This is a genomic window from Dokdonia sp. 4H-3-7-5 (assembly GCF_000212355.1).
Taxonomy (GTDB): Bacteria; Bacteroidota; Bacteroidia; order Flavobacteriales; family Flavobacteriaceae; genus Dokdonia.
The window spans coordinates 1-230,686 of the sequence record NC_015496.1; the positions used below are offsets into that span (position 1 = coordinate 1).

A 230,686-nucleotide genomic window follows, 5' to 3' on the forward strand; every position below is an offset into this window, starting at 1 on the left:
TGATGCAACAAAATTTGCGAAAAAACAACCCTCTACTCGTTTTTTTATTACTTTTTTTGTTCACATATTTGCTTAGCTTTTAAAGGGGGCCTTATCAACAATACGATAATCCTTTTAAAAGGCATTCTGTACTAAAAAACAACCAATAATTTAACTCAACGAATGACTCTAACTGCGCAATCTGTATGGGATAATTGTCTCTCTTTTATTAAGGACAATATTACACCCCAGGCATACAAGACGTGGTTTGAACCGATTAAAGCGGTCAAGCTCACAGATAACGCATTAAGCATACAAGTGCCTAGTAAGTTCTTTTATGAATGGCTAGAAGAGCACTATGTTAAACTTCTTAAAGTTGCGCTTAACAAAGTACTAGGTGAAAATGCCAAACTGGTTTATGTAATCAGAATGGAAAACACTTACGGAAATAATCAACCGTTTACTGAAAAGATTCCTAGTGCAAATCGTAGCACTATGAAATCTCAAGATGTTGATGCTCCATTTAAAAACAAGAATCCAGAGCTCAAAAATCCTTTTGTAATTCCTGGTATCAGAAATTTACAAATTGAATCACAGCTCAATCCTAACTATAACTTTGACAACTTCCTTGAAGGCGACTCTAACCGTCTTGCACGTTCTGCAGGAATGGCAGTTGCAAATAAACCTGGAGGAACATCATTTAACCCACTACTCGTTTTTGGTGGTGTAGGTTTGGGAAAAACACACCTTGCACACGCCATAGGTGTTCAAATAAAAGATAAATATCCAGCAAAGACTGTTTTATACATATCTGCTGAGAAATTTACACAACAATATATTGAGTCTGTAAAGAAGAATAACAGAAATGATTTTATACATTTCTATCAAGTTATTGATGTTCTTATTGTAGATGATATTCAATTACTAAGTGGTAAGGCAGGAACTCAGGATGTGTTCTTCCATATTTTTAACCACCTACATCAGAATGGTAAGCAAGTAATTCTTACCTCAGATAAGGCGCCAGTGGATATGCAAGACATTGAGCAACGCCTTCTTTCTCGTTTTAAATGGGGATTAAGTGCAGAGCTGCAACACCCAAGCTTTGAAACGCGTATTGCTATTATAAAGCAAAAGCTGTATCAAGATGGTGTTGAGATGCCAGAAGAGATTGTAGAATTTCTTGCAAATAATATCAAGACAAATGTAAGAGAGCTAGAAGGTGCTATTATATCACTTATTGCTCACTCTTCTTTCAATAAGAAAGAAATCACATTAGATCTAGCTAAGAAGATTGTAGATAACTACGTGAAGCACACGAAGCGCGAAGTATCTATAGATTACATACAAAAGATTGTGTCAGATTACTTCCAGATGGATGTAGAAACACTACAGTCTAAAACTCGTAAACGTCACATCGTACAAGCAAGGCAGCTCGCTATGTTCTTTGCAAAGAAACTTACGAAGGCATCACTTGCAAGTATAGGTTCTCAAATAGGACAACGCGATCACGCAACCGTATTACACGCTTGCAAAACAGTTGATAACCTTGCTAGTACAGATAAGCAGTTTAGAAAATACGTAGAAGATTTAGGAAAGAAGCTCTCTGTGTAAATTCTATCTTGAATTAATTATAATAACAAAGCCTCTACATTTTCATGTAGAGGCTTTGTTAATTTTTAGGAATGAATAAAAACTATTGAGGAACTTATTTCTTTTTAATCTTGTCACTCGCAGCCTTTTCTCTAGAATAACTAACTATACCGTAGATCGTTACAGCCATACCCGTTAGAAGAAAGCCAAATATAAAATAATTACTAGCCTCAAATGCCATACACATAATACCAGTAGTTATAAGTACGCCACCAAAAGTTGATATCCATTCTCCTTTTGAACTTTTTTGAATTTTCATGAAACTATTTCTATTGTTAGAAATGTCAATATACAACTAACAACACACATGGTTAACGCCTAGGCAAATCACTCTCTTCATCCTTAAGCGGCAGCTCTGAAATTCCCATCAAGAACTTATCTACATGGTGAGCCGCTTGACGCCCTTCAGAAATTGCCCAGACGATAAGAGATTGCCCTCTACGCATATCACCTGCTGCAAATACACCCGAGACATTAGTACTATAATCAGTTGCCTTAATGTTACCTCTCAAATCTGTATCGAGATGTAATTGGTCAATTAATGTTTTTTCTGGACCGGTGAAACCTAATGCTAGAAATGCCATATCACATTCCCATTCTTTTTCTGAATTAGGAACTTCTTTTAACTCTCGTCTTCCACTTTCATGAGTAATCCACTCCACTTCTGCGGTAATTAGTCCTGTAAGATTTCCTGCAGCGTCACCCACAAATTCTTTGGTAGATATACTAAACACACGATCAACCCCTTCTTTATGTGAAGAACTCGTGCGCAGTCGCATAGGATAATATGGCCAAGGCTGTTCTGTAGGTCGCTCTACAGTAGGCTTATTAAGAATTTCAAAATTTGTCACACTACTCGCTCCTTGTCTATTACTCGTGCCTATACAATCAGAACCTGTATCTCCTCCTCCTATTACGACAACGTTTTTACCGGTTGCTACAATTTCTTCTTCCCAATCATTTAGACCATCTTGACGCTCATTATTTTGTTTTAAAAAATCCATTGCTTGATACACTCCTTTAAGATGTGCACCCTTAATGGGAATAGATCTTCTCACAGTAGCTCCTCCGCACAGTACAATAGCATCATACTCATCTTGGAGCGCCTCTACACTTATATTTTGTCCAACATTTGCATTCGTTTTAAAGGTGATTCCTTCTTCTTCAAGGACCTCAAGACGACGATCTATTACATTTTTTTCCATCTTAAAATCTGGAATTCCATAACGTAATAATCCGCCCACTTTTGCATCTCGTTCAAAAACAGTCACCACATGTCCAGCTCTGTTGAGCTGTTGTGCCGTAGCAAGTCCAGAAGGTCCAGAACCAATAACAGCAACAGATTTCCCCGTACGTTTCACAGGTGGTTGTGCTGTAATCCATCCTTCTTCAAAAGCACGCTCTACTATATTTTTTTCTATATTTTCAATAGTTACTGGATCTTCATTAATACCAAGAACACAAGCTTCCTCACATGGGGCAGGACAAAGTCTTCCTGTAAATTCTGGAAAATTATTAGTTGCATGTAATATCCCTGCAGCCACTTTCCAGCGACCTTTATACACTGCATCATTAAAGTCTGGTATGAGGTTACCTAGCGGGCATCCAGAATGACAAAATGGAATCCCACAATCCATACACCTTCCTCCCTGCTTTTTGAGATCTGACTCTTCAAGAGGAACGGTAAATTCTTTGTAATTTTTTAAGCGTTCCTCCGGAGCTACATAGCTCTCATCTTTGCGCTTATATTCTAAAAATCCTGTTACTTTTCCCATCTCTTAGTTTGCTAATTTTTGTTCTTCCTCTAGTCTTATTAAAGCCTGGCGGTATTCTTCTGGTAACACTTTCGTGAAATTGCCTATTTCCACATCCCAATTTTCTAGGAAACGTTGTGCTAGTGGAGATTGTGTGGCATTATAATGGTTTTCGACCAATTGTCTAAGTTCCTCACGATCTTGTGTTTCTTCTACTTTTAAGAAGTTTAAGCCCTCTGAGTTTGCTTTTCGCGAAAGCGAACTATCAACATCATACACATATGCAATTCCACCACTCATTCCAGCTCCGAAGTTTCTTCCCACAGCTCCTAAAATCACTGCTACTCCTCCTGTCATATACTCACAACCATGATCACCTATACCTTCTACAACAGCTCTAGCTCCCGAGTTACGTACACAAAAACGCTCTCCAGCCTTTCCATTGATGTAAGCCTCTCCAGCAGTGGCACCGTAAAATGCTACGTTTCCAATAATGACATTATCCTCAGGAATTATGGTTGCCTCTACAGGTACTTTTACAATCACTTTTGCTCCAGAAAGTCCTTTGCCTATATAGTCATTTGTATTTCCAGTAACCGAAAGTGTTAGTCCATGCGTTGCAAATGCTGCAAAACTCTGCCCAGCCGAACCTTCAAAGTTGATTTTTAATGTATTTTCTGGCAGCCCATTAACTCCATAAATTTTTGAGATCTCATTACTTAAAATGGCTCCTACTGCTCTGTCTTCATTTGTAATCTTAAGATCAAGCGTGGTTTTCTCTTTTCTGAATAATGCAGGGTGCGCCTGAGATATAATTTTAAAATCTAATGCTTTTTCTAAATCATGATCTTGCTTTTCGATATTTCTCAAGGATTGCCCTTCCTTAACGTCTACTTTATGAAGAATAGGAGACAAATCGAGTCCTAATGCTTTGTACTGATCTATAGCGGTGTTTCGCTCTAGTTTTTGCACTTGCCCAACCATTTCATCTACGGTCTTGAAGCCAAGCTTTGCCATAATCTCACGAAGCTCTTGCGCTACGAAATACATGAAGTTAACTACATGTTCTGGCTTTCCTTTGAAACGTTTACGTAACTCTGGGTTTTGCGTAGCAATTCCCACAGGACATGTATTTAAGTGACATACACGCATCATAATACATCCAGAAGCCACTAGCGGTGCTGTGGCAAAACCAAACTCCTCTGCTCCTAAAAGACATGCAATTGCTACGTCTCTACCGGTTTTGAGTTGGCCATCACATTCTAATCTCACACGACCACGCAAATCATTCATAACGAGTGTTTGCTGCGCTTCGGCGAGTCCTAACTCCCACGGAAGTCCCGTATGTTTTAATGAAGTAAGCGGCGTTGCACCAGTACCTCCATCATGACCAGATATTAAAATCACATCTGCCTTAGCTTTTGCAACACCTGCAGCCACAGTCCCCACCCCTACTTCTGACACTAATTTTACATTAATGCGCGCCTCTCTATTTGCAGATTTAAGGTCATAAATAAGCTGTGATAAATCTTCAATCGAGTAAATATCATGGTGCGGTGGTGGAGAAATCAATCCTACATATGGAGTAGAATTACGTGTTTTTGCAATTTCTGGATTTACTTTAGGCCCAGGCAACTGCCCTCCTTCACCAGGCTTTGCTCCCTGCGCCATTTTGATTTGAATCTCTGCAGCATTTGTAAGATAATTTGAAGTAACTCCAAAACGTCCAGAAGCTACTTGCTTGATTGCACTGTTTTTCCAGTCTCCATTTACATCTTTATAAAAACGCTCTTGATTTTCTCCTCCTTCACCAGAATTAGATTTACCATCTATACGATTCATCGCTACAGCTAGTGTCTCATGCGCTTCTTTACTGATAGATCCATAAGACATTGCTCCCGTTTTAAAACGCTTTACAATATCCGTCCATGGCTCTACTTCTTCAATATCTATAGGATCATAATTTGTAAATTCAAACAACCCTCTAATGGTCATTAGTTGTTTTGCTTGATTATTTACACGATCTGCATACTCCTTATAAATTACAGGCTTATTGCTTCGTACAGATTCTTGAAGTTTTGCAATCGTAAGCGGATTAAACAAATGAGCCTCCCCGTCTCTTCGCCATCTGTACTCACCACCTATTTCTAGAGGTAAGTCTGCAGCAATTTCTTTCTTATCGTAAGCAGCTGTATGACGCTTACTTATTTCTCCTTCTAATTGATGCAATCCTACACCCTCAATTCTAGTCACCGTGCGAGGAAAGTATTTTGAAACTACTTTTTTACTAATACCTATACATTCAAATAATTGCGAACTGCGATATGAATTGAGTGTAGAAATACCAATCTTATTCATCACCTTGAGCACTCCTTTACCTACAGCCTTATTGAAGTTTTGAATAGCCTCCTCCACATCTACACTAGCAAGCTCAAGGTCTTCTGGATGATTTTCTATAATCTCATTTACCATATATGGGTTAATCGCGCTCGCGCCATAACCAAATAATAATGCAAAGTGATGCACTTCCCTAGGCTCTGCAGACTCAATAATTAAACTTAACTGAGATCTCTTCTTATGAGTTGCTAGTCCGTTGTTTACATAAGAACATGCTAACAATGCTGGTATAGGTGCCTCTGTAATTGACGTATTTCTATCTGATAGAATAACAATATTTGCACCCTCATCAAGCTGCTTACTTACATTTTGCAACAGTTTTTCTAGTGCTTCCTCGAGGCCATTATGACCTCTCTCTACCTGATATAACATCGGTACAGAAACTACTTTAAAGTTTTTGTCATCTAGACTTTTAATCTTGTCTAAATCTTGTTTTGATATAACTGGGTTCTGGATTTTAAGTTTTCTACAATGCGCGGCATTTATGTCGAAAATATTATAATCGGCTCCCAGGGTTAAAGAAATATCTGTAATCAGCTCCTCTCTTATTCCATCAAGAGGCGGATTTGTTACTTGAGCAAATAATTGTTTAAAGTAATTATAAATGAGCTGCGGTCTTTCTGAAAGCGCAGCAATAGGAGCATCATTACCCATAGAACCTATAGGCTCCTTGGCATTTGCAGCCATGGGTAATATGATGGTATTTATATCTTCTTGTGTGTACCCAAAGGTGATTAAACGATCCTTAAGCGGTGCTTCATTTAAAAATAGCGGACACTCATTATAAGGAATATTCCTTAAGTGAATTAAATTTTCATCAAGCCATTCTTGATAAGGGTTACGCGTAGCAATCTCCTCTTTTATTTCCTCATCGTTAATGATACGACCTTGCGCCATATCTACTAGAAACATCTTACCAGGTTCTAAACGACCGTGAAACTGTACATTGCTAGGCTCAATATCTACTACACCAATTTCTGAAGCCATAATCACGTAGCCATCCTTTGTAACAGAATAACGCGATGGACGCAATCCATTACGATCAAGTACCGCTCCTATATAATTACCATCTGTAAATGGAATAGATGCAGGACCATCCCAAGGCTCCATTAGGCAGGAGTTAAATTCATAAAAAGCACGTTTTGCAGGAGACATTTCCTTATTTTTCTCCCATGCTTCTGGCACGAGCATCATCATTACCTCTGGAAGTGAGCGACCTGTCATTAATAACAGCTCCACCACCATATCCATAGAAGCACTATCAGATTTGCCTGGTATCACCACTGGAAGAACAGCTTTAATATCCTCTCCAAAGAGCGGACTCTCCATAAGTTCTTCTCTGGAATACATACGAGTTACATTGCCTCGCAACGTATTAATCTCTCCATTATGGCACATGTATCTAAAAGGCTGCGCAAGATCCCATGTAGGGAATGTATTTGTTGAAAAACGCTGATGCACAAGTGCCAGGCGCGTCACAACCCTAGGATCCATCAAGTCCTTATAATAAACCTTAATGTCTTGAGGCATTAATAGCCCCTTATAAATTATTGTTTTGGTTGAAAAACTAGGTACATAAAAGAATGAACTTTCAGATAGCTTAGAATCATATATAGTGTGTTCTGCAATTTTACGTGCAGTAAATAATTTTAAGTTGAATGCAAATTCTGGAGTGTGTTTTTGTTGCGCTTTCGCGAAAGCGGGATTTTTATCACCACCGTCATATGAAACAAAGATTTGCTTTACAAAGGGCTCAGAAACCTGAGCAATCTCACCTAAGATAGATTTATCTACCGGCACATCTCTCCATCCTATAATATGTATGCCCTGATCTGTAAGACTCTTTTCAAACACCGAAATACAGTAATCTCGTTGATTTTGTTTAAGAGGGAGAAACACATTACTCACAGCATAACTTCCTTCTTGTGGCAACTCAAAATCACAGCTAGCTTGAAAATAATCATGAGGAATATCTATAAGTATTCCTGCACCATCTCCCGTTCTTCCATCTGCACTTACTGCTCCTCGATGCTCTAGTTTTTCAAGAATTTCTAGTGCTTTGTGGATAATGTCGTTTGACTTTATTCCTTTTAAACTACAAATGAATCCTGCTCCACAAGCATCGTGTTCAAATTCTCTTAAATATAATCCCTGATCCTTAAGCATTGTCTACATTTTTATGGTGAAACCATTATTACTTATTCACAAGATAATCCTACTTATCTAAGGGTCAAAAATCACATCTCATTATTACGATTAATGAAATATAGATACTTAATATTTCACAAAAGTTCATTATTAGGTATGTTATTTTATCATATTCTGACTCTTAAATTATCTTAAAAACTACGAAAACGTTATAGCTATTTTAATAAATACTGTTAAAATCAATAATATCCTCAACAATAACGCTTAATTACTACAAAAAGCGCAACAACCTCAAAACACATATCTCAATAAAATCACAAATTATTTATCACACCCCTAATTTTAAAGGGGTCATTTTAAAAAAATCATAAAAATTTACAAAACACCTACCTATTTCACACCCTTAACTAAATTTTAAGATACATTTGAGACCTAATCAACAAAATATTACACTCTTATGAAGTTCATTATTACGTTCTTAGTGCTGGCCATTACCACCACTTCCTTATTTGCTCAAGAAGAATCAACAAAGAAAAAATTTAGTGTAGAGGGAAGCGTCGATACTTACTTTAGACAAAATCTTTCTGGACCAAATGGTGAGGATGCTATCGCACCAAACACCTCTTTTGCAAATCGCAATGGCTTTGCAATAGGTATGGCAAATGTGATAGGCTCTTTTGAAAGTGAAAATGGAAAAGTAGGTGCAGTCGCAGATTTAGTTTTTGGCCCTAGAGGTGAAGAAGCTGTTTTCCTATCTGGACCTTCTTCAAACATTGTAAACCAACTATACGTTTACTGGAATGTTTCGGAAAAAGTAAAACTTACTTTAGGAAATTTCAATACGTTCTTAGGTTATGAAGTAATCTCTCCCACTCTTAACTTCAACTACTCTACGTCTTATATGTTTTCATATGGACCATTTTCTCATACAGGTATAAAAGCAGATTTTACACTATCTGAAGATTGGAGCGCAATGCTTGGTGTACTCAACCAGACAGATGCAACAGAATTTAATTTTGACAACGACTATACATTAGGCGCTCAATTAGGTTATAAAACCACTTACCTTAACTTTCTATATGGAAAACAAGGAGGAAGCACAGAAAGTACGCTCCAAGTAGATCTTACTACTGGTCACGATCTATCAGATGACTTTTACCTAGGTCTCAACGCTACATACAATGATACAGACGGAGCTTCATTTTATGGAGTAGCTCTATACCCACAGTACAAAACATCAGAATCTTTTACACTAGGACTGAGAGGAGAATACTTTGCAGAAGCTGAAGGTGGTGCTGGAGCCATAGGAGGTTATGATGATGAAGGAGATGCATCTGTACTTGCACTTACTCTTACTGGAAGTTATACCGTAGGTGACCTTACCATCAAACCAGAATTTCGTTTAGACAGTGCTAGTGAAGACACCTTCCTTGATACTGACCTTGAGCCTAACAGCTCATTATCTTCATTTCTAATCGCAGGCATATATAAATTTTAAATAACCTAAAACATGAAAAAAATAGAAGCAATCATACGTAAATCCAAATTTTCGGCAGTAAAAAAAGCACTGCATGATGTGGGTGTAAACTTCTTCTCCTATTGGGATGTTACTGGACTTGGTAACGAAAAAAAAGGTTCTGTTTACCGCGGCGTGAGCTATAGCACCAGCGACATACAACGACGCTATTTAAGCATCGTAGTAAATAATGAATTTGAAGAAATTACAATCAAAACAATTATCGAGTCTGCTCGTACTGGCGATGTAGGTGACGGTAAAATCTTTGTCTCAGACATAAGCGAGTGCTATCGCATACGCACCGGAGAGAAAGGAAATCAAACACTCAAGTAGTCTAAAAACTTATAATAATATAGCATTAACAACTTATGGAAATTTTAACTGTAAATAACGTATGGATGATGATCTGTACTGGTCTTGTCTTCTTCATGCACCTTGGCTTTTCATTTTTAGAAATAGGTCTTACTCGTCAAAAAAACACCATCAACATTCTCTTTAAGAATATTTTTATCATCACAGTAGGTCTTCTACTTTATTGCTTAGTAGGCTTTAATCTTATGTATCCCGGAGAGTTTAATGGGTTTTTAGGCTTTGCAGGTTTTGGACTAGATGCACCTCTTAACGCAGAAGGTGTTCTTGATCTTACATATAACGAAGGCTACACCTACTGGACAGACTTCCTTTTTCAAGGGATGTTTGCAGCAACAGCAGCAACCATTGTATCTGGTGCCGTAGCAGAGCGTATTAAAATAGGTCCTTTTATGGTCTTTGTATTACTTTATGTAGGATTTGTATACCCTATCGCTGGTTCTTGGAAATGGGGAGGTGGATTTTTACAAACACTAGAAACACCTTTTTATGATTTTGCTGGATCTACACTTGTTCACTCTGTAGGAGGATGGGCCGCACTCGTTGCCGTATTCTTACTGGGATCACGTATAGGGAAGTTTGATGAAAATGGTAAACCACAAGCCATCCCTGGACATAATGTACCACTCGCAACGGCAGGTGTACTTATCTTATGGTTAGGTTGGTTTGGCTTTAATGGAGGTTCTGTACTATCTGCAGATCCTGCGCTTACTTCACTTACACTTGTTACAACTTCACTTGCAGCAGCAGCTGGAGGAGTGTTTGCTTTTCTTGTATCTACCTTAATGTATAAAAACTATGACCTCACCATGTTTTTAAATGGTATACTAGGAGGTCTTGTAGGTATTACCGCGGGAGCAGATGTAATGAGCCCTACAGATGCGATTGCCATAGGCGCTATTGCAGGAGCTATCATTGTGTTTGGTGTTGCACTTGTTGACAAATTAAGACTAGACGATCCTGTAGGAGCTATTGCAGTACACTTAATTTGTGGTATCTGGGGAACACTTGCAGTGGGTATTTTTGGAAGCTTAGCTAGTGGAGCTCAATTTGTGAGCCAGCTTATAGGTGTAGGATCTTATGCTGTTTTCTGTATTATCACTTCATTTATTATACTGTTTGTTCTTAAGAAGACAGTTGGCATTAGAGTTTCAGAAACTGAAGAAATTGAGGGGCTTGACCCTCACGAACACGGAATGAGTGCTTATCCAGATTTCCGTCTAAACGAGCATTAATATTGAGATTTGTGCTATGTGTATGTAAGCCTCAACCATTTTTGGTCGGGGTTTACTGTTTTTAGGGTTTTTGGTTTTGCTTTCGCGAAAGCGTGATAAATTTAATTACCTTAGAGTAATGAACGAAGCACCCACTACAGTTACAAATATCCTGATGGTATGTCTAGGAAACATATGTAGATCCCCACTTGCCGAAGGCATTTTAAGATCTAAACTAGATGCAACCCATTTTAATATAGATTCCGTAGGCACAGGAGATTGGCACGTTGGTAATCCGCCAGACCCTAGGAGTGTAAAAGTAGGATTATCTCATGGTGTAGATATCTCAGGACTTAGAGGACGACAGTTGTCCGAAAGTGACTTTAATGATTTTGATTATATTTATGTGATGGATCAAAACAATCTAGAAGATGTGCTGGCCAAAGCAACTACTGACGAGCAACGCCGTAAAGTGGTAATGATTCTTGATGTGGTTTTTCATGGAGAAAAAGTAGATGTTCCAGACCCATATCATGGAAGTGCAGAAGACTTTGAGAGAGTGTATGAAATGCTAGATACAGCCTGTGACCAGATTGCAAAAGAACTAGCGTAATGTATTACATCATACATCTCGTTAGAAATTATAGACATTGCAAAAGTAATTATTGTCCATATCCCGCGATGTAATTATATTGCAACCTATACCATAACCCCAACCTATAAACTACGTACCTATGAGTTCATTTACTGCAACTGGAAAATTATATCTGATACCCACTACTCTAGGTGACACAAGCGCACTAGAAGTAATGCCTATCTCAGTAAAAAAGGTGGTAGAATTTATAGATACGTACATAGTAGAAAATGAAAAAACAGCGCGTCGCTCTATTAAAGCGATATCTCCAGGTAAATCGCAGCCCTCATTAAAATTATTTACACTAAATAAATACACAGATATTGCTGAGCTGCCATCGTATTTAGAGCCATGTTTACAAGGGGAATCTGTAGGGTTACTATCTGAGGCTGGAGTTCCAGGTGTCGCAGATCCCGGAGCAGAAGTTGTAAAAATTGCACATCAAAAAGGTATCCAAGTTGTGCCACTTGTAGGTCCATCATCTATACTTATGGCAATGATGAGTAGCGGTATGAATGGTCAAAATTTTGCTTTTAATGGATATCTACCTATTGACGCACAACAGCGTAAGCAAGAGTTAAAACGATTAGAACGATTATCTTCTGAGCAGGGACAGACGCAATTATTCATTGAAACTCCATATCGCAATAATAAGATGCTAGAAGACATTTGTAATACTGTTCATCCTGACACACAAGTTTGTGTTGCTTGTGATATCACGCTTCCTACAGAATATATAGTGACAAAGAGTGCTTCTTTCTGGAAAAAAAATGCACCAGATCTACACAAAAGACCTGCAATTTTCATAATTCACAAGTCGTATTAACTTAGCGTCTTAAATTAGCTGGCCTAGGATACTTTTGTTGGATTTTTTTGATCATAGGTTCTAGACCATTTACTTTTATTTCCATCATTTCTTGAAGTAGTCTTCCCAGCTTACCCTCTGGAAAACCTTGCTGCCTAAACCATACAAAATATGATTCTGGCAGATCTACTAAGTACCAACCTTTGTATTTACCAAAAGGCATTCTATAATAAGCCATCTCTATAAGGTGATCTTGTGCTTCTTTATGTATATCTGCCATGCATGTTATTTTTTAATCACCGTTTTACCCTCAATCGTTATTGCCGAACCTTCTATCAAATATATAGAAGTAGGCTCCTGCGCTTGTAGGAAGCTAAATTTAGCACCATACATTGCGCTAAAGTCAATATCAAATGTTGCTTTCTTTATAGGATGATGATTCCATCGCGGGTGCGTCACCTCGTACTCATTCGTTTTAAACTTAGAAGGACTCGCATATCCCCAGTAATGTTCTGATATGAACTCCATCTCGCTATTCTTCTCGATGGGTTGTGAAGCTACAGCAGCCTCTATATGAATAGACTGCCAGGTGCCATCCTTTTTCCATCCATATGAGACCTTGCGATGTTCACCTGTAATCTCCCACTCATGTCGCATTGGTAAGGTTTCATAGCTCTCATTATAAAGTGTATTTGCAACAAGAGAAATTGCAGGCTTAGGAACTACTTCTTTTATAAACACTGCTCCACGCTTCCAAATACCACCATCTTTCCTACGCACATAAAAACGGAGATTCACCTCTTCAAAATTTACGTGAAATGGAATTTTGACACCCTTAATACGTGTATCCATAAACATAAAAGCAATGACACTCACATAACATTTACCTTCATAAAAATCTAGCTCTGTTCCATAAGGGACATATGGCTCTAAAAGAGCTGGATCTACCTCATAATTAATAAAGGCAAGCTGGCGCCATGCTGCAGTAAGGAAGCTCATAGAATTATAGTGTGATTGTAATTATATAAAGTACTGCTAGTCTCACCTAGACTGTAAAGTAGTATCGCCTACTGCTGATACACTTTTACACCATCTACATACGTAGCAGCGACTTTTAAGTTAGGAATCTTATCCTCTTCTACCGTCATGATATCTTCATCCATGATGATGAAATCTGCAAACTTCCCAGTTTCAATACTTCCTTTTTCGTCTTCTTCAAAATTTGAATAGGCAGCCCAGATTGTCATTCCTTTTAAAGTTTCCTCTCTAGTTAAGGCATTCTCCATTTGATATCCACCTTCTGGATATTGCTTTAAATCTTTACGAGCAACAGATGCATAGAACGTATAAAACGGACTTACCTGCTCTACTGGGAAATCTGTTCCTAGTATTACAATTCCTGACTGATTTAATAAGTCTTTGTATGCATATGCTCCTTTAATACGCTCTGCTCCTACTCTATCTTCTGCCCAATACATATCGCTAGTAGCGTGTGTAGGCTGTACAGAAGGTAAAATCTTCTCACTAAAAACATCAAAATCTTCTCTTGATACTATTTGTGCATGTTCTACTTTCCATCTTGGATCTGTTTTAGAAGCTAGCACTTTTTCATAAGCTCTTAGTACAACTACGTTTGCACTATCACCTATGGCATGTGTATTCATTTGGAAATCTGCTGCGGCGATACGTTTTGCAAGATCATTCATCTCTTCAGAAGGTGTTATCATCGCTCCAAAATGTCCATCCTTATCACTATAAGCCTCACGCATTGTCGCTCCACGAGAACCAAGAGCTCCATCACCATAAACCTTAATAGAACGTACATTAAGACGATCTGTTTTTACTTTTCCTGTAGTGAGGTAGTGATCTAGATTTTCTTCATTATTAGATAACATTGCATATACTCTCATTTGCAAACTTCCAGCTTGCTGAAGGCTATCTATAAGTTCTACAATGTTTTTATTAAGACCTGCATCATTTACTGTAGTAAGACCGTAAGAAAAACAAAGCTCCTGTGCTTCTAGTAACACTTGAGCACTTTCGGCAGTGCTAGGTTGTGGTAATACTGCGTCAACTAATGTTTGCGGTGTGTCAATAAGAACACCCGTTACTTTGCCGTCTACAAGTACGACTTCTCCTCCACTTACCTTTGTAGAAGCATCTATACTAGCAAGATCTAATGCTTTTTGATTTACTAAATATGCGTGACCGTCCACACGCTCTAAAACAACAGGAACATCTGGAAATAAAGCGTCAAGCTTATCTTTTGTAGGAAATTCTTTTACAGCCCAATCGTTCTGATCCCATCCTCTTCCTCTCAACACAGTTGCATCAGGATTTTCCTTTGCAAAGGCAGATACTTTTGCAATTACCTCATCATAACTTTCAGTGCCAACGAGATCTGCTATTTGGAGATTTTGACCTAATCCATAAAAGTGACAGTGGCCGTCTATAAGTCCTGGTAACACAGTTTTGCCAGTAGCATCTATTGTTTCAGCAGCTTCATACTTTTCAGTAATGTCGTTAGATGTGCCTACTGCTATAAATTTTCCATCTTTGATTGCAAATGATTCCGCTTTCGCGAAAGCGTTATCTACAGTATACACATTTGCATTTGTAACAATAAGATCTACAGATTGCTTAGTCTCGCAAGAGAATAATAAAGGAATAATTGCTAAAGAATATAGAATTTTACGCATCGTTGGTTTTTTGTTTAAAAATACAAAAGACTCCTACTACGTTGATAATTTTTATCTAGGTTTATGAACCTCAAGATCAACTTTTGCATCTTGTGGCGACCTATAATTGGGGTGAAGATCAATCTCTACATCATAAGTAATATTATACAGCTCCAGAACTGCATCTATTCTATCTTTTTTGAGCTTTGCCTCTCGAGTTTTCAAAATGTACATATTGTACATGCCAATAGCTTGTGATAAAAATTTTAAGGCAACACCAAAAATTATAAACGGAATGAGATACAACTTGAGGGCATGAGTATTTGATGGAGCTAGTGAAGAATGCATCTCTGAAACATAACTTAGAGAATATGCAGATAACCCAAAAAGGCCTACTCCCAACAACCCAAATAGTATTGTATAGCTATAATTCCACCACTTATCTTGAATAGTATGCTGGTAAACAACGTTTACCTCCTTTAGCCTGTTTTTGAATTTAGTAGAAAATAGCTTTTTTGAGCACGTACGGTTAAAGTCTGGTTTGCGTTTCGTGAGATTACAAATTGAACCCTCACGTAAGTTTTTACGCTGGTGATTACAAAGTTCGCAGTGCCAATTGTTTTTCAATAGTGTCTAATATCTTAAATAACTGCTACTATCTTAATAACAGAGGAGCCTAAAGATATACATTATAGAAAAAACCACCCTGACTCTGTACCACATTTTCAACATTTGAAAACTGTACGTCTGAGTAGTCATTTATATTGCAGCATTCTCCTTCCTTATATTCCACATCAAAAGATAAGTCTGTTTCAAAACCATCAGGAACTGTTAAACGCAACATTACATTAGAGCGACTTTCAGAAAAGGCATTGAGTACCACTTGGGCAATCTGAGAATCATCAGATATACCCGTGACAAAAGGGAAATCTGCGTCGTTAGATACATCGGTAATCGTTAGTTCATCAAAAGAATATGTGTCGTTAAAGAATACATCTTCTCCTGTTTCGGCATCTAAAAATTGTATTATAATATTGCCTGATGCACAAGATACAGCACTGCAGTCTGCTAGTGCACTATCTGCATCGCTACTGCAAGAACTGAACATAAACATAATAATGAAAGCTAGTACACCTATAAATTTCTTCATAACCTTAAGGGTTTATATGTAAGATGCAATCTTTACAGAAAGGTTGCTTTTAAAAGTCAAATTTATAAGTAGCTCCCACCATTCCTTGTAGACCTTGAACTTCATAATTGAGCCATTTCTCGTAATTACTGTCTAGAATGTTGTTTACACGAGCAAAAGCAGACAGACGATTATTAAAGCGATAGCCCACATGAGCATTTGCATCAAAATAGCTATCTAGGGTTTCCACTGTATTTGTAATCAAGAGATCTGCAGGGTCGTTACTAGATACTAAATCGTTACGTTCTCCCATGAAGAATAAGTTTACTCCAGCAAACCATTTTTCTGTAATCTGATAATCTGCAAACACAGATGCTTGTAAGTCTGGAAGGTTCCAAGCTTCTTGCTGGCTATCTGTGTTATAAGTATAATATTGACCGTTTACTTTCATTTTAAAGTTTGCATTCACATCAAAATTAAGCTCTGCAAATACTCCTACTGTATTAATATCATCATAAGCAATTGAGAAAGAGTTTCCGTTTGCATATCCATTTGCACCAAAGCCATTACCGCTTTGCGAGTATGGATTGTGAATAAATAAAGCTTTATCACTCTCTGCCGTATAACTTGCACGTAGGTTGTAACTCAAAGCTTCAGATAATTTACCTTTCATTCCTAAATACCCGTCATACTGCTTATCTGTTGGCTTGATAGTAAGTGTAGGTGAGATAAAAGGATTTTCTTGAGCAAAATCATGGTAATTATTTTGCTGTAGTCCACCTTCAAGACCTGCATACGCAATAAAGTAATCTCCAGCCACTCGGTAAGATGCTGTAATTTTTGGATACACAAAAAAGTCTGTTTCACTTGCCTCAGTATCTAGCGACACCATTGCCTCTACTCCTAAAGTCACCTCAAGGTCATCTCTTAAAATTACAAGACTTGGATTAATCCCCGCATTAAGAAAGCTATAGTTGATTTCTGTATCTACGGTATCAAATGCGTTGTCAAAAGAACCACTTACATAATCTGCTGTAACTTTAGTAGTAATAAGCTCTCCCGCAATAGGAAACTCAAATGTAGGAGCAACTACTGCTCTAAGTTCGCCGCTATCCTGATCATCACCAAAGTATCTCAACGTAGCATTTGCTTTCTTAAAGAAAGAATCTTGCAAACTCACACTACCATTTAATCCTGCTGTGAGAAAAGAATGAGACACGTCAAAATCTTCATTAAATAAAGGCGTGTTACCTGCTCCGTTAATTGTCTTAAGTTCCTCAGGAATTCCATACCAGTTATATACTTGGTGTTTTGCATCAAGATCTGCTCTCCATGTCATATCACGCTCACGCGCTCCGTAACTTAAATTAAGTCTGCTATCATAAAAATAATCGTCAACTACAGTACCGTCTATTCCGCCCTGAGAAGAATTATGGTTTAGAAAGACACCGAAATCCTCTGTACGGCTTATTTGAAAATTACTATAAAGCTCTGCTAAAACAGATGTATAGCTACCAAAACCAACAGTTGCATAGTTATCATACAACTTCTCTTTTTTAGTTTTCTTTACTACGGCAGCTTTACCTTTGGCTGGAGTAAACGTACTCGCTACAGGCACAGAAAAGATACTATAAGTCACCTTCTTTTTTGCCGTTGTAATAGAGTCGTTAAGCGCAGGAGTCGCTTTTACTTTAAAAGCATCACTTATGGTAGGAGTATACGCTTTTACAACGTTTACCACTTCTGTACCTATGGTAGACTCTTCTTCTTGTGCAGTAACTACTTGAACAAAAAGCATTGTAAATGCAACAAGTCCTAAGTTATATAATGTATTGAATGAACGATTCATATAATGTATTGTCTTAATTCGTTAGACGTTTGTCTTATTTATAAAGCAAGTGATTTATTGATGTATTAATCAACAACTACCCTTTTTCTACAGAGGCATTTGTTTTTCCTTCTGCTTGTTTAATAATTGCTAGTTCGCCACGAGCTTTTTCTACAGTCTCTGGATAATCTGCAAAGTTTGTAATCACACTTTCTAGAATATATGTTGCTTGATATGCATCTCCTAGTGCATAAAAGTTCTTTGCCATAAGCACAAGACCTTTTGCTCCATACTCTTTAAAACCGCTATAATCTTTTGCTAGTTTTTGAACTGCAACATTAGATGCTTCAAAGTTTTGAGCTTCATTTTTAAAGTAGGCATCGTAATATAAAGCCTCTGCTGCAAGTGCTCCTGTAGCAATTTTTTGAACCTCGGCATAAGCTGTCTTAGCTCTGGCTTTATCACCTGTCTTTATAGAAGAGCGAGCAATTATTATTTGCGCATCACTTTTTACTGCATTATCAATTTTTGCATTTCCAAGTACCTTTTCAGCATAGCCTACTGCTTTTATCAAGTCTTCACCTTCATAAAAAGATTTCATGAGGTTAGACTGAGCAAAAATGATATTCTGTGGGAAGTCTGCTTCTGTTTCTAGTCGTTTTAATACCGGAATTGCAGCTGTATAGTTTTTATCTGTAAGATATACTTGCCCTAAACGTGCAAGTGCTTGCTCCGTAAACTCACTACGCTCCTTTGTTATAACAAATTGGTAATGCGGAATTGTTTTTTTGTATTCCGCTTTCGCGAAAGCGAGCTGCCCTAAATAAAAATGAGCTTGTAATGCATGCTGCCCATTAGGATAGTCACTCAAGTATGACTCAAAAAGTCGTTCTGCTTGACCTACATTATTCTCCACATATTGCTTCTCTGCCGAAGCGTAGGCAGCATCATCAAGCTCTGCATCCTCCACATCGATAAAATCTAATGTGCTCACCCATTGACCATATTCATCTACACGACCTAAATCTATATAAATAAGCTTTGCCGTAGTCACTGCTTGCAATGCCTCCGGAGTTCCTGGATAATCACCAGCTACCTTGCGCAAAAGTGCGAGTGCCTCATCGGACTTGTTTTTATTATCAAGTATCAACGCTTTTTTAAGCATTGCTTTTGACACGTAAGAACTACCAGGTAAATCTCTTACTAATTTATCATAAGCTGTAATTGCTTGATCATTTTTGTTTTGAGATACATAGATGTTACCTAATTCATAAAGCGCATCATCGCGATAAGTAGAATTTGGAAACTTGGTCGAAAAAGTTTGAAGTCCGCTTATTTTGTCCTCATCCTTTTTTATAAAACCATAACTCATCGATTTTTGAAAAGTCGCATAATCTTGATCTGTCATATTAAGCGCTATAGACTTATTATAGGCTTCAAGTGCAGGCCAGTACTTACTACTTATAAAACGGCTATCACCTAGACGTAAATACGCATCATTAAGTTTACTTTGATCTTGCACATTACTTGCAGTATACGACTCAAAAACGGTCGCTGCTTGTTCATACTGCTTATCCGAAAAATATGCATATGCAAGGTTATAATTGATGTCTTGATATTCTGGAGTATTTGCAGCGTTACTGTTATTTAAAAACTGCTTGTACCCTATAATTGCTTCTTTAAAATCATTTGCAACATAATCACTTTCTGCTTTCCAGTAAGTTGCACGTGTCACATATAATGGATCGCGTGGTTCTTTAAGAGATTTTTTAAATGCTGCAGCAGCCTCGGGATAATTGCCCTCATTATAAAGATCAAGACCATAAAGAAACGCTACTTTTTGATAAGCTACCTTATTATCAAAATTGCTGTTGCTTTCTAGCAAGCGCATTGCCTCTTTGTAATTTTTTGAGGTGATGTAAGAATCTATTAGTAATGCTTCTAGTTCTGGCTTTGCTGGAGATTTTGGATATGTATCTATATAATCTGTAATCACAGCAGGTGTAGACTTGTAAGCATTACCTATTTCATAGCTCAGCTTTGCATAATTAAGACCACTATCTTCTTTGATTTGTGCATTAAAGTCCATTTCACTTGCATTTTTAAATGCGTTGAGTGCTTCTTGCTTTTTATCTAATTTTAGGTAAGATTCTGCTAGGTGGTAATATCCATTTTGTGCTACACTATTGTTACCATCAATTATTTTATTAAATTCATTGATAGCGTTTGCATAATCTCCCTGCTTATAATATGTATATCCTAGCTGGTAGTAATCTGTATTATTCCACTTACCACGCTTTCCTTTGTAGGCTTGTAAATATGGTAATGCCTCTGCATACCTCTTTTGGTTAAAATAGCTTTCTCCTATAATTTTATTAAGCTCAGACTTTTCTGTTGGGTTTGCTTTTGCCAGCTGTGACTTCCCTTCTGAAATTGCTTCGTCAAATTTTCCTAACTTAAAATTAAGGTCTGCTTTAAAGTATGCAAGATCCTCATTATATGCTCCTCCTGTTTCTGCTTCTACTTCCTCAAAAAGCTCATTTGCCTCTTCATATTCATCACCCTCATAAGCCATAAAACCTATGTAATACTTAGCCTGCGTTCCATATTTTTTTGAATCACGTACACGGTTTAAGTACTTCTTTGCTTCATCAAAACGATTACTTTTAAAATAAGCATAACCGTTATTAAAGTAAAAAGTCTCCTTTTCTCCAGCTGTAAGCGTACTTTCATCTACGCGATCATACCATTTGCGAGCATAAGCAAATTTGCCATTATCAAAGTAATACTGAGCTACATCTAGAAATGCACTGTTGCGCTTTGTACTTGTAGGGTACTCTGTGACGAAAGTGGTCATAAGATCATCTGCCCCTTGCTGATTAAGACGTACTGCCGCGTTTGCAATGTAATAAGCACAATCACCTTTTACGGTGGTATCATCTGTATCCCCCTTTACTTCCTCAAAAAGAGTTTGCGATGCTAGATATTGCTTACTATTATATAAGGAGAGTGCCTTATTAAATTGTACAAGATCATTCGTATATATTGCCGATTGTTGCGCTACAGCAATAGTTGAATATAAAAATAATGCAACAAGTACATACTTGATTTTATGCATAGTTAAGAGTTGTTTTATGAGTTCTGATCATTATCAGGAATAGACTAAAAAATGTAAAATAAGAATGCTTTCGCGAAAGCTAAACACGCTATTTACATCGCTTCAAAGTTAAGTTTCTTCCCTAAGCATAACGTCAGAAATCTTTGTTAATTATATAGAGTTGTGAAAAGGATTTTAACAGTCTAAAACAGTACGTTAAAAACGTAAAAAAAATAAAATTGAATACCCTGCCCTTAAGGAAATTATGACCTCACATCAGATTTACATACATCTCTAATTAAATTTGAAATTCTATTGTAGCTAACAATGCAGAACATTCATTCATACCTTTGTAATGCTATGTAAAAACGAAACACCTATGACAGCAATTAAAAAAATTAAACAACTCGGTTTTCAGTGGGAAACACAAGATCCTTTTCTTTTTTGTGCATATCATCTAGATAATTACCCGAAAGGTAATGAGCAGCTAGGTCCAGCTGCATCACTACAAGGTCGTAATCTAGGAATGGATTTTGAACCCAACGCAGAGGGATGGAATATGTATCACGGCACTACAGTACCAGGATTTCCTGCGCATCCTCATCGCGGTTTTGAGACTGTAACTATTGTAGAGCGAGGTCTCGCAGACCATAGTGATTCTCTAGGAGCTGCTGGGCGTTTTGGAAATGGAGATGTACAGTGGATGACCGCTGGTAAAGGCGTACAGCATAGCGAGATGTTTCCGCTACTGAATGATGATAAAGAAAATCCGCTGTTATTATTTCAACTCTGGCTCAACCTTCCTAAAAAGAATAAGCTGGTCGCTCCGCATTTCAAAATGCTATGGAATGAAGACATTCCTATTCATAACTTACAAGATAACAATGGAAAAAGCACAAGCATAAAACTCATATCTGGAGATTACAATAATATAGAAGCTCCCGTAGCTGCTCCAGATTCTTGGGCTATGGATGCTAGTAATCACGTAGCCATCTGGCTCATTACTATGGAACCAAGCGCTGTCTGGAAATTACCTTCGGCAGCTGCACAGCTAAATAGATCTTTATATTTTTATAGCGGAGAAAAGGTCACTATAGAGGGCAATCAGATATCGGTAAATCACAGTATTGATCTTTTTAGTGATCAAGTAATAGAGATAAAAAATGGTAACACCACTGCAAGTTTCTTACTATTACAAGGAAAACCTATCAATGAGCCAGTAGTTCAGCAAGGACCTTTTGTAATGAATAGCCCTCAAGAAATTCATGAAGCCATTTCCGAATTTAGAAAGACCGCTTTTGGTGGCTGGCCTTGGAGTTCTTATGATCACACACATCCCAAAGAGCGCGGTCGTTTTGCTCTACATGCAGATGGGCGTGAAGAAGTAAAATAGTGCTATCACATTTTCGCGAAAGCGTTACATAAAAAACACCTCGCCTTTTAAAGACGAGGTGTTTACATATAAAACTATAGTGTGGGTAAACTATAATTATTAGTACATAGCTCTTAAAGCTGTTACGTCATTTGAGCTAAACTCACCATCCTCATTGTTTGAGAAACAAGCTTGCATGATAGAATCAAAATCTCTTGTTGGAGTTCCAGGTAATTGTATTGCTCCTGTAGATCCAGCAGACTCACCTCCACCGCTTCCACAGCTCGCGCGATCATAGTAATCAGAGTGACGGAAACCTATAGAGTGACCTATCTCGTGTGTAATTACGTGCTCATTTACGTTTGTAGATGATCCCTCAAGACCATAAATCTGTACAAACTTGTTAGGAAGTCCTTGTGCACTTGGAAAACCAGCTACACCTCCACTTTGACCAGGATTATTTGCAGTGTTATCATACACTACCATATCACTGTTATTGAAGTTAGTCCCAAAAGTAAGACGGAAGCGTAAAGCAGAACCAGAAATACGGTTAAAGTTTGCTACAGCCCACTCTAATGCAGTACGCCCTTTTGTAGAAAGTCCGAAGTTGTCATTACCAGTATATCCTATGATATCTATGGTTCTGTTTGCTCCAGTCACAAGGTTGTTTGTTCTAAACTGTCTTGTATCTTGGTTTACTGTCATTTCATCGAGCTCCTTTGCTGTCACAACAATATCTTCACCTATGTAAATACGTTGCTGTACTGTACCATCAGGAAGATGAAAATCCCCTTTTGTTACTGCACCTGCATCAAGCTTAAGATCTTCTCTAATTTTGCCTAGAACACCTGCATCTGTTACAGCCTCTCTAGTGTCAGCTACAAACTCTTCGGTTACTAAGTCGTTCTCGATAGCTTCTTCTGTTTCTTTTTCACATGATGTGAACGTTATAGCCATCAAAGCGATAGCCATTGCACTAAATTTGAATTGATTTTTCATTTGGATTGTTTAATTAAGGGTTAACGTTTCGCCCAAAATTAACTTATTTTAACATAACAAATACATTAAATACAACACTACAACGTTTTCGTAAACATTTTTATCAAATCAACATATTAAACACCTAAATATCCACAAAGTGATAAAGGAAATCCTTTATAGGGCATTAACGCCTTGACCAACAATAGATTAAAATTTTGTAGGATAAGTATTACTAATGATTTTTTTAACAATCATCAACCAAAATAGACAAATCACCCCACATTTTTACATTAAAAATCCTCAACAACTTATCAATTATTGAGGATTTCGCAATCAATTTAACGATAATTGAATAAACTAACTCTTATATTAACTATTGAGTAGTATAATCATCAAAGTCCAAAGGATCAAAGTTTTTAAAATGACCATTAAGAGCTATGAGTCGTTTTGTTCTATTTACAGACTTTAGTGTAGGCAACGCTATCTCTAGGTGCTCTATGAGATATTGTAACCTATTATTCTCGGAAGATATTTTCAATAACTCATACTCTTGTTCTAAAGTCAACCCCATCTTATGAGCAAATGTAAAACTTCGTATGGTGTTCTCGTTGATTTCTGGAGTTTTCATATCAAGCTCATCGTAAAAATCAGCTAGCAATGTGATAAACCTTATTTTAAGTGAGGATGTTGACTCTTGACGCTCTTCTATAAATGTAACCTCTCCTCCAGCATATAATCGTTCTCCTAGCGTATTATAAAAATTAATAAGCTTAAAAACCCTTAAACCTTTACAGATAATATCTGCAGCTCCAGAAGGATATCGTTTTACCACCTGTGTAACTTCCATTTCTGTGCCATAGGCAAGACTATTATTTATATAAGTGGGAATACCAAAGGTGATTCCTCCAGATTCACAATCTTGTAGTAATTGCTGGTACCTATCTTCAAACACATGTAAATTGAGCGGCTCACCTGGGAAAGCAACCATTTCTAGCGGGAACATGGGGAGTATTGCTGTAGTCATAACTTAATTTTGGCTATGAAAAATACAAAAGCTTCTACTTACTGTTATATAATGAACAATTTTTAACCTTATTGTTCAACATTTATAGACATTGTATCTTATGAATTTACAAAACTCTTCTAATTTTGCTTTAAATACGTTAAGATGAAAAACAGAGATCTTTTAAACGTGGTCAACACCCACGGAAGTCCAGTTTATGTATATGATGCAGAGACTATTACCGCACAATATAATAGACTTACTAATGCATTTAAGGATGTAAAACAGTTAAGACTTAACTATGCCGTAAAAGCTTTAAGCAACATTTCTATATTACAGCATTTAAAGAGCTTGGGTTCTGGACTAGACACTGTTTCTATTCAAGAAGTACAACTAGGCCTTCTTGCTGGCTTTACTCCAGATCGCATCATCTTTACACCCAATGGCGTATCGCTTGCAGAGATAGAGGAAGTAGCACAAATGGGTGTTCAAATCAATATAGACAACCTTTCTATACTAGAACAGTTTGGGACGAAGCATCCTCAAATACCTGTGTGTATCCGTGTAAATCCTCACGTAATGGCTGGTGGAAACACTAACATTTCTGTAGGACACATCGATAGTAAATTTGGGATTAGTATTCACCAGCTACCACATGTACTACGTATTGTGGAAAATACCGGAATGAATATCAATGGAATTCACATGCACACTGGAAGTGACATTCTCGATATTGATGTATTTGTATATGCTACAGAAATATTATTTGATGCTGCACAAAAATTCAGCGACCTTACTTTTATTGACTTCGGTAGCGGTTTTAAAGTACCCTATAAAGAAGGAGACATTGAGACTAACATAGAGGAACTAGGAGAGAAATTAGGTAAACGTTTTAACGCTTTCGCGAAATCGTACGGAAAACCCCTCACTCTTACCTTTGAACCTGGTAAATTCCTTGTGAGCGAAGCAGGTAAATTTCTTGTACAAGTAAATGTGGTAAAACAAACGACCTCAACAGTGTTTGCTCAAGTAGATAGTGGGTTTAACCACTTAATACGACCTATGCTTTACGGAAGCCAGCATGAAATACGAAATATAAGTAACCCAAAAGGGAGAGAACGTTTTTACAGTGTTGTAGGATATATCTGTGAGACAGATACTTTTGCAAATAACCGTCGTATCTCAGAAATTTCTGAAGGTGATATTCTTGCCTTTGATAATGCAGGTGCATATTGCTTTACGATGGCAAGCAATTATAACAGTCGCTACAGACCTGCAGAGGTGTTGATCAAAAATGGCGAAGCGCATTTAATACGTAAACGAGAAACCTTTGAAGATCTCATAAGTAACCAAGTTATTCTTAAAGAATAACTACACTTAAAACTATCACAAAGACCAGCAAACAGCTGGTCTTTTTTATGAATACTGAGTACATTTATACTATGAAATATTGGGTATTTATAGCAGTAATATTTGCAAGTTGTAGCAATCCTATCGAGACATCATTAAGCTCAAAAAATGAGCTTATAAAAACCGTTGTAAGCGATATTAAAAAACACGAAGTACAAATACTGTATACACAAATCGATACGTCTAATACTGGTGAGATGGTATTTACAGATTATGAGTATAACGTAGATAGTAACCAATATTTTTACCCTGCAAGCACGGTAAAATTCCCTGTAGCACTACTAGCTGCAGAGTTCATGGATGTACGTGAGAACCTACATCTTGACACACCATATATTATAGGTGATGGCGACAACTTGCATACAGTGTCTGACGATATTAGACAGATTTTTGCAGTAAGTGATAATGATTCCTACAACAGGCTTTATGAGATTTTAGGTAGAGATTATATTAATAACCGCTTACGCGAAAAAGGACTAAACAACACCCGTGTCGCCCATAGATTATCTACGCAAAATGCTGATAAAGCTAGCAGGAGCAACATTCAATTCTTTCCAGGATATACAGAAGACGTAATTGAATTAAAAAATCAAACAGATAGCGACATCACACCAATTACCATAGAAGGTACCGACAAAGGCAAAGGATATATAGAAGATGGGGTTTTTGAAGAATCTCCAATGAATTTTAGTAAGAAAAACTACTTCCCGCTTAAAGAGCAGCATGTACTAATCAAAAAGCTTATAGCCCCAGAAGTCTTTCCCGCAGCAGAACGATTTGACCTCTCCGAAGAAAGTAGAACTCGTTTACTATCGTCAATGAAGGCATTACCTAGAGAGTCAAAATATACCTCGCCAGCGTATTATGACAGTTATGTCAAGTTTTTCATATATGGAGATTCAAAAAATCCTATGCCTAGTAATATCAAAATTTATAATAAAGTGGGGTATGCATATGGAACGCTCACAGAGACTGCATACATTGTTGACACAGAGAATGACATACGCTTTATACTCTCTGCAACTATTTTAGTAAATGAGAACGCAATTTTCAATGATGATACCTACGAGTATGAAAATATAGGTATCCCCTTTCTCGCGCAACTAGGTCGTGAGTTTTATAAACAAGAAAAAGAGCGCAGGGAATAAAGCACCTTAGATGTAAATTTTGTTACTTCGCAGCACTATCAAGGCAATGCCTTAAATTGACAGCAAATTAATTTGCTTTTACAACCTATAAATCGAGTACTGTGAGCTTAAGAGAACTTAATAAACGCACCACTATTTGCGAACTATGCAGCAATGAATACGATCTTTCTCCATTTATCGTGGAACCAAGAGAAGATGATATTCTAGCCTGTAAAACATGTATTAACCAGATCAATAATCCAGAGGAAGTAGATGTAAACCACTGGAGATGTCTTAATGATAGCATGTGGAGCACAGAACCTGCAGTACAAGTTGTAGCGTGGCGTATGCTTACAAGACTACGCAAAGAAGGATGGCCACAAGATCTTCTCGACATGATGTATCTAGAAGAAGTAACGTTAGAGTGGGCAAAAGCTACAGGAGAGCACATAGAAGAAGATGAAAACACGATTATTCATAAAGACTCCAATGGAACGAGGTTGGCTAACGGTGATAGCGTAGTGCTCATTAAAGATCTAGATGTAAAAGGAGCCAACTTCACTGCAAAGCGTGGAGAGTTTATGCGTAATATAAATCTTGTACATGACAATCCTGAACACATAGAAGGGCGTATACAAGGCCAACAGGTAGTTATCGTTACTCAATACGTAAAAAAGAGTAGCTAGACTCTACTCTAATTTACTATAAATCAAAAAACGCTCTGGTAAACCAGAGCGTTTTTTTTTAGTTCGTTTAGACAAAGCTACCAGTTATCAAAATTGATTAAAGCGTTCTTTGCTTGCGTATATTCTGTTATCATATCTGAGACTATTTGCCCTGCTGGCTTAATATCATGTATAAGTCCAGAAATCTGACCTATTTCTAGTTCGCCATCCTCAAGATCTCCCTCAAACATACCGCGTTTTGCACGTGCACGTCCTAATAATTGTGACAACTGCTCCTTTGATGGTGCCGTAGTATATAATTCTGCTACCTGCTCATAAAATTTGTTTTTTATGAGTCTTACAGGCGCAAGTTCCTTAAGTGTTAATATGGTATCTCCTTCCTGAGTATCAACTATAGCTTGTTTAAATAATTGATGAGCACTAGATTCTTCACTTGCTGCAAAACGACTTCCTACTTGCACACCATCTGCGCCTAATGTCATTGCTGCAAGCATACCTCTACCTGTTGCAATACCACCAGCCGCAATAAGAGGAATCTCTAATTTTTCTTTAACCATTGGTATCAGCGTGAATGTTGTAGTCTCCTCTCTTCCATTGTGACCACCAGCTTCAAAACCTTCAGCAACCACTGCATCTACTCCTGCTTCTTGTGATTTTAAGGCAAACTTTACACTACTTACAACATGCACCACTTTTATTCCGTGCTTCTTTAATTCTTTAGTCCACAGCTTTGGATTACCAGCGCTGGTAAAAACAATAGGAACTTTGTAGTCTACTACCGTTTTCATGTGCTCTTCTATGTTAGGATATAACATAGGTATATTTACCCCAAAAGGCTTATTAGTAGCTTTTTTACATTTCTCAACGTGCTCCACTAGTACCTCTGGATACATAGAAGCTGCTCCTATTAACCCTAGACCTCCAGCATTACTCACAGCACTTGCAAGACGCCAGCCGGAATTCCAAATCATTCCACCTTGTACTAGCGGGTACTTAACGTTAAATAGGGATGTAATTCTATTCATTATGCTTTTATAAATTTTTGAGTAACGATTGAGTTTCCATCGTTAATTTGTATGAGATAAACTCCTTTTTTAAGTGTTGAGATAGGAAGTGCATTTACTTGTTGAGACATACGTTTGCTCGTGATCTTCTTGCCTAAAATATCAAAAATAGTAACCTCAACTTGAGTAACTTCCTTTGGCAATACTAATACTGCCATCTCAGATGCTGGGTTAGGTAAAATTTGATAGTCTTTAAACTCTTGAACTTCATAAAGCGCTGAGGTACTCAAAACCTCTTCTAATGCTGCGCCAAAATCTGGTATGCCATACCCCAACTGCACAGTAGGATTATCATAAATACTAGCACTCTCCCGAACGAGCTGCATCATAACGGCATTTGTAAGCTCTGGATTTGCCTGCCAAAAGCTAGCTATTGCTCCAGCCATTATTGGCGAACTAAAGCTCGTACCATTATTTGTTGTAATATTATCGTTTTGATCTATAACTGCACTACCCGCTCCCTTTGCGACTACATCTGGTTTAATCCTACCATCACTTGACGGTCCTATACTACTAAAACTAGCATAATTACCACTAGCATTTACGGCACCTACTGTAAATGAACCTACAGCATCTGCCGGCGCGCTTATCATTCCTGTACCACTATTTCCAGCACTAGTAACCACGAGCATTCCTTTTTCAAAAGCAAGTGTAGCGCCTCTAGAAATGAAAGTAGTCTCACCATCCATGTCATCGTAGCTGTAGTCATAATTAGAATTATCAAAAGTTCTATATCCTAGTGATGTATTTATTACATCTACTCCTAGACTATCTGCTCTTTCTGCAGCTTCCACCCAATAAGATTCTTCTACTGGATTCTCACTTGCCACATCTTCTGTTCTAAAACAGTAAATAGCAGCATCTGGAGCTGTGCCTACAAATTGATTTTCTATAAAACCTACAATGTCACTTGCTACTCTAGTGCCGTGGCTACTGTTTGAAAATTCAAACTCATCGTTATTTCTCCCCACAAAATCATAACCATCTAGCAAGTTTCCTGCATTTCTCAATCGTGAGAATCCTTCATTATTATTAACTCCTGGGAAACCAGAATCCATAATTGCAATTACCATTCCTGCGCCCGTAAAATCTTGTTCATGCAACTCATCTACAGAGAGCATAGTCACTTGATTATCTGTTGCTCCGTAATTAAATGTAACTCGTGATTGTGGAGGTAAAGGATCACCTTTTAAAAACTCAAATGGAGTGGCTTGTCTTGTTATACTTCGATCTGCATACTCTATATAATCTACAATTTGCAATGCTTCTAAAGCTTCAATTTGCGCTAGTGAACCCCTTACGTGGACACAGTTCATCCACTTTGATTTTGCTAATACAGTTATACCAGGCTCAGATTTAATTTGAGTGATATAATTTTCATTTACGGGCACATCACGTTCATCTATAGCTACACCGTGTAGTTCTTTTCGGTCTAGCGCATCTTGTGTGAGTATAGAAATAGGATTATCAAGGCTTGCCGCAACGTTTTCTTTATCTACAAAAAATACCCAAGCATCCTGCTGGGCATTTCCATAAGCCGTCATAAGTAGGAGTACTAGAAGTAGTTTTATATTCATAAGCAAGAAGTTAAGCTAAGCTCCGTAAGATGAGTACGTAAGTTACGAAATAACTCCAGAACCTAAGCACTCTTCTCCATGATGCCATGCCACAAACTGACCTTCGGCAATTGCGGTTTGAGGATTGTCAAAAATTACATACATGCCACCTTCCACTCTATAAAGAGTAGCTTTTTCTAGTGGTTGTCTATAGCGTATTCTTGCCTCAACCTCCATCGTTTCGTCTACAGCAAGTGTAAGGTCTTCACGTATCCAGTGTATTTCTTCTTCTTTTACAAAGAGACCTTTGCGGTATAATCCTCTGTGATTTTTTCCTTGACCTGTGTAAATCACGTTTTCATCTACGTCGGTATCTATTACAAAAAGTGGCTCTACGGTTCCGCCTACTGCGAGTCCCTTGCGCTGGCCAATTGTAAAGTAATGTGCTCCTTGGTGCTTTCCTACCACCTTTCCTTCGGCAACGCTATATGTTGGTTTTTTTACTAGGTTTTCTAAGTCCGCTTTCGCGAAAGCGTTACTAGCCTCCATACCACCTGCAACTTCAGGAATAGTATCTTCCATCACCTCAACAATCACACCTTCCTTGGGTTTTAATTGTTGTTGTAAAAAGTCTGGTAATCGTACCTTCCCTATAAAACAAAGTCCTTGAGAATCTTTCTTCCCAGCAGTTACGAGATCTTGCTCTAAGGCAATCTCGCGCACCTTAGGTTTTTGTAAATGACCTATAGGAAATAATGTCTTTGCCAATTGCTCTTGTGATAGTTGGCATAAAAAATATGATTGATCTTTATTATCGTCTGCTCCGGCTTTAAGCTGATACATTGTCTTACCGTCTACTTCAATCGAAGTCTTTTGACAGTAATGTCCTGTCGCTACATAATCTGCTCCGAGAGAAAGTGCAATTTTCATAAACACATCAAACTTAATCTCGCGATTACAAAGGACATCGGGATTAGGGGTGCGTCCCATCTCATATTCTTTAAACATGTAATTTACAATACGTTCTCTGTATTGCTCGCTTAAGTCTACTGTCTGAAAAGGAATTCCCAATTTTTCGGCAACAAGCATTGCGTCATTGCTATCATCTAGCCACGGGCACTCATCAGATATCGTTACAGAATCGTCGTGCCAGTTCTTCATAAAAAGACCTATCACGTTATATCCTTGCTCCTTTAATAAGTGAGCCGTCACACTACTATCTACTCCACCACTAAGACCTACTACTACCGTTTTCATTTTCTAATATATGTTTGCAAAACATCAGCTTAAAATTGCTTCACTTTGCTATTGTAAGAGCTATAATTCTAGCTCATAATTGAGGATGCAAATTTACACAATAAGAGTGCATTTTTTTACATAAGAAGTAGTTGATATTTATAGAGAAAACTTACACTAAGATTACTGAACTCCTATCTTGTTACGGGGATATTTAATCTCTTTATCCACTTTTTCACCTTTATAATACTTCCAGAGACCGTGTTTACGATTATTCTTGTAAAAGCCCTCTACTTCTAGTTGTCCAAAACCATTGTATAATCGTACTGCCCCTTCTAGTTTGTCATTTACATATTGTAATTCTTTAAGTACTTTCTTTTCTTCTGAGTAATAAGTGGCTTTCCCTTCTTTTAAACCTTTCTTATAAAATTCTTGTTGCGCAAGGACGCCATTTATGAAGTAAACAGATCGTTCTCCTTCTAATTTGCCGTTTTCATAATTCTCTTTTATCATTACTGATCTTCCATCTTGATGATATGACAACCACTCTCCTATGCGTTCTCTCTTATTCATCTTCCCTTTACTTACCATCTTTCCATCGGTTGTAAAAAAGGTTACGTCTATATAAGGTGAATCTGGCGTATATACTTTTACAGCAGTGGGATGACCTCCTTTACTATCATAAAAATTGAAGGTACCTACTTCTTGACCATGACTAAAAGCTCCAGTATATCGCAATTGCTTTTCATTATCAAAAGTTTTCTGCCATAGGCCGTGGCGCTTACCATCTTCATCAAATTGATTATAGCTTTGTGCTACGCTCAACTGCTGATATTGAGCCATTATAATTATTAAAACAATTGTTAATCTTGACATTTTAACTATTTATTAGGAGATTATTTTGTCTACTCATTTTAATTTTACGTTAAACAAAATCAAAAACTACATTTTTATGAAAAATCTAATGAGTATTACAAAACTAGCGTTTATTGCTTTAACGCTATTAGTTACAATTTCTTGTAACGATGATGACGATAATGGAAATATTATAGAAGGAGAAAGCAACACCATTGCAGACTTTGTAGCAGGTAATGAAAACTATAGTTCTTTATTAGCCGCTTTACAACGCACCAATCTTGATGCTACACTAGCGGGAAGCGGAACATTTACTGTATTTGCGCCTGATAATGCAGCTTTTGAAACATTTTTAAATGGAGCTGCTCTAGAGGACGTAGATGACGCTGTATTGACACAAGTACTGTTAAATCACGTGCTAAACTCGACAGTTACTTCTAGCGAACTATCAACTGGTTACGTAAGTAACTTGGCTACCGAGCCTTCTTCTAACGCAAACATAAGTCTATATGTAGATACCACAGATGGTGTTGTACTTAATGGACAATCTACAGTAACAACTGCTGATATCGTAACGGATAACGGCGTAATACATGCTGTAGATACCGTCATTGATTTACCAACCATAGTAACATTTGCAACTACAAATCCTGCATTAACATCACTAGTTGCCGCTCTTACAGATGAAGGTAATACAACCTTTACAGATTTATTAAGTGATACAGATGCAGACTTTACTGTATTTGCGCCTACTAATGACGCCTTTGCAACATTTTTAGGTGATAACACACTTGCAGATGTGGATAATGGCGTGCTCGCACAAGTATTATCAAACCACGTGGTACCGGGAGCTGTTGCAATTTCTACTACATTAAGTAATGGATATGTAAATACAGCTGCTACTTTTGAAGGAAATGAAGATGCGCCTATAAGCCTTTATGTAAATACAGATGGTGGGGTAACACTAAATGGAACTTCAAATGTAGTTATAGCAGATATCGTAACTGTAAATGGTGTGATTCATGTAGTTGACACCGTAATAGGACTTCCAGATATCACGACATTTGCTACTGCAGATCCTAATTTTTCTACACTTGTTGCAGCATTAACTGCAGATGAATCTTTCGGATACGTAGCTGCATTGCAGACGCCTTTTGGAACATCACCAGCACCGTTCACTGTATTTGCACCTACTAATGATGCTTTTGCAGATTTACTAGCAGACCTAGAGTTAGAGATGTTATCAGATATTCCTACAGAGACACTCGCTGCGACCTTAGAACTGCATGTGATTCCTAATGCAAATGTAAGAGCAGAAGATCTTGCAGATCTTGATGGTACTGCAGTTACTCCACTAGGAGGAGCAGATGTAACTATACAAGCAGATCCTGCAGCAATCATCGACCCAGATGGCGATGCAAACCCAATTGTCGCTACAAATGTACAAGCTACAAATGGTGTAATACATGCTGTAAGTAGAGTGCTAAGAGACTTATAAAAAAATCTTACCCAACAATTTAAAATCTCCACTGCAGGATATTGTAGTGGAGATTTTTTTTGATATTATATTATAAAAAAAACCTCCTATCTTTAAAAAAGGATGGGAGGTTTTGAGTGTTACGCTTTCGCGAAAGCGTACTTATTATACTTAATCTAAATGACCGTATTTGCTAGAATAGTCAAGCATTTGATTTTCGAAGCTTTCTGGTTGTTCTATAGTAAAGCCAGTAATTTCCTCACCTTCCATTTGCGGAACGATTACAGGGTTTACAAAACCACTGTATGGAGCACTTTTGAATTGGCTATTACGAGCCAGCACTTCCTTATGGATATCCTGATCTACAATCACCCCATAATTTTCAACAAGAGCTTTTGCAGCTTCGTAATCTCCCTCTGAAGTAATACGCTGCGTCTCTCTTAGTAATTCTCCAAAGATTGCACGAAGCTTCGTATAATCTGTGATATTAAAGTAGGTCTTACCATCACGAGTTACTTTTTCAATAACATTTTCTTTTGCACCACGCTCAAAAGCCCATGCACTTACCCACTGGCGATTTACCATGTGTGCTTCTTCTACATTATCTCCTAATTCAAGACGTATAAGCTGTGTCATCAAACCATTACGGATATAACCATCATATGCAGCCATTCCTGTTTTTTCCCAGTCTTCTACCAGTCCTATTTCTTGAAGTTTTGGATCCATAAGGTAATACAGCCCAAAAAGATCTGCGCGACCTTCTTCTATAGTAGACTTATAACGTTTAAGAGTTTCCTTAGGAGTTCCTACTCCTTTGTTAATCTGTCCAGAAGCATGACCTACAACTTCGTGCAAAGCAGTGTGCAACTTATCGCCCAGCTGACCATATTGCTCTTCTAGCTCAACTTCCTCTGCATCATGTGCAAACTCCTTAAGACGTCCAGATCCACCAGCATTGTTGTAAGCATTGATTATGTTACCTAGAGAAACCGATTTACTACCATGCGTCTGGCGTATCCAGTTATTGTTAGGCAAGTTTACACCTATAGGTGTAGATGGTGAGGCATCTCCAGCTTCTCCTGCTACAATCACTGTCTTATAAGAAACTCCTTTTACTTCCTTCTTCTTATGCTCAGGCATTAATGGTGAGTTATCCTCAAACCACTGTGCATCTACAGATAGTGCTGCCATCTTTTTTGACATGTCAAAATCTTTAATTTGAACTACAGTCTCATAAGAACCCTTATACCCTTTAGGGTCATTATACACTTCTATAAATCCGTTAATCCAATCTATATTTCCTTCTGTAGAGGTTGCCCATGCGATACAGTAATCATCCCAAGTATCAAGGCTTCCCGTCTTGTAATATTCAATAAGCAATCCTAAAGCTTTTCCTTGCTGCTCATTTTCGGCAACGGTTTGTGCTTTTTCTAACCAACCGATTATATTATCTATAGCCTCGCCATATAATCCTCCACTCTTGTAAACTTGTTCTACAAGTTTACCGTTTTCTTTTACAAGGCGTGTATTGAGTCCTTTTTCTATAGGCTCATTTTCATCTACTTTAATTGCATCATAAAATGCTTCTGCCTCTGCTGTAGTTACATCTGGTCCATAAAAGTTAATCGCGCTTTCTAGAACGATATCAACATCTTTGGCTAGGTTTACTTTCTTGCTGTCCTTATCATTAAAGAGTACTTCAAAAGCTTCACCTTCTAGTGTTGCTCCACTTTCAGCAAGTAGTTGCTTTAAGTAATCTTGAGAAAAATCTGGCTTCATCTTAGCATTACTATAATGGTGGTGTATACCATTTGCAAACCATACTCGCTTCATGAATGTTTCAAACTGCTCCCACTCTTCTCCTGTTTTTCCAACTTTATCAGATGTATAAATCGTCTCTAACGCATTCCTAATCTCAAGATTATGACGGTAGTTTTGAGCCCACATAATATCACGACCTGCAAGTCCTGCTTGTGTCATGTAATACACCAGCTTTTGCTCCTTAAGTGTTAGGTCTTCAAAACCTGGAATTTGGTAACGTAATATCTTAATATCGGCAAACTGGCCAACTGTAAAATCAAAATCTGCGGTTGTTGTTTCCGCTTTCGCGAAAGCGTTATCATCCTTATTTTCTTCTCCACATCCTACTGCGAGAATCGCTGCAATTGCTAGCGCGTATAATCCTTTGTGACTCATAAGTTATGTAATAATTTGTGCACGTAAATATAGCAAAATTCCACACGATGAATTTTGTTATCTTTACTGCAAAACAAACCATCACCAATGAAATTTTTAAAATTTTTACTCTTCGTTATTCTTATTGTTGTTATTGCTGGAGCAATATACTTTGGCACTCAAGATGGCACTTATCAAATAGAAGCCTCTAGAGAGATTAATGCGCCAAGAGAGGTGGTTTACGATATTGTAAACGAGTACAAAACATGGGAAGAATGGGGTCCTTGGAAGAAGGAAGAGCCTACTATGGTTTTTAATTATGCTGATAAAACATCTGGAGAAGGAGCTTCATACAGCTGGCAAGGTGAAGTGGACGGAAGCATGACTACTACAGAAGCTGTTCCTGGCATTTCACTAAAACAAGATATGACGCTGCAAACACCAGGAGGTGAACGCAAACCTGAGGTGTACTGGACATTTGAAACTACAGAACAACTTGCTACCATAGCAACATGGGGAATCAAAGGTGAGCATACGCTCATGGATAAAGTATATTTTGCCTTTACAGGAATGGACTTTGAAGCAGATATGCAAGAAATGTATGAGCAAGGGCTTACTGGTCTTGAAGCAGCTGCTCGTGAAGAAATAGGAAAATACAACGTTAATATAGATGGAATCACGCAATACAGTGGTGGCTTTTATCTATACAGGACTACTTCTGCCAAAGCTCCTTCTGTACCTACTATCATGTCTCAAAACTATAACGGCATCTCTACATTTATGTCAGAAAATAATATTGCAGTAACTGGGATGCCTTTTACTATTTACAATGAGACATTCCCTAATGGTGATGTTATTATGACAAATGCATTACCTGTGCGTGAGAAGATTATTGTAGCTGGAGATACAAACGTTTTTAGCGGATATATGCCTACAGTAACTGCGGTAAAAGTTACACTAGTGGGTAATTATATAAATCTGGGAGAGGCATGGAGCACTGCTATGAAACATGTGCAGGACAAAGGATATACACTTTCCAATGAAAAGCCTTTTGAGGTTTATGTGACAGATCCTCAAGATCATCCTAACCCAGCAGATTGGATTACAGAAATTTATGTGCCAATTGAAGATTTAAAATAAGCTCTCTTGAAAACTCTTATACTCGTTTTTATAGGTGGTGGTACTGGAAGTATTGCAAGATACCTTCTAGGGAAGTTTATAAATGATCCTAGTTCTGGTATACCTTACGGTACCTTTGCGGCAAACATTATAGGTAGCTTGCTGATAGGTATTATACTAGGATGGGCCCTTAAAAACAACACACTTAACAGTAACACTACATTATTACTAGCAACAGGTTTTTGTGGAGGTTTTACCACTTTCTCTACCTTTGCATATGAGAATCACGTACTTCTAAAATCTGGAGATTTTATGACATTTGCATTGTATGCCATTGCAAGTTTCGCTCTTGGTATTCTTGCAGTGTTTGGAGGTATTGAACTGGCAAAGAGTTTTTAAAATATCGCAGCCTTTCACTTTTAAGTAGGTTAATTATACTTTGATTCTCTTTTTCATCTCCTCTACGATATTAAAAGCAGCTGGACACATCTTTACGTTTTCCATAGTAAGCTTAGAAATTTGCTGAAATTTCTTTCTATCCGTATGTGGAAATTCTCTACATGCCTTAGGTCTCACATCATAGATAGAACAATAGTTATCTGCTCCTAGAAAAGTGCATGGTGTTTCTTGTAGCACGTAATCCTTCTCTTCATCAATACGTAAATACGTTTTAATAAAGTCAAATTCCTTCATGCGGAAGTGTTTTGATATACGCTGGATATCCTTATCTGTAAAGAGCGGTCCCGTTGTCTTACAACAGTTTGCACACGTAAGACAATCTGTTCTTTCAAACTCATCTTCGTGCAATTCTTGCATGATGTAGTCCAAGTTTTTTGGAGGTTTACTGCGTAGCTTTGCAAAGAATTTTTTATTCTCATTCTGCTTATCTTTGGCCAGCTGCGGGAGGGCTTTAATAAAATCTTCCATGGCGCAAAGGTAATCATAAAGCTATGGCAAAAGAGGTAGATATTTTTGGGGCAGCCCTCCAAGATTTTATTGATAACAAGTACACAGTAGATATCGTAGTGCACTCCTCTATTGCAGAAGATGATATAATCCCTATTCCATATTTATTCAGGCCTTTTGAAGAAATGCCAGTGATAGAACAACGAGCATTATCACTTTCTAAGGGAACTATCCTCGACATAGGTAGTGGCGCGGGTAGTCATAGTTTGTGGTTACAAGAGCAAGGACTTGATGTTACTGGAATAGATATTAGTGAGGGAGCTGTTACGCTTTCGCGAAAGCGTGGTTTAAAAAATGCCGTGCACTCTAATATTTTAGAACATAAAGACACCTACGACACACTTTTATTACTCATGAATGGCACAGGGATTTTTGAGCGAATATCAAAAATAGACGATTACCTAAAGCACCTAAAAACATTACTCAATAAAGATGGGCAAATTCTTATAGACGGATCAGATATCGCATTTATGTTTGAGGACGAAGATGGCGGATTCTGGATGGATACACATCGTGACTACTATGGTGAGGTGACGTACTCAATGAGCTATAAAGGTGAGCAGAGCTCTAGCTTTGACTGGCTCTATCTAGACTATGAAAGACTTGCATGGTATGCACAAAAAAATGAGCTCAATTGTGAGCTCATTTTAGAAGGTGATCATTATGAATACCTAGCGAAACTTACGCTTACATAGTATATCCTTTCTCGGCAAGTTTATCTACCATCATTCTGTATAAATCTCTACTCCAGATTTCTGATATTTCTCCTATGTTCTGAGCAATATCTGGCTCTACAGTTAAGATCTTTTGTCCTGTAGGTGTATTATAAAATACCGTTACTTCTTTCTGTTGCTCATAATCTAATGCTGTTTTATCTGTAAGCATTTGACGTCCTGCACCCGTTTCATAAAAAGCAAGCATATTCTGAATGTCCTCTTGATTATAGCTTCCTCTGTAAGCAGAAACCAGCATATTTAAGATGCGATCTACTTGTTTAGGTGTTTCTGTCTTTAATTCGTTCCACACAGCGTCTGGAACATTCTTGCTCGCGTATTGATTTTTTAATAAATCAAAAAGACCTTTTGTGGCATTACTATACTGATCTGCAGTGCCATTCACTTGAAAATACCTTAGAACTTCTTCGTGATATGTTTTCTCTTGTGCATATCCAGATAAAGAAGTAAGTAGAAATAACGCTATATATAATTTTTTCATCATTTTTGCTGTTCAATTTAGAGCATAAATATAGAACATAATACACATGAAATCATTGAAACAGCTTGCATTTTTGATACTATCACTTCTTTTTGTTTTAAGTTGTGATGATGATGACCCTACCACCATATCATCTGATCCAGTAGAAAATGCTGCTAATAAGCAACCGCTAGGAACCTCTGCAAATGAATTATTATCAAGTGACGAGTTTACTAGCGTACGAGTAGAAATAGCCTATCCAGAAGGCTTTAGACCAACGAATAACACTATAAATTTACTAATACCATTTTTAGAAGAGAGACTCAATAAACCAGATGGCATTACACTTGTAGAATCTACAATTACAACAAATAAAGAGGGTCCTTATGACATAAACGATATCGTCGCCATAGAAGATGCTAATAGATCTGTTTTTAACAATGGTGATGAGATGGGTGTATGGTTATTCTTTTCTGATGAAAGCAACCCTACTGATACTGATACTTCTGTCGTATTAGGAACAGCATATAGAAACACATCTATGGTCATTTATGAAAAAACTCTGATGGACATAAGTGAGAACACAATAACCCCAGGAAATAGAACAGCCATTGAGACAGGAACAATTCGTCATGAGTTTGGTCATATTTTTGGCTTGGTAAATGGTGGAACACCGCTTACATCAGATCATCAAGATGAAGAAAATGGTAGACATTGTGATGTAGAAGACTGCTTAATGTATTTTCAAACTGTAACATCGATCTTTAATACTAGCAACACAGATTCATTACCCGATTTTGACACGTTATGCATTCAAGATTTACAAGCAAATGGAGGGTTATAAAAATTTATTCTAACAATTAAAAAAGGGATTGACTTGCGTCAATCCCTTTTTTAATACAATTCAATTTCATCAAATTAGTCTTCTACAAAAGGTACTTCTTCAAGTTCTAATGTATCTGTATATTTCATAAGATACACCGCGCTATTTGAAAAGCCTCCTTTAGCTCTAGAGCTATACTTAAATTTGTTTTCTACATAGTCTGTCTCTACACCAGTCGCTGCTGCTGCGTACAAATCTGATGAGTATGCTAGGCGTAGCAAAGTGTCATACATCAAATCATATCCTTTTATTGCAGATTCGCTTGGACTCACTCCATACATGGTTTCATAACTATCAATAAATGCTTTTGCTTTACTGTACTTATATTCTTTCTCGGCAGATGGAAAATGAAAAGCAAGATTCTTTAGGTGATCATGTTGTATCTCATCACTATCATAAGCATTACCCCTATCTGTAGTAAACATTACTACTTTCATAGTGCCTAATTGTCCATTGAGACTCGTAGTAACACTACTAATCAAAGGAACATCATTAGTCTCTACAATCACCCAGTTTTCTAGTTCGCTAGAAAGTTGTGCTGGAATATCTCCTGGATACAAGAAATATCCTTTATCATTAGAACGAGGTGTTACCGTCTTTAAATTGGGAAAAATCGCCTTTATCTTTGATAATGTAGTACTGTTTTTCTTGTCTGCTATTACAACAATGTTTTTACCTGATCCATTAGCTTTTAGATAAGAAAGCATTTTTTTTCTTAAAAGATTATCTTCTGGTCTTGATACAAAAATGTTATTTCCACCAGCTACTTTGTTAGACCTAGGTGAGATTACTGGTATCTTACGTGCGTTAAGTAGTGACGACGCTCTATCTATGTTATTACCTAGAAGTGGCCCTATTACTGCATTAACACTTGAAAAATCATTAGACTGAATAATGGTTTCTACTTTACGTGCATTTGTTGCCGGGCCATCTTTACGATTATATGATGTATCATAGGTGTCAACAATTGTGGTTATACCTACTTTTTTAGCATCTTGGACTGCCATGAGCATTCCACTATATAAATCTAGAGATAGTCTAAGGATACGATCATCTCTAAGTAGATTTTCATTTACCTCTGTATTACCCGTATTTACACGGCCTACACCAAATGGAAGCATTATAGCTACACGTTTAGGAGAGAAATCCGTTAATTGATTAACCAGAGATCCTTTTTCACCTTCTAGAATAGTAACGTCAGGATTTCCTTGGTTTTCTGCAACGGCTTGCGTTGGGGTACCAGAACCTGGACTTCCCTTAGGCACTTTGAGGATCATTCCTTCCTTAAGACCTTCGTCTAATGCTGGATTTAGTGCGATTAACTCATCTGCCTCTAGCTTAAAAATGCGTAATAAACTGTACAAAGTGTTTCCTTTTTGCACTTCATAAAAGGCATATTCATCATTATCTATGATGGTGCTTTTTGCAAAATTTGCTTTAGGAACTTTAAGCTCATCGCCTATTTTAAGTCCATCTCTAAGTGATGGATTTGTACTCTCAAGCTCTGCTATAGTAATTCCATACTTTCTAGCGATACCGTATTTAGTCTCTTTTGCAATTACATTGTGCGTTATATACGCTACTTGCGTTTGCGGCACATTTACTACTGCATCTGTAACACTATTTTCGCTATAGTTGACAGGTATACGAAGTTTATCACCTTTTCGTAACACTTCGCTATATAAAGACTTATTAAAACGTTTTATCACTTCTTGAGAAACACCATACTTTTTAGAGATGCTATAAAGTGTTTCCTTGCGTTTCACCTTGTGTGTTTTAAACTTTAGGTTATCCTGAGTAACACTATCTGACTTTCTATCAGCAGTTGCTGTAGATGGTAAAATTAACACCAATCCTTCGTAAACCTCCTCACGAGCGTCTGGATTGAGCTTAGTAATTTCTGTTTCGGTAATGCCAAACTTATAGGCTATGTCCTTGAGAGTTTCTCCAGCTTTCACTTGGTGAGAAACAAACTTTTGAACAGTTGCCGTATTGCTAGCTATTGTAGCTGCTGGTGTTGAGCACGCTTTAGCGAAAACGCTAAAAACAATAATCGCAATTACGGTAATATATTTTTTCATAGTTTAGATTTATTCCCACTCAATTGTAGCGGGTGGCTTAGAACTTATATCATAGACTACTCTATTAACGCCTTTTACCTTATTAATTATATCGTTAGATACTTTTTGTAAAAATTCATACGGAAGATTTACCCAATCTGCGGTCATTCCATCTGTACTCTCCACAGCTCTAAGTGCAACGCATTTTTCATAAGTGCGCTCATCACCCATCACTCCAACAGAGTTTACAGGTAATAACATCGCTCCTGCTTGCCATACTTGATCGTATAATCCCCAATCGCGAAGACCACTTATAAATATATGATCTACTTCTTGTAAAATGCGCACTTTCTCGGCAGTAATATCACCTAGAATTCTAATCGCAAGTCCAGGACCAGGGAATGGATGTCTACCTAGTAACTCAGGTGATAATCCCATACTCGCTCCTACTCTACGAACTTCGTCTTTAAATAACATTCTCAAAGGCTCTACAACCTTAAGCGTCATATAATCTGGTAATCCTCCCACATTGTGGTGAGATTTTATAGTTGCACTTGGTCCTCCTGTTGCACTTACAGATTCAATAACGTCTGGGTAGATAGTACCTTGACCAAGCCACTTTGCATTTTCTACAAGTTTACTTTCGTCATCAAATACTTCTACAAAAACGCGTCCTATAGCTTTACGCTTAGTCTCTGGATCACTCTCACCTTCTAGGGCTTCCAAGAAACGTGCCGAAGCATCTACACCTTTTACATTAAGACCCATACCTTCGTACTGTTTAAGCACTTGCGTATACTCGTCCTTACGTAACAATCCATTATTTACAAAAATGCAGTAAAGATTTCTTCCTATAGCTTTATGAAGTAATGTAGCGGCTACTGTGCTATCAACACCACCAGAGAGTCCTAGAATAACGCGATCATCACCTAGCTTTGCTTTTAGATCTGCAACCGTAGTATCTACAAAGGCATCAGGCGTCCATGTTTGTTCAACTCCTGCAATTTTCACTAAGAAGTTTTCTAAAATCTGCTTTCCGTCTGTAGAGTGATATACTTCTGGGTGAAACTGTATCCCATAAGTTTCTTCTCCCTCTAGTTTGTATCCAGCGTTTTCTACATCGTGTGTAGATGCGATACGTTTTGCTCCTTCTGGTAATTTCTTTATGGTATCACTATGACTCATCCATACCTGACTTCCTACAGAAACACCTTCTAAAAAAAGTTCTCCTTCGTCTACTACAGAGAGTTTTGCTCGTCCATACTCACGAGTATTAGATTGTCCTACCTCACCATCATAAAAGTGAGCAAGGTATTGCGCTCCGTAACAAACTCCCAGAAGAGGTTTTTTACCTTTTATTTCTGAAAGATCTGGATGCGGTGCATCTTCTCCTCTTACAGAATGCGGCGATCCCGAGAGGATTACAGCTTTGTAAGAAGAAAGATCTTTTGGGGGATTATTAAATGGTTTTATCTCGCAGTATATATTTAATTCTCGCACTCTACGTGCTATTAACTGCGTGTATTGAGACCCGAAGTCTAATATGAGGACGTTATTTTGCATAGACAAAAATAGCATAATTTGATAGAGTTCCTATAAAGACAAAAGCAGAAATATTTGGATTTTTTTCTACAGCGCTTTTACCATTAGAGGACATACCTAGTAACCACTTAAACTTATTTAAAAATGCAGCCTATAATAGCTACTAAGTTAAAGGTAATAATGACTTTTATTAATCCGTTGCATGAAGAATGCAACAGCAGTTATATTTCAGAAATTAGCAACCTATAAACGGTGATTTCTACCTACTCAACGAGAAGTAGTGAAGTACATTAATTACTAATTTTAAACTATTATAAAATATTTAGTTTTACATGCAATTATGTATCTCTAACTATATTTAATAGTAAGTAACGACCACATAAACAACTTCTTATAAATCCTTATGACCGAAGATGAAAACAATCACTATGAAAGCGGAATAGATGAATGGCGCAAGCTCCCTGTTTTTAGACAAGGCGTTGTAATTCTTCATCTTGTAGAGCATATCATAGAAGGTATTAAGCTAGAGGACAACAATCCTAACTCTCAATATAAAAAAGCGCTCTACCAGCGATATACACAACAAATGATGGATAATGCGATTCTTATTCCATCTGCCATAGCCACTGCTCACGGAGTAGATCTCTATGACCTCAAAATGGAAAATGCTACAGTAGTAAGAAAGGCGGCTAGAGAAATCATTCAGGATTCAAAAGGTTTACTAGCCTCTGGCTATAAGGATGTTGAATATCTCGATTTATTAGGAGATGCAATTGAAATGCTTAGACCTATTTTTGCTCGCTGGGTTCAGAACTTTGATGCTACTCAATATATTATTGATAGATGGGGACTCTTTAATCCCCCAGGTGTAAACTTTGATGATCCCGCCCAACTTAAGAATATAGACCCAAACACATTTTTAAATAATCTAGATGATGATGATGACTGGGAGGATAGTGAGGACGAAGGCTTAAAAAATTAAGCTGCTTTGCTATTTAAGAATAGGATTTTGAGCAACTACGTGAGAAAGCACTATTTGCGTTTTTGACTCCCCGTACGATATCACTCTATCTATAAATTGCTCAAGGTGTTTTTGATTACGCAACACGACTTCCATCACAATATTTTCATTACCTGTAATACGATAGCAATTCACTACCTCTTCCCATCCTTTTACGTTTTCTAAAAAAGGTTTCAACTTCCCCATAAAAGCTCTTATCGTAATAATTGCTTTGAGTTGATACCCCAAAGCCTCCTCAGAGACTTCTGCCTTATAACCTAGTATTATCCCTGCATCTTCCATCTTTCTTATGCGCTCTCCTACAGCTGGCGAACTTATTCCTACTTGTGTAGCAATTGCAGTATTAGACTGTCTCGCATTTTCTTGCAAACATTTTAAAATACGATTATTAAGTGCATCTACCATATAATTTAAACTTCAAGGTTAATAATACAATATTCTTAAAGCAAAAATAGCATTCTGCTTAATAAACCAAATTTACAATAAGTATTCTGATTGTATTTTTACTTTACGATGAAAATAGTTCAAGAACCACAGTTTAAGCAATCTTTTGATATGAAGCGTCACGCTTTATACAATGAGGCTATGGATCTTTTTACGCTTTCGCGAAAGCTGTCTAATGGAAATTTGCAACACAGTATTTTAAACTGTCCTTCAGAAAAAGAACTTGCCACAAATCTATCTGAATTTATTTCGCACACAGCGCTATCATTACCTATGTCTATTGCCGAAGCGGCAGTAACTGCCGACTATTCAAAAAAACTTTATTTTCAAAAGCATATAGAGGAGCGAGTAAGCCAACTTTCTAAACTCTGTAAAAAGCTCGAAGTCCTTTACCGCAATCGCTGTCATAGTGTACAACAACTAGCACATAAAGCTCATAAGCTTGAGGCAGGATTTAAAAAGTGGTCGTTACAGTTGACAAGTCAAAACTAGCAAGATAAATTTCCCCAACGTCTCCAGGGAAATTGTCAATTTATTAAGAATACATTGTTAAATATCGTTAAGCAAACATCTGGATCTCAGTAATCCATCTACTTTTATTCTCAAATAACTATAAAACCAATTGTTATGAGAGATATTATATCCCTAATTGTAGTTCTCCTAATTGTAGGCTGGCTCGTAGGATACTTTGGATTTGGAGATGCAGTAGGAAGTTTAATTCACATTTTACTTGTATTGGCCGTAGTAGGCATTCTCTACAGGCTAGCAACCGGAAAAAAGTTATAAAAACAAATTAATCAATAAACCATAAAACAATGACTAAGAAATTTTTAACACTAGCAGCAATCGCAATTTTTACACTTTCATTTTCAAGCTGTAGAGAAAAAACTACTGGCGAAAAAGTAGGAAACGCAGTAGAAAATGCAGTAGATGACGTAGAAGATGCAGTAGATTAATCGCATCAAAAATTTTAAAAAAAAAGCCTTTCCAAAATGGAGAGGCTTTTTTTTTGTTTCTCATATTAAGAAAGAATGCGTTTTGAAGAATTGTTCTTCAAAACGCATTTCAGAATGAGGGATTTATTTGGGAAACTTGCGGTAATCTATTTATCAATCTTAAATGACTCAACACATTTAAGAACCATTATATAATATGATATACGCTAGAAAGATTGTATTTGGATTACTCAGCACAAAAAAAAGTTCTATTTATAATTGACTTACAACCAGTTACTACTTAATTACAAAATTATCTCTACTAAGATGTAAGTGTTCCCATAAAGCTCCGTCCAACCGAGCATAAGAATTTCAAATGGTAAAGCTTTAGTGATCACTATAACCACCATGAAATTACTAAACTGATTTTTAAAAAAACATTTACGTTCAAAATCCAATACAATGAAAAAAATAATTTCAATTTTCGTACTTATCTTAACGGTTTCTTTTTCTGCACAGGCGCAAGATAAAAGGATGAAGGAGAGCTCAAACAAAGTAATCGCATTAGAGCAAACTAAAGGAGAGTTTACTCAAAAGCAAATAGTAGTAAGTGAAGGAACTTACACGTTTTCAATTGCAAATAACAATGTAGGTACAGATGTAGGTTTTGTGTTAGTACCTAAAGGAAAAGATATTTCTAATCCAGAAAATCACATCAAAACTGCTTATGTAACTGCAGTAGTACCTAACAACACAACAGGAACCTCAAACGTTACAAAACTTGCTAAAGGTGAGTATGTTTACTTCTGCCCACTTAACAAGACATCTACAGACAACGTTCTTGTAGTACAGTAATCTATAATAAATATAGCAAAGCCCTGTATAATCTTATACAGGGCTTTTTTTTAGTTATTTTTGTAACTCAAAAATAACACTATGAAATTATACTTAATGCTTCTTGCATCTTCTCTAATTATCCTAAGCTGTAAAGAGGAGAATACCACAACTACAGAAGATACGAATAAACTCGAAGTTGAAGCTACATTCACACCAACCACAGAGGCAGAAAAAGTTGCTTATGCAAACGGTCTAGCAAACTGGAAAGATGTAAAACAACTTGACTTTACATTTAATGTAGATCGCAACGGTGCTACTGTAGCAAGTCGTTCATGGTCTTGGAAACCAGTCACAAATGATGTGACTATGATTGCCGCTGGAGATACCATTTCTTATAATCGTGCTACCGTAGACAGCACCTCTATGCAAGCAGACCAAGGGTTTATAAATGATAAATACTGGCTTCTTGCTCCTTATCAACTTGTTTGGGATGAAGGAACTTCAATAAAAGTAACCGACAGTGTTATGAGTCCGCTTTCGCGAAAGCAAACTAAAAAACTTACTCTTCTGTACGGAAATGAAGGAGGTTACACACCAGGAGACGCCTACGACTTCTACTATGGCGATGACTATGTAATTACTGAATGGGTATTTAGAAAAGGAAATGCTACCGAACCTTCTATGGTTACAACTTTTGAAGGATACAAAAATATCGAAGGGCTTTCTATAGCTACTGACCACAAGAGTGAAGATGGTAGCTTTAGACTATACTTTACAGATGTAAACGTCATCAAATAATATGAGTTTTAAACAAAAAAAGAACAGCCCAAAGTGGAACTTAATCACTCTGGGCTGTTTTATTATTATCTGCACCGCAATGCTCTATTATGGCGATTATGGCACTTTAGGTAAGAACGCAGCTTCAGTTGCTGGGATTCCACTTATTCTAGGGGTTGCAACAACTTTGTTATATGTATTATCAAGACTCATTGGTAAACGATATAACTGGATTATTACTATCCTAGGTATTATGAGCATGCTCATGATCGCGATTCCTATTTTCTTTGGAGCCGCAAAGCATGCTTAATTATTTTTTCTTAGACATCGCTCTGTGACGCTCGCGAGCTAGTAAAGTATTCTTAAGCAGCATGGCTATTGTCATAGGCCCTACTCCTCCTGGTACTGGCGTGATAAAACTTGACTTTTTACTTACAGGCTCAAAGTCTACATCTCCAGTAATATAATAACCTCTCTCACGAGTTTCATCTGGTACACGAGTAATCCCCACATCTACAATTACAGCTCCATCTTTTACCATTTCGGCTTTAAGGAATCCAGGAACTCCTAGTGCAGTAATAATGATATCTGCTTGTGATGTAATTTGCGTTATATTCTTAGTATGACTGTGTGTTAAGGTAACAGTAGAGTTTCCTGGGAAGCCTTTACGCCCCATTAATATACTCATAGGTCTACCTACAATGTGGCTACGTCCTATAACAACGGTATGTTTTCCCTTAGTCTCTACACCGTAGCGATCCATAAGCTCAAGAATACCAAATGGCGTTGCAGGGATAAATGTACTCATATCAAGAGACATCTTTCCAAAGTTTGTAGGGTGAAAACCATCTACATCCTTATCTGGATCTACTGCTAGTAATACTTTTTGAGTATCGATTTGAGGAGGTAATGGTAACTGCACTATAAAACCATCAATATCTTCGTTCTGGTTAAGTTCCTCAATTTTGTCTAGCAATTCAATTTCGCTAGTCATGTTTGTCATGCGCACCATGGTAGACTCAAAACCTACACGCTCACAGGCACGCACTTTACTTCCTACGTATGTAAGAGAAGCTCCATCATTACCTACAATAACTGCAGCAAGATGAGGCACCTTCTCACCGTTTGCTTTCATTTTATCAACTTCGGCTTTGATTTCGTTTTTAATGTCGTTTGAAGTTTTCTTCCCGTCAAGAATAGTCATAGGTAATAGCGTTATGGTTTAGTTTGTATTCATATAAATTAAAAAGACACCCGTTATGGGTGCCTTTTAAGGATATTGTTATTTCATTTGATTCATCATCTGCATCATCTTGCGGCCTCCGCCTCCTTGCATCATTTTCATCATCTTACTCATTTGATTAAATTGCTTGAGTAACTGATTTACTTGTTGTACCGAGGTACCAGATCCTTTCCCTATGCGCTTTTTACGACTTGCGTTAATCGTAGTAGGATTTTCTCGCTCACCAGGCGTCATGGAGTGAATGATTGCCTCTATATGCTTAAATGCATCGTCATCAATGTCTACATCTTTGAGCATCTTTCCGGCACCTGGGATCATTCCCATTAGGTCCTTCATGTTACCCATTTTCTTTACTTGCTGGATTTGCTTTAAGAAATCATCAAAACCGAATTGGTTTTTTGCAATTTTCTTTTGAAGCTTTCTAGCTTCTTCTTCATCAAACTGCTCTTGTGCTCTCTCTACAAGTGATACAACATCTCCCATTCCAAGAATTCGATCTGCCATACGTGAAGGATAGAATACATCTATCGCTTCCATTTTCTCCCCTGTACCTATAAATTTAATAGGCTTGTTTACTACAGATTTAATAGAAATTGCTGCTCCACCTCTTGTATCTCCATCTAGCTTTGTAAGGATAACCCCGTCAAAGTTAAGAATATCATTAAAGGCTTTTGCTGTATTTACAGCATCTTGACCAGTCATCGAGTCTACTACAAAGAGTGTCTCTTGTGGTTGTATTGCAGCATGAACGTCTGCAATTTCTTTCATCATCACCTCATCTACAGCAAGACGACCTGCTGTATCAATGATTACTACGTTGTGACCGTTTGCTTTCGCGAAAGCGATACCATCTTGAGCAATCTTTACTGGATTCTTCTCATCACGATCAGAATATACATCTACCTTAATCTGATCTCCTACTACGTGTAACTGATCAATAGCCGCTGGACGATATACATCACAGGCAACTAGTAAAGGTTTCTTTGTTTTCTTGGTTTTAAGGAAGTTTGCAAGCTTACCTGAAAAGGTTGTCTTACCAGAACCTTGTAAACCTGACATTAAGATAATAGATGGAGTGCCAGAAAGATTAATTCCTTCTGCATCACCTCCCATTAATTCTGTAAGCTCATCTTTTACAAGCTTCACCATTAACTGCCCTGGTTGTAGGGTCGTTAATACATCAGATCCTAAAGCTTTTTCTTTAACACGGTTTGTAAATTCCTTTGCAGTCTTAAAGTTAACATCTGCATCTATAAGAGCACGACGCACTTCCTTAAGTGTCTCTGCAACGTTTACTTCCGTAATGCTACCGTGACCTTTGAGTACGTGTAGGGCTTTATCTAACTTATCACTTAAATTATCAAACATAGTTATCTGCTATTGTAAAGGTTGCAAATTTAAGGATTTGTAGTGGTTTATCACTCCTATAATAATTACAGATTCTATAAAAATGTGTAGAAAACTACTTAATAACTAGAAGCAATGCAATGAGCGCCACTAGTACAATTGATTCATGCTTGCGCTTAACTTCTTATAAGATGGGATAGTAAGCAAGGAACTGCTATTTACATGAAGAGCTAATAGGCTCAGCACCAACTCTAATAAGAAAATCAAACAGCTTTTAAACATGAGTTGTAACAAACAAAAAAAGCCTCCCATAAAAGGAGGCTTTGTACTTGATAAGAACAAGAAATTACTTCTTGAACTTAGCGTATTTGTTTTTGAACTTATCAATACGTCCAGCTGTATCTACAAGCTTAGCTTTACCTGTATAGAATGGATGTGAAGTTCTAGAAATTTCTAATTTTATTAAAGGATACTCAGTTCCTTCGATCTCAATAGTTTCTTTAGTATCTGCAGCAGACTTCGTTAAGAACACCTCTTCATTAGACATGTCTTTAAATGCTACTACTCTAAAATTTTCTGGGTGTATATCTGCTTTCATTATAATCGTACTTAAAAATTATTCTATTTTTCGAGGTGCAAATTTACATAAATTTTAAAAATGAGCAACTATTTTTTAAAATAAAAATTACCTATTTCACGAAGTTACGATTTTTCTACGCTCGGTGTAACGATATTGTATATTTGTCTACTAACTGACCATAACCAAAACAACCATTATTATGATATTAGAAGACAAACCAACATCTGCAAAAGATGTAATGCTCAAATTTGGTCTAGTACTAGGTATACTAGCTATTCTCTTTAATGTAATACTATACGTGACAGACAACTTCCTTGCCCCTCACTGGTCATTAGGAATTCTCAATTTTGTAATGACTGTAGTCGTTATTATTCTAGCTTTAAAAGCGTTTAAAGAAAGTAACGGTGGCTTTTTAAAACTTGGACAAGCGATTAAAATTGGCCTTGGAGTTTCACTTATAGCAGCACTTTTAGGTGCACTGTGGGTTCTCGTACTTACTCAAGTTCTCGAACCTAACTACTCAGAGTTAGCGCTTGATGCAATCCGCACTCAAATGATTGAGATGTACCCAGATATGACAGACTCACAAATTGATCAGACTATTTCTTTTCAAGAACCTTTTACTAAAATTGGCTTTATGATTCCTATTGCGATCATGTTGTCATTATTTTTTGGATTTATTATCTCTTTAATAGGAGGATTAATAATGAAAAAAGAAAACCCATACGCAGACGCTTAAAAATTATTTATGCAAATATCTGTTGTCATACCTCTTCTCAACGAGGAAGAATCACTTAAAGAACTACACCATTGGATTTCAGAAACTCTGGAAACCAATGGTTTTTCTTATGAAATCCTATTTATAGATGATGGAAGTACAGATGCTTCTTGGGAGGTGATTGAAACGCTTTCGCGAAAGCGTGATAACATCAAAGGAATTCGCTTTAACCGTAACTACGGTAAATCTCAAGCCTTACATGCAGGTTTTGAAGCTGCCGAAGGTGATGTAATTATCACTATGGATGCAGATTTGCAAGACAATCCAGAGGAGATTCCAGACTTATACAGAATGATTACCGAAGATAAGTATGACCTGGTCTCAGGATGGAAAAAGAAACGCTACGACTCTGTAATTGCAAAAAACTTACCTAGCAAACTATTTAATGCAGCGGCAAGGAAAACAAGCGGACTCAAACTACACGACTTTAATTGTGGCTTAAAAGCTTATAAAAAAGAGGTCATCAAAACTGTAGATGTATATGGTGAGATGCACCGTTACATACCCGTACTTGCTAAGAATGCAGGGTTTTCAAACATAGGTGAGAAAGTAGTACAACATCAAGCTCGTAAGTATGGTGAGACTAAATTTGGTATGGAACGCTTTTTAAATGGCTTCTTAGATTTACTCACGATTTGGTTTTTAGGAAGTTTTGGAAAGCGACCTATGCATCTTTTTGGAGCACTAGGCGTACTAATGTTTGTAATAGGTTTTGGATTTGCCGGATACTTAGGTATAGATAAAGTATTCTTTCATAGAGCGGGCAGACTGATTACAGAGAGACCACAATTTTATATATCACTTGTTGCGATGCTTATGGGTATTCAACTATTTATTGCTGGCTTCTTAGGCGAACTCGTACTAAGATCAAAACGTGATAAAAAGAGATACAATATTAAAGAGACTTTATAATACATAACTCAACACGTAGACATCCCTCGTAGTGAGCTTTATAAATTATAACAAAATCGTACTTTTGTTAGTAAACAACATACATTCTTATGGTATACCACGATCCCGCTATTTTAGAAAAAGCAAATGCATGGCTTACAGAGACCTTTGATGAGGAAACTCAACAAGCCATTAAAGAAAATATCGCTCACAATCCAGATGAGCTTGCAGATAGTTTCTATAAAAATCTAGAATTTGGTACTGGCGGTATGCGCGGTATCATGGGAGCTGGAACTAACAGAATTAATAAATATACCTTGGGAAAAAACACTCAAGGTCTATCTGACTACCTACACAAACAGTTTCCTGACAAAAAAATAAAGGTCGCTATTGCTTATGATTGCCGTCATAACAGTAAAGAACTTGCTCAGGTGGTTGCAAATGTATTTTCGGCAAATGGGATTAAAGTATTCCTATTTTCTGACCTGAGACCTACACCAGAATTAAGTTTTGCTGTGCGTCATCTAGATTGCCAGTGTGGTATTGTACTCACTGCAAGTCACAACCCGCCAGAATATAACGGTTACAAAGTGTACTGGGAAGACGGTGGACAGCTGGTACCACCACAAGATGCAGAAATAATAGCTATTATTGAAGCGCTTGATTTTAGCGCTATAAAATTCAAAGGAGATGACTCCCTTATTGAACTTGTAGATGAAGAGGTAGATAAAGCCTTTGTAGATGCAAGTGTTGCAAATGTATCTTTTGGCCTTACTAATGAAGTAAAGGAGAACTTAAATATCGTTTTCACCTCGTTACACGGTACCTCAATCACACTCGTGCCAGACACATTAAAACAAGCTGGTTTTACCACTCTTAACATTGTAAAAGAACAAGAAGTACCAGATGGTAACTTCCCTACTGTAGTTTCTCCTAATCCAGAAGAAACTGCTGCTCTTAAAATGGCGCTTGAACTAGGAGAAGAAAAAAAAGCAGATATTGTCATAGGCACAGACCCAGACTGTGATCGACTAGGGATTGCTGTGAGAGGAGATGATGGCAAGCTTACCATTTTAAATGGTAATCAAACCATGATCTTAATGACAGATTATTTATTAGAACGCTTTCGCGAAAGTGCAGATCAACACTCATCACCATTTATAGGAAGCACCATCGTATCTACACCTATGATGGATGTTCTTGCAGCAGCATATGATGTAGAATGCAAAACAGGACTTACAGGCTTTAAATGGATTGCCAAAATGATTGAAGATTATCCTAACCAACACTTTATAGGTGGTGGTGAAGAAAGCTTTGGATATATGGTAGGTGACTTTGTAAGAGATAAGGATGCTGTAACCGCTACCCTACTCGCTTGTACGATTGCTGCGCAGGCAAAAGAAGAAGGACAAACACTGTTTGAAAAACTTAAAACACTGTACGTAAAACACGGTTTTTACAAGGAAACATTAATTGCTCTTGTAAAAAAAGGACAATCTGGCGCAGCAGAAATCAAACAAATGCTGAAAGATCTTCGTCTTGAGCCTATGAAAGAAATTAATGGAAGTAAGGTGATACGTGTAGAGGACTATCAATCATCTATAAGTCGTGACCTTATTACTGGAGAAACCACTACCATTGATGTTCCAAAGTCTAATGTACTTATCTTTTATACAGAAGACGGTAGCAAAGTTGCCGCGCGACCAAGTGGCACAGAACCTAAAGTAAAGTTTTATATAAGTGTAAATGCTCCACTAGCTTCGTTAAATGAGTATGACACAATTTCTGCTTCATTAGATAAACGTCTTGCTGGTATAAAAAATGCATTAGGCGTTTAAATAATTCAAAATTTCGCGCAAGCGGAAACCCTCTATGGAATATTTTAAGAAGATTCTCAAGTTTGCCATTCCTTATAAGAAATACGGATTTTTAAATATTTTGTTTAATATTTTATATGCTCTTTTTGGTACGCTAGCTTTCGTTTCGCTTATACCTATGCTTACAGTGCTACTTAAACAAGTAGACCCTGTGAGAATAAAACCTACTCTTGAATCTTCCAGCAGTTTTAAAAGCTTTTTAGATGACTCTCTTAACTATTTTATCAATACGCAAACTGATCTGCATGGTGACGTGTATGTATTAGGTATAATGGTTGGACTTGTAATTGCAACCTTTTTATTAAAAAATGTCTTTGGATACTTAGCAAACTACTTCATCACCTATCTAAGGAATGGAGTTCTTAAAGACATCCGTAATAAGATGTACAACCGTATCGTCAATCTTAATTTAAGTTTCTACTCAGAAAAAAGGAAAGGAGATACTATTGCAAGAATCACGTCTGATGTTCTTGAAGTGCAACATTCTTTCTTATCAATACTAGAGCTTTTTATAAGAGAACCTCTTACTATTCTTTTTGCTATAGGTACTATGTTGTTTATGAGTGCACAACTGACTCTTTTTGTATTTATTTTCATACCTGTGGCTGGATTTATAATTTCTAAAATTGGAAAAAGCCTCAAAAAGAAATCAGGTCAAGTACAGACAGAACAGGGATATTTCTTGTCTCTAGTAGAAGAAACACTAGCCAATCTTAAAATTATAAAAGGATTTGCAGCCGAAGATAGAATGGAAACTAAGTTTCAAACCTCTACTACTAATTTTGAAAAATACAGCAATACTCTTACACATAGGCAAAACTTAGCATCTCCCGTAAGTGAGTTTTTGGGAATTACAGTAATCGGAATCTTATTATGGTACGGCGGCAATATGGTGTTAGATGGTTCTGGAGGACTAGATGGAGCTCAGTTCATTGTTTATATGGGATTAGCATATCAAATTTTAACCCCTGCAAAATCTATTGCAAAGGCTAGTTACTCGGTTAAAAAGGGAGACGCTGCTGCCGCTCGTATTCTAGAAGTATTAGAAACTGAAACAACTATAAAAGACAACCCTAGAGCGATTAGTAAAGATACATTTGACAGTCGTATAAATTTAGAGGGCATCTCTTTCAAGTATGATGAGGAAAGTGTACTAAAGAACTTTACACTTAATGTAAAGAAAGGACATACTGTAGCACTTGTAGGTCAATCTGGTTCTGGAAAAAGTACAATTGCAAATCTAGTTACTCGTTTTTATGACGTTAATGAAGGAAACATAAAAATAGACAATACAGATATAAAAGATATTTCTAAAAAATCTCTACGTAACCTCATGGGGTTAGTCACTCAAGACGCTATTCTCTTTAATGACACTATACGCAACAATATAAATCTAGGTAAAGAGAACGCCACAGATCAAGAAATCATCGATGCATTAAAAATTGCCAACGCTTGGGAGTTTGTACAAGACCTCCCTAAGGGACTTGATACTAATATAGGTGATAGTGGTAATAAATTGAGTGGAGGACAAAAGCAGCGTCTCTCAATAGCTAGAGCGGTTCTTAAGAATCCTCCTATCATGATTTTAGATGAAGCTACCTCAGCACTAGACACGGAGAGTGAGCGTCTCGTGCAGAAAGCGCTAGAAAATATGATGAAGAACAGAACTTCTATTGTAATTGCTCACAGACTTTCTACTATTCAAAATGCAGACGAAATTGTGGTCATGCAAAAAGGAGAAATTGTAGAGCAAGGAAAACATCAAGAGCTTATTGATAAGAAGGGAATGTATCACAAACTAGTCTCGATGCAATCTTTTGAAGAAGCTTAGACTAGTCATTTTCTTTTACAATGACAACGGTTGCCGTATAACCAGATGCTAGAAACCAAGTGTTTGAAGATATTACTTTTTTCATATCATCATACATCACAAACTGTGCGGTATTTGCTCCTACAGAGCCCTGATTAAGTGCCTTAATTTCTATTTTATTAAACCCTTTTTTAAGATCTAGATAAAACCCTTGAAACTGACCTTCAAGAAATATTCTAGGATGCACAATGGTATCATTTACACTCACGCTCACTAGATCTCCATCTATTGCACCGTGGTCTCTATAAGTGAAATTTACAAATTTAGATCCGCTTTTAAAGTCTCCTAAATTTTGATTTCTAAAATATTCTGGACGAAGTTTTTCTATATCTTTTTCTTGAGAATTATTCATCTTGTTTTCAAGAGCAGTATAAGTTTTTTCGGCAAAGTCGGTGCCTTCCATAAAGTTAATCTCTCTTTTCTCATTTGATTTAAAAGGATCTTTAAGTTTTATTTTACTTTTAAAAATAAGAGAACCAGATTGTACATCACTACTCTTTTTTCTTGCCATAGGTGCTATAAACACAGGCGCTGGCACATCATTAGGCTGCTTTCCCTTAATTTCTATAGAAGCACTTGGCGCATCTATTTGAGCTTGTGCACTTAGAGATACTAAGAGTAAGGCTAGTAATGGAAGAGCTTTAATTGATATGAGGAAAGTGCTTTTCAAATAGTAAGTGAGTCGATGTAACATTTTAGAGTTATGGCTTCTATGCATATTTACCATAAAGTATGCCATTGTTGATTAAAATTACGCTTTCGCGAAAGCGTAACAACAACCTAACGCATCCAAAGATAAAATATTTGAAATTTATAGCTCGATATATCAGTTGGCAAAATTTATTGTTCATTACAACATATTAAGAAATAAATTGAAATGTAATGCGTTCTAACCACATCAAACAAATGAATACTTATGAAACTACGTGCATTACTTGCTCTTTTTGTCCTAGCCTCTTTATCTTTCTCTTGTAGCTCAAGAGACGATGATGGAAATAGCACAACAGATATAGACTGTCTCAACTTAGGAAGCCAAGAGCTTGATATTACCATACAAGAATCTTTTACCACATTACCTTCTAAGGTATCTGTTTTCTTTAAAGTAAATGGCAGCGACGGTAGTCCCGTAGCAGGATTAACACCTTCTAATTTTACAATTTTTGAGCAAGGCCGTAATGATGATTGTTATAATGAAATTTCAAACTCTGAAGCATCAGGAGCAATATCTCCAAATGCTCAAATATTTTCAAATAACACACTACTAGTTTTAGATTTAAGTAATAGTGTCTTGAGCACAAGCTTACAAGAACTTAAGCAAGCGTCAAGCAGTTTTATATCTAATGTGATGCCAGCAATCCCTACAGATTCTTTTAAAATGGCTATTTACTGGTTTGATGGAGAAGATGTACTTCATGAACTACAACCTCTAACTACCAGTGCAGCTATGCTTCAAGAAGCTATAGATGGAATTACAGAAGATATAAGTAATGATCCATCTACAGATTTGTATGGTGCCGTAATTAAAGCTGCGGAGATTGCAGATAATATTATTGATGTCTCTGAAAATGAAGATCTATTTGCAGCAGCCTCTGTCGTAATTTTTACTGATGGAACAGATCAGGCAGCTCGATATACAGAAGAAGAGGCAGTAGATGCAGTTTCTAATGCAGATGATGACGTTAGCTTCTTTACTATAGGTCTTGGCTCAGAGATAGATGAAGGCATACTTTCTAAAATAGGACAGACAGAAAGTGTATTTGCATCTAATGCAGCAGAACTAGAATCTGTATTTAATGATATTTCTAGTGGAGTAGCAGGACAAGCAAATAGTTTTTACTTGTTTGAATACTGCAGCCCTAAACGTGATGGAAGTGGTATGAATAACCTTGTGATTCAAGTAATTAATGGCGGGCAAGATGGTCTAGTTCAAACTTCTTTTGATGCTACAGGATTCACTAGTGGTTGTGAATAGGTTTTTAAACTACTCAATTTGAGTAGTTAATCGACTTAAAAGATGGCTTTATGGATTGATATGATTACAAAATTCTATTGTTCACTATTGATTTTAGACAATAGTATATCTTTGTATTATGCTAGTATCAGAATCAAACCTCAACAACGTATTAGAAGATGTTTATATCTTAAAAACAGGGACTTACTATTTTTTTGAAGATTTTATTATCTCAGAAATCAATGAAGGTTTACTCTTTGACTGGAATATGGCTCAAGAACTTATCAATCTAGCCGAAAACCATTACGGTAAAAATAACAAGGTAGCATACATATCTAACCGTATACACTCGTATTCTTTAGTGCCTCAAGATTGGCTGAAGTTTTTTAAGGCTCGCAATTCTATTAGTGCGTTTGCTGTAGTCTCATATAATGAAAAAGAAAAATCTGATATCCTTATAGAACGCCTTTTCTTTAAGTCTAAAATCAAAAAATTCTTTGACTTAAATGAGGCGGTAACATGGGCTATAGAACAGCAGAAAGAATATAAGATAAAAAAAACTACAGCTTGATTTTAGTTTCGAGTATTGGAGAATTATAATAGTTAATCTCTAGTATATCCATTCTCTTATAATGCTTATATAATCGCTTCTTATAAGAATCCCAATTATAATTACTGGGGTTACTCCAGCCTAATTCGGCGTGACCTATGAGTCTTGGAAAAGCAAGATACTCAATATCATCAGAGGATTTTATAGTCTCAGACCACAAAGGAGATTCAATACCCAACACTTGTGAGACAGGAACATTTTTAAAAATTTGTGATGGATTCCAGATATAAGCGCTATCTAACTCAACCGTTCCGGCCCAAGTAAGTCCTATAGGAGACTTCTTTGTGTATTTCATATCAAGATACATACGCTTTGCAGGAGATAAAATAACTTTTGCACCTTGAGTAAGTCCTCGCGATGCGGTAGTGGTTCTTTGCCAGTGTTGTACTATGTAAGTGCTATCTACACCAGCACTTTCTATCTCTTCCCAGCCTATTACGTGTTTATTGTACTTCTTAACTATTGGAAACACTTTATTGAGAAATATATTATAATCCTTTTTTGAAGTGACGTGAGATTCATCACCTCCTAGATGTATATATGGCCCAGGGGTCATTGCTGCTATTTCCTTTATCACATTTTCTACAAATGTGTATGTAATATCTTTATCTACGCACAAGGTGCTAAAACCTACACGCATTCCCTTATACAGCTTTGTGACTTTACCATTACAGTTGAGCTCGGGATAAGATGCCAGTGCTGCATTAGTATGTCCAGGCATATCAATCTCTGGAATCACCGTAATAAATTTTGACTGAGCATAAGCTACAATCGATTTATAATCTTCTTGAGTATAAAATCCAGGGCGTTCATTACGCACAGACGAGCTCCCTCCTATTTCCGTAAGTTTAGGCCATGACTTGATCTCAATACGCCACCCTTGGTCATCGGTTAAGTGTAAGTGTAATTTATTAAGTTTATAAAATGCCATTTGATCAATGAGACGCTTTACTTCATCTACGGTAAAGAAGTGACGTGCAACGTCTAGCATCATACCTCTATACTCGTACTGCGGTGCATCTACAATTTTTAGTCCTGGGATGACTAGACTATCAATCTGCTTTCCTGCAATAAGAGCATCTGGTAAAACTTGCAATAGCGTTTGCATACCCCTAAAGACACCACTAGGTGTTGACCCAGCAAGCGACAATCTCTTATTATTTATAGCAAGTGCATATCCCTCTGGGGAAGGTATACTATCACTAGACACAATATTAAATGAAACTACATTTTCATCTACTTCATTATCTAGTGTTAATGGAAAAGGTGTTTGTTTTAAAAGATTTTTAAACTGCGTGGCAATTGCTTGCACTTCTGGCAATGTATCACTCATCACTCTAGTTTCCTGATCAAATAAAAAGCCATAATCCTCTGCAACTATCTGATCTGGAATTGGGATAAGAACGAGCTTTTCAATACTTGTTTGCACAAGAGGTTTCTCCTTTTTACAAGAGAAAAACGAGAAACAAATAACTAGCACTAAAAATCTCAAAACCATAACTTAATTAATTTAATCTATAATAACCACATTTAAGATATGCTCCTTCAGGAAAACTAATAGGATGATCGCTATCATGGTAGGTTTTACCTTCAACCGTAAACTTGCGATCTGCCTTTTTTATATTGAGTTCACAGATATCAAAAAATGCCTCTGCTTCTACTCTAGAAGAGCAAGAAGCTAGTACAAGCATCCCTTTTTTGGCTGTTAGTTTGGTTCCTAATTGAGCAAGTCTAGCATAGCTATTTCTAGCCGTATTTACTTCCTTTGCGCTCTTTGCAAAACTTGGTGGGTCTATCACAACGATATCATACTTCTCACCTTCATCTATAAGTTGCTGTAAACCAACAAAGGCATCTATAGCAAGAATTTTATGATTACCAGCATGCTTATTGAGTTTACCATTATCTAGAGCAACCTGTAATGCCTGAGCACTAATATCAAGACTCAACACCTCTGTTGCTCCTCCTGCAAGTGCATGTACAGAGAATCCTCCAGCATAGCTAAAGACATCTAGCACAGTCTTACCCTTTGCCATGTCTCCTACTCTTTTTCTATTGTTACGGTGGTCTAGAAAGTAACCTGTTTTATGCCCATGAATCACGTTTGCCGAAAATTTCACACCGTGTTCCACAAAACGAACTACTTCTTTTTTGAGCGTTCCATAAATCACTTGTCCATCTGTAAACCCATGTGATTTACCTTTGGCCACGTTTCGACTTAAGCGTAATACCATCGTATTTGCTTTTGAGGTTTCAATAAGCTCAGGTAATATTTCTTCTAGATATGGAAACCAAATGGCGCTGTAAATTTTTACGACAATGACATCGTCATAAACATCTGCAATGAGCCCTGGGAAACCATCATTCTCGCCAAAGATGAGACGATAACTATTGGTGTTTGTTCTCAATAGTTGTTTTCTCAAGGAGAATGCTTCCTTTATTCTAGTTTTAAAAAACTCTTCATTTATGGTTGCCGGCACATTACTGAGAACCTTTATTCGTATAGGAGAATCTGGATCATACAATCCTATTCCAAATACTTTATCAGATCGATTATCAAAAAGAATAGCGATGTCACCAGAACTCCCAGCTTTATTAAGCTTTGCGATACTATTTTCAAAAATCCACGGATGCCCTTGTTTTACAAGTTTTTCGGCATTTGTAGTGAGGTGTACTGCAAGCCTCTTAGTCTTTATTTGAGGTAAATCTATCATGTAAGATGTAGTATTATGAAATTACGCTTTCGCGAAAGCGTGAAAAAAACCAAATTAATCGTAATTTTCCAGTATGAGAATGTATCGCACGCTTTTTTTAGTAGTATCGGCCCTTTTTTTTCTGACCTTCCAAAGTAATGATGAAAGTCCGCTGGTAAATATAGACCAGTTTGACTCCACTTTTACATATGATGTACGATATGCGACAGATGATAATTTTTTAAAACAGACGGTGTATGATTGTGTGCAGTGCTTACTCATACCAGAAGTTGCCGAGGCGCTTGTTGATGCAAATAATTACTTCTGTGAGCTAGGCTACATGATAAAACTTTATGATTGCTACAGGCCATTATCTGTACAGAAAAAGATGTGGGAGATATACCCTAATCCAGGATACGTAGGAAATCCATATGGTAGTGGTTCCATACATAATCGTGGCGCTGCCATAGATATGACTATTGTTAAGCTAGATGGTACTCCGCTAGATATGGGGAGTGACTATGACTTTTTTGGCAAAGCCGCACATATAGATCATCCACATAATGAGACCATAACTGCAAATAGAAAGCAGCTATGGTCTGTTATGAAAAAATTTGGCTTCTCACCTATTCGTACCGAGTGGTGGCATTTTAATTATGATGCAAAGAACTATGGTCTCAAAGTGCTCGACATCGATTTTGACTGTGAGTAATTTTATTTAGGATCTAGCAATTGCTCTATGCGTGCAATGGCATCTTCATAGTGATATTTTGTAACCGTATTCACATTGCTATTACGCGCTGAGCGTAGTTTACTACGCAGTTTTCCTAGTTCACCTCTTACTAGCGGTCGCACATCTGATACACTCACATCGTAATATAGAGTTCCTTCAAAACCAGATCTTCCAGATCTAGCTTTTGGACCTTGGTCCGTCATTAAAAACTCCATTCTATCTAAGTAAGAACGCTGTAAATTACGACGATAAAGATCTACCGAAGTGCCTCTGCTAGTTTCTGACCAGATACCATTTCTAAGGTCTGACAGCATATCAAGAGCGCTATAGTAATCTGTTTGCGTAGTCTCTGCATCTATAAGACGACCTATCCTATCAAAACTTAAGATTCTATTTAAATAGCGTGATTGTGTTCTTCTCACCTTTTCTGCATATCCTGCGTGATCTATGTTTTGCATGATCGCTGGATCTACAAGCCATGTAGGAGTTTCAAAAAGATTGTTTTGTAACCAGCTCATAGATTCTTTTTGTGCAGCTTTATCTAGGTGCGTATACACTACTCCAGATTGAGAAGGCATTTTAATATCTTCAAACACTCCTCCTATATTTGTAACTACGTGACCTACAAATCTGCTATAAACACCTACAAGCTCTCCATAAAGCTCTTCTAGATCTCCATAGTCGTTTGTTTTATCTGACGTCCAGCTAGGAAGATTTTGTGCTACATAACGCAAGTTTTTAATACCATAAGTACTTGCTTTTACAGGATCATTACCTATAGATTCCGTCTGTGATTGCGGATCAAAACTACTAGACTGTCGGCCAAATTTAAAACGAGGATCTCCAGCTTTTTCTTGAATCCACTTATTAAGAGTTGCTTTTTCCATTAACGGTGAAGAAGCGTCTGGTAACCAGCGATAACCCCAGTTAGTCGCATAATGATCATAAGGTCCCATCTGGCGTACAAATCGAATGTTTGTATCTCCTGGCTGCGCTATATAATTATATCTAGCATAATCCATAAGACTAGCTGCTATCCCATTTTCTTGAGTAAAAGCTCCGTCTCTGTAAGATTCTACATCATAAGCATAACTTGCTGCCATGTTATGTGGAAAACCTAATGCGTGCCCTACCTCATGAGCAATAACCATACGCATCATCTCTCCTATCTCTTCCTCTGGAGTATCTAGCGTTCTAGCGCTTGGGTTTGCTGCTCCTGTTTCAAGGAGGTATCTATTTCTATAACTGCGCAGGTGATTGTGATACCAGATAATATCACTTTCTATAATCTCACCACTACGTGGATCTGAAACACTTGGTCCTACCGCATTACGCGTAGTGCTTGCTACATATCTTACAACAGAGTATCTAATATCTTCTGGGCTAAAATCTGGATCTTCTTCTGGTGTAGGAGCATCCTTTGCAATGATTGCATTTTTAAATCCTGCAGTTTCAAAAGGCTTTTGCCAGTCTTCTATTCCTTGTTTAATGTACTCTTTTAGGCTTTCAGGCGTTCCTGGGTCTAAGTAGTAGACAATAGGCTTTACTGGATCTACCAGCTCACCTCTTTTATACGCTTCTGGATCGCTAGGCTCTAGTCTCCAGCGACGTATGTATGTTTTCTCATCTGCTTTTAAAGCATCGCTTCCATAATCAAACTGATTTACAGTAAAAAAACCAACACGTGGGTCATACAATCTAGGTTGCATTGCCACCTCTGGAAGTAAAATCATAGATTGATTTACCTGCAAACTGATACTCTCTGCAGAACGTTCTGTAGGTGGTTCTGAGGCATCATACGTAAAGTCTTGCTTTACTTCAATGTTTTCTGGAAAACTCTTAACACTGTTGATAAAGCTACGGCTACCATCAAGTTTTTTTACTTTGTATTCTTTACGTAAACGACCAGATAGCGGACTAATCGCTTTTACGTCTGTAGAGAATAATTTTGTAACATCAATGACTACGGCAGTAGAGTCTTGATTGAAAGTCTCTACATCAAAAGCATATAATGTAGGTTCATAATTGTTTACTCGTACAGAGTTGCTTATCGCCTTGCTACTATCTGCAATGTTGGTGTATGACTTTATCTTAAGTAAGACCTTATCTTGAAAACGCTGCCAGTGTACAACTTGCTCGTTAGTTTTTGAACCAGCATTCATATAACCACCTCCTAGTCCGTTAGGGATTTGAGCAATACGAGTCACCCATAGCATGTCTTTTTCAAGCGCAGTAAATGGGATTTCGTAATAAAAATTATTTTTGATTTTGTGTACTTGAAATAAGCCAGAATCTGTAACTGCTTCTTTTGTAATTACATCAGTATATGATTTGATTGCGTCCTTATCAGCTTTTTTAGGAGTTGCAACCTGCTCTTTTTTATTTTTTGACTTACGCTTTCTTAATTCTTTGCGTTGTGCAAAAGAATCTTGAACATTAAAAAAGGTAGCAATGAGACAGAGAAGTAGTATTCTTTTCATGGAGTTTGTTTAAAGTACTCCGAAAATAAGAATTGACTGCAACGAGCAAGATTAATTTTAGATAACATTAACAGAATACGGACGTATTAACATTAGTGTTTATCACTCGCTATTTGTCCAGTCTATCTTTTACAAATTCTATTTGCGTTTTACCATGTGACTGCGCCTTTCCATCTTCATCTAGACCTACCATAACAATACGCTCAATACTGATAATAATCTCTCTAGTCATCTTATTACGCACCTCACATCTTAACGTAAGTGACGCCGTTCCGAAAGAAATAGCTTCAATCCCTATCTCAATAATATCACCTATTTTGGCACTAGAACGAAAGTCTATCTCACTCATGTACTTTGTAACCGTCCTAGGATTTTCTAGTTGGATGATGGCATAAAGCGCCGCTTCTTCATCAATCCATTCTAAGAGCCTTCCGCCAAAGAGTGTTCCATTAGGATTTAAGTCTTCTGGTTTTATCCATTTACGTGTGTGAAAATTCATCATATTTGGGTTGAGATTTATTTAAAGTTAACAAAAAGATGTGTCACGCTTTCGCGAAAGCGTACTTAAAAAACTCATTTTACCAGATCATCAATAATCTTCATAAATATGAACAGTATTTATGAAATGGCTACCATAAAATTGACATTATAAATGCTTAAGAATCTCGCTGGACATTCCAAAAGACTTGAAACGCTCGTGAGTAATCTCTATATCTACCTGCTCATGCGCCCATGTAGTATGGAAAGGAATATGAAATGCATGACCTCCTATTTCTAAGACTGGCAGCACATCAGACTTTAATGAATTACCTATCATAAGAAAAGATGTTGGGTCTATATCAAGGTGTTTTACAAGCTTGAGATAATTTGCTGGCTGCTTGTCTGACATTACTTCTATGTGATGAAAATATTTTGAAAGTCCAGATTTTTCTAATTTCCTCTCTTGATCTAGAAGATCTCCCTTTGTGGCCACTACGAGTTTATACTTATCAGAAAGCTGGTCCAGCACCTCTTCTATGCCATCGATAAGATCTACAGGAGCATTAAGCATCTCTTTACCTATATCTATAATGCTTGCAATAATCTCATTAGTCACCTTCCCTTCAGAAACTTCTTGTGCACATTCAATGAGTGATAATGTAAAAGGCTTTATCCCGTATCCGTAAAGTGAGAGATTACGCATTTCCATTTCAAAAAGCCGTTGTTGGCAAGACTCATAGTTAATATAGGGGCTCAGTAATTTACACACCTCATCTTCGGCATCACGGAAGAAAGTTTCATTTACCCATAAGGTATCATCTGCATCAAAGGCAATCGTATGAATGTTGTTCATGATATTGTTTTAAGCACGCTTTCGCGAAAGCGTAATAATTCCTTTAATCCAATTCGTACACACGTACATAATCTACCTCCATTGCTGCCGGAAATATAAGGTCGTCTACCTCACCTCCAAGATTACCTCCTACGGCAATATTGAGTATAAAATAGTACTCCTTCATAAAAGGCCAGTTTTCATTATTATAATCTTCTGGACGATCTATGGTAAGCGTGATGTTATCTGGGCTGTCTATGTAAAATTGAAGTTGATCTTCTTTCCACAGCAATCCATAAATGTGAAACTCCTCTTCGATAGTAGGAAGCGCAATAAAATCTGTTGAAATTTGTGTTCCATTAGAGTGGTTATTTGCAACACTATGTATAGTTTGTAATACTTGATCTGGATTCTTACTCACATACTCCATCACATCAATCTCCCCACATTGTGGCCATCCTATCTCTGTAATATCTGCTCCAAGCATCCATAACGCAGGCCAGATACCTTTTCCTTTATAATCTGGCATCTTTGCTCTGATGGCTACGTGACCGTATTGCACTTTCTGAGTACTAGTAATTCTAGCAGAAGTATAATCGCCTACTTTTTGACTTTCGCCCTCTTTCTTTACAATAATTTTGAGAGACCCATCTGCCACCTCAACATTATTCCCATCTGTATAATTTTGTAATTCGTCATTTCCCCACCCAGTAGCACCTGTTTTGTAATTCCACTGCGAGGTATCTACAGTTGTACCATTAAATTCTTCACTCCACTTTAACTTTTTAGTTTCTGTTGCTTCTTGAGAAGAGGATTCTACTTGTTCAACATTACGCTCTAATTCTTTATTGTTTTGATTTGTTTCTTTACAGCTCACAATAGCTGTAAAAAGAAATATTAGAAGGATGCTATTTTTCATGATAATAGGGTGTGAATTTGTAAAGTTTAAAAATACAATATAAGTGTAACAATCATAAATGTAATGGGTCAATATGAGTAAACAACCACACCATGAAATACGTTATTCTATTATGTATAATTTTAATGGCTTCTTGTGCACAAGTCGAGCCAAAAATCTCTGAAAATCCGTCTGTTGCTAGCTATGACTCTTTCTATAACCAAGAAAGGGCTAAGGTACTTGTAGTGGGTACATTTCATTTTGATTATCCTGGCCTCGATGAAGTCAAAACTGCCGAAAGTGATAAAATAGATATTCTTACAGAGCCTAAAAAATCTGAAGTAACAGCGCTAGTCAACTATATAAAGCGCTTTAATCCTACTAAAATTGCTATAGAAGCTTTTCCTGAGTGGAACACGAACGAGAAATTTAAAGATTACAAGAAAGGACTCAAAAATAATGAGCGCGATGAGCGCTACCAGCTTGCCATGCGTATTGCGCAAGAGTTATCTATAGACTCTTTATATCCCGTGGATGCTGGAAATATGCGAAGCGAACTATGGGAAAGAGATTCTATTACTTTTAAAGAGCTTTTTGGAAAGATAGATTGGGAAGTATCTGATCCATACTGGAAAATGGCCGAAAAATCTTTTGAGCAAGATGATAGACTTACGAAGGAATTACCACTCCTCGATTATTTTAAAAGAATGAATACGAGAGCCGCTCATAATTTTAATTATGGTTTGTACTTAACAGGTTCTTTTGAAACTGGCGATGGTCAAGGAGCAGATCACCTTGCTACTTGGTGGTATGATCGTAATCTTAGAATCTTTAACAACATCCAGAAAATCACTAATGATAATAATGATAGGGTTTTGGTAATAATAGGTAATGGTCATGCATCGATACTTAGACATCTTTATGAAGCCTCTCCAGAATTTGAATACATAGAATTTGATAGTTTATAGGTGTAAACACCATATAACTCCTAATTGAAACTCTGACTATTATTTGATGCTCCAGGAGTACTAGTCGCAGAAGTTGTCCAGCTAAAATTAGCATACATATTACCTGGCCCACCGGTAAGTTGTAGAGATTCACCTATGGGTGTAGCTGTATTTTCTTCTACACCTATATCTACGGAAGTTATTCCCGCTGCCACTCCAGCAGTAGCAGTAAACGCACCTTCATAACTTAAAAACTGAATGACTTTACCCGCTGGATTTACAAGCGCGATTCCATCTGGCTCTGGACCACCATTTTGAATACCACCAGGTGGATAGTTAATAACTGTAAAACCAAAACCATTCCCCGTGTCGTTAGCGATAAGTCCTGATAAAAACTGGGTATCGTAAGCATCGTTATTATTACCATTATAAAGAACAATGGAATATCCGTTTATATCTAAACCAGCAGCACCTGCTATTTCAATAAATTCTCCCGTATCTGTACCTATATTTTCATAATGTATCTCATTTATCCAAATATCTGTTCTCGCGGGAATTTCTGAAGCACATTTTATATGTCCCCAAAATTCTCCATTAAAAACATCAATACATCCAGTAGCTTCTACATAGACCATCATACCTTTATCTGCGATAGTTGTTGGTATACCATCTCTAGCTGCATCAGATGGAATTCGTGGTGGCATAAAACCTAAATAAGCTCCAGCACCATCTACTTGACTACTTACTTCAAGCATCGACTTTTCTGAGGGGTTTCTTGTACCTACTCCTACTTGGCCTACTACAACAAATGAATAGAAAATCACTCCAATTACACACAAACACTTTTTTGAAAAACTCATAATCTTCTAATTAAAAGTTTGCCCTACATTCTTTACACCTGCTGTGCTTTGACCTGCGGCACTTATACTCCAAGCAAAATCTATAAAAGAATTACCTGATCCAGTAAGATGTATAGATTGTGTTGCTGTTGTACTTGTGTTCTCTACTACACCTACATTAATTGATGTAAGTCCGTTTGCTGGTCCACCAGTAGCTGTGATAGTTCCTTCATAACTCAAAAACTGTATCACTTTACCATCCGGACCTACTAGCGCAAAGCCACTAGTGTCATTTCTTAAATTGCTAGCATCTACAGAGATCGCTCCGAAGCCATTTTCTTCATCATCTATAGTTCCTGAAAGTGTTAGGATTGCTGCATACGGTTGTCCTGTATCTGCACGGTATCTCACTAGGTAATAACCAGAGATATCTAAACCAGCAGGACCAGCGATTTCTATGAACTGATTTACATCTGTCCCACTGTTTGTATAATGAAATTCATTGATCCAAATGTCTGAGGGTCCTCCAGAGCAATAAATACTTTCCCATGCTGTGCCTGTCCAAAAGTCTAAACAGCCAGTTTCTTCTACAAAAACCATTAGACCTATATCTGTAGTAGTAGGTGCGATACTTACTTGATTTGCCGTAGTTGCTACTCTAGGAGGTATAAACCCTTTATAAGCACCAGCTGTAGTAACACCACTTATTTCGAGCATAGCAGCAACAGAGGGTGTAGTGGTTCCTATACCAACTTGGGCATACGAAAATGTAGTTGCTAGTAGCAACAAAGAAAACATAAAGACTTTCATAACTATGATTTTAAACATCATAGCTAAGCAATTAATTTACAATGTAGTAGTTTGGGATTATGAAAGTAATGAAGATTTATCTTACAAAATATAATTACATGTAATTTTCGGCTAACTACCTATTTTTCAGGATTAAAGGCGTCGTCTGGATTTACTGTATCATCATAATTGAGCATTCCTTCCGTTTTTGCAATAATAGAAGAAACCGTTGCATCTCCTGTAACATTTACCACCGTTCTACACATATCAAGAATACGGTCTACAGGAAAGATAATCGCAATCCAAGCTGGATTTAAATCTACAGAACCTAGAACAATAATTAGCATCACAAGTCCAGCACTAGGTACCGCTGCAGATCCTATAGAGGCTAGTGTCGCCGTGAGCACGATTGTAAGTTGTTGCCCTATCGTAAGATCAATCATGTGAAGTTGTGCCAGAAAAACAACTGCTACAGCTTGGTATAAAACGGTACCATCCATATTTACTGTAGCACCTATAGGGAGTACAAAACTTGTTATTTTCTTATCTACTCCTAGATTATCCTCCACACACTCCATCGTTACAGGAAGTGTCGCAGCGCTACTTGAGGTAGAGAAAGCTGTAGTTTGTGCAAGTCCCATTGCTTTAAAAAAGCCTTTATAAGGAATAGTACGCACAAAGATTTTAATAATAAGTGGGTACATCACAAATACCATAAGCATTAAGCCTAAGAACACTGTAAGTGAGTACCATGAAAGTCCTTTAAATATTTCAACCACCTTACCTATATCGTCACCTGCCATCTTACTTATGACACCCGCTAATAATGCAAACACGAAAAATGGGGAAGCTTGCATCACAAAATCTACCATCTTTAAAAAGACCTCCATCACACTATCTACTAGTTTAATGACTGGTCCAGACTTTTCTTTAGGAATAAACAACAAGCTAATCCCAAAAAATATGGCAAAGAAGATAATTTGCAACATTAAACCATTATCAGTAAGTGCTTTAAAGAAGTTTTGAGGCACAAGATCAATAAGAGGCTGTAAAGGACCAGCGTCTTTAGTCGCATTTGCAGTTTTCATTTTTTCTGCAACAGTAGCATCTTCTCCTTTAGATTTTACGAGTTCATTTACACGTCCTGCGCGTTCCATAAATTGAGGATCTTGTAAATAATTTACGCCATCCTTAATTTCTACACCTTGTTCTTGAGCCCATAGCTCATAGCTTATTCTATTATCTATACGACTCTCTTGATCTACGAGGGCACCAGGTTTTACAATATTTACAAGTGTTAGCCCTAATCCTACAGCTAGTAATGTTGTGATGAGGTAAGCTAGAAGTGTTTTTCCACCCATTCTACCTAGACTAGAAGGATCACCTATACCAGCAACTCCAGCTATGATAGAAAACAGAACTAAAGGAACTGCGATAAGCTTTAAAAGGTTGATAAAAATAGTTCCAAAAGGAGCAATCCAATTAATCGTAAAATCACTTAATCCTACCGAAGAAGACACTAGTGCCCAAACCACACCTAAAATTAATCCAATAATAATCTTCCAGTGTAGTGCTAATTTTTTCATAGGTAGTAGTTCCTTCTTGAATGAAAACCCAACTAGTGAGTTGACTATGTGATGTTTAAATTTATTTCAAAATACTATAAATCCCTCGGAGGCAAATAGCTTTACTACCTACCATTCCTCGTAAATTTATTTCTACAATCTAACAGATTTATTTCGTAGTACAAAATCTGCAATAACAAGTGCTGCCATCGCCTCTACAATAGGTACTGCACGAGGTACTACACACGGATCGTGCCTTCCCTTTCCTTGCATTTCCACTACTTCCCCAGCGGCATTTATAGTTTCTTGCTTTTGCATTACAGTTGCAACTGGCTTAAATGCCACCTTGAAGTAAATGTCCATTCCGTTAGAAATACCTCCTTGAACACCGCCACTCAGGTTAGTTTTAGTAGTTCCGTCTGTATTAAAATGATCGTTATGATCACTGCCTTTCATAGTCGCCCCTTGAAAACCGCTTCCATATTCAAACCCTTTTACAGCATTTATTGATAGCATTGCTTTTCCTAGCTCTGCATGAAGTTTATCAAAAACTGGCTCTCCAAGACCTACTGGCACATTTTGTATTACACAAGTAATAACACCTCCTATAGTGTCTCCTTGTTTTTTTATTTCTTTAATTTTTTCTTCACACGCTTTCGCGAAAGCGGGATCTGCACACCTCACATCATTTTTTTCAATCTCGCTAAAGTCAAGATCTTGATATGGTGTATCCATAGATAAATCTCCCACAGCACTTGTAAATGCATGAAAGGATATGCCCTTTAAAAATTGTTTTGCAATGGCTCCAGCTACAACGCGACTGGCAGTTTCTCTAGCCGAAGATCTTCCTCCGCCACGGTAATCACGGTTACCGTACTTCTTGTCATATGTATAATCTGCGTGGCTAGGTCTGTAGGTATCTTTAATATGTCCGTAATCCTTAGATTTCTGATTAGTATTAACAATCTGAAACCCAATAGGCGTTCCCGTTGTTTTATCCTCAAAAATTCCTGATAAGAAATCTACGGTATCTGGCTCCTTACGTTGTGTTACAATCTTAGATTGACCAGGCTTACGACGATCTAAATCATGCTGAATCGCATCAAAGTCAATGCTCAAACCGGCAGGACATCCATCTATAATTCCGCCTATAGCCTTACCGTGTGATTCACCAAAAGTTGTGACCTTAAATATAGTTCCGTACGTATTACCTGCCATCGTATGTGTTTTTAACAAATGTAAATTGAAAAGGCCATAATCAAAAGCTAAAAACTCACTTAATGATTAATTAACTTGATCTCTATTACATAACTATAACTTTTATACTTCTTAACATCTACTTTACCATCCTCTCTTAAAATCTAAAGACCTTACAAGCAAAACAATCTCGGTGAAAAGACCCGTAGAAATTGCAGTACTATCAGACATACATCTAGGCACATACGGCTGTCACGCTACAGAAGTCTGTCTATATTTAAACTCCATCGCACCAGAAATACTCATCTTAAATGGTGATATTATTGACATCTGGCAGTTTAGAAAACGTTTCTTTCCTAAAGAGCACCTTAAAGTGATTAAAAAAATAATCACACTTGCCTCAAAAGGAACTCACGTATATTACATCACTGGCAATCATGATGAGATGCTTAGAAAATTTAGCGATGCTACCATGGGAAACATCCACCTCATAGATAAACTTGTTCTCAATCTAGATGGTAAAAAAGCTTGGTTTTTTCATGGTGATGTTTTTGATGTTTCTATACAGCACACAAAATGGATTGCAAAACTAGGCGGCTGGGGTTATGATTTTTTAATTCTATTTAATAGACTCCTCAACAAATGGCTCGTAAGTACGGGAAGAGAAAAGTATTCTCTCTCAAAAAAGATTAAAAATAGTGTAAAAGGAGCTGTGAAGTTTATCAATGATTTTGAAACAACAGCCACAGATCTCGCTATCGAAAACAAATTTGATTACGTTATTTGCGGTCATATACATCAACCCGCAAAGCGATTAGTGCATAATCAAAAAGGAAGTACACTCTACTTAAATAGCGGCGACTGGATTGAAAACTTGAGCTATCTAGAGTATCATAACCGTAAATGGAGTCTCAACTACTACAGAGAAATCCAGCCTAAAAAATCGCATAACAGCTCAAAAATTCTCCTAGAGCCCAGAATGTTCAAACCAGATATTCTTAATTAATACTCAATAGCCACGTACCATTAATTATTACTCTAAAAGCGCATCGCGTAACACGGTTATAGGATGCACAGCGACTCGTGCTGTACCGTCTTTAATCTGATGCCTACAGCTTGTACCATTGGCTACAATAATAGTCTCACCATCTGCTTTTCTTATCGCAGGAAATAGCGTTTGCTCGCCTACTTTCATACTCACCTCATAATGCTCTTTTTCATACCCAAAACTACCCGCCATCCCACAACAACCAGAAGGTATAATAGTAGGAGTATAATTTAAAGGAAGATTAAGAATGGCAAACGTATGTGACACAGAGGAAAGTGCTTTCTGGTGACAGTGACCATGTATTTTTAGTTTTTTGGCTTTCGCCGAAAATTGCTCGGAGGTAATAACACCTCGTTTAATTTCACTATGTAAAAACTCTTCAATTAAAAATGATTGTGCCGAAAGCTTTTGGGCAACCTCCACATCATCTGCAAGACGAAGATATTCATCTCTAAATGACAAAATAGCCGAAGGTTCAATACCTAGAATTACAGTGTCTTCTGCTAAATCCTTGAATAGTTCAATATTCTTATTTGCTAGTGTCTTAGCCTCCTCAAGAAATCCTTTAGAAATGTAAGAGCGGCCACTATCGTGATTAGTCACAACTTCCACCTCATAACCAAGGCGCCGTAACAGCGTTAAAGCATCTTGCCCAATGTTTCCATCTAGATACTGAGTGAACTCATCAATGTATAAAATGACTTTTGTTTTACTTTTTAATTTCTGATTTACACTAGAATTAGCTTTTCCAGATACATCTGCGGAATCTGAAAATACGTTTAATAAAGGTAGACTTCGCTCTGGTGCTATGCCCAAGCTAGCTTTTGCTATACCCGCAGTTATTTTAAGAAGTGTATTATATATTCTAGGAGAAAATGCTCCTAGTTTATTGATTTTTGTCGTGTTTGCAAATAGTTTTGTACGAAGACTACTCCCGTTAGCTTTCTGATATTGATACTCAAACTCAGCTTTTAATGTAGCTACATCCACATTACTAGGGCACTCACTAGCACAGGCTTTACAGCTTAAGCAAAGGTCAAAGACCTCCTTTAACTCTGTATGATCATATTTATTAGACTTATTTGATGTAGTAAGAAACTCCCTTAAGGCATTTGCTCTTGCTCTTGTTGTATCCTTCTCGTCTCTTGTTGCTCTGTAACTAGGGCACATCGCACCTCCTGCGCTTGGTAATTTTCTACAATCGCCGCTTCCATTACATTTTTCGGCAAGTCTTAGAATTCCTTGGTTATCCTCAAAATTCATGAGTGTCTCTACCGCTGGCTCTTTGCGATCTACTTCATACCTCAAGCTTTCGTCCATCGGGAAAGCATCGATTACTTTTCCAGCATTAAATACTTGATGAGGGTCAAAAGCTTTTTTTACAGCTTTCATTACCTCATAATTCTCATCACCTACCATCATAGAGATAAACTCTGCTCGCACGATGCCATCTCCATGCTCGCCGCTCATAGAACCATTGTATTTTTTAACCAGATGCGCTACATCTGTAGTTATCTGTCTAAAAAGTGCTACATCTTGTGACGTTTTGAGATCAAGAATAGGACGTAAATGTATTTCTCCCGCACCAGCGTGGGCGTAGTACACGGCATCTTGCTCATGTCTTTTCATGAGCGCAGTAAATTCACTTATATATGGTGCAAGATCATCTAGTGCTACCGCTGTATCTTCTATACATGCCACGGCCTTTCTATCACCTATCATATTCCCAAGCAAGCCAAGACCAGCTTTGCGCAGATCCATTGCTTGTACAATCTGATCTCCTTGTAATATAGGATATGCATATCCTTGCCCATCCTGCTGTAAACTATCTATAAGCTCTTCTGCCTGCTGCATGGCCCCTTCAAGAGTAGCATCCCTTAACTCGAACATTAATATTGCTGCTGGGTCGCCTTCTATAAAAAATCTATTTTTCTCTTGCTCCCGATTGTTCTTAGTACAATCTAGGATCACCTTGTCCATCATCTCACAAGTATAAAGATCATGCTTCATGGCGGGTACCACAGCCTGTAAACATGAATCTAAATCCTTGTAATGCCCTGCGACCATAACACCAAAAGCAGGCGGTAGCACATCTAACTGCAAGGTGATCTCTGTGGTAAATGCAAGTGTACCTTCACTACCAGATAATAGTTTACAGAAATCAAAAGGTTTTCCATGCTCTTCAAATGGTGCGGTACTAGCGATTTCATCAAGTGCGTAACCCGTATTTCGGCGATGGATTTCAGGTTTTGGAAACTGCTCTTTAATCTCATTGCGAACGGCACTTTGAGAAAAGTAATCATTTGCTGTCTTATAAATGGAACCTTCCAAGTTGACAAGGTTCAATTTTTGGCGAAAGCCAGTTACATCCAGTTCTTCAAAAATAGCCTCACTACCATCAGATAATACCGTCTTTAATCGAACAACTTTATCTCTTGTAACACCGTACTTAATACTAGTGGTTCCAGATGAGTTATTTCCCACCATTCCACCTATCATACATCTGTTTGCAGTAGACGTATTCGGCCCAAAAAACAAACCATGGGGCTTTAAAAATAAATTGAGTTCGTCTCTTATAACACCAGGTTGTACTGTTACCTGCTGCTTGTCTTTATCAAAGTGAATAATCTCTGTAAAATGCTTAGACACATCTACCACAATACCATCGCCCACACATTGCCCAGCAAGGGAGGTTCCCGCCGTTCTTGGGATAAGGGTGATGTGTTGGGCTTTCGCGAAAGCGCATAATTTCTTAATATCATTTACCGTCTTAGGAAATGCAACAGCAAGCGGAATTTTGCGATATACAGAGGCATCTGTGGCATAGATAATCTTATGTAGTTGATCTACATGCAAATCACCTTCTAACTGACTTTCTAATTTTTTAAGACCCATTTTCATTAAGATAAATGTAACTAAAACTTTATGTAGCTCTTAACGTTATTACTATATAATTACTAATAGTTTTACCGACTCAAACAAACAATTACAATGAAAAAAACACTAGTTATTGCCCTGCTTTTTCTAGGATTAAGTGGAATAGTTTATGCTCAAGAAATCTCTCCTAACGCAATAGGATTGAGAATTGGAGACAACGACGGATTCAGTACAGAAGTAAATTACCAAAGAGCTTTAAGTGAAAACAACAGACTAGAATTAGGACTAGCTTGGAGATCAGGAAACAACTTTGACGCAGTAAAAGGAACAGGAATTTACCAGTGGGTATGGAACATCGATGGCGGTTTTAACTGGTATGCAGGTGTAGGTGCCGCTGTAGGTGCTTTTGATGTAGATAACGACGCTCCTTTCTTTGACGATGATGACAATGAGTTTTTTGTAAACGCAGCTGGAGATATAGGTATTGAGTATCGTTTTGATATCCCATTACTATTATCGCTAGATTTTAGACCAGAAATAGGGATACTAAATGACTTTGATGATGATCTAGAATTTGACGTAGCGTTAGGAATACGTTACCTATTTTAATCAAGAGACTTTTTCTAAAGCTCTCTTATAAAGAGATTCATAAAGCGGCACAATGTTTTGTATATCAAACTTGGCCGCTTCTTTTCTTGCGTTTGTTTTGAACTTTGCAAGCGTATCATCATCTTCTAAGATTCTAATGGCGTTTTGAGCCATATCTGCAATGTTACCTACGTTAGATAAGTAACCGGTCACTCCATCTACATTCACTTCTGGAATACCGCCTGCGTTACTTGAAATCACAGGCACACGATTTACCATCGCTTCTAGCGCCGCAAGTCCGAAGCTTTCTGCCTCAGATGGCAGCAGGAATAAATCAGAAAAACATAAGATTTTATCTACTTCATTACTGTTTCCTAAGAAACGTACTTTATCTTCTATACCCAGTTCTTTTACGCGTTCCTCTGCAGCTTCTCTTTCTGGACCTTCACCTACCATAAGTAGCTTAGAAGGAATTTCTAGTTGCAAACGATAGAACACCTCAATCACGTCTGAGATGCGTTTTACCTTTCTAAAATTACTCACATGCGTAACAATACGCTCCCCTTCATTTGCCATTAAATCACGCTGGCACTCTGTAAAAGTATCTGTTATTGCACCAAAATCTATAAAATTAGGCACCACATCTATCTCTCTAGTAATTTCAAAAAGCCTTAGCGTATCCTGTTTTAAACTTTCTGACACGGAGGTTACAACATCACTATTATTGATGCTAAAACTTACCGCAGGGCGATAAAATGGGTGACTACCTACAAGCGTAATATCTGTACCATGTAGCGTCGTTACCATAGGCACATGGATTCCTTCTTGCTTGAGCATTTCCTTTGCCATGTATCCTGCATATGCGTGAGGAATCGCATAGTGTACGTGTAAAATATCAATTTTTTCTTTCTTAATAATTTTTACCAGCTTACTAGAAAGTGCTAGCTCATATGGCTGATAATGAAAAAGCGGATAATCTGGAACGTTTACCTCGTGAAAATGAATATTGTCATTTAATAAAGCTAGGCGTACAGGTTGCTTATATGTTACAAAATGTACTTCGTGACCTCTTTTTGACAGGGCGATTCCTAGTTCTGTTGCTACTACTCCACTTCCTCCAAAGGTTGGGTAACAGACAATTGCAATTTTCATAACAGGATTTTTGATAGATTTCTTTTTTGCTTTCGCGAAAGCGCACTCACATCATATCACCTACAATACGAGTATATAAATAGCACTTCAAATTTAATCAATTAAAGCATTATAAATGACTTCTTGAATTTGGGTTCTCAAACCAGATTTTATGAGGGCACGGTTATCCATAGTGGGGAATGTTCTATTTGATAGAAACACATAGACAAGTTCGTTTTCTGGATCTGCCCAAGTGTATGTACCCGTAAAACCACTGTGCCCAAAACTCGTCATAGGCACACAACCACAGGTAGGACCACCACCGCTCAATTGTGGCTTATCAAAACCCACACCTCGTCTAACATTATTATCACAGTAATAACAAGTATTAAAGCGATCCATAGTCTCTTTTGAAAAATAGCGCTTACCACCATAATAACCATTTTGAAGATACATTTGCATCATTTTGGCAACGTCATTTGAGTTTGAAAATAATCCAGCATGACCTCCAATATTACTCTGCATAGCCGCTCCCATGTCATGTACATAGCCTTGCACTTTCTGGTTGCGCCAGTAAGAGTCATTTTCTGATGGTACAATCATATCTTTAGCATACTTACGCAATGGTCTGTAGCCAGTAAAATTTGCTCCTAATGCATTATAAAAATGTGATCGTGTAATTTCATCAAGATTATCATTGTAGTGATCTTCTAGAAATTTTTTCATCAAATAATAAGGAAGGTCACTGTACTTGTAAGAAAGCCTAGACCTAAGATCACTATCTGCTATTTTCTTTACTAGAGTATCACCGTATCCTGTGCGCAGGTACATTTTTTCGGCAACTTTAATATTATAATTTTCTGAGTATGCCGTGCTATAATAATCATCAAGTGGCTTTTTTGTAACAGAATCTAGTGTGCTGATATAAAAAGGGATCCATGCCTTAAAACGACCATAGTGTGATAGCGCATCTTTGAGTGTTATATTTGCTTTATTACTCCCTTTAAGTGCAGGAATAAGAGCGCCTAGTTTATTTTCTAATGCAATAGACCCTTCACTCTCAAGCTCCATCAATAAAGGTAAAGAAGCTAGTATTTTTGTCATAGAAGCAACATCATACATGTCTTCTGGACGTACAGCGCGCTTTTTATTGTAGGTGTGATATCCAAAGCTTTTATCGTAAATCACTTTACCACGGCGGGCAACTAGTACCTGAGCACCTGGCATCATCGCTCTTTTGATTCCAAGATTTACAAGGGAATCAATTTTGATATTAAGCGTATCTGAATCTACTCCTACCTCTTCTGGAATTCCATATGAAAGTCTTCTTAAAGTTCCAGATTGTAAACCTGTCCTTATTGGCGTTTTACCAAGAGAAACTGGTAGCCTTCCTTTACTAGGTATAGCTCCAAAAATAAGTTGGGCGCTTTTTTCTTGGGCTAGCTGGCTATTTTGATAACTGTGAATTATAGCCTCAATATCTGAGCTATTTTGCAAATCTAGCATTGCATAAGGTCTTACAAAAAGGTCTAAAACGACAGTTTTAGTTTTTGCTATCTCTGTAATCCATCTAATCTCTTCTGCCGAAAATTTATAGGACTTCCAAGGGTTTGCATTAGATCTATGAAAACCTATAATAACATAATTATAATCTTTTAATTCTTTCTGTGCAGCTTCAAGAGTTTTTGATTTTATCTCAGCCATCTGCGCATACTTGCGTAGTTGGAATTTAAATGCAGATCCATCATCATCACCTAAGCCTAAATAAGCAATCTTTTTCTGATCTATATTTACTACAGGAAGCACATTATTGTTATTCTTAGTAACGGTTATTGCGTTTTCTATAGCTTCACTATAAACCACGTCATCAATACGTGCATTAAGATCATCAAGAAGGTATTTTGTGACTACGGGTTTGTATTTATTTAAGCCCACTTTATACTTAGCATATAAAATTTTCTTTACCGAGTGCGCTAGTCTCTCTTCTGTAATCTTACCAGACTCAAGAGCCTTCATAATTTTGGCAGATGCAGAAGATACATCTTCACTTATCAATAAAATATCATTTCCTGCCTCAAAAGCTGCAAGATCAATATCTCCAGGCTCTTTAAAATTTGCAGCGCCTTTCATATTTAACGCATCTGTAAATATCAAACCGTGAAAGCGGTAATCTTCCTTAAGCATTTTTGTCACGATAGTAGGTGAGATACTTGTAGGCACTCCCACTTCTGGTACGAGAGCTGGCACATTAAGGTGTGCAACCATAATACTCGCAATACCGTTCTCAATAATTGGCTTATATGGATACATCTCTACACTCTGCAGACGTTCCTTAGTGAAGTTAAGCGTAGGTAGCGTTTTATGACTGTCTTTATCTGTATCACCGTGACCTGGGAAGTGTTTTGCGCTTCCTAAGACTCCAGCTTCTTGCATTCCTTCCATGAAGGCAATTGCTTTTTCTGTAACGTTGATTTTATCTTCGCCAAAAGATCTATTTCCTATAATAGGATTTGCGGGATTGATATTAATATCTACCACTGGAGCAAAATTAATATGTACCCCTAAACGCTTAGAATGCTCTCCTATACGCTTTCCTACTTTCCTTACAATATTATTATCTTGTATAGCTCCTAGCGTCATATTCCAAGGAAAAGCATAGGTACTATCTAATCTCATCGCAAGTCCCCACTCTGCATCCATCCCTATGAGAAGCTTCGTTTTTGCCAGTTCTTGAAATTCATTATTGAGTTTTGCTTGACGCATAGGCCCACCCTTAGAAAATATAAGTCCGCCTATGTGTTCTTCTTTGATAAGCTTTTTAATTTTATCAATTTTAGCCTTAGGATCACTAGAGAACACATCAACCATAAATAACTGTCCCACGCGTTCCTTTGGCGTCATTTGCATATAAACAGAATCTACCCATTTACGCTGTGCAATAATGTCATTTGCATAGAGCGGGTATCGCTCTTGAGCATAAGAAATTACGGAAACAAATAAGAAGAATAATATGGTGATAATGCGTCTAGGCGCCATAAATGCAATATTTTAAGTTGTAGAAACGACTGCAATAACGACGCCAGATAGCGCTTATTACATTCTAATATAAAAGTAAAGGGTTTGAGGTACGCTTTCGCGAAAGCGTGCAAATCTTAACAACATCTTAAGACCTTCAAGTTACTTCTATTTACCCTTCTTGAGAAAACGAGAATGCCAGCTATCTATTGCTGGAATTTCCCAATTAGTTTTATACTCACCTACATTTGCAACAAGGTTATTGAAAACTATAGTGTTTTTACTTACCGCACCATCTTTAACCATCTTCTTAAACTCAAGCAATGTTTTATAATGAATACGATTATTCTGATAATAGGTCACATTCATTTTATCTAGTAAGTCTACACCTAGCTCCTCTTGCTGCGCTATGATAAAACGCACTTGACTATCAATTGAGCATCCTGTTGCAGCAGCTTCAGACTGGTCAAGACCTATCACAATAAAGCGGTCATATTTAATCTCAAAACCAGCCTTTAGGCTTGCTCCGTGAGCTGTCCAGCTTGTTAAAAAAGTAGCTATATCTTTCTCTAGTTGAGCTACTTGTTCTTCTGTAAATTTTTGATCAGATTGATATAACCAGATTCTTGATGAGTCAGAAAGTGAATTAAAATCTACAAGCATAATTTATTATTTAGGTAAAAAAGCGGACTCTTTCGAAATCCGCTTTTCTAATATTTCAAAAAATATAATTTTATAATTCTTCGGCAGATGCTATCATTTCGGCAACATCCATTACCTCGACGCTACCTTCTTTTTCTTTACCTTTTATTCCGTCTGTCATCATAGTATTACAGAAAGGACATCCAGCAGCAATAATATCAGGCTTTACTTCGAGTGCTTGCTCTGTGCGCTCTATGTTTACGTCTTTATTTCCTGGTTCTGGCTCTTTAAACATTTGCGCTCCACCAGCTCCACAACAGAGTCCGTTAGTCTTGCACTTACGCATTTCTACAAGTTCTACATCAAGCTTACGTAGTAAATCTCTTGGCGCCTCATATACTCCATTTGCACGACCTAAATAACAAGGATCATGAAAAGTGATACGCTTTCCTTTAAACTTACCTCCTTCTACCGTAAGGCGGCCATCGTCTAATAATGACTTTAAAAATTGCGTGTGGTGTACTACTTCATAATTTCCACCTAATGATGGGTACTCATTTTTGAGAGTATTAAAACAGTGCGGACAAGCCGTTACTATTTTCTTAACTTCATATCCATTAAGCACCTCAATGTTGGTCACAGCTTGCATCTGGAATAAAAATTCATTTCCAGCACGTTTTGCTGGATCTCCAGTACAGCTTTCTTCTGCTCCTAAGACAGCAAAATCTACATTTGCTTTATTTAAGATACGTGCAAAAGCCTTTGTTATCTTCTTTGCTCTATCATCAAAACTTCCTGCACAACCTACCCAAAATAATACTTCTGGTTGTTTTCCTAGCGCCACATACTCGGCCATAGTGGGTACTTTAAGTGTCTCGCTCATATTCTTGTATTCCGTGTAAAAAACGGTATTTAATTAATCTTCAAAAACTTCAATAGTTACTTTCTTCTCGATAAGGTCTGTAAACTTCCCTTTGTAACGAGTTGCTTTTACTAAGTGATTATCTACCCAGTGATAGTTACCTCCTCTAGGTTTCCCCATAAGTAAGCTATGGAATTTAAACCCATGACGGTTAAGCCATTCTGTAGTAACCGCTCTGTGCTCTTCTGTTCTAGAGGTAAAGAAGCAAATAATATGACCTTCATCATGCCATTTATTTAATGTTTTAAGCGCATCTGGAAATGGCTCACATGTACCCATACGCTCTGGCTCCTCATTAGGAACATCTTCTGTAATGGTGCCATCTATGTCAATTAAGTAATTTTTGACTCCTTCAGGAAGCACCGGACTTACGTGTTCACCATCCTCTAGTTTCTCACTTAACATCTTGTCTACGTCTTCTTTATTCATGGTTGTCGTTTAAATTCTTAAAATCTCTTTTACTAAATCTTACATAAAGTGCCAATCTGTGTTCACCTGGCTTTTTATACTTTGGATTATACCGCTCCACAAGGGACTGCCTCATTGCTTCTTCACGTAACACTGCCATCTGAGACTCACTACAGTAATCACAAAAAATCTTCTTTACGGTGACGCTATCTACTTGCAACTGTTCATTTACAAAAAGACGTGTGTACATTTTAAATTGTAAGCTATCTATTTTATAATTCTTTGTAGAAGATTGCGCTTTCGCAAAAGCGAAACTCAACAATAACCCTACAATTATAAAATATCTATGCTTCATTAATCCAGTTACCTCTATCCATCTGGTTAAACGGCCATGGCGCTCCATTATTCTCGATATTTGTCATCGCGTTGTTTAAATCTGTAGGCGCTGCACTTTCTTCCATTACCATGTAACGACGCATATCAATTATAATGCTTAAAGGATCGATACCTATAGGACACGCCTCCACACAAGCATTACAGGTCGTACAGGCCCAAAGTTCCTCTTTTGTGATATAATCATCAAGCAACTGCTTGTTATCCATCACAAATACTCCATTATTTTCATCTATATTTTTACCTACTTCCTCAAGACGGTCACGCGTATCCATCATGATTTTACGAGGGCTCAATTTTTTTCCAGTTTGGTTTGCAGGACATTCACTTGTACAGCGACCACACTCTGTACAGCTATATGAGTTCATAAGTTGTACCCAGTTAAGATCTGTCACATCACTTGCTCCAAATTTACCCACCTCAACTTCTTCTGCACCTTCGGCTGGGGCTGCAAAAGGATCTGCATTAGGATCCATCATAAGCATAACCTCGTCTGTTACAGCCTTAAGATTATTAAATTCTCCTTGTGGTTTAAGCTTAGCATACCAAGTATTTGGAAATGCAAGTAAGATATGTAAGTGCTTAGAATAGTATAGGTAGTTTAAGAAAATTAGAATACCTACAATGTGTAACCACCAAGCAGCACGCTCAACAACAACAATCGAGCTTATTGACATGCCATCAAAAAGTGGTGCAATAAAACTACTTATTGGGAATGAACCTGTAATGCTTCCATCTGCCGAAGCATAATGGTCTGCTCCCATTAATTGCAATTGTAAATCTGCGGCGTTCATTGTGAGAAATAAACCCATTAATACCACTTCAAAATACAAGATGATATTACCGTCAGCCTTAGGCCATCCTTTAAGATCTGAGCTTATAAATCGTTTAATGTTCATCACATTACGACGTAGCCAGAATATAATTACGGCAACTAATACTAAGAAAGCAAGAATTTCAAAACTTCCAATTAAGAAATCATAAAGTCCGCCTAGAAAACTAAATATTCTGTGAGTACCAAAAAGTCCATCTATGATAATCTCGAGGACTTCGATATTAATAATGATAAAACCTACGTAAACAACTACGTGTAAAATCCCAGAAACTGGTCTCTTTACCATTTTGTACTGGCCCAAGGCAATTTTTGCCATGTTCCGCCAGCGTTGTGGTTTGTTATCAGAACGATCTACGTCCTTTCCTAGATTAATATTACGTAGGAGTTTCTTGATGTTTTTAACAAAAAAACCAACTCCTAAAACTAGAACAATGAGAAAAATGATGTTTTGTACGTATTGCATATAAATTCGTTAGTTAAGCTCGCGCCTACTGTAACGAATCTTTAGGCGGAGTGTACTCCCCTGGTTTTTTCCCGAAGAGTGAAAAATGTACATAACGTTTTGGGTTAAGCTTCATATCTTGTAGAAGATCTCCCATCTGGTTTGCTGTACGATCCAAATTTAAGTAAAGTTGGTCATCATTCAAAAGTTTACCTACGGTTCCTTCAGGAGAATTTAACTTATTAGATAATTCTTGGAAATCTGCTATAGTTTTCTCTAAATCTGCAACCATTTGTCCCATTTGAATTTTAGAAAGCGAATCTGATAAAGTTGCAAAGTTGCCACTCATTTTATCTAGATTAGTAATCGTACGATCTAATTTGTCTTGATTAGAAGCCAGCAACCCATTTACAGATTTAGAAATTCCTTTCATCTCTCGAGAAGCATCTGTAAAGTTTGCAATTGCATCCCTTAAGTTGGCTCTTGTATCTCTATCTAATACTGAGTTCACATTCACTAGCAATGAATCTGTATCTCCTATTACTTTTTCAACTTGATTTTGAAGTGGAGTTAGACGCTCATTTACAAGCTCCATGATTCCTTCGCCCATTTCACCAGGCAAAGTATCCCCCGTTTTCGCATTTCTTCCTTTCTCGTAAGAAGGAATAATAGCCAAAGATTTACCACCTATAAGACCACCTCCGTATACTCTCGCGAGGCTATTGTTTGAAAATTCAAAATCTTTTTCTACTACAAATTTAACCACGAGTTTACCGCTACTATCTGCAAAGTCTATAGACATTACTCTACCTACTGGTAATCCGTTTATGGTTACCTGTGAAGACGGTGCAAGTCCTTCTACATTGTCATATTTTGCATAAAGGATTTTGCTTTTATCTAAAAGGTTATTGCCTTTTAGATAGTTGTAGCCAAATATTACAAGCAGCAATGCTGCGATAACTAGAATGGCGGTTTTTATTTCTTTAGACATTAAATAAGATGCTTATTGGTTAAAACAAATGTAGGTCAATTGTTAAAGGCAGTCCTTACGTATAAGACTAATTTAACACTTGATTGAGGGGCACCTTTATATTATCCTTATTAAATGATACGATAAAAGCCTCTTTATACCCTTTGTTTTTTGCTTCTTGTAATTGCGTGCGAGCTAAGTTATAGTCTGAGGTTGCGCCATAATAATACTTATATAGACGACCATCTTTAGAACGACTTACAGACTTGAGACCCTTAAAATTATAAGATTTAGTTTCTAGCTTACGTTTACTCGCTGCCAGTTGTACTTTAAAAGTTACGCCCTCTACTACCTTAGACTTAGTAGCAGTAACCGGAGCACTTGGAGTTTTCACTACATGATCTGCAATCTCTACACGCTCATTTATCTGTATACTCTTCTTGTAATTAGTAACTGCTTTACTTATCGCTTTAGCCATTTTATCTTGACCTGCACTAGAGTTTAAGAACTTCCCTTCCTCATTATTAGTAAGGAAACCTGTTTCTATAAGCACACTAGGCATTACAGATCTGTGCAATACCCAGAAAATAGCTTGCTTCACACCACGACTGCTGCGCTTTACGCTCCCTGTAAATTCATTTTCTACAAAGCTTGCTAGGTTGATACTTTGATCTAGGTATTCTTCTTGCATAAGCTCAAGACCTATACTCGTTTCGGGACTGTTAGGATCAAAACCTGCGTATCGCTTCTCATAGTTTTCCTCCAGTAAGATTACTGAGTTTTCTTTTTTGGCAATAGCCATGTTTTTAGCGTTACCGTCTATACCAAGTACAAAAGTTTCCGTTCCTTTTGCTTGTGAGGAGTGGGAATTACAATGTACACTTATAAAAAGGTCTGCATTTGCATTATTTGCAATATCTGCTCGCTCCCATAATTCTAAGAAAACATCTGTTTTCCTGGTATAAATTACTTCGACATCAGACTGCTTTTCTAATTCTTTCCCTAATGCCAAGACGACATTAAGGGCTATATTTTTCTCATAGTATCCGTTTCCACGGTTACCACTATCGCCTCCTCCATGTCCCGCATCAAGAACGACTTTAAATTTTTTAGAAGAATTATTGGATTGCGCTTTCGCGAAAGCGCCTGAAAAACAACTAACTACAAGCAAGGTAGTTGTTAAATAAATATTAAATATGTTTTTTTTACGCATCATTTATATCAAATATGACTCTTTTGAACGTTAGGTATTAAATTGATCTCTGTAAATAGGTAACGTGCTTTACACGCTTGTTATTTTCAAAATTGCATTTCTAGGGCTGTAGCCGAAAAAAATATACGTAATTTTGACACTTTAATTGATAATTATTTGCACAAAAATAGGCTAATCGCATTGCAAACAAAAACTGCACACTTTCTTATTGTACTCTCTCTTTGCTTGCTACCATTGCTTAAGGTAAGTGCACAAGAACTCCCATCCAAGAATGATGCCAGACGCGTACCAGCAAGGGACACGACTTTAATCCAATCGGCGACAGAAGGTTTTGCGAGGCTTGATTCTATCACTCCTACCGTAGTTACTATAGAAGATACTACGAGAACTATACAAGATTCCATCAAACAAAAGCCAGAAACCCTGACTGACAAGGTTGTTTACAAGGCAACAGACTACCAGCGCATATCACAGCGTAAAAAGAAAATTTACCTTTATAATGAAGCCGAAATCGTTTACGAGGATATGAAAATAAACGCGGGTGAGATTATTCTTGATTATGAGACTAACACCGTTTTTGCTCGAGGAATCGAAGATTCTGCAGGAAACTATTCTCAAATACCATTTTTTGTCCAAGGTCCTAATCAAGTTAAGCCAGATTCCATAAAATTTAATTTTGATACGCAACGAGCTCTTATCTATGGTTCGCGCGTAGAAAAAGCTGGCGGACAGCAAATAAATTTAAAAGCAGAACGCAGTAAGAGAGTAAATGACTCTGTAATCTTTATGAGTAATGTAAAGATTACCACCTCTGAAGATCTTGATAATCCAGAATATTACTTTCTAGCTCGTAAAGTAAAGTTTGTACCTGGTAAAAAACTTGTTGCCGGACTTACTAATATGTACATCGCAGATGTTCCTACTCCTATAGGATTACCATTTGCTTTTTTCCCTATGGAAAAGGAAACAAGCGTTTCTGGTTTTATATTACCAGGACCTGGAGAAAGTAGAGAACGTGGATATTCCCTTACAAATGGTGGTTACTATTTTGCACTTAGCGAGTACTTTAACCTTGCACTTACAGGTGATTATTACACAAACGGTAGTTATGCCATTAGAGCAGACACGGATTATAAAGTACGTTATAAGTTTAATGGTAGGTTTAGCTTTAGTTCGGAGCGCATCTTGTTTAGTGAGCGTGGCCTTCCAGACTTTTCTGAGACTAATACATATAACATACGCTGGAATCATAGTCAGGATACGAAGTCTAGTCCTAACAGTAGATTTTCGGCCTCTGTAAATTTAGGTAGTAGTAACTTTTATAGACAATCACTTAATCAAGCCAACACAGGTAACTTCTTAAATAACAACTTTAGTTCTTCGGTTTCTTACTCTCGCACGTTTCCTGGTACAGTGCCTGTAAATCTAACTGTTGCTGCAACTCACAGCCAAAACTCACGTACGGAAGAAATTACCATGTCGCTTCCTACTACCCAACTTAACGTAGATAGAATATATCCTTTTGCTGGTAATTCTGGATCTAAAAAAGGGCTTATCAAGAATTTGAACTTGAGTTATGCTTTAAGAGCAGATAACCGCTTTAGAACAAATGACGATGAGTTTTTTACAGCTGCCATGTTTGAAAGTGCAGAAACCGGAATAAGACATAGTATTCCTATTGCAACCAACTTTAAACTCTTTAACTACATCAGTGCTTCTGTAAGTGGTAGTCTTGAGGAGAGTTGGGTATTTAAGACCATAGATCAAAGTTTTGACGAAGAAACCAATACTGTTGTGCGAGATACTGTAAATGGTTTTGATGCTTATAGAACCTACAGAGGAGGTTTAAGTTTAGGTACCACAGTGTACGGAACTTTTAATTTTAAGGAGACGAGTAAGATTCAAACCATACGCCACGTAGTGCGTCCATCGTTAAGCTGGTCTTACACCCCAGCTTTTGATCAGTTTTACGAGACCTACACTAGACCTGATCCTAATGACGTGACAGATCCTCAAAATGTAGAAGTAGAATACTCAAGATTTGATGGAGGATTCTTTGGTGCCCCTAGTAATCGCGTTTCTAATTCGCTCTCGTTTAGTCTTGCAAACACACTAGAAGCAAAAGTACGGAGTAAGGATAGCACAGATACAGAACCCAAGAAAATAAAACTCATCAATAACCTCAACATCAGGACTTCCTATAATTTTGCTGCAGATGATCTCAAGTTGTCACCTATCTCTGTAAATGGATCTATCCCAGTTTTACAAGAAAAGCTTGACGTAAACTTTAGTGCAAATTTAGACCTCTACGCACTTAATAGTGCAAACCAGCGTATAAACACGCTTAATATAAATAATGGAGGTAGCCTTTTTAGACTTACAAGTGGGCAGGCGAGTTTTGGGTACAGTTTTTCTAGTAGAGACTTTGACAAAGATGCTAAGGCTGGCGTAAATACAGATCGAACAGAAAACGAAACCTTTGCAGGTGGTGGACGTCCAGATGATTTATTAGGAAAAGGTGTTGACATTACTGGAAATACAAATGCTGGAAATCAGGAGCCAGAAGACGAAGAAGAAAAAGAGATTGAATTTTATAGGTTTAAAATTCCATGGAATTTACGCTTTGGGTATCAAGTAGGATACGCAAACAATGCACGTCAAAACGACGTAAGCTCCCACTCTATCGTGATAAGCGGAGATGTAAAATTAGGAAATAGATGGACGGTAGGTGGATCTACAGGATATGATCTTGCGAACCCAGGTATCACCTTTACCTCTCTTAACTTTGCGCGTGATCTTGAGAGTTGGAATATGCGTTTCAGTTGGGTTCCTCCTGTAAACTCAGATCCTAGTAGAACCTCTTGGAATTTCTTTATCGGGATTACTGGTAACCTACTTAGTGATATTAAATACGACAAACGCCGTACTCCTGATCAACAATTATAAGTACGAAATGTATAATCACGCTTTCGCGAAAGCGTACCAAATACTATTACTCATGAAAAAAATTATCACCACACTAAACGCTCCGGCTCCAATAGGCCCTTACAACCAAGCAACATTAGTAAATGGAATGCTGTACACAAGCGGACAGATTGCGATTATACCAGCTACTGGTGAACTCTTTAAAGGATGTATAGAAGAGGAGACTGAACTTGTAATGCAAAGCGTAAAAGCGATTCTTACAGAAGCGGGGATGACTTTTGAAAACGTCGTGAAGACTTCTATTTTCATTAGTGATATGGAAAACTTCGGGAAGATTAATAGTGTGTATGGAAAGTACTTTGATGAAGCGACAGCTCCTGCAAGGGAAACGGTAGAGGTGGCAAATCTTCCTAAATATGTAAATGTAGAAATAAGCGTTATCGCAGCAGAATAAGCTAACCTACACTTCAAATAATTCTGAGAGCTGCTTGTAAAATCTTAATTCATGATTTTTACAAGCAGCTCTTTTAGTAAGTCGTTACTTGCAAAAGCACTCGCTCCTACCCCTTTACTCTTTACATCTACTTCTCTTATTAAGGAGATACAAGCACTTACTTTTTTCATAGGGTAATTGCGACCTGCAGTAATATATTCCTCTACAAAAAAAGGCGAGACACCCAGTGCTCTTGCTACCGTAGTCTTATCCTTTTGAGGAAGCCCGTGATATTTGAGAATACTCGCAAACAAACTAAACAACTGGCTCACTGTTAAGACCAGCGGATTATCCTTAGGATTCTGTGTAAAGTATTGTGCAATCCGCTGTGCCTTCACAATATCCTTCTCTGAGATTGCTTTACGTAACTCAAAAATATTGAAGTCCTTACTGATCCCGATATTCTCTTCTATGGCTTGTGGTGTAATCTCGCTTCCTTTAGGAAGAATAAGCATCAACTTATTGAGCTCATTAATTACTTTCCCTAAGTCATTCCCTAGATAGTCTACTAGAATTTGTGCCGCTTTAGGTTGGATATGGTATCCCTCATCTATAAGCACACGACGCAACCAGTCGCCTACTTGGTTTTCATAAAGTTTCTTACTTTCATAATGAACTCCGTATTCCTTTAGGGCTTTTGCGAGTCCTTTACGTTTGTCAAGCTTCTTATACTTATATGCCACCACAAGCACCGTTGTAGGTTGTGGGTTTTTCACATAATCTGCTAGCTTCTCAATCTGGCGCGAGAGATCTTGCGCTTCCTTTACAATTACCACCTGGCGTTCTGCCATCATAGGATAGCGCTTTGCGTTACTCACAATATCTTCTATGGTAACGTCACGACCATAAAGCACCACTTGATTGAAGCCTTTTTCAGCTTCATCGAGTAGATTATGCTCTATATAATCTGAAATTTGATCTATAAAATAAGGCTCTTCCCCACTTAAAAAGTAAATGGGTTTTATGATTCCTTTTTTAATGTCTTCAACTATGTTTTTTGCGTGCTTCACCTTTGGGTTTTCCTGCAGAACTCGTACTATTGTGGTATGCAACAACTCTCTTTTCCTGCATACTCTTTCAGACTCAAAAGTAGCGAAAACAAACGGTATATTTTTGACGTCATTCGTAAAAAGTTCTTGGTACTCACTCCCGAAGAATGGGTGCGACAACATATATTACAATGGCTCCTGACTGAAAAAGGATATCCGCTAAGCCTTATCAATGTTGAGAAAGAAATTAAAGTAGGCAATACGCGCAAACGTTATGATATTGTCATTTTTAATAAAGATGGCTCCCTCCTACTTATTGTAGAGTGTAAAGCTCCGGCTATAAAAATTACCCAAGAAACCTTTGATCAGATAGCCCGTTATAATTTGCAATTACAAGCAGATTACTTGATGGTGAGCAACGGACTTTCACATTATTATTGCCAAGTAGACACAGTAGCAGAGCGTTATGACTTCTTGCGATCACTACCAGATTATGAGCGAGAAGTAAAATAAGTACGCTTTCGCGAAAGCGGAATCCCATAAAAAGCTTTTATTTGCAGCGTGAAAACAGCCATCGTCATCTTAAACTGGAACGGAAAAGAACTACTTGAACGATTCCTTCCCACTATAATTGAGCATAGCACAGACCTCGCTAGTATTTATGTAGCCGATAATGCAAGTACAGATAACTCTGTAGGTTATGTAAAAGAACACTTCCCTAGCGTTCACATTATAAAGAATGCTATAAATGGCGGTTATGCAAAGGGCTATAATGACGCACTTAAGACTATAAAGGCAGATATTTATGTACTCCTTAATAGTGATGTGCAAGTGACTAAGGGCTGGCTAACACCTATGATTGCTCTTTTTGACGACCCTAGGGTGTCTGCAGCGCAACCTAAAATTAAAGATTTAAAAAAACCTTCACACTTTGAATATGCAGGTGCGGCTGGAGGTTTTCTTGATAAGTTAGGATATCCATATTGTAGAGGTAGACTTTTTGACACTTGCGAGGAAGATACAGGACAATACGATACTACTATAGAAGTACAATGGGCAAGTGGTGCTTGTCTCTTTGTGAGAGCATCTACCTTCTGGGAAGTGGGAGCACTAGATGAAATATTCTTTGCTCATCAGGAAGAAATAGATCTATGCTGGCGCATTAAAAACAAGGGATATCGTGTACTCGCTTGTGGTGATAGCGAAGTGTATCATCTAGGCGGAGCTACACTACCCTCTGCAAACCCAAAGAAGACATTTTATAACTTTAGAAATACGCTTTTTAATATTGTAAAGAATATTAAGGGGTTTAAAGCGATATTTATCATATTTTCAAGACTTGTGCTTGATGGTATTGCGGCACTAAAGTTTCTATTATCTGGGCAGCCTAAGCATCTTTTGGCTATATTGAAGGCTCATTTAAGTTTCTATTTACACTTACCTGCGCTATTAGAAAGACGCTTTCATCTAGTATCCTCTAGACGTTATGCCGGTACAACCTCTATTATATGGAGTTATTTTGTGCAGAAAAAGCACACATATAAGAACTTAAGTAACAAACCATAAATTACTGTTAACAAGTATCTATGGCATTGCCGTTTTAGTACATTTATCACAAATTTAAAAGTTACACAAACTATGAAACGATTATTGATTGCTGGTATTACCAGTGCCCTATTACTTACTTCTTGCGTTTCTAAGAAAGAATATGCTGCGCTTGAAGCAAGACAACAAGAAACTCAAGATCTTCTAAACTCTGCTACGGTAAAGTTAAATTCTTGTCTAGAAGAAAAAGCAAGTGCCACTACTCGTGTGAAGTCATTAGAAGAGCGCATTGCTGAAATGAGAAAAGACAAAAATGAACTTATACAAAGTTCTAAAGACCTTACGATGCTTACAAAGCAAGGAGCGTCTAACTTAGAAAAGTCACTAGAGAGCTTAAAAGAAAAAGACCTTAAGATTAACCGTCTTCAAGATGCCCTTACTAAAAAGGATAGTGTAACACTTGCACTAGTTACAAGCCTTAAGAAAGAAGTAGGTATCAACGATACAGATATTGAAATCAATGTTGAGAAAGGTGTGGTATTTATATCACTTTCTGATAAAGTATTATTTAAGAGCGGAAGCTATAATATTACTTCAAGAGCAGAAGAGATCTTAGGAAAGGTTGCTACTGTAATTAATGGTAAGCCTAACTTTGAAGCACTTGTAGAAGGTCATACAGATAACGTTCCTTATAATAAAGGAGGTGTTCTTATAGACAACTGGGATTTAAGTGCAAAAAGAGCAACTGCTATCGTAAGAAAGCTCGTAGACCTAGGAGCAAATCCTGCACAGCTTATTGCTGCTGGACGTAGCGAGTTTGTTCCTCTAGTAGATAACAGTACTGCAGAAAACAGATCTACAAACCGTAGAACGAAGATATATGTACTTCCTAAGATTGATCAATTTTATGATATGATTGAACAAGAAATGAAGAACATGTCTGGAGAGGATGTAGAGGTTGAAGAAGGAAACTAAGAATCTCATTAGAACTCTTACAGAGAAAAGCGACTATCGGCAAGATAGTCGCTTTTTTCGTTTAAAGACACAAAAGAGATTCTCAAACTATGTTCTTGAACGTCAAAATCATCGCTTAAAGACACAAATTATACGTTTAAATGTTAAAATTTAGTGTACTTGGTCGATTATCGTCTTAAATGTGCGGTTCATAGATGTTTTCACAATACTTTAGTTCTATCGCAAATTAATACAGACCAATTATGAAGAATTTTACACTAATTATCTTAGCTCTTTTCTGCTCATCAATACTTGTTGCAGGAATTTCTCCAAAGGAGAAGCAGGCTCTTGTAGACTTATACAATAGCACTAACGGAAATGAGTGGACAAGTTCTTGGGATCTTTCTCAAACTCCAGAAAACTGGATGGGTGTGACGATCATCAGTGATAAGGTGTTTGCTATAAGCCTTAAGGACAATAATCTTACGGGTACGCTCCCAGCAAGTATTGGTAACCTTACAGGTCTTAAAATATTAAATCTGCACAAAAATAACTTAGAAGGAACAATACCAGCTTCTTTAGGTTCTATTAAGGGTCTTAAAACAATCAACTTATCTTTAAACAAACTTGAAGGGAATATCCCTAATGAGATCCTTGCGATGGGAAGTTTAGAGTATTTAGATCTTTTCTTTAATAACTTAAGTGGAGAATTACAAAGCGATCTTTCAGGATTGAAAAATTTAAAAAGACTAAGTCTTGCAAACAACGACTTTAGAGGACAGTTACCTGCAGCGATAGTATCATTAGAAAAACTTACAGACCTACAAATTAGTAGTAACAACTTTTCAGGTAAGTTACCAAAAGGTCTATCATCATTACCACAATTAAAGAAGCTTAACCTTTTTGATAATAACTTTACAGGTGAGTTTCCTACACAGCTTAATGCTCTTAACTTAGATGAGCTTACGTACAACAACAACAACTTTACAGAAACTGCTACCCTACTTGCGGCTGGCGAATAAGTTACTAGTCTTTAGGTTAGATTAGTAAGTACCCCAAATCTTTAATTAGATTTAGTTAAGAGCCTCTCCCTTTGGAGAGGTTTTTTAATAGGTATACGTTTTATAATTCTGGGCTACCTTTTCCTTCTCTTATAAGGATAGGCTCATCACCCGTAAGGTCAATTACGGTAGAAGGAATATTACCTCCATAACCACCATCAACTATTACGTCAACACGGTTCTGCCATTTCTCAAAGATGAGTTCTGGATCTGTGGTGTATTCTATCACCTCATCTTCATCATAGATGGACGTAGAGATAATAGGATTACCCAGTGCTCTTACGATGGCTCTTGTAATCTCGTTATCTGGTACACGTATTCCTACTTCCTTTTTCTTTTTAAACACACTAGGCAAGTTATTGTTACCTGGTAATATAAAGGTATAAGGTCCTGGTAGTGCTCTTTTAAGTATTTTAAACGTCTGCGTATCTATTTGTTTCACATAATCTGAGAGATTACTTAGATCTTCACATACAAAGGAGAAGTTGGCCTTAGCTAGCTTTACTCCTTTTATCTGTGCTACGCGTTCTAGCGCTTTGGTATTTGTAATATCGCAGCCTAATGCATACACGGTATCACTTGGATAAATGATAAGTCCGCCGTTTTTTAGGATTTTTACGATTTCCTGTAAGTCCCTGGGGTTTGGATTTTCTTCGTAGAGTTTTATAAACTTTGACATGGCTGTATTTTTTTGTGAATGTACGAGTAACAATTAATATGATAATCACGCTTTCGCGAAAGCGTAACTTCCCTAATCTACGCGCTCTACTTCATCCTCAAGTTTGAGTACTTTATCTCCATCTTCTTGCTCGATATACAATGCTTTATTGCCTGACTCTCCATTGCGAGTGACTTCGCTACCTTTGATAGTTTTGGTTACTTTCTCTGTAAAAGTTTCGGTTACTTTTCCTTCTGCGGTACCGTTACCCCACTTCCACTGTACTTTTGTTCCTTCTTTGATCATAACTTTTTTATTTAAAGTTACTTATAAGCTTAAAATATCTCGCAGAAACTAACGCAACCTTAACATAAAAGTAAAATCTGTGCGTTATACCTTAAAATTATCTTAATGAAACTACTATATATCCTATGCTTACTGGCTACAATGAGCTGGAGCTGCTCAGATAGTGACGAGACTACCACAGATGTTATTACACCTGACACGGAGATGGAAGAAGCTGTTGCACTCGAGGCGCTTACCCTTACAGATGTCCCTTACGGTAATGATCCTGCGCAGGTATACGACATCTATTTACCTGCAGGACGTAGTGCTGCCAAAACCAAGATGATTATCCTCATACACGGTGGTGGCTGGACAGAGGGAGATAAGGAGAATGTATCTGCTTTTATAAATCTAGTGCAATCACAACATCCAGATTATGGCGTGGTAAATATGAATTACGTGCTGGCAGATCCGCCAGCGATACCGGCATTTCCTAATCAGTTTCTGGATGTGCAGGCAGTTATTAATCAGCTGAATGATACGAGTAGCGAGTTGCAATTTAATAATGAGTATGCTTTTATAGGACTTAGTGCTGGCGCACATATTGCGATGATGTATGACTATACCTATGATGTGGACGACCAAGTAAAATTTGTAGCCAACATAGTAGGTCCTGCAGATTTTACAGATCCCTTTTATGCAGACGGCCCAGGTTTTGAAATCTACATAGCCGCACTTACTGATGAAACCGCCTATCCTGAGGATGCAAATTACAGCGAACTATTAAGCCCTGCCAAAGTAGTCACTGCAAGCGCTAGCCCTACCCTTCAGTTTTACGGAGATCAAGATCCGCTGGTGCCGCTTACTAATGGTCAGCGACTAGATACGGCGCTTTCTAATGCTGGTGTTCCGCACATCTTTACCATTTATGAAGGTGGTCACGGAGATTGGGATGCAACGAGCTACCTTGATGTACAGCAGAAAATAGGCGCATACATCGACCTCTACTTACCTATAGAAGATTAAGTCATATTACTAAACAATATGACGAGATAGAAGGTGTTCCTGTATAGCTTTCGCGAAAGCGTATTTATCACCATAAAAAAATGCTGACATCTTGTGGACGTCAGCATTTGTATTTTATATCAGCTTGTGTGCGTACTAGCTTACGATTTCAAGTTTGGCAAAACGTAGTAACAACTTTTTGAGACCACCGTTTTCAAAATTAATTTCTGCTTTTTGATCTTGGCCTTTCCCTTCTAGTCCTACCACAATCCCTTTACCAAAACGGATATGCTTTACCACCGTACCCGCTTCTAGTGCTCCCGCGAGTGAAGAGACAGGCTCATCACCGCTAGTAGGTCTTATCTTGCGCAACTTACGTAGCTGGTCTTGTGATGGATTACCCACTCTAGGTGGCGTACCACTCACCGGCTTCTTTAATCGTAATTTACTTTTATCTACCTCGCCATACTCATCTATATCCATGAGTGACTTATAGCGGTTTCTCATCATAGGCGTCTGGTAATCCAGATACTTATCATCTATTTCCTCTATAAAACGGCTAGGCTCTGCATCTACCAGTTTACCCCAGCGATATCTAGACTCTGTATAGGTAAGGTATGCCTGCTTTTCTGCTCTTGTAAGTGCCACATAAAACAAGCGGCGCTCCTCCTCTAGCTCACTACGCGTGCTCATACTCATACCAGAAGGAAAGAGATCTTCCTCCATACCCACGATGTATACAAATGGAAACTCAAGTCCCTTTGCTAGGTGGATGGTCATAAGCGCCACGCGGTCATCATCACCCGTATCATTATCCATACTTGTGGCAAGTGCCACATCTTCTAGGAACTCTGCAAGCGATCCTGTAGTATCTGCTAGCTCCTTTTGCTCCTCTACAAAGTCGCGCATACCGTTGAGCAGCTCCTCTATATTTTCTATACGAGCAACACCCTCTGGAGTTCCATCCTTTTTAAGTTCTTGTAAGAGTCCTGTTTTCTTTGCTACCTTTTCTGCCACGGTAAAGGCATCACTTTGCTCATTAAGAATCTGGAAACTCTTAATCATCGTTACAAAGTTCTTAAGCTTAGTCTGTGTACCACGATTTATATTCATCGAGGGACCCAGCTGCTCGATCTTCTCCATCACCTCAAACATAGAACGCCCGTAGTGTTTTGCCGCCACCGTAAGCTTGTCTATGGTCGTACCGCCTATTCCTCTTGCAGGATAGTTAATCACACGTTTAAGTGCTTCCTCATCTTTTGGGTTAATAAGCACGCGCAGGTAGCCCAGCACATCCTTAATCTCCTTACGTTGATAGAAGGATAACCCTCCATAAATACGGTATGGGATATCTCGCTTGCGCAAGGCATCCTCCATCGCACGTGACTGTGCGTTTGTTCTATATAAAATCGCAAAATCTCCATTCATGAGCTGGTGATTCATTCTATTTTCAAAAATAGAACTCGCCACATAGCGTCCCTCCTCACCATCTGTAGGAGAGCGGTGCACGATAATCTCACCACCATCTGGGTTTGCGGTCCATACTGTTTTATCCAGTCTGGTTTTGTTTTTTTCTATCACACTGTTTGCCGCCTCCACTATCACTTTTGAGGAGCGGTAATTCTGCTCTAGGCGGTACATTGCTACATTCTCATAATCCTTCTGGAAGTTCAAAATGTTATTAATGTTTGCCCCACGGAAGGCGTAGATACTCTGCGAGTCATCTCCCACTACACAGATATTCTGAAACTTATCAGACAGTGCCTTTACAATAAGATACTGGCTATGGTTAGTATCTTGATACTCATCTACCAATATATATTTAAAACGATTCTGGTATTTATTAAGTACCTCTGGAAAACGGTTAAGCAACTCATTTGTGCGTAGCAGTAAATCATCAAAGTCCATCGCTCCTGCCTTAAAACAGCGATCTACATACTCTGCATAAATCTCCCCCATACGCGGGCGTTTTGCCATCGCATCTGCCTCTACCAGCTCAGGATCATTTTGATACGCACGTACCGTAATCAAGCTGTTTTTAAAAGAAGAAATACGGTTTTGAATCTGCTTATACTTATAGATATCCTTATCCAGCTGCAGCTCCTTGATAATCGCGCTTATTAAACGCTGGGAGTCTTGGGTATCATAAATCGTAAAGTTAGACGGGTACCCTAGCTTATCTGCCTCAATACGCAAGATTTTGGCAAAAATGGAGTGAAAGGTTCCCATCCATAAATTCTTTGCCTCAGAGCTACCCACAATATCAGAGATACGCTTTTTCATCTCACGTGCCGCCTTATTTGTAAAGGTGAGTGATAAGATGTTAAAGGCGTCTACTCCCTGAGACATGAGGTAAGCAATACGTAAGGTAAGCACTCGCGTTTTACCAGATCCCGCACCTGCAATTACAATTAATGCTCCCTCTTTATGTAGTGTGGGAGCGCGTTGGGCCTCGTTTAAGCCCTCAATATATACTTCTAATTTTGAATCCATAGCAGGGGTACAAAGTACGGATTGATCACAAGAATTAAAACCACAATCCATGATTTTATAGCTCTTTTGTAAACAATAACAATAGGTACGCTTTCGCGAAAATATGACACCTCGCACCTCCCACCTTCCATGATAACTATTGCTAGCGAGGAGTGACGTATTTCATTAAAAATGAAGATATTTAGCCTCCAAAACCAATCACCATGAGCACATTCTTTATAAATCATGTAGCTATTTCTGTACAAGACGTAGCCGTCTCCATTGCTTTTTACCAAAAAGTATTTGGGCTTACCGAAATAGAAAATACCGCCTCTGTCTCCCCTACTCGCTGGCTCGCCCTAGGTGATAGCAAGCAACTGCACCTCATCCCAAGACCAGGCGAAACCGTAATCACTAACAAAGCAGTACACCTCGCACTCGCCACGGCAGATCTTGCTTCCTTTATCTCACACCTCAAAAACCTAGACATAGATTATGCCGACTGGCGAGGAACGCCTACTAAAGATTATGTGCGCAATGACGGGATACAGCAAGTGTACTTCCAAGATCCAGATGGCTACTGGATAGAAATAAATGATGATGCCTAGCACCTAGATTTAGAATGCTGAAACTAACTATTTTACATTTTTTTTACCCAAAATGAGGAAAGTCGTAAAGAAGTATGGGTGAGAGGTTGTAGATTAGCTTTTTAGAAAGTGAATGAGTGATTTTACTTTTTGAAAATGAAGATTTAAAAATTAATAATATAGATCATCTTGATTCTGGTTTTTGCTAGGGTTGGGTGATGTGATTAACAGACTTGCTTATATATGCAAGTTGTCACTAATACAAAAGAACATTGCAAAACGAAACAACATCAAGCATTACGAATGATTCATTGAATATCTCAATTCAAGATAGCTTGTTTGTTCAAGTCAAAAATCTCAACGAAAATATTTCTTCAATTCACTCTGATTTACATAATCACCTTAATCAAGGAAAAGATACAATTCTAGGAGTTTCATATGATACATTTTTTACCGTAGTTTTTACCATTTTAATTTTTGTAATTGGAGTTCTAATTGAAAGGTGGATTAAAAGAAATAATGAAAAAAATGAGCTGCATAAATTAAAAGACTATTTCAATAATCAATTCGATGATTTGAAAAATAACATAGTTCCTGAATTACGAAATGGTTACCAAAAGTTTTACCAAGAAACCATAAGTTTGGATAACGGAGTTCCTACGACTGCGCCGAAAGTATTAACCAACACATACGACCGCTTATACAATTTAGAATCACCTCTATTATTCAAAACGTTTAAAAATAGCTCTGATTTTAATCTGGCTTTTTCTCAAATAGACTTTATGAGAAATCTTATGATTGAGGTTGATAATTACCATTCAATAGTGGTAAAAAGAAGTGATATATTTAAGTCTGTTTTTACAGAACTCGATAAAAAATTTATGGATAAAGTAGTTCAGTTTACCGAATTTGAAAAGAATAACAATCCTCATTACGCACAAGACCCAACATATCAACTTTTAGATTCAAAAGTGCAATACTATCATCAAAATATAGTTGGGAAAAGAGCTTTGGTTGATTATTATCAAAGTGTTATTAGACCAGTTCAAACACAAATAGTGAGTACAAATTTATTTAGGACTCATCCTATTGGGAGAGAGATTTCAATTTTAGGTAGAGACATTTCTCATCAATATAACCACTTAAGAATATTATATGTTGAAATTCGTCAACAATATAGATATTTTACCCAAGTATTAAACCGAACGATTTCTAAATTAGAATCTCTGAACACCGAATAAGTACTAGTGGCAACAATGTATATAAAACATAGCTATTACAGGTTTTCCGAGAGTTTTTATGTATTTGCGAAGACCGCCAAATTTTTAAATTTGGCTTGTCTGTAATCCGAAAATTATCACTTTTTAATGGCGTTACTTTTCATATACAAGACTGTTGATATTCATTAAAAGATAACAATTATAAATGGCATTATACAAAATAGAAAAATCTTTAAAATACATTAAAGAAAAACCATTTCGTCTCGAAAAAGAAATCCAAGACTTAACAGAAAATAATCTAAAAACAATATTCGGACTTGAATTTGTCAAATCAGAATTTGCGCTGAATAATTTTCGAATTGATACTCTTGCTTTTGACATTGAAGCGAATTCTTTTGTGATAATCGAATATAAACGAGATAAAAACTTTAGTGTGATTGATCAAGGTTATGCTTATTTGTCACTAATGTTAAATAACAAAGCTGATTTTATACTTGAATTTAACGAAAGTCAAAACAGAACACTGAAAAGGACTGATATTGATTGGTCTCAATCCAGAGTCCTTTTCGTTTCCCAGAAATTTACTAATTATCAACGTGAGGCTATAAATTTCAAAGATTTACCAATTGAATTATGGGAAGTAAAGAGATTTGAAAATGAAACTGTTTCATTTGAACAAATTAAAAAGGCTGGTGCTCAAGAAAGTATTAAAACGATTTCTAAAACGGACGAAACAATTGACAAAATATCTAAAGAAATAAAAGTTTACTCTGAATCTGAACATCTGAAAAGAGTAACAGAAGAAACAAAAGAGCTTTATGAAAAGGTTAAAAGTGCTCTTTTAAATTTAGGCGATTTAGAAGTAAAACCAAAGAAGAAATATATAGCTTATGTTTCTGGAACAAACGTTGTCGACATACAAGTTCAAAAGAGCGCTCTTAAACTTCATATTAACCTTAAAAAAGGGGAGTTAGAGGATTCAAAAAAACTGACGAGAGATGTTTCTGAAATTGGTCATTATGGAAATGGAGATTACCAATTACAATTCAGTAACGATGAGGATATAGAGTATATTATGAGTCTAATAAAACAATCTCTGAAAAAGAATAAAAAATAACAAAATTCCAAAAATGGTATTAATTAATAAGGGTTTTGGTGCTTAACCCAAAATGTAGCGCTATTTTACTAAGACAGCCAAGACGTTGGCATTAATTTCACAAAATGAAGATATTCGAAGAATTAAAGAAACCTCATAATCTTATAACTCTTGCATTAACAATACTATCTATAAGTTTATCTATTTATTTTTACGTCAATAGTTTGAAAGTTAAAGATATCAGTTATGTTTTAAATAATCCGCCTTCAATTATATATGATAGTCAGAATTATTCGTCGGAAATAAAACTACTAGTTAACGATTCTTTGTTAGCAAAAGAAAATGTTTATCTATTAACAGGAACAATATGGAATAGCGGAGAACTTAGTATTTATGCTAATGATGTAAGAAAAGATATTGAACTAAATATTGGTAATGAAAATAAAATACTTGATTACAAAATAACTAAAACTATCGATGAAGAAATTTCTGGCTTTAACCTCACTAGAGTAGATACTAATTCTTTACTTCTTGGTTGGGATTATTTTGATCCAGATTTTGGATTCAATTTTCAAATCATTTATATGGGAAATGAAGTTCCCTATTTCAATATTACAGGTAAAATTCTTGACATAAAAAATTTAAATCAAGTCGTCCAAAGGAATAAATCCAGCCTTTATAATAATATAGTTATGGCTCTTGTTTATTTAGTAATCTTCTTTTCTATTATTAGATTATTTGTAAAGAAAAAATTTCGTTTTGAAAAAACTGATTTGTTAATGGTATTGATACTTTTAATATTAGTTCTGGTTTTCGTCACTGCAATTCTACCAAATCTATATCTACCGAAAAATATCCCTCTATAAACTAACACAAACAATATATATAGCTCATATACATATTGTTGCTTAACAAAGGTTTAGTGCTTTTAACTAAGTCCGCCAAATCTTTTTGATTTGGCTTTTTGAACAAAAAATATAATTAGAAAAATTCAAAAATTCGGCTTGTGTAATCCAAAATCTACGAACTGCACATAGTGCCGTTTGTCGCAAACAAAAAAAACATTGGAAGAAGAAAAAATATATCTCGAATTAATTAAGGCAGGAATTAAAATTGCTTCTGACTCACTAACTAAGGTTGTGAGCAGAATTAATGAAAATAGACTTCAAAGGAAGAGAGATAAAAAACAAAAAAAAACACAAGAAAAAACAGAAAGAATTATTCTTAATCCAAGTGAATTTTTTGATGTAAACATTAGTATTGATTATGAGAATAGTATAACCAAAATACAAAATCATATTAATGAAATTGAAAGGTGGGCAGATGTAATTAAATTTAGTGATTTAAGTAAAAAACGAAGCTTAAATTCAGTTTACATACAACTAGACACCTATGTAGTACCAGTAAAAAGGCAATTCAACTTTAATGAAAAGAAAAACACCTTACCGTTGGAGAAAGCTGTTTTGTCAAATAAAGAGCACTGTGTAATTTTAGGGCAACCTGGTGCAGGAAAAACTACAAGTCTGAAAAAAATCTGCAATTTAATTATCACGGAAAATAACGATACGCAGTATACATTCCCTATCCTACTTCGATTTAGAGACTTGGAAGAAATAGTTAAGTCATCTATTCTTAATCATATTTTAAATATAACACCCATAATATTTGAATTCGCAGGAAAAAAAGATTCGGATTTTAATTCAGATATCGAGAAAGTTAGAGAAGAAGCTGTTATTACATTTCTAAATTCTATTAACGCAATTCTAATTTTAGATGGATTTGATGAATTAAAAGATTCTAATTCAAAAAATATCATTTTAAAAGAACTTCGAAAATTAGCTTCGAAATTAACTAATGCTAAAATAGTATTAAGTTGCAGGACAGGCGAATTCAATTATGAATTAGATTATTCAAATACGTTCGAGATAGCCCCTCTAAATAATAATCAAATTGAACTTTTCGTAAATAAGTGGCTCAATGATGAATCTAAATCACAAGACTTTCTCAATAAAGTAAGGAATAGCCCTTTCGCAGATACATCGATAAAGCCACTTTCATTAGCACACCTTTGTACAATTTATCAGAGAATAGGAAACATACCAGATCAACCAAAAACGATTTATAGAAAAGTGGTTAACTTATTAATAGAAGAATGGGACGAACAAAGAGCTATTACAAGAGAATCTGCCTTTGACGGATTTCAAACTGATCAAAAATTTGAGTTTTTAACTAACTTATCATATTATCTTACGATTAATTATCAAACTTCTACTTTTTCTGTTTCCCAATTTGAATTAGCTTATGAGAATATATCTGAATATCATAATCTACCACTTAAAAAAGCAAGTGAGGTTGTTAAAGAATTAGAATCTCATACTGGACTTTTTATTGAATCAGGTTATGACAAATTTGAATTTGTTCATAAATCAATTCAAGAATATTTATCAGCAGATTATATTGTGAAATTACCATCTTTAAACACAGTTAAAAAGAATTTTGAGCATTTAGGTTCTGAGTTGGCCATTGCTGTATCAATATCTTCTAATTCTAGTTTGTTTTTTATCGAATTAGTTTTAAATTATTTTAATAAAACCAAATTATCAAATGAATTTTACAACTCTTTTATTTCTCGCATTATCTCTGAAAACCCTGCATTTAAACAAGAAGAATTAATAGGTGTTACTGCTTTAGTCTTGTTATCAAATTGGATAAATCCTGAGAATAAAGTTTTGAATAAATATTCTAAGCACGATGTTTTCATAGATGAATATTCAATATTTATTGAATTCTCTAAATGCCTTAATCTTAATGATCAAAAATTAAAAATATCCAAATACTACAAATACAATGGCGGAGTTCAAAATAAGGGAATAGCTGAATTGATACGAGTAAAAATTCCAGAAAATCACAGGAGGCTTCCAAGCAAAATATTCATAACCAACAAATTATACTCGGAATTTAACAAATAATCGTTTTTAACAAGGATTTTCATTCTCCAAAGTTAGCAGACAAAACCATTGACTTTTACTCATTGATTCCTCTCTATAGCGAAGAAGTTAATGTAAAGATTAAAAAAGGCGTAGAAGCGCTTTTTGACGGCTTTGACAAGCACGCCGTGACAGATATATTAGTATTAAACAGGCCTAATACTGCCAAAAGAAAAAAGCTTTTTGGGTTGTTTTAGGGAGGATAACTTTTAAATCAATGAACTTAAAAATATGACTTGTGTTTAATATGAAACGGTTTGGTCTTTTTATAAGTCAACCTCTATGTAAAGCTCTCTTAATAACCATTAAAAACTAAATAAATGAAAAAATTATTACTTCTATTACTAATCACAATATCTGGAAACTCATATGCTCAATCTAGTCCACAAGATTTAATTGACACCTTTTTTGAAACATATGAAAAAGACGCTGGTAAAGCTGTAAAAGAATTATATGAGACAAACAAATGGACTGATAGAATAAAAGATGATATCGATAAAATTATTGGTACTGTGAATGGGTTTTCTGAAAGCTATATGGGTAAGTACTATGGATATGAAATCATAACTACAAAGAAATTTGCTGAGAGCTTTGAATTATATTCATACCTAGTAAAATACGATAGACAGCCCCTTAGGTTTATATTCAAATTTTACAAACCAAATGACAAATGGGTATTATATTCATACGCTCTTGATGATAACTTAGATAATGAAATTCAAGAAGCAGCAAAACTCTATTACTTAGAATTAGATAAAAACTAAACTCAATAGCACTAAAAAAATCATACAAGTGCTATCAACAATTACCATAATTGCCGCTGTATTTTTTGTTTACAATTGGATCATGAATGATGATGGAATTGATTCTACCTTCTCACTAATTACTAGCACTATGGCCTTAGGAATTTTAATTTTCGATAGAAAATACAAGAACATAAAGGCAGAATTACAAGCTAGAGAATAGTATAACTAATTATAAAAAAAATAACTATAAATGAAATATTGGATTATCTCACAAACCGAATTATTAGACAAATATTTAATAGCAAACGAAAAGGCTATTTGGATAACTGATTTAACAAAGGGTTCAAATATAGATGACCTTATCGCCTCAAAAAGTCTGGGTACGGTACAAAGTATCCGTTATGAAGATTTAAAAGAGATTGTATTTATTGATACAGATGATACCATAGAATTAAATTTCAAGCATGACAAAACCACCGACGAAGAATTTCAGCTTGATAAAGATATCTATTCAGAAATTCGTGACTATTTAAAGGCCAACTTGAAAGGAACGGAGTTGAAAAATTATTCTGTTTTCAAACAAATCATACCTCAGCTAGTTATTCTAGGTATTATTTCAATTTTCACTGTAACATCCTATGCCGCTGCAGTAGAAGCGGAAAGTGGAGGAACTGTAAGAACAACAGGCAGAAGAGCCTGGTTAAAGAAAATAATTGCATCTACTGGAGAATTACTAGGAACTACCGGAACTCTTATTATTGGACTAAGTTTAATTGGACTCTGTATTTACTTTTTAGCTAAGAAAATTCAGCATCCAAAAAAGGGTGAAATCCTTAAAATCACAAATTCCCCAAGATTGAGCGTCTAGTGATACATCTAGGATGTTTGATGGTGTGTCATTTAGAATTAGCTTAATTAAAACATAGACTACTGGGTATTGCTCTGTTCATACTTTCAAGCTTACTTTGAGCTAGAAACGTTATTAAAATCATTGAAAAGTAAACACATGAAAAATATTATACTCTTGACTTTACTATTAATTTTCTCTTATCAGGTGAAGTCTCAAAGCACTTATAAGAAAGAAAGAACATTTTCAAAAAAATGTTATTGTTATGTTGTAAATGAAGATTTGACCAAAGAATATAAAGAGGTAAGTTGTAGACTTACCAAGCTTACCACAGAAGAATTAACCTCATTACAATCTAAATTAAAAGACCTTGATTATGACGTTGATATTACGGGTGTTATTGACCAGAAAACCAAGGTTGCATTTCTAAAAGATAAAAAGGAAAGTAGAGTAAGAAAGCGTGCCGAAAGAAAAAGATTGAGAAGATCTAAAAAGAATAAAAAAGAGGAAACTAGTTCAGTTAAATCATGAATAATATATGCAAGCTAAAAATTGAGTTGAAACCAACATCAAGAAATGTACAAGCTTTGAGCTTTATCTCAGGGTTTGCAATAGATTAAAATAAACTGCTAGTTACCTATTTCTTGTTTTGATAAATAAGTGCACCACCGATTGCCAAAGGGATCATTTAACTCTAAGACAAGCCACGGAAGAGATATGAAAAGAATAATCACAATTTTAGCTTTAATATTATCGTTTAAATCCTCTTTTTCTCAAAAAAAAGAAATACCACCTGAGGTAATTATAAAAGCGGAGTTCTATTTAAAAGAAGCCGTTGGAGAAAACTTATTTAAATATTTTGAAATTGCTCCTTGGTATATTGAATACTATCAACACAAAACAAAACCAAGGAAAAGAAAAATAAAGAAAAATTATACTGGTAAAAAAAAGAACTATAAGAATATTAAAAAAGTAAATTTCCACTTAAAACATCCTGATTTTCAATATGACAATATTTACAAATACAGTACTGTCATATTAGATTTTGATTTAAATCTAGTTGAAAAAATTGATATTGATTATATACCGAAATTTATTTTAGAAAATAAACAATCAAATTGGTTGAATGAGAAGAAAATTGACAGCATTGCGGAGTCAAAAAAAACTAAAAAAGGGATTAAACCAATTAGAAAAACATTGGTTTTTGACAAAAAATCAAAAAGATATTATTGGAAAGTGATAAATCAACTAAATGAAAAATTAAATTTTCGTTGTGATGTAGAGGTTATAGATATTAATCCTATAACTGGCATTGTTTTAAAACAATATGAAACAGAATATCGAATATTCAAAGAGTTTCTATAAGAAACATAGTAAAACAAAGAACTACGCTTAAAAACAAGCCTACCACTAACAATTTGACTATAAAACATCAACCTAAAATTTTCGCCGAAAGGCTAACAAACTATAACAATGAAACATTCATCAATAATCACCCTACTTCTTTTATCTATTTCAAGTATGATTGTTGGGCAAGAATTACCATCACAAAAAACGGAGCGTCACCTTCAAATTAAGGGAACGAATATTTTTATGATTCCTCCGGTATCATTTACAGCTTCAGATAATTTTAAGGGTTTTCAAGATCCACAAGACCCATCTTCCATGATTATGGCTTTTGAAATCCCAGGGCCTTACAGTGAAGTATCAAAAGGCTTTAATGCAGACATGCTAAAAACACAAGGCATGGAAATGAAATCCAGAAAGGAAATTAAAGTAGGCAACTATAATGGAATATTTCTGGATGTAGAGCAACCCGCAAACGGGATGATGTTTTCAAAACACATTCTTATTTATGGTGACGAAAAATCTAGCACCTTACTAAATGGTGTGTATGTAAAGGACTCTCTTGAATTAGGTGAAAAAATAAAACAAAGTGTGCTAAGCACTTTTGTGGACGCTACGGTAGAAAAGAATCCTAGAGAGGCACTTAATTACTCACTAAATGAAGATGTAGGCTCTTTAAAATATCTAGCAGTTATTGGTAATGGATTCCTCTTTAATAGGGATCTAAAAACACCAACAGAAAGTATTGACAAAGCAAGCTTACTCACCGATAAATCCTTTGTACAAGTGAATATCGCAGATAAAAAATTGTTTTGTATCTCGCGATTAAAAAAATATCCTGATGACTACTCCGTAATCCCAAGCAAAGGAATCAACAGCATAACGATTGATGGACTAGATGGTTTTGAGCTGTTTGCCACAAATAATGACGACAATAACGAAGAGATGTACCAGGTGATCTTATTTGATGATAATGGAGGGTATTATTTATTTGTAGGAACCTACGTCCCTGGAAGCAATCAAGCCATATCAGATATAAAGAACGTTGTGCAAACTTTTGAAAGGAAGGAGTAGTTGTGATTAGTATATTGCTTTTAAGATGGTAAATTCTTTAAAAACATTCCTTTTCCGTCTACGCAAATCGCAAATAACACTAACCAACCCATAGCACATGAAAGAAATTTACGAGCCTAAATTTGTAGAAAGGCTATTTGATAACATGTCAAGTTCTTATACAAAAATGAATTACATCACATCATTTGGGTTCAGCGAAAGATGGAGAAGACAATGTGTGGAGGAAATTGACATTGAAGAAGGAAAGGTTGTAGTTGATCTTATGACTGGAATGGGAGAATGCTGGAAACATATTTTAAAAAACTCAGATAGTAACTCTCAACTAATTGGTCTTGACTTTTCATCTGGAATGATTAATCGCGCTGAACGAAGAAAACTTAAATTCAGCGATTCTAACATAACATTGCTAAAGGAAAATGTATTTGATAACTCTATAGAAAGTGGTTCTGCAGATTGCGTGATTTCTGGATTTGGATTAAAAACATTTAATGATGAGCAACTTGTACAACTTGCCAATGAAATTGACCGGATTCTAAAGCCAAGCGGAAAGTTCTCATTGATTGATGTTTCTGTACCGAAATTCAGAATTTTAAAGCCTTTTTATATGTTTTACCTAAAGAATATTATTCCGATTTTAGGGAAAGTATTTTTAGGAAGTCCTGAGACCTACAAGATGCTAGGTATTTACACTCAAGAATTCGGGAACTCTAAAAATGTATATGATATTTTTAAAAAAGCCAATTTTGAAGTTGAGTATATTGAATATTTTTTCGGGTGCGCCAGCGGAATTAAAGGTGTAAAAAAATAATATTTAAATATGAAGAGCTGGATTAAAAAGAGCATCAAAATATTGGGAATTCTAAGTGTTATGTCCGAGTTTGAAATAGATGGAAAATATATGAAAAAACTTATCCTTTTCCTGTCCATAATTTGCCTTGCAGCTTGCAATAGCCTAGACAATTTCCCTAAAGAGCAGTACTCTCCAGCTAAATCAAGCTTTAAAGAAGCGTATGAAAACGACACTATATCCTTTCATTTAAAGAACCCTCTTATGTGTCCCATAAGCGTCAGACTTGTTGAAGATGCTACGTATCCTGACCTAGCAACTCTTTTCGGGCACGTAACCTTAAGCAAATCACAAGACACTATTATTAAGATTCATTATCCAGATGTACAATCTACTGTAAAACCAAAATACAGCATTGAATACGGGGATTTGCAGCGTGAAGTCAACAAAAGCAGCATAGGATTACCATTTCCAAAGGGCAAACAATACAAAATCATACAAGGCTTTAACAACAGCTTTTCTCATAATAAAATCACGAGTAAGTATGCTATTGATTTCGATCTAAGCATAGGGGATACCATCGTCAGTGTAGATGATGGATATGTGGTAGGATTGATTGAGAAATACAAAGATCATGGTACAAGCCAGCAATGGAGAGATAATGATAGAAGTAATTTCCTAACCGTTTACCATCCTGACAGCGGTTTGTACTCTCAATATGTACACTTAAACTATGAAGGAGCCATCGTTGAGCTTGGTGATTATGTGGAGAAAGGGCAACCCATAGCGATTAGCGGAATGACGGGTTTTACCACCGTTGAGCATTTACATTTTAACGTTAGAATTCCATCTGCAACTAATGGCCTCATATCTACCGAGTATACATTTGACAATGCCGTAGATGCAAGTACATTAAAAAAAGGTGATGTAGTCAGAAATTACAATGAATAGAAAAATGTCTACCCATTTACTTGATACGGTTTGAGTAATTACGCTTTCGCGAAAGCGTACCTGAAACAATTGAAATTTTTATGAAGTATATTTTAGTGCTCCTACTCTGCTTACATCAGATAAATATATAATACTATCATGACAGAAAATATCATCATACGTAATGCCCATATAAATGACCTTGAGATTTTAAAATCTTTTGAGCAGGCAGTGATCTCTTATGAGCGTCCCTTTGCTCCAAATTTAAAAGAAGATCCTATCACCTATTACAATATAGTAGATCTCATAAATAATGAAGACGCTACCCTACTAGTTGCCGAAGTAGATAATAAGATTGTAGGCTCGGGATATGCGCTCATACTAGATGCTAAACCCTACAAGAACCCTGCGAAATATGCGTACCTAGGTTTTATGTATGTATTGCCTAGCTACCGAGGAAAGGGAATAAATGGTAAAATCATTGATGCGCTAATTACCGATGTAAAGAAGAAAAATATTACAGAGATTCAACTTGATGTGTATGCCGAAAATGAAAGCGCACTGCAAGCTTATAGAAAGAAAGGATTTAAACCAGACTTGCTTAAAATGAGAATGGATACAAGCGATTAATGTGGACAAAAGATCTATTAAAAAAGAATTGAGCGTTGATCTAGTGTAAAGATTAAATAGCTTCTTCTCATTAAACATTCCACTTATCCCAGATTAAACTTGTCTTTGTAATCTAAACTAAACCTGTAAGATGAACTTTCTTAAAAAACTATTTCAAAGCAAAGAAAACAAACCTAAGGCTATGTCACATTTTAATAAATATCGTGAGGAGCTAAATGATCTTAACTTAAAAACATTTTCTGATTTAGAAAATTTAGTAAAACCTTTAATTAGAACGGCTACTAAGCTAGAGGTATTACCAGCTTCTAGGCCTCTAGAAAACTCTCAAATGGTTTCACATTTTGGGGGACACCCATATTTTGAAAAGGGAGAATCATGGCCAGAAACTAACAAAGGAGATCATCTAGCCTTTATCTTCCAAATTTTCAACACTCCAGCATTGGAACTTCCAGAAAGTATAGCATTAGTTCAATTCTATTACGATTGGGAAGAATTTCCTTGGGAAACATCAAGTGACGGCTGGCTTGTGAAAATTTATAAGAAAGTGAACCAAGATAATGTTCAATTTATTGCGACACCCAGCACGCTAGAAATGTCTAAGTATTGCTTGATAAATTTTAGCGCTACAAAATCTCTCCCTGACTGGGAAGGAATAGATCTACACAGTCCAGCGGCTTCTAAACTATCTTGTGTTCTTGACGAAGATGAACCTTGGGATAGTTATGATCAAGTTGTTCAAAAGCTGATAGGAGAACAAGATTATTTGAGTCAGCTGGGAGGTTATCCTAATTGGGTACAAGGTGAAGAAACACCTAATGACGGCGATGGAAATCCAATGAAGCTTCTATTTCAAATAGACTCCGAAGATAATGCCGAATTGATGTGGGGAGATGTAGGACTGATTTATGTTTTTTATGATGAATCTTCTGGAAAGATAGAGTTTACCTTACAGTGTCACTAGACTTTACACACAATCCCAAGGTTGTTTGATATCATTATATGCATAATTGCAATTAACTCCTAACACCTATATATCTCAATATTAGCTGCTTGTTACCACAAAAATTATAAGCACCAATAAATTCATTGTATATTTAGAAGCATATTTATTGATTAATCATTGTAATCCTTATTACAAGCTAATATCCCTACACGATGAAGAAAATTACGTTTCTTTTATTTCTTGCGCTTGCGATGTCTATGATATCGAGCGACACCCTTTACGCACAAAACGATGTACTCGCCGAACTTGAAAAAATAGCCATTGTAGATCAAAAAGTCATGATGCCTATGCGCGATGGCATACGCCTCGCTACTGATATCTATAGACCAAAGACGAGTGGTAAGGTTCCTATTATATTCTCGCGAACTCCTTATAACTTCAATTCTTGGGGAGATGGAAAACAAAGAACAAGAACCGCCGAGCGAGCGCTAGAAGCTGTAAAAAGAGGATATGCTTACGTGGTTCAAAATGAAAGAGGAAGATACTACTCTGAAGGTGAATGGGATATACTAGGCGTACCGCTCACAGATGGATATGACGCATTTACATGGATGAAAAATCAATCCTGGTCTAACGGAAAAATTGGCACACTTGGCTGCTCCTCTACTGCAGAGTGGCAGATGGCAGTTGCAGCTTTAGATCATCCTTCTCATGCAGCTATGGTACCGCAAGGCTATGGAGCTGGCGTAGGAAGAATAGGCGATATTCAAGAACAAGGAAACTGGTATCGTGGTGGTGTTGAGCAGATGCTCTTTTTCTCATGGTTGTACGGTGTGGAACATGATAAATTTAAACCTCGTATTCCTGAAGGAGCAACACAAGAAGATTTAATAAGAATTTCACGATTTTATGATCTAGCACCAGAAAACCCGCCAGTAGATATGGCGGAGGCTTTAAAGCACTTGCCTATTCAAGATATTTTGAAAAACATCAACGGTAAGAACGAGATTTTTGACAAAATGATACGTCGCAAACCTAATGATAAGGCATGGTTTGAAGGAGGCATTTATCATGACAACAAAGATATTGGTGTTCCTAGTTTCTGGTTTGCCTCTTGGTATGATGTTTCTATCACTCCTAACCTAGCCCTATTTAATCACGTGAGAAATAATACGAAGGATGAAAACATAAGAGATAATCAATATCTCGTCATTGCTCCTACCCTACATTGTGCATACACAAGAGCAACCGAAAATACTATTGTGGGTGAGCGCAGCGTAGGTGATGCAACACTCAATTATGAGGAGCAGATTTATGGATGGTTTGATTTATGGCTTAAAGATGAGAAAAATGACTTTAAAGAAAAAACACCGAGAGTTCAGTACTACACTATGGGTAGCAATAAGTGGCAAGCTGCCGAAACCTGGCCACCTAAAAAAACTGAACCTACCACCTATTATTTAAATAGTAATGGAAATGCTAATAGCCGTTTTGGAGACGGAACATTATCTACTACTAAAGCAACTTCGGATAATGCAGATGGGTTTACATATGACCCTATGCAACCAGTACCCTCATACGGTGGTAATGTATGTTGTACAGGTAATGCCGTTCAAGGTGGCGCTTTTGACCAACAACAAATGGAAACTAGAAATGACATCTTAGTGTATACTACAGATCCGCTAGAGGAAGGCGTAGAAGTATCTGGTTTTATAAATAGCACGTTATACTTCTCCTCTGACGTGAAAGATACCGACTTTACTATCAAACTAATTGACGTTTACCCTGACGGTACAGCTTACAATCTTGATGAAACGATACAACGCGCAAGATATCGAGAAGGATATGATAAGGAAGTATTTATGAAAGAGGGCGAAGTATATAAATTAGACCTTACGCCGATGTCTACAAGTAATTATTTTAAAAAAGGACATCGTATTCGTGTAGAAATCTCAAGTAGTAACTTCCCACGTTTTGCTCGTAATCTCAATACAGGAGGAAATAATTATGACGAAAAAGAAGGTGTTGTAGCACATAATAACGTGCATCACTCGGCCGTGCATGCATCATCTATCGAACTGCCAATGATCAAAGATTAGATAACAAACATCATTGTAAGTTTTCAATGTATCATAGCTTGGCTATTTACTAGCTAAGTCATTTCATTGTTAAACCTTCATTAAAAAATAATAATTCATAGTGCGAGTCTTTGCTATTGCAAATGACTCGCATACTTTTGTAAAATCGTTTTATCTGCTCAAACTTTAATTGGTTTTTTAAGTAAATGAACGGTTTACATTACTTGTAGTTAACCATATTTACACTCATTGAGACTAGTACTATTTGAGAGTATTTACTGTTAGGAATTTCCGAAAAAAGCGTCTAAAATTATCCTTTAAAAAATTAATATTTAAGGTGTCTTTATGCGATGAAGACACTGTTTTAAAACTTATAAATGTTACACTACATCAAAGAAGTACTCGATAATATGCCCAACGACTGGATAGGTCTCACCACCCACCGATTGGATATTTATAATGAAAAGCTTGCTAAATCTGAGTTTCTAAATGAATTTGAAGCTTTATACAATGAGAAAAATGCAACTACTGTTGCTCTAGCAAATCTTCCAACAGCCTATGATTACATAAGGTTAGGCCACCCACTTTCTAGTATTCTAGAATGGAGCGTAGCGAGATTGCTAGGCCTAGAAGCAGACAGCGTTATTAGCTTTGATTCTATTACCGTTCCAGTACTTGCCGTGCTGAGAAAAAATTTATTAGACGGTAAAAAAACACAAATCAACTACACAGGGAAACTTCCTGCTATATTTGATGCAGAAGCTTTGAAAAGCGTTTACGGATATCACTTCGAACTTAATCAAGTGAACAACCCAGAAGATATTTCGGCTTTTGACGGGAGTACTGTTTATCTCTCGCAAGAAAACCAAATAAAGGCAGAACCTATAGCAAACAGCATTGATTTTCACGTAAGTGTATATGAAAATATAGGTAGTCTACTCGTTATAAATGGTGAGAAGAACGCACACTATGTTTCAGATATCCAACACGTGCGTAGAAGGGAAACCATTGCGATGACGCCATCAAATTCTTTAGTGGCATTAAAATCATTGGTAAACAATGCTCCTATAGATTACAAGGCTGGTGATGTAGCAAAAGATAAAGCGCGTGTACATGAACTCATTAAAGAAGTAAATGGAACCGATACAGAGCCTCTCGTGGCTTCTAGCGGACTTTCTATACAGTACGCTATTATGATGGGGTTAGTAGATGATGCTATCAATAAACATCCTGGTAAGGCGATTAAATTTATTGTTCCTCCTAACTGTTATGGTGGTACAAATGATCAAGCTAGACGCGTTGCTGCTTGCCTTGATAATGTAGAAGTTGTGGATCTTCCTGTAGATGGAGATAATGATATGGTGCAGAGCATAGACACTGTACTTACTAAAATAGCTGCAGAGGACGCAGTACCCTATATTATTGCAGAAATACCAACGAACCCAAGAGTAGAAGTTCCAGATCTTTTACAACTCAAAGAGGCGCTTAGTAAAAAACGTACCACTCCTACTGGAGCAACAGCAATAGACCCTGTTTTTATCCTTGATCAAACGTTTTGTCCTAATGTACACTTCTTAGGAGAAGATAAAATACTATCTACCGTGCGCACTATTTCATATGCCAGCGGATCAAAATTCCCAAGTGGTGGTAAATGTACTGCAGGCTATTGCGTGGTAAACAATAAAGCAGAAGACCTCATTAAGAGTATCGCTTTTCACCTTGAGCTTTGTGATAACGAGGCTACAGATTTACAATATGAGATACTAGCCGCACAGTTACCTTCTATGAACGATCGTATTGCAGCAGCTTATGTAAACACGCGTGAGTTTGTAACCTTTATAGAAAAAGAACTTCCGGGCGCAAAAATTAATTTTGTGTCTGAGGAGCTAGCATCACAAGGATTTACTCCTTCTGTATTTTCTCTAGATTTACCAACTAAAGGAGCTAATGACATAGAAAGAGAGCAATACAAAAGAGCTCTTAATCTTAAGCTTATTAACTTAATGATTACAGAGATTCCTAATGAGAGTAAATTCTGTGTAAGCTACGGCCAGCTTAAAGGCTGTTACTGGACTATTCCAGCTACCTCTACGCAAGGAACCACTAAAGAAGGTGATAAAGATTACATCGTGAGAGCTTCTCTCTCACCAGATTTAGATTTAGATTTACATAAAAAAGTATTTCTAGATTTTGTAAAATCTATATAACATAAAAAGGGAGATGCTAAGCATCTCCCTTTTATTTTTGTGGTATTATGTAATGGTTACGCTTTCGCGAAAACATGCTTTGATTTACAATCCTTTAATAACTGCAAGTGCTTTAGGTATATGTTTTGCAGCCATCATGCTATTGAAACGAATCTTTATAATTCCGTTTGCATCTACTACGAAAGTTTCTCTACCAGGTAGCAATCCTAATAGTTCATTTTTAACGCCATACTTTTTACGCACCTTATTATTTGCGTCTGAGAGCGTATCAAAGGGTAGATTATGCTTTGATCTAAAGCGTTTATGACTTTCTACACTATCTGCGCTTATACCAAATACTTTTGCTCCTGCATCTGTAAAATCTTGGTATTGATCTCTAAAGCTACAAGCCTGAGCTGTACATCCAGGTGTAAAGTTTTTAGGGTAGAAATAAATTACCATAGGCACTTTCCCTATCAATTCGTCTACTAATACTGCTACGTTATCCTGATTATTGAGTGTAAAACCAGGTGCTTTATCTCCTATTTTTAATGCCATAACTACTCGCCTTTATAGGTTACAAAGTTACGAGGCGTCTCATATAAGGTGATCTCTAGATCAAATTTAGGATCTAAAACCGCTTTAATCTTTTTATGAATAACAACAGCAATATTTTCGGCCGTAGGATTAAGCGTTTTAAATTCAGGAACCTCAAGATTGAGATTTTTGTGATCTAAATAATCCTCTACCTCTGCCTTTATAATATCTTTTAAAATCTTAAGGTCAATGAGAAATCCTGTTTCGGGATCAATTTCTCCACTTACACTAACCGTAAGGTCATAATTATGACCATGAAAATTAGGGTTACTACACTTCCCGAATATTTGCATATTCTTTGCGTCGTCCCAATCTGCTCTATACAATCTGTGAGCAGCATTAAAATGCGCTTTTCTATGTGCGGTTATTCTCATCTCTTAATGTGTGTATAAAATTTATCAAAAATGATTTTAAACCACTCTGTATATAGTTCTGGATGATTTGCGATATCAGTTTTCACATTTTCTAGATCCATCCATTTCCAAGCCGCAACTTCGTCTTCATTGATAGCCGGAGATTGTTCCGAATGACCTATTAGAATATGATCTAGCTCATGTTCTGTAAGACCATTATCAAAAGGAGCTTTGTAAATAAATGAGATCGTCTCTTCTAAAGGTACAGAGAAACCCATTTCTTCTTGTAGACGTCGCATACCAGCTTCTATATTACTTTCACCTTCACGTTGATGACTGCAACAGGTATTTGTCCAAAGACCGGGGCTGTGGTATTTATGTAATGCTCGTTGCTGTAACATAAGTTCATTCTTACTGTTAAAAACAAACACTGAAAAAGCTCTGTGTAACACAGCTTTTTCATGAGCTTCCATTTTGGGCATAAGCCCTATTTGATTGTCATTTTCATCCACAAGGATGACTAATTCTTCTTTCATAAGCTTTGTAAAAATACAAATAACTCATAAAAAAAGCGCCTCAATTGAGGCGCTCTTCTTTAAAATGTAAGAATTCTAGTCTTAGTTACTAAGTACTATAAATTCACTACGTCTATTTAATTGATGTTGATCTTTACTACAACGTACACCGTTGCCACAATCGTTTACAAGTTGTGTTTCTCCATATCCCTTTCCAGTTAATCTAGATGCACTTATTCCTTTTGAAATAAGCCAGTCTCTAGTAGAAACATTTCTGTTTTGTGATAAATTAAGGTTATACGCATCTCTTCCTCTACTATCTGTATGAGATCGAACATCTATGCGTACAGATGGGTAAGTTTCCATATATACTAATACTTTTGCAAGTTCTACCTCTGCATCAGGACGTATATCATACTTATCAAAGTTAAAGTAAATAGGATTAAGGTCTAATATTTTTGCGATATCATCTCCAGGAACCACTGGTTTCAAGGTTTTGTCTAATTGTAATATCTCTTCTATTTCAGAAGAAACATTAGGCGTGGTTACCATTTTCTCCGAAGTATTGTATCCTTCCTTCTCTGCTCTGATAAGGAAAATCTTATCACAATCAGGAATGAAAGCAAACGCTGCAGACGCTCCAGTAACAACAGATTTGAACAAATTATTGTTGGTATCATACAAGCTAACTGTAGCACCCTCAAGATAATCTCCAGTACTCTTATCAGTAACAATTCCCGATAATAAAATATCGCAAGGGGGAGAAGGTTTCTTTATTTGCTTTAGCATATAAATATTATCATCTACACCTCTTTTACCACGATTAGATGATAAAAACCCTGTATTAGACTCACTATTAATTACAAAGGCAAAATCGTCCTTTGAGGTATTTGCAGGCTCTCCTAGGTTTAGTATTTCTGCAGTTTCTCCATTTCTGCCTAAAGCAGTAACAAATAGATCTAAACCTCCCAATCCAGGGTGACCGTCTGATGCAAAATAAATATCATTTTCCGAACTAATAAAAGGAAATGACTCTCTACCCTCTGTGTTAATGTCGCTACCAAGGTTTACCGGAGTTCCATAAGTCTTATCCCCATTTATAGAAACATACCATAAATCAGAAAGGCCAAAAGTTCCAGGCATATCAGACGCAAAATACAATCGACTACCATCAACGCTTAAAGCCGGATGTGCAACTGTATATTCATCACTATTAAATGGAAGCTCTTGAGAGTCTGTCCATTTGCCATTAACTAATGATGCCTTATAAAGCTTAAGCCTATTTGTTCCATCATTATCTTCTCTATACTTCCCGTTATTATAATTATTACGAGTAAAGTAAACCGTTTTACCATCTTCTGTAAATACAGGAGTACTTTCGTGGTACTGTGTGTTTAAATAAGCACTAAATTTTTCAACATATTTATTACCAGCATCTTGATCAACTTTATTTAAGCTTACTTGGTATAAGTTTAAAAATGGCTGACCATTCCACTTGTGTATACGCTTTGTAAAAGATCCTGTATCTCTGTTAGAAGCAAAAATCAGTTTGTCATTATAAAGCATAGGACCAAAATCTGAATAACCAGAATTGATTGTAGTATTTGAAACCTCGTAAGAACCTTTTTGGTAATCTATTTCCCTTAAGTAATCTGGAGTTTCCTTAAATAAACTTGCTCTTCTATCATCTTCCTTAAGATCAAAAAATCTAGACATCATTCTATCAGAAAGCGCATAATCTTTTGTTGCTCTCAACGAAAGAGCATATCTAAAATATGCTTCTGCTTGAGCGGCTTCAGGAAATTGCTCAATAAGTTTTCCATAATAAGTTGAAGATTTCTCATAGCTTGCGTTGAGATAATAAGAGTCTCCTAATCTCTTGAATAAGTCTGCAGACTCATAACCTTTATCAGCAACTTTTTGATAGATTTCTTGAGCATCTACGAAATCATATTTATTGAAATTCTTTGTACCTCTCTCTATTTTTCCTTCCTGTGCGTTTCCTACAATGGTAGCAAACAAAAGGAGTGCAATAGTAATATATCTCATAGTAGACTTTTATTAAAAGAATCTCGGTGTTAACATTCTGTCATACTCATTGAAAAGTTCAAAACGTAAAAACACTTCAAAACTTCCATCATTATAAACTGTATTTCCTAGATCAGTACTTTCTCTATCATAAGCAAGACCTATGAGCATACTATCCGATACTTGAAAACCAACTAAACCACTTAGAGCCGCACTCCACCTATATGCTGCCCCTAAATGTAATTTTTCCATTACTAAAAAGTTTGCAGTAATATCAACTTGTAATGGTGCTCCAGATACTAGCTTTACTAAAGTACTAGGCTTAAATTTAAGCTGATCATTAATATCAAAAGTATAACCCATAATACCGTAGTAATTTATACGCTCTTTTGCCACAAAGCTAGCTTGGTTACTGTTATTACTCTCATCAAAATGCTCTGTCTGGATAAGGTTTGGTACGCTTAGTCCCACATAAAATCTATCAGTATGATAATAAAGTCCTGCTCCAACAATTGGCGAAATCTTATTGTCTATATTTTGAGAAAAACGAGGATCAGAAACATCAAATAATGTCAACTTGGTAAAGTCTACATCTAAAACGTGTCCTCCAGCTTTTAAACCAAAACTAAGTTTACCACTATTTGACGTATTGACAGTATAACTAAAATCTGCACCTATGTAAGTCTCTTGTGCTGGACCTAATGCGTCATTTACTATCGATAAACCAAGTCCTACCTTTCCTTCCCCTATTGGTGAATGTATGCTGAGACTTTGCGTACGAGGAGCTCCATCAAGACCTACCCATTGACTTCTATGCAATCCTACAATACTAGTAACACCTCTGTTACCTGCGTATGCTGGATTTATAGCTACAGTATTATACATGTATTGTGTATACTGAGGGTCTTGTTGAGCACTTACCTCTGTAAGGCTTAAACCCGTAATAACTAATAGGACTAAAAGATGTAGTTGTTTCATTCTAACTTAATTTATTGCACCTATAATAAAAGACTTTTGGGTAAAATTAGCTCAAATTAAATAATTTGATTTTTATAATTATTTACAAGTTTCATAATGCATTTCATCTAGAAATTTGATTACTATATCTTGTTCTTAACTAAATTCCAAAAAGTCGAATATTATTTATGTTAGTTGTTATAACGCTTTCGCGAAAGCGTAATTTATATTAACGATTAATGTATAAATATCCACTCTTCCTTCTCAAACCGTCTGGTGTCTGGTAAGAAATGAGGTAGAAATAAGTGCCCGCTGGTAATAAATTATCGGCACTTATAGTTGCTCTACCTTCTGAAATACCTTTAAAACCAGTAGTTGGACTATTTGTATAACCATCTTGTTCAAAAACTTGTACACCCCATCTGTTAAATATCTGTACATTATTTTCTGGGAAAGCATCAATTCCTTCTATAATAAAGAAATCATTTATCCCATCTCCATCTGGTGATATTCCATTAAATACTTCCAAATCAAAAATATTAAGAACTCCTTCAAATGTAGTAAGTGTTGGATCATCTGGATTACCATCCATATTTGGATCAACGTTCTCATCATTGTTAGGGTCATCAGATAAATCAGTTACGTCAAGACCATTTGAATCGATGGAGTTTACTACAGCTTGATTTAGTACAAATCCGTTTGCTATATCAAGAGGGGTTACTACATAGGTTGCTGTAAATGTAGTACTGTCTGATTCTCCAGGTAATAATGATATAGGTCCTCCATCAACTGTTACCAATGGGTCAGTTATTGAAATATTATTTAATGGAAGTGATCCTGTGTTAGTGACAGTAAATGTGTACTGAATTACTTCTCCATCCTGAATTAAACCATCACCATCAATATCGACAGTTGTTCCTACTTTCTCTAAAGCTATTGAACTTTTAATTGGAAGATTAGTAACTGTTTCATCATCTTCGACACTATTATTATCGTCTGAAATATCAACAACATCAATACCATCAGGATCTTGCCCTGTTGCAATAGCCTGGTTCGTAACATAACCAAGAGCAATATCACTTTGAACTATAGTATAAATAGCTACAAATGTTGTACTATCTGTCTCACCTGGGTCCAAGTCGATAGGTCCGCCAGTTACATTTACTAATGGGTCTTCAATGATAATATTTGTGACGGTTACATTTCCTGTATTTGTAACTATAAAGTTGTAAGTAATGGTTTCGCCTACTTGAGCAAATCCGTCACCGTCAACATCATTAAATACAGCAGTTTTAATTAAACTTATGCTAGCTCCTTGAGGCAAGTCTGTTACAGTTATGTCATCCTCTAGGTTACTATCGTCATCTGAAGTATCTAATACGTCATTGCCATCAGGGTTTTGCCCTGTAACTACCGCTTGATTTGTTACTCCTCCAGCATCTACGTCGGCTTGAGTTAATGTATATACTGCACTAAAAGTATCAGTATCTACTTCCCCTGCTGATAAATCAATCGGTCCACCAGTTACAGTCACTAATGGGTCATTGATCACAATATTTGTAATCGTTATATTTCCTGTGTTCGTTACGGTGAAGTTATACGTCACCGTCTCTCCTACTTGCGCAAAACCATCTCCGCTTTCATCATTAAAGAATCCAGTCTTGATTAATGCAATCGCTCCTTCGTCTGTTGGGAACGTAGTGATTGTTTCATCATCCTCAAGATTACTATCGTCATCTGAAGTATCTGTTACATCATCGCCATCAGGATTCTGTCCTGTTGCAAGTGCTTGATTTGTTACTCCGCCATTGTCAATATCTGCTTGCGTAATAGTATAAATAGCACTAAAAGTTGTAGCATCTGAAGCGCCAGCATTTAAATCAATCGGTCCACCAGTTACTGTTACTAATGGGTCTGTTACAACAATATTAGTCACTGTTACATTTCCAGTGTTTGTAATTGTGAAGTTATAAGTGATTGTCTCACCAGCTTGTGCAAAACCATCTCCATCTTCATCATTGAACGTTCCAGTCTTAACTATTGCTATCATTCCTGGATCTTCTGGTAAATCTGTGACTGTCACATCTTCTTCACCTTCTACACTACTATCATCATCTGATGTATCTACAACGTCATCTCCATTAGGGTTCTGACCAGTTGCAAGGGCTTGGTTTTCTACCATTCCTGCGTCTACATCTTCTTGTGTTAATACATACTGAGCTACAAATGTAGTAGCGTCAATAGCATCAGGTGCTAAATCTATAGGACCTCCAGTTACAGTTACCAATGGATCTGTTACCACAATGTTTGTTACGGTTACATTTCCAGTGTTTGTCACTGTGAAGTTATAAGTGATTGTTTCACCAGCTTGAGCAAAACCATCTCCATCTTCATCATTGAACGTTCCAGTCTTAACTATTGCTATCATTCCTGGATCTTCTGGTAAATCTGTGACTGTCACATCTTCTTCACCTTCTACACTACTATCATCATCTGATGTATCTACAACGTCTTCTCCATTAGGGTTCTGACCAGTTGCAAGGGCTTGGTTTTCTACCATTCCTGCGTCTACATCTTCTTGTGTTAATACATACTGAGCTACAAATGTAGTAGCGTCAATAGCATCAGGTGCTAAATCTATAGGACCTCCAGTTACTGTTACTAATGGGTCTGTTACAACAATATTAGTCACTGTTACATTTCCAGTGTTTGTAATTGTGAAGTTATAAGTGATTGTCTCACCAGCTTGTGCAAAACCATCTCCATCTTCATCATTGAACGTTCCAGTCTTAACTATTGCTATCATTCCTGGATCTTCTGGTAAATCTGTGACTGTCACATCTTCTTCACCTTCTACACTACTATCATCATCTGATGTATCTACAACGTCATCTCCATTAGGGTTCTGACCAGTTGCAAGGGCTTGGTTTTCTACCATTCCTGCGTCTACATCTTCTTGTGTTAATACATACTGAGCTACAAATGTAGTAGCGTCAATAGCATCAGGTGCTAAATCTATAGGACCTCCAGTTACAGTTACCAATGGATCTGTTACCACAATGTTTGTTACGGTTACATTTCCAGTGTTTGTCACTGTGAAGTTATAAGTGATTGTTTCACCAGCTTGAGCAAAACCATCTCCATCTTCATCATTGAACGTTCCAGTCTTAACTATTGCTATCATTCCTGGATCTTCTGGTAAATCTGTGATTGTTACATCCTCTTCCCCTTCTATTGTACTATTATCATCAGAAGTATCTACTACATCATCTCCATTTGGATCTTGACCAGTTGCAAGTGCTTGGTTTTCTACTAGTCCTGCATCCACATCTTCTTGTGTTAAGACATATTCAGCTAAAAACGTAGTATCATCACTAGTTCCAGGCACTAAATCAATAGGACCTCCAGTTACTGTTACTAATGGATCTGTTACAACAATATTAGTTACTGTAACATTTCCAGTGTTTGTCACAGAGAAGTTATAAGTGATTGTCTCACCAGCTTGAGCGAAACCGTCTCCATTTTGATCATTGAACAGTCCAGTCTTAACAATTGCAATTTCCGGATCTTGATTAAGAACTGTAATAGTACATTCCATACAATCTGGATCGTTAAGAGGATTATTAGGATCTATACCGGTTGGATCTTCAGATGCATCTGTTGCTAATTCTCCAGCTGGATCTTCACCAGTAGCAATTGCTTGGTTATATACAGCTCCTGCATTAATATCATCTTGAGTAATAGCGTATATCGCTGTAAATGTCATCGAATCACTTTCTCCAACTTCAAGATCTATAGGTCCACCCATTACTTCAACTAATTCATCAGTTAGAGTAATATTACTAAGTGGAACATCACCATTATTGAATACTATAAAGTTGTATATAATAGAATCTCCAAGATTTACTACCCCATCTTCATTTGTATCTTCATAATTACCTTCTTTAAATAGATCTAGTGATGGATTATCTGGAGTTACTGTTACTACTACAGTAGCAGTTTCAGTTGTTGTTGTTCCATCAGGGTTTGTTACAGTTACTGTGTAATCAAAAGTATCTTCTCCGTTGAAGTTAGGATCTGGAGTGTAAGTTACAGTTCCATCATCGTTGATAACTACAGTTCCGTTTGCAGGATCCGTAACATCTGTTACTGCTACATCGGCAGCAGGATCGAAACCATCATTCTCTAATACATCAATATCTACTGGTGTATCTTCTGGTGTTGTCGCAGCGTCATCCATTACATCCTCCTCTGGAGTTACTGTTACTACTACAGTAGCAGTCTCAGTTGTTGTTGTTCCATCAGGATTTGTTACAGTTACTGTGTAATCAAAAGTATCTTCTCCGTTGAAATCAGGATCTGGAGTATAGGTTACAGTGCCATCATCGTTGATAACTACAGTTCCATTTGCAGGATCCGTAACATCTGTTACTGCTACATCAGCAGCAGGATCGAAACCATCATTCTCTAATACATCAATATCTACTGGTGTATCTTCTGGTGTTGTCGCAGCATCATCCATTACATCCTCCTCTGGAGTTACTGTTACTACTACAGTAGCAGTCTCAGTTGTTGTTGTTCCATCAGGGTTTGTTACAGTTACTGTGTAATCAAAAGTATCTTCTCCGTTGAAATCAGGATCTGGAGTATAGGTTACAGTGCCATCATCGTTGATAACTACAGTTCCGTTTGCAGGATCCGTAACATCTGTTACTGCTACATCAGCAGCAGGATCGAAACCATCATTCTCTAATACATCAATATCTACTGGTGTATCTTCTGGTGTTGTCGCAGCATCATCCATTACATCCTGCTCTGGAGTTACTGTTACTACTACAGTAGCAGTCTCAGTTGTTGTTGTTCCATCAGGGTTTGTTACAGTTACTGTGTAATCAAAAGTATCTTCTCCGTTGAAATCAGGATCTGGAGTATAGGTTACAGTGCCATCATCGTTGATAACTACAGTTCCGTTTGCAGGATCCGTAACATCTGTTACTGCTACATCAGCAGCAGGATCGAAACCATCATTCTCTAATACATCAATATCTACTGGTGTATCTTCTGGTGTTGTCGCAGCATCATCCATTACATCCTCCTCTGGAGTTACTGTTACTACTACAGTAGCAGTCTCAGTTGTTGTTGTTCCATCAGGATTTGTTACAGTTACTGTGTAATCAAAAGTATCTTCTCCGTTGAAATCAGGATCTGGAGTATAGGTTACAGTTCCATCATCGTTGATAACTACAGTTCCGTTTGCAGGATCCGTAACATCTGTTACTGCTACATCAGCAGCAGGATTGAAACCATCATTCTCTAATACATCAATGTCTACTGGTGTATCTTCTGGTGTTGTCGCAGCGTCATCCATTACATCCTCCTCTGGAGTTACTGTTACTACTACAGTAGCAGTCTCAGTTGTTGTTGTTCCATCAGGGTTTGTTACAGTTACTGTGTAATCAAAAGTATCTTCTCCGTTGAAATCAGGATCTGGAGTATAGGTTACAGTTCCATCATCGTTGATAACTACAGTTCCGTTTGCAGGATCCGTAACATCTGTTACTGCTACATCAGCAGCAGGATCGAAACCATCATTCTCTAATACATCAATATCTACTGGTGTATCTTCTGGTGTTGTCGCAGCGTCATCCATTACATCCTCCTCTGGAGTTACTGTTACTACTACAGTAGCAGTCTCAGTTGTTGTTGTTCCATCAGGGTTTGTTACGGTTACTGTGTAATCAAAAGTATCTTCTCCGTTGAAATCAGGATCTGGAGTGTAAGTTACAGTTCCATCATCGTTGATAACTACAGTTCCATTTGCAGGATCCGTAACATCTGTTACTGCTACATCGGCAGCAGGATCAAAACCATCATTCTCTAATACATCAATATCTACTGGTGTATCTTCTGGTGTTGTCGCAGCATCATCCATTACATCCTCCTCTGGAGTTACTGTTACTACTACAGTAGCAGTTTCAGTTGTTGTTGTTCCATCAGGGTTTGTTACAGTTACTGTGTAATCAAAAGTATCTTCTCCGTTGAAATCAGGATCTGGAGTATAGGTTACAGTGCCATCATCGTTGATAACTACAGTTCCGTTTGCAGGATCCGTAACATCTGTTACCTCGTTATTGGTACCCTCAAAAGTATCATTACCTAACACATCTACATTCACAGGAGTATCTTCCGGCGTAGTCTCCGCATCATCAGCGACATCTACAATAGGACTTACCGTTACGGTAACGATAGCTGTCTCAGTGGTAGTTGTTCCATCTGGATTCGTTACTGTTACCGTGTATTCAAAAGTATCTTCTCCGTTGAAATCAGGATTTGGAGTATAGGTTACAGTGCCATTATCGTTGATCTCTACTGTTCCGTTTGCAGGATCCGTAACATCTGTTATTGCCACATCAGCATTTTCATCGAAAGTATCATTCCCTAATACATCTATTTCAACAGGTACATCTTCATCTGTATTTGAAGTATCTGAAACTACATCATCCACTGGAGTAACCACTACCGTTACAGTAGCCGTCTCAGAATCTCCATTACTGTCTGTAATTTCGTACTCAAAGGTATCAGTTCCATTAAAATCAGGTTCTGGAGTATAAAGTACAGTATCATCAGTTGGGTCATTTGGAGTTCCACCATCATCAACAGTTACAGATCCATTCTCTGGTTGTTCTGTAATAACTATCACTGAATCATTTGGACCATCTGACCCAAAACTATCATTATCTGTAACATTAATCGCCACAGCAGTATCTTCGCTTGTTGTTGCTGAATCATTAACTGGAGCGGGTACTTGATTTGTCGAAGCTACAGTAATAGTCTCTTCATATGTACATCCATTTGCATCTGTAACGACAACTGCATAATCCCCAGCATCAAGACCATCAATAGTATTAGTAGTCTCTCCATTACTCCACAAAATCGTGTAAGGCATAGTTCCACCTTCTGGTAAAACAGTCGCAGTACCATCATTTGCCGTAGCACCATTTTCGTTTGTACTAGAAACATCAGCTGTTACCGCACTAGCTGGTTGACTGATTACAGCTTGAGCTGTAGTTGTACAACCATTTCCATCAGTAACAATAACCGAATAATTTCCAGCTGGTAAAGCAGTTAAATCTTCAATAGTCTGACCACCACTCCACTCGTATGTATAATCTGGAGTACCACCAGATACTGTAAGATTTAAAGAACCTGTTGATTCTCCAAAACACAATACATTATTTACAGCAATACCTGCACTTAATACTGTAGGCTCATTTACTGTAACAGTCGACTGAGCTGTACAATTTGTAAAAGAATCTGTAACAGTAACCGTATATGAACCTGCAGTTACATTATTGATATTTTCTGTTGTAGCTCCATTACTCCAAGAGTAGGTAAATGGTCCATTTCCTCCAGTTGTTGTTGATATAATAGAACCATCTGAAAAACCATTACAAGTCACATCCTCTACCCCTGTCGTAATTGCTAAATTATTACAACTACCTGGATTAATAGTCACAGTATTCTCTACTGTACATCCATTAGCATCTGTCACCTCTACGGTATAATCACCAGGACTTAAGTTATTTATTTCTGCAGTAGTTGCGCCAGTACTCCAAGAATACGTATAAGGTGCCACACCACCAGTTGCAGTTGCTTTAGCCTCACCATTTGACAAACCAGGTCCAGTTTCATCTTCAGTAACAATTGTTACTCCTACTGCAGAACTAGGCTCTGATATTGTTACACTCTGTTCTACCGGCTGGCACACTGTCCCATCTATAGTAACACTTACTGTATAAACCCCGGCACCAATATTATCTAAGGTACTAGAAGTAACACCAGCATCTACATCTCCATTACTCCAAGTAAAAGTAAAAAGCGCATCAGGATTAGCTTCCGAGCTAGCGCTTACCGTAGTAGAACCAGTTTCCTCACCAGCACAAAGTACATCTCTCACAGTCCCTATTGCTATAACTGCATCACACGTATTAATACAGTCTACAACAACGCTCTGTGTTATTTCACAACCATTTGCATCTTTCACTGTTACAGAATACGTACCATCCGCAAGGTTTGAAATTGTTGCAACCGTTGCTCCGTTACTCCACAAGTAAGTATAAGGAGCTGTTCCTCCCGTTACTGCAGCAATAGCAGTGCCATCTGCACAATTCTGTGCAGTTGTAGCATTTTCTCTAGTAAGATTTATACTTAGTGGAGAGTCTGGCTCTGTAATTGTAAAAGACTCCTGAATTTCACAATCATTAGCATCTCTAACCACTACCGAATAACTTCCAGCAGTAACATCTTCTAAGTTTGCTGTAGTTGATCCATCACTCCATTCATAAGTATAAGGAGCTGTACCACCACTAACTGTTAATTGTACAGCACCACTATCATCACCATTACACAACACATTAGTTATTGTATCAGTTATTGACAATGCTGCGGTAGGCTGTTCTACACTAAATGTACTTTCAGCTTCACAGTTATTAGCATCTATAACAGTAACCGTATATGATCCCGCTTCAAGATTAGAAATATCTTGTGTAGTCGCACCGTTACTCCATACATATGTATAAGGAGGAGTTCCACCATCCGGCGTAATATTTATAGCACCATCGTTACCCTCAAAACAAGATACAGCTGTAATTACTGTATTAGGTTTGATTGAAACTGCCTTAGCAGGTCCACTTACAACTGCAGTTGCCTCAAGCTCACAACCATAAGCATCTGTCACAACGACTGTGTATGTTCCCGCACTCAAACCACTAAGATCTTCTGTAGTTGCTCCGTTACTCCATTCAAACTCATAAGGTGCCTTGCCTCCAGATGGCTCAAGATTTATAGCTCCATCATTACCTCCAAAACAACTTACATCAGCTACATCAATAGGTATAGCGACTTCAAGATTCTCTATAACAAATCCAGATACAGATGCTTGGGAACATCCAGTATTTTTATCTCTTACAGTTACAACATAACTACCTTCAGATAAATTTGAAAAAGTTGTGTCGGACTGGAATGGTCCATTGTTTATAGAGTATTCAAGATTATTACCTAGTGGACTCGTGACAATTAAATTAGTAGTTCCGTTTGAATTACAATCTAAATCTATAATTGCAGCCTCAGGAGGGCTTACATAATCAAGCGTTACAAATGCAGTATCACACACACTGGAGTTAGGAGCAGGCAAGCACACTTGATACTCAAATACTACACTACCGGTATAACCAGCAGGTGGTGTATAACTAAAAGTACCATTGCTATTTAAATTAAATGCTTCACCGGCAGGAGAAGGACCACTCACCACAGAGTATGTTGAACCCTGAGGAACATTATTTGAAAGATCAATATTTCCTTCAAACTTCTCATTAAGGCATCCTATCTCTAATTGATCTACGGCATATTTCTGAAGAATAAATAATTTACCATCACCATCATCTAAAGATGCAGCCACAAATTCAACTCTTGTAATTTTCGAACCTGTAGGTGCCACACTATTTAATTCAAACAGCGCTATAGCAATGGATTGGCTATTTTCAATCTCCCTATCAGACTCCCAATAATCAGATCCCGGTGCCGGTGGATTAGGACCATCACCACCTCTAAGGTCTCCGGATGTTCTAACGAAAGTATCTCCAAGTATCGTTTCTGTATTTGACCCTAATTTAGTACCATAAAAACGTATATAAAAACAGTTATTACCACCACGCTCTGTAATAGCGATGATACCATCTTGGTTAGAAGGAATAGGTGGATTATAAAATAATGTCTGTTTTTGAGCATTACCCGTATCCACAACACCACTAAAATTACCACAGATGTTTTGCCCATTACCATTTGAAGTAAAATAGTGATTTAAATTTTTATCTTGAAAAGCAGCGAGAGCAGCATTATCCCAAGCACTACCAGTGTCTGTAGGATCAAAAGTTGCACTTGCACTTGTACCAATAACTTCTCCACTAAAAGGTGGTGTAGTACGATTAAGTACTATCCCATTCCTACTATGTCTGGCAGCAATATTCCCATTTCCACCCAATCTCGTGAGTTGATAACCAGAAGGAGCCACGAAGGTGTTAAACACATCATTACCTACCGTTATAGACTGTATGGTTGCAGATCTATTATTTTCTGTATTATCAATATCATTATCCCCATTGACATCTTGATCATCCTCCCATTGAAAGGTGACACCCTGAGTAATTGAGGCTTCTTGTTGCCCTATAACTTGGGAGTGCATCTCAAATGTTCCTAAAACACTAAAGCTCCCTATTAGGAGTAACATAGTTAAACTTCGGAGTGAAGCAAATTGTAATTTTCTTTTCATCTTATTCAATTATTATGCAAACGCATAATTATACATTTTAAGCACGAAATTAATTCGACTCAGGTTTGGTTTAATAAAGTTTCAGTGATTAAAGTAATGTGAGACACACATTACATTTTGATGCAGGTTTGCAATAGAATAGACCACAACAAAAAATCAAAAAAAATCGAAACCATAGTAAACCTCATTTGAGATTTAGTCAATTTATGTCATTCTAAGTTGGGTGTCCAAATATAAAGCGATTATTACATCTACAATTTTACTTTTCAATGTATTAGTTATGCTACTTATTATCATCGACAAACTACACAAAAACCAATCTTCTATATAATAAGTTCTAACTATTATCATTGAAAAATCGCCCAATATAAAATCAAATCAGCTTTCGCGAAAGCGCCTAAAACCACCCTCAACTCAGTCAAAATTACCTTTAAAGTAGCTTTCAAATATACTTCTTATTCCTTAACACTATATAGTATCTTTACACTCTAAAATATTAGTGAATTCTATGAGTTTTAAAAAAGAAATAGCCCGTCGCCGAACGTTTGGAATTGTATCTCACCCAGATGCAGGAAAGACAACACTTACTGAAAAATTACTCCTCTTTGGTGGAGCGATTCAAGAAGCTGGGGCTGTAAAATCTAATAAAATTAAAAAAGGAGCTACGAGTGACTTTATGGAAATAGAACGCCAGCGTGGTATTTCTGTAGCCACTTCTGTTCTTGCTTTTGAATATAATGGCATTAAAATAAACATCCTTGATACTCCTGGTCACAAGGATTTTGCAGAGGATACTTTTAGAACATTAACTGCTGTAGATAGTGTTATCGTGGTAGTAGATGTTGCAAAAGGTGTAGAGCCACAGACAGAAAAACTAGTGGAAGTATGTAGAATGCGCAACATCCCTATGATTGTTTTTGTAAACAAACTGGATCGTGAGGGTAAAGACGCTTTTGAACTACTAGATGAAATAGAAGAAAAACTACACCTCTCAGTTACTCCTTTAAGTTTCCCTATTGGTATGGGGTATGACTTTAAAGGAATTTACAACCTTTGGGAGAAAAATGTTAACCTTTTTAGTGGAGACAGCAGAAAAAATATCGAGGAAACCATCAAAATCTCAAATCTTAAAGATGAAGTGCTTGATAAGCTCGTAGGCCCTAAAGCTGCCGATAATCTTAGAGAAGAGATAGAGCTAGTACAAGGAGTATACCCTGCTTTCAATCAGCAGGATTATCTTGATGGAAAGCAACAACCTGTATTTTTTGGTTCTGCTCTTAATAATTTTGGAGTAAGGGAATTACTAGATTGTTTTGTGAAAATTGCTCCACCACCACGTCCAAAAAAGAGTGAAGAACGCCTAGTACAACCTGACGAAAAAGACTTCTCTGGTTTTGTATTCAAGATTCACGCAAACATGGATCCTAAACACAGAGACAGGCTTGCATTTATAAAAATTGTTTCTGGTGTTTTTGAACGCAACAAGCCATACCTGCACGTTAGAAACAAGAAAAAATTAAAATTCTCAAGTCCTAATGCATTCTTTGCAGAGCGCAAGGAGATTGTAGACATCTCATATCCAGGTGATATTGTGGGACTGCATGATACTGGTAACTTTAAAATAGGTGACACACTTACTTCTGGCGAAGAGCTGCATTATAAAGGTATACCTGCGTTCTCTCCTGAGCACTTTAGATATATCAATAATGCAGACCCAATGAAGTCTAAACAGCTTGCTAAGGGAATTGACCAACTTATGGATGAAGGTGTAGCTCAATTATTCACGCTAGAACTTAACGGTCGTAAAGTAATAGGTACTGTAGGAGCATTACAATATGAAGTAATACAATACCGTCTTGAACACGAATACGGAGCTAAGTGCACCTACGAACCTCTAAGTGTATCAAAAGCTTGCTGGGTTGACCCAGAAGATCCAAAAAGTGAAGAATTCAAAGAATTTTTACGAGTAAAACAACGTTTTATGGCAAAAGACAAAAGAGGCCAACTCGTATTTCTAGCAGATTCTCCTTTTACATTACAGATGACGCAACAGAAGTATCCATCTGTAAAAATGCACTTTGTAAGTGAATTTAAAGACTAAGAGTTTTAAAACTAGATTTTTTACACAAAATTCAATTTAAAGATATTTAAGAGCATTTTGCAACCAAAGACAACTAGTTGCAACATGAAATTCAAACAACAGCTTAAAATAGGTTTATTTTAATCCAATTTCAATTAGCTAAATTTATTAAAAATGAATTTTGTATAGAAATTACAAATGCTCTTAATTTCTAGCTGAGTAGAGTTATTTTTTAAAAAGGTGTGTTCATTTTGATGATCACACCTTTTTAGGTTTTATAAACCTCCTTTAATTTTAATGCTTAATTAAATAATTACCAACGGCACAGGATAGACATTTATTGAGATCACAGTAGTTGGCTTTTAATTCTAGTAACGCTTGGGTTTCCTGAGCATTTTGTGCGCGATCTCTTAAGGTGTTATACTTTTTGATAATACTGTTACATTCTGGCCTGATAGCGTGCATCATAGACAGCAGCACCTCACTCTCATCTTTCCCTAGGTATTGATTATATGAAAATCGTAGTGGTATAATTGCATTTATGATGATAATATCTATAAATGAAGACGATAGCTTCTTAGCACGTTTTTTCTGATCTTTCCCAAAAGAATAGTGTGTATCCCAATACTGGGAGGCTCTTATATCAAATAGATCGTATAACTCAGCAATAGTTGAAGCAGACATCATCTTCTGAAACAAATTCAGGTGTTTATGGTAGAGTTGCGCCACTTGTGATAGTCGTATTGTCGGGAAGTTGTCTGGTCTCAACTTATAGAATTGTACCGGCAATACACCATCACTAGCTATTTGAAATTTATGAGATACAAACTCAAACTCTCCTTGTAATTGCATTGGGTATGAGTCTAGGGTGTTTTCTGGTAATAATCCACCTATGCCTAATAATAATGCTTCTAGTCTAAAGGGTTCTTGAGCGCATTTACGAATGGTAGAAAAGTCAAGTTTTTCGGCGATGGATTGAAAGGCATTTGCATTTACTTTAGTGCCAAAACTACGCATGAGCAACACAAAAAGTGCCGCTTCCCAGTCACCGTTTACCTTGTTAAGCATAGGTGTGATGTCTTCCGTTTTTCGCGTTAAGCGTTCAAAATAGAGACGTTCAAGCCAGTTGCTTTGTATCATCTCTGGCACCTCTCTTATGCTATTCTCACAATTAATCCATTGTTTTGACTGATTATTAAAGAGCTCCTTATAATTATGCAATGATTTTTCGGCAACTAGGTCTTTGAGTACTAAAGTTGGGATGGCAGTATTGTCTTTTCTGTAAATCTCTACGTCATGCTCCCACACTACATGCAGAATCACATTGTCATAAGCAGCATCTACCTCATGATTATGCGCATACCAATCTGAAGATTTTAAATGTATTTCTACGTTTCCAGCCCACTTTTGATCACCTATTACAAGTGTAGTATTAAAAAAGTCTGGACCGGCGAGATGATTATGTTGTCCTACGTTGATTAATGTAATGGGTAATCCTGTGGTTGTTTCTGCTTTCGCGAAAGCGTACTTCTTAAATTTCCATAAGTAATGTAAAAAGTCTTCTTGCATAGGAGCTTATTTCTCAAAGCTAAAATACATCTTTCTGATTACTAACAAAATACGTAATTCACAAATGATAATAACATCACAATAGCGCACAAAAAAAACGCGAGACTACGTCCCGCGTTTTTTTCTAAAAAGTACTATTTAATTACATAGCATTAATAATATCATGCTTTGTAATGATATGATGTTTACCATCACCCAGATCTACTAAGACTGCATTATTCTCTTTTGAGATAAGCTTTGAAACCTCTGCTACAGTAGCATTTTTCTGTACAATAGGATACGCTGCTCCCATTACATCCTTTATAGGTAAATCTGCCACCTCGTTGTTCTCCATATATGCTCTAAAGAGGTCACCCTCATCTACAGAACCTACAATACCTGTCACATCTTCTACAGGGATTTGTGAGATTTTATAATCACGCATGCGCTCTATAGCGTGTGACACAAGCTCCTCTGTCTTTACAGTAACGAGTGGTTTATCTATATGATTCTGGATTAAATCGCTTGCTACTTTATATTCTTGGTCTAAGAAGCCGCGCTCACGCATCCAGTCGTCATTAAACATTTTACCTACGTAACGGCTTCCGTGATCGTGAAACAATACAACAACAACATCATCTGGACCAAATTTTCCTTCCTCATTAAGTTGTAACAACCCCTTAATTGCAGATCCAGCAGAATTCCCCAAGAACATTCCTTCCTCTTTAGCAAGGCGTCTTGTGTATACCGCAGCATCCTTATCTGTCACCTTTGTAAAACCATCGATGATGCTAAAGTTTACATTAAGTGGTAATATATCTTCCCCTATTCCCTCTGTGATGTATGGGTAAATCTCATTCTCGTCAAAAATCCCTGTCTCCTTATATTTTTTAAATACAGAACCGTACGTATCAATTCCCCATACTTTTACATTTGGGTTTTTCATTTTAAGATAGCTTCCTACCCCAGAGATGGTACCTCCTGTTCCTACACCTACCACAAAGTGCGTTACCTTTCCATCTGTTTGATCCCAGATTTCTGGTCCTGTACTATTAAAGTGTGCCTTACAGTTAGAAGGATTATCATACTGGTTTACGTACCAGCTATTTGGTGTTTCTTCGGCAAGTCTTTTTGATGTAGAGTAGTAAGATCTTGGATCATCTGGCTCTACATTTGTAGGACACACTACCACCTCACTACCTACAGCACGCAAGATATCCATCTTCTCTTTAGACTGCTTGTCTGAGATTACACAGATCATTTTATATCCTTTAATAATAGCAGCAAGGGCAAGCCCCATTCCCGTATTACCAGAAGTACCTTCTATAATAGTCCCTCCAGGTTTAAGAATCCCGGCAGCCTCTGCATCTTCTACCATCTGTAATGCCATACGGTCTTTTACAGAATTTCCAGGATTAAAAGTTTCATATTTTGCTAGCACAAGACAAGGAAGGTCTTTTACAAGTGCGTTCATTTTTACCATAGGAGTGTCTCCTATCGTTCCTAATATATTTTCAGCGTATTTCATAATCTTCTTTTGTGGGTGCAAAGATACTTTTTACAAGACAGACGCGAGAATGCCTTTACAGATTATTGGCAATGTGGTTTTATACGCTTTCGCGAAAGCTGTTTCGCATTTACTTCAAGAAACGTAACTATGTTATTAATTATCTACTATTAAAACTTGGGAGATTAGAGAACTACAGCGCATTAAATCAACGAAATTATAATCTACCAAATTTTATAAAAATTGTTCATTTTTTTCATCGCTAAAAAAACGAACCAAAAAAAGCTAGGCTTAATCAAACTTTACTAAAAATTTCCCTCGCTTAAGCACAAATTAAAAGCATCATCTTATTAAATAAATATTTTCTTTATCGATATGAACTTATAGCTTAAACTATATACTCAGCTGTAGCTAATTTGCTTAACCTTAAGCTCACATCATTTTTTACGTAAAACTTGCTTAGGCCAATTAAGATGATGAATTGAATTTTAAAAAAATAGTTTTATTAGACACATAGCTACAGCGTAGAGTTAAAAAATTCACTAATAATTATACCACGCTGTACTAGTTCAATACTGCAATTCACCCTACAGCTGCGTCTTGATTTATATCTAGTCTATATTTTAAATTATTCCTTACTTTTGGGTAATCGCATACAAACACACATGGAAACCAATAGCTCACCTTTTACTAGAGAAATGTTGCTTCCTCAAGAGGAATGTCTTGAGGTCGAAAAGAAACGAGGAGAGCTCTTTATTGGGATTCCGCGAGAGACACACTTTCAAGAACGCAGGGTGTGCTTAACCCCTGATGCTGTGGGAGCACTTACTGCAAATGGACACCGCGTGATGGTGGAGTCTAAAGCTGGAAAAGGAGCTCGGTACACAGATAAGGACTACTCAGAAAACGGAGCAGAAATTACCCAAGACACTGCCAAAGTGTTTTCTTGCCCTATGATTCTTAAGGTAGAACCGCCTTCCCTAGAAGAAATAGAGATGATGAACCCACAAACGGTACTTATCTCTGCCTTACAGATCAAAACCCAGAAGAAACAATATTTTGAAAAACTTGCTAGCAAGCGTATCACTGCACTCGCTTTTGAGTTTATAAAAGACGAGGACGGCACGTATCCTGCCGTGCGCACACTCTCTGAAATTGCAGGTACCGCAGCCGTACAAATGGCGGCAGAGATTATGTCTAGCCCAGAAACAGGCACCGGTATGCTGCTAGGTAACATAAGCGGCGTGCCACCAGCAGAGATTGTGATTATAGGAGCAGGCACCGTAGGCGAGTTTGCCGCGCGATCTGCTATCGGACTAGGAGCAAATGTGAAGATTTTTGACAACTCTATCACAAAACTACGCTGCATACAGACTAATGTAGGCAGACCATTATATACCTCTACCCTACAGCCTAAGAATCTTGTAAAAGCTCTCAAGCGTTGTGACGTAGTCATAGGTGCTGTGCGAGGTGCAAACCGCGCACCGGTCATTGTGAGCGAGCGCATGGTAGAAGGTATGAAAAACGGCGCCGTCATTATAGATGTAAGTATCGATATGGGAGGTTGTTTTGAAACCTCAGAAGTTACTACGCATGATAAACCAACGTATAAGAAACATGGCGTGACGCACTATTGTGTGCCTAATATTCCTGCAAGATTTGCCCGTACGGCATCTGTATCTCTCAGTAATATTTTTACCCCTTACCTACTTGACATTGCAGAGGAAGGCGGTATAGAAAATAAGCTACGCTACGACCGCGGATTAAAAAATGGATTGTATTTTTACCACGGTATTTTAACCAAAAAATCGGTAGCAGATTGGTTTGACCTTTCTTACCGAGACATCAACCTTTTGATCTTCTAGTAACGCAATGCACATTCTTAAACGTATAGGATATTACCTCGGTGGCTTTTCCATTGGGCTTATTTTACTTGCTTTCTTTTTTAGCGGTAAAAAAACCAGTTGTGCTTACTTTCCACAAGAACGTGTACTTAAAAACCTGCGTGTAAAACCTTATAAGCTCACCCCAGAAGCAACACAGTCACTTGCTAGTATGCAACTAGATACGGTCACTATAAACCGTTTATTTAAACTAGGGGATGTAGATTTTGGAGAGAGTGTACCTCGCCGTGAGCCTTGTGGTTATTTTGTAATCACAGGACAAGACGAAGCAGGAAACGATCTCAAGATGGAACTAGATAACTGTAAAGAAGCAGTGAGCATCAAGTCCCTTACCAAAATAACCAACTAGCCTCTTCTGTACGCTTTCGCGAAAATGTGATATCACACGACCAAGTCTATTGGTAGATTATTGCGACTTGTAACAAGTATTCAAATAGCCGTTTGCAAACGTTTACAATTGAAAACATGCGTTTATACGCTGAAAATCGAGATTGCTAGGATTAAGTAAAAACATTCGTTTATACACCTGGTATGGGTATGATATATGACTAATATGTAATAACTTGCGTTTATATAAACGTTGTGAGCAATGCGAAAAAAACATTGAATGAGAATAAAAATCGAAATAATAATAATTGGAATTTTAGGAGTTTTATCAATTTCTTGCGACTCAAAAAAAACAGCTACCCTTTCGAAATCCGAATTTTTCACTGATTCAATTTTTAGTAAACATTTAAACGAATATCGAAAACATAATGTCTATTTACCAAAAAGATTTACAAAAGAAAAACAGTATCCGATTTTATACGCAACCGACGGGAGTAATAAAATTGAGAACAGTTTCATCAAAAAAACTTTAGATTCTTTAATTGAAAATAAAATTATTAAGCCTATAATTTATGTTGGAAGTCATTCTAATGGTAAAATAGCTGATAGCACTTCAACTAAAACTGGTAATGGAAAGAAAGTTTATTTGCAGTATCGAAATTATGAATATGTAAATCATCCATTTATTGAATCCATAAAACCAGAATTGGCAAATAGGTTTAAAGAACATATGCAATATTTTAAAGATGAGCTAATTACATCTATTGAAAACGAATTTAACCAAAATTCCACTAAGGATAGTAGATATTTTTATGGTGTTTCTAATGGTGCAGGTTTTGGATTAAGTATGTTAAATAATTACCCAAATACTATTGGAACATATCTTTGTTTTTCAACATTTGGTGGAGATATTCAAACGAATATTTGGAAACCTAACGTAGATTATCCAAAACTAATTCTAGAGTATGGGAGTGAAGAACCTTTCTTTCTAAAAGAAGATGCGGACTTTTTAAAATCAAAATATAAGGAACTAAATATAACGGCGGAAATTAATGAGTTTAATGGTGGACACGACTATAAAAAATGGAATGAAAAATTCATTGAAATTATTAGTAAGGAATTAGCAGTCGAGTAAAGCACTGCTCACAACATTGTATATAAAAAATAGCGCAAGTCATTGCAAACAGAAAGGTTTGGGCATTTTTGGAAAGTCGCCAAATTTTTAAATTTGACAAATTCCCAAAAATAAAATAATTAGTAAAATTTAAAAAATTGGCTTGTGTATAATCCGAAATTTATCGCTTACTTTCAGTGCTACTTTTCATATACGTAGCCGTTACCCACAAGTTGAAAAAAACATTACGAAATATAATAATCATTCTATTTTTCCCTCTGACTTTGGTCGGACAAAATAATGATGCGCATGTTGAAGATCTGAATAAAATAACAAGAATAACTCGAGAAGTTGCTAAAATAAATCTAACCGAAAAAGATTTTAACGAAGGAATTGCAGAAGGACCAATTATTTACAAAAGCATATTCAGAAAAAATGGAGGTTGGACAGCATACTATCTTTATGAAAATCAAAATGACAACCCACCTTTGCGAATTAAATATAGCCAAACAGCAAAAAAAGGTTATGACGAATTTGAGTTTTATTACAAAGATGGAAAAATGATATTCGCCAAATTGACCGAATTTAAAAATCGTGGAAGGAATAAAGGCACTGAAACTAAACGCTTATTTTACTATAAAGATAACGAACTGATTTACACAACGGAATCTGAAAAGGAAAAGTACGCTGAATATATAAAGCGGACTGAAAAAAGTGTTCGGAAAATGATATATGAATAAAAAACCTGTGGGTAATCGAGTAGACGGCTCTGCTAGCAACTAGCAGAGTGCGCCTCTCACACCACCGTACGTACGGGTCTCGTATACGGCGGTTCAATAATTATACAGTTCGTTTATAGTACTCGATTAGACTAACATAACCTCTCATTTTTAACCGCTTAATAGTAATTGTAGCGCCTAGTATAGGGCTTTGAGCGACTGCCCATCCTCCCATTCTTGTGCGACTCCAAGCATAGGCGTGGTCTAAGTTTACTCCTAAACGGATTAGGTTTTTACGCTTCCGTTCTGGTTTCTTCCAGTGATGCCATATGCAGTACCTCAATCGGTTTCTTAGCCATTCTTCTAGCTTCTTAAGCTTCGACTGAATGGAGGCAGGTTTAAAGTAATTTATCCAGCCACGTATTAATAGGTTGATACGCTCATCAAAACTTGCAGGTATCGTCTTTTTGGTCAGGTATTTAAGTTTTGACTTAAAATCTTGCCATTTAGCCTAGTTACCACAAGCTGATACTTCCCTTTTTCCCCTTTCTTAGACGTTGGCACAAATCCAAAGCCTAATACTTGGAAATCTAAAGGTCTCCGCACACCGCTCTTTACCCTATTTATGGGAAGTTGGAGGTGGTCTCGCAAATACTTATAGATACTGTTACCTACACGCTTTGCAGCCTCTTTACTTTTAACGTAAATACTAAAATCATCGGCATATCTTACATAACGATGTCCTCGTTGCTCTAATTCTTTATCAAGCTCATTGAGCAGAATATTAGAAAGCAATGGACTTAATGGCGAACCTTGAGGCACGCCCTTTCTTCGTTTTTGTAATCGACCGTTAATCAGTATAGGCGCTCTAAGAAATGAACGCAATAACCGCATCGTGGCTTTGCACTGTACCTTTTTGTAAATCAACTCTAGAAGTATACAGTGTGATACTTCATCAAAGAAACTCTTTAAATCTATATCTACTATATCTTGAAAACCAGCATTGATATTTAAAAGGCTTTGTGCCGTGGCTTGATGGGCATTACGTTGTGGTCTGAACCCGTAACTATGCTTTTGAAAGTCTGGCTCAAATAAAGGTTGCAATACTTGATGTAATGCCTGCTGAAATACTCTATCAACAACTGTAGGAATACCGAGTAATCGTTTCTTGCCATTGCTTTTAGGGATTTCAACACCTAATATAGGAGACACCTGATAGCGCTTTCTTTCTATGTGCGAAATGTATTGTTTTCCATGAATCTGTAGTATAGATTTTAGCTCTTTAATATAAACGTTATCCACTCCAGCAGATCCCTTGTTACGATACACTCGCGCCTAGGCTTCGTTTAGATTCTTTTTGCTTGTTACTTGTTTAATCAATACTCATAATTTGAATTGCTGTCTCGCTTAATCGAAGGCTATTGTTTTACTAGAAAACTATCCGTAGCATAAAACAACACCTTTGGTCATTAAAGACAATTATTGTTCTGTCCTTCACTAAAATATCAGGATTTAGCTACTATGACTTCTGCTGACTTCTCTAATAGACCAACTCCTGGTTATAGAGACCTCCCCAGGTAAGAACATCTTCTTTCTCTCAATCCCTGCCGTATCTACATAATTACCCTTTTGATACTATTTAGGGCGTAACAATGATGTGCTTGCTTACCCAAATAATTATGCCTCATATACGGTTCCTGTTCGTCAGTACCGAGATTTGTAGTCCTGCTTTCTTCAGTCCTAGCTTCACAACTAGCAACCTTGCAGCTTACTAATGGTTCAAGGCGTTACCCCTGCCCATAAGGGACTTGCACCCTCTAGATAAATAAACTACTTTTAATAAGTAGTCTAAAGATGCCCATACTGGGCACACACAAAGTATATAAGCAATGCGGGAGTTTTTGCTTAATTAAAAGTAAATGTATATTTTGAAGTCGCCGAATTTTTACAAATCCGACTTTTGATAAGAAAAAAATAAAAAGCGGACTTTGTAAAAATCGGCTTGTGCTCAACCGAATGGATAAAGCCATTTTCGCCCGCAACTATTCTTATACAACAACGTGGACGGCTGATTGCCAAAGGACATGTTTTTCATCTCAAGATAAGCCACATCCAAGGCAATAGCATACTTGCAAATTCCCGCCATCGTATGGCTCCGCTTCAAAATCAGAACACCTCAAAAGTCGTTGAAATATCGAAGAGTTGGGTATAGATCAAGTTAGAGCAAATCCGCAAGGATTTTAAAGCTCCCACCCTACCAATCAGCCGTCCACAGGCCACTGCTCAAAAATGTCTAGGGTACACATCTAAAGAATAGAAAGCTCAAACGTTGTTGCAACCAGCCACAACTACAGCATAAAGCGAATGAGACATTTTTGAAAGCTCCACGCGCGGCGACAGAACCACAAATAACTGTATATTTAGACAATCAATTAATAAACAAATAAATACAGGCTATCCAGCAAAATGCCGCACTCGCTTTATGCAGTGGCCTGTTACCACACATTAGAAAATGAAAGACCTGAAAATTTGTAAAGATGAATTAGATATTAGTAATGCAGAGATTGAGAAGGCGGAAAAAATTTGGAACACGAAATTTCCTTTAGAATATAAAGAGTTTTTACTTGAAAATAATGGAGGAATTTCATATCCAAATTGGCCAACAATTCCATCTGAGAATAATTCTGAATTATGGGGAATTGAGAGATTTCTTAGTATTGGTGATGTAATTTTACAAAAGCAATATCCAATGACTTATACTCTGAACGATATTGACCAAGAAGATTTTGAACCACATAACTTAAATAAGGATTTACTCTTAGTTTTTGCTTTAGGGGAAAGAGGTATCTATTTCTTTCATTTAAGCGAAAATGATTTTGGACAAATATATTTTGCAAATTATTCAGGAGGTGATGGAATAGTAAAAGTAAAAACAAAATCCTTTAAAGAATTCCTAAATTCTTTAGATTTATGGGAATGGTCTGATGAAGAATATAATCCAAACTTCAAATTTGAAAAACCCTACTGTACAGAGAATAAAATTATTCAAACTCATCTATTTCATACACCCAACAATCCAGAATTAGGTTTTAATAGATTTAAGGAAGTAGTAGAAGTGCTTTGTAATGTTCAACCTGAAGAAATTAAAAACGCAAACATTCCACATAAATATATTAATGACATATCAAAAATAGAACATCTTATTAAAAAAGGATGCAATACAGATGTTCTTCTTTCATCTGCTAGAAAATCCAAAATAATTAAATATTTAATAGAACAAAAAGGATTAGACATTAATAAAACCTATAAAGGCAGATATCCTTTACAAAACTATCTTACTGTAGGCTCACCTAATGATGCAAAGGTTAAATATCAGTTATTATCGGAATTACTTGAATTGAAAATTGAAATGGATTGGTCTGTTACAGGAAATAAATATGATGGAACGCCTGATTTTCCAATGATAGAAAAGTTAAAAATTCTGAATGAAAAATATTTACAATATGAAATTGATGAAAAGAATTGGTGGATAAAAAATGGAAAACCAACGGGACACATTCCATATCCAAAAAGCTCATTTATTGAAAAAAAACTAGGTAACACAAATATTAAAACTGATTCTTAAGAAATAACGTGTGGTAATCGAGTAGACGGCTCTGCTAGCAACTAGCAGAGTGCGCCTCTCACACCACCGTACGTACGGGTCTCGTATACGGCGGTTCAATAATTATACAGTTCGCTTGTAGTACTCAATTAAACTAACATAACCTCTCATTTTTAACCGTTTAATAGTAATTGTAGTGCCTAGTATAGGGCTTTGAGCGACTGCCCATCCTCCCATTCTGGTGCGACTCCAAGCATAGGCATTGTCTTGGTTTACTCCTAAACGGATTAGGTTTTTACGCTCCCGTTCTGGTTTCTTCCAGTGATGCCATATGCAGTACCTCAATCGGTTTCTTAGCCATTCTTCTAGCTTCTTAAGCTTCGACTGAATGGAGGCAGGTTTAAAGTAATTTATCCAACCACGTATTAATAGGTTGATACGCTTGATGCGGTCGTCAAAACTTGCAGGTATCGTCTTTTTGGTCAGGTATTTAAGTTTTGACTTAAAATCTTGCCATTTAGACCTAGTTACCATAAGCTGGTACTTCCCTTTTTCTCCTTTCTTATACGTTGGCACAAATCCAAAGCCTAATACTTGGAAATCTAAAGGTCTCCGCACACCGCTCTTTACCCTATTTATGGGAAGTTGGAGGTGGTCTCGCAAATACTTATAGATACTGTTACCTACACGCTTTGCAGCCACTTTACTCTTAACGTAAATACTAAAATCATCGGCATATCTTACGTAACGATGCCCACGTTTCTCTAATTCTTTATCCAGCTCATTGAGCAGAATATTAGAAAGCAATGGACTTAATGGCGAACCCTGAGGAACGCCTTTTCTGCGTTTTTGTAATCGACCGTTAATCAGTATAGGCGCTCTAAGAAATGAACGCAATAACCGCATCGTGGCTTTGCACTGTACCTTTTTGTAAATCAACTCTAGAAGTATACAGTGTGATACTTCATCAAAGAAACTCTTTAAATCTATATCTACTATATCTTGAGAACCAGCATTGATATTTAAAAGGCTTTCTGCCGTGGCTTGATGGGCATTACGTTGTGGTCTGAACCCGTAACTATGCTTTTGAAAGTCTGGCTCAAATAAAGGTTGCAATACTTGATGTAATGCCTGCTGAAATACTCTATCAACAACTGTAGGAATACCGAGTAATCGTTTCTTACCATTACTTTTAGGGATTTCAACACCTAATATAGGAGACACCTGATAGCGCTTTCTTTCTATGTGCGAAACGTATTGTTTTCCATAAATCTGTAGTATAGATTTTAGCTCTTTAATATAAACGTTATCCACTCCAGCAGATCCCTTGTTACGATACACTCGCGCCTAGGCTTCGTTTAGATTCTTTTTGCTTGTTACTTGTTTAATCAATACTCATAATTTGAATTGCTGTCTCGCTTAATCGAAGGCTATTGTTTTACTAGAAAACTATCCGTAGCATAAAACAACACCTTTGGTCATTAAAGACAATTATTGTTCTGTCCTTCACTAAAATATCAGGCTTTAGCTACTATGACTTCTGCTGACTTCTCTAATAGACCAACTCGTGGTTATAGAGACCTCCCCAGGTAAGAACATCTTCTTTCTCTCAATCCCTGCCGTATCTACATAATTACCCTTTTGATACTATTTAGGGCGTAACAATGATGTGCTTGCTTACCCGAGTAATTATGCCTCATATACGGTTCCTGTTCGTCAGTACCGAGATTTGTAGTCCTGCTTTCTTCAGTCCTAGCTTCACAACTAGCAACCTTGCAGCTTACTAATGGTTCAAGGCGTTACCCCTGCCCATAAGGGACTTGCACCCTCTAGATAAAAAAAACTACTTTTAATAAGTAGTCTAAAGATGCCCATACTGGGCACACACACCGGCTATAGTTCATTGCGGCGGAATTTCCTCTCGGAAATTACTGCGTATTTGCTAACTTTGGTTTACGGCGGAATAGTTCTGCCGAACCATCCCGCAACGAAACCATAGCCAAAACCGTTGGCAGCAAGCTAAAAGACAACCAAATAGAGATTCAATTACGAACAGATTATGCAGACATTTATACACTACTTTTTACACTTTGGCTTTCCGTTTTTTATCGCCTATGGATTTTTTAGAAAAGATTGGAAAAAAGTCTATTTGATATTGCTTGCAACGATGTTGGTTGATTTAGACCATTTGGTTGCAAACCCCATATTTCAAGCAAATAGATGTAGCATAAATTTTCATATTTTGCATACATACTACGCAATGATAGTTTATGTGATACTGCTCTTTTTCCGTAAACCGTTCAACATAATTGGGATTGGACTTTTATTTCATATGCTTACAGATTTTATAGATTGTATGATGATGTATTCGAATTGTAAAGACTGTTTTTCAGACTCACCAGCGATAGAACTATTAAGAATGACTTCAAATATATTCGGAATGTAAACAAGCAAAGTATGATAATAAAAGGATTCTTGACCAGTATAAAAAAGAAAGCCAGCTGCCAATCGAGTAGACGGCTCTGCTAGCAACTAGCAGAGTGCGCCTCTCACACCACCGTACGTACGGGTCTCGTATACGGCGGTTCAATAATTATACAGCTCGTTTATAGTACTCAATTAAACTAACATAACCTCTCATTTTTAACCGCTTGATAGTAATTGTAGTGCCTAGTATAGGGCTTTGAGCGACTGCCCATCCTCCCATTCTTGTGCGACTCCAAGCATAAGCGCTGTCTTGCAAATTCCCGCCGTCGTATGGCTCCGCTTCAAAATCAGAACACCTCAAAAGTCATTGAAATATCGAAAAGTTAGGTATAGATCGAGTTAGAGTAAATCCGCTAGGATTTTAAAGCTCTCAGCGTTACCCCCTTGCCATTCCCCTGTTAGCGGGTGATGAGACTCAATAAGCTATTGTCTCTGTGTGTTCTTCTCATCTGCACGTTACCCATAAGATGCAAGAACAATTGTTTTACTCATTCTTCACCTCATTATCATCTAACTACAGCATTATTAGCTCAATCATCTGATGCTTAGTTAGGAACGAAAGGCAATAGTCATTTGATAAACAATTCTTTAATTGAAAACTTCTTATAAACTTGCGACTACCAATTAGCTACAATAACTTAAATAACGTGTTTAAGTTATTGTTGATAAAACATCTTTAAGAAAACAAAATACTTGTGTATTCTTAATTATTTTTATAAAAAAATTATAAGAAGCTATGAGACAGTTGACTAATAAGTTGTATACATTATTAATTTTAATAAGTTGTTTTTCTTCCATTTCCTGCAATAGTACTCCTGATAAAGAAATTAAGGAACCAGTTTTATTAAATGCCGATAATGAAAAAGTAATGGGTGCTGATAAAACCAAAATTTACAATTTTAATGAAGGTTGTGTAGAGACCTTTAAAAAAATAGATTTCTCATCCTTATGTTTTACTGATGAACACACTCCACCATATAGCACTGGAGACATGTCATTTATGAAAAATAGATGTCAATATACGCTAGCAGATGGACAGATTAAATTAGGGATAGTTTTTAAAGACTATTCAACTACCAAACCAGAAGAGGTAAATGATAGACTTAACTCTGAAAGAAAAGCATATATGATGACCGAAAAATTGATGTACAAGAATATTCAAATAATTGAAGATTTTAAGTATTCTGCGGTCATAAGTGAGAATAGCTTAGCCGACTCTAATGTGAAGAAATTGACTATATTTTTTAATAATATTGTAATCTTTATTGAAGCAGATAAAAATAATTGCGCAGCTACTAATGATTCCTTATTAAAGACAGGGCAAATAGTCCTAGAATCCGTTATTGAATAAAGTCATTGTATTGTAGAAAAGATAAAAATGAAATAAAGGGCTTGGTAACTCAGTTAAAAGAATATCTAGGTGGCATGGATATGGAAGAAATTAGTGAGTGGGGAGTTCAAATTCATCTAGATAGCGAAAGACATAATATCAGCATAAGACCACAAGACCCTCATGCAAGTCGCTCGTTAAAATACTCTACGTAGGAATAAAAAATCGCTCAATAGAGAACTGAGTTTAAAAACAAGCCTCTTTCGCCTAAGCTCAGCACAAACTTTAAGCTAATTTTAATCTATAGTTTTCATCGCAGGGTGATCCTGATTTTATGATCGTAAAGAATTGTTTTAAGAGCTTATTTGCCAGTATAATAGGGACTATTTTTATCTTCACTCATACTCAATATGCTTTCGCGAAAGCGTACTTCTTTCAATCAACTTTAAAACCGCTACGCGCAACGCGCAACTTCAAATTTCATTGTATACTTAGATCAAACCAACAAGACTATAAATCAAAGCAAATCAGTAATCCCGATAGCTATCGGGAGCTGTACTCGCTTTATGCAGTGGGCTGTTGGCAACAAGCGGAAAAACGAATGAAAAATATATTAGCAATTTTAATTCTGACTTTGACTTTTAATTGTTTTTCGCAAACTCAAGCGGAAATGAATAAAAACGCAAATAAGGAATACAGAAAAGCTGACAAAGAACTTAACATTGTTTACCAAAAAATCTTGAGTGAATATCAATTAGACTCATTTTTTATCGACCGACTTAAAAAAACACAGCGAATTTGGAATTCTTACCGTGACGCTGAATTGGAAATGAAATTCCCTGCTGATAATAAGCAAGCCGAATATGGAAGTGTCTATCCAATGTGTGTTTCTTTGTTTTTAAAGGAACTGACTGTAGAGCGAACTGAAAAATTACGAGTTTGGTTAAATGGAATTGAAGAAGGCAACATGTGGTCAGGTTCTGTAAAAACAAAAAAAGAATTAGACTTCGAATATGTCGCAACGAAAAAATTTGTTGAGCTTAAACTTCCTGATTCATTAGAAGTAATTCCAAATAAAAGTCTTATTGCGGACTTTAATGGTGACTTAAAACCAGATGTAGCAACACTCGTAAAAAACAAACGAAACTCAAAAATCGGTGTACTCATAGTGAATCATTCCAACGATAAAATGTTTGTTTTTGGAGCGGGAAAAGAAGTTGATAATATGACTGACTTGGTCTGGATTGAAATATTCAAAATGATCCCAAAGGGTGAAATTGTTTCACCTACTTTAGTCGACGAGGTGACTGGAGATATAATCGGACAAGACGAAAGCAAAAATTTTGAACTTATTGGAAACGGAATTTACATGAGCGTTGAGGAATCTCACAGAGGCGGAATTTTATTTTGGTCCGGAAAAGAATATAATTGGTATCATATGGAATAAAAAGCCAGTTGCCAACTATGCATATATTTTATTGCTAAGTTCTAGCTTGTTTACAAAAGTACTCGCGGACTTTCTATTCGTTTTTTATTTACTTACTTAGTCACTTGATCACGCAACTTTCCATATACATAAACGTTGACGGCTGATTTCCAAAGGACCTATTTTTCATATTAAGATAAGCCACGTCCAACGCAGTAGTATACTCGTAAATTCCCGCAATAGTTCGTTTCTCACTCGTCGAATGCAATTCTGAACTCCTTATGCGCGGCGCACAACTCCGAAATTCATTGTATATTTAGATCAAAAAAATAAGACTGCAACCTAAAGCAGATCAGCAATCCCGATAGCTATCGGGAGCCGCACTCGCTTTTGGCAGTGGTCTGTCAACCATAATTATGAAGAGAACATTGATATTTTTTTTACTAATCTCGAATTATTGTAATTCACAGAACTTCGTAAAAATTGGTGATAGTATTTTGTCCGAGGTTGATTTTCAATCTCATTATAAAACGATAAAACAATACTACTTTCCAAAAGAAACAGAACTCAATTATTTTGAAGAAGTCACCAAGAATGACTCACTTATTAAAAATGCCCACATTTCGGTGTACATGAATAAATCAGAGCACTCTCGAGGATTTTTTTATTTATTGAACAAACCATTTCCTGATTTTAAACTTAAAGACTCGAATAATATAACGTATACTAATTCATCGGTGATTGATAAATCCACACTAGTTTGTATACTAAGTTCCAGATCAATTCCTAGCATGAAAAGAATCAAAGCGTTGAATTCATTATACTTCAACAATAAATTTAATGTCATCGGCTTCATTAAAGACGAGAGAATAAAACAATCACAATTAAGGAAAATCAAATTTCCATTATTATTGAATTCTTCTCAATGGTTGGATGATAATTTTAAGAATTATTATACACCAACGTTTTTGATTTTGGATGATTGTGGTTTTGTCACCTATTTATTTCCGGGCTACCCTCACAAGAATACAAAATACATCCCGGTAGATGAAATGCATAAGACTGTGTTTGATGCTTTGATCAAATAACTACAGCCAACAAAAAACTATGTTATTCAATTTCTAGTTGTTTACAATATGTTTTAGTTACAAAATCAAAAAACACAATAGCCATTTTCGCGAAAGCGATTTTTGAAATATACACGAATATGAAAATTGCAATCACAGTTCTTTTAATGGTTTCTATAGGTTGCAAAAATGAGGCTACCACTCCAAAGCCTACGGCCTCGCTGGAAGAACTACAGACGCAGCAGTATATAGAGAGCAGTGTTTCTGCTTTACGTCGTGACTAATAATACAGCATTTAATAAAAAATAATATGATAAAAAAAGCTTTTGAATACTTGTTAATAATGTTGATTATAACAGTAGTGATAGGTTGCTCGAGTGATGACAATTGTCCTGACCAATTGACAATTAACATCGATGATCCAGAAAGTATAGAAAGAGCTGAAGAGTGTGGTCTAAGCCCAGCAGAGCCTTTAGGTGAATCACTTTGGATTTATAAAATCCAATAAGCCAAAAATTGATTAAAGCCATAGATAATATGCTCATTGTGTGTGAGACTTTTGAGACTATCCGGACAAAAGACAATTAGTAATCATCTCACTTACTAATTGACTTGAATAGTTTACTTTTAAGTATCCACACTTAAAATTATCACTATGACCTTCGGCAGAATTACTTTGATTGTATTTTCTATAGTGCTACTGCTTAGCATTTCTTGTAAAGAAGCGATACAAACTCCTGTTATAGAAGAAGCTCCTCATTTCGCCTTGAGCGATACTACCTCAGCTACTAAAACAACAATGGGGCCTACTGTCATTGATTTGGCTCCTCCTCCATTAAGCCAATTCATACGAAGAATTTTTCAAGATTCGCAAGGAACGATGTGGATGGGAACTAATGGAGATGGCGTGATACGATATAATGGAACGAGCGTAGACTACTTTTCAATAGACGAAGGTTTTAATGGTGAAGCGGTGCGCGCGATTCTGGAAGATAGAAATGGCAAGATCTGGTTTGGGACCAATCGAGGAATTACATCGCTTGACTTGACCACATCTACAACAACAGGAAAACCTTCTTTTACAAACTACACAGAAGCGCAAGGACTCAAAGAAAGTAATGTATGGAGTATGTTGCTGGATACTAAAGGAACGTTGTGGATAGGAGCTTTAAATGGCGTTAATAGCTTTGATGGAACTACTTTTAAACCTTTCCCTCTTCCAGAAACGGTGGTAGATAATTTAAGAGGTGTCTCAAGTACTAAAATCGTGCATAGTATCATGGAAGATAACAAAGGGCGTTTATGGTTTGCTTCAAACGCTGGTGCTTTTATTTGGGATGGGACTTCTCTAGATTCCTTATCTACAAAAGATGGACTTGCGGGAAATAATGTAAATGATATGCTAGAAGATCGCTCAGGAAATATCTGGTTTGCAACACACCATAATGGCGTGAGCCGTTATGACGGAACTTCGTTTACAAATTTCACTACAGATGGTGTGATTACAGGAGAAGAGATCTGGTCGCTCTTTGAAGACTCCAAAGGGAACATTTGGTTTCCCGCCGAAAATGCTGGCGTTTACAAATACGATAGTAATAGCTTTACAAACTATAATGAGAAGGATGGCTTACAAAGCAATGCTATCCAGACTATTTATGAGGATACTGTTGGCACCATTTGGTTAGGAGGATACCTTGGCCTATCAAGATTAAAAGATAATCGCTTTATACATGTCACCGAGAGCGGACCTTGGAAGGATTAATCTTGAAAAAAATCAATAAAAAAGGCGACCCTCTGGGTCGCCTTTTTTTAATAACTAAATCTAGTTGTATTACATATTACGTCTGTACTGTCCTCCTACTTCAAAGAGCGCACTTGTAATTTGCCCTAGTGAGCAAACTTTAGTCGCTTCCATGAGTTCTTCAAAAATGTTGCGGTTATTAATCGCTGCATCTTGTATCGTCTCAAGTTGTGCTTCTATCTTATCTGCTTTCTCCTTATGAAGATGGTTAAGCATATCGATTTGATATTGCTTCTCCTCTTCGGTAGCTCTAATAACCTCTGCTGGGCGTACGGTAGGACTTCCTTTTGAACTCAAGAACGTATTTACTCCTATTATTGGGAACTCACCGTTATGCTTAAGCGTTTCATAATACAAGCTTTCTTCTTGTATTTTAGAACGTTGGTACATCGTCTCCATGGCTCCTAAAACTCCTCCACGCTCTGTGATTCTGTCAAATTCTAGTAAGACTGCTTCTTCTACAAGCTCAGTAAGCTCTTCTATAATAAATGATCCCTGTATTGGGTTTTCATTTTTAGTAAGTCCTAGCTCTTTATTGATAATAAGCTGTATTGCCATCGCGCGACGTACACTCTCTTCTGTAGGCGTTGTAATCGCCTCATCATATGCATTTGTATGTAACGAGTTACAGTTATCATAAATCGCATACAACGCTTGCAGTGTAGTACGGATGTCGTTAAAGTCAATCTCTTGTGCGTGTAAGCTACGCCCAGATGTCTGGATGTGATACTTAAGCATTTGTGCACGAGGATTTGCTTTATATTTCTCCTTCATTGCCTTTGCCCAAATTTTACGAGCAACACGACCTATGACCGCATATTCTGGATCGATTCCGTTTGAGAAAAAGAACGATAAGTTAGGACCAAATTTATTGATATCCATCCCACGGCTTAGGTAGTACTCTACATACGTAAATCCGTTAGACAATGTAAGTGCTAGTTGTGTGATAGGGTTTGCTCCTGCCTCTGCGATGTGATATCCAGAGATAGACACACTATAGAAGTTACGCACCTTTTGCTCGATAAAGTACTCTTGTACATCTCCCATTAAGCGCAGTGCAAACTCTGTAGAGAAGATACACGTATTTTGTGCCTGATCTTCTTTAAGAATATCTGCTTGTACCGTACCACGCACTTGTGTGAGTGTCTCTACTTTTATGCGGCTGTACACATCTGCTGGTAATACTTGATCACCAGTTACTCCCAGCAGCATTAAACCTAGACCATCATTTCCTTCTGGAAGATCTCCTTGGTATGCTGGGCGTGTTTTGCCTTTATAGATAGCTGCAATCTTTGCTTCTACCTCTGCTTCTAGTTCGTTTTCTTTAATGTACTTCTCACAATTTTGATCTATAGCGGCATTCATAAAGAAACCAAGTAACATAGGTGCTGGCCCGTTTATGGTCATACTTACCGATGTCAGTGCATGACTTAAGTCGAAACCAGAATAGAGCTTCTTTGCATCATCAAGACAGCAAATACTTACTCCTGCATTTCCTATTTTTCCATAGATATCTGGACGCATTCCTGGATCATTACCATACAAAGTCACAGAGTCAAAAGCCGTACTCAAACGCTTAGCTGGTAATCCAGCACTCACGTAGTGAAAACGTCTGTTAGTACGCTCTGGCCCTCCTTCTCCTGCAAACATACGTGTAGGATCTTCTCCTGTACGTTTAAAAGGGTAAAGTCCTGCTGTGTATGGGAATTCTCCTGGTACGTTTTCTTGTAAACACCAGATTAAGATATCACCCCAAGCTTGGTACTTAGGCAATGCTATCTTAGGAATTTCTGTATGTGATAGCGATGCACTGTGCGTAGGGATTTTAATTTCCTTATCTCTTACCTTAAAGGTATACACAGGTGCTTTATATCTATTTACTTTCTCATCCCATCCAGTGATAACTTCCCAGTTATACGGATCAAGATCCATTTTTACTCGGTCAAATTGTGCGAGGAGTAATTTTATAAGGTCTTTATCTTCTTCTGTGTTTTCAGTAGTGAAATCGGCTAACTGTACTCCTGCTTTGTCTAGTGCTGGAGCTGTACCGGCAATAGTTTCTATGGTTTTATAGATTCCGTAGAGACGTTGTGCTGTTTCTTGTTGCGCTTTCGCGAAAGCGTCATATGCACGGTTGCTCTCTGCGATCTCACTTAGGTAGCGCGTACGAGATGGAGGAATCACAAAGATTTTCTCACTCATCTCTTGGCTTATCTCAAACGTACTCTCAAGGTCTGACTCGTTAACTGCGTTTACTTTCTCCATGATGCGCTTATAGAGCGTGTTCATCCCAGGATCATTAAACTGGCTCGCGATGGTTCCAAAAACTGGCAAATCATCTTGATGTACATCCCACAAGTTATTATTGCGCATGTACTGCTTCTTTACATCACGTAGTGCGTCTAGTGATCCACGCTTATCAAACTTGTTGATTGCTACTAGATCTGCAAAGTCAAGCATATCAATTTTCTCCAGCTGTGTTGCTGCACCAAATTCTGGTGTCATCACATATAAAGAAACATCACTGTGTTCTATAATCTCTGTATCAGACTGTCCTATTCCTGAAGTCTCAAGAATGATTAAGTCATACTCGGCTGCTTTTAATACCTCAATAGCCTCTCCTACATACTTAGAAAGTGCAAGATTACTCTGGCGAGTTGCTAGTGAGCGCATATAAACACGGTCACTATTAATCGCATTCATACGGATACGATCTCCTAGTAGAGCTCCTCCAGTTTTACGCTTAGAAGGATCTACAGAAATTAATCCTATTTGCTTCTCTGGGAAGTCAATTAGAAATCTACGTACTAGTTCGTCTACAAGAGATGACTTTCCTGCACCTCCTGTACCTGTAATACCAAGTACGGGTGTAAGCGAGTTTTCATTCTTTTTATGAATTGCGTCAAGCGTACCCTTTGCAACCTCTGGAAAGTTTTCGGCAGCAGATATTACTCTAGCGATTGCGGTAGGCACTTTTTCGCGTAAGCTATCTACAGTTACATCAAGCTTATCTCCTATGGCATAGTCAGATTGTTTTACAAGGTCATTAATCATCCCTTGTAATCCCATGGCACGACCATCATCTGGAGCGTAGATACGAGTAATCCCATAATCCATGAGTTCTTGTATCTCTTCTGGCAAGATCACACCACCTCCACCACCGAAGATTTTAATATGTGATGCTCCCTTCTCTTTAAGAAGGTCATACATATATTTGAAATATTCATTGTGACCACCTTGATAAGAGGTTATCGCAATTGCATTTGCATCTTCTTGTATTGCGGTATTCACCACTTCTTCTACCGAGCGATCGTGACCCAAATGGATCACCTCAACGCCTGTGCTCTGAATGATACGACGCATAATATTTATAGCGGCATCATGACCATCAAAGAGTGCAGCTGCAGTAACTATTCTAACTTTATATTTTGGTGTGTAAGGAGTAGCTTGTTCCATCTGTAATTATTGGTGTGTTTGATGATGTAAATTTACGTAATAATCAGTAAAAACGACGCTTGAATATGAATAACACAAAAAGGTTTGTTTATACGTGAATTGCGTTAGAATAATTGCAATTTAGGGGTGTTAAAAACCTAGTTTATGGCACATCTTACATTACTTATACATTGCAAAGATCAAAAGGGAATCATCGCTTCTGTGACTAATTTTATACTTGATCATGGCGGAAACACCACCTACATAGATCAACATGTAGATGCGCAAGAGAATGTGTTTTTCATGCGACTAGAGTGCTTTTTTGAACAAGCAGATTTTAATGTGGAGCTTTTTACAAAAACTTTCGCTCAAGACATAGGAAATCCATTTGAGATGCAATGGCAGTTATATCCTGCCACACAAAAATTGCAAATGGCAATTTTTGTATCTAAATATGATCACTGCCTCTATGATATTCTGGGTCGTTATAACGCTGGAGAACTCCAAGTACACATCCCGTTTATTGTGAGCAATCACAAGGATCTGGCTCATATTGCAGCAAATTTTGGTATCCCATTTTACCATATTCCAGTCACAAAAGATACGAAGGCACTCGCAGAGCAACGCCAGTTAGACTTACTGCGAGAATTTAAGGTTGATTTTATCGTTCTTGCTCGCTATATGCAGATTGTGACGCCTACCATTATAAGTGAATACACACATCGCATTATAAACATACACCACTCCTTTTTACCTGCCTTTGTAGGCGCAAAGCCTTATCATGCGGCCTTTGCTCGTGGTGTGAAAATTATAGGAACCACAAGTCACTATGTTACTGAAGAACTCGATGCGGGCCCTATTATTGAGCAAGACACCATACGTGTAACCCACAGCCATACGATTCCAGATCTTATTGCAAAAGGTAAAGACCTGGAGAAGATTGTACTCTCAAGAGCTATAAAATTACACGCACAGCACAAGTGTTTTGTTTACGATAATAAGACGGTGATTTTCACTTAACATATGAATAAGCTGAGTTACGCTTTCGCGAAAGCGCAATTAAAAACTATCTTTACCACACATTAAAACCCATAGTATCATGAAAAAGATTATCGCTGTATTTGCTTTGTTTTCACTAATCTCTTGTGCCGAATTGCAAGGCGTAATAGATAGTTTACCTACAGAAACTGGAACTTCTGGAATTAGCAACCAAATGATAGGGAACGGTCTCAAGCAAGCGTTAGACTTTGGAATTGATAAACAGGTAACAAAACTTACGTCTACAGATGGGTTTTATAAAAACGAATTAGTAAAAATCTTACTTCCAGAAGAGTTACAAAAAGTAGATAAAACACTAAGAGCAATAGGCTTAGGAAGCCTTGCAGATGAAGGCATCAAAGCCCTTAACCGCGCTGCCGAAGATGCAGTAAGTGAGGCTACTCCAATCTTTGTAGATGCAGTAAAGCAAATTACATTTAATGATGTGCGCAACATCTTATTAGGATCTGACAATGCTGCGACTTCATACTTAGAAGGAAAAACACAAACAGTACTTTATGGGAAATTTAATCCTGTGATAAAAAATAGTTTTACAAAAGTAGGTGCAGATCAAATATGGACTAACCTGATTACAAAGTATAACGAGTTACCACTTACTAATGATGTAAACCCTGACCTTACAGATTATGTAACGCAACAAGCACTTGAAGGGGTTTATAAAATGATTGCGGTGGAGGAAAAGGAAATCCGTACTAAAACACAAAGTAGAACTACAGATCTTTTACAACGTGTATTTGCACTTCAAGATTAACAAGATTATTCTTACATTAATTGCTTGATTTTTATATAGTTATAGTGATTTAGATTGATTTTTTTTTAATACATTTAAGTAGAGAAAATAAGTTTAACCCCAAATCAACCTAATTGTAATATGAATTCTCAATATAAACACCAGCGCATCAAGACTTACATGGAGCGCAAGCATAAAAAACTTGTAGAAGAGGCATACAATTTAAAGTACACAGATCATGAGCAAAGTGATGTGCTTACCTTTGAAGCACTGCAACTAGATTCAAAATTAAAGTTCTTGCAATTCTAGTTGAGCTCGTAAATTTCTAAAGTATGAGTATGCTGCTAAAAGCCTACTGCCATACCAAGAGAAATACTCACCGTCTACTAATACCACTCTAGCAGTGGTATTTTTTTTGAATAATGCGATGTGTTCTTCCTTAAATGGAAAAGGCTCTGATGATAAGAAGATGTAATCAAGATTTGCTAACTGTTCTGCTTGGACCTCTGGGTATCTACCTTCTAAAGATGTAAAAGTATTTTTAAAGCCAGCCTCTTCTAATAGTGTATTTATAAAAGTATCTGCACCAGCAACCATCATTGGTTCTTTCCAGATAAAGTAACCTACACTACCTTGACTTGATGTCTTTAGTTCCTTTAAAAATTGATTACGCTCTTCTGTAATAGCAGTAACTAGCTGCTGAGCTTGTGTCTCTTTTTTGAAAATTAATCCGTATTGTAGTATGAGATCTAGAGACTCTTGTACGCTTATAATATCTGATGTGTGTACCGGAGCAATAGCTCGCAAACTTTCTACAATCTCTTTTGTGTTTTCTTCTTTATTGCAGAGAATAATATCTGGCTGTAGCGCGGTTATTTTTGCAATATCTACTTGCTTTGTACCTCCTACAACTTCTTTATCACCACGCAGATGAGAAGGATGAACACAAAATTTTGTCACACCCATGATATGCTCTTCTAACCCTAGGTGAACGAGAAGTTCTGTCTGACTAGGTACTAAAGAAACAATGCGCAGTGGTGTATGATCAAACTCAAGACGAGTGCCTATTTGATCTATAACGTTCATATTAGATATATTCTAAAATAAGCTCTCTCATTTCTTCTTGCATCTGCTGTGCAACATTGCGCGCGGCGATGGCAAAGTCTTCTCCTTGAGAATTATAAATAATACCTCGAGAAGAATTAACAAGAAGTCCTATATCCTTAGTCATTCCGTATTTACAAACTTCACGTAAACTACCTCCCTGTGCTCCTACTCCCGGCACAAGTAAGAATGCCTCAGGAATGATTGCTCGTATATCTGTAAGATACTCAGCTTTTGTAGCACCTACTACATACATAAGTTGCTCACTATTTGTATATGACTTAGATGTTTCAAGTACGTGTTTATACACTTCTTTACCGTCAATTTCCTTGGTTTGAAAATCAAAGGCTCCTTTATTTGAAGTAAGTGCTAGTAATATGGTGTGCTTATCTTTAAACTCAAGAAATGGCTCTACAGAGTCTTTACCCATGTATGGAGCAACCGTTACAGAGTCAAAGTTTAAATCCTCAAAAAATGCCTTAGCATATCGAGTAGATGTATTCCCTATATCTCCGCGTTTTGCATCTGCAATAGTGAATTGCTCTGGATACTTTTCGTTGATATAGTTAATGGTTTTCTCTAGTGCTTGCCATCCTTTGATACCATAAGCTTCATAAAAAGCAGTATTAGGTTTATAGCCCACACATAAATCGTGAGTAGCATCTATAATCGCTTTGTTAAAAGCAAAAATGGGATCTTCCTCCTTCAATAAATTCGCAGGAATCTTATCAAGATCTGTATCTAGACCAACTATTAAAAAAGATTGCTTCTTTTTAATTTGGGTAATTAAATCAGCTGTTTTCATTGTCGTTTATTTCAGATCTAGATAATAATCAGCTTTATTATATTATAGTTCGCCTTCGGTAAATTTGAGTTTCTCTGTATTCTCAACAAGTCTTAACTCTTCAAGAATTTTTTGAATATCACCATTTACGATATTTTGTAAATCATATAATGTTAATCCAATACGGTGATCCGTTACACGTCCTTGAGGGTAATTATATGTACGAATTTTTGCACTACGGTCACCACTACTTACTTGAGAGTTACGTTTTGCGGCATCTTCTTCTTGTTTTTTGGCAAGTTCCATATCATATAAACGCGAGCGTAGTACTTTAAAAGCCTTCTCCTTGTTTTTATGTTGAGATTTTTGATCTTGACACTGTGCTACAAGTCCTGTAGGGATGTGTGTTAATCGTACTGCAGAGTATGTTGTGTTTACAGACTGTCCACCTGGTCCAGAAGAACAGAAAAAATCTACACGCACATCTTTAGGCTCTATTTGAACATCAAACTCCTCTGCTTCTGGAAGTACCATTACTGTTGCAGCACTAGTATGCACACGACCTTGAGTTTCTGTTTGCGGTACTCGCTGTACACGGTGCACTCCAGCTTCAAACTTCATAGTACCGTATACATCTTGGCCTGTAATTTCAAATTGGATTTCTTTAAAACCTCCAGAAGTACCTTCAGAATAATCTACCGTACTGTGTTTCCATCCTGGCACAGAATCTACATACTTAGTATACATTCTGTACAAGTCTCCAGCAAAAATACTTGCTTCATCACCACCAGTTCCAGCGCGTATTTCTACAACGACATTCTTTGCATCTTCTGGATCTTTAGGAATAAGCATCATTCTGATTTTTTCCTCTAGTTCAGGAATACCAGTTTTTGCCTCTTCGTATTGCATTTTGGCCATTTCAACCATTTCTGCATCACTACCGTCAGCTATGATTTCTTCGGCCTCTTTAAGATTTTCACTAAGTTCTATGTATACCTCGCGCACTTCCATGAGCGCCTTGAGATCGCTATATTCCTTATTGAGCTGGACATAGCGCTTTTGATCTGTTATAATATCTGGTTGTATGATGAGATCACTTATCTCATCAAAACGTTGCTTTACGATCTGTAATTTTTCTAACATCTACTTTCTATAATAAGTAGCGAATTTACGATAATTTAAACAAGGAATGAAAGGTAAATGGAGGTCTATATACGCTTTCGCGAAAGCAAAAAAACCAATTAGCTGTTAATAGAATTCGGTGAGTTCATTATTTTCTTCCTCATTATTCCTAGTATTTAATACCGTATAGACAAAAAAAGCTAACCCTAAAGTAGCGCAAATAAAATCAATATAATAGAAGAAATAAATATCGAGATAGTAACCAAGAAGAGACGACACGTCTGAGAAGATAAAACAAAATACAAAAAATACAAAGGCCAAAGATCTATCACTATTTACTACTTGGTTATACAACACTGCTATTGCGCCAAGTAAACTTATTATAACTCCAAAAAGAAAGATGAGACCAGACTGGAAAGTTCCTTGGTAGCTATCCTTAACTAAGCCTATCAATTCATTAAGAATAAGTATGTTGAGAATTATAAAAATGAGAGTACATATAATTGCTGCTCTATCTTTTAAAAATGTAGTGAACATATCTAATCGCTTAACGATAATAAGACTGTACGTCAAGCAACCAAGGAGGATATATGATATTTGCCCAAAGCTTTTATAATAATAAAAAACTGAAAGCTCCCGTAATGCTAGCATTACAAAAATTGATACAACAATGGCTCTAGTTTTGGGTGTCTTAATTATATAAAAAACTAGAAAAAACAGCACGGTAAAAAGCGGAATATACCTTAGAATGTAAATCTTATAACCTAAATAAATTGAAAGGATGTTCAAGACTATTAATCCTATCGTTATTAATGGTAAACTTTTACCTGTTTCACGTAATGAAAATTGCATTAGTTCGTTGTTGGTTGGGGGAAAACTTAAATCTTTTCACTTTTCTAAAAATATGTAAAATAAAGTCGTAAATGATACAAAAAAGTGAATTTAACAAGTAATATCAATTCATAATTACCTAATATTAAGGTACTTATATCTATCATTTAGATAATTATTAACCTTTTTATTATTTAAAAAAAAGCATTAAGACAGCATATCATACTGCTCCGCTTCTTCTAGCTGACTACTGGTTTCAATAACGGTATAAGAAAATAGACCTAAACCTATAGCATAAGCGACACAATCTACATAAAAAAGCATCTCATAACCAAAATAATAAGCAAATAATGAAGTGACATCACTAGTGAGGAAGCTTATCATAAATAAAATATAAGCTAGTGATCTATTGCTATTATATACTTGATTATAAATAATAGCCGTTGCTCCAAAAATAATCATAAATACGCCGTACACATAAAAGAGATATGGTTCAAATGGTCCTTGAAAGCCAAGACTAACTAATTTGGTTATCTCATTGAGAGCAAACGTATTTAAAACAATAAATATAAAAGTAAAAATTAAAGCGCTTCTATCCCTACTAATTACCTTAAGTATATCTCCTCGCTCTAGACAGATAGTTGCGTAAGCGACGACACCCAATATAAGATATAATTTATGTCCTAAACTAGTCTCATAATACAAAACCGCTATATCTCTTGAAAGTAATCCAAATAGAATTAGAATTACTATAAGACTCTTTTGTGAAGCTTGAAAAAGATAATATGAAATATAAATCCCTATCGTGAGTAAACGCACCATCCTCATAATTTGCATATCTGAGGTGATAACGGCGATTATATTAATCAAAATTACAAATCCAATGATTAATGGTAATCTTCTACATTTTATCGCTGATGTAATTTTCTCCATATGGATAGCTATTTGACTAATTAGGGGTAGTTAAATAATCATTTGACTTGGGATAGAAAATATACGAAAAAACGATAGCCATTGGATTTCTTGAATCATAAAAAAAACTTAAAAGAAAAAGCTAACTTTCCTAAAAGCAAATTATTACCGTATGTGAAACAAAACTTAATACTCATTTCACGTGCATAAAAAAAGATCTGTAAAGAATACAGACCTTTTGTTTAATAATAACATCCCCTCTTTTAAAAGGTGCTTTATAAAGTATATTAATAAGAAAAAGTTCCTTTCTCACTTTTTATAGTAAGTCTCTTTCCACTTTGAGAAGCTTCTACACTACCTACTATTTGTGCATCAACATTATAAGATGTTGAGATCTTTATAAGCTCTTGAGCTACCTCTTGTGGGCAGTAGATCTCCATACGATGTCCCATATTAAACACTTGGTACATCTCCTTCCAGTCTGTACCACTCTCTTCTTGTATAAGTTTAAAAAGTGGCGGAGTTTCAAATAGATTATCCTTGATAATATGTAAGTCCTCTACAAAATGTAAAATCTTTGTTTGAGCACCACCACTACAGTGCACCATACCATGTATACTGTCTGAGTTATATTTGGACAAAATATCTTTAATTATAGGCGCATAGGTTCTCGTAGGAGAAAGCACAAGCTTGCCAGCGTCTAGAGGACTACCCGTTACTGCATCTGTAAGCTTTTTTGAACCGCTATACACTAGATCTTCTGGTACTGCTGCGTCAAAACTCTCTGGATATTTTTGTGCAAGGTACTTATCAAACACATCGTGACGTGCAGAAGTTAGTCCGTTACTTCCCATACCTCCATTATATTCTTTTTCGTAAGTCGCTTGACCGCTCGATGAAAGACCTACAATAACATCTCCAGGACGTATGTTTGCATTATCAATAACATCGCTGCGCTTCATACGTGCCGTAACAGTAGAGTCTACTATGATTGTGCGCACAAGATCACCTACATCTGCTGTTTCTCCACCTGTAGAGTGAATGGTAACACCGTAAGATTTTAACTCCGCCAAAAGTTCTTCAGATCCATTAATAATGGCCGAAATAACTTCACCTGGAATTACATTCTTATTACGCCCTATTGTTGATGATAGCATGATATGGTCTGTTGCACCCACACATAATAGATCATCTATATTCATGATAAGAGCATCTTGAGCGATGCCTTTCCATACAGAGATATCACCAGTTTCTTTCCAGTACATGTATGCAAGAGCAGATTTTGTTCCTGCCCCATCTGCATGCATTACAAGACAATAATCCTCGTCTCCCGTAAGTGCGTCTGGTACAATCTTACAAAATGCTTTAGGAAACAATCCCTTGTCTACATTTTTAATGGCATTGTGCACATCTTCCTTACCTGCAGAGACTCCGCGTTGTGCGTATCGTTTAGAAATTTCTTGGCTCATCTATAAATTTTACATCGCAAAAATAGGGATTATATAATGGGCTTTAAAATTGATTTACAAACAGTTTGACCAAGTTTCTAAAATATTTATTTCTATTTTATATTTTATAATTACGCTTTCGCGAAAGCGTGATAAAAATCATTAAAAATCAGTCGTTTCTTACAAACATTTTACTTCAAACCCTCTTTAATCCAGTTATTTACACCTTAATCTAATTGAATTTTTTCTTAGCTTTTTTATAAGTATTTTAGATACTTATTGACCATTTTATTTAACTAACACCTTTGCCTTTGGAGACTACACGCTTTTTCCGAAAGGAATACTTTATGCTCCCCCTATTCCTATTAATTTTAAATAACCCTTTATTCTGCCAGCAACAACTAAATCCTAATCTCATTGGGCAGGGTTTTGACATACGTTATGTTGATGCCTTAGACTGGCTAGGATCTTCAAAAGGAAAACAACTTATCCATGGATCCGTGCATAGCACTCCTATTAATACTAGTCCAATTGAGAGTTTTCATTTTATAACATCTCCCTACGAGTTTGAAAAACAAATTTTAAATGCCGATACGCTTTCAAAACCCTATCATGCGTTACATAGTGAAGCACATTACAAAGGCTTTAATAACGATGAGTCAAATAAAACCCTATTAGTCTATACTAAAAAACAAATACCATTATCAAAAGATATACTTGTAGCTGTTTCTTCTAACGTACTAGATAGTGCAATGGTTGAAGATTTTAAAAGACTAGGACGCGATATCACCCCAGAAGGATTTATATATCGTTACGGCACACATTATGCTCATGAAGTCATTTATGGAGGTCTTTTCTTAAAGAGAAACTTAATAAAAAGTGACGACTTTATATACTCTCCGTATGATCGTGACTTATTTAAGAAAAAGGTAATTGAAGATATTAGTGCATCACATCAAAATCAAGAGGATACAGATCCATACATTACCGCTGGATCTAGCAGCTCATTTACAAAGGGAGGTGATATAAACGCACCATGGTTTACAGACTGGCAAGCTACTTTAGAAAACAATACTGCCCCCATAGATGTCTCACTACAACCCTGGACTAAGGCATTTAGAAGCCTAACTACAGAAAACATACAGGAAACAGAAAGGAAAATACAATTACTAGATAGTGTTATTGAAATAGCTGTAAGCACTTGTAAAAATCAATTACATGCCCCGCAGCCTTCTGCTTATTTCACTAAATATTCCTTACGTTTCAAACAAGCTATCGACAAACTAGTTAAAAAAAGTGCTGGCGCTACCTCAAGTGATGTGGATGCCTATACGGGTGATTTATTTTTTGGAGGATTTTCAAAAGACGAAGCTATGCTACGTACCGCACCACTCATAGATCGTGGCGGTGTACGGCTAGAAACCTTAATCACTGACGAAGAAATAAAACTCAATAAGCAAGTCATCATTACAGCAAAACCTGAGGACTTAGAAAAAGGATATGTAAGTGTATGGGATGATACAAAAAAACTAGTCAAAAGCAGAGAACGCAAGCGCTTACGAGTTTCTGGTCCGGAAGAAGCAAAAACTTTTTATAAAGAAGCACTCGTAAGGGATATTCATAAAGATGTGGAGATAACGACTATAGACGGCGATATTTATGAAGTGGCTTACGTATTGTCCCTAGAAAAGGAAAAAAAATTATTAGAAAATAGCGCACAACATTACAATACTGCATTACAAACAGAAATTGTAAGAGCTGCAAACATAGGCGATCTAGCTCGCATGAAAACTTTATTGGCACAAAATGCAACTAGAAGAATCCCGGGTTTAATCGCTGCTATTATTACTTCAAAACAATCTTCTCAAATTTTAAATTTTGTACTAGACAAAGGAGTAATACCAACCAGTGAAGATCTCGACTTACTATTCCTTAAAGAATATTTTGATGAACAAAAAGTATTAATCCTTTTAGAAAGAGGTGCTCCTTTTAAAAATAATATGATTTATAAGGCGGTTGCTTTTCAAAGTGAACCTATTATTTATGCGTTACTGAGAGAAGGAGCTACTCCTGTAAACAATGATTTATCATTTGCGCTAGACACCTATCATTATCCATCTGTCAAGGCTTTAATGAGTGTTGAGTTTGATGCATTTGAAGCAGGTAAAAAAGAACTATCTCTAGCCGTAGAAAACAATGATGCTGACCTCGCTGAAAAATTTACAATACTTGGTGCAACCGCAGATGCATCTCTTTTAGATAGCGCTCTGAGAAATGATAATGAAGATCTTAAAAATATAATCATACCTGTAACTGAAGCAAATGAAAATACTCTCGAAGTCACATCAATGCTTGATAACACAGCGTTATTCAATTACTTTATTAATAAGAATGCACGTATAAGCAGTAATAAAATCCCTAATATAGCAACAGACAATAATAATTATGAAATTCTAGATATCTCACTTAAAAATGGGGGAAACGCTTCTGAGTCATTAGAGTATGCCATCATCAAAGAGAATATCAAAGCTATCAATGTCGCGCTTCAAAATAAGGCAGCTCCAGACAGCGCACTATTTTATGCTGCTCAGAAAGATGATGCTCAATTATTTAATGATGTATTAAACCTGTATAATGGAAACCCACATGTAGCTATGAAAGCAGCTATTAAAGAAGACAACTTACCTTTTGCAGCATCTGTGATTGCTACAAAGAAAGAAGGGATGAATGTTGATAATCTGTTACCCCTTGCTGTAGCTGGTGAAAATGTTGACATGGTAAAACTATTGGTTTCTAATAATAGCAACCCTAGTAGCGGAATTAATAAAGCCATAACTATAGAGAACCAAACTATAAGTCAGTACTTAATCTCTATGGGGGCAGACACTACAGACCCACGACTCATCGAATCAGCAATTACAAATGAAAACCTAGGTCTTGTTGAGTTACTTGTGAATCAAGGAGACATTAACCTCAACCAAGCATTACTTGACGCAACAAAAACAGAAAATATTGAAATTGTAAATTCCTTATTAAAAAGCGGAGCTAAAGCTGATGAGTCATTAGCTAATGCAATGGAAACTAAAAATGAACCTCTTATTTTATTACTAATGGATTATGTATCTAGTTTAAATAGTAATGAGTTTATTCGCAGCGCAGCACGTAAAGGAAATTTATCAGTTGCAAAAAGGCTACTATATAATGGAGCAAATCCTTCCCTAGCTATTGAAGATGCTATCCGTTATAAAATGATAGGTTCTCTAAAAGAGCTTATTAAAAATGGAGCTACATGCAGTCAAGAGCATTTAAGAATAGCCATAGATTATCAGTTTACTGAAGGAGTATTACTACTTGTGAAACAGCAAGAAATAGATTTAAATACTGCTTTTGATAATGGTAATTACCCAATACATACCCTAAGTAGATCATTAACTGAAGAGAGTAAATTAATTATGCAAATGCTCATTGAACTTGGCGCTCGCATAAACATTCAAGATTCATCTGGTGATACGGCATTACATATTCTAGCTAGTCAAAAGGAATATGCGCTACCTATAATAGAACTCTTGATAACCAATGATGCAAATCCAAATCAAATGAACCATAAAGGTAAGAAGCCACTTGATTATGCATTAAATAAAACTACAAGAAGCATTTTTAAGAAAGCAATGCGGGCGAAATAGATAGAACAAATATTAAATAAATAAAAAAGAGCGCATTTATATAAATGCGCTCTTTCGTATAAAATTCCTGTGAGTTTATATATTAATAAACAACTTACCATTGATTTCCGTTATTATTCCCAATCTGGCATAAGAGCGTTTGTAAATAGTTCATCATTATCATCAGAATCATTCAGAAAGGCGAGATATATTGAAGGTATTGCTCCTTGGTTATTTAAAACTCTTGTCAATATAATTCTCCCTTCGTCAGGAGAGTAACTAGGAAAAAGATCATTCTCCCCTGCTATTACCTCTGTCTCTACCACTGAGGTCTCTTGAGTATTTACATTATATTCAAAAATTCGACTTGTGAAAATTCTATAATCTCCATTTTCTGAGCCTGAAACATCACGCGCATAGAGGACTTTATCCATATTTGCAGTTACATCTATTCCCGAAACTGCACCGAGTTGATTTTCTAAAACTGTGTATAATAGTTGACCTGAGCTCTGAGAAATAGCAAATACTCTAACATTGTAACCGTCAACATCATTGGTTTTTAAAATAATAGTATCGGGATTGAATGACGAAACAGCTACATCAGATATTAATGACCCATCATTCGTTTGATATATTTGAGATAACCCACTACCATCATTATTAATGGCGTATAGTTTATCAAAGTTTGGATAATAAAATTTTTGTCCATTTTCAGCCCAAGTAAATTGTATACTTTCCTGTCTAAATCCAGCAACAGGAACCGTGGAAGTGATTTGTTGTTCATTTGCTCCAGCAAGACTCATTGTAAAAATTTGATTTTCTCCTCCTATAGTTCTTAGAAATGCAATTTTACCGACGTTGTTATTTCGCTTAGGTCGAAAACTATTTTTAGATTCATCTGTAAGCTGTAGAACATTTGCATCAGTGGTTTCATTAACCTCATCAGAATTTGCTCCAGAAAATACAACACTATTTCCGTCTATCCTTTTTATGAATAAGAAAGGATTATTTTGCGCAGAAAATGTAGTGAAAGAACTTATTTCTGAACTTACTGATTCATTAAGTTCATCTTTTGCAGAGACTTGCCAAAAATAATTGGTCTCAAGACTTAAATTATTTACAGTATACGTAGTATCTCCTACTATTTGAAATTCTTCCATCTCATTTGTAGAACCATTTCTTAATTGAATTGTATAACTAAGTTCATCGTCCTCGGGATCTATTGAATTCCATGCAAACTCAATTTCAAGTAATTGATTTACAGATCCATCAACAGGGTTGAGAAGAACAGGTGTACTTGGAGCTCCATTTCCTGTGTTTGAAAGCACTAATTCTATAGCTACTTCAGAAGTCAATCCTTCAAGAACTTCCACTCCCTCAAACTCGGTATTATAGTTATCTAATTCGGCTTCCACTGAATATGAATTTACAAGTACATTAGAAATACTAAATTTCCCTTCTTCATTTGTGAAAACGGTATTACTAGCAGGACTAGTAGAGATCTTTACATTATTTAGTGGCTCGTTTGTGTCTTCTGCTGTAACAACTCCTGATATTGATCCGAATACATCTGCCTCTATAGTATCTTCAGAACAACCTAAGAATAATAAAATTGCAAATGTGACTATAATTAAAAAGTACTTATTCATTGTTGACATTTTTAAATTCTTCAATTTTCAATTACTATTAACTTATTATCTTTCTTCTTATGGCTTTTAAAGTTTAGCCCATACCTTAAACCAAAACCAAAATTATAGTAGAAATCATTGCGCTTTCCTTGATCAATAAAATCAATATCATCGTTAAGTAATACATTATGTTCAGCAAAAGCAGTGAAGCTCAATCTAGGTGAAAACTTATATTGTAAACCTGCTCCGTATTGTAATTTGGGAAAAGTTTTACCAAGACCTAATCCATCTTGGGCCGAGTCTACTAAATCAACTACCAAACCAGGACCTCCATATATATATGGACCAAAATCATCTTTCGGTAATAAAAACATTCTTGCATTTAAATCTACACTCCCCATAATATTTGAGTATGCGTCACCATTATTTAATTCAAAAGCACTCCCAGAAAGACCGACACTAAAGTTATCCGTAACATCGTGCTCTATAGTAAGTTTTGACATGAAACCAGGTTTGTTTGGAGTTAAATCGCCATCTATTAAGTTTACACCACCTTGAAGTGTAACATGAGTATCATACTCATCATTTACAAACATTCTATCGTAAAGACCTGAACTTTCTTCTAGCTCCTTTTCCTTCAAATAATTTGAAATAAGCTCTTCATTCACTTCACGACCATCTTTTGCACTCCAATATTGATCAATGAGCCCTTCCATTATTAAATCGTGTACTGCCCGCTCTATTGCATCTTTTACCGCAATCTGAACAGGTTCATTTTGAGTGATTCCCGTTTCTGCCTCCAACAACCGCTGAAACTTAACAAATCTAAAAAAGCTTGCGTCAAGAGCTTGTGATAAGATAGTTTTTGAGACATATATTGTTTTTAAAATCTCACCATTACTTGTTGATACAGCTCTGAGATAAACAGTTATTCTATCCTGCCTGTATTTAGCAGATCCGCCTAACCCAAAATATCTAACACCAAGACCTCCTGTAACGATATTCGTATCATAAGATACGATTCCCCCCTCTAATAGTAACCCTGCATATAATAATGGCGGCAAAGGTGGTTCATTGGGGTTTAAGTTTTTAATATATTCTTGTTTTGTATTACGTATAATATTACGTTCTGTAGATAAGTTGCTTAAATTCTCTCTTTCAATAGGTCTAAACCACCCAGAATCTTCTAGAGCTTTTATCAAAATTGTTGTTCCACCTTGGGTAACGGCCGTGCTAAAAGTACTTCCAGTTTCAATAGCTTTAAACTGCCCAGTTTGATCACTGAAATTATAAACTGCAACTTCAACAGGCAATGATGCTTCTGGAAGATCTAATAACTTTTTTGTGGTTTTCCCAAACTCCCCCGTTCTAGCAGGCTGCTGGTCAAATTTCTGATTAAAATAAGCTCCACATGAAGACAATAAAAAGAAGCTGATTACAAGTGTCAACTTTTGTAAAATTCTCATAAACATTCAGTTAGTTCTAGTTAGGTACTACTATTTGCGTTTCTTCACCATTATTGGTATCCAAAATATTTATAACTAATCCCTCAAAGGTTTCGAACACCTCTACATTAAGCGATCCAAAAGTAAAAGTTCCTTCTTCAGTAATATTTAAAGCGTTTAGTTGTGCCTGACTTAGCTGGCTCTCTATAGCATTTAATAAATTCCTATTAAGCTCTCTGCCAAACTGCTGCAGCTCCGATAAGTTCTCTTGCTCATCAACAGATTCTGAAAGGCTATTTTGTAATGTTACAGAAGTTATAATTTGCTGATAATTAAAGGTATCCCCTCCAAAAAAAGGGCTTATAGGTTTATAAGAAAATTGTTGTGCTTTCGCGAAAGCAGAAACTCCTACAGCAATAAATAAAAAAAGTAATATTCTCATATCAATATTGTATTTGTTGATCCTTTTGTTGTTCTAAAATTTGCAATATTTTACCTACTCTACTAATTGTAAACTGTGCCTGCTCTTCTAAAAATTTACGCTGAGGTTGAGAGAAAAATTTCCATACTATTTGATTATCAACCTTAACTGTTATTAATGTTGTTCTTGATCTACCAGGCACTTCTTCGATAATAATATCTTTAGGTGACTTAATAGATTTATTAAAGTATAGCGAGTAGAAATACTTAAAAAAGTCTCTTCCCGCTTTTGTAATTGTCTTCTGAATTACTAACCCCTCTATAAAAAAGCCATCTTGCGGTTTTGCTTGATCGCTTGATCGAAAAAGATCCTTCTTAGGTTGCTGGATATCAATTTCTGAAAGACTCCCATTTTCTAGAACTATTCGATCTTTACCTAAAGGTTTACCGTCCTTATCAAAAATGAGTAATGCGAGTACTGTTTTATTTGTAACCGCATTTCCCAGAACCAATGTTTGTAATACTTTTTTCTCATACGGCTTTAAAACAAACCGTTGCTTATCACTATCCTTTTGTATAGTACCATCATCTTGTGTTTTGAAAATCAAAAATTCATATTCAAGAGGTAACTCGACAGGTGTTTTATTTTCTGCTAATGCAAAAAACTTTAAAAACTCGCTATTTCTTTCTATTCTTACTGATGCAGCTACTTCTTTATTATAATATTGCGCCTGCATCCCTAAGGATGAAAAGAAAAATAGTAACATAAGCTTCTTAAACAACTTCAAAATTATCTTTGTATTTAAAATTTTAATTATCTGGTGTTCCGTTAGTGCTACTTCTAATTATTAATGATGGTGATGCTTCTGTTTGAATAAATTGTAATGATTCTGTAAGGCTATTAGAGCCTAATCTTTGAAAATTGAGATTATTTCCTTGTTGCTCTAGATCTAATGAAATATTTGCTGTTCTGTCTTGAACAATATCAAATACTACATTTCTATTACCCTCCTGTTTAATATCTGTGATTACAGTGTCAACATTATAATCTAAACCCGTAAGGTTAAAGTCTCCATTTTGCTCTATATTTATTTCACTTGCTCTACTTTTTACATTTAATAACGCAGCATTAAAGTCTCCTATTTGCGCAATAAAAACACTATTTCCCTGAATTGAAGTATTCCTAGTATTCTTTGCAGTACCTATTCCAAAATCACCAAGAGCAGCTTTTGTTACAATATCTTTCTTTACAAGTTCTACGTTTGTGAGTTTAGTAGTACCCTCAATATCCTCATTATAGGTTTGTGCATTAACCGAAATTGTCGTAAAAAAAAACACTAAACACATTATATATAATTTCATAATATTATCATATTAAGTTAATTCAGATACATATTCTAAAAAAACAGTGGACATACTTGATATCAAGTATGTCCAAGTTTTTATTAATTTAGATGTAAATCATTTTTTTGTAATAAAAATGACCCAATCTAAAATTCAATCAATTGATTTATAGACCTGAACCAGATCTAGCTCTTGCTGGAGCAGCCATAGCAGCTCTTGTAACCATATTAGCAGTTTGAGAAGTTCCTATAGCAGGTAAGATTCCTGAGAAACCTGTAGTTTGGAAAACATCAAGTGTATTTCCTCCATCAGGAAGTCCTCCTGGTACATTTTGCTCAGCTTTCCAGCTTTGTCCTATGTCTCCATCTTGACGAACTACGATAGTGTTCATATCTCCTCTTTGTGCAGTTTCTAAAGCGTTAAAATCTCCAGTTTGAAGTGCATCAACAACGTGATCTTTTCCTCTTTGAGTAGAGATAGCGTAGTTGTTTGTTCCTTGCTGATCAATTGTGATATCATTACGACGCCCATTTTGACCAGTCGCTACGTAGTTATCGTCTCCAGTTTGGTTTTGAACTACAGAGTTACCACGACCTGTTGGTGATCCAAAAATGTTTTGAAATACATAAGCTTCGTTCCCTACACCGTCTTGATTTTGCTCAGAATAATCTCCGTTAGTATCACTAGTACCATCCCCAAATTGATGAGTCTCAGCTAAATTGCTATTTCCTTCTTGTACTTGGATAGCTTTACTCCAACTTGAAACTTGACTTTCAATACCGTTAGAGATATCGTCTACACCGTTTACAGCAGTAAACTGAGCTGCAGTGTTAGCATCATCTAAAAGAATATTACTACCTTGATTAACTAATGCCTCATTTCCTAAAACGTTATCATCCGTAGTCTGAGTTTGATTTGACATATTGTTGTTACCTTCTTGGAAAAGTCTTGCATAATTACGTCCAGAAGTACCGTCAGAAAGTTGATTAATTGTTCCTTGGTTATCCACACCTAGTTGCTCAGAAAGAGCTTCTTGACCTAGGCTATTTTCTGGATCTGCTTGTTGCTTAATTTCAACTGCATTGTTTGTACCACTTTGTAACGCTAATGCATCACTGTTATCCCAAGTTTGTAAAATTCTAGCAGAGTTATCATTACCTCTTTGGTCAACGCCTGCATAATTGTTTTCTGCATTTTGAGCAGTACCTTGCTGGATATCTGCAGAGTTTCCTGTTGTTCCTGCTACCGAGTTTTCTTGATACACTTGAGCATCGTTAAAATCTCCTTGTTGCTCAATGCGGGCATCATTCTGATCTCCTACTTGATTTGCTTGTGCATCGTTATCAATGGCGCTTATGAAGAAACCTCCGTTATTAGTGTTACCTGTTTGACGCATAGAAACAAGGTTTCCATCACCGTCTTGAGTTGCATACATAGAGTTTAAATCACCAGCCTGACGAGCTCGTACTAGGTTATTATTTCCGTTTTGTGTAGAATAACCAGTATTAGGGCCTATTCCAAAAGCTTGTGGTAATGCGTCTGCCGTTTCAATAGTTGCCGAACTAGTTAAAGGAAAACCTGCCGTTACTAGTACTGGAGTGTCCTGGAAATTTGCCTCAGTAGCTTCTGTGGTTGTCTGCCCCAGAGCAACTGCTCCGATCATGAGTGCCGCAGCACTAAAAATTACTTTTTTCATAATAATTGAGTTTAAGTTAATAATATATAAATGGTTAATAAATACATATTTATAAGACACAACAAATCATCGTCATTGTCATCGCAATTGCGTCTTTTAATCTATTATTACGGGGGAGTATGTATTACGAGGGGGAGATAATGGTTGTAATACGAGTACTAAATTAGGAAAATCTATCTCTCTTCCAAGAAGTTACCAGCTGTTTTCGATGAAACGTTATGGTATTTTTAACATTTTTCGGTTAGCACTAGTGTTTACAGTGTCTAAGCACGTAGGGGTAAACACCCCTTTATAGGTGCGGCTATATTAGAATCAGATTTTTCTTACGAGTACGCTGACTATAAGAAACTTACAGTCGTCTTATACTTGTACATTATAAAGCCTTGCGACTTAAATTAAAAACATCCCTTAATTTACGAAGAGTAATTCTCTATATTTTGGTAAAGGCCATAACTCATCTTCTACTAAAAGTTCTAGCTTGTCACAATCTCTTCTTATCTGTTCAAAAAATGGTTTCACTTTCGCAGCATAACTGCCTGCCTTGTCTTTAAGGTCAAGTGCATTTGCTTCTTTTCGAGCATTTATCATTTCCGTTATGAGACTATTAATACTAGCGGTATGTTCTGAGATTGATTTAATAATGGTTGTTTGCGCTTTCGCGAAAGCGGTAAAATCTTCTCCGTATATTTCTTTCAAACCTCTTACATTGTCTATCAAAACATTTTGATATCTCAAAGCTGTAGGAATAATATGATTACGAGCTACATCACCCAGCACACGGCTTTCTATTTGTATGCGCTTAACATATTCTTCTAATTCAATCTCGTAACGCGCTTGAATCTCAACATTGTTCATAATACCTAAAGACTCAAATAATGCTATCGTACTCTTACTTATACGACCTTCAAGAGCAGATACTGTAGTCTTATTATTGCTAAGCTTGCGCTTTTTTGCTTCTTTTTCCCAAGAGGCTCCATAACCATCTCCCTCAAATCTTATTTTCTTACTATCCTTTATATACTCTCTAAGGATATTAAAGATAGCATCGTCCTTTTTCATGTCCTTATTATCAATAAGAGCATCTACCTCCTTTTTAAAAGCAATAAGCTGTTGCGCCACGATTGCGTTAAGAACCGTCATCGGGTTTGCGCAGTTTGCAGTAGCACCTACGGCTCTAAATTCAAATTTATTACCTGTAAACGCAAAAGGTGAGGTACGATTGCGATCTGTATTATCAAGTAAAATCTCTGGAATCTTACCTATTACATTAAGTTTTAAATCTGTTTTTTCTTGTGGAGATAATTTCCCATCTGTTACTTTTTCTAACTCATCTAACACTTGTGTGAGTTGCGAACCTATAAATACAGATATAATGGCTGGTGGTGCTTCATTTGCACCTAGACGATAATCATTACCCGCACTAGCAATAGAAGCTCTAAGCAAAGCTTCATGCTCATGAACCGCTTTAATAGTATTTACAAAGAAGGTGAGAAATTGTAAATTTTTCATTGGAGTACTTCCTGGGCTTAGTAGGTTTACTCCAGTATCTGTAGCTAGTGACCAGTTATTATGTTTCCCGCTACCATTTATATTCTCAAATGGTTTCTCATGAAAGAGTACCTTAAAGTGATGACGTTGCGCTACTTTCTGCATCACATCCATGAGTAATGCATTATGATCTACCGCTAGATTTGCTTCTTCAAAAATAGGAGCCATCTCAAATTGATTAGGAGCAACTTCATTATGCCTTGTCTTTAAAGGAATACCAAGTAACAAGCATTCTTGCTCTAACTCCTTTAAATATGCCAGCACACGGATAGGAATAGATCCAAAGTAATGATCATCGAGTTGCTGTCCTTTGGCAGCCGCATGGCCTAAAAGCGTTCTTCCTGTAAGCATTAAGTCTGGTCTCGCAGCTGCTAGTGATGCATCTATAAGAAAAAACTCCTGCTCCCAACCTAAGGTCGCTGTTACTTTATTTACATTTTTATTAAAATATTGAGCGACTGCCGTAGCAGCTTGATCAATCGTGTTAAGAGCTTTTAATAAAGGTGTCTTATAATCAAGTGCTTCTCCCGTGTATGCAACAAAAACCGTTGGAATACACAAGGTATTGTCATATATAAATGCTGGTGAAGTAGGATCCCAAGCGGTATATCCTCTTGCTTCAAAAGTGTTGCGTATTCCTCCATTAGGAAAACTACTTGCATCTGGCTCTTGCTGTGCTAGCTGCCCACCGTCAAATTTATCAATAACATGACCATCTGTTGTAATTTCAAAAAAAGCATCATGCTTCTCTGCCGTGGCACCTGTGAGCGGTTGAAACCAATGCGTGTAATGAGTAGCTCCTTTATCAAGTGCCCAAGATTTCATTCCTGTAGCAATGGCATCTGCGGTGATGCGATCTATATTATCTCCTTTTCGTATCGCTGTCTGCACACTGTCTATGGTAGATTTAGAAAGAAACTGACGCATAGCTTGCTCTCCAAAAACGTTAGACTTAAATAATGAAGATGGCCTTCCTAAAGCTTCAAAACTTACTGCTGGCCTGTGTTGCACATCATGCAAGGCCTTAAAACGGATTTTTGACATAATTGATCTTACATTATTATAGTTACAATATTTTCTACTAAAGAAAAATTATCATAACGCAATGATTATAAATATTTTACGAGATGTTTAATAATAGCCGTTGCTAAAAACCTAATAACACCCCTAAACTAGGGCACAAATATAAGGGAAATATAAAAATTATAGCCAAATATTACAGACCCCCTAAATTTTAAGGGGTTGTTTATAAAAATCAATATTTTTTAATAACTAAGCCCTAAAATACTGATTGCCTTTTAAAATTATTTTATATTTGCCTTCGTTAACTAAAACATTAAATGCTATTATGAGTAAGTCAAAACTAGAATACATTTGGTTAGACGGGTACACACCCACACAAAATATGAGAAGCAAGACTAAAGTTGTAAACGACTTTAGCGGAAAATTAGAAGACTGTCCAATATGGTCTTTTGATGGGTCTTCTACTAAGCAAGCATCTGGAGGAGCTTCAGATTGCCTTCTAAAACCAGTAGCTATCTACCCAGATCCACAACGTACTGATGGATTTTTAGTAATGACAGAAGTGCTGAGTGCAGATGGTACGCCACATGCATCAAACCACAGAGCAAAAATAGATGACGATGATAATGATTTCTGGTTCGGTTTTGAACAAGAATATTTTATCATGGATAGAGAAACTCAACTACCTTTAGGCTTCCCAATAGGTGGATACCCTGGACCACAAGGAATGTACTACTGTTCTGTAGGAGGTCGTCATACACATGGTCGTGATTTTGTAGAAGAGCACGCAGATCTTTGTATCGAGGCTGGTCTTAACTTTGAAGGAATAAACCAAGAGGTTGCTTCTGGACAGTGGGAATACCAATTATTTGCAAAAGGAGCAAAAAAAGCAGGAGATGAAATATGGGTATCTCGCTACCTTCTAGACCGTCTTACTGAACAGTATGGATGGTACATTGAGTATCACCCTAAACCAGTAAAAGGAGATTGGAATGGATCTGGTATGCATGCAAACTTCTCAAACACAACCTTGAGAACTTGTGGATCTGAGGAAACTTACAACACTATCTGTGAGGCTTTCCGCCCAGTAACTAAAGAACACATAAAAGCATACGGAGCTCACAATGAAGAGCGCCTTACAGGTGATCACGAGACCGCTTCTATTACAGATTTCTCTTATGGAGTATCAGATCGTGGAGCATCATTACGTATTCCTATTATTACTGTAGAGCAAGGATGGAAAGGATGGCTAGAAGATCGTCGTCCAGCTTCAAACGCAGATCCATACAGAGTAGCAGGTCGTATTATCGAGACTGTAAAAACTGCAAAGGTTTAATTCTGATTTATATAAATGTAAAAAATGCTCAACTTAGGTTGAGCATTTTTTTTGTTACGCTTTCGCGAAAGCGTACTTTGAAGACACTAAGAGCATTATATAATCAACATATTGACATACTTAATACGATTGTAAATTTTACGAGCAACCAGTTTACGTTAGGCCGCAAATGCGAGTGCTATAAATAATATGTAAGCTCCTACAAGAACCAACCCTTTAATTCTCCCTATCTGTAGTTTTGTAGGTATAAAAGCAAGTGGTAATAAGATTGCTGCAAAGCCTATCATCCAGTAAATATTAGTGCCCAAAATAGCATCATCTACCACATTAATGTCCTTAATAAGTGATGTTATCCCTAATACTGAGGCAATATTAAAAATATTAGAACCTATTAAGTTTCCTAAGGAAATAGCTTTTTCTTTCTTTAAAGCCGCAATAACAGATGCCGCAAGTTCTGGAACACTAGTTCCTATTGCGATAACAGTTACAGAAATAGCATACTCACTTATACCAACGGCTGTTGCAAGCTCCTTTGCTCCAGAAACTAACCACTCAGAACCAAAGTACAATGCTGCTCCACCTATGAGAAGCCAGAGGATTATTTTAAAATAAGATGCTTGACCTAATCCCTCATCTACACCATCACTTTCTTCTAGCGCTGCACTTTTTCTAGCTCTGCGCAATAAGAAATATAAATAAACACCAAGTGCTGCAAGTAGTCCTCCACCTTCGGTAGCGGTGAGTTTTCCATCATTTGAGAGTAAGAAAAACAAGGCTACAGAAAAGAACATCATCACCGGCCAGTTAAAACGGTAAAAATCACGATCTATCGCAAGTGCAGAAATTACTGCAGTGATACCTAAAACGAGACCTATGTTTGCAATATTAGACCCTATGACATTACCTAATGCAATATCAGAACTACCGTCTAAAGCAGCTTGAACACTCACTAACAACTCTGGAGCAGAGGTTGCAAATGACACAACTGTGAGACCTATTACCATTTTAGAAAGGTTGAGTTTAAATGACAATCCTACAGATGCCCTTACTAAAAACTCCCCTCCTACTACTAGCAATACCAAACCCACTAGGATATAAAAAATGCTCATAAATTCTACTTTTAGGGCGAAGATAAGAATTAACACTCATGTGTAATGGGAATAAATAAGTACTGATGGTCGTAATGAGTAGTGCGCTTTCGCGAAAGCGTTATTAATAAATGAACCCATATATCTTAAAAAGACATCGTTACATAAATCCTCACAAGATGTCGTTATAATATGTTGTTCATTTATGAGAAAATGGTACATTTAAGATATCATATGGAATTAACGACAGAATTTATAGAGGCAGAGAATAAGGAGCTGACGAGACAGTATAAAAAACTGTTGCGCATAAGCTATCAAACCTTATCAGAGGATGATAAAAAAATGATTCGTAAAGCATTTGATGTTGCTGTTGATGCTCACAAATCACAACGCCGAAAGTCTGGTGAGGCATACATTTTTCATCCAGTTGCAGTGGCACAAATTGTTGCAAGCGAGATAGGCCTTGATGCCACATCTATAGCCAGCGCATTATTACATGATGTAGTAGAAGATACTGAGTATACCCTATCTGACCTTGAACAAATGTTTGGCGAGACTGTCGCTCGTATTGTAAATGGACTAACTAAAATATCTAGTTTAAAAAAGGACAGAGATGTGTCTTTACAAGCAGAGAATTTTAGAAAAATGCTACTTACTATTAATGACGACCCTAGAGTTATTATTATTAAAATAGCAGACCGCCTTCACAATATGCAGACCATGGATTCCATGCGTCCAGATAAGCAATCAAAAATTGCAAGTGAGACTTTGTACATCTATGCACCACTCGCTCATAGAATGGGACTTTACAATATAAAAACTGAGCTTGAAGACTTAAGTCTAAAATATACAGAACCAGAAGTTTACAAAGACCTTTCTAGCAAAATTACAGAGAGTAAAGCACAACAAGATGATTACATTAAGGACTTTAAAAAAGTTATAGAAGACTCTCTAGATGAAGAGGGACTTAATTATGAGATAAAAGGGCGGCCAAAATCAATATATAGTATAAGGCGTAAAATTCTTGCCCAGGGTGTCACTTTTGAAGAGGTGTATGACAAGTTTGCAATACGCATCATCTATAAGAGTGATAAGGCAAATGAAAAATTCTTAGCCTGGAAAATATATTCTATCGTTACAGATCACTTTAGACCTAACCCTACTCGTTTGCGAGACTGGATTTCTTCTCCTAAAACGACGGGTTATGAAGCATTGCACATTACCGTAATGGGCCTTAAAGGACGATGGGTAGAAGTACAAATTCGTTCTGAACGAATGAATGAAATAGCAGAGAAAGGATATGCAGCTCACTTTAAGTATAAACAAGGGAACGATGGAGATTCTACACTAGACGACTGGATTAATAAACTTCAAGAAGCGCTAGAAAATCCTGATCAAAATGCAGTGGACTTTGTTGAAAACTTCAAACTCAATCTATACAACAAGGAAATCTTTGTATTTACACCTCAAGGTGAGCTTAAATCTCTACCTAAAGGCGCAACTCCGCTTGATTTTGCCTTTAGTGTACACACAGAAGTAGGGCTTCACACTCGCGGATCAAGAGTAAATGGAAGGTTGGTGCCGTTAAGTCATGAACTCAAAAGTGGTGACCAAGTAGAAATCATCACATCAGAATCTGCTCACCCTACAAATAACTGGCTTGATTATGCTACCACAGCAAGGGCGCGTGCTAAAATAAAATCATCCCTCAAAGATGAAAAGAAAGAACTTGCAGATGATGGTAAAGCTATCTTACATCGTAAACTTAAATCTCAAAAAATACCTCTTAACGAGAAAACTATTAATGAATTAGTTTCTTACTTCAAGCTAAACACTAGTCTAGATTTGTTTTATCGTATAGGTAATGGAACAATAGATAATAAAATGATTAAAGAGTTTGCTGCGCAGCGTAGCAACGCTTTAATGTCATTTATAAAAAGTAAAATACGTAAGCCTAACAGTCCTCCAGATGTAAATAAAGATGAAATTACTAACAATTATGACTCATTAGTTTTTGGACCAGAAGATCAAAAACTTGATTACTCATTTGCAAAGTGTTGTAGTCCTATTCCTGGTGATCCAGTTTTTGGATTTACAACAATAAAAGATGGCATTAAAGTCCATAAAAATAATTGCCCTAATGCAATATCTATGCGAAGCAACTATGCCTATAGAATTATAAAAGCAAAGTGGGTAGACTCGTCAGACACTGGTTATCAAACAGACATTATACTTACAGGTATTGATAATTTAGGACTTGTAAATACCGTAACCGCAGAGATTTCAAAACACCAGCATGTAGAAATAAAGGGTATAAATTTCACTACGCAAGGAGGTGTTTTTAAAGGAAAAATAACGGTACTAGTGAGAAACAATGAATTGTTGAAAACCCTGATAGAAAATCTTAAAAAAATAGACGGTATCGACCAAGTGACTCGAGTATAAATCCGTAAATTCGTCCTTTACTAAAAACGATGCCACTAAAAGCTACCATAAATAAGGATCAAGACGTTGTAAAAGGCGTTTTTACTGCCTATCTAGAAGAAAAAGGCCACCGCAAAACACCTGAACGTTTTGCCATCTTGCAGGAGATATATAGCAATGAAGAGCACTTTGATATAGAAGCTCTCTACATTAGCATGAAAAATAAAAACTACAGGGTGAGCCGTGCGACACTATACAACACCATAGAGCTCTTACTAGAATGTGGGCTCGTGCGCAAACACCAGTTTGGCAATAATCAAGCTCAGTATGAAAAGTCATACTTTGATAAACAACATGATCACGTTATACTTACAGATACAGGAGAAGTTATAGAATTTTGCGATCCTCGTATACAGTCTATAAAGAAAACCATTGAAGAGGTTTTTGATATCACAATAGACAAGCATTCACTCTATTTTTACGGAAAGAAAAACACGACTAATTAACATAACAATGGCTGTAGACTTACTACTGGGCCTCCAATGGGGCGACGAAGGAAAAGGAAAAATTGTAGACGTTCTTACGAAGGACTACGATATTATTGCACGTTTTCAAGGAGGACCTAATGCAGGTCATACTCTTGAATTTGACGGTATAAAGCACGTATTACATACGATTCCTTCTGGAATTTTTCATGACAATGCTATGAATGTCATAGGTAATGGCGTTGTGATAGATCCTGTGATTTTTAAGAAAGAACTTCAAAATCTTGATAAGTTTGAAGGACTAGATTATAAAGCAAAAATGGTGATCTCACGTAAAGCACACCTTATACTTCCTACACACCGCTTACTAGATGCAGCTTCTGAAGCTTCAAAAGGAAAGGCAAAAATAGGTTCTACTCTTAAAGGAATAGGTCCTACTTATATGGATAAAACAGGCCGTAACGGTATACGTGTAGGAGACCTAGAACTTGCAGACTGGAAAGAGCGCTATGCTACATTGAGAGATAAGCATATCTCAATGATTGATTTTTATGATGCAAAGATTGATTACGATCTAGACGAACTAGAAACAGAATTCTTTGCTGCTATAAAAACACTTAAGACGCTCAAGTTTATAGACTCAGAAGAGTATTTATACCAAGCACAAAAATCTGGAAAGTCTATACTTGCAGAGGGTGCTCAAGGGTCACTACTTGATATTGACTTTGGTACTTATCCTTATGTGACTTCTTCAAACACGACAGCAGCAGGAGCTTGTACAGGTCTTGGTGTTGCTCCTAATCAAATAGGCGAAGTATTTGGAATCTTCAAAGCATATACAACTCGTGTAGGTTCTGGACCATTCCCTACAGAGCTTTTTGACGAAGATGGTGAGACTATGGGACGCGTAGGTAATGAATTTGGCGCTACTACTGGCCGTGCACGTCGTTGTGGATGGTTAGATCTTGTAGCTCTTAAATATGCCGTACGTGTAAACGGAGTCACTCAACTTATGATGATGAAAGGTGATGTACTTTCTGGTTTTAAAACCTTGAAAGTATGTACTGCATATAAATATAAAGGAGAGACTATCGAGCACCTTCCTTATAATATTGAGCCAGAAAACGTTGAAGTAGTTTATAAAGAAATGGCTGGATGGTCTGAAGATCTAACAGGTATGACTACTGCAGATCAACTTCCTAAGGCCCTTAATGACTATATAGATTATCTTGAGAAAGAACTTGAAACTCCTATTAAGATTGTATCTGTAGGACCAGATCGTACACAAACGATACTTAGATAAGCGTATTGAAATTTAAATTATAAGAAAGCCTTCAGATATCAATCTGGAGGCTTTTTATATACACTTATTTTAAGCAAACGGCGTTAAAAGAATACCCAACGTAGAGACAAGGCAGTATTAACTGCTTTTTGATAAACTGTTATCGATTTCGGGAGGCAATTTGATTATTTTTGACACTGATGAAAAATTACTTTTACATTTTACTTACTGGGATGTTTTTATGTTCTGCTTTCGCGAAAGCACAACAAAACCAACCTAAAGAAATCCTCATAGAATCTGACATTGAACGCATCAATGAAGAAGAATTTCCTGGCGCAATTATTTTTCAGAAATCAAATAAGCAAGTATACATACAACACGAAGGCGCCGAAATGTGGTGCGATCTTGCGTTCTATTACAAAGATGAGAACTTTGTAAAAGCATACAGAAACGTACGCTTAAAACAAGGTGACTCTATATCGATGCGCGGTAGATATATAGAATATAATGGTGATACGAAGTTTGCTTATGCCGCAGGTGATGTCTTCTTAAAAAAAGATACTACGACAGTGACTACAGACACCATGTACTTTAACCGCATAAGCCAGCAAGCATATTATCGCACGGGAGGAGTTGTCACTTCACCCAATAGCAAAATAACGAGTCGCGTAGGTCGCTACTATATCGAGCAGGATAAAATTTCTTTCATCAATGATGTTGTAGTTACAAATACAGAGTATGTAATTAATAGTGAGCAACTAGATTTTTACAGCGTCCCAGAACATGCTTACTTATATGGACCTACTACAATCACGAGCTCGACATCTAAGGTATACTGCGAACGTGGTTTTTATGACACCGCAAATGACTATGGTTATTTTGTAAAAAACTCGAGAATAGATTACGACAATAGGCAGGTATATGGAGATAGCCTCTATTTTGACCGTGCTAGAAATTTTGCAAGTGCCACAAACAACATCAAAGTACTTGATACCCTAAATAGAAGTCTTATAAAAGGACACTATGCAGAGGTGTACAGAGCAAAGGATTCCGTTTTAATCACACAACGAGCCGTTGCTATCACAGTAGAAGACAATGACTCTGTTTATGTGCATGGAGATAGACTCCTACTTACAGGAAAGCCAGAGAACCGAATTATCCGAGCTTTTAAGAACGTAAAACTTTATAAGAGTAACATGAGTGGAAAGAGCGACTCCCTACACAGTAACCAGCGCACAGGACTCACCCAAATGATAGGAAAGCCTATATTATGGAGTGAGAAGAGCCAAATCACTGGAGATAGCATTCACCTTCTCAATAATCTAGAAACTGAAAAAGTAGACTCGCTTAAGGTTTTTGATAATGCGTTTATCGCTCAGAAAGACACAATCTCTGGATTTAACCAAGTCAAAGGACAAAAACTGTATGGCTTTTTTGATGATGAGAATCAGCTCAAGCAAGTAGACATTATAAACAACGCAGAGACCATAATGTATATGCGTGAAGAAAACGGTGACCTCACCGGTATAGATAGAGGAACCTCTGCTCGTATAGAAATTACATTTTTTGAAAATACGATAGACGAGATTAATAAACTTAAAAGTCCTGGAGGAACCATTTTTCCTGAGTCACAATTTAAGAATGAACCACAAACCTTTGAAGGATTTAACTGGAGAGGTGATGAAGAGCTACTAAGTAAGGAAGATATTTTTAGAGGAGAATCGCCTTTTGTACTTACTAAAATTCAAGGTATTCCTCTTCCTGAAATAGATGAAGGTTTCTTTTCAACTAGTGATGACTCTACAATTAAACCTCTATCTACAAGCTCAGACATTAAAGAAGGTACTCTAGAAAATAGAGAAGAAAATAAGCCAAAATACGGCCAAGAAAATCTAGATGAAAAGAGTAAAATTGAAAAAGACGCACTAATTGAGCGCAACCAAAATACCTCTACACAACGGGCGCAGAGTCCAACCCTAAAAACCACACCAAGATTATTAAAACCCGTTAAAAAAGACGGCAATTAACATGCAATTTTTGAAGTGAAATCCTCTGAGGGAAAATCAAATAGAATATGATATTCTTACAAAAAGAGCTAAATATCAGGTTTTTATACATCTAAAAGAACCAATATAGTACAGAATATTGCGTTTTGACCCAATTTATAAGTCAGTTGGCGAAAAAATTTTTATACGCCTTTTTACCCTCCTATCTTTATAGTCCCAAATCATTAGACTATGAGAAAATTTTTACTTTTACTCGTATTTATAGCAATAACTAACCTAACAGCACAGAACTCTCAGATGTTCTTTTCTGAGGCACTAGATGCTCACCTTCCTTCATATTTATTACAAGCAGAAGAAGCTATTAGGAATCTTGAACAAGACAAAGTCAAAGTGCTTTTTGATGATCTTGTAGAGGATAAACTTGTGGGATCCTTAATGAATAATTTTAAGGTTAAAACAACCTCAAAGAAAAGTAAATCATTAGCAGATTATAACAAACCTGTAATGCTACTCACCTACTCTAGCTGGAGAATAAGTAGCAAAGGAGAACAAGCAGCTCTTAACGAGCTAGCAAATCATTATGGTGATGACGTAGCGATTGTCCTTTTATTTTGGGGAGATGTTAAGCAAGTAAAAAAATTAAGTAAAGACTACGATCGCAATATAGATATACTTTATGTTGATGATTCTGATAATAATTACTCTTTAGTTATCAAGAATCTCAAACACTCTTTAGGACTTCCTCTTGCTTATACCATTACTTCTGATAAGGAAATTATAGATATAAAAAGACGTCTATCTAACAAGCTGTCTCAAGATGAGGCATTATCTACTACAAATAATTTTAAACTATACAAAGGGATGCTCACAGAGCTACTGTATAATCAGCAACTGTTAAGTGATGACCCTATAGTTATCAATTAATAGTTATTTACCCCACAGCATTTTAATAGAAAGGACGAGAAGCACCGCTCCAAAGATTCTTTTAAGCGTTTTTTGATCAAGATTTACAGCTAGTTTTGATCCTAGAAACCCGCCTACCACAAAAAACACAGCGATAACCGCAGCATATTTCCAGTTTACATAGCCTTCGTTATAGTAATTATAAGCAGCAAGAAATGTTACTGGAACTGCAAGCACAGCAAGACTTGTACCTTGAGCTTCATGTTGATTAAAGTGCAGTAACATAATCATAAGAGGTATCATAATAACACCTCCACCTACTCCCATAATACCACTCAAGACTCCGGCAATAAGACCTATGGCTATAAGCGCTATAATAACTGATGCATTCATTACATTAAATTTTGATTCAATAAAAATACCATATTAGCGAGTCTTATAAATAAAAATAGGCTTCTCATTTTACAAAATGAGAAGCCTATTAAATAATTAACTAGTTATCTGTATTATCTACCTAGCGTGTATGTACCTTTTTCTGGTATCTCTATATAATATTTCTTTCTTGAACTATTATTGAGTTTAGTCTCACGCAACCAAGGATTGTGAAGTTTAAGAAGCTTATAGTTAATGTCAAAGCGCTCTGCAAATTTTACGAAATCTGTCACTGCTGTATCGACCTCCACTTTATAAGTAGGCACCTCTGCATATAAATCCTCTGCTCTAAAGTTGAAACCATACTTCTTTGGATTGCTTAAAATCTCCTTAAGTGCAATAATTCTAAATACGTAACGCCCCGTTTCTTCTCCTAAAAGCAAATCGTAGTAATCTTGTACATTTTGTTCTTCAAAACGACGAGAAACACCGTAATTACCAGCATTATAAGCTGCTGCTGCAGCCGTCCAATTGCCAAACTTCTCCTTAGACTGCTTTAAATATTTACAAGCAGCACGTGTAGACTTCTCCACATGATATCTTTCATCCACATTATCATTTACCTCTAGACCGTATTCTCTTCCAGTTTCTTTGAGAATTTGCCAGAAACCAGTGGCTCTAGCAGGAGAAACTGCTTGTGTTAGTCCGCTTTCAATTACTGCTAGATATTTAAGATCATCTGGCACACCTTCCTCTGCTAGAATCTTTTCTATCGTTGGAAAATACTTATTTGCTCTTTTAAAAATGAGCAGCGCGTTAGACTGCCAGTAAGTATTAACCAAAAGCTCACGATCCATACGTTCTCTAATGTCAGGATTTTCTACAGGAACTGCCTCTCCTGCAAAGTTTAATCCATCTGGCATTGGGATCGCATACACGTTATAGTCATTAAGTAACTTCTTTGATGTCATTTTTTCATTCTGCACCTCTCCTTTTTCTTCTACCACTTCTTCTTGTGGTGCTTGTGCAGAGTTTATAACTAGGCCTGCAATAGCTACTACTGCAATACCTGCAACAACTTTCTTTATCATTATCATCATCTTTTCTATTTTAAATCAATGTAATCATTTTCAATCAGTTCGATTAAGTTTTTATTAAACCATTTTGCTCGAGTTATCACCATAATGTGAGTCCCTCCTTCTATATTAATACAGTTATCTATATACTTCACTGGGAAGACCTTATCTGCACTTCCGTGTATGTGAATAATTCCTGGCGGCGCAATTTCTTGATCCCAACAGACCATTTCTTTTACTGCCCAACTCAAGTATCTTCTATCATTCATAGATAGGTACTTTTTATATAGTGCCACTCTATTTTTTATGGTCTCGCCAAAGGCATATTTTGCTAGTGTATCTATATCTTCTACTAATCTCGTAGGCAATATGTTGTATAACTTTAGCTTTCGCGAAAGCTTCATTCTACGTGGTAACTCATGCTTAGTTTTAACACTACTTACAATAATAAGCTTTGCCACTTCGATGTGCTTTGCCATTTCTTGTACGAGTATCCCGCCAAAACTAACGCCTAGCAATACGACATTGTCATGCTTAATATGAGTTGTCATTCTCAAGGCATAGTCTTGTAGTGACTCATTTACCTCTGGAATGAACCATTCTAGCAAATGAATTTGATAAGAATCCTCGGGTAACTTTATATTCTCAAAAATAGAAGGATTGGCCGCCATACCTGGCATTAAATACACGTGCGTCATCTAACTTATAAGTAAGGGTTTAACATAAGAGAAGCGCTCTATTTCGGGAATTTTTTATACATTTGCAAGACTTTCTCAAAAAGAAATTATTAAGATTTGATTATCTTATTATTTCTTGCCTCTTAGGGGTCAAAATTAAGGAGAGATTTCTAATAACCCCGTTAATAATTTTACAAATACTTTAAATATTTTTCAAAATTTATGGAAGCGACGACAGCAGTTGAATTGACAGATAATGAGTTCCAAAGACAGTTTGAAGCAACATTTGCAGGGAAAATGGCAAAAATGGAATACTCGTTACAAGAGCGTAAAATCTTCCTGACAAAAATCTTCATGCCAGAAGGCACAGAGGAGCACATGAATGAATTTATTATAGCAGTATTTAATGAAGTTGCAGAGAGAGAAATAAGCCTCGTACCTACGAGTCCTGAAATTGCAAAATTCATGCGTTCTAACAGACGTAAATACAAAAAATTACTACCTGTAGGAATTAACATATAGGTGATCTTATTCTATTTAAAAACCACTCCATGAGTGGTTTTTTTATGCAATATTGCGAGATTACCTTGAAACATATATCCTATAAAATTTTACACTATTTATGATAGAAAAAAATATACCCTACACACATACTAATACATACTCCACCCTTAACGAGCTATCAGAAAAAACTAAGAATGTTTGGTTCGTTTTTCACGGCATGGGTTACTTGTCAAGATATTTTATCAATTACTTCAAGGAGCTTCCACCAGAAGAGAATTACATCATAGCCCCACAAGCACCTAGTAAATATTACCAAGACAAACGTTTTAAATATGTAGGTGCTAGCTGGCTTACTAAAGAAAACACAGAAACAGAGAAGAACAATGTTTTTAACTACCTTGATGAGCTATGGGATATGGAACTAGCAACTATCGACAAAAGTGCCGTAAACGTGATCATGATGGGGTATTCTCAAGGTGTATCTATCGTCACCAGATGGATTGCTTCTAGAAAAATAGATTGCTCCTATCTTCTGTTACATTCTGGCGCAATACCAGCTGAGTTGAATCCGACGGATTTTGAGCATCTTTCTAACACCACTCCAGTCACATATATTTATGGAGATAAAGACGAATATATCACAGAAGCTCGTGTTACAGAACAACATCTCAACGGTTCTGCTCTTTTTGGAAATCGTCTTGAAGTTGTTGTATTTTCTGGTATTCATGAGGTTCACACAGCATTCTTCCCGAAGATATTAACTGCACTGGAAGAGTAAATTAATGGTGTAGGTTACGCTTTCGCGAAAGCGTAAAACAAAAAAATCGGCAACTCATTGAATTGCCGATTTTGTTATTTAATGAAATGCTTATTAATAACCAGTGATTTCAAATTCACTACGTCTGTTAAGCTGATGATCATCTTCTGTACACTTACCTACAGGACAGTTAATCACAGGCTTTGTATCGCCATATCCTTGATATTGTATTCTTGAAGCATCGATTCCTTTACTAACTAGGTAGTCAAAGGTACTTTTTGCTCTTTTTTCTGATAGCGGCATATTATATGCGGCTGGACCACGACTATCTGTGTGAGAGCTTATTTTTATTTTAATGCGCTTGTATTTGGTAAGCTTAGCAGCCAGTCTATCAAGTACAGCTTGCGAATCTTCACGCACCACATGTAAATCAAAATCAAAATAAATAGGAGCTACATCCATAAATAGCTTACCTTCCTTCTCCACAACCTGTGGTGCATTTACATCTGTAAGCAACTCAAAACGACTTGGATCTTTCTCTTTAAGGTCTTTAGAAAGATTTTTCTCTTTCATAAGAGCAAGCTCACTGTCTGTAAATATCCTCTTTACTTTGATTACATAAGGTGCTGTCTGTATACCTCGTATTTGAATATCCATACGTCCTTCTTCATGATTATCTCCAGAAGCTATAAACGTATAATCGTCTACAGTAAGTGGTACTTGGAAAGGTGCAGCATCCTCTTTACGGTCTGCATAAACTTCTTTCCCTTGATATCCTAGGATCTTTATTGCCGCATCTGAGATAAGTTCATCAGTATCTGCGTCACGTATTTCAAACTGCGTTTTAAACTCGCGAGTTATGATTTCTCCAGTTTGTACAAAGCTATAGATATCGTCATCTGTTCCATTACGATTAGTGGCATACAATCCGTTATTATCAGAATAGTAACTTAGACTAAAATCATCATATTTAGAATTAATAGGTGCTCCTAGGTTAATAGGCTCTGTGAACCCTTTTACTGTGAGTGGTGCTACAAAAATATCAAGTAAACCTAAACCTAAACGTCCATCTGTAGAAAAATATAAATCTCCTGTGTTCGAAACAAATGGAAATTGCTCTCTATGAATAGTATTAATTGTAGGCCCTAAATTTACCGGAGTACTATACGTCCCATCTAGCTGTACGGTTACATAGTAGATATCAAACCCGCCAAGACCTCCTTCCATATCTGAGGCAAAGTACAAACGCTTTCCATCTCTAGTAAGTGTAGGATGCATGTAAGAATAATTTTCATTTACAAATGACAGACGTTCTGCATCTCTCCATATTCCATCAATACGAACACTTTTATAAAGATGAACCCTATTAGTTTGTTCTTCATCAAACATCTTCCCGCTATCTCCATTTTTATAAGCACTACGAGATAAGTACATCTCATCGCCTGCTGTGTTAAAACACAGATTACCATCATGAAGTGGTGAGTTTACTCCTTGCTTAAGTCTTACAGCTTCACCTGCGAGTTCATTTTTGTCATTTACTCGTACTCCGTAAATATCTAAGAATGGTCTTTGTGTAGTCTTAAAACGCCTTGCAAATAAGGTTCTAAGTACATCGTCATTTAATCTATCTGATGTAAAGAAAACACTATCTCCTACTCTTACGGGTCCAAAGTCGTCTGCTTCTGAGCTTATATTACTCTTGGTAGCGTCAAATTTTGGATTTTTCTTCATTAAATCTTCCAATAATTTAATAGCAGCGACTTTATCAAAGTCTTCACCTTTGTTTTTATAATAAATATCAAGGTAGTCAATACCCTGATCAGAATCTAAAGTAGTATTAAGTACGTGAAACATTTTGAAATTAAACTCATTATCATATGTTCTATCCTCGTCATTAAATCGCTGTCCTACTAGCTGATTAAGATATATAGAAGCGCTTCTATAATCTTGATCTAAATAGTAAGCGTCAATAAGTTTCCCTAGTATTTCTTTAGAGTTATTTTTTCTTAAAGCCACTTCATAATACTTTGCAGCACTAGCGTAGTCTCCCTTATTAAAAAAACGATCTCCCTTTTGTACTTGCCCAAATGCACCTGCACTTACACAGAGTATAATAAGTAATGTGTATATATTTTTCATCTTAGTAAAATCTTGGTGAGATGTAACGTTTTTGTACGCCTAGCAAATCAAATGTGTATAATAGTACTACCTCGTGACTTCCATTGTTAAAACGATTAAGATCGCTCACATTAAAGTCATAACTGTATCCTATTTTTAAATCATTTGTAATATTAAATCCTGCTAGTGCTGCGATAGCATCTTGATGTCTGTATGAAACACCGAGTTCAAATTTCTCGTCATACAAAGCATTTAGCGAAAGGTCGTAGGTTAATGGTGCCCCGCTTATCCATTTTGCAACAGCAGAAGGCTTTATTTTAAGCACATCACTCACATCATACACGTAACCTGCCATTAAATATGCAGTAGGATCCTTCTTATATAGAATAGAGGAATCACCATTGCCTAAATTATTTTCAATTTTGTACGGTATCACGCTTGGCGAACTTAACCCAATGTAGTAATTATCTTTAAAAAGAAAAGCTCCTACACCAACATCTAGTGAGGTAGTTTCCCCATTTTGAAAAGCTAAATCTCCTCCTACATTTTGATCTGTAAAATCAAGACTCTGATTATCTACGCCTAATTTTAATCCAAAAGATAGGTTTGTATTTTCTGCTACATTAATTCTGTAAGCAAAATTTACATTAAAATTATTTGTAGTGAGTACGTCTCCTATTTGATCATTTACATAGTTTACGCCTATTTCTACTCTCTCGTTAAGGGGAATATTTGCAAAAACATTTGCAGTTTTTGGCGCACCATCTAGACCTACCCATTGAGAGCGGTACAAACTACCTACTCTTATAAGTCCTGGTTCATTAATCATATAGGCTGGATTTACCACACCTTGATTGTACATATACTGCGTGTACTGTGGTTCTTGTTGAGCAAACGTAGATAAACTACAAAATGCCGCTAGTATGAATATTTTAAATTTCATCTTGAGGTTGTTTTTTTATCTACTTAAGTAAAATGATCCGTCTATTGGTTCTGAGTTTAAATCATTAGGATAGAAGATGTAAAAATATACACCTGTAGGTAGTTGATCACCTAATCCAGATCCTGTATTAGAACTTCCATCAAAAAGGGGAGTATTTCTATTTCCTCTGTAAACGATAGTTCCGTATCTATTGAAAATTTGAATATCAAAATTCGGGAAGATATTTGGTAAAGTTCCTAATTCTAAGAAATCATTCTGACCGTCATCATTGTCTGACACTCCATCAGAGATTTGAATCTGACATCTTCCGTCGCTTAGTGGTAAAACATCTGCTAGATATGGTACTCTAGGTGATTCACATCCGTTGTCATCTACCGCACTCACATAATAAGTTGTCTCATCTACTAATAAAGTAGATAATGGTAATGGATCTCCACCTTCCGCGGAAGCGTACCAAACAAAGTCTTCTACACTAACAACAAGATTCCCTAAGGTAACTCCATCATTAATACAGATAAATGGCTCATTTAATACTACTGTAGGCGCCATAACCGGTGTAATAGTAAATGTAATAGTTGCATCATTTTGACCACAAGCATCTGTAAAAACTATGTATAGATATGAGAAAGTACCTTCACCTAAGGCTCCCACATCAATTAATCCATCTACTACAGTTTCTGATGTATCGATATTTATAAACTCTCCTGTAAGCTGAGCATCATTAGATAATAATCCAAATAAAGAAGTTGTGTAATCTCCTGCACAAACAAACGTATCTATATCGTCTCCTGCGTTTGAGACAGGTACAATACTTACTGATATCGTTGCACTCACCGCATCACATGCTCCGTTTGCTGCAATACTATACACGTAGTCACCGCTCACTGCAGTCATTGGGTCAATAGAACCATTATTATCTGCTGTAGCATATCCTTCTGGACCAGACCAGCTACCATTACTATCAGGACTTCCTCCTAAAATTGTAAATAAATCAACAATAGCGCCATCCTCACAAGCCTGAAAAGTACCTCCAGTTCCAGCATTACTACTTTCAAAAACAATAAAAGATAATGTAGCTACATCTCCACAACCATCATCTGTAGTTGTTGTATACGTAAATTCAAATACTTGCTGCCCATCTACCGCAGGAACTGTAAACGGATTAGATATTACCGCACCAGTAGCTGTGTCTGTCCAAACACCTTGTGCTCCAACGTAAACTGCATCTGTACCGTTAGTTTCTAATAATGAAATTAAATCAAGAGGATTTGTAAAACTATCATCACAAAGCTCCACTCCCGAAGTGTTTTCACCAGCATAATTAGTTGTAAAAAATGAAACCGTCACCGTAGCAGTCACCGCTTCACATGCACCATTTGCGGCTATCGTATAGACATATGCGCCTTCTGCATTTACAGATGGGTCAAAGTTAGCTTCATTATCCATAGTGGTGTATCCATTAGGACCAGACCAAGTACCATTAGTATCTGGTGTACCTACTAATAATGTAAAGAGATTTATAAAGGTTCCATCTTCACAGGTTTCATAAGCTGCATCTTCTCCAGCATTACCTTGCTCAAAAACTGTAAAAGATAAAGTCGCTGTATCTTCACAGCCATCATCTGTAGTTGTTGTATACGTATAGTTAAATACTTGCTGCCCATCTACAGCAGGGACAGTAAATGGGTTACTAACTACATCGCCGGTGACAGTATCTGTCCAAATTCCTTGTGTTCCAACGTAAATCGTATCTGTACCGCTAGTTTCTAGTAATGAAATTAGATCAATAGGATTTGTAAAACTATTGTCACAAAGCTCCACTCCCGTAGTATCTTCGCCAGCATAATTAGTTGCAAAGAATGAAACCGTCACCATAGCAGTTACCGCTTCACAAGCACCATTTGCGGCTATAGTGTAAACATAAGCGCCTTCTGCATTTACAGATGGGTCAAAGTTAGCTTCATTATCCGTAGTGGTATATCCATTAGGGCCAGACCAAGTTCCATTTATATCTGGTGTACCTCCTAATAATGTAAAGAGATTTATAGTGGTTCCATCTTCACAAGTTTCATAAGCTGCATCTATACCAGCATCACCTTGCTCAAAAACTGTAAAAGATAAAGTCGCTGTATCTTCACAACCACCACCTCCAGTAGTATAAATAAACTCAAAAGTTTGAGAATCTGTAATTGATGGTATTGTAAATGGATTTACTATAACCGCTCCAGAGCTATCAGTCCAATCACCATTAGTATCTATAGTATCTGTGCCGTTATCTTCTAGAAGTGAAATTAAATCTACAGTTGTCGTTGTATTACATAACTCAACATCCGTAGTATCTTCCCCTGCATATATTGCATCTCCTAAAGTCACATCTACCGTTGCAGACGCTTCTTCACAGGTTCCGTTTGCCGGAACGGTATAGATATACTCTCCTTCTACACTTGTTCCTGGTGTAAACAAAGCAACATTATCTGTAGTTGTAAAACCATCAGGGCCAGACCAAGTACCGTTAGTATCTGGAGTTCCCCCTAAGAGAGTAAAAAGGTCAACCTCAGCTGCATCACTACAAACTGCGAGCGGTCCACTTTCTCCTGGATCGTATTGCTCATATACAGTAAAGCTTAGTGTAGCACTGTCTTCACATCCGTTTTCTGTTACCGTATTATATTCAAAGTTGAATAATTGAGAGTCTGTAATAGTAGGTATTTCAAAATTATTATCAACTACGTCTCCATTTGCAGTATTAGTCCATACTCCGTTTGCACCTACATAAATAGGAGCTTCATCAGTATTTACTTCTAATAAGTCCGTAAGTACTAGAGGACTCTCTGTTTCACAAACCTCAAGATCCGCAGTGTCTTCTCCTGCGTAGTTTGCTGGGTTAACTATTAAGGTAACTAGTGTAGATTGAGATTCACACGGCTGATCTCCAGACACGACTACTTCGCAGCCATCTGGACCTATATATGTTTGCGTGATACCTGGACCACAATGGTAACTTTCATTTACAATGAATTCAAACACATAGGTTCCTGCAGAAGTATTGTCTGTAAGTGTTGATACATCAATTGTACCGGCACTCGTATAATCAACATCTCCTACAAGCGAACATATTTCATCTAAATTAGATACAAGTCCTAGGTTAGAAGGCCCAGAGACCAACCTCCAATTTGTACAACTATTGTTTGGGTAATCAAATAATGTAGCTCCTTCTTGCGCAAAGTCTATATAATCGTATAAATTTAACGTCGTCAGAGTTTCATCTCCTACACATAATTCTGGAATATCATTTTGTTCAAAAGGTCGTATATATTCATAAAATGTAAATCTGATTGTACTTTGTTGGTCAGAACAAATTGATGATCTACTTTCTACAAAATATGTAAAGTCATAAGTTATACATCCAAATTCTGGAGTAGTAGCTACAAGGTCGTCATAAATTTCTCTAAGATTGATTATAGAATCACCAGGTCCAGATATTTGGCCTGTAGAATCCGTTAACCAAATACCTTCAATATTTTCATTTACTAGATATTCATCATCACGTAAATTAATATCCATATCAAAGTTACCTGCTAACAACTCTGTCTCACATATCACAAATGAATTTGCAAATCCTGCAAATGGCTCTTTAGTAACAGATACCAAAACAGAAGTAATTTCTTCTGCTGAACAAGGAGTAATTCCAGGCACACGATATTCTAACTCAAAAGTCTCTTCGTCTACAAGTGGTGGACCAGCTTGATACGGTATATTAACGTTAAGAAATCTATTTCCTGAGATTCCAACGTAATTAGGACTTGAACCTACATAAACCCACTCTCCATTTCCATGCGGACTAGGGTTAGATAATAAAGTTTGAAATAAATCAATATTTGTAGTACTGTCACACTCAAAAGGCGGAGCTCCTTGACACACTTGAAGATTCACTCCACCTGCGGTAGTACTTGCTGCGGTTCCTGAGTAAGGTCCTAGAACTACATTGAATAAAAACTGTACATCATCTGGACATCCTGTAGCTCCATTAAGAAACTCAAATTGGTAATCTGCAATATTTTCAGATGAGCTACCAAGATCCCATAAATACAGATCTCCAGTCACAACATCAAGTGCAAAATTAAAGTTAGGATCAAACCACATCCCATCTGCAGGAGTGATTGTTGTTCCGGTAATTGCAGAAAATTCTTCATAGAGATTTATGATTCCATCTGGAATTGAATCACCGTTACCGTCTACAACCGTCATGTCGCACACAGTAAATGTCTCTACCTCGGCACACTGACTAAAAGCCGCTACCGTAGAGCATAACAATAAAGTAAGAAAAAGGTATAATTTCCCCATAGTTAAGTTGGATTAAGGTGCAACGAAGATAAATCAGACCGCTTATACAAACCTAATATTATGTTAATTAATATCGATGAAATACACATTGACAACGTTATAACGTTACACTAATGCTGACTATCAGTATGTTACAATATAAAAATGCTTTCAAATTCATAATTAAATATAGAAAAAACTGACAGTAATTTACTGAAAACATGAAGTTTACGAATTTACTGAACACCTAAAACACCATTCAAGCCCTAATTGTAACGACATATGAATCAGCTATTTTCCATGCTATATTTTTTGTGGAATCAGGAAATAAAAAGACATAAAAAAAGTCTCACAACATACGTTGTGAGACTTTTCTATTATTGATTTGAAGTTGTATGGGATATTAAATCATACGTCTCAAATAATTCCAGTTTCGCGAAAATGATTACTTCACTTCCTCAAAATCTATACTTCGACTTCGCTCAGCACAGGCTACTTAACTTCTTCGAAGTCTACGTCTTCCACATCACTAGCGGTATCTGCTCCTGCATCTCCTCCAGCTTGTGCATCAGGTCCTGGTTGTCCAGCTCCTTCTGCTTGTGCTTTGTACATTTCTTCAGAGGCTACTTTCCAAGCTTCGTTGATTTTATCAAGCGCTGGAGTAATAGCATCTACAGACTTCGTTTCATAAGCTGCTTTCAATTCTGCAAGTGCATCCTCGATAGGCTTCTTCTTATCATCAGATAATTTATCACCAAATTCAGTTAGTTGCTTTTCCGTTTGGAAAATCATACCATCTGCTTCGTTGATTTTGTCTGCAGTTTCTTTTGCTTTTGCATCAGACTCTGCATTTGCTTCTGCCTCTGCTTTCATCTTTGCAATTTCTTCTTCAGAAAGTCCAGAAGATGCCTCGATACGAATATCTTGAGATTTTCCAGTAGCCTTATCTATTGCAGAAACTTTAATGATTCCATTTGCATCAATATCAAAAACAACTTCAATTTGAGGTACTCCACGCTGTGCTGGTGGAATATCTGTAAGTTGGAAGCGTCCTATTGTATTGTTATCTGCAGCCATTGGTCTTTCACCTTGTAATACGTGGATATCAACACTTGGTTGGTTATCTGCCGCTGTAGAGAATACTTGTGACTTTTTAGTAGGGATTGTAGTATTAGACTCAATAAGCTTTGTAAATACATTACCCATTGTTTCAATACCTAATGAAAGTGGAGTTACATCAAGAAGTAACACATCTTTTACGTCTCCAGTAAGTACACCTCCTTGGATAGCAGCTCCTACAGCTACAACCTCATCAGGATTTACTCCTTTTGATGGTGCTTTGCCAAAGAATTTTTCTACCGCTGCCTGTACTGCAGGAATACGAGTAGATCCTCCTACCAATATGATTTCATCTATATCGCCAGTACTTAATCCAGCAGATTTAAGTGCTGTTTGACATGGCTCAATTGTTCTTTTTACTAAGTCATCTATAAGTGCCTCAAACTTTGCACGACTTAATGTACGTACTAAGTGCTTAGGTCCCGATGCTGTTGCAGTAACATAAGGTAAGTTTACCTCTGTAGATGTAGATGATGAAAGCTCAATTTTTGCTTTCTCAGCTGCTTCTTTAAGTCTCTGTAATGCCATAGGATCCTTACGAAGGTCCATGTCTTCCTCAGCCTTAAACTCATCTGCAAGCCAATCGATAATTTTTTGATCTACGTCATCTCCACCTAAGTGTGTATCACCATCTGTTGATAAAACTTCAAAAACTCCATCACCTAACTCAAGGATAGAAACATCATGCGTTCCTCCTCCAAAGTCAAATACAACGATTTTTTGATCTGTATCTTTCTTATCAAGTCCGTAAGCTAGTGCCGCTGCAGTAGGCTCGTTAATGATACGCTCTACTTTAAGGCCTGCGATTTCTCCAGCTTCTTTAGTAGCTTGACGCTGACTATCATTAAAATAAGCAGGTACAGTAATTACCGCACGAGTTACATCTTGACCTAAGTAATCTTCGGCAGTTTTCTTCATTTTTTGAAGAATCATTGCACTAAGCTCTTGTGGCGTGTATAAACGTCCGTCAATATCAACACGAGGCGTGTCATTATCTCCTTTTACGACGTTATAAGCACTACGATCTGCTTCTTTAGCACTTCCGCTAAATTTATTTCCCATAAAACGTTTGATAGAAGCAACCGTTTTAGTTGGGTTTGTTACAGCCTGTCTTTTTGCAGGGTCTCCTACCTTAATCTCACCGCCTTCTACAAAAGCGATTACAGATGGTGTAGTTCTCTTACCTTCTGCATTAGGGATTACCGTTGGTTCGTTACCTTCCATTACAGCAACGCACGAGTTGGTAGTACCCAAGTCAATTCCTATTATTTTACTCATTATATATGTATTTAAGTGTTATTAATTTTCAACAAACACAAATAGACAAGGAGTATGCCACTAGAGAAAGTATGACAAGGTGTCACAGCTAGACATATGCAGCTAGTTATTTTAAGACAGATGCATGTATAATGTTGTTACGCTTTCGCGAAAGCATACTCTTAATACTCTACTATATTTCTAAAGCAAAAAATGTGCATTTCTATTGTAGCCATTGAGTTTCATATAATTTGAAATAATTTTAACTTAACTTTTGTTTAATCAAATCGCAATAACGATAAACATAATGTATCTTTACATCAAACAACAAGTACTATGGCAACTACAAAGACACCGACTAAAAAAACAACAGCCAAAAAGAAAGCAGTGACTTCGACCATGATAATTTCTGCATACATGGATTATGTATTAGAACATGGAGAGGAGCCAAAAACTATATATAAATTTTGTAAGGACCTAAAAGTTGAAGAATCAGAATTCTATCAATTTTTTGGATCTTTTGAAAACCTCAAAACGGGTATTTGGAATGCCTTTCATACTAACACCTTAGCTGTTCTTAATATGGACGCTGATTATGAAAGCTATCCAAATAAAGAAAAGATGCTTTCATACTTCTTTACAATGTTTGAATTGCTCACAGCAAATAGAAGTTATGTGTTATTTTCTCTAGACAAGCACAAAAATATGCTTAAGAACATGAGTCAGCTTAAGGAGTTGAGAGGACATCTAACCTCATATGCATCAAATCTTATAGAAGCTGGTAATGACGACAAAAACTACAAGATTACAAAAAATCCTGTTCGCTTATTTAGTGAAGGAGCATGGGTACAATTTTTATTCTTATTGAAATATTGGATGAGCGATAACTCACGAGGATTTGAGAAGACAGATGTAGCTATTGAAAAATCTGTAAGTGCAATATTTGACATTTTTGAAACTACTCCACTAGAAAGCATTATTGACTTTGGAAAGTTTCTATTTAAAGAAAACTTTGGTTCAAAATCATAAAGATTAGGTTCTCAAACAATAAATTTTAATACACATCCCTCATGGGATTATATATATGAAAACAATAGACCACATACCTACTAACAAACTCCAGCGAGCATCTAAGCTCGTTACCACTGGTGTGAAAGTGGGCGCAAATTATGCCAAATATTATGGTAAGAAAGTGGTTAATCCTTCCTTAACAAAGGATCAACTTAATGAAGATAATGCTGAGGATATATATGACGGATTAAAGAGTTTAAAAGGTAGTGCACTTAAGGTGGCACAAATGCTTAGCATGGAGAAAAATATTATGCCTAAAGCATATGTAGAAAAATTCTCCCTATCACAATTTTCAGTCCCCCCGCTTTCTGCACCCTTAGTGCGTAAGACATTTAATAAATATTTAGGTAAATACCCAGAAGATCTATTTGATACGTTTGCGGCTCAAAGTGTGAACGCGGCCAGTATAGGCCAAGTTCACCAAGCGACATTAAATGGGAAAAAACTTGCTGTGAAAATCCAATATCCAGGAGTCGCAGACAGTATCAGTAGTGATCTGGCATTAGTAAAGCCTATTGCAAAGAAAATGTTTAACCTTCAAGGTGAAGGAAAAGAAAAGTTCTTTAAAGAGATAGAAGACAAGCTTCTTGAGGAAACAGATTACAATCTTGAGCTTGCTCAAAGTATTGCCATGACTGAAGACTGTGCAGCAATACCTAATCTTACCTTTCCTAAGTATTACGAAGAGTTATCAAGCGAGCGCATCCTTACTATGGACTGGATGGATGGTGAGCACCTGAGTGAATTTGTAGCGTACAATACTAATCAAGAAGCTGCCAATAAATTAGGACAGGCATTATGGGATTTCTACATGTATCAAATGCACGTGCTAAAACGTATACATGCGGATCCACATCCTGGAAATTTCATGGTAGATAAGGAAAACAATCTTATTGCAATAGATTTTGGATGTATAAAACACGTTCCAGAAGACTTTTACATTCCTTATTTCGAACTAGCAGAGCCTGCAAATATTAATAATCCTGCTGTTTTTGAAGAGAAACTATATCAGCTTGAAATACTGAGAAAAGATGATGATGCAGATACTGTAACATTCTTTTCGGCACTCTTCCACGAGATGTTGAGTTTGTTTACACAACCTATGCAACAGGAAGAATTTGATTTTAGAGACAGTACCTTCTTTGATCAAATAGCAGTACTAAGTGAGAAGTACAGTAAGGATACAGAAATACGCAAAATGAATGGTAATAGAGGAAGTAAGCACTTCTTGTATATAAACAGAACATTTTTTGGACTTTATAATTTGATGCATGACTTAAAGGCACAAATTAAGGTCAATAATTTTAAAAATTATATCGCTACAGATTCTGTAGCATAAACGGTAATAAGTGTACCGTGATCTTTACGGTACTTTATTGGTTAGGTTGTTTTTTAAAAGAGCGCTTTTAGTCGGGCGCTCTTTTTTATGCCTTCCTGTCATTAAACTATGCACGCATAGCAATTGACACATTTACGCTTTATCTCCGCCTTGTAAAAAAGTATCTTTACACCCGAGAAATTGATTAGTACGCTTTCGCGAAAGCGTATCTGCTCACAAAACACTCTTTCAAACACACATCACACACTATGTATAATTCTAAAATTACCGGTCTTGGTAAATACGTTCCTGAAAACGTCGTAACAAATGATGATCTATCAAAACTGATGGATACTAATGATGAATGGATCCAAGAACGTACAGGTATAAAAGAAAGAAGACATATAAAAAAGGGTGACGGCAACTCTACTGCCAAAATGGGAGTAAAAGCTGCCGAAATCGCAATAGAACGCGCAGGCTTGACAAACAAGGACATTGACATGATTGTTTTTGCAACGCTTAGTCCAGACTATTACTTCCCTGGTTGTGGTGTGCAAGTTCAACACTTGATGGGTATGGAAACCGTACCTGCACTAGATGTGCGTAACCAGTGTTCTGGGTTTATATATGCCCTTGCAACGGCAGATCAGTTTATAAAATCAGGCATGTATAAAAATGTACTTGTTATAGGTTCAGAAAATCATAGTGGAGGATTAGATTTTACTACTCGAGGCCGTAGTGTGTCTGTCATATTTGGTGACGGTGCAGGTGCGGCAGTGCTTTCTCGCGAAGAGGACAACAGTAAAGGTATTCTTTCTTCTCACTTACATAGTGAAGGTGAGCACGCACTGGAGCTTTCTCTAAAAGGACCAAGCACAGAGCAATGGGTTCCAGAACTTATAGCAACTAATCCGCAAGAGAACATTCCTTATTACCCACACATGAACGGGCAATTTGTATTTAAAAACGCCGTAGTACGCTTCTCTGAAGTGATTATGGAAGGTTTACAAAAGAATAACTTAGAGGTGTCAGATATTGACATGCTTATCCCTCATCAAGCCAACTTGCGTATCTCACAATTTGTGCAGAAAAAGTTTAAGCTGAGCGATGACAAAGTATATAACAACATTCAGAAATACGGTAATACAACCGCAGCTTCTATCCCAATTGCTCTTACCGAAGCCTGGGAAAATGGAAAAATTAAAGAAGGTGACACTGTTGTACTCGCTGCCTTTGGTAGTGGATTCACTTGGGCCAGCTCCATCATAAAATGGTAATTACTTGTAACTAGTATTGCTGTCAAAGAAAAGTCCCACATAGTTCTCTATGTGGGACTTTTTTATGTGTTCTAAATATCGCTACCAATTGCCCCTTTTAATTAGGCTTTCTATATGCGCATAGTGATGGTTACTATGCCATGCGTAGTGTCCTAGGTTTTCTTCTAAGGTTAGTACTTTATTTCCGTCTGGGTGCGTGAAGGTTCTTTGATACTGCGCTTCTGTCATTACTTTTAGTAATTGCACCAGTTTATGATGGACTACCTCAAGATGTCGCAATGACCATTCTATAGGTGATGCTTCTACATCTGGCAGCAATGTCCATGCCTTCTCATCATACGCCTTAATCATAGGATTATCTTCTGTAAGTGCCCATTTAAAACGTATGTAACTATTATGATGACTATCTGCTAGGTGATGCACCACTTGTCTTACCGTCCATCCTTCTGGTCTGTATGGAGTATCTAGCTGCTGGTCACTTAAATCCTTTGTAAGTGCTCGTAGTCTAGCTGGTAATTGTTCTAAAATATCAATCCACGCCGTGAGATGCTCTTGACTAATTTGCGCAGGTGCTTGAAATTTTCCTATAGGATATTGTAGTGTTTCCATATCATCAAAAATAGGAAAGCTTTGCGATACAACACATTACTGACTCAATTCCATAAAAAAAGGTCTGACGCAAGTCAGACCTTTTAAAATATGTATGAGAAACTAATTACTTTACAGCAACAAGCTCTACGTCAAAAACTAATGTTGCATTTGGAGGTATTACTCCACCTGCACCAGCGCTTCCGTACCCTAAGTCTGAAGGGATTACTAAGCGTGCTTTATCTCCTACGTTTAATAAAGAAATACCTTCATCCCATCCTGGAATTACTTGTCCTACTCCTAATTGAAAGTCAATAGGTTGGTTTCTTTTAAATGAACTATCAAACACAGTTCCATCAGGAAGTGCTCCTTTGTAGTGTACAGAAACTGTTTTACCTTTTTCTGCTTTTGCACCAGTACCTTTTTGGATAATCTGGTAACGCAAACCGCTAGCTGTAGTTTCAAAACCAGTTGCTAGCGCTTCAATTTCTGCAGCTTGTGCAGCTTTTTCTTCTTCAACACGTTTTGTTCTTGAACCTTCAAAAGTTCTAAAAGCTTCAACTGCATTCCAAGCTTCTGCCTCTGCTCCTACTCTAATGATTTCGATTTTTGTTATCTCATCACCTTGAGCCACTGCATTTACAACTTCTTGTCCTTCTACAACGTTCCCAAAAACAGTATGCTTACCGTCTAACCAGTCTGTAGGGATGTGTGTAATAAAAAACTGAGTTCCGTTTGTTCCAGGACCTGCATTTGCCATAGAAAGTATTCCTGGAGCATCGTGCTTTAAGTCTGGGTGAATCTCATCATCAAATTTATATCCTCCATCACCAGTTCCTGTTCCTAGTGGGCAACCACCTTGAATCATGAAATCAGGAATTACACGGTGAAATTTCAAACCATCATAATATGGAGTTCCTTGAGGCTTTTGAGAGTTCTCAAGGTTTCCTTCTGCTAGCGCTACAAAGTTTCCTACCGTTCCTGGCGTCTTCTCGTGCTCTAATTTTAAAATAATTTCGCCTTTAGGCGTATGTATCTTTGCGTAAATTCCGTCTTTCATTATCCTTATTTTTAATGAGCTGCAAAGATACTATTTACTAGTGGGAAGGCAAATATGCTTGCGCGAAAATGTTACAAACCTCCACATTGTCAGCTTCAAGTAATGCAAAGCTTGACTTATGAGTCTTACAAGCTGATTATCAATAGCTAATAACGACAACTACCGCGCTACCTCAATCACCTCAAGATTCTCAATCTTGCCTGAATGAACCGTAAATCTGAGCATGGTGCGCACTTTATGAAAACCGTGCTTACCTATCGCTCCAGGATTCATATGTAAGAGGCCTCTTTTTTTATCTGGCATAACCTTTAAGATGTGGCTATGGCCGCAAATAAACAACTTAGGCGGGTTACTATAAATCTCATCTTTAATAGCTGGAGAATATCTCCCAGGGTATCCACCTATGTGAGTAATCAAAACATCTACTCCTTCACATACAAATCTGTTATTGAGAGGGAATTCTTGTCGTGCTTCTGTATCATCTATATTTCCAAAAACAGCTCGTAGCGGTTTCCGTTTTGCTATAGCATCTGTTACTTTTAAGTCACCTATGTCACCTGCATGCCAGACCTCATCTGCCCAGTCTACGTGACCCAAGATATGATCATCTATATAACTATGTGTATCGCTTAATAGGAGTATCTTTTTCATTTGAGTGCGCTTTCGCGAAAGCGTATATTTGCCACAAAAATACAACACAGTGCGTTATTTTATCGAGCTTTCTTACTTTGGAAAACACTACCACGGCTGGCAGCGTCAACCTAATGCCGTTACCGTGCAAGAAACGATAGAGAAGGCACTATCTATGATTTTGAGAAAACCAGTCCAAATCATGGGTGCTGGACGCACTGACGCTGGTGTGCATGCCACACAGATGTATGCACATTTTGATTGGGATGGCGAGCAGTTTACTACTCAAGAAAGCATAGAAAAACTTACCCATAAATTCAATCGTCTTTTACCAAAAGATATAGCCTTTAAACGCATTTTTCAAGTGGCAGACAAAGCACATACACGTTTTGACGCCACTAGTAGGTCTTATGTGTATCGCATAGGGAAAGAAAAAAACCCATTTACATCAGATCACGCCCCAACAGTACGGAATGAAGTGCATATTGAAGCTATGAATAAGGCGGCAGCGATCCTGCTTGACTATAGTGATTTTGAGTGTTTTTCTAAATCAAATACTGACGTGAACACCTATCTTTGTGATATTACACGTGCAACGTGGATAGAGACCGAGGATGAGTATCATTTTCATATTACAGCAAATAGATTTTTACGTAATATGGTACGAGCCATTGTAGGTACTTTACTAGAAATAGGCGAAGGAAAGAGAGACATTACATGGATGCACGAGGTAATAACTGGTAAAAGTAGATCACAGGCAGGAAAATCAGTTCCTGGACGCGGTTTATACTTGACAGAGATTTTATACCCAGAAACAATTTATAAAGATCATGGCAGAGACTAAAGGAAAAGCTTTTGATACGCAATTATTTAAACGTCTACTCGCTTTTACGACACCGTATCGCAGTAGATTATATATAGCTGCTATAGCTGCCGTAGTACTCTCACTTTGTGCTGCACTACGCCCATATTTCCTTAAAAACGCCATAGATTTAGGGATATCACAACGATCTAGTGATGACTTATTCTTTTATATGAGGCTCATGGCCGCTGTACTCTTTGGCGAAGTTCTCTTTCAATTACTATTTATTTATTTTTCTAACTGGATAGGCCAACAAGTAATTAAGGATATAAGAGTAAAACTCTTTGATCACATGCTTACGTTCAAGATGCAATATTTTGACAAGTCGGCAGTGGGAAGATTAGTGACTAGAGCGGTAGGTGATATTGAGACTATCTCTAGTATCTTCTCTCAAGGACTCTTTATGATTATTGCAGATTTATTAAAGATGAGTGTTGTGCTGGCATTCATGTTTTATGAAAGCTGGAGACTTACCCTTATTGTACTTGCTGTTTTCCCAGTAATTTTATATGCAACACGTGTATTTCAAAAAGCTATGAAAGTTGCCTTTGAGGAAGTACGCACGCAAGTAGCAAACCTCAACACTTTTGTGCAAGAACGTGTGACTGGGATGAAAATCGTACAGATTTTTAACCGTGAAGCTATAGAGCATAAAAAATTCCAAGCCATTAATAAAAAACACATGGATGCGTGGAATAAGACGGTATGGTACAACTCTATCTTCTTCCCTATTGCAGAGATATGTACTTCTGTCACCATAGGTCTTATTGTATGGTATGGTGGTCTTAAAGCTGCGCAAAGTGATGTCATCACCATAGGATTAATAACAGCATTTATAAGCTATATCCAGATGCTTTTTACACCACTTAGACAGATAGCAGATAAATTCAACACCTTGCAAATGGGAATGGTTGCTGCAAATCGTGTTTTTGGCATTTTAGACACACAGTCTTCTATACAAGACATAGGAACCTTAGAACTTAATAACGTACAAGGTAAAATAGACTTTGAAGATGTTAGATTTTCTTATGTAGAGAATGAAGAGGTACTCAAAGGAATATCACTCACCGCAGCACCAGGACAAACCATTGCTATTGTAGGATCTACGGGAGCTGGAAAATCTACTATTATCAACTTACTTAGTAGATTTTATGAGATAGATAGCGGTAAGATATTACTAGACGGAACAGATATTAAAGACATAAAACTAAACAATCTAAGAAATGAGATTGCTGTCGTGCTACAAGATGTATTCCTTTTTGCCGACACTATTTTGAATAATATCACGCTTAACAATCCAGACATTTCTGAGGAAACGGTGATAGAAAGTGCAAAGACCATAGGCGTTCATAAATTTATTTCTAGCCTTCCTGATGGATATCACTATAACGTAAAAGAGCGAGGCTCTATGTTATCTAGCGGTCAGCGACAGCTTATTGCTTTTTTAAGAGCATATGTGAGCAATCCTTCAATTCTTGTTCTTGATGAAGCTACTTCATCTGTAGACTCACACAGCGAGCAGTTAATCCAAAAAGCGATTAATAAAATTACTAAAGGAAGAACCTCTATTGTGATTGCTCACCGTCTTGCTACTATTAAAAAAGCAGATCAGATTATTGTGATGGAAAAAGGTAAAATCATCGAGCAGGGTACTCATAAAGAACTTCTCGCTAAGGAAGATGGACATTACCGCAATCTGTATGAAGTACAATTTATGCAAGCAGAAGCTAGCTAGATGTTACTATTGGTTTGCTAGGCACATTTTCGCGAAAGCGTATATAATTTATAATGTTTAAATCACATTACCCTGCTCAAAAGTCACTAGCGAAACTTCCTCTTTTTTACCCTTAAGAAGCTCCTCACCCATAGATACTACTCGTGTAGTACCTGGCAACTTAGGTAGTATATTTGCAAAAGCTTTTGACGCTAGGATATCTACACCCTTTTCGTTACACATGCTCTGGATACGAGCCGTAGTATTAAGTACATCTCCAGAAAAGGCGATATCTCTCTTTATTTTACCCAGCTCCCCTACTGTAACTTGGCCATAATGAAAGCCAACTTTAAAATCTGGCAAAGCATTATAGCGCTTGTAATATTTTATAGATTTCTTGTAAATGATATTTTTCATACGATAATAGCAACGTAAGGCATTTGCATTTTTCACACCATTTTTCATCTTCCAGGTGATGACAACCTCATCGCCTACGTACTGGTATACCTCGCCCTTAGTTTGCATAATAGCTGGTGCGATATCATTAAAAAAATCTTTTAAGAAATTGAAGTATTCTTGTTCGCCTAGTTTTTCGGCGATTCTTGTGGCGTCTCGTATATCTGCAAACATGAAAATACGCGTCTCAGTTTTAGGATGAAAATAACGCCCCATTAAGTAATCTGGAAAAACGCCTGGACCATACTTATCATTAATCATAAGGATGATGAGCGTTAGAATGACAATAAACAGCCACACCACAAAATTCTTAATAAATATGTGTTCTGTATAAAAAGAGATCACGCGGTCATAAAGTAAGTCACTGGTAAGTTGTAAGCCTAGGTAATCTGCATAATAGTAATATGCCCCTACGGTACCTACAATAAACGCAATAATCACATAGAGTAATGTGATGTAAATAAGCGCTCTCCAGAAGGCATATTTACGCAGCCACAACTCCATAATATTTACGGTAAAAATCCCTCCTATTAACCCAGCCATGATTGACACCAATAAGTTCGCCTTAAAGGAAACTTCAAAATCAAAATCTGACGTAAGCGCATCTGCAGATACGAGTGTGGCATAGTCGTACAAGAAAATAATATTTGCAACCAGCATCCACGCAAAGAGAATCCACAAGGCACGCCTTACGTAGAATAGGATTTCGTTGTTGGTAAGTTCTCTTTTAAATAGTTTCATATATTATCTTATGCTGCGTCTATCAAAGTACCTCATATATACTAACAATCATTGCTCGTTTAAGAGAGATTTGTGAGAAAAAGTATTTTTACTACGCTTTCGCGAAAACGTATACCTACTGAGGTCTATTTTTAATCATATCTGGAGTGATCTCTAGCTCATACTCTAGACGTTTGAGACTATCTTGTTTTAGAGAGTCTAGAATTTTTTTACGTTCTGCTTGCTCTAGAGCTGGCTTCATCATATTGCCTATAAATGAGTTTTCATCAATATCTAGCTCCTCCCCTTTTGCAATCTTTACTCCTTGTACTGCTCCATATAATATAATAGGAATCGTTGAAAAGCAAGAAAATGCGAGTATAACGACTAAAAATAAAGCGCTTTTTAAAATTACACTGGCATTATCCAATTTATATAAACGTTTCAACACATACACTGTAAATACAAATAATAGCAAGACAGTTACAAAACTAAATGCAAATAGTAATGTTGTATTCCAAATAACCAAGATGTTGAGCGTTACAGATATTATTGATATATGGGAATATGTATATAGGTATATTACAAAATGTTCAACTAGATTATAATTCTTATAGTTCCAAAATACGAGTTTAGATATAAGCGCCATAATAGGTATACTAAGGAACATATATACGGACTGATATTCCATCATGGTATTTGTAACGGTCTCTGTCATTTCCACTTGAGCACTTGCCATATCTACGCCATAGAAGCTAGTTTGTGTAGCTATAAGTTCGTCAAGAAACCAACCTTTTAATATAAATGAGTAAAATCCGCTAAATGTAATTGCAATTGCAAAGTAGCTGAAGGCCGGAAGATACTTCTTGCGCATCCCATTTATGTAACCACCTATCACATCTTCTGGCTGGCGAAACATTGCTACAAAAGTCTTGACAAAAGAATTTTCTAGATTAAAAAATCGATCTACAAAGTCTTCTAGTAAGTTACGCCATGTGAGTTTATTATAAATACGCTTACCACCACAGTGTGAGCAAAACCTTTGATCTAGCGCTATAAACTGCTCACAGTTCACACAGGTATCTTTTACCTCAAGTTGGGTCTGTTTCTTTTTTAAAGTTTTTTTCTCAGCGCGAGACAACTTGGACATAGGTTGGTTTTAATATTTAAGAGATTAGTTAAGCGTATCTTTTACGATTTGCACAGCTGCTTTGACACTATCTACACGTCGTATAGAGTCCTTTGCTTTTGCAGCGGCTTCTCTAGCTGCTCTGGCTATTTCAGATTGCTGTTTTACGTCTGCTACAAACTCATCAAGCATACCAGTGGTATACATAATCCCACCCACAGCACTCATAAAAAGACATGATAGCGGTAATAGTATGGCAAGAAACAATATCGTTTTAAGTATTGCTTTTTCAATTGTTAAATCAAATATTCTATAAAGGACATAAATCGTATAAATTATAGGAAAAGCAATAGTCACCACTCCTAGTATCACCTGTGCTATATCTGACCAGATGAAGAGCATACCAAGCACAGACATTAAAATCTGAACCTGAGAGTAGGTGTACAAATAGATGACAACATGCTCTATAAAATTGTATTGCTTATAGTTCCAAAAAACCAGTTTTGAAATCACAGCATACAACGGAATACACAGAAAACTAAAGAGACTTTGATAATCAAACACAAAGTCCAAGTAATCATTCAATACTGTAGTATCAGGCGATTTGAATCCGCTAGCAAATCCATTTGAAAACTCAGAGAAACTCTCAGAATCAATAAACCAATTTCTAAAGAAAAATGTATAGACACTCGTGATAGTAAGCGCCACAGCAAAATACCCAAAAGCAGACATGTATCTTTTTCTAAGACCTTCTACATAGCCATGGATTACATCTTCTGGTGCGGTAAATAATACAATAAAGGTTTTTAAGAATACATTCTCAATATTGAGAAAACGCTCTGTGAAGTCCTCTAGAAGATTACGAGTGTTGAGCCTATTATACATGCGCTTTGCTCCACAATGAGAACAGAATCCCTGGTCTAGTTGTACTGGGGTTCCGCAGTTCTTACAGTGGTCAGAAACTACGTGGACATCTCTGCTTTTTTTAGTAAGCTTATTACTTTTTTTATCTATCTTACTGTTATCTGATGGTTTCTTAGACATAGCGTTACATTAGTTCTTGTTCTAATAAAACACGCAGCTCATCTATGGTATCAAAGAGTACAAACTCACCATCCTTTATATAGTTTATAGCACCACTTTCTTCACTTACCACTAGGGCAAGTGCGTCTGTCTTTTCTGTAATTCCTACTGCAGCACGATGCCTAAGTCCAAAGCGTAATGGAATATTGCGTTCCTGAGTTACAGGCAAAATAACACGTGTTGCTGTTATCTTATTATCCTCAATAATCATTGCACCATCGTGTAATGTAGAGTTCTTATAAAAAACACTTTCTATAATAGGTCTGTTTACCTCTATTTCCATGCGGTCTCCAGTATCTTTTACAAACTCTAGACTCGTTGCTCTCCTTATAATGATAAGTGCACCTGTCCTGGTGTTACTCATATTCTCACAAGCTCCTAGAATTGCATGAATATCTAGATTGAGAACACCTTCTTTTTTTGAAAAATTAAAATTCTTAAATAGTCCGCCCTTCGTGAGGTTTGTGCTTCCTATGAGTAATAAAAACTTTCTAATCTCTTGTTGAAATACTACAATGAGCGCAAACATCCCCACGCCTATAAACTGCCCTAGTATGGTACTAAGCATTTCCATTTTGAGAAGTACTGTGAGTTGCCAGATGAGATAAATCACCACGATACCTATAAAGATATTTATAGCTACCGTTCCCTTAACGAGCCTGTATAAATAAAACATCAAGGTAGCAACGAGCAAAATGTCGATACCGTCTAAGATGCGCAGATTTTCTAAAATTTCCAATAGTCTAGGATTTACGTAAAAATAGCAGAAAAAGGGAGAGCAAAAAATCTAGCACCTAAAAACTTAATTTTAAGTGGCACTACTTTGATTTTGCGGTCTTTACTTTCGGCTTACCTCTAGACTGCGACCCTAACGCTTAATGATATTTAAGAATTTTAAAAGATATATTTATTGAGTCACGCTTTCGCGAAAGCGTACTAATCCTACTACCCCACTTATGATTTCCACTTGATATTACAACCCATACTTGGCTTTTGGAGGGTAGATTGGGGCTTACTATTGAAAATGTTATCTAGCGCCTCTCTTAAGTCACGTCCATTTACAGGAATTCCATTACCCGGACGACTATTATCAAGCTGACCGCGATATACTAGCTTGTTATTAGGTCCAAAAACATAGAGATCTGGAGTACATGCCGCCTTATAGTTTTTTGCTACCTCTTGTGTTTCATCAAGTAGATAAGGAAATGTGAAGTTGTTTTTACGAGCATTTTGCCACATCATCTCTGGCCCATCTTGCGGATACTTAACAATATCATTACTGCTTATGGCAACAAACCCAAAACCAAGCACGCGATAATCATTTGCTATACGCACGATCTCATCTATCACATGAATAACAAAAGGACAGTGATTACATATAAACATCACCACAGTACCGCGTTCTCCTTTAACATCATGGTAACTACACAGCTGATTTGTAACGGTATCTATAAGTTGAAATTCTGGGGCTTTTGTGCCCAGATCGAGCATGGTTGAAGGAGTGAGTGACATGATATTTATTTATTTATTAAATGTAGTCGTTTGCAAAGTAACAAGTGAAGTTATTGCGCTACTATCTCATAGGACGGTAAGCTACTTAAAAAGTTACGCTTTTATAAAATCAAAAAGCCACTTTCCATAAATGAAAAGTGGCTTTTATAAAATTTACTTCTTACTAGATATAAATAATATCGAGTAAAATTATTTAATCATCTCGTAAGAACGTTTGATAAAGCTAGTAAGTTCCTCTCCTTTAAGAAGATTTTGAGAAAGCTTTGCTAGATCAAATGACTGTGTGATTAAGCGCTTTTTAGTGTCTTCTGAGTCTGCATTGAGAATTTCTGACACAAGTGCATGATTACCATTTACTACGAGGTTGTACATCTCTGGCATATTACCAAACATGTTCATACCACCGCCACCGCCAGTTTGCTGCATCTCTTTCATACGACGCATAAACTCAGGTTGTGTAATGATAAATGGCGCAGCGTTACTGTCCATCGCTTCTACTTGAACCGTATAAGAAGTAGTCCCTATCGCTTCTGTAATGGTAGTTTTTACAGTTTCCATCTCCTCATCAGAAAGTTTAGAAATCTCTTCTTCGTCTTTCTTGATAAGATTATTGATGTGATCTCCATCTACACGTACAAAGCTCACGTTCTCTTTGCTTGTTTCAAGCTTTTGAATTAAGTGCGGTACAATAGGAGTATCTAGTAATAAAACTTCATATCCTTTTGCCTTTGCACTTTCTATGTATGAGTGTTGTGTATCTTTATCACTTGCATAAAGCACCACCATTTTACCATCCTTATCCGTCTGGTTGTCTTTTATTTTTGCTTCAAGCTCTTCCCATGTAAAGTAAGAATCATCTACTGTAGGGTATAAAGCAAACTTATCTGCTTTTTCAAAGAATTTATCTTCAGATAACATTCCGTACTCAATTACGAGTTTAATGTCATTCCATTTCTTCTCAAAGTCTGCTCTATCGCTATTAAATAATGACTTCAATTTATCTGCTACTTTTCGTGAGATGTAACCAGAGATTTTCTTTACGGCACCATCTGCTTGTAAATAGCTACGTGATACGTTAAGTGGAATATCTGGAGAGTCTATCACTCCGCGTAACATTGTCAAGAAATCTGGTACAATACCTTCTACATTATCAGTTACAAAAACTTGATTTTGATATAACTGTATGCGATCCTTCTGTATGTTCATATCCTGTCCTAACTTAGGGAAGTATAAAATTCCTGTTAGGTTAAAAGGATAATCTACATTTAAGTGAATGTTGAATAATGGCTCATCAAATTGTGATGGATATAATTCTTGATAGAAGTTCTTATAATCCTCATCCTCTAGATCTGCAGGTTGCTTAGTCCATGCTGGTTCTGGGTTGTTGATGATATTATCTACCTCTTGTGTAGGTGCAGGATCTTCTTCTTTTGCGTCTTCTGGCTTAGGAAGTGTTTCTGTTTTCATACCAAACTTAATTGGCACTGGCATAAACTTGTTATACTTTGCTAGTAATCCAGAGATGCGGTTTTCTTCAAGAAACTCTAAGCTATCATCTGCAATGTGTAGTATGATTTCTGTTCCTCTGTCAGTTTTATCTGCCGCTTCAAGTGTAAAGTTAGGGCTACCATCACACGTCCAGTGTGCTGCAGGCTCATCTTTGTAAGATTTTGTGATAATCTCTACAGTAGAAGCTACCATAAAAGCAGAGTAGAAACCTAGACCAAAATGACCTATAATTCCAGTGTCCTTTGCTCCTTCTTCATACTTATTTAAAAACTCCTCTGCTCCAGAAAATGCAAGTTGGTTGATGTACTTTTCAACCTCATCTTGCGTCATACCAAGACCTTGATCGATAATGTGAAGTTTCTTTCCTTCTTTATCAATCTTAATCTCAATTTTAGGATTTCCATAATCTACACTAGCCTCTCCTATTGAAGTTAAGTGCTTTAGTTTAAGTGTTGCATCTGTTGCATTTGAAACGAGCTCACGGAGAAAGATCTCGTGATCACTATATAAGAACTTTTTAATAAGCGGAAAGATATTCTCTACCGATACATTAATTTTTCCTGTTGACATGTTATATGTGTTTTGATTTGTAATAATTCTTTCTCGCTTAAAGCGAAAAAAGTACCACAACGACATAAGTGACAAACTGACATTTTACAACCTTTTAAAGATGGTAGCTTCTTGTATCTATCTCGTAATACACCTACAATGACAGAGTTTTAAGTGTGAGTAATTACGCTTTCGCGAAAGCGTATAAAAAAAACATCCAGCATCTATACGATACTGGATGTCTTATATATTCTTACACTAAGCTATATACTTTATAGACTAGCCGTTAATTTGTCAATAGAAGGATACTTTACTGCTTTTACATTAGAAACATCATAACCAGAAAATCGTTTCATATAGCTACGTATGTTAGTACCAAAGGCATCTGCAAAACCTATTTCTCCACCAGATCTTAAAAATTTCTTTACACTACCAGGTCCAGCAAGGTGAGCTGCGGCAAGTATACCAGACTCCGTCACTCGTACTCCTGCAATCCAGCGTCCTTCAAAACGCTTAATATCACGTCTAAGAACCCATTTATTACGGGAAGCATTTAATAAAAAAGCCTGTTCTTGAAGTAGCGGATCTTCTAAAAACTCAGATCCATCTGTAATACCTAGAAGGTCAAGCGTGGATGCACCAAACTGGTATTTACCCAAATAACCAAAACGGTTAATCGTTAAGTAATCACCTCTCGATTCTTTAAAAGCAAGTGCTTCTTTAAAACCTGTATAATTTTTTCCGGTAAGTGGTGTGGGGTTAAAAACAAATGGAACTTCTTCAGTTTCATTAGGAAGGGCGACACTATAATCTAGAGATGTTCCATCTGTAGCGTAGTGAGTAAAATCATATGTTTCGTCAGATGTTGGGGAAATCATCAGAATACCTAACATAAAAGGTAATACAGTAACTTTAGTCAAGTTTCTTAGCATAGGGTTGCTTTTCGATCGCCAAAAGGTCATAATTAAAACCTTTCTTAAAGTGCTCTCTATTTCGGCGCGCAAAAATACAACTATCTTGAGTAATGGACAAGCCTAAACGACAAATCACTCAAAAGCACTGTTCTGTGCTCATTTACTTGCATTTACGAGGTTATTTACACCTCTTACGACACCTAACAGACTTAAAAACGCTCTCCTCTCTACAATCAATCCCACTTCAAAACGTCAATTTACACTACTAGACGATACAATAACAGTGCAAAAGTAGACCAGAAAACTTCCTCAATAGCAAGACATAACACTACTTTAACATAAGGCATTCAACTACATAGACCCTTAAATAATGCGCAATAAAAAACCCAGACCTATTAGTGTCTGGGTTTTTAGTAATTATAAAGTAGCTTTTGCCGACGCATTTGCGGGGATAATTGATGTATCAAAGTTGCCAAAGCGACTTAGATAAGATGTGAGAGGTACATTATTTGCATCTGCAAATACATCCTCACCACCAGAGTCAAGAAATTTCTTGACGTTTCCTGCTCCGCATAAATGTGCCGCAGCTATGAGACCACTTTCGGTAACTTTATGACCTCCTATTGTTTTACCGTCAAAGGCGTTGATATACTCACGTAAAACATATTTGTTCCTTGCAACAAGCGCATCAAATGCACTTTCTTGCATGGCTGGAGAGCTCATAAAATCTCTTGCACTGTCTACACCTACCCACTTAAGAGTAGATTGACCAAACTGGTATCTGCCTTTATAACCAAGTCTGTTTACTGCAAAATAATTACCACTGGACTCACTAAAAGCCAAAGCTTCCTTAAAGCCTATATACGATGTTCCCAAAACAGGACTATTAAATCCTCCTGGAAAATCGGGTACAAATGATTCAAGCGTAGGAGTTACAAAAGTATCTGCCTGGTTTTTGAACCACATTGCGGCTATCGCATTGCCATTATCATCTTTTACAATGAAACCTGTAGATATTATAAATAACACAGGTAGCAATACTACTAATAGTAAATAACGTCTCTTCATATAATGAATCGAATTAAAGTTTACAATTACCGACCACTTAGTGTGATCTAATCTTTAGTAATTCTCATAAGAGCTTGCAAGCGCGGCTTGCCATTATTCTATTGTAATTAAAAGAACATATTCCTGTTATAGGAATTTTCTGTTAACCGCGTCTCTATGAGAATCACGGTAACAACTTCAATATAAGGAGCTTTAGTGTGTTAGAAATATGATTTAATACCTGTTAACATGAAAGTTAACAAGGACTTAACGATTGATACCCTTATTGTTGATCCAGCGTCTGTAAGCAGCGCTATTTGCATTGTGTTGTGACAATGTCTTAGCAAACTTGTGATATCCAAAGTTTTCTACATCTGCTACAAAGTAATAGTAGCTATGCTTTTCTGGATTGAGCACGGCCTGGATAGCCGTTACATCTGGCATGAATATAGGCCCTGGAGGAATACCCCTATTTCTATAAGTATTATACGGAGAGTCTACTTCTAGATCTTTATACAGCACACGTTTTATGACCATGTCCCAGTCATTCTTTTCTCTCTTTACGGCATAAATAACAGTAGGATCTGCATCTAGTTTTATGCCATCTCTAAGTCTGTTTAAATACACACCAGCTACTCTAGGTCTCTCATCAGTTTTGGCAGTTTCCTTTTGCACAATGGCTGCTATCGAGTATACTTCTTGCGGAGTTAGATTAAGCGCTGCTGCTTTGGCTAATCGCGTGGCATTCCAGAATTTTTTATACTCACTTAGCATTCTTGCTCTAAAATCTTCTGCACTCGTGTTCCAGAAAAACTCATAGCTATTAGGGATATACATAGTGAGTGCAGTGTCATTATTAAAGTCATGTTCTCTCAAGAAGTTTGTATCGAGCATCGCTGTTATAAGCGATGTACTATCTGCTTCTATTTGGGTTGCTACTCTACCCGCCATATCTTGTAAACGCTCTTGGTTATTAAAAGCCACTTTTACAGGTGTATTTTTAATACGGATGGTATTGATAATCTCATTATTACTCATCCCCTTTTTTATAATGTAATGACCAGGTCTCACATTATCATTATATCCTTTCTTTTCGGCTACAGTAATAAAAGAATCTTCGTCTTTTAAAAGTGGTGAGAGATCTGCAACCACATCATTAAAAGCAGATCCTGTTGCAATGTATAAGTGCGCGCGATCATTGTTAAAGGCAGTATTGTCAGAAAAAATAGAAGTGTATACTGTGTAAGCAAATACGCCTCCTATAACAATGCCTATGGCAACTATAAGTAGTAAAATCTTTTTAATGTACATCTAGAATATGTGTTGGTATAGTAATTCGTTTATATATGATTCTTTTCCTGTAGTGAGACTGCGTTTGCGTCTCCACTGTTTTTTAATACCTATTAACTCAAAACCTGCTTTTTCAAATAGTGAGATACTTGCCTTATTGTCCTCTTCTATATTAGCATATAGTTGATGTAAATTTAGATGTGTATTGCAGTAATTTTTGAGAAGGTTAATACTCTCTGTGGCGTAACCTTTTCTCTTATGTTCCTCACCAGCAATTACAATACCTATACCTGCTCTTAAATTATGTGGATCAAAGTCAAATACATCAATAAGACCTACAAAACTATGTGAAGTACTATCACATATCACTAAGCGCAATTGACGTACGTCAAAGATATCACGGTGGCTGTTTGCTAAGTATTCTTTGAGCACATATTTAGAAAACGGAACAAGTGTCTCTCCCACACTCCATAAACCTTCATCATTTTCTACACGATATACGTGATCAATATCTTCTGGTTCTAGTGCTCTTAAATAGCAATGGGTGCCTTGCAATGTCTTCATTGCCATTCTCCTTTAAAAACAAATGTTGCAGGACCTATTAAATAGATATTAGAATACCCATCATTAGTTTTCTCAAACTGTACAGACAGTTTCCCACCTTGTACATCTAGCGCTACTTTATTGCTAGTGGTTAAGCCATTTGTATGTGCTGCGATTGCAACAGCTGTCACTCCTGTCCCACAGCTCAACGTTTCATCCTCTACTCCACGCTCATAGGTGCGCACTGCAAAATGAGCATTATCCAATTGCTGTACAAAATTGATGTTACTACCCGCTTCTCCATATAAACTACCGTAGCGCAATGCTGCACCTTCGGCTTTTACGTTTACTTTTTCTACATCGTCTACCATTGCAATGTGATGTGGTGACCCTGTATCTAAAAAAGTATATGTAGGTTCTTTCTTAATTTTAGATACATCTTGCATTTTCAGCTGCACGATATCACCTTCTATGCTTGCCTCGTGTAAACCATCTATCGCTTCAAAGGTTGCGTTGTTTTCTATAATAGATAACGCTTTCGCGAAAGCTACCAAACAACGTCCACCATTACCACACATACTACTTTCATTACCATCTGCATTATAGTACACCATTCTAAAATCTGCCGAAGGATGGTTTTCTAACAGCATTAATCCATCTGCTCCTATGCCAAACTTTCTGTCACAGAGCTTTGAGATGAGTTTGGTATCATCTTTGGGAAAGTATTGAGTACGGTTATCTATGATTACAAAATCATTGCCAGTACCTTGATATTTTGAAAATGGGATTGTCATTTTTAATGCTTTATTGCGACAAAAATAGCAAATCTCGATTTCGTTTCTCGTGTTAAATGGCAGTTAAATAGAAACCGTAGATATACTAAATTTTTAATTTTAACGATTATTGATTAAATGCAACGGACTATGAAAAAAATCGCAGGAACAATTTTAATCGCCGTACTAGCAGGCGCAATCACGCTAGGATCATATAAGCTATTTATTGAGGAGCCTATAGAAGTAGCCTCTTACCCTAATCAAATAGATAATACACCTACTTATAAACCGGTCAATTATGAAGCACTCACTGCTGCTGCAAGTGGTGTAGATTTTACAGAAGCTGCCGAAAGAACAGTGAATGGAGTGGTACACGTTAAAAACGTACAAGAATATAGACAGCCTCGTAATATGATGGAATATCTGAGAGGTGGCGGCCAGGCAAACAAAGGTATTGTAGGTGCAGGAAGTGGAGTTATCATCTCTGGCGACGGCTTTATAATTACAAACAATCACGTAATAGATGGCGCTACAGAAGTTGAAGTTACTTTAAACAACAACAAAACCTTCATGGCAGAAGTGGTAGGTAAAGACGCAAAGGCAGACATTGCAATATTAAAAATAGATGCTGGTGAGGAACTTCCTTATATCCCATTTGGCGATAGTGACGGCACAAAGGTAGGAGAATGGGTACTTGCCGTAGGTAATCCATTTAACTTAACCTCTACAGTAACCGCAGGGATTGTATCTGCAAAAGCTCGTGACATAGATGAGCGCGATGCAAACTACCAGTCCTTTATACAAACAGATGCAGCTATCAACCCTGGGAACAGCGGTGGAGCTTTGGTGAATATCTTTGGTGAGTTAATTGGTATTAATACTGCCATCACCTCACAAACTGGATCTTACGTAGGATACGCATTTGCCGTACCTTCAAATAATGCTCGTAAGATCATGGAAGACATCATGCAGTTTGGCTCTGTACAAAAAGGAATATTGGGAGTAAGTGGTGGTACACTTACAGCCGAAATTGCAAAAGCCGAAAACCTAAAAACTGCCGAAGGTTTTTATGTCGCAGGTGTAGAGTTTGAAAGTGGCGCAGAACAAGCAGGCTTAAAAACTGGAGATATCATTAAAAAGATAGACAATATTAACATTACAAAATTTTCTGATCTCACTGGATACATTAATTCAAAGAGACCTGATGATGTGGTTCAAGTTGAAATTTTAAGAGACGACACTAAAATGACATTACCTGTCACATTAATCAAATCAATTACTTTTGATATTGAAAGACTAGGTATACAAGTTAAAAATGCTTCACCAAAAGACCTTGCAAAATACAAAGCCAAAAATGGCGTAGTTATAAGCCAGACACTTACAGAAGCAATGAAACGTTATAGAATTGAAGGACTTGTAATCTCAGAGATAGATGACGTGATGGTAAATTCTATAGAGGATGTAAAGAACATCTTTAAAAATAAAAGTGTAAACGAACCTGTAAGTATCGTTTTTGTTGATCAAAAAGGAGAACGCAACCGCTTCATCTTCGATTAATAATTAGACACATAAAAATGAATAACCCTTCCGTACCAGAGGGGTTATTTTTTTACATCAAATTCGATAACGAAATCGTTTGCGTACCCACTTAAAATATATACTTTTGCCGAAAATTTAAGTGAATTTACATTTTTTTAAAACCAAAACAAACCTTTTAACTACATCGTAATGAGTCAATCAGAAACGTACGAAAAAGAACTATCCTTTCAAGCAGATCGCCGTAGAGCAACTGTAGAATTTATTAAAATTGCTAGTGATTTATGGTACGACAGCGCCATAGAACTTGTAGTATTTAGAAATCAAGTAATGGATCGCAACGTGAGCCAGATTCTAGATTTACACGAGTATGCAGGTGCCTTTGTAGGGAAGCCTATCTCAATTTTTGATAGTGTAGAAATCGCAGAAGCAATCAAGCAACTTAACCTTCCTCCTTCTAAGCTAGACATAGGTAAACTTACTTATGAGTATCACCTAGAGGATAATGCAAATGCAACTAGTTTTGTAGCGCAGCGCTTAAAGCCTGCCGAAAATGTAACTCCTATTGAGCCTAAAGATGTTGTTCTTTACGGTTTTGGACGTATAGGTCGTCTTGTTGCAAGAGAGTTAATGACTCGCACTGGCAAAGGAAGCCAGCTACGTCTAAGAGCAGTAGTGACTCGCGGTGTTGTAGATCAAACGGTTCTTGAAAAAAGAGCTAGTCTTCTTAAAAGTGATTCTGTACACGGTGACTTTACAGGAACTGTAACTATAGATGCAGAAAATAAAGCACTTATCATTAATGGTACCACCGTAAACTTCATAAGTGCAAATGCACCAGAAGATATCGATTATACGGCATACGGCATTAGCGATGCGTTAGTTATTGATAATACTGGAGCCTTCCGTGATAAAGAACAACTGAGTAGGCATCTAGTAAGCAAAGGAGCTGCTAAGGTACTTCTTACTGCTCCTGGAAAAGGGATTCCTAACATCGTACACGGTGTAAACCACATGGAGAATAACCCAGATGAAATCAATATTTTCTCTGCAGCTTCTTGTACTACTAATGCCATCACTCCTATTCTTAAAGCGATTGATGACACATTAGGTGTAGAAACAGGACACCTAGAAACGATACACGCATATACTAACGATCAGAACCTAGTTGATAACATGCACAGCAAGTACCGTAGAGGTCGTGCTGCTGCACTTAACATGGTAATCACAGAGACTGGTGCTGGAGCTGCAGTGAGTAAAGCGCTTCCTCATTTTGAAGGGAAACTTACTTCAAATGCGATACGCGTTCCTGTACCTAACGGTTCACTTGCGATACTTAATCTAGAACTGAATAAGAAAACAAGCATAAAGGGAATCAACACGCTTCTTAAAAAATATGCGCTTGAAGGAGCTCTTGTGGAGCAAATCAAGTATTCTATTGATAACGAACTCGTATCTAGCGACATCATAGGATCATCTGCTCCTAGCATTTATGACAGTAATGCTACGATAGTACGTAAGGATGGTAAAAACGTTATACTCTACGTTTGGTATGATAACGAGTATGGATATAGCCATCAAGTTATACGCCTTGCTAAGTACATTGCAAAGGTGCGCAGATTTACATATTACTAGGATTATACTTGTAGTTGTTACGCTTTCGCGAAAGCGTGATGTAAACACAAGACAGATTGCTTCACAGTAATCTTATGCATACACATAAAGCCACCTCACCAGGTGGCTTTTTATATTTGTGAGATTGTTAACGCAAGTAATTTTAACATTTACAGACATTTGCGCTATGAATAATATTGAGCAAAAGACTAAGCGCAAAGCGGTAAAGAAAAAAAGATACTGGATTCCGGTTACTATTATTTTACTGCTCATAATTGCAAGATTACTTCTCCCTTATATAGTAAAGAAGTATGTAAATAAAACTCTTGCAAACATACCTGGTTATTATGGCCAAGCGGAAGACATTGACATAGCACTTTACAGAGGAGCTTATGTGATAAAAGGACTCTACTTGAACAAGGTTGACGCACAAACGCAGGTGCCATTTCTCAATTTTCCGCAAACAGATATTTCTGTAGAGTGGAAGTCTATTTTTGATGGTAAAATTGTTGCCGAGATAAAGATGTATAGTCCGCAGGTAACCTACATTTTTGAAGATCAAAATACTCCAACAGAAGGACAAGAGGCAGATGTAGATGATTGGACTGCTGTACTTACAGATCTTGTACCCTTAGAAATAAACCATTTTGAAGTACATGATGGAAAACTAGGATTTGCACAAATAACCACTGAGCCACAAATAGATTTATACATGGATCAAGTTGAACTCACTGCAGATAATCTGCGCAATGTAAAAGAAACAGAGCGCAATTTACCCTCACCTATAAAAGCTACGGGCGTGACTATTGGTCAGGGCTTATTTGACCTAGATGGTAAAATCAATCTTATCAAAGAGATTCCAGATATGGACATTGATTTTGCGCTAGAAAACGCAAATATCACTGCCATTAATGATCTTACAAGACACTACGGAGGGATTGACTTCAAAAATGGCACCGTAGAAGTCTTTGGAGAGATTGCAATAGCAGATGGATATCTTAAAGGTTATGTAAAACCACTTATAGAAGATAGTAAACTGATAAGCAAGGAAGACGGTATCTTAGGAGTGATATGGGAAGGTTTTGTAGGAGTTTTTAAGTTTATTCTCAAAAACCAAGGTACAAATACACTCGCGCTTAAGGTTCCGCTAGAGGGCGATCTTAATAATGTAGAAGCAGGAGTTTTTCCTACGATATTTAGCATTTTTGAAAATGGATGGATTAATGCTTTTAAAACGAATGTAGATGAAGAGATTAATTTTTCTGACGCAGAGGCAGAAGCAGATAGAATATCTGAGGAAGAACTAGATGCAATGAGTGGAAAAGAAAGAAGAGCTTATAAAAAAGAACAACGTATAAAAAGGAGAGAACAAAGACGCAAGGAACGACAATCAGAAAATGACGCGAAAGAATCAATATAATTGCTACAGAACGGAAGAAATAATGATATTTTTGAATATCGAGACGTCCAGCATTAAGACTTTACACGTATTTTTGTAAACCGTAGGATTTCACAATCCGCAATTATATTTAAACAACAACCTATATGAGATTTTTTACTAGAGCAATTGCTTTTATATTCCTCCTGTCATTTTCTGTGACACATGCTCAAGATGCTACTAAAACAATAGACGAACAATTTACCGAAGTCATCGAGGGTTCTAATAACTACCAGCAATTTAAGGTTATTGATAAAGTAAAAATGACGCGCTTACAACAAAATGCAAAAGCACGTATTGATGTATTGCAGTCAGAAATAGAAAATCTTAAGTCTGAAATGAATAAGCAGCAATCAGCTGCGTCAAAAGTAAGCGCCGACTTAGAAAAAATACAATTAACTCTTACAGAAACTGAAGAGGAAAAGGACTCTATAAACTTCTTTGGCATCCAGATGAGCAAAGGAAGCTATCAGACCATGATGTGGAGTATTATTGGGCTTTTATTACTTGGACTTGTGTTTTTTATTTATAAGTTTAGAAGTAGTAACCTACTCACTAAAGAAGCACAACACAAACTTGATGAAACAGAAGTTGAGTTTGATGAGTACCGCCGTAAAGCACTAGAAAAAGAACAAAAATTAGGACGCCAACTTCAAGACGAGCGCAACAAAGCTCTCAAGTCTGCAAAAGGATAGTCTGCTTATTTTTAAAAAAATCAAAAAATCTGTACTTTGTAGTACAGATTTTTTTATGCACATACGCAAAGCAACTTTACAAGACCTAGACATCATAACACCACTGTTTGATGGATATAGACAATTTTATAGACAAGCATCAGACCTTGAAGGCGCAAGCCTATTTTTGACAGAAAGACTTTCTCATAATGAGAGTACTATTCTTATAGCCTTTCATGACAGTGAAGAAACGGAGGCCGTAGGATTTACCCAGCTTTACCCACTATTCTCATCAGTAAGTATGGAGCGCATGCTACTACTTAATGATTTGTATATTATACCAACACATCGTGGTAAAGGGATAGGTACTTTACTTATAAACAGTGCAAAAGAACTATGCACGTCGTCACATCAAAAAGGCATCGTTCTACAAACTGAGACTACAAACCCTGCTCAACAACTTTATGAGCGCCTAGGATTTAATAAAGACCCCGATTTACATTACTTTTGGGCTCACTAGCATAATACTCCTATTACAATAGCTCAACCTTATTAAGATTATGAGAATAGATATCATTACCGTTGTACCAGATTTACTTAAAAGCCCTTTTGAAGCTTCTATCATGCAGCGCTCTATCGCAAAAGGATTAGTAGATGTGCAGTTTCATAATCTACGTGATTACACAGATACAAACTATAAGCAAGTAGACGACTACCAGTTTGGTGGAGGCGCAGGAATGGTGATGCAGATTGAGCCTATAGATAAATGTATCTCTAAGCTTAAATCTGAACGTGACTATGATGAGGTGATCTATATGACTCCAGATGGAGAGACCCTAGACCAAGGGATGGCAAATACCATCTCTCTCAAAGGAAATATCATCATTTTGTGCGGTCATTATAAAGGAGTAGATCAGCGTGTGAGAGATCATTTTATTACTAAAGAAATATCCATAGGAGACTACGTTTTGAGTGGTGGAGAGCTAGGTGCTCTGATACTTTGCGACGCTGTCATACGTTTAATTCCTGGGGTGCTAGGTAATGAGACTTCGGCGCTGACAGATAGTTTTCAAGATGGATTACTCGCTCCACCTATTTACACACGCCCAGCAGATTATAAAGGCTGGAAAGTTCCTGAGATTTTAACGAGTGGTAACACTCCTAAAATTGAAGAATGGCGAGAAGAACAAGCATATATAAGAACAAAAGAAAGAAGACCAGACTTACTAGAGGAGTAATGAGTACGCTTTCGCGAAAGCGTAACAACCCACATTCTCAACAACTAGAAGTTTATAGCATTTTAAATTACATACCCAGTAAGGGAAGCATATGATTACAACAGACCACATAAAATCACTCCAAGAGCGCGTAGACGGCTTAAGGAGATATCTTTGACGTAGATCGCAAACGTATCGAGATACAAAACGAAGAAGAAAAAACCTTTGACCCAAATTTCTGGAACGACCCAAAAGAGGCTGAAGCCTTTATGAAAACCTTACGTTCTAAAAAGAAATGGGTAACAGATTATGAGGAGGCTCAAACCTTTGTAGAAGACCTAGAGGTCCTCTATGAATTTGCAAAAGAAGGTGAAGCTCCCGAAGAAAATGTGCAAGATCGTTACGACAAGGCAGCTGCTTTTATAGAGGATATCGAGTTTAGAAACATGCTTTCTGAGGAAGGTGATGAGCTTAGCTGTGTCTTACAAATAACCGCTGGTGCTGGTGGCACAGAGAGTTGCGACTGGGCAGCAATGCTTATGCGCATGTACTTAATGTATGCAGAAAAGCAAGGCTGGAAGGTGAAAGAACTTAACTTTCAAGAAGGTGATGTTGCGGGTATAAAAACCGTATCGCTAGAGATAGAAGGAGACTTTGCTTTTGGCTGGCTTAAAGGTGAAAACGGTGTACACAGACTGGTGCGTATTTCCCCTTTTGACAGTAATGCAAAACGTCATACTTCATTTGCCTCTGTATACGTATACCCACTTGTAGATGATAGTATCGAGATAGAAATTAACCCAGCAGACTATGATATTGTGACGGCAAGATCTTCTGGTGCTGGAGGGCAAAATGTAAACAAGGTTGAGACTAAGGTCCAACTTACCCACCACCCTACGGGTATACAAATCTCTTGTTCTGACTCGAGATCGCAACACGATAACCGAGCAAAAGCATTACAGATGCTACGTTCTCAATTATACGAGCTAGAACTACGTAAGCAAATGGAAGCCCGTAACGCGATAGAAGCAGACAAAAAGGCCATTGAGTGGGGATCACAAATACGCAATTACGTATTACATCCTTACAAACTTGTAAAAGACGTGCGCACCGCTGTAGAGACGGGTAACACTGATGCTGTACTGGATGGTAACATAGACCTCTTCTTAAAAGGTTACCTAATGATGATGGGACAAGAAGAAGCGAGTGATGAGCTTTAAAAGGATCAATTTTAAATAAAAAAAAGCCAATCGAAAGATTGGCTTTTTAAATTTATAGACTTATGACTTCTATATTCTTTCTTTTTTAAATAAAACTAAGGTTAATAAGAACCCTACAATTACAAGAATACCTCCTACCCAAGGCGTTGCGGCAACACCTAGATCAGATTCCACTACCATTCCGCCTACATAAGCCCCTATGGCAATCCCAACATTAAATGCTGCGATGTTTAATGCAGAAGCTACATCTTCGGTTCCTGGTAGGTATTTTTCGGACATTTTTACGACATACAACTGTAATGCAGGTACATTTGAAAAGGCAAGTATTCCCATAAAAAATAAGGTTGCTATGGAATAAGTCTGACTAGAAGCCGTGAAGTACAATACGAACAACACAATGGCTTGTAATGCAAACATTACCAATAAGGCTTTTCCTGGTTTATTGTTTGAAACTTTACCGCCTACAATATTTCCTATAGCAATTGCAATTCCATAGATCAAAAGAAATACACTAGTCATATCTGAAGAGAAGCCGGTCACTTTTTCTAACAATGGTGTTAGGTAAGTAAACGTGACAAATGTGCCTCCATAACCAAATGCAGTAATGGCAAGCACCAATAAAATAGACGGATTTTTAATCACTTTCAATTGGTCTACTAGTCTTAATGGAGCCGATTGTTTGATGTTTTTAGGAACCAAAACTAAACTTGCTATTGCTCCTATTAATCCTAATAATGCGACACCAATAAATGTTGCTCTCCATCCAAAATTCTGACCGATATAAGTTCCCAAAGGCACACCAGTCACAATAGCCACAGTAAGACCAGCAAACATTATTGAAATGGCAGTTGCTCTTTTGTCTTTTGGCACTAAACTAGCGGCAATGGTAGACCCAATTGAAAAGAATACACCGTGTGCAAAACCTGTCACGACTCTTGATAAGAGTAACAATTCAAAACTAGCTGAAATTGCTGCTAAACCATTACCAATGATGAAAAGCAACATAATTCCCATCAATAATTGTTTCCTTGGAATTTTACCAGTTAAAGCAGTTAATATAGGTGCGCCAATGGCTACCCCAATAGCATAAAGGCTTACTAATAATCCTGCTGATGTTAATGATGTACCTAGGTCGTTTGCAACTGTAGACAGCAGCCCTACAATTACAAATTCTGTCGTACCTATCGCAAAGGCACTTATGGTCAATGCCCATAGAGCAGCTGGTAGACTCTTCTTTTTAGTCACCGTTGTTTCTTTATTTATAGTTGTTGTTTTCATAATTTCTAATTTTTATTTCTATCCTTATTTTATGGCTACAGGATTTATTTGTACTTGTGTAGAGCCTTCATATAATGGATGACCCAATACAAAAAGGAATTCCCAAACTTTGTCCTCAACCAACTTATCTACAAGAATATTTTCCAATACTTGTACACCGTATTCGGTTGCCATCATTTGATTTACTGGGAAAGAAAGCTCGCTGTTTTCGTGTGGTACTGCTTCAAAAGACCAGTTGTCTGCACCGGCTGCTACAATTCCTTTCTTACCTAAGTAATGCGCAGCGTCCGTGCCAATTCCTGGTCCGCCAGCTAGATAACGTTTGTCATCTTTACCCATTAATTTGGTCCATCCTGTGTAAAAAAGCACTACATCACCTTTACGGATTTCAATGCCTTGTTTTTTGGCTACTTTTTCAATGTCTTCAACTGTAAAAACAGTACCTTCTTTTACAATATCTTGATTGTAGTAAGAGCGCATATCTAGCACAACACCTCTAGTAACAATTGGCGGTAATTTTTCTAGCCCTAATTTTTTCACACCAGAAACGGTTAAAAAATCTTCAACTTTATGTCCGTTATAATGAATATTGTCTCTACCGTAATGTGCCAATCCGTTTATTTGAGATCCAACACCTGTCCAACCAATTAACTGGTCATCAACGTAAGTAAATTTGTTAGAACCTGCAGCAGCAGTTTCTGGTTGTAACGTTTCAATATGAAAATATCTGTGGCGGAAAGCTGCAGTCTCGGCGTTTACCACCATTCCTAAGCGGTATACTTTTCCTTTTTCAACTAATTTTACAGCATCTAAAACCGTTTCTTCATTTAAAAGGTTAAGTGCACCAATTTCATCGTCTGCTCCATAAGGTGACGTTGGCACTTGTTGTGCGTTTGTACTTAAAGCAGCAAACAGTGTGACTGCTACGGCTATTGTTTTTAAAGTATTTACTATCGTTTTCATTTTTATATGTTTTTAAATTTCTTATACAAATTTCTGATTAATGCAATGGGTGTGCGAGGATGTACATCACCATTTTAAAGTGATGTATGTCACAGTTAACACTGCTCATAAATCACTATACTTTTCATTTTATTTAATCTTGAAGCTTCATTTTTAGCACCAAATAAGGTGGTTTACTAGCATCTTCACCTTCGTTTAACAAAGGCAGATTATGAAGCTGATTTGCTACGATATACAAGTAGTTTCCGTGTATGGCAACACCATCGGGCCAAGACAAGTCTTTTTTAGATTGCACAATGGTTTTCATTCCAGAAGGCGTACTTTCTACAATGGCTGAATTTTCAACATCGGTTACATACACTTTACCGTTTGCACCCACTTTAAATCCGTCAGATTTTGGTTTGTTGGCATAAAACTCGATATACTTATTAAGGTCGCTATCTTGCTTACTTTCATCTGCTAAAACAGCAGACGGGATGCGATAAATTTTAGTGTTTCCCATTGCACCATAGTAGATATACTTGTTTTCATCATCTATAGAAATTGGGTTTAAAGGATATCTTGGCTGAATGGTAGTACCGTCTTTTCTTTTATGAGAGACTAGTCTACCGTGAATTTTCACTGGTTCATCAGCAGGTAAAAATGATGCGTCCCCTTCCAAAACGCGTCTTATATAACCCGTTTCTAAGTTAATCACGACAAAAGCAGGCGCAATTGGCGGATTTAAAGCATCAGTCATATCTGCAATTACAGCAGTGTTATTTCTTACATCAATCACAAAATCCTGTAAAAAAGGTTTTGATGACAATACCGTATTCGGAATTGGAAACACCTTTGTTACGTTACCGGTAACTAAATCAAATCCAACTAATTTTGGAGCCTGATTTTGCTTTACGTTACCCATATCTAATACCCAAAGGATTCCATTTGCATCGGCTTGAATTCCGATGGTTGAATTGATACCTTTTATGCTTCCGTTTTCTGGTTTTACAATCCATTCTTTATCTCCGAACGGAATAGCTTCTCCACTTGGCAAAATTTCCTTTACCATATATTTTGAAGCGCTTAAGGCGCTCATCGTTACAAATATTCTTCCTTCGTTAGACACCGTTATATTCCCTGGTCTAGATTCTGGAAATGTTGCTATAGTATCTAATTGTGCTTGTGCAAATAGTGTAAAGTTCATTACAAATGCAAACAAGACTGTTTTTATAATTGTTACTGTTTTCATCGTTATTGTTTTTAAAAATTGAATATGATTTACTTAGTTGCCTAAAAACTTTTTTTGCGTTGATGGGTCTA

191 protein-coding genes and 2 pseudogenes (1 of these 193 cut by a window edge) are annotated in these 230,686 nt (G+C 36.8%); 92 read left to right on the forward strand and 101 right to left on the reverse strand.

The genetic code is table 11. The annotated features are described in order from the left end of the window. Positions 1-162: 162 nt before the first annotated feature. Positions 163-1,590, forward strand: a complete 1,428-nt coding sequence (gene dnaA, locus KRODI_RS00005) for a chromosomal replication initiator protein DnaA (RefSeq protein WP_013749500.1) — start codon at positions 163-165, stop codon at positions 1,588-1,590. 94 nt (positions 1,591-1,684) lie between these two features. On the opposite strand, the gene KRODI_RS00010 is transcribed toward dnaA, so the two are convergent. The 3 genes from KRODI_RS00010 to gltB are packed head-to-tail and all read right to left on the reverse strand — an operon-like array spanning position 1,685 to position 7,946. Continuing rightward, entirely contained in the window at positions 1,685-1,888 is a 204-nt protein-coding gene (locus tag KRODI_RS00010) for a hypothetical protein (RefSeq protein ID WP_013749501.1), read from the reverse strand. A 52-nt stretch (positions 1,889-1,940) separates the two neighbouring features. Continuing rightward, on the reverse strand, positions 1,941-3,404 hold the full coding sequence (locus tag KRODI_RS00015) for a glutamate synthase subunit beta (protein ID WP_013749502.1): 1,464 nt from the start codon (positions 3,402-3,404) through the stop codon (positions 1,941-1,943). 3 nt (positions 3,405-3,407) lie between these two features. Next, positions 3,408-7,946, reverse strand: a complete 4,539-nt coding sequence (gltB, locus tag KRODI_RS00020) for a glutamate synthase large subunit (RefSeq protein ID WP_013749503.1) — start codon at positions 7,944-7,946, stop codon at positions 3,408-3,410. Positions 7,947-8,385: 439 nt separating this feature from the next. Here gltB and KRODI_RS00025 point away from each other — a divergent pair, with 439 nt between their 5' ends. The 5 genes from KRODI_RS00025 to KRODI_RS00045 all read left to right on the forward strand — a co-directional run bounded on the left by KRODI_RS00025 (position 8,386) and on the right by KRODI_RS00045 (position 12,487). Continuing rightward, positions 8,386-9,426 (forward strand): porin, encoded by a 1,041-nt coding sequence (locus KRODI_RS00025; protein ID WP_013749504.1) that lies wholly within the window; start codon positions 8,386-8,388, stop codon positions 9,424-9,426. A 12-nt stretch (positions 9,427-9,438) separates the two neighbouring features. Beyond that, positions 9,439-9,777, forward strand: a complete 339-nt coding sequence (locus tag KRODI_RS00030; protein WP_013749505.1) for a P-II family nitrogen regulator — start codon at positions 9,439-9,441, stop codon at positions 9,775-9,777. A gap of 35 nt (positions 9,778-9,812) precedes the next feature. Next, a complete protein-coding gene (locus KRODI_RS00035) occupies positions 9,813-11,048 on the forward strand; it encodes an ammonium transporter (protein ID WP_013749506.1) in 1,236 nt (411 codons plus the stop codon). A gap of 118 nt (positions 11,049-11,166) precedes the next feature. Beyond that, the gene (locus KRODI_RS00040) at positions 11,167-11,640 is read left to right on the forward strand and encodes a low molecular weight protein-tyrosine-phosphatase (protein WP_013749507.1); all 474 of its coding nucleotides are present in this window, start codon (positions 11,167-11,169) and stop codon (positions 11,638-11,640) included. Between the two features lie 121 nt (positions 11,641-11,761). Further along, positions 11,762-12,487, forward strand: a complete 726-nt coding sequence (locus KRODI_RS00045; protein WP_013749508.1) for an SAM-dependent methyltransferase — start codon at positions 11,762-11,764, stop codon at positions 12,485-12,487. A gap of 1 nt (position 12,488) precedes the next feature. Here the strand turns inward: KRODI_RS00045 and KRODI_RS00050 are convergent, their stop codons facing one another. The 7 genes from KRODI_RS00050 to KRODI_RS00080 form a co-directional block, all read right to left on the reverse strand. Then, positions 12,489-12,746, reverse strand: coding sequence for a DUF3820 family protein (locus KRODI_RS00050; RefSeq protein ID WP_013749509.1), 258 nt, complete (start codon positions 12,744-12,746; stop codon positions 12,489-12,491). A 5-nt stretch (positions 12,747-12,751) separates the two neighbouring features. Further along, a complete protein-coding gene (locus KRODI_RS00055; protein ID WP_013749510.1) occupies positions 12,752-13,465 on the reverse strand; it encodes a YqjF family protein in 714 nt (237 codons plus the stop codon). Positions 13,466-13,533: 68 nt separating this feature from the next. Beyond that, complete coding sequence (locus KRODI_RS00060; protein ID WP_013749511.1) at positions 13,534-15,165, reverse strand: amidohydrolase; 1,632 nt, start codon at positions 15,163-15,165, stop codon at positions 13,534-13,536. Between the two features lie 51 nt (positions 15,166-15,216). After that, positions 15,217-15,771, reverse strand: a complete 555-nt coding sequence (locus KRODI_RS00065) for a hypothetical protein (RefSeq protein ID WP_013749512.1) — start codon at positions 15,769-15,771, stop codon at positions 15,217-15,219. A gap of 49 nt (positions 15,772-15,820) precedes the next feature. Beyond that, entirely contained in the window at positions 15,821-16,294 is a 474-nt protein-coding gene (locus KRODI_RS00070; RefSeq protein ID WP_013749513.1) for a hypothetical protein, read from the reverse strand. A gap of 49 nt (positions 16,295-16,343) precedes the next feature. Next, positions 16,344-18,122, reverse strand: coding sequence for a TonB-dependent receptor (locus tag KRODI_RS00075; protein WP_013749514.1), 1,779 nt, complete (start codon positions 18,120-18,122; stop codon positions 16,344-16,346). Positions 18,123-18,198: 76 nt separating this feature from the next. After that, on the reverse strand, positions 18,199-21,219 hold the full coding sequence (locus KRODI_RS00080; protein ID WP_013749515.1) for a tetratricopeptide repeat protein: 3,021 nt from the start codon (positions 21,217-21,219) through the stop codon (positions 18,199-18,201). Positions 21,220-21,577: 358 nt separating this feature from the next. On the opposite strand from KRODI_RS00080, the gene KRODI_RS00085 reads away from it, so the two are divergent. After that, positions 21,578-22,591 carry a pirin family protein gene (locus KRODI_RS00085; RefSeq protein ID WP_013749516.1) on the forward strand — a complete coding sequence of 338 codons (1,014 nt, stop codon included), beginning with the start codon at positions 21,578-21,580 and terminating at the stop codon, positions 22,589-22,591. Positions 22,592-22,690: 99 nt separating this feature from the next. Here KRODI_RS00085 and KRODI_RS00090 read toward each other — a convergent pair whose 3' ends face one another. Both KRODI_RS00090 and KRODI_RS00095 read right to left on the reverse strand, forming a co-directional pair. Next, positions 22,691-23,569, reverse strand: coding sequence for a zinc-dependent metalloprotease (locus KRODI_RS00090; RefSeq protein WP_013749517.1), 879 nt, complete (start codon positions 23,567-23,569; stop codon positions 22,691-22,693). Positions 23,570-23,924: 355 nt separating this feature from the next. Then, positions 23,925-24,575, reverse strand: a complete 651-nt coding sequence (locus KRODI_RS00095) for an LON peptidase substrate-binding domain-containing protein (protein ID WP_013749518.1) — start codon at positions 24,573-24,575, stop codon at positions 23,925-23,927. A gap of 144 nt (positions 24,576-24,719) precedes the next feature. Between KRODI_RS00095 and lysA the strand changes: the two genes are divergently transcribed. From lysA to KRODI_RS00110, 3 genes are all read left to right on the forward strand, one after another. Next, positions 24,720-25,925 (forward strand): diaminopimelate decarboxylase, encoded by a 1,206-nt coding sequence (lysA, locus tag KRODI_RS00100; RefSeq protein WP_013749519.1) that lies wholly within the window; start codon positions 24,720-24,722, stop codon positions 25,923-25,925. A 71-nt stretch (positions 25,926-25,996) separates the two neighbouring features. Further along, positions 25,997-27,112 carry a serine hydrolase gene (locus KRODI_RS00105; protein ID WP_041295741.1) on the forward strand — a complete coding sequence of 372 codons (1,116 nt, stop codon included), beginning with the start codon at positions 25,997-25,999 and terminating at the stop codon, positions 27,110-27,112. A gap of 101 nt (positions 27,113-27,213) precedes the next feature. Then, the gene (locus tag KRODI_RS00110; RefSeq protein WP_013749521.1) at positions 27,214-27,777 is read left to right on the forward strand and encodes a PhnA domain-containing protein; all 564 of its coding nucleotides are present in this window, start codon (positions 27,214-27,216) and stop codon (positions 27,775-27,777) included. Positions 27,778-27,854: 77 nt separating this feature from the next. Here the strand turns inward: KRODI_RS00110 and KRODI_RS00115 are convergent, their stop codons facing one another. The 4 genes from KRODI_RS00115 to KRODI_RS00130 form a co-directional block, all read right to left on the reverse strand. Beyond that, positions 27,855-28,802 carry an NAD(P)H-dependent flavin oxidoreductase gene (locus KRODI_RS00115; protein ID WP_013749522.1) on the reverse strand — a complete coding sequence of 316 codons (948 nt, stop codon included), beginning with the start codon at positions 28,800-28,802 and terminating at the stop codon, positions 27,855-27,857. Further along, on the reverse strand, positions 28,802-30,418 hold the full coding sequence (locus tag KRODI_RS00120) for a S8 family serine peptidase (protein ID WP_041295565.1): 1,617 nt from the start codon (positions 30,416-30,418) through the stop codon (positions 28,802-28,804). The genes KRODI_RS00115 and KRODI_RS00120 overlap by 1 nt, the downstream gene beginning before the upstream one ends. A 42-nt stretch (positions 30,419-30,460) precedes the next feature. Continuing rightward, on the reverse strand, positions 30,461-31,654 hold the full coding sequence (gene mnmA, locus KRODI_RS00125; RefSeq protein ID WP_013749524.1) for a tRNA 2-thiouridine(34) synthase MnmA: 1,194 nt from the start codon (positions 31,652-31,654) through the stop codon (positions 30,461-30,463). A 162-nt stretch (positions 31,655-31,816) separates the two neighbouring features. Further along, positions 31,817-32,509: a toxin-antitoxin system YwqK family antitoxin gene (locus KRODI_RS00130; RefSeq protein WP_013749525.1), complete on the reverse strand. Its 693-nt coding sequence runs from the start codon at positions 32,507-32,509 to the stop codon at positions 31,817-31,819. 76 nt (positions 32,510-32,585) lie between these two features. On the opposite strand from KRODI_RS00130, the gene KRODI_RS00135 reads away from it, so the two are divergent. Beyond that, positions 32,586-33,986 (forward strand): fasciclin domain-containing protein, encoded by a 1,401-nt coding sequence (locus KRODI_RS00135; protein ID WP_013749526.1) that lies wholly within the window; start codon positions 32,586-32,588, stop codon positions 33,984-33,986. Between the two features lie 150 nt (positions 33,987-34,136). Here the strand turns inward: KRODI_RS00135 and KRODI_RS00140 are convergent, their stop codons facing one another. After that, the gene (locus tag KRODI_RS00140; protein WP_013749527.1) at positions 34,137-36,161 is read right to left on the reverse strand and encodes a dipeptidyl-peptidase 3 family protein; all 2,025 of its coding nucleotides are present in this window, start codon (positions 36,159-36,161) and stop codon (positions 34,137-34,139) included. Positions 36,162-36,248: 87 nt separating this feature from the next. Here KRODI_RS00140 and KRODI_RS00145 point away from each other — a divergent pair, with 87 nt between their 5' ends. Further along, positions 36,249-37,280, forward strand: coding sequence for an SRPBCC family protein (locus KRODI_RS00145; RefSeq protein WP_013749528.1), 1,032 nt, complete (start codon positions 36,249-36,251; stop codon positions 37,278-37,280). A gap of 6 nt (positions 37,281-37,286) precedes the next feature. After that, positions 37,287-37,658 (forward strand): fluoride efflux transporter CrcB, encoded by a 372-nt coding sequence (crcB, locus tag KRODI_RS00150; protein ID WP_013749529.1) that lies wholly within the window; start codon positions 37,287-37,289, stop codon positions 37,656-37,658. Positions 37,659-37,691: 33 nt separating this feature from the next. Here crcB and KRODI_RS00155 read toward each other — a convergent pair whose 3' ends face one another. Further along, the gene (locus KRODI_RS00155) at positions 37,692-38,186 is read right to left on the reverse strand and encodes a YkgJ family cysteine cluster protein (RefSeq protein ID WP_013749530.1); all 495 of its coding nucleotides are present in this window, start codon (positions 38,184-38,186) and stop codon (positions 37,692-37,694) included. A 23-nt stretch (positions 38,187-38,209) separates the two neighbouring features. On the opposite strand from KRODI_RS00155, the gene KRODI_RS00160 reads away from it, so the two are divergent. Continuing rightward, positions 38,210-38,920: a class I SAM-dependent methyltransferase gene (locus tag KRODI_RS00160; RefSeq protein ID WP_013749531.1), complete on the forward strand. Its 711-nt coding sequence runs from the start codon at positions 38,210-38,212 to the stop codon at positions 38,918-38,920. Here the strand turns inward: KRODI_RS00160 and KRODI_RS00165 are convergent. Further along, on the reverse strand, positions 38,913-39,443 hold the full coding sequence (locus tag KRODI_RS00165; RefSeq protein WP_013749532.1) for a DUF2059 domain-containing protein: 531 nt from the start codon (positions 39,441-39,443) through the stop codon (positions 38,913-38,915). The genes KRODI_RS00160 and KRODI_RS00165 overlap by 8 nt on opposite strands. Before the next feature lie 43 nt (positions 39,444-39,486). Here KRODI_RS00165 and KRODI_RS00170 point away from each other — a divergent pair, with 43 nt between their 5' ends. Beyond that, on the forward strand, positions 39,487-40,263 hold the full coding sequence (locus tag KRODI_RS00170; RefSeq protein ID WP_013749533.1) for a hypothetical protein: 777 nt from the start codon (positions 39,487-39,489) through the stop codon (positions 40,261-40,263). 74 nt (positions 40,264-40,337) lie between these two features. Here the strand turns inward: KRODI_RS00170 and KRODI_RS00175 are convergent, their stop codons facing one another. Further along, positions 40,338-42,383 (reverse strand): LysM peptidoglycan-binding domain-containing protein, encoded by a 2,046-nt coding sequence (locus tag KRODI_RS00175; protein ID WP_013749534.1) that lies wholly within the window; start codon positions 42,381-42,383, stop codon positions 40,338-40,340. Between the two features lie 9 nt (positions 42,384-42,392). After that, complete coding sequence (gene guaA, locus KRODI_RS00180; protein ID WP_013749535.1) at positions 42,393-43,925, reverse strand: glutamine-hydrolyzing GMP synthase; 1,533 nt, start codon at positions 43,923-43,925, stop codon at positions 42,393-42,395. 382 nt (positions 43,926-44,307) lie between these two features. Here guaA and KRODI_RS00185 point away from each other — a divergent pair, with 382 nt between their 5' ends. After that, a complete protein-coding gene (locus KRODI_RS00185; protein ID WP_013749536.1) occupies positions 44,308-44,886 on the forward strand; it encodes a hypothetical protein in 579 nt (192 codons plus the stop codon). A 9-nt stretch (positions 44,887-44,895) separates the two neighbouring features. Here the strand turns inward: KRODI_RS00185 and KRODI_RS00190 are convergent, their stop codons facing one another. After that, positions 44,896-45,330, reverse strand: coding sequence for an Lrp/AsnC family transcriptional regulator (locus KRODI_RS00190; RefSeq protein WP_013749537.1), 435 nt, complete (start codon positions 45,328-45,330; stop codon positions 44,896-44,898). 108 nt (positions 45,331-45,438) lie between these two features. Here KRODI_RS00190 and KRODI_RS00195 point away from each other — a divergent pair, with 108 nt between their 5' ends. From KRODI_RS00195 to KRODI_RS00215, 6 genes are all read left to right on the forward strand, one after another. Then, positions 45,439-45,861: a hypothetical protein gene (locus KRODI_RS00195; protein ID WP_013749538.1), complete on the forward strand. Its 423-nt coding sequence runs from the start codon at positions 45,439-45,441 to the stop codon at positions 45,859-45,861. 135 nt (positions 45,862-45,996) lie between these two features. Then, positions 45,997-46,155: a lmo0937 family membrane protein gene (locus KRODI_RS15500; RefSeq protein WP_013749539.1), complete on the forward strand. Its 159-nt coding sequence runs from the start codon at positions 45,997-45,999 to the stop codon at positions 46,153-46,155. Positions 46,156-46,184: 29 nt separating this feature from the next. After that, the gene (locus KRODI_RS15635) at positions 46,185-46,325 is read left to right on the forward strand and encodes a hypothetical protein (protein WP_013749540.1); all 141 of its coding nucleotides are present in this window, start codon (positions 46,185-46,187) and stop codon (positions 46,323-46,325) included. 441 nt (positions 46,326-46,766) lie between these two features. Next, entirely contained in the window at positions 46,767-47,159 is a 393-nt protein-coding gene (locus tag KRODI_RS00205) for a cupredoxin domain-containing protein (RefSeq protein ID WP_013749541.1), read from the forward strand. A gap of 81 nt (positions 47,160-47,240) precedes the next feature. Next, positions 47,241-47,939 carry a hypothetical protein gene (locus tag KRODI_RS00210; protein ID WP_013749542.1) on the forward strand — a complete coding sequence of 233 codons (699 nt, stop codon included), beginning with the start codon at positions 47,241-47,243 and terminating at the stop codon, positions 47,937-47,939. Position 47,940: 1 nt separating this feature from the next. Beyond that, entirely contained in the window at positions 47,941-48,228 is a 288-nt protein-coding gene (locus KRODI_RS00215) for a hypothetical protein (RefSeq protein ID WP_013749543.1), read from the forward strand. On the opposite strand, the gene KRODI_RS00220 is transcribed toward KRODI_RS00215, so the two are convergent. The 3 genes from KRODI_RS00220 to KRODI_RS00230 form a co-directional block, all read right to left on the reverse strand. Next, positions 48,229-49,122 (reverse strand): bifunctional 5,10-methylenetetrahydrofolate dehydrogenase/5,10-methenyltetrahydrofolate cyclohydrolase, encoded by an 894-nt coding sequence (locus KRODI_RS00220; protein ID WP_013749544.1) that lies wholly within the window; start codon positions 49,120-49,122, stop codon positions 48,229-48,231. Positions 49,123-49,200: 78 nt separating this feature from the next. Then, the gene (gene ffh / locus KRODI_RS00225; RefSeq protein ID WP_013749545.1) at positions 49,201-50,529 is read right to left on the reverse strand and encodes a signal recognition particle protein; all 1,329 of its coding nucleotides are present in this window, start codon (positions 50,527-50,529) and stop codon (positions 49,201-49,203) included. 325 nt (positions 50,530-50,854) lie between these two features. Then, complete coding sequence (locus KRODI_RS00230; protein ID WP_013749546.1) at positions 50,855-51,106, reverse strand: type B 50S ribosomal protein L31; 252 nt, start codon at positions 51,104-51,106, stop codon at positions 50,855-50,857. Positions 51,107-51,287: 181 nt separating this feature from the next. Between KRODI_RS00230 and KRODI_RS00235 the strand changes: the two genes are divergently transcribed. From KRODI_RS00235 to KRODI_RS00250, 4 genes are all read left to right on the forward strand, one after another. Continuing rightward, entirely contained in the window at positions 51,288-51,827 is a 540-nt protein-coding gene (locus KRODI_RS00235; protein ID WP_013749547.1) for a DUF4199 domain-containing protein, read from the forward strand. Positions 51,828-51,836: 9 nt separating this feature from the next. Then, positions 51,837-52,778 carry a glycosyltransferase family 2 protein gene (locus KRODI_RS00240; RefSeq protein WP_013749548.1) on the forward strand — a complete coding sequence of 314 codons (942 nt, stop codon included), beginning with the start codon at positions 51,837-51,839 and terminating at the stop codon, positions 52,776-52,778. 89 nt (positions 52,779-52,867) lie between these two features. Then, a complete protein-coding gene (locus KRODI_RS00245; RefSeq protein WP_013749549.1) occupies positions 52,868-54,595 on the forward strand; it encodes a phospho-sugar mutase in 1,728 nt (575 codons plus the stop codon). 34 nt (positions 54,596-54,629) lie between these two features. After that, positions 54,630-56,465 carry an ABC transporter ATP-binding protein gene (locus tag KRODI_RS00250; protein ID WP_013749550.1) on the forward strand — a complete coding sequence of 612 codons (1,836 nt, stop codon included), beginning with the start codon at positions 54,630-54,632 and terminating at the stop codon, positions 56,463-56,465. A gap of 1 nt (position 56,466) precedes the next feature. Here KRODI_RS00250 and KRODI_RS15015 read toward each other — a convergent pair whose 3' ends face one another. Continuing rightward, positions 56,467-57,174, reverse strand: a complete 708-nt coding sequence (locus KRODI_RS15015; RefSeq protein WP_148235977.1) for a hypothetical protein — start codon at positions 57,172-57,174, stop codon at positions 56,467-56,469. Positions 57,175-57,420: 246 nt separating this feature from the next. On the opposite strand from KRODI_RS15015, the gene KRODI_RS00260 reads away from it, so the two are divergent. Next, complete coding sequence (locus KRODI_RS00260) at positions 57,421-58,476, forward strand: vWA domain-containing protein (RefSeq protein ID WP_013749552.1); 1,056 nt, start codon at positions 57,421-57,423, stop codon at positions 58,474-58,476. Between the two features lie 118 nt (positions 58,477-58,594). Then, positions 58,595-59,026, forward strand: a complete 432-nt coding sequence (locus tag KRODI_RS00265) for a hypothetical protein (RefSeq protein WP_013749553.1) — start codon at positions 58,595-58,597, stop codon at positions 59,024-59,026. Here the strand turns inward: KRODI_RS00265 and KRODI_RS00270 are convergent. Then, positions 59,016-60,494: a family 20 glycosylhydrolase gene (locus KRODI_RS00270; RefSeq protein ID WP_237699371.1), complete on the reverse strand. Its 1,479-nt coding sequence runs from the start codon at positions 60,492-60,494 to the stop codon at positions 59,016-59,018. The genes KRODI_RS00265 and KRODI_RS00270 overlap by 11 nt on opposite strands. A 76-nt stretch (positions 60,495-60,570) precedes the next feature. After that, entirely contained in the window at positions 60,571-61,779 is a 1,209-nt protein-coding gene (locus tag KRODI_RS00275; protein ID WP_013749555.1) for a class I SAM-dependent rRNA methyltransferase, read from the reverse strand. A gap of 73 nt (positions 61,780-61,852) precedes the next feature. On the opposite strand from KRODI_RS00275, the gene KRODI_RS00280 reads away from it, so the two are divergent. Continuing rightward, the gene (locus KRODI_RS00280; RefSeq protein ID WP_013749556.1) at positions 61,853-62,470 is read left to right on the forward strand and encodes a M15 family metallopeptidase; all 618 of its coding nucleotides are present in this window, start codon (positions 61,853-61,855) and stop codon (positions 62,468-62,470) included. 2 nt (positions 62,471-62,472) lie between these two features. On the opposite strand, the gene KRODI_RS00285 is transcribed toward KRODI_RS00280, so the two are convergent. The 4 genes from KRODI_RS00285 to KRODI_RS00300 all read right to left on the reverse strand — a co-directional run bounded on the left by KRODI_RS00285 (position 62,473) and on the right by KRODI_RS00300 (position 67,202). Beyond that, positions 62,473-64,971 (reverse strand): zinc-dependent metalloprotease, encoded by a 2,499-nt coding sequence (locus tag KRODI_RS00285; RefSeq protein WP_013749557.1) that lies wholly within the window; start codon positions 64,969-64,971, stop codon positions 62,473-62,475. Positions 64,972-65,080: 109 nt separating this feature from the next. Further along, positions 65,081-65,470 carry an acyl-CoA thioesterase gene (locus tag KRODI_RS00290; RefSeq protein WP_041295567.1) on the reverse strand — a complete coding sequence of 130 codons (390 nt, stop codon included), beginning with the start codon at positions 65,468-65,470 and terminating at the stop codon, positions 65,081-65,083. A 147-nt stretch (positions 65,471-65,617) separates the two neighbouring features. Continuing rightward, the gene (locus tag KRODI_RS00295) at positions 65,618-66,304 is read right to left on the reverse strand and encodes an HAD family hydrolase (RefSeq protein ID WP_013749559.1); all 687 of its coding nucleotides are present in this window, start codon (positions 66,302-66,304) and stop codon (positions 65,618-65,620) included. 43 nt (positions 66,305-66,347) lie between these two features. Further along, positions 66,348-67,202, reverse strand: a complete 855-nt coding sequence (locus KRODI_RS00300) for a family 16 glycosylhydrolase (protein WP_013749560.1) — start codon at positions 67,200-67,202, stop codon at positions 66,348-66,350. Positions 67,203-67,294: 92 nt separating this feature from the next. On the opposite strand from KRODI_RS00300, the gene KRODI_RS00305 reads away from it, so the two are divergent. Further along, entirely contained in the window at positions 67,295-68,149 is an 855-nt protein-coding gene (locus KRODI_RS00305) for a DUF5694 domain-containing protein (protein ID WP_013749561.1), read from the forward strand. Between the two features lie 20 nt (positions 68,150-68,169). Here the strand turns inward: KRODI_RS00305 and KRODI_RS15020 are convergent, their stop codons facing one another. From KRODI_RS15020 to aroC, 4 genes are all read right to left on the reverse strand, one after another. Beyond that, entirely contained in the window at positions 68,170-68,988 is an 819-nt protein-coding gene (locus KRODI_RS15020; RefSeq protein ID WP_013749562.1) for a lamin tail domain-containing protein, read from the reverse strand. Positions 68,989-68,994: 6 nt separating this feature from the next. After that, positions 68,995-69,777 (reverse strand): hypothetical protein, encoded by a 783-nt coding sequence (locus KRODI_RS15025; RefSeq protein ID WP_013749563.1) that lies wholly within the window; start codon positions 69,775-69,777, stop codon positions 68,995-68,997. A gap of 119 nt (positions 69,778-69,896) precedes the next feature. After that, positions 69,897-71,342, reverse strand: coding sequence for a dicarboxylate/amino acid:cation symporter (locus KRODI_RS00320; protein WP_013749564.1), 1,446 nt, complete (start codon positions 71,340-71,342; stop codon positions 69,897-69,899). A 132-nt stretch (positions 71,343-71,474) separates the two neighbouring features. Beyond that, positions 71,475-72,539 carry a chorismate synthase gene (aroC, locus tag KRODI_RS00325; protein ID WP_013749565.1) on the reverse strand — a complete coding sequence of 355 codons (1,065 nt, stop codon included), beginning with the start codon at positions 72,537-72,539 and terminating at the stop codon, positions 71,475-71,477. A 172-nt stretch (positions 72,540-72,711) separates the two neighbouring features. On the opposite strand from aroC, the gene KRODI_RS00330 reads away from it, so the two are divergent. Further along, positions 72,712-73,524 (forward strand): UDP-2,3-diacylglucosamine diphosphatase, encoded by an 813-nt coding sequence (locus tag KRODI_RS00330; RefSeq protein WP_013749566.1) that lies wholly within the window; start codon positions 72,712-72,714, stop codon positions 73,522-73,524. Positions 73,525-73,551: 27 nt separating this feature from the next. On the opposite strand, the gene KRODI_RS00335 is transcribed toward KRODI_RS00330, so the two are convergent. Beyond that, positions 73,552-76,467, reverse strand: a complete 2,916-nt coding sequence (locus tag KRODI_RS00335) for an FAD-binding and (Fe-S)-binding domain-containing protein (protein ID WP_013749567.1) — start codon at positions 76,465-76,467, stop codon at positions 73,552-73,554. A gap of 90 nt (positions 76,468-76,557) precedes the next feature. Here KRODI_RS00335 and KRODI_RS00340 point away from each other — a divergent pair, with 90 nt between their 5' ends. Further along, complete coding sequence (locus tag KRODI_RS00340; protein WP_013749568.1) at positions 76,558-77,052, forward strand: hypothetical protein; 495 nt, start codon at positions 76,558-76,560, stop codon at positions 77,050-77,052. Here the strand turns inward: KRODI_RS00340 and bshA are convergent, their stop codons facing one another. From bshA to KRODI_RS00385, 9 genes are all read right to left on the reverse strand, one after another. Next, complete coding sequence (gene bshA, locus KRODI_RS00345; protein WP_013749569.1) at positions 77,053-78,183, reverse strand: N-acetyl-alpha-D-glucosaminyl L-malate synthase BshA; 1,131 nt, start codon at positions 78,181-78,183, stop codon at positions 77,053-77,055. A gap of 93 nt (positions 78,184-78,276) precedes the next feature. After that, on the reverse strand, positions 78,277-81,198 hold the full coding sequence (locus KRODI_RS00350; RefSeq protein ID WP_013749570.1) for a glycoside hydrolase family 3 N-terminal domain-containing protein: 2,922 nt from the start codon (positions 81,196-81,198) through the stop codon (positions 78,277-78,279). Between the two features lie 147 nt (positions 81,199-81,345). Further along, positions 81,346-81,840: a hypothetical protein gene (locus tag KRODI_RS00355; RefSeq protein ID WP_013749571.1), complete on the reverse strand. Its 495-nt coding sequence runs from the start codon at positions 81,838-81,840 to the stop codon at positions 81,346-81,348. Between the two features lie 70 nt (positions 81,841-81,910). Next, positions 81,911-82,702 carry a (Fe-S)-binding protein gene (locus tag KRODI_RS00360; RefSeq protein ID WP_013749572.1) on the reverse strand — a complete coding sequence of 264 codons (792 nt, stop codon included), beginning with the start codon at positions 82,700-82,702 and terminating at the stop codon, positions 81,911-81,913. 33 nt (positions 82,703-82,735) lie between these two features. Beyond that, on the reverse strand, positions 82,736-83,170 hold the full coding sequence (locus KRODI_RS00365; protein ID WP_013749573.1) for a phosphoheptose isomerase: 435 nt from the start codon (positions 83,168-83,170) through the stop codon (positions 82,736-82,738). Continuing rightward, positions 83,163-83,504 carry a hypothetical protein gene (locus KRODI_RS00370; RefSeq protein WP_013749574.1) on the reverse strand — a complete coding sequence of 114 codons (342 nt, stop codon included), beginning with the start codon at positions 83,502-83,504 and terminating at the stop codon, positions 83,163-83,165. The genes KRODI_RS00365 and KRODI_RS00370 overlap by 8 nt, the downstream gene beginning before the upstream one ends. Then, positions 83,494-84,840 (reverse strand): (Fe-S)-binding protein, encoded by a 1,347-nt coding sequence (locus KRODI_RS00375; RefSeq protein ID WP_013749575.1) that lies wholly within the window; start codon positions 84,838-84,840, stop codon positions 83,494-83,496. The genes KRODI_RS00370 and KRODI_RS00375 overlap by 11 nt, the downstream gene beginning before the upstream one ends. Positions 84,841-84,865: 25 nt before the next feature. Further along, positions 84,866-85,810 (reverse strand): MlaD family protein, encoded by a 945-nt coding sequence (locus KRODI_RS00380; protein ID WP_013749576.1) that lies wholly within the window; start codon positions 85,808-85,810, stop codon positions 84,866-84,868. 67 nt (positions 85,811-85,877) lie between these two features. Then, positions 85,878-87,005 carry an N-acetylmuramoyl-L-alanine amidase gene (locus KRODI_RS00385; protein WP_013749577.1) on the reverse strand — a complete coding sequence of 376 codons (1,128 nt, stop codon included), beginning with the start codon at positions 87,003-87,005 and terminating at the stop codon, positions 85,878-85,880. Positions 87,006-87,182: 177 nt separating this feature from the next. Between KRODI_RS00385 and KRODI_RS00390 the strand changes: the two genes are divergently transcribed. Both KRODI_RS00390 and KRODI_RS00395 read left to right on the forward strand, forming a co-directional pair. After that, complete coding sequence (locus KRODI_RS00390) at positions 87,183-89,948, forward strand: putative LPS assembly protein LptD (RefSeq protein WP_013749578.1); 2,766 nt, start codon at positions 87,183-87,185, stop codon at positions 89,946-89,948. A 52-nt stretch (positions 89,949-90,000) separates the two neighbouring features. Next, a complete protein-coding gene (locus KRODI_RS00395) occupies positions 90,001-90,381 on the forward strand; it encodes a Rid family detoxifying hydrolase (protein WP_041295568.1) in 381 nt (126 codons plus the stop codon). 44 nt (positions 90,382-90,425) lie between these two features. Here the strand turns inward: KRODI_RS00395 and holA are convergent, their stop codons facing one another. Then, positions 90,426-91,430 (reverse strand): DNA polymerase III subunit delta, encoded by a 1,005-nt coding sequence (gene holA / locus KRODI_RS00400; protein WP_013749580.1) that lies wholly within the window; start codon positions 91,428-91,430, stop codon positions 90,426-90,428. 36 nt (positions 91,431-91,466) lie between these two features. On the opposite strand from holA, the gene KRODI_RS00405 reads away from it, so the two are divergent. The 4 genes from KRODI_RS00405 (at position 91,467) to KRODI_RS00420 (ending at position 94,930) form a co-directional block, all read left to right on the forward strand. Beyond that, positions 91,467-91,922: a type I restriction enzyme HsdR N-terminal domain-containing protein gene (locus tag KRODI_RS00405; protein ID WP_013749581.1), complete on the forward strand. Its 456-nt coding sequence runs from the start codon at positions 91,467-91,469 to the stop codon at positions 91,920-91,922. Between the two features lie 48 nt (positions 91,923-91,970). After that, positions 91,971-92,975, forward strand: coding sequence for a glycosyltransferase family 2 protein (locus KRODI_RS00410; protein ID WP_013749582.1), 1,005 nt, complete (start codon positions 91,971-91,973; stop codon positions 92,973-92,975). 72 nt (positions 92,976-93,047) lie between these two features. After that, complete coding sequence (locus tag KRODI_RS00415) at positions 93,048-93,929, forward strand: flagellar motor protein MotB (RefSeq protein WP_013749583.1); 882 nt, start codon at positions 93,048-93,050, stop codon at positions 93,927-93,929. Positions 93,930-94,171: 242 nt separating this feature from the next. Continuing rightward, positions 94,172-94,930 carry a hypothetical protein gene (locus tag KRODI_RS00420; RefSeq protein WP_013749584.1) on the forward strand — a complete coding sequence of 253 codons (759 nt, stop codon included), beginning with the start codon at positions 94,172-94,174 and terminating at the stop codon, positions 94,928-94,930. Positions 94,931-95,030: 100 nt separating this feature from the next. On the opposite strand, the gene KRODI_RS00425 is transcribed toward KRODI_RS00420, so the two are convergent. Continuing rightward, entirely contained in the window at positions 95,031-95,648 is a 618-nt protein-coding gene (locus KRODI_RS00425; RefSeq protein ID WP_013749585.1) for an L-threonylcarbamoyladenylate synthase, read from the reverse strand. Positions 95,649-95,720: 72 nt separating this feature from the next. Beyond that, entirely contained in the window at positions 95,721-95,933 is a 213-nt protein-coding gene (locus tag KRODI_RS00430; protein WP_013749586.1) for a DUF2945 domain-containing protein, read from the reverse strand. A 105-nt stretch (positions 95,934-96,038) separates the two neighbouring features. Between KRODI_RS00430 and KRODI_RS00435 the strand changes: the two genes are divergently transcribed. Then, positions 96,039-96,938 carry an alpha/beta hydrolase gene (locus KRODI_RS00435; protein ID WP_013749587.1) on the forward strand — a complete coding sequence of 300 codons (900 nt, stop codon included), beginning with the start codon at positions 96,039-96,041 and terminating at the stop codon, positions 96,936-96,938. A gap of 135 nt (positions 96,939-97,073) precedes the next feature. On the opposite strand, the gene KRODI_RS00440 is transcribed toward KRODI_RS00435, so the two are convergent. Beyond that, positions 97,074-99,410: an ATP-dependent helicase gene (locus tag KRODI_RS00440; RefSeq protein WP_041295569.1), complete on the reverse strand. Its 2,337-nt coding sequence runs from the start codon at positions 99,408-99,410 to the stop codon at positions 97,074-97,076. A gap of 203 nt (positions 99,411-99,613) precedes the next feature. Here KRODI_RS00440 and KRODI_RS00450 point away from each other — a divergent pair, with 203 nt between their 5' ends. The 17 genes from KRODI_RS00450 to KRODI_RS00525 all read left to right on the forward strand — a co-directional run bounded on the left by KRODI_RS00450 (position 99,614) and on the right by KRODI_RS00525 (position 116,868). Continuing rightward, complete coding sequence (locus KRODI_RS00450; protein WP_013749589.1) at positions 99,614-99,997, forward strand: VOC family protein; 384 nt, start codon at positions 99,614-99,616, stop codon at positions 99,995-99,997. 251 nt (positions 99,998-100,248) lie between these two features. After that, positions 100,249-101,217 (forward strand): hypothetical protein, encoded by a 969-nt coding sequence (locus KRODI_RS00455; RefSeq protein ID WP_013749590.1) that lies wholly within the window; start codon positions 100,249-100,251, stop codon positions 101,215-101,217. A gap of 184 nt (positions 101,218-101,401) precedes the next feature. Further along, complete coding sequence (locus tag KRODI_RS00460; RefSeq protein WP_013749591.1) at positions 101,402-102,313, forward strand: DUF5655 domain-containing protein; 912 nt, start codon at positions 101,402-101,404, stop codon at positions 102,311-102,313. Positions 102,314-102,417: 104 nt separating this feature from the next. Continuing rightward, positions 102,418-103,158, forward strand: coding sequence for a hypothetical protein (locus tag KRODI_RS00465; protein WP_013749592.1), 741 nt, complete (start codon positions 102,418-102,420; stop codon positions 103,156-103,158). Positions 103,159-103,356: 198 nt separating this feature from the next. After that, entirely contained in the window at positions 103,357-105,261 is a 1,905-nt protein-coding gene (locus KRODI_RS00470; protein WP_013749593.1) for an NACHT domain-containing protein, read from the forward strand. Further along, positions 105,261-105,476 (forward strand): suppressor of fused domain protein, encoded by a 216-nt coding sequence (locus tag KRODI_RS15205; protein WP_262485283.1) that lies wholly within the window; start codon positions 105,261-105,263, stop codon positions 105,474-105,476. The genes KRODI_RS00470 and KRODI_RS15205 overlap by 1 nt, the downstream gene beginning before the upstream one ends. A gap of 123 nt (positions 105,477-105,599) precedes the next feature. After that, entirely contained in the window at positions 105,600-106,043 is a 444-nt protein-coding gene (locus KRODI_RS00475) for a hypothetical protein (protein ID WP_013749594.1), read from the forward strand. A gap of 232 nt (positions 106,044-106,275) precedes the next feature. Further along, the gene (locus KRODI_RS00480) at positions 106,276-106,893 is read left to right on the forward strand and encodes a hypothetical protein (RefSeq protein ID WP_013749596.1); all 618 of its coding nucleotides are present in this window, start codon (positions 106,276-106,278) and stop codon (positions 106,891-106,893) included. 138 nt (positions 106,894-107,031) lie between these two features. Further along, complete coding sequence (locus tag KRODI_RS00485) at positions 107,032-107,403, forward strand: hypothetical protein (RefSeq protein ID WP_013749597.1); 372 nt, start codon at positions 107,032-107,034, stop codon at positions 107,401-107,403. Between the two features lie 186 nt (positions 107,404-107,589). After that, a complete protein-coding gene (locus KRODI_RS00490) occupies positions 107,590-108,237 on the forward strand; it encodes a hypothetical protein (protein ID WP_013749598.1) in 648 nt (215 codons plus the stop codon). Positions 108,238-108,345: 108 nt separating this feature from the next. Beyond that, positions 108,346-109,293 carry a hypothetical protein gene (locus tag KRODI_RS00495; RefSeq protein WP_013749599.1) on the forward strand — a complete coding sequence of 316 codons (948 nt, stop codon included), beginning with the start codon at positions 108,346-108,348 and terminating at the stop codon, positions 109,291-109,293. A gap of 97 nt (positions 109,294-109,390) precedes the next feature. Continuing rightward, entirely contained in the window at positions 109,391-110,101 is a 711-nt protein-coding gene (locus KRODI_RS00500; protein ID WP_013749600.1) for a class I SAM-dependent methyltransferase, read from the forward strand. Between the two features lie 90 nt (positions 110,102-110,191). Continuing rightward, positions 110,192-111,031, forward strand: coding sequence for a M23 family metallopeptidase (locus KRODI_RS15030; RefSeq protein ID WP_158306993.1), 840 nt, complete (start codon positions 110,192-110,194; stop codon positions 111,029-111,031). Between the two features lie 138 nt (positions 111,032-111,169). Beyond that, the gene (locus KRODI_RS00510) at positions 111,170-111,640 is read left to right on the forward strand and encodes a GNAT family N-acetyltransferase (protein WP_013749602.1); all 471 of its coding nucleotides are present in this window, start codon (positions 111,170-111,172) and stop codon (positions 111,638-111,640) included. 130 nt (positions 111,641-111,770) lie between these two features. Beyond that, the gene (locus tag KRODI_RS00515; protein WP_013749603.1) at positions 111,771-112,601 is read left to right on the forward strand and encodes a DUF1963 domain-containing protein; all 831 of its coding nucleotides are present in this window, start codon (positions 111,771-111,773) and stop codon (positions 112,599-112,601) included. Between the two features lie 194 nt (positions 112,602-112,795). Beyond that, on the forward strand, positions 112,796-114,682 hold the full coding sequence (locus tag KRODI_RS00520) for a CocE/NonD family hydrolase (RefSeq protein ID WP_013749604.1): 1,887 nt from the start codon (positions 112,796-112,798) through the stop codon (positions 114,680-114,682). Between the two features lie 356 nt (positions 114,683-115,038). After that, positions 115,039-116,868 carry a PLP-dependent transferase gene (locus tag KRODI_RS00525; RefSeq protein WP_013749605.1) on the forward strand — a complete coding sequence of 610 codons (1,830 nt, stop codon included), beginning with the start codon at positions 115,039-115,041 and terminating at the stop codon, positions 116,866-116,868. An 84-nt stretch (positions 116,869-116,952) separates the two neighbouring features. Here KRODI_RS00525 and KRODI_RS00530 read toward each other — a convergent pair whose 3' ends face one another. From KRODI_RS00530 to KRODI_RS15475, 6 genes are all read right to left on the reverse strand, one after another. After that, positions 116,953-117,405: a peroxiredoxin gene (locus KRODI_RS00530; RefSeq protein WP_013749606.1), complete on the reverse strand. Its 453-nt coding sequence runs from the start codon at positions 117,403-117,405 to the stop codon at positions 116,953-116,955. A gap of 2 nt (positions 117,406-117,407) precedes the next feature. Then, entirely contained in the window at positions 117,408-117,818 is a 411-nt protein-coding gene (locus KRODI_RS00535) for a 6-pyruvoyl trahydropterin synthase family protein (protein WP_013749607.1), read from the reverse strand. Continuing rightward, positions 117,815-118,333, reverse strand: a complete 519-nt coding sequence (idi, locus tag KRODI_RS00540; protein WP_013749608.1) for an isopentenyl-diphosphate Delta-isomerase — start codon at positions 118,331-118,333, stop codon at positions 117,815-117,817. The genes KRODI_RS00535 and idi overlap by 4 nt, the downstream gene beginning before the upstream one ends. A gap of 81 nt (positions 118,334-118,414) precedes the next feature. Then, entirely contained in the window at positions 118,415-120,361 is a 1,947-nt protein-coding gene (locus tag KRODI_RS00545) for an OmpA family protein (RefSeq protein WP_013749609.1), read from the reverse strand. Between the two features lie 12 nt (positions 120,362-120,373). Beyond that, a complete protein-coding gene (locus tag KRODI_RS00550) occupies positions 120,374-121,318 on the reverse strand; it encodes a type IX secretion system membrane protein PorP/SprF (RefSeq protein WP_013749610.1) in 945 nt (314 codons plus the stop codon). 208 nt (positions 121,319-121,526) lie between these two features. Then, positions 121,527-131,582 (reverse strand): Ig-like domain-containing protein, encoded by a 10,056-nt coding sequence (locus KRODI_RS15475; protein WP_041295573.1) that lies wholly within the window; start codon positions 131,580-131,582, stop codon positions 121,527-121,529. Positions 131,583-132,132: 550 nt separating this feature from the next. Between KRODI_RS15475 and KRODI_RS00560 the strand changes: the two genes are divergently transcribed. Next, a complete protein-coding gene (locus KRODI_RS00560) occupies positions 132,133-133,725 on the forward strand; it encodes a peptide chain release factor 3 (RefSeq protein ID WP_013749612.1) in 1,593 nt (530 codons plus the stop codon). Positions 133,726-133,998: 273 nt separating this feature from the next. On the opposite strand, the gene KRODI_RS00565 is transcribed toward KRODI_RS00560, so the two are convergent. Continuing rightward, a complete protein-coding gene (locus KRODI_RS00565; RefSeq protein ID WP_013749613.1) occupies positions 133,999-135,273 on the reverse strand; it encodes a DUF2851 family protein in 1,275 nt (424 codons plus the stop codon). A gap of 142 nt (positions 135,274-135,415) precedes the next feature. Beyond that, positions 135,416-136,780, reverse strand: coding sequence for a pyridoxal-phosphate dependent enzyme (locus tag KRODI_RS00570; RefSeq protein WP_013749614.1), 1,365 nt, complete (start codon positions 136,778-136,780; stop codon positions 135,416-135,418). Positions 136,781-137,424: 644 nt separating this feature from the next. Here KRODI_RS00570 and KRODI_RS00575 point away from each other — a divergent pair. From KRODI_RS00575 to KRODI_RS00590, 4 genes are all read left to right on the forward strand, one after another. Beyond that, positions 137,425-138,624 carry an alanine dehydrogenase gene (locus KRODI_RS00575; RefSeq protein WP_013749615.1) on the forward strand — a complete coding sequence of 400 codons (1,200 nt, stop codon included), beginning with the start codon at positions 137,425-137,427 and terminating at the stop codon, positions 138,622-138,624. Between the two features lie 7 nt (positions 138,625-138,631). Beyond that, entirely contained in the window at positions 138,632-139,012 is a 381-nt protein-coding gene (locus KRODI_RS00580) for a hypothetical protein (protein WP_013749616.1), read from the forward strand. A gap of 258 nt (positions 139,013-139,270) precedes the next feature. Further along, a complete protein-coding gene (locus KRODI_RS00585; RefSeq protein WP_013749617.1) occupies positions 139,271-140,125 on the forward strand; it encodes an alpha/beta hydrolase in 855 nt (284 codons plus the stop codon). Positions 140,126-140,337: 212 nt separating this feature from the next. After that, entirely contained in the window at positions 140,338-140,844 is a 507-nt protein-coding gene (locus KRODI_RS00590; RefSeq protein WP_148235978.1) for a hypothetical protein, read from the forward strand. 100 nt (positions 140,845-140,944) lie between these two features. Here the strand turns inward: KRODI_RS00590 and ltrA (KRODI_RS00595) are convergent. Further along, positions 140,945-142,152: pseudogene (gene ltrA, locus KRODI_RS00595) on the reverse strand (group II intron reverse transcriptase/maturase). A 1,183-nt stretch (positions 142,153-143,335) separates the two neighbouring features. Here ltrA (KRODI_RS00595) and KRODI_RS00600 point away from each other — a divergent pair. Then, positions 143,336-144,448: an SMI1/KNR4 family protein gene (locus KRODI_RS00600; RefSeq protein WP_013749619.1), complete on the forward strand. Its 1,113-nt coding sequence runs from the start codon at positions 143,336-143,338 to the stop codon at positions 144,446-144,448. A gap of 102 nt (positions 144,449-144,550) precedes the next feature. Here the strand turns inward: KRODI_RS00600 and ltrA (KRODI_RS00605) are convergent, their stop codons facing one another. Further along, the gene (ltrA, locus tag KRODI_RS00605) at positions 144,551-145,768 is read right to left on the reverse strand and encodes a group II intron reverse transcriptase/maturase (protein ID WP_013749620.1); all 1,218 of its coding nucleotides are present in this window, start codon (positions 145,766-145,768) and stop codon (positions 144,551-144,553) included. A 718-nt stretch (positions 145,769-146,486) separates the two neighbouring features. Between ltrA (KRODI_RS00605) and KRODI_RS15695 the strand changes: the two genes are divergently transcribed. After that, a complete protein-coding gene (locus KRODI_RS15695) occupies positions 146,487-146,873 on the forward strand; it encodes a DUF6122 family protein (RefSeq protein WP_013749621.1) in 387 nt (128 codons plus the stop codon). A 147-nt stretch (positions 146,874-147,020) separates the two neighbouring features. Here the strand turns inward: KRODI_RS15695 and KRODI_RS15700 are convergent. After that, positions 147,021-147,167 (reverse strand): annotated as a pseudogene (locus KRODI_RS15700) (group II intron reverse transcriptase/maturase); the annotation flags it as partial. Positions 147,168-147,650: 483 nt separating this feature from the next. Between KRODI_RS15700 and KRODI_RS00615 the strand changes: the two are divergent. The 5 genes from KRODI_RS00615 (at position 147,651) to KRODI_RS00640 (ending at position 152,499) form a co-directional block, all read left to right on the forward strand. Continuing rightward, positions 147,651-148,265: a hypothetical protein gene (locus KRODI_RS00615; RefSeq protein ID WP_013749622.1), complete on the forward strand. Its 615-nt coding sequence runs from the start codon at positions 147,651-147,653 to the stop codon at positions 148,263-148,265. 580 nt (positions 148,266-148,845) lie between these two features. Continuing rightward, the gene (locus KRODI_RS15320; RefSeq protein WP_083811811.1) at positions 148,846-149,691 is read left to right on the forward strand and encodes a lysozyme inhibitor LprI family protein; all 846 of its coding nucleotides are present in this window, start codon (positions 148,846-148,848) and stop codon (positions 149,689-149,691) included. A 1,186-nt stretch (positions 149,692-150,877) separates the two neighbouring features. Further along, positions 150,878-151,021, forward strand: coding sequence for a hypothetical protein (locus KRODI_RS15550; protein ID WP_013749625.1), 144 nt, complete (start codon positions 150,878-150,880; stop codon positions 151,019-151,021). A 59-nt stretch (positions 151,022-151,080) separates the two neighbouring features. Then, positions 151,081-151,245, forward strand: a complete 165-nt coding sequence (locus KRODI_RS15555) for a hypothetical protein (protein ID WP_158306994.1) — start codon at positions 151,081-151,083, stop codon at positions 151,243-151,245. 147 nt (positions 151,246-151,392) lie between these two features. Continuing rightward, on the forward strand, positions 151,393-152,499 hold the full coding sequence (locus KRODI_RS00640; protein ID WP_013749627.1) for a two-component regulator propeller domain-containing protein: 1,107 nt from the start codon (positions 151,393-151,395) through the stop codon (positions 152,497-152,499). 69 nt (positions 152,500-152,568) lie between these two features. On the opposite strand, the gene KRODI_RS00645 is transcribed toward KRODI_RS00640, so the two are convergent. Beyond that, positions 152,569-155,994, reverse strand: coding sequence for a methylmalonyl-CoA mutase family protein (locus KRODI_RS00645; RefSeq protein WP_013749628.1), 3,426 nt, complete (start codon positions 155,992-155,994; stop codon positions 152,569-152,571). Between the two features lie 144 nt (positions 155,995-156,138). Between KRODI_RS00645 and purU the strand changes: the two genes are divergently transcribed. The 3 genes from purU (at position 156,139) to KRODI_RS15505 (ending at position 158,071) form a co-directional block, all read left to right on the forward strand. Continuing rightward, positions 156,139-156,993 carry a formyltetrahydrofolate deformylase gene (gene purU, locus KRODI_RS00650; RefSeq protein ID WP_013749629.1) on the forward strand — a complete coding sequence of 285 codons (855 nt, stop codon included), beginning with the start codon at positions 156,139-156,141 and terminating at the stop codon, positions 156,991-156,993. Between the two features lie 79 nt (positions 156,994-157,072). Further along, positions 157,073-157,783: a DUF4197 domain-containing protein gene (locus KRODI_RS00655; protein ID WP_013749630.1), complete on the forward strand. Its 711-nt coding sequence runs from the start codon at positions 157,073-157,075 to the stop codon at positions 157,781-157,783. Between the two features lie 120 nt (positions 157,784-157,903). Next, positions 157,904-158,071: a Lacal_2735 family protein gene (locus tag KRODI_RS15505; protein ID WP_013749631.1), complete on the forward strand. Its 168-nt coding sequence runs from the start codon at positions 157,904-157,906 to the stop codon at positions 158,069-158,071. On the opposite strand, the gene KRODI_RS00660 is transcribed toward KRODI_RS15505, so the two are convergent. From KRODI_RS00660 to KRODI_RS00685, 6 genes are all read right to left on the reverse strand, one after another. Further along, the gene (locus KRODI_RS00660; protein ID WP_013749632.1) at positions 158,051-158,848 is read right to left on the reverse strand and encodes an ABC transporter substrate-binding protein; all 798 of its coding nucleotides are present in this window, start codon (positions 158,846-158,848) and stop codon (positions 158,051-158,053) included. The genes KRODI_RS15505 and KRODI_RS00660 overlap by 21 nt on opposite strands. 1 nt (position 158,849) lies before the next feature. Beyond that, complete coding sequence (pyrF, locus tag KRODI_RS00665) at positions 158,850-159,671, reverse strand: orotidine-5'-phosphate decarboxylase (RefSeq protein WP_013749633.1); 822 nt, start codon at positions 159,669-159,671, stop codon at positions 158,850-158,852. Positions 159,672-159,713: 42 nt separating this feature from the next. Next, the gene (gene prfA / locus KRODI_RS00670) at positions 159,714-160,793 is read right to left on the reverse strand and encodes a peptide chain release factor 1 (protein WP_013749634.1); all 1,080 of its coding nucleotides are present in this window, start codon (positions 160,791-160,793) and stop codon (positions 159,714-159,716) included. A gap of 105 nt (positions 160,794-160,898) precedes the next feature. Further along, complete coding sequence (locus KRODI_RS15510) at positions 160,899-161,309, reverse strand: hypothetical protein (RefSeq protein ID WP_144783472.1); 411 nt, start codon at positions 161,307-161,309, stop codon at positions 160,899-160,901. 501 nt (positions 161,310-161,810) lie between these two features. Continuing rightward, positions 161,811-162,536, reverse strand: a complete 726-nt coding sequence (locus KRODI_RS00680; RefSeq protein ID WP_013749636.1) for a hypothetical protein — start codon at positions 162,534-162,536, stop codon at positions 161,811-161,813. A gap of 266 nt (positions 162,537-162,802) precedes the next feature. Further along, entirely contained in the window at positions 162,803-163,984 is a 1,182-nt protein-coding gene (locus tag KRODI_RS00685; RefSeq protein ID WP_013749637.1) for an AIR synthase related protein, read from the reverse strand. 326 nt (positions 163,985-164,310) lie between these two features. On the opposite strand from KRODI_RS00685, the gene KRODI_RS00690 reads away from it, so the two are divergent. Further along, a complete protein-coding gene (locus KRODI_RS00690; protein WP_013749638.1) occupies positions 164,311-167,646 on the forward strand; it encodes an ankyrin repeat domain-containing protein in 3,336 nt (1,111 codons plus the stop codon). A 113-nt stretch (positions 167,647-167,759) separates the two neighbouring features. Here the strand turns inward: KRODI_RS00690 and KRODI_RS00695 are convergent, their stop codons facing one another. The 7 genes from KRODI_RS00695 to KRODI_RS00725 all read right to left on the reverse strand — a co-directional run bounded on the left by KRODI_RS00695 (position 167,760) and on the right by KRODI_RS00725 (position 176,750). Further along, a complete protein-coding gene (locus tag KRODI_RS00695) occupies positions 167,760-169,274 on the reverse strand; it encodes a carboxypeptidase regulatory-like domain-containing protein (RefSeq protein WP_013749639.1) in 1,515 nt (504 codons plus the stop codon). Between the two features lie 20 nt (positions 169,275-169,294). Continuing rightward, positions 169,295-170,719, reverse strand: coding sequence for a CsgG/HfaB family protein (locus tag KRODI_RS00700; protein WP_013749640.1), 1,425 nt, complete (start codon positions 170,717-170,719; stop codon positions 169,295-169,297). A 16-nt stretch (positions 170,720-170,735) separates the two neighbouring features. After that, on the reverse strand, positions 170,736-171,140 hold the full coding sequence (locus tag KRODI_RS00705) for a curli assembly protein CsgF (protein ID WP_013749641.1): 405 nt from the start codon (positions 171,138-171,140) through the stop codon (positions 170,736-170,738). Position 171,141: 1 nt separating this feature from the next. After that, positions 171,142-171,885 (reverse strand): CsgE family curli-type amyloid fiber assembly protein, encoded by a 744-nt coding sequence (locus KRODI_RS00710; RefSeq protein ID WP_083811785.1) that lies wholly within the window; start codon positions 171,883-171,885, stop codon positions 171,142-171,144. Positions 171,886-171,928: 43 nt separating this feature from the next. Next, positions 171,929-172,480 carry a hypothetical protein gene (locus KRODI_RS00715; protein ID WP_144783468.1) on the reverse strand — a complete coding sequence of 184 codons (552 nt, stop codon included), beginning with the start codon at positions 172,478-172,480 and terminating at the stop codon, positions 171,929-171,931. Positions 172,481-172,628: 148 nt separating this feature from the next. After that, the gene (locus tag KRODI_RS00720; protein ID WP_013749644.1) at positions 172,629-174,158 is read right to left on the reverse strand and encodes a curlin associated repeat-containing protein; all 1,530 of its coding nucleotides are present in this window, start codon (positions 174,156-174,158) and stop codon (positions 172,629-172,631) included. A 408-nt stretch (positions 174,159-174,566) separates the two neighbouring features. Next, positions 174,567-176,750, reverse strand: coding sequence for a glutamine synthetase III (locus KRODI_RS00725; RefSeq protein ID WP_013749645.1), 2,184 nt, complete (start codon positions 176,748-176,750; stop codon positions 174,567-174,569). Positions 176,751-177,054: 304 nt separating this feature from the next. On the opposite strand from KRODI_RS00725, the gene KRODI_RS00730 reads away from it, so the two are divergent. Continuing rightward, complete coding sequence (locus KRODI_RS00730; RefSeq protein ID WP_013749646.1) at positions 177,055-178,065, forward strand: glutamine synthetase beta-grasp domain-containing protein; 1,011 nt, start codon at positions 177,055-177,057, stop codon at positions 178,063-178,065. Between the two features lie 158 nt (positions 178,066-178,223). On the opposite strand, the gene KRODI_RS00735 is transcribed toward KRODI_RS00730, so the two are convergent. Continuing rightward, entirely contained in the window at positions 178,224-179,174 is a 951-nt protein-coding gene (locus KRODI_RS00735; RefSeq protein WP_013749647.1) for a calcium/sodium antiporter, read from the reverse strand. Positions 179,175-179,387: 213 nt separating this feature from the next. On the opposite strand from KRODI_RS00735, the gene KRODI_RS00740 reads away from it, so the two are divergent. The 5 genes from KRODI_RS00740 to KRODI_RS00760 all read left to right on the forward strand — a co-directional run bounded on the left by KRODI_RS00740 (position 179,388) and on the right by KRODI_RS00760 (position 186,274). Then, complete coding sequence (locus KRODI_RS00740) at positions 179,388-181,598, forward strand: RelA/SpoT family protein (RefSeq protein ID WP_041295578.1); 2,211 nt, start codon at positions 179,388-179,390, stop codon at positions 181,596-181,598. Positions 181,599-181,627: 29 nt separating this feature from the next. Then, positions 181,628-182,083: a Fur family transcriptional regulator gene (locus KRODI_RS00745; protein WP_013749649.1), complete on the forward strand. Its 456-nt coding sequence runs from the start codon at positions 181,628-181,630 to the stop codon at positions 182,081-182,083. Between the two features lie 7 nt (positions 182,084-182,090). Then, positions 182,091-183,365 (forward strand): adenylosuccinate synthase, encoded by a 1,275-nt coding sequence (locus tag KRODI_RS00750; protein ID WP_013749650.1) that lies wholly within the window; start codon positions 182,091-182,093, stop codon positions 183,363-183,365. A gap of 179 nt (positions 183,366-183,544) precedes the next feature. Next, positions 183,545-185,371: an OstA-like protein gene (locus KRODI_RS00755; RefSeq protein WP_013749651.1), complete on the forward strand. Its 1,827-nt coding sequence runs from the start codon at positions 183,545-183,547 to the stop codon at positions 185,369-185,371. 210 nt (positions 185,372-185,581) lie between these two features. After that, on the forward strand, positions 185,582-186,274 hold the full coding sequence (locus tag KRODI_RS00760; RefSeq protein WP_013749652.1) for a redoxin domain-containing protein: 693 nt from the start codon (positions 185,582-185,584) through the stop codon (positions 186,272-186,274). Positions 186,275-186,277: 3 nt separating this feature from the next. Here KRODI_RS00760 and KRODI_RS00765 read toward each other — a convergent pair whose 3' ends face one another. The 3 genes from KRODI_RS00765 to KRODI_RS00775 all read right to left on the reverse strand — a co-directional run bounded on the left by KRODI_RS00765 (position 186,278) and on the right by KRODI_RS00775 (position 188,399). Further along, positions 186,278-186,646, reverse strand: a complete 369-nt coding sequence (locus KRODI_RS00765; RefSeq protein ID WP_013749653.1) for a sulfite exporter TauE/SafE family protein — start codon at positions 186,644-186,646, stop codon at positions 186,278-186,280. 113 nt (positions 186,647-186,759) lie between these two features. Next, on the reverse strand, positions 186,760-187,722 hold the full coding sequence (locus KRODI_RS00770) for a lytic transglycosylase domain-containing protein (RefSeq protein WP_041295753.1): 963 nt from the start codon (positions 187,720-187,722) through the stop codon (positions 186,760-186,762). A gap of 8 nt (positions 187,723-187,730) precedes the next feature. Then, a complete protein-coding gene (locus KRODI_RS00775) occupies positions 187,731-188,399 on the reverse strand; it encodes an alpha/beta fold hydrolase (RefSeq protein WP_013749655.1) in 669 nt (222 codons plus the stop codon). 201 nt (positions 188,400-188,600) lie between these two features. On the opposite strand from KRODI_RS00775, the gene KRODI_RS00780 reads away from it, so the two are divergent. Together KRODI_RS00780 and KRODI_RS00785 are read left to right on the forward strand one after the other, a co-directional pair. Then, positions 188,601-188,900, forward strand: a complete 300-nt coding sequence (locus tag KRODI_RS00780; protein ID WP_013749656.1) for a hypothetical protein — start codon at positions 188,601-188,603, stop codon at positions 188,898-188,900. 100 nt (positions 188,901-189,000) lie between these two features. Beyond that, positions 189,001-189,660 carry an alpha/beta hydrolase gene (locus tag KRODI_RS00785; protein WP_013749657.1) on the forward strand — a complete coding sequence of 220 codons (660 nt, stop codon included), beginning with the start codon at positions 189,001-189,003 and terminating at the stop codon, positions 189,658-189,660. 93 nt (positions 189,661-189,753) lie between these two features. Here the strand turns inward: KRODI_RS00785 and KRODI_RS00790 are convergent, their stop codons facing one another. The 4 genes from KRODI_RS00790 to dnaK form a co-directional block, all read right to left on the reverse strand. Next, positions 189,754-191,778: an OmpA family protein gene (locus KRODI_RS00790; protein ID WP_013749658.1), complete on the reverse strand. Its 2,025-nt coding sequence runs from the start codon at positions 191,776-191,778 to the stop codon at positions 189,754-189,756. A 1-nt stretch (position 191,779) separates the two neighbouring features. Continuing rightward, complete coding sequence (locus KRODI_RS00795) at positions 191,780-192,700, reverse strand: type IX secretion system membrane protein PorP/SprF (protein ID WP_013749659.1); 921 nt, start codon at positions 192,698-192,700, stop codon at positions 191,780-191,782. A 15-nt stretch (positions 192,701-192,715) separates the two neighbouring features. Continuing rightward, the gene (locus tag KRODI_RS00800; protein WP_013749660.1) at positions 192,716-197,044 is read right to left on the reverse strand and encodes a gliding motility-associated C-terminal domain-containing protein; all 4,329 of its coding nucleotides are present in this window, start codon (positions 197,042-197,044) and stop codon (positions 192,716-192,718) included. A 471-nt stretch (positions 197,045-197,515) separates the two neighbouring features. Next, entirely contained in the window at positions 197,516-199,420 is a 1,905-nt protein-coding gene (gene dnaK, locus KRODI_RS00805) for a molecular chaperone DnaK (RefSeq protein WP_013749661.1), read from the reverse strand. Between the two features lie 315 nt (positions 199,421-199,735). Here dnaK and KRODI_RS00810 point away from each other — a divergent pair, with 315 nt between their 5' ends. The 3 genes from KRODI_RS00810 (at position 199,736) to KRODI_RS00820 (ending at position 203,065) form a co-directional block, all read left to right on the forward strand. Continuing rightward, complete coding sequence (locus KRODI_RS00810; RefSeq protein WP_013749662.1) at positions 199,736-200,428, forward strand: TetR family transcriptional regulator C-terminal domain-containing protein; 693 nt, start codon at positions 199,736-199,738, stop codon at positions 200,426-200,428. A 55-nt stretch (positions 200,429-200,483) separates the two neighbouring features. Beyond that, positions 200,484-201,809, forward strand: a complete 1,326-nt coding sequence (locus tag KRODI_RS00815; protein ID WP_013749663.1) for an ABC1 kinase family protein — start codon at positions 200,484-200,486, stop codon at positions 201,807-201,809. A gap of 248 nt (positions 201,810-202,057) precedes the next feature. Further along, complete coding sequence (locus tag KRODI_RS00820) at positions 202,058-203,065, forward strand: 3-oxoacyl-ACP synthase III family protein (protein WP_013749664.1); 1,008 nt, start codon at positions 202,058-202,060, stop codon at positions 203,063-203,065. 81 nt (positions 203,066-203,146) lie between these two features. On the opposite strand, the gene KRODI_RS00825 is transcribed toward KRODI_RS00820, so the two are convergent. The 3 genes from KRODI_RS00825 to KRODI_RS00835 form a co-directional block, all read right to left on the reverse strand. After that, positions 203,147-203,674 (reverse strand): YfiT family bacillithiol transferase, encoded by a 528-nt coding sequence (locus KRODI_RS00825; RefSeq protein WP_013749665.1) that lies wholly within the window; start codon positions 203,672-203,674, stop codon positions 203,147-203,149. Positions 203,675-203,780: 106 nt separating this feature from the next. Continuing rightward, positions 203,781-204,713, reverse strand: a complete 933-nt coding sequence (locus KRODI_RS00830) for a peptidylprolyl isomerase (RefSeq protein WP_013749666.1) — start codon at positions 204,711-204,713, stop codon at positions 203,781-203,783. A gap of 159 nt (positions 204,714-204,872) precedes the next feature. Next, the gene (locus KRODI_RS00835; RefSeq protein ID WP_013749667.1) at positions 204,873-205,364 is read right to left on the reverse strand and encodes a metallophosphoesterase family protein; all 492 of its coding nucleotides are present in this window, start codon (positions 205,362-205,364) and stop codon (positions 204,873-204,875) included. A 49-nt stretch (positions 205,365-205,413) separates the two neighbouring features. Between KRODI_RS00835 and truA the strand changes: the two genes are divergently transcribed. Then, complete coding sequence (gene truA, locus KRODI_RS00840) at positions 205,414-206,187, forward strand: tRNA pseudouridine(38-40) synthase TruA (protein ID WP_013749668.1); 774 nt, start codon at positions 205,414-205,416, stop codon at positions 206,185-206,187. Next, positions 206,174-207,940 carry an ABC transporter ATP-binding protein gene (locus KRODI_RS00845; RefSeq protein ID WP_013749669.1) on the forward strand — a complete coding sequence of 589 codons (1,767 nt, stop codon included), beginning with the start codon at positions 206,174-206,176 and terminating at the stop codon, positions 207,938-207,940. The genes truA and KRODI_RS00845 overlap by 14 nt, the downstream gene beginning before the upstream one ends. A 57-nt stretch (positions 207,941-207,997) precedes the next feature. Here KRODI_RS00845 and KRODI_RS00850 read toward each other — a convergent pair whose 3' ends face one another. From KRODI_RS00850 to dapF, 11 genes are all read right to left on the reverse strand, one after another. After that, the gene (locus KRODI_RS00850; protein ID WP_013749670.1) at positions 207,998-209,116 is read right to left on the reverse strand and encodes an adenylate/guanylate cyclase domain-containing protein; all 1,119 of its coding nucleotides are present in this window, start codon (positions 209,114-209,116) and stop codon (positions 207,998-208,000) included. A 115-nt stretch (positions 209,117-209,231) separates the two neighbouring features. Then, on the reverse strand, positions 209,232-210,245 hold the full coding sequence (locus tag KRODI_RS00855; protein WP_013749671.1) for a DUF3667 domain-containing protein: 1,014 nt from the start codon (positions 210,243-210,245) through the stop codon (positions 209,232-209,234). A gap of 24 nt (positions 210,246-210,269) precedes the next feature. Continuing rightward, on the reverse strand, positions 210,270-211,268 hold the full coding sequence (locus KRODI_RS00860; RefSeq protein ID WP_013749672.1) for a DUF3667 domain-containing protein: 999 nt from the start codon (positions 211,266-211,268) through the stop codon (positions 210,270-210,272). 4 nt (positions 211,269-211,272) lie between these two features. Then, entirely contained in the window at positions 211,273-212,046 is a 774-nt protein-coding gene (locus tag KRODI_RS00865; protein ID WP_013749673.1) for a diadenylate cyclase, read from the reverse strand. 215 nt (positions 212,047-212,261) lie between these two features. Beyond that, positions 212,262-212,819, reverse strand: a complete 558-nt coding sequence (locus tag KRODI_RS00870) for a thioredoxin family protein (RefSeq protein WP_013749674.1) — start codon at positions 212,817-212,819, stop codon at positions 212,262-212,264. Between the two features lie 189 nt (positions 212,820-213,008). Then, a complete protein-coding gene (gene htpG, locus KRODI_RS00875; RefSeq protein WP_013749675.1) occupies positions 213,009-214,898 on the reverse strand; it encodes a molecular chaperone HtpG in 1,890 nt (629 codons plus the stop codon). Positions 214,899-215,149: 251 nt separating this feature from the next. Continuing rightward, positions 215,150-215,809 (reverse strand): hypothetical protein, encoded by a 660-nt coding sequence (locus KRODI_RS00880; RefSeq protein WP_013749676.1) that lies wholly within the window; start codon positions 215,807-215,809, stop codon positions 215,150-215,152. Between the two features lie 399 nt (positions 215,810-216,208). Beyond that, positions 216,209-216,859 (reverse strand): hypothetical protein, encoded by a 651-nt coding sequence (locus KRODI_RS00885; protein ID WP_013749677.1) that lies wholly within the window; start codon positions 216,857-216,859, stop codon positions 216,209-216,211. A 246-nt stretch (positions 216,860-217,105) separates the two neighbouring features. Next, a complete protein-coding gene (gene mltG / locus KRODI_RS00890) occupies positions 217,106-218,149 on the reverse strand; it encodes an endolytic transglycosylase MltG (RefSeq protein ID WP_013749678.1) in 1,044 nt (347 codons plus the stop codon). Further along, positions 218,150-218,692: a GNAT family N-acetyltransferase gene (locus KRODI_RS00895; protein WP_013749679.1), complete on the reverse strand. Its 543-nt coding sequence runs from the start codon at positions 218,690-218,692 to the stop codon at positions 218,150-218,152. It abuts the gene before it with no gap. Continuing rightward, the gene (dapF, locus tag KRODI_RS00900; protein WP_013749680.1) at positions 218,689-219,465 is read right to left on the reverse strand and encodes a diaminopimelate epimerase; all 777 of its coding nucleotides are present in this window, start codon (positions 219,463-219,465) and stop codon (positions 218,689-218,691) included. Before dapF ends, KRODI_RS00895 begins: the two co-directional genes overlap by 4 nt. A gap of 129 nt (positions 219,466-219,594) precedes the next feature. Between dapF and KRODI_RS00905 the strand changes: the two genes are divergently transcribed. From KRODI_RS00905 to prfB, 7 genes are all read left to right on the forward strand, one after another. Continuing rightward, positions 219,595-221,001, forward strand: a complete 1,407-nt coding sequence (locus KRODI_RS00905) for a trypsin-like peptidase domain-containing protein (protein ID WP_013749681.1) — start codon at positions 219,595-219,597, stop codon at positions 220,999-221,001. Positions 221,002-221,172: 171 nt separating this feature from the next. Next, positions 221,173-222,615: a glyceraldehyde-3-phosphate dehydrogenase gene (locus KRODI_RS00910; protein WP_013749682.1), complete on the forward strand. Its 1,443-nt coding sequence runs from the start codon at positions 221,173-221,175 to the stop codon at positions 222,613-222,615. A gap of 166 nt (positions 222,616-222,781) precedes the next feature. Then, complete coding sequence (locus tag KRODI_RS00915; RefSeq protein WP_013749683.1) at positions 222,782-224,014, forward strand: DUF748 domain-containing protein; 1,233 nt, start codon at positions 222,782-222,784, stop codon at positions 224,012-224,014. Between the two features lie 125 nt (positions 224,015-224,139). After that, positions 224,140-224,727 carry a hypothetical protein gene (locus KRODI_RS00920; protein ID WP_013749684.1) on the forward strand — a complete coding sequence of 196 codons (588 nt, stop codon included), beginning with the start codon at positions 224,140-224,142 and terminating at the stop codon, positions 224,725-224,727. Between the two features lie 55 nt (positions 224,728-224,782). Then, on the forward strand, positions 224,783-225,226 hold the full coding sequence (locus tag KRODI_RS00925; RefSeq protein ID WP_013749685.1) for a GNAT family N-acetyltransferase: 444 nt from the start codon (positions 224,783-224,785) through the stop codon (positions 225,224-225,226). Between the two features lie 40 nt (positions 225,227-225,266). Continuing rightward, the gene (gene trmD, locus KRODI_RS00930) at positions 225,267-225,944 is read left to right on the forward strand and encodes a tRNA (guanosine(37)-N1)-methyltransferase TrmD (RefSeq protein ID WP_013749686.1); all 678 of its coding nucleotides are present in this window, start codon (positions 225,267-225,269) and stop codon (positions 225,942-225,944) included. A gap of 91 nt (positions 225,945-226,035) precedes the next feature. Next, a protein-coding gene (prfB, locus tag KRODI_RS00935) for a peptide chain release factor 2 (RefSeq protein ID WP_013749687.1) occupies positions 226,036-227,143 on the forward strand; the annotation gives its coding sequence in 2 pieces (ribosomal slippage) (positions 226,036-226,098 and positions 226,100-227,143; 1,107 coding nt in all). 69 nt (positions 227,144-227,212) lie between these two features. On the opposite strand, the gene KRODI_RS00940 is transcribed toward prfB, so the two are convergent. The 4 genes from KRODI_RS00940 to KRODI_RS00955 form a co-directional block, all read right to left on the reverse strand. Then, positions 227,213-228,421 (reverse strand): MFS transporter, encoded by a 1,209-nt coding sequence (locus KRODI_RS00940; RefSeq protein ID WP_013749688.1) that lies wholly within the window; start codon positions 228,419-228,421, stop codon positions 227,213-227,215. A gap of 24 nt (positions 228,422-228,445) precedes the next feature. Further along, entirely contained in the window at positions 228,446-229,384 is a 939-nt protein-coding gene (locus KRODI_RS00945) for a cyclase family protein (RefSeq protein ID WP_013749689.1), read from the reverse strand. 133 nt (positions 229,385-229,517) lie between these two features. Continuing rightward, a complete protein-coding gene (locus KRODI_RS00950; RefSeq protein ID WP_013749690.1) occupies positions 229,518-230,615 on the reverse strand; it encodes an L-dopachrome tautomerase-related protein in 1,098 nt (365 codons plus the stop codon). Positions 230,616-230,648: 33 nt separating this feature from the next. Next, positions 230,649-230,686, reverse strand: the 3' end of a protein-coding gene (locus KRODI_RS00955; RefSeq protein WP_013749691.1) for a cupin domain-containing protein. It continues 445 nt past the right edge of the window; 38 of the gene's 483 nt are visible here — the last part of the coding sequence; its start codon lies beyond the right edge, outside the window — the gene reads right to left on this strand; its stop codon occupies positions 230,649-230,651.

Coding starts and splice junctions, on each gene's coding strand:
- dnaA (WP_013749500.1), top strand. CDS start 163: ATGACTCTAACTGCGCAATCTGTATGGGATAATTGTCTCTCTTTTATT.
- KRODI_RS00010 (WP_013749501.1), bottom strand. CDS start 1,888: ATGAAAATTCAAAAAAGTTCAAAAGGAGAATGGATATCAACTTTTGGT.
- KRODI_RS00015 (WP_013749502.1), bottom strand. CDS start 3,404: ATGGGAAAAGTAACAGGATTTTTAGAATATAAGCGCAAAGATGAGAGC.
- gltB (WP_013749503.1), bottom strand. CDS start 7,946: ATGCTTAAGGATCAGGGATTATATTTAAGAGAATTTGAACACGATGCT.
- KRODI_RS00025 (WP_013749504.1), top strand. CDS start 8,386: ATGAAGTTCATTATTACGTTCTTAGTGCTGGCCATTACCACCACTTCC.
- KRODI_RS00030 (WP_013749505.1), top strand. CDS start 9,439: ATGAAAAAAATAGAAGCAATCATACGTAAATCCAAATTTTCGGCAGTA.
- KRODI_RS00035 (WP_013749506.1), top strand. CDS start 9,813: ATGGAAATTTTAACTGTAAATAACGTATGGATGATGATCTGTACTGGT.
- KRODI_RS00040 (WP_013749507.1), top strand. CDS start 11,167: ATGAACGAAGCACCCACTACAGTTACAAATATCCTGATGGTATGTCTA.
- KRODI_RS00045 (WP_013749508.1), top strand. CDS start 11,762: ATGAGTTCATTTACTGCAACTGGAAAATTATATCTGATACCCACTACT.
- KRODI_RS00050 (WP_013749509.1), bottom strand. CDS start 12,746: ATGGCAGATATACATAAAGAAGCACAAGATCACCTTATAGAGATGGCT.
- KRODI_RS00055 (WP_013749510.1), bottom strand. CDS start 13,465: ATGAGCTTCCTTACTGCAGCATGGCGCCAGCTTGCCTTTATTAATTAT.
- KRODI_RS00060 (WP_013749511.1), bottom strand. CDS start 15,165: ATGCGTAAAATTCTATATTCTTTAGCAATTATTCCTTTATTATTCTCT.
- KRODI_RS00070 (WP_013749513.1), bottom strand. CDS start 16,294: ATGAAGAAATTTATAGGTGTACTAGCTTTCATTATTATGTTTATGTTC.
- KRODI_RS00075 (WP_013749514.1), bottom strand. CDS start 18,122: ATGAATCGTTCATTCAATACATTATATAACTTAGGACTTGTTGCATTT.
- KRODI_RS00080 (WP_013749515.1), bottom strand. CDS start 21,219: ATGCATAAAATCAAGTATGTACTTGTTGCATTATTTTTATATTCAACT.
- KRODI_RS00085 (WP_013749516.1), top strand. CDS start 21,578: ATGACAGCAATTAAAAAAATTAAACAACTCGGTTTTCAGTGGGAAACA.
- KRODI_RS00090 (WP_013749517.1), bottom strand. CDS start 23,569: ATGAAAAATCAATTCAAATTTAGTGCAATGGCTATCGCTTTGATGGCT.
- KRODI_RS00095 (WP_013749518.1), bottom strand. CDS start 24,575: ATGACTACAGCAATACTCCCCATGTTCCCGCTAGAAATGGTTGCTTTC.
- lysA (WP_013749519.1), top strand. CDS start 24,720: ATGAAAAACAGAGATCTTTTAAACGTGGTCAACACCCACGGAAGTCCA.
- KRODI_RS00105 (WP_041295741.1), top strand. CDS start 25,997: ATGAAATATTGGGTATTTATAGCAGTAATATTTGCAAGTTGTAGCAAT.
- KRODI_RS00115 (WP_013749522.1), bottom strand. CDS start 28,802: ATGAATAGAATTACATCCCTATTTAACGTTAAGTACCCGCTAGTACAA.
- KRODI_RS00120 (WP_041295565.1), bottom strand. CDS start 30,418: ATGAATATAAAACTACTTCTAGTACTCCTACTTATGACGGCTTATGGA.
- mnmA (WP_013749524.1), bottom strand. CDS start 31,654: ATGAAAACGGTAGTAGTAGGTCTTAGTGGTGGAGTAGATAGTAGTGTG.
- KRODI_RS00130 (WP_013749525.1), bottom strand. CDS start 32,509: ATGTCAAGATTAACAATTGTTTTAATAATTATAATGGCTCAATATCAG.
- KRODI_RS00135 (WP_013749526.1), top strand. CDS start 32,586: ATGAAAAATCTAATGAGTATTACAAAACTAGCGTTTATTGCTTTAACG.
- KRODI_RS00140 (WP_013749527.1), bottom strand. CDS start 36,161: ATGAGTCACAAAGGATTATACGCGCTAGCAATTGCAGCGATTCTCGCA.
- KRODI_RS00145 (WP_013749528.1), top strand. CDS start 36,249: ATGAAATTTTTAAAATTTTTACTCTTCGTTATTCTTATTGTTGTTATT.
- KRODI_RS00155 (WP_013749530.1), bottom strand. CDS start 38,186: ATGGAAGATTTTATTAAAGCCCTCCCGCAGCTGGCCAAAGATAAGCAG.
- KRODI_RS00160 (WP_013749531.1), top strand. CDS start 38,210: ATGGCAAAAGAGGTAGATATTTTTGGGGCAGCCCTCCAAGATTTTATT.
- KRODI_RS00165 (WP_013749532.1), bottom strand. CDS start 39,443: ATGATGAAAAAATTATATATAGCGTTATTTCTACTTACTTCTTTATCT.
- KRODI_RS00170 (WP_013749533.1), top strand. CDS start 39,487: ATGAAATCATTGAAACAGCTTGCATTTTTGATACTATCACTTCTTTTT.
- KRODI_RS00175 (WP_013749534.1), bottom strand. CDS start 42,383: ATGAAAAAATATATTACCGTAATTGCGATTATTGTTTTTAGCGTTTTC.
- guaA (WP_013749535.1), bottom strand. CDS start 43,925: ATGCAAAATAACGTCCTCATATTAGACTTCGGGTCTCAATACACGCAG.
- KRODI_RS00185 (WP_013749536.1), top strand. CDS start 44,308: ATGACCGAAGATGAAAACAATCACTATGAAAGCGGAATAGATGAATGG.
- KRODI_RS00190 (WP_013749537.1), bottom strand. CDS start 45,330: ATGGTAGATGCACTTAATAATCGTATTTTAAAATGTTTGCAAGAAAAT.
- KRODI_RS00195 (WP_013749538.1), top strand. CDS start 45,439: ATGAAAATAGTTCAAGAACCACAGTTTAAGCAATCTTTTGATATGAAG.
- KRODI_RS15500 (WP_013749539.1), top strand. CDS start 45,997: ATGAGAGATATTATATCCCTAATTGTAGTTCTCCTAATTGTAGGCTGG.
- KRODI_RS15635 (WP_013749540.1), top strand. CDS start 46,185: ATGACTAAGAAATTTTTAACACTAGCAGCAATCGCAATTTTTACACTT.
- KRODI_RS00205 (WP_013749541.1), top strand. CDS start 46,767: ATGAAAAAAATAATTTCAATTTTCGTACTTATCTTAACGGTTTCTTTT.
- KRODI_RS00210 (WP_013749542.1), top strand. CDS start 47,241: ATGAAATTATACTTAATGCTTCTTGCATCTTCTCTAATTATCCTAAGC.
- KRODI_RS00215 (WP_013749543.1), top strand. CDS start 47,941: ATGAGTTTTAAACAAAAAAAGAACAGCCCAAAGTGGAACTTAATCACT.
- KRODI_RS00220 (WP_013749544.1), bottom strand. CDS start 49,122: ATGACTATTCTTGACGGGAAGAAAACTTCAAACGACATTAAAAACGAA.
- ffh (WP_013749545.1), bottom strand. CDS start 50,529: ATGTTTGATAATTTAAGTGATAAGTTAGATAAAGCCCTACACGTACTC.
- KRODI_RS00230 (WP_013749546.1), bottom strand. CDS start 51,106: ATGAAAGCAGATATACACCCAGAAAATTTTAGAGTAGTAGCATTTAAA.
- KRODI_RS00235 (WP_013749547.1), top strand. CDS start 51,288: ATGATATTAGAAGACAAACCAACATCTGCAAAAGATGTAATGCTCAAA.
- KRODI_RS00240 (WP_013749548.1), top strand. CDS start 51,837: ATGCAAATATCTGTTGTCATACCTCTTCTCAACGAGGAAGAATCACTT.
- KRODI_RS00245 (WP_013749549.1), top strand. CDS start 52,868: ATGGTATACCACGATCCCGCTATTTTAGAAAAAGCAAATGCATGGCTT.
- KRODI_RS00250 (WP_013749550.1), top strand. CDS start 54,630: ATGGAATATTTTAAGAAGATTCTCAAGTTTGCCATTCCTTATAAGAAA.
- KRODI_RS00260 (WP_013749552.1), top strand. CDS start 57,421: ATGAAACTACGTGCATTACTTGCTCTTTTTGTCCTAGCCTCTTTATCT.
- KRODI_RS00265 (WP_013749553.1), top strand. CDS start 58,595: ATGCTAGTATCAGAATCAAACCTCAACAACGTATTAGAAGATGTTTAT.
- KRODI_RS00275 (WP_013749555.1), bottom strand. CDS start 61,779: ATGATAGATTTACCTCAAATAAAGACTAAGAGGCTTGCAGTACACCTC.
- KRODI_RS00280 (WP_013749556.1), top strand. CDS start 61,853: ATGAGAATGTATCGCACGCTTTTTTTAGTAGTATCGGCCCTTTTTTTT.
- KRODI_RS00285 (WP_013749557.1), bottom strand. CDS start 64,971: ATGAAAAGAATACTACTTCTCTGTCTCATTGCTACCTTTTTTAATGTT.
- KRODI_RS00290 (WP_041295567.1), bottom strand. CDS start 65,470: ATGAATTTTCACACACGTAAATGGATAAAACCAGAAGACTTAAATCCT.
- KRODI_RS00295 (WP_013749559.1), bottom strand. CDS start 66,304: ATGAACAACATTCATACGATTGCCTTTGATGCAGATGATACCTTATGG.
- KRODI_RS00300 (WP_013749560.1), bottom strand. CDS start 67,202: ATGAAAAATAGCATCCTTCTAATATTTCTTTTTACAGCTATTGTGAGC.
- KRODI_RS00305 (WP_013749561.1), top strand. CDS start 67,295: ATGAAATACGTTATTCTATTATGTATAATTTTAATGGCTTCTTGTGCA.
- KRODI_RS15020 (WP_013749562.1), bottom strand. CDS start 68,988: ATGAGTTTTTCAAAAAAGTGTTTGTGTGTAATTGGAGTGATTTTCTAT.
- KRODI_RS15025 (WP_013749563.1), bottom strand. CDS start 69,777: ATGAAAGTCTTTATGTTTTCTTTGTTGCTACTAGCAACTACATTTTCG.
- KRODI_RS00320 (WP_013749564.1), bottom strand. CDS start 71,342: ATGAAAAAATTAGCACTACACTGGAAGATTATTATTGGATTAATTTTA.
- aroC (WP_013749565.1), bottom strand. CDS start 72,539: ATGGCAGGTAATACGTACGGAACTATATTTAAGGTCACAACTTTTGGT.
- KRODI_RS00335 (WP_013749567.1), bottom strand. CDS start 76,467: ATGAAAATGGGTCTTAAAAAATTAGAAAGTCAGTTAGAAGGTGATTTG.
- KRODI_RS00340 (WP_013749568.1), top strand. CDS start 76,558: ATGAAAAAAACACTAGTTATTGCCCTGCTTTTTCTAGGATTAAGTGGA.
- bshA (WP_013749569.1), bottom strand. CDS start 78,183: ATGAAAATTGCAATTGTCTGTTACCCAACCTTTGGAGGAAGTGGAGTA.
- KRODI_RS00350 (WP_013749570.1), bottom strand. CDS start 81,198: ATGGCGCCTAGACGCATTATCACCATATTATTCTTCTTATTTGTTTCC.
- KRODI_RS00355 (WP_013749571.1), bottom strand. CDS start 81,840: ATGCTTGTAGATTTTAATTCACTTTCTGACTCATCAAGAATCTGGTTA.
- KRODI_RS00360 (WP_013749572.1), bottom strand. CDS start 82,702: ATGAGCGAGACACTTAAAGTACCCACTATGGCCGAGTATGTGGCGCTA.
- KRODI_RS00365 (WP_013749573.1), bottom strand. CDS start 83,170: ATGAATAAAGAAGACGTAGACAAGATGTTAAGTGAGAAACTAGAGGAT.
- KRODI_RS00370 (WP_013749574.1), bottom strand. CDS start 83,504: ATGAAGCATAGATATTTTATAATTGTAGGGTTATTGTTGAGTTTCGCT.
- KRODI_RS00375 (WP_013749575.1), bottom strand. CDS start 84,840: ATGCAATACGTACAAAACATCATTTTTCTCATTGTTCTAGTTTTAGGA.
- KRODI_RS00380 (WP_013749576.1), bottom strand. CDS start 85,810: ATGTCTAAAGAAATAAAAACCGCCATTCTAGTTATCGCAGCATTGCTG.
- KRODI_RS00385 (WP_013749577.1), bottom strand. CDS start 87,005: ATGATGCGTAAAAAAAACATATTTAATATTTATTTAACAACTACCTTG.
- KRODI_RS00395 (WP_041295568.1), top strand. CDS start 90,001: ATGAAAAAAATTATCACCACACTAAACGCTCCGGCTCCAATAGGCCCT.
- KRODI_RS00405 (WP_013749581.1), top strand. CDS start 91,467: ATGCAACAACTCTCTTTTCCTGCATACTCTTTCAGACTCAAAAGTAGC.
- KRODI_RS00415 (WP_013749583.1), top strand. CDS start 93,048: ATGAAACGATTATTGATTGCTGGTATTACCAGTGCCCTATTACTTACT.
- KRODI_RS00420 (WP_013749584.1), top strand. CDS start 94,172: ATGAAGAATTTTACACTAATTATCTTAGCTCTTTTCTGCTCATCAATA.
- KRODI_RS00425 (WP_013749585.1), bottom strand. CDS start 95,648: ATGTCAAAGTTTATAAAACTCTACGAAGAAAATCCAAACCCCAGGGAC.
- KRODI_RS00430 (WP_013749586.1), bottom strand. CDS start 95,933: ATGATCAAAGAAGGAACAAAAGTACAGTGGAAGTGGGGTAACGGTACC.
- KRODI_RS00435 (WP_013749587.1), top strand. CDS start 96,039: ATGAAACTACTATATATCCTATGCTTACTGGCTACAATGAGCTGGAGC.
- KRODI_RS00440 (WP_041295569.1), bottom strand. CDS start 99,410: ATGGATTCAAAATTAGAAGTATATATTGAGGGCTTAAACGAGGCCCAA.
- KRODI_RS00450 (WP_013749589.1), top strand. CDS start 99,614: ATGAGCACATTCTTTATAAATCATGTAGCTATTTCTGTACAAGACGTA.
- KRODI_RS00460 (WP_013749591.1), top strand. CDS start 101,402: ATGGCATTATACAAAATAGAAAAATCTTTAAAATACATTAAAGAAAAA.
- KRODI_RS00465 (WP_013749592.1), top strand. CDS start 102,418: ATGAAGATATTCGAAGAATTAAAGAAACCTCATAATCTTATAACTCTT.
- KRODI_RS00475 (WP_013749594.1), top strand. CDS start 105,600: ATGAAAAAATTATTACTTCTATTACTAATCACAATATCTGGAAACTCA.
- KRODI_RS00480 (WP_013749596.1), top strand. CDS start 106,276: ATGAAATATTGGATTATCTCACAAACCGAATTATTAGACAAATATTTA.
- KRODI_RS00485 (WP_013749597.1), top strand. CDS start 107,032: ATGAAAAATATTATACTCTTGACTTTACTATTAATTTTCTCTTATCAG.
- KRODI_RS00490 (WP_013749598.1), top strand. CDS start 107,590: ATGAAAAGAATAATCACAATTTTAGCTTTAATATTATCGTTTAAATCC.
- KRODI_RS00495 (WP_013749599.1), top strand. CDS start 108,346: ATGAAACATTCATCAATAATCACCCTACTTCTTTTATCTATTTCAAGT.
- KRODI_RS00500 (WP_013749600.1), top strand. CDS start 109,391: ATGAAAGAAATTTACGAGCCTAAATTTGTAGAAAGGCTATTTGATAAC.
- KRODI_RS15030 (WP_158306993.1), top strand. CDS start 110,192: ATGAAAAAACTTATCCTTTTCCTGTCCATAATTTGCCTTGCAGCTTGC.
- KRODI_RS00510 (WP_013749602.1), top strand. CDS start 111,170: ATGACAGAAAATATCATCATACGTAATGCCCATATAAATGACCTTGAG.
- KRODI_RS00515 (WP_013749603.1), top strand. CDS start 111,771: ATGAACTTTCTTAAAAAACTATTTCAAAGCAAAGAAAACAAACCTAAG.
- KRODI_RS00520 (WP_013749604.1), top strand. CDS start 112,796: ATGAAGAAAATTACGTTTCTTTTATTTCTTGCGCTTGCGATGTCTATG.
- KRODI_RS00525 (WP_013749605.1), top strand. CDS start 115,039: ATGTTACACTACATCAAAGAAGTACTCGATAATATGCCCAACGACTGG.
- KRODI_RS00530 (WP_013749606.1), bottom strand. CDS start 117,405: ATGGCATTAAAAATAGGAGATAAAGCACCTGGTTTTACACTCAATAAT.
- KRODI_RS00535 (WP_013749607.1), bottom strand. CDS start 117,818: ATGAGAATAACCGCACATAGAAAAGCGCATTTTAATGCTGCTCACAGA.
- idi (WP_013749608.1), bottom strand. CDS start 118,333: ATGAAAGAAGAATTAGTCATCCTTGTGGATGAAAATGACAATCAAATA.
- KRODI_RS00545 (WP_013749609.1), bottom strand. CDS start 120,361: ATGAGATATATTACTATTGCACTCCTTTTGTTTGCTACCATTGTAGGA.
- KRODI_RS00550 (WP_013749610.1), bottom strand. CDS start 121,318: ATGAAACAACTACATCTTTTAGTCCTATTAGTTATTACGGGTTTAAGC.
- KRODI_RS15475 (WP_041295573.1), bottom strand. CDS start 131,582: ATGTTACTCCTAATAGGGAGCTTTAGTGTTTTAGGAACATTTGAGATG.
- KRODI_RS00560 (WP_013749612.1), top strand. CDS start 132,133: ATGAGTTTTAAAAAAGAAATAGCCCGTCGCCGAACGTTTGGAATTGTA.
- KRODI_RS00565 (WP_013749613.1), bottom strand. CDS start 135,273: ATGCAAGAAGACTTTTTACATTACTTATGGAAATTTAAGAAGTACGCT.
- KRODI_RS00570 (WP_013749614.1), bottom strand. CDS start 136,780: ATGAAATACGCTGAAAATATATTAGGAACGATAGGAGACACTCCTATG.
- KRODI_RS00575 (WP_013749615.1), top strand. CDS start 137,425: ATGGAAACCAATAGCTCACCTTTTACTAGAGAAATGTTGCTTCCTCAA.
- KRODI_RS00580 (WP_013749616.1), top strand. CDS start 138,632: ATGCACATTCTTAAACGTATAGGATATTACCTCGGTGGCTTTTCCATT.
- KRODI_RS00585 (WP_013749617.1), top strand. CDS start 139,271: ATGAGAATAAAAATCGAAATAATAATAATTGGAATTTTAGGAGTTTTA.
- KRODI_RS00600 (WP_013749619.1), top strand. CDS start 143,336: ATGAAAGACCTGAAAATTTGTAAAGATGAATTAGATATTAGTAATGCA.
- KRODI_RS15695 (WP_013749621.1), top strand. CDS start 146,487: ATGCAGACATTTATACACTACTTTTTACACTTTGGCTTTCCGTTTTTT.
- KRODI_RS00615 (WP_013749622.1), top strand. CDS start 147,651: ATGAGACAGTTGACTAATAAGTTGTATACATTATTAATTTTAATAAGT.
- KRODI_RS15320 (WP_083811811.1), top strand. CDS start 148,846: ATGAAAAATATATTAGCAATTTTAATTCTGACTTTGACTTTTAATTGT.
- KRODI_RS15550 (WP_013749625.1), top strand. CDS start 150,878: ATGAAAATTGCAATCACAGTTCTTTTAATGGTTTCTATAGGTTGCAAA.
- KRODI_RS15555 (WP_158306994.1), top strand. CDS start 151,081: ATGTTGATTATAACAGTAGTGATAGGTTGCTCGAGTGATGACAATTGT.
- KRODI_RS00640 (WP_013749627.1), top strand. CDS start 151,393: ATGACCTTCGGCAGAATTACTTTGATTGTATTTTCTATAGTGCTACTG.
- KRODI_RS00645 (WP_013749628.1), bottom strand. CDS start 155,994: ATGGAACAAGCTACTCCTTACACACCAAAATATAAAGTTAGAATAGTT.
- purU (WP_013749629.1), top strand. CDS start 156,139: ATGGCACATCTTACATTACTTATACATTGCAAAGATCAAAAGGGAATC.
- KRODI_RS00655 (WP_013749630.1), top strand. CDS start 157,073: ATGAAAAAGATTATCGCTGTATTTGCTTTGTTTTCACTAATCTCTTGT.
- KRODI_RS15505 (WP_013749631.1), top strand. CDS start 157,904: ATGAATTCTCAATATAAACACCAGCGCATCAAGACTTACATGGAGCGC.
- KRODI_RS00660 (WP_013749632.1), bottom strand. CDS start 158,848: ATGAACGTTATAGATCAAATAGGCACTCGTCTTGAGTTTGATCATACA.
- pyrF (WP_013749633.1), bottom strand. CDS start 159,671: ATGAAAACAGCTGATTTAATTACCCAAATTAAAAAGAAGCAATCTTTT.
- prfA (WP_013749634.1), bottom strand. CDS start 160,793: ATGTTAGAAAAATTACAGATCGTAAAGCAACGTTTTGATGAGATAAGT.
- KRODI_RS15510 (WP_144783472.1), bottom strand. CDS start 161,309: ATGTTCACTACATTTTTAAAAGATAGAGCAGCAATTATATGTACTCTC.
- KRODI_RS00680 (WP_013749636.1), bottom strand. CDS start 162,536: ATGGAGAAAATTACATCAGCGATAAAATGTAGAAGATTACCATTAATC.
- KRODI_RS00685 (WP_013749637.1), bottom strand. CDS start 163,984: ATGAGCCAAGAAATTTCTAAACGATACGCACAACGCGGAGTCTCTGCA.
- KRODI_RS00690 (WP_013749638.1), top strand. CDS start 164,311: ATGCTCCCCCTATTCCTATTAATTTTAAATAACCCTTTATTCTGCCAG.
- KRODI_RS00695 (WP_013749639.1), bottom strand. CDS start 169,274: ATGAATAAGTACTTTTTAATTATAGTCACATTTGCAATTTTATTATTC.
- KRODI_RS00700 (WP_013749640.1), bottom strand. CDS start 170,719: ATGAGAATTTTACAAAAGTTGACACTTGTAATCAGCTTCTTTTTATTG.
- KRODI_RS00705 (WP_013749641.1), bottom strand. CDS start 171,140: ATGAGAATATTACTTTTTTTATTTATTGCTGTAGGAGTTTCTGCTTTC.
- KRODI_RS00710 (WP_083811785.1), bottom strand. CDS start 171,885: ATGTTACTATTTTTCTTTTCATCCTTAGGGATGCAGGCGCAATATTAT.
- KRODI_RS00715 (WP_144783468.1), bottom strand. CDS start 172,480: ATGAAATTATATATAATGTGTTTAGTGTTTTTTTTTACGACAATTTCG.
- KRODI_RS00720 (WP_013749644.1), bottom strand. CDS start 174,158: ATGAAAAAAGTAATTTTTAGTGCTGCGGCACTCATGATCGGAGCAGTT.
- KRODI_RS00725 (WP_013749645.1), bottom strand. CDS start 176,750: ATGTCAAAAATCCGTTTTAAGGCCTTGCATGATGTGCAACACAGGCCA.
- KRODI_RS00730 (WP_013749646.1), top strand. CDS start 177,055: ATGAGTAAGTCAAAACTAGAATACATTTGGTTAGACGGGTACACACCC.
- KRODI_RS00735 (WP_013749647.1), bottom strand. CDS start 179,174: ATGAGCATTTTTTATATCCTAGTGGGTTTGGTATTGCTAGTAGTAGGA.
- KRODI_RS00740 (WP_041295578.1), top strand. CDS start 179,388: ATGGAATTAACGACAGAATTTATAGAGGCAGAGAATAAGGAGCTGACG.
- KRODI_RS00745 (WP_013749649.1), top strand. CDS start 181,628: ATGCCACTAAAAGCTACCATAAATAAGGATCAAGACGTTGTAAAAGGC.
- KRODI_RS00750 (WP_013749650.1), top strand. CDS start 182,091: ATGGCTGTAGACTTACTACTGGGCCTCCAATGGGGCGACGAAGGAAAA.
- KRODI_RS00755 (WP_013749651.1), top strand. CDS start 183,545: ATGAAAAATTACTTTTACATTTTACTTACTGGGATGTTTTTATGTTCT.
- KRODI_RS00760 (WP_013749652.1), top strand. CDS start 185,582: ATGAGAAAATTTTTACTTTTACTCGTATTTATAGCAATAACTAACCTA.
- KRODI_RS00765 (WP_013749653.1), bottom strand. CDS start 186,646: ATGAATGCATCAGTTATTATAGCGCTTATAGCCATAGGTCTTATTGCC.
- KRODI_RS00770 (WP_041295753.1), bottom strand. CDS start 187,722: ATGATAATGATAAAGAAAGTTGTTGCAGGTATTGCAGTAGTAGCTATT.
- KRODI_RS00775 (WP_013749655.1), bottom strand. CDS start 188,399: ATGACGCACGTGTATTTAATGCCAGGTATGGCGGCCAATCCTTCTATT.
- KRODI_RS00780 (WP_013749656.1), top strand. CDS start 188,601: ATGGAAGCGACGACAGCAGTTGAATTGACAGATAATGAGTTCCAAAGA.
- KRODI_RS00785 (WP_013749657.1), top strand. CDS start 189,001: ATGATAGAAAAAAATATACCCTACACACATACTAATACATACTCCACC.
- KRODI_RS00790 (WP_013749658.1), bottom strand. CDS start 191,778: ATGAAAAATATATACACATTACTTATTATACTCTGTGTAAGTGCAGGT.
- KRODI_RS00795 (WP_013749659.1), bottom strand. CDS start 192,700: ATGAAATTTAAAATATTCATACTAGCGGCATTTTGTAGTTTATCTACG.
- KRODI_RS00800 (WP_013749660.1), bottom strand. CDS start 197,044: ATGGGGAAATTATACCTTTTTCTTACTTTATTGTTATGCTCTACGGTA.
- dnaK (WP_013749661.1), bottom strand. CDS start 199,420: ATGAGTAAAATAATAGGAATTGACTTGGGTACTACCAACTCGTGCGTT.
- KRODI_RS00810 (WP_013749662.1), top strand. CDS start 199,736: ATGGCAACTACAAAGACACCGACTAAAAAAACAACAGCCAAAAAGAAA.
- KRODI_RS00815 (WP_013749663.1), top strand. CDS start 200,484: ATGAAAACAATAGACCACATACCTACTAACAAACTCCAGCGAGCATCT.
- KRODI_RS00820 (WP_013749664.1), top strand. CDS start 202,058: ATGTATAATTCTAAAATTACCGGTCTTGGTAAATACGTTCCTGAAAAC.
- KRODI_RS00825 (WP_013749665.1), bottom strand. CDS start 203,674: ATGGAAACACTACAATATCCTATAGGAAAATTTCAAGCACCTGCGCAA.
- KRODI_RS00830 (WP_013749666.1), bottom strand. CDS start 204,713: ATGAAAGACGGAATTTACGCAAAGATACATACGCCTAAAGGCGAAATT.
- KRODI_RS00835 (WP_013749667.1), bottom strand. CDS start 205,364: ATGAAAAAGATACTCCTATTAAGCGATACACATAGTTATATAGATGAT.
- KRODI_RS00845 (WP_013749669.1), top strand. CDS start 206,174: ATGGCAGAGACTAAAGGAAAAGCTTTTGATACGCAATTATTTAAACGT.
- KRODI_RS00850 (WP_013749670.1), bottom strand. CDS start 209,116: ATGAAACTATTTAAAAGAGAACTTACCAACAACGAAATCCTATTCTAC.
- KRODI_RS00855 (WP_013749671.1), bottom strand. CDS start 210,245: ATGTCCAAGTTGTCTCGCGCTGAGAAAAAAACTTTAAAAAAGAAACAG.
- KRODI_RS00860 (WP_013749672.1), bottom strand. CDS start 211,268: ATGTCTAAGAAACCATCAGATAACAGTAAGATAGATAAAAAAAGTAAT.
- KRODI_RS00870 (WP_013749674.1), bottom strand. CDS start 212,819: ATGTCACTCACTCCTTCAACCATGCTCGATCTGGGCACAAAAGCCCCA.
- htpG (WP_013749675.1), bottom strand. CDS start 214,898: ATGTCAACAGGAAAAATTAATGTATCGGTAGAGAATATCTTTCCGCTT.
- KRODI_RS00880 (WP_013749676.1), bottom strand. CDS start 215,809: ATGCTAAGAAACTTGACTAAAGTTACTGTATTACCTTTTATGTTAGGT.
- KRODI_RS00885 (WP_013749677.1), bottom strand. CDS start 216,859: ATGAAGAGACGTTATTTACTATTAGTAGTATTGCTACCTGTGTTATTT.
- mltG (WP_013749678.1), bottom strand. CDS start 218,149: ATGTACATTAAAAAGATTTTACTACTTATAGTTGCCATAGGCATTGTT.
- KRODI_RS00895 (WP_013749679.1), bottom strand. CDS start 218,692: ATGAAGACATTGCAAGGCACCCATTGCTATTTAAGAGCACTAGAACCA.
- dapF (WP_013749680.1), bottom strand. CDS start 219,465: ATGACAATCCCATTTTCAAAATATCAAGGTACTGGCAATGATTTTGTA.
- KRODI_RS00905 (WP_013749681.1), top strand. CDS start 219,595: ATGAAAAAAATCGCAGGAACAATTTTAATCGCCGTACTAGCAGGCGCA.
- KRODI_RS00910 (WP_013749682.1), top strand. CDS start 221,173: ATGAGTCAATCAGAAACGTACGAAAAAGAACTATCCTTTCAAGCAGAT.
- KRODI_RS00915 (WP_013749683.1), top strand. CDS start 222,782: ATGAATAATATTGAGCAAAAGACTAAGCGCAAAGCGGTAAAGAAAAAA.
- KRODI_RS00920 (WP_013749684.1), top strand. CDS start 224,140: ATGAGATTTTTTACTAGAGCAATTGCTTTTATATTCCTCCTGTCATTT.
- KRODI_RS00925 (WP_013749685.1), top strand. CDS start 224,783: ATGCACATACGCAAAGCAACTTTACAAGACCTAGACATCATAACACCA.
- trmD (WP_013749686.1), top strand. CDS start 225,267: ATGAGAATAGATATCATTACCGTTGTACCAGATTTACTTAAAAGCCCT.
- KRODI_RS00940 (WP_013749688.1), bottom strand. CDS start 228,421: ATGAAAACAACAACTATAAATAAAGAAACAACGGTGACTAAAAAGAAG.
- KRODI_RS00945 (WP_013749689.1), bottom strand. CDS start 229,384: ATGAAAACGATAGTAAATACTTTAAAAACAATAGCCGTAGCAGTCACA.
- KRODI_RS00950 (WP_013749690.1), bottom strand. CDS start 230,615: ATGAAAACAGTAACAATTATAAAAACAGTCTTGTTTGCATTTGTAATG.